Source organism: Novosphingopyxis iocasae (assembly GCF_014334095.1).
Classification (GTDB): Bacteria; Pseudomonadota; Alphaproteobacteria; order Sphingomonadales; family Sphingomonadaceae; genus Novosphingopyxis; species Novosphingopyxis iocasae.
In genome coordinates this window covers 2,768,527-2,995,256 of record NZ_CP060495.1, presented here as the reverse complement: position 1 = coordinate 2,995,256, position 226,730 = coordinate 2,768,527, and the positions used below count along the sequence as shown (strand labels likewise).

217 protein-coding genes, 2 tRNA genes, 2 pseudogenes, 1 riboswitch and 1 other annotated feature (2 of these 223 only partly in view) are annotated in these 226,730 nt (G+C 62.2%); of the genes and pseudogenes, 119 read left to right on the top strand and 102 right to left on the bottom strand.

Going from position 1 to position 226,730, the window contains the following annotated elements:
• A protein-coding gene (locus tag H7X45_RS14330) for a gamma carbonic anhydrase family protein (RefSeq protein ID WP_187335446.1) crosses the window boundary here: on the top strand, nt 1-123 show its final stretch. 435 nt of this gene lie to the left of the window's left edge; 123 of the gene's 558 nt are visible here — the last part of the coding sequence; its start codon lies beyond the left edge, outside the window; its stop codon occupies nt 121-123.
• Nucleotides 124-223: 100 nt separating this feature from the next.
• On the top strand, nt 224-574 hold the full coding sequence (arsC, locus tag H7X45_RS14325) for an arsenate reductase (glutaredoxin) (protein WP_187335445.1): 351 nt from the start codon (nt 224-226) through the stop codon (nt 572-574).
• A gap of 21 nt (nt 575-595) precedes the next feature.
• Here arsC and H7X45_RS14320 read toward each other — a convergent pair whose 3' ends face one another.
• A complete protein-coding gene (locus tag H7X45_RS14320; protein WP_246449483.1) occupies nt 596-2,941 on the bottom strand; it encodes a putative bifunctional diguanylate cyclase/phosphodiesterase in 2,346 nt (781 codons plus the stop codon).
• A gap of 84 nt (nt 2,942-3,025) precedes the next feature.
• Complete coding sequence (locus H7X45_RS14315) at nt 3,026-4,753, bottom strand: fatty acyl-AMP ligase (protein ID WP_187335444.1); 1,728 nt, start codon at nt 4,751-4,753, stop codon at nt 3,026-3,028.
• 157 nt (nt 4,754-4,910) lie between these two features.
• Here H7X45_RS14315 and H7X45_RS14310 point away from each other — a divergent pair, with 157 nt between their 5' ends.
• The 5 genes and pseudogenes from H7X45_RS14310 to H7X45_RS15325 all read left to right on the top strand — a co-directional run.
• Nucleotides 4,911-5,459, top strand: coding sequence for a regulatory protein RecX (locus H7X45_RS14310; protein ID WP_246449482.1), 549 nt, complete (start codon nt 4,911-4,913; stop codon nt 5,457-5,459).
• 185 nt (nt 5,460-5,644) lie between these two features.
• A complete protein-coding gene (locus H7X45_RS14305) occupies nt 5,645-6,223 on the top strand; it encodes a cold-shock protein (RefSeq protein WP_187335443.1) in 579 nt (192 codons plus the stop codon).
• A gap of 8 nt (nt 6,224-6,231) precedes the next feature.
• Nucleotides 6,232-6,759 (top strand): DUF192 domain-containing protein, encoded by a 528-nt coding sequence (locus H7X45_RS14300; protein WP_187335442.1) that lies wholly within the window; start codon nt 6,232-6,234, stop codon nt 6,757-6,759.
• 89 nt (nt 6,760-6,848) lie between these two features.
• The gene (locus H7X45_RS14295) at nt 6,849-7,247 is read left to right on the top strand and encodes an NADH:ubiquinone oxidoreductase subunit NDUFA12 (protein WP_187335441.1); all 399 of its coding nucleotides are present in this window, start codon (nt 6,849-6,851) and stop codon (nt 7,245-7,247) included.
• Nucleotides 7,226-7,672: pseudogene (locus tag H7X45_RS15325) on the top strand (DUF2155 domain-containing protein); the annotation flags it as partial. The gene H7X45_RS14295 and the pseudogene H7X45_RS15325, both read left to right, overlap by 22 nt.
• Nucleotides 7,673-7,707: 35 nt before the next feature.
• Here the strand turns inward: H7X45_RS15325 and aat are convergent.
• Complete coding sequence (aat, locus tag H7X45_RS14285; RefSeq protein WP_187335440.1) at nt 7,708-8,505, bottom strand: leucyl/phenylalanyl-tRNA--protein transferase; 798 nt, start codon at nt 8,503-8,505, stop codon at nt 7,708-7,710.
• Between the two features lie 122 nt (nt 8,506-8,627).
• Here aat and H7X45_RS14280 point away from each other — a divergent pair.
• The 5 genes from H7X45_RS14280 to rplA all read left to right on the top strand — a co-directional run bounded on the left by H7X45_RS14280 (nt 8,628) and on the right by rplA (nt 10,934).
• Nucleotides 8,628-8,703, top strand: a tRNA-Trp gene (locus tag H7X45_RS14280).
• 170 nt (nt 8,704-8,873) lie between these two features.
• Nucleotides 8,874-9,071 (top strand): preprotein translocase subunit SecE, encoded by a 198-nt coding sequence (gene secE / locus H7X45_RS14275; protein WP_187335439.1) that lies wholly within the window; start codon nt 8,874-8,876, stop codon nt 9,069-9,071.
• A 21-nt stretch (nt 9,072-9,092) separates the two neighbouring features.
• Complete coding sequence (nusG, locus tag H7X45_RS14270; protein ID WP_187335438.1) at nt 9,093-9,626, top strand: transcription termination/antitermination protein NusG; 534 nt, start codon at nt 9,093-9,095, stop codon at nt 9,624-9,626.
• 173 nt (nt 9,627-9,799) lie between these two features.
• A complete protein-coding gene (gene rplK, locus H7X45_RS14265; RefSeq protein ID WP_187335437.1) occupies nt 9,800-10,231 on the top strand; it encodes a 50S ribosomal protein L11 in 432 nt (143 codons plus the stop codon).
• A gap of 4 nt (nt 10,232-10,235) precedes the next feature.
• On the top strand, nt 10,236-10,934 hold the full coding sequence (gene rplA / locus H7X45_RS14260; RefSeq protein ID WP_187335436.1) for a 50S ribosomal protein L1: 699 nt from the start codon (nt 10,236-10,238) through the stop codon (nt 10,932-10,934).
• A gap of 59 nt (nt 10,935-10,993) precedes the next feature.
• On the opposite strand, the gene H7X45_RS14255 is transcribed toward rplA, so the two are convergent.
• The gene (locus H7X45_RS14255) at nt 10,994-11,596 is read right to left on the bottom strand and encodes an SDR family oxidoreductase (RefSeq protein ID WP_187335435.1); all 603 of its coding nucleotides are present in this window, start codon (nt 11,594-11,596) and stop codon (nt 10,994-10,996) included.
• Nucleotides 11,597-11,729: 133 nt separating this feature from the next.
• On the opposite strand from H7X45_RS14255, the gene H7X45_RS14250 reads away from it, so the two are divergent.
• The 3 genes from H7X45_RS14250 to H7X45_RS14240 are packed head-to-tail and all read left to right on the top strand — an operon-like array spanning nt 11,730 to nt 14,718.
• Nucleotides 11,730-12,851 carry an 8-amino-7-oxononanoate synthase gene (locus H7X45_RS14250; RefSeq protein ID WP_246449481.1) on the top strand — a complete coding sequence of 374 codons (1,122 nt, stop codon included), beginning with the start codon at nt 11,730-11,732 and terminating at the stop codon, nt 12,849-12,851.
• Nucleotides 12,848-13,471 carry a dethiobiotin synthase gene (gene bioD / locus H7X45_RS14245; protein ID WP_187335433.1) on the top strand — a complete coding sequence of 208 codons (624 nt, stop codon included), beginning with the start codon at nt 12,848-12,850 and terminating at the stop codon, nt 13,469-13,471. The genes H7X45_RS14250 and bioD overlap by 4 nt, the downstream gene beginning before the upstream one ends.
• Nucleotides 13,468-14,718 carry an adenosylmethionine--8-amino-7-oxononanoate transaminase gene (locus tag H7X45_RS14240; protein ID WP_187335432.1) on the top strand — a complete coding sequence of 417 codons (1,251 nt, stop codon included), beginning with the start codon at nt 13,468-13,470 and terminating at the stop codon, nt 14,716-14,718. The genes bioD and H7X45_RS14240 overlap by 4 nt, the downstream gene beginning before the upstream one ends.
• A gap of 31 nt (nt 14,719-14,749) precedes the next feature.
• Here H7X45_RS14240 and H7X45_RS14235 read toward each other — a convergent pair whose 3' ends face one another.
• A complete protein-coding gene (locus H7X45_RS14235) occupies nt 14,750-15,619 on the bottom strand; it encodes an SDR family oxidoreductase (RefSeq protein ID WP_187335431.1) in 870 nt (289 codons plus the stop codon).
• Between the two features lie 426 nt (nt 15,620-16,045).
• On the opposite strand from H7X45_RS14235, the gene rplJ reads away from it, so the two are divergent.
• Together rplJ and rplL are read left to right on the top strand one after the other, a co-directional pair.
• Complete coding sequence (gene rplJ, locus H7X45_RS14230) at nt 16,046-16,561, top strand: 50S ribosomal protein L10 (RefSeq protein ID WP_187335430.1); 516 nt, start codon at nt 16,046-16,048, stop codon at nt 16,559-16,561.
• Nucleotides 16,562-16,636: 75 nt separating this feature from the next.
• On the top strand, nt 16,637-17,011 hold the full coding sequence (gene rplL / locus H7X45_RS14225; protein WP_187335429.1) for a 50S ribosomal protein L7/L12: 375 nt from the start codon (nt 16,637-16,639) through the stop codon (nt 17,009-17,011).
• 166 nt (nt 17,012-17,177) lie between these two features.
• On the opposite strand, the gene H7X45_RS15290 is transcribed toward rplL, so the two are convergent.
• From H7X45_RS15290 to H7X45_RS14215, 3 genes are read right to left on the bottom strand one after another with little or no spacing between them, the layout of a single operon-like run.
• The gene (locus H7X45_RS15290; protein ID WP_281385177.1) at nt 17,178-17,300 is read right to left on the bottom strand and encodes a hypothetical protein; all 123 of its coding nucleotides are present in this window, start codon (nt 17,298-17,300) and stop codon (nt 17,178-17,180) included.
• Between the two features lie 11 nt (nt 17,301-17,311).
• Nucleotides 17,312-17,515, bottom strand: coding sequence for a helix-turn-helix domain-containing protein (locus tag H7X45_RS14220; protein WP_187335428.1), 204 nt, complete (start codon nt 17,513-17,515; stop codon nt 17,312-17,314).
• Nucleotides 17,515-18,045, bottom strand: coding sequence for a DUF2975 domain-containing protein (locus H7X45_RS14215; RefSeq protein ID WP_187335427.1), 531 nt, complete (start codon nt 18,043-18,045; stop codon nt 17,515-17,517). The genes H7X45_RS14220 and H7X45_RS14215 overlap by 1 nt, the downstream gene beginning before the upstream one ends.
• Nucleotides 18,046-18,217: 172 nt before the next feature.
• Between H7X45_RS14215 and H7X45_RS14210 the strand changes: the two genes are divergently transcribed.
• From H7X45_RS14210 to H7X45_RS14195, 4 genes are all read left to right on the top strand, one after another.
• Nucleotides 18,218-18,772 (top strand): adenine phosphoribosyltransferase, encoded by a 555-nt coding sequence (locus H7X45_RS14210; protein ID WP_187335426.1) that lies wholly within the window; start codon nt 18,218-18,220, stop codon nt 18,770-18,772.
• A 99-nt stretch (nt 18,773-18,871) separates the two neighbouring features.
• Entirely contained in the window at nt 18,872-19,702 is an 831-nt protein-coding gene (locus tag H7X45_RS14205; protein WP_187335425.1) for an N-formylglutamate amidohydrolase, read from the top strand.
• Entirely contained in the window at nt 19,699-20,889 is a 1,191-nt protein-coding gene (locus tag H7X45_RS14200; protein WP_187335424.1) for a tyrosine/phenylalanine carboxypeptidase domain-containing protein, read from the top strand. Before H7X45_RS14205 ends, H7X45_RS14200 begins: the two co-directional genes overlap by 4 nt.
• Nucleotides 20,886-21,932 carry an ATP-grasp domain-containing protein gene (locus tag H7X45_RS14195; protein WP_187335423.1) on the top strand — a complete coding sequence of 349 codons (1,047 nt, stop codon included), beginning with the start codon at nt 20,886-20,888 and terminating at the stop codon, nt 21,930-21,932. Before H7X45_RS14200 ends, H7X45_RS14195 begins: the two co-directional genes overlap by 4 nt.
• Before the next feature lie 83 nt (nt 21,933-22,015).
• Here H7X45_RS14195 and H7X45_RS14190 read toward each other — a convergent pair whose 3' ends face one another.
• Nucleotides 22,016-22,240 carry a DUF3072 domain-containing protein gene (locus H7X45_RS14190; protein ID WP_187335422.1) on the bottom strand — a complete coding sequence of 75 codons (225 nt, stop codon included), beginning with the start codon at nt 22,238-22,240 and terminating at the stop codon, nt 22,016-22,018.
• Nucleotides 22,241-22,525: 285 nt separating this feature from the next.
• On the opposite strand from H7X45_RS14190, the gene rpoB reads away from it, so the two are divergent.
• Nucleotides 22,526-26,701 carry a DNA-directed RNA polymerase subunit beta gene (rpoB, locus tag H7X45_RS14185; RefSeq protein ID WP_246449480.1) on the top strand — a complete coding sequence of 1,392 codons (4,176 nt, stop codon included), beginning with the start codon at nt 22,526-22,528 and terminating at the stop codon, nt 26,699-26,701.
• A gap of 83 nt (nt 26,702-26,784) precedes the next feature.
• Nucleotides 26,785-31,035: a DNA-directed RNA polymerase subunit beta' gene (gene rpoC / locus H7X45_RS14180; protein ID WP_187335421.1), complete on the top strand. Its 4,251-nt coding sequence runs from the start codon at nt 26,785-26,787 to the stop codon at nt 31,033-31,035.
• Nucleotides 31,036-31,121: 86 nt separating this feature from the next.
• Here the strand turns inward: rpoC and H7X45_RS14175 are convergent, their stop codons facing one another.
• Together H7X45_RS14175 and H7X45_RS14170 are read right to left on the bottom strand one after the other, a co-directional pair.
• Nucleotides 31,122-32,012: a polysaccharide deacetylase family protein gene (locus tag H7X45_RS14175; protein WP_187335420.1), complete on the bottom strand. Its 891-nt coding sequence runs from the start codon at nt 32,010-32,012 to the stop codon at nt 31,122-31,124.
• 50 nt (nt 32,013-32,062) lie between these two features.
• On the bottom strand, nt 32,063-32,554 hold the full coding sequence (locus tag H7X45_RS14170) for a hypothetical protein (RefSeq protein WP_187335419.1): 492 nt from the start codon (nt 32,552-32,554) through the stop codon (nt 32,063-32,065).
• 233 nt (nt 32,555-32,787) lie between these two features.
• Between H7X45_RS14170 and H7X45_RS14165 the strand changes: the two genes are divergently transcribed.
• From H7X45_RS14165 to H7X45_RS14150, 4 genes are all read left to right on the top strand, one after another.
• Nucleotides 32,788-33,807 carry a M48 family metallopeptidase gene (locus tag H7X45_RS14165; RefSeq protein WP_187335418.1) on the top strand — a complete coding sequence of 340 codons (1,020 nt, stop codon included), beginning with the start codon at nt 32,788-32,790 and terminating at the stop codon, nt 33,805-33,807.
• 103 nt (nt 33,808-33,910) lie between these two features.
• Nucleotides 33,911-34,447: a peptide-methionine (S)-S-oxide reductase MsrA gene (gene msrA / locus H7X45_RS14160; protein WP_187335417.1), complete on the top strand. Its 537-nt coding sequence runs from the start codon at nt 33,911-33,913 to the stop codon at nt 34,445-34,447.
• A gap of 93 nt (nt 34,448-34,540) precedes the next feature.
• Nucleotides 34,541-35,404, top strand: coding sequence for a UTP--glucose-1-phosphate uridylyltransferase GalU (gene galU, locus H7X45_RS14155; RefSeq protein WP_187335416.1), 864 nt, complete (start codon nt 34,541-34,543; stop codon nt 35,402-35,404).
• A 43-nt stretch (nt 35,405-35,447) separates the two neighbouring features.
• A complete protein-coding gene (locus H7X45_RS14150; RefSeq protein ID WP_187335415.1) occupies nt 35,448-35,783 on the top strand; it encodes a hypothetical protein in 336 nt (111 codons plus the stop codon).
• Between the two features lie 22 nt (nt 35,784-35,805).
• Here H7X45_RS14150 and H7X45_RS14145 read toward each other — a convergent pair whose 3' ends face one another.
• The gene (locus H7X45_RS14145; protein WP_187337173.1) at nt 35,806-36,732 is read right to left on the bottom strand and encodes an L-threonylcarbamoyladenylate synthase; all 927 of its coding nucleotides are present in this window, start codon (nt 36,730-36,732) and stop codon (nt 35,806-35,808) included.
• 176 nt (nt 36,733-36,908) lie between these two features.
• On the opposite strand from H7X45_RS14145, the gene H7X45_RS14140 reads away from it, so the two are divergent.
• From H7X45_RS14140 to H7X45_RS14130, 3 genes are read left to right on the top strand one after another with little or no spacing between them, the layout of a single operon-like run.
• The gene (locus tag H7X45_RS14140) at nt 36,909-38,636 is read left to right on the top strand and encodes an acyl-CoA dehydrogenase (protein WP_187335414.1); all 1,728 of its coding nucleotides are present in this window, start codon (nt 36,909-36,911) and stop codon (nt 38,634-38,636) included.
• 2 nt (nt 38,637-38,638) lie between these two features.
• Nucleotides 38,639-39,871 (top strand): phospholipase D-like domain-containing protein, encoded by a 1,233-nt coding sequence (locus H7X45_RS14135; protein WP_187335413.1) that lies wholly within the window; start codon nt 38,639-38,641, stop codon nt 39,869-39,871.
• Nucleotides 39,871-41,211, top strand: coding sequence for an MFS transporter (locus tag H7X45_RS14130; protein WP_187335412.1), 1,341 nt, complete (start codon nt 39,871-39,873; stop codon nt 41,209-41,211). Before H7X45_RS14135 ends, H7X45_RS14130 begins: the two co-directional genes overlap by 1 nt.
• Before the next feature lie 148 nt (nt 41,212-41,359).
• Here H7X45_RS14130 and H7X45_RS14125 read toward each other — a convergent pair whose 3' ends face one another.
• Entirely contained in the window at nt 41,360-43,672 is a 2,313-nt protein-coding gene (locus H7X45_RS14125) for a CDC48 family AAA ATPase (protein ID WP_187335411.1), read from the bottom strand.
• A 357-nt stretch (nt 43,673-44,029) separates the two neighbouring features.
• Between H7X45_RS14125 and H7X45_RS14120 the strand changes: the two genes are divergently transcribed.
• Nucleotides 44,030-44,905, top strand: coding sequence for a LysR substrate-binding domain-containing protein (locus H7X45_RS14120; RefSeq protein WP_187335410.1), 876 nt, complete (start codon nt 44,030-44,032; stop codon nt 44,903-44,905).
• A gap of 51 nt (nt 44,906-44,956) precedes the next feature.
• Here H7X45_RS14120 and H7X45_RS14115 read toward each other — a convergent pair whose 3' ends face one another.
• Entirely contained in the window at nt 44,957-45,406 is a 450-nt protein-coding gene (locus H7X45_RS14115) for a peptidylprolyl isomerase (protein ID WP_187335409.1), read from the bottom strand.
• 176 nt (nt 45,407-45,582) lie between these two features.
• On the opposite strand from H7X45_RS14115, the gene mgtE reads away from it, so the two are divergent.
• Together mgtE and H7X45_RS14105 are read left to right on the top strand one after the other, a co-directional pair.
• On the top strand, nt 45,583-47,001 hold the full coding sequence (mgtE, locus tag H7X45_RS14110) for a magnesium transporter (RefSeq protein ID WP_187335408.1): 1,419 nt from the start codon (nt 45,583-45,585) through the stop codon (nt 46,999-47,001).
• Nucleotides 47,002-47,076: 75 nt separating this feature from the next.
• Nucleotides 47,077-47,481, top strand: coding sequence for a DUF1489 family protein (locus H7X45_RS14105; protein ID WP_187335407.1), 405 nt, complete (start codon nt 47,077-47,079; stop codon nt 47,479-47,481).
• 18 nt (nt 47,482-47,499) lie between these two features.
• On the opposite strand, the gene H7X45_RS14100 is transcribed toward H7X45_RS14105, so the two are convergent.
• The 4 genes from H7X45_RS14100 to H7X45_RS14085 form a co-directional block, all read right to left on the bottom strand.
• The gene (locus tag H7X45_RS14100) at nt 47,500-47,880 is read right to left on the bottom strand and encodes a response regulator (RefSeq protein WP_187335406.1); all 381 of its coding nucleotides are present in this window, start codon (nt 47,878-47,880) and stop codon (nt 47,500-47,502) included.
• An 80-nt stretch (nt 47,881-47,960) separates the two neighbouring features.
• Nucleotides 47,961-48,836 (bottom strand): NAD(+) diphosphatase, encoded by an 876-nt coding sequence (nudC, locus tag H7X45_RS14095; RefSeq protein WP_187335405.1) that lies wholly within the window; start codon nt 48,834-48,836, stop codon nt 47,961-47,963.
• Entirely contained in the window at nt 48,836-50,146 is a 1,311-nt protein-coding gene (locus H7X45_RS14090) for a serine hydrolase domain-containing protein (protein WP_246449479.1), read from the bottom strand. Before H7X45_RS14090 ends, nudC begins: the two co-directional genes overlap by 1 nt.
• Complete coding sequence (locus tag H7X45_RS14085; protein ID WP_187335404.1) at nt 50,136-51,194, bottom strand: A/G-specific adenine glycosylase; 1,059 nt, start codon at nt 51,192-51,194, stop codon at nt 50,136-50,138. The genes H7X45_RS14090 and H7X45_RS14085 overlap by 11 nt, the downstream gene beginning before the upstream one ends.
• 26 nt (nt 51,195-51,220) lie before the next feature.
• On the opposite strand from H7X45_RS14085, the gene H7X45_RS14080 reads away from it, so the two are divergent.
• The 6 genes from H7X45_RS14080 to H7X45_RS14055 are packed head-to-tail and all read left to right on the top strand — an operon-like array spanning nt 51,221 to nt 57,793.
• Nucleotides 51,221-51,775: a DUF721 domain-containing protein gene (locus H7X45_RS14080; protein WP_187335403.1), complete on the top strand. Its 555-nt coding sequence runs from the start codon at nt 51,221-51,223 to the stop codon at nt 51,773-51,775.
• Nucleotides 51,776-51,777: 2 nt separating this feature from the next.
• Nucleotides 51,778-52,476, top strand: coding sequence for a DsbA family protein (locus H7X45_RS14075; protein ID WP_187335402.1), 699 nt, complete (start codon nt 51,778-51,780; stop codon nt 52,474-52,476).
• A gap of 19 nt (nt 52,477-52,495) precedes the next feature.
• Nucleotides 52,496-53,287, top strand: coding sequence for a thioredoxin domain-containing protein (locus H7X45_RS14070; RefSeq protein WP_187335401.1), 792 nt, complete (start codon nt 52,496-52,498; stop codon nt 53,285-53,287).
• A gap of 45 nt (nt 53,288-53,332) precedes the next feature.
• Entirely contained in the window at nt 53,333-54,070 is a 738-nt protein-coding gene (locus tag H7X45_RS14065; RefSeq protein WP_187335400.1) for a thioredoxin domain-containing protein, read from the top strand.
• 58 nt (nt 54,071-54,128) lie between these two features.
• Nucleotides 54,129-57,563, top strand: coding sequence for a chromosome segregation protein SMC (smc, locus tag H7X45_RS14060; RefSeq protein WP_187335399.1), 3,435 nt, complete (start codon nt 54,129-54,131; stop codon nt 57,561-57,563).
• 5 nt (nt 57,564-57,568) lie between these two features.
• A complete protein-coding gene (locus tag H7X45_RS14055; RefSeq protein WP_187335398.1) occupies nt 57,569-57,793 on the top strand; it encodes a hypothetical protein in 225 nt (74 codons plus the stop codon).
• Between the two features lie 21 nt (nt 57,794-57,814).
• On the opposite strand, the gene ubiA is transcribed toward H7X45_RS14055, so the two are convergent.
• Entirely contained in the window at nt 57,815-58,756 is a 942-nt protein-coding gene (gene ubiA / locus H7X45_RS14050) for a 4-hydroxybenzoate octaprenyltransferase (protein ID WP_187335397.1), read from the bottom strand.
• Nucleotides 58,757-58,894: 138 nt separating this feature from the next.
• Here ubiA and H7X45_RS14045 point away from each other — a divergent pair, with 138 nt between their 5' ends.
• Both H7X45_RS14045 and H7X45_RS14040 read left to right on the top strand, forming a co-directional pair.
• On the top strand, nt 58,895-59,641 hold the full coding sequence (locus tag H7X45_RS14045; protein ID WP_187335396.1) for a 16S rRNA (uracil(1498)-N(3))-methyltransferase: 747 nt from the start codon (nt 58,895-58,897) through the stop codon (nt 59,639-59,641).
• 74 nt (nt 59,642-59,715) lie between these two features.
• Nucleotides 59,716-61,104, top strand: a complete 1,389-nt coding sequence (locus H7X45_RS14040) for a glutamate--cysteine ligase (protein ID WP_187335395.1) — start codon at nt 59,716-59,718, stop codon at nt 61,102-61,104.
• Nucleotides 61,105-61,114: 10 nt separating this feature from the next.
• Here the strand turns inward: H7X45_RS14040 and H7X45_RS14035 are convergent, their stop codons facing one another.
• From H7X45_RS14035 to H7X45_RS14010, 6 genes are read right to left on the bottom strand one after another with little or no spacing between them, the layout of a single operon-like run.
• The gene (locus H7X45_RS14035; protein WP_187335394.1) at nt 61,115-62,473 is read right to left on the bottom strand and encodes a methyltransferase family protein; all 1,359 of its coding nucleotides are present in this window, start codon (nt 62,471-62,473) and stop codon (nt 61,115-61,117) included.
• A gap of 45 nt (nt 62,474-62,518) precedes the next feature.
• Nucleotides 62,519-63,235, bottom strand: a complete 717-nt coding sequence (locus H7X45_RS14030; protein ID WP_187335393.1) for an aquaporin — start codon at nt 63,233-63,235, stop codon at nt 62,519-62,521.
• Between the two features lie 10 nt (nt 63,236-63,245).
• Complete coding sequence (locus H7X45_RS14025) at nt 63,246-63,695, bottom strand: DUF3429 domain-containing protein (RefSeq protein ID WP_187335392.1); 450 nt, start codon at nt 63,693-63,695, stop codon at nt 63,246-63,248.
• A gap of 47 nt (nt 63,696-63,742) precedes the next feature.
• Entirely contained in the window at nt 63,743-64,705 is a 963-nt protein-coding gene (locus H7X45_RS14020) for a calcium/sodium antiporter (RefSeq protein WP_187335391.1), read from the bottom strand.
• A 2-nt stretch (nt 64,706-64,707) separates the two neighbouring features.
• A complete protein-coding gene (locus H7X45_RS14015; protein ID WP_187335390.1) occupies nt 64,708-65,931 on the bottom strand; it encodes an argininosuccinate synthase in 1,224 nt (407 codons plus the stop codon).
• Nucleotides 65,932-65,965: 34 nt separating this feature from the next.
• Nucleotides 65,966-67,336, bottom strand: a complete 1,371-nt coding sequence (locus H7X45_RS14010) for an MATE family efflux transporter (RefSeq protein ID WP_246449478.1) — start codon at nt 67,334-67,336, stop codon at nt 65,966-65,968.
• Nucleotides 67,337-67,556: 220 nt separating this feature from the next.
• On the opposite strand from H7X45_RS14010, the gene H7X45_RS14005 reads away from it, so the two are divergent.
• The 4 genes from H7X45_RS14005 to H7X45_RS13990 all read left to right on the top strand — a co-directional run bounded on the left by H7X45_RS14005 (nt 67,557) and on the right by H7X45_RS13990 (nt 70,677).
• The gene (locus tag H7X45_RS14005) at nt 67,557-67,886 is read left to right on the top strand and encodes a hypothetical protein (RefSeq protein ID WP_187335389.1); all 330 of its coding nucleotides are present in this window, start codon (nt 67,557-67,559) and stop codon (nt 67,884-67,886) included.
• 194 nt (nt 67,887-68,080) lie between these two features.
• Entirely contained in the window at nt 68,081-69,028 is a 948-nt protein-coding gene (locus tag H7X45_RS14000; RefSeq protein ID WP_246449477.1) for a sodium:calcium antiporter, read from the top strand.
• Between the two features lie 42 nt (nt 69,029-69,070).
• Nucleotides 69,071-69,910 (top strand): cytochrome b/b6 domain-containing protein, encoded by an 840-nt coding sequence (locus tag H7X45_RS13995; protein WP_187335388.1) that lies wholly within the window; start codon nt 69,071-69,073, stop codon nt 69,908-69,910.
• Nucleotides 69,907-70,677 (top strand): molybdopterin-dependent oxidoreductase, encoded by a 771-nt coding sequence (locus H7X45_RS13990; protein WP_187335387.1) that lies wholly within the window; start codon nt 69,907-69,909, stop codon nt 70,675-70,677. The genes H7X45_RS13995 and H7X45_RS13990 overlap by 4 nt, the downstream gene beginning before the upstream one ends.
• 170 nt (nt 70,678-70,847) lie before the next feature.
• On the opposite strand, the gene H7X45_RS13985 is transcribed toward H7X45_RS13990, so the two are convergent.
• Nucleotides 70,848-71,084 (bottom strand): hypothetical protein, encoded by a 237-nt coding sequence (locus tag H7X45_RS13985; protein ID WP_187335386.1) that lies wholly within the window; start codon nt 71,082-71,084, stop codon nt 70,848-70,850.
• Nucleotides 71,085-71,222: 138 nt separating this feature from the next.
• Nucleotides 71,223-72,218 carry a thioredoxin-disulfide reductase gene (trxB, locus tag H7X45_RS13980; protein WP_187335385.1) on the bottom strand — a complete coding sequence of 332 codons (996 nt, stop codon included), beginning with the start codon at nt 72,216-72,218 and terminating at the stop codon, nt 71,223-71,225.
• Nucleotides 72,219-72,320: 102 nt separating this feature from the next.
• Between trxB and H7X45_RS13975 the strand changes: the two genes are divergently transcribed.
• Nucleotides 72,321-72,824: a hypothetical protein gene (locus H7X45_RS13975; RefSeq protein WP_187335384.1), complete on the top strand. Its 504-nt coding sequence runs from the start codon at nt 72,321-72,323 to the stop codon at nt 72,822-72,824.
• Nucleotides 72,825-72,834: 10 nt separating this feature from the next.
• Here the strand turns inward: H7X45_RS13975 and H7X45_RS13970 are convergent, their stop codons facing one another.
• From H7X45_RS13970 to H7X45_RS13955, 4 genes are read right to left on the bottom strand one after another with little or no spacing between them, the layout of a single operon-like run.
• A complete protein-coding gene (locus H7X45_RS13970) occupies nt 72,835-73,599 on the bottom strand; it encodes an ABC transporter ATP-binding protein (RefSeq protein WP_187335383.1) in 765 nt (254 codons plus the stop codon).
• Nucleotides 73,590-74,564, bottom strand: coding sequence for a FecCD family ABC transporter permease (locus H7X45_RS13965; RefSeq protein ID WP_187337169.1), 975 nt, complete (start codon nt 74,562-74,564; stop codon nt 73,590-73,592). The genes H7X45_RS13970 and H7X45_RS13965 overlap by 10 nt, the downstream gene beginning before the upstream one ends.
• Nucleotides 74,565-74,569: 5 nt before the next feature.
• Nucleotides 74,570-75,424 carry an ABC transporter substrate-binding protein gene (locus H7X45_RS13960; protein ID WP_246449476.1) on the bottom strand — a complete coding sequence of 285 codons (855 nt, stop codon included), beginning with the start codon at nt 75,422-75,424 and terminating at the stop codon, nt 74,570-74,572.
• On the bottom strand, nt 75,424-77,316 hold the full coding sequence (locus H7X45_RS13955) for a TonB-dependent receptor plug domain-containing protein (protein ID WP_246449475.1): 1,893 nt from the start codon (nt 77,314-77,316) through the stop codon (nt 75,424-75,426). The genes H7X45_RS13960 and H7X45_RS13955 overlap by 1 nt, the downstream gene beginning before the upstream one ends.
• Before the next feature lie 86 nt (nt 77,317-77,402).
• Nucleotides 77,403-77,605, bottom strand: a riboswitch (cobalamin riboswitch).
• Nucleotides 77,606-77,698: 93 nt separating this feature from the next.
• Between H7X45_RS13955 and H7X45_RS13950 the strand changes: the two genes are divergently transcribed.
• Nucleotides 77,699-78,016, top strand: a complete 318-nt coding sequence (locus tag H7X45_RS13950; protein ID WP_187335382.1) for a 2Fe-2S iron-sulfur cluster-binding protein — start codon at nt 77,699-77,701, stop codon at nt 78,014-78,016.
• 15 nt (nt 78,017-78,031) lie between these two features.
• On the opposite strand, the gene H7X45_RS13945 is transcribed toward H7X45_RS13950, so the two are convergent.
• The 5 genes from H7X45_RS13945 to H7X45_RS13925 all read right to left on the bottom strand — a co-directional run bounded on the left by H7X45_RS13945 (nt 78,032) and on the right by H7X45_RS13925 (nt 82,550).
• Complete coding sequence (locus H7X45_RS13945; RefSeq protein WP_187335381.1) at nt 78,032-78,829, bottom strand: NUDIX hydrolase; 798 nt, start codon at nt 78,827-78,829, stop codon at nt 78,032-78,034.
• Nucleotides 78,830-78,937: 108 nt separating this feature from the next.
• Nucleotides 78,938-80,332, bottom strand: a complete 1,395-nt coding sequence (locus H7X45_RS13940) for a sensor histidine kinase (protein WP_187335380.1) — start codon at nt 80,330-80,332, stop codon at nt 78,938-78,940.
• On the bottom strand, nt 80,329-81,045 hold the full coding sequence (locus H7X45_RS13935; RefSeq protein ID WP_187335379.1) for a response regulator: 717 nt from the start codon (nt 81,043-81,045) through the stop codon (nt 80,329-80,331). Before H7X45_RS13935 ends, H7X45_RS13940 begins: the two co-directional genes overlap by 4 nt.
• 124 nt (nt 81,046-81,169) lie before the next feature.
• A complete protein-coding gene (locus H7X45_RS13930; RefSeq protein WP_246449474.1) occupies nt 81,170-81,886 on the bottom strand; it encodes a CREC-EF hand family protein in 717 nt (238 codons plus the stop codon).
• A gap of 139 nt (nt 81,887-82,025) precedes the next feature.
• A complete protein-coding gene (locus tag H7X45_RS13925) occupies nt 82,026-82,550 on the bottom strand; it encodes a DUF421 domain-containing protein (RefSeq protein WP_187335378.1) in 525 nt (174 codons plus the stop codon).
• A 320-nt stretch (nt 82,551-82,870) separates the two neighbouring features.
• On the opposite strand from H7X45_RS13925, the gene H7X45_RS13920 reads away from it, so the two are divergent.
• From H7X45_RS13920 to H7X45_RS13890, 7 genes are all read left to right on the top strand, one after another.
• A complete protein-coding gene (locus tag H7X45_RS13920) occupies nt 82,871-83,647 on the top strand; it encodes an aspartate dehydrogenase (RefSeq protein ID WP_187335377.1) in 777 nt (258 codons plus the stop codon).
• Nucleotides 83,647-85,119 (top strand): aldehyde dehydrogenase, encoded by a 1,473-nt coding sequence (locus tag H7X45_RS13915; RefSeq protein ID WP_187335376.1) that lies wholly within the window; start codon nt 83,647-83,649, stop codon nt 85,117-85,119. Before H7X45_RS13920 ends, H7X45_RS13915 begins: the two co-directional genes overlap by 1 nt.
• 56 nt (nt 85,120-85,175) lie before the next feature.
• A complete protein-coding gene (locus tag H7X45_RS13910; protein WP_187335375.1) occupies nt 85,176-86,003 on the top strand; it encodes an IclR family transcriptional regulator in 828 nt (275 codons plus the stop codon).
• Between the two features lie 221 nt (nt 86,004-86,224).
• Complete coding sequence (locus H7X45_RS13905) at nt 86,225-87,361, top strand: MFS transporter (RefSeq protein WP_246449473.1); 1,137 nt, start codon at nt 86,225-86,227, stop codon at nt 87,359-87,361.
• Nucleotides 87,358-87,876, top strand: coding sequence for a cupin domain-containing protein (locus H7X45_RS13900; RefSeq protein WP_187335373.1), 519 nt, complete (start codon nt 87,358-87,360; stop codon nt 87,874-87,876). The genes H7X45_RS13905 and H7X45_RS13900 overlap by 4 nt, the downstream gene beginning before the upstream one ends.
• The gene (locus tag H7X45_RS13895) at nt 87,873-88,670 is read left to right on the top strand and encodes an alpha/beta fold hydrolase (protein ID WP_187335372.1); all 798 of its coding nucleotides are present in this window, start codon (nt 87,873-87,875) and stop codon (nt 88,668-88,670) included. Before H7X45_RS13900 ends, H7X45_RS13895 begins: the two co-directional genes overlap by 4 nt.
• Before the next feature lie 10 nt (nt 88,671-88,680).
• Complete coding sequence (locus tag H7X45_RS13890; protein ID WP_214645506.1) at nt 88,681-89,469, top strand: SDR family oxidoreductase; 789 nt, start codon at nt 88,681-88,683, stop codon at nt 89,467-89,469.
• Here H7X45_RS13890 and H7X45_RS13885 read toward each other — a convergent pair.
• Nucleotides 89,466-90,557, bottom strand: a complete 1,092-nt coding sequence (locus H7X45_RS13885; protein ID WP_187335370.1) for an RES family NAD+ phosphorylase — start codon at nt 90,555-90,557, stop codon at nt 89,466-89,468. The two genes, H7X45_RS13890 and H7X45_RS13885, sit on opposite strands and share 4 nt — an antisense overlap.
• A gap of 99 nt (nt 90,558-90,656) precedes the next feature.
• Between H7X45_RS13885 and H7X45_RS13880 the strand changes: the two genes are divergently transcribed.
• From H7X45_RS13880 to H7X45_RS13850, 7 genes are read left to right on the top strand one after another with little or no spacing between them, the layout of a single operon-like run.
• On the top strand, nt 90,657-91,607 hold the full coding sequence (locus H7X45_RS13880) for a VOC family protein (RefSeq protein WP_187335369.1): 951 nt from the start codon (nt 90,657-90,659) through the stop codon (nt 91,605-91,607).
• Between the two features lie 4 nt (nt 91,608-91,611).
• The gene (locus H7X45_RS13875) at nt 91,612-91,938 is read left to right on the top strand and encodes a hypothetical protein (RefSeq protein WP_187335368.1); all 327 of its coding nucleotides are present in this window, start codon (nt 91,612-91,614) and stop codon (nt 91,936-91,938) included.
• Nucleotides 91,935-92,165 carry a recombinase-like helix-turn-helix domain-containing protein gene (locus tag H7X45_RS13870; protein WP_187335367.1) on the top strand — a complete coding sequence of 77 codons (231 nt, stop codon included), beginning with the start codon at nt 91,935-91,937 and terminating at the stop codon, nt 92,163-92,165. Before H7X45_RS13875 ends, H7X45_RS13870 begins: the two co-directional genes overlap by 4 nt.
• Nucleotides 92,166-92,186: 21 nt before the next feature.
• Entirely contained in the window at nt 92,187-93,221 is a 1,035-nt protein-coding gene (locus tag H7X45_RS13865; RefSeq protein ID WP_246449472.1) for a Rieske 2Fe-2S domain-containing protein, read from the top strand.
• Nucleotides 93,218-93,610 carry a RidA family protein gene (locus H7X45_RS13860; protein ID WP_187335365.1) on the top strand — a complete coding sequence of 131 codons (393 nt, stop codon included), beginning with the start codon at nt 93,218-93,220 and terminating at the stop codon, nt 93,608-93,610. Before H7X45_RS13865 ends, H7X45_RS13860 begins: the two co-directional genes overlap by 4 nt.
• Nucleotides 93,603-94,550 carry a PDR/VanB family oxidoreductase gene (locus tag H7X45_RS13855; protein ID WP_187335364.1) on the top strand — a complete coding sequence of 316 codons (948 nt, stop codon included), beginning with the start codon at nt 93,603-93,605 and terminating at the stop codon, nt 94,548-94,550. Before H7X45_RS13860 ends, H7X45_RS13855 begins: the two co-directional genes overlap by 8 nt.
• A complete protein-coding gene (locus H7X45_RS13850) occupies nt 94,550-95,305 on the top strand; it encodes an SDR family oxidoreductase (RefSeq protein ID WP_187337165.1) in 756 nt (251 codons plus the stop codon). Before H7X45_RS13855 ends, H7X45_RS13850 begins: the two co-directional genes overlap by 1 nt.
• Nucleotides 95,306-95,380: 75 nt before the next feature.
• Here H7X45_RS13850 and H7X45_RS13845 read toward each other — a convergent pair whose 3' ends face one another.
• Nucleotides 95,381-97,075 (bottom strand): thiamine pyrophosphate-binding protein, encoded by a 1,695-nt coding sequence (locus tag H7X45_RS13845; RefSeq protein ID WP_187335363.1) that lies wholly within the window; start codon nt 97,073-97,075, stop codon nt 95,381-95,383.
• A 48-nt stretch (nt 97,076-97,123) separates the two neighbouring features.
• Nucleotides 97,124-99,718 carry a TonB-dependent receptor plug domain-containing protein gene (locus H7X45_RS13840; protein WP_187335362.1) on the bottom strand — a complete coding sequence of 865 codons (2,595 nt, stop codon included), beginning with the start codon at nt 99,716-99,718 and terminating at the stop codon, nt 97,124-97,126.
• A 230-nt stretch (nt 99,719-99,948) separates the two neighbouring features.
• Between H7X45_RS13840 and H7X45_RS13835 the strand changes: the two are divergent.
• Nucleotides 99,949-100,851, top strand: a pseudogene (locus tag H7X45_RS13835) (IS3 family transposase); the annotation flags it as partial.
• Nucleotides 100,230-100,356 (top strand) — a sequence feature (AL1L pseudoknot). Its footprint overlaps the pseudogene before it by 127 nt.
• A 37-nt stretch (nt 100,852-100,888) precedes the next feature.
• Here H7X45_RS13835 and H7X45_RS13830 read toward each other — a convergent pair.
• The 3 genes from H7X45_RS13830 to H7X45_RS13820 are packed head-to-tail and all read right to left on the bottom strand — an operon-like array spanning nt 100,889 to nt 106,290.
• Complete coding sequence (locus H7X45_RS13830) at nt 100,889-101,833, bottom strand: PEP-CTERM sorting domain-containing protein (RefSeq protein ID WP_246449471.1); 945 nt, start codon at nt 101,831-101,833, stop codon at nt 100,889-100,891.
• Nucleotides 101,830-104,901, bottom strand: a complete 3,072-nt coding sequence (locus H7X45_RS13825) for a TonB-dependent receptor plug domain-containing protein (protein WP_187335361.1) — start codon at nt 104,899-104,901, stop codon at nt 101,830-101,832. Before H7X45_RS13825 ends, H7X45_RS13830 begins: the two co-directional genes overlap by 4 nt.
• 54 nt (nt 104,902-104,955) lie before the next feature.
• On the bottom strand, nt 104,956-106,290 hold the full coding sequence (locus tag H7X45_RS13820) for a dicarboxylate/amino acid:cation symporter (RefSeq protein ID WP_187335360.1): 1,335 nt from the start codon (nt 106,288-106,290) through the stop codon (nt 104,956-104,958).
• Between the two features lie 249 nt (nt 106,291-106,539).
• Between H7X45_RS13820 and H7X45_RS13815 the strand changes: the two genes are divergently transcribed.
• Nucleotides 106,540-108,306, top strand: a complete 1,767-nt coding sequence (locus H7X45_RS13815; protein WP_187335359.1) for a sensor histidine kinase — start codon at nt 106,540-106,542, stop codon at nt 108,304-108,306.
• Nucleotides 108,303-109,643, top strand: coding sequence for a sigma-54-dependent transcriptional regulator (locus H7X45_RS13810; protein WP_187335358.1), 1,341 nt, complete (start codon nt 108,303-108,305; stop codon nt 109,641-109,643). The genes H7X45_RS13815 and H7X45_RS13810 overlap by 4 nt, the downstream gene beginning before the upstream one ends.
• 705 nt (nt 109,644-110,348) lie before the next feature.
• Here the strand turns inward: H7X45_RS13810 and H7X45_RS13805 are convergent.
• Nucleotides 110,349-111,074 (bottom strand): SDR family oxidoreductase, encoded by a 726-nt coding sequence (locus tag H7X45_RS13805; RefSeq protein WP_187335357.1) that lies wholly within the window; start codon nt 111,072-111,074, stop codon nt 110,349-110,351.
• A 149-nt stretch (nt 111,075-111,223) separates the two neighbouring features.
• Between H7X45_RS13805 and H7X45_RS13800 the strand changes: the two genes are divergently transcribed.
• Nucleotides 111,224-112,120, top strand: coding sequence for an AraC family transcriptional regulator (locus H7X45_RS13800; RefSeq protein WP_187335356.1), 897 nt, complete (start codon nt 111,224-111,226; stop codon nt 112,118-112,120).
• A 39-nt stretch (nt 112,121-112,159) separates the two neighbouring features.
• Here H7X45_RS13800 and H7X45_RS13795 read toward each other — a convergent pair whose 3' ends face one another.
• The 4 genes from H7X45_RS13795 to H7X45_RS13780 all read right to left on the bottom strand — a co-directional run bounded on the left by H7X45_RS13795 (nt 112,160) and on the right by H7X45_RS13780 (nt 115,226).
• Entirely contained in the window at nt 112,160-112,849 is a 690-nt protein-coding gene (locus tag H7X45_RS13795; protein ID WP_187335355.1) for a glutathione S-transferase family protein, read from the bottom strand.
• Nucleotides 112,846-113,766 (bottom strand): NAD(P)/FAD-dependent oxidoreductase, encoded by a 921-nt coding sequence (locus tag H7X45_RS13790; protein ID WP_187335354.1) that lies wholly within the window; start codon nt 113,764-113,766, stop codon nt 112,846-112,848. Before H7X45_RS13790 ends, H7X45_RS13795 begins: the two co-directional genes overlap by 4 nt.
• Nucleotides 113,756-114,220, bottom strand: coding sequence for an Rrf2 family transcriptional regulator (locus H7X45_RS13785; protein ID WP_187335353.1), 465 nt, complete (start codon nt 114,218-114,220; stop codon nt 113,756-113,758). The genes H7X45_RS13790 and H7X45_RS13785 overlap by 11 nt, the downstream gene beginning before the upstream one ends.
• A gap of 64 nt (nt 114,221-114,284) precedes the next feature.
• Nucleotides 114,285-115,226, bottom strand: a complete 942-nt coding sequence (locus tag H7X45_RS13780; RefSeq protein ID WP_187335352.1) for an alpha/beta fold hydrolase — start codon at nt 115,224-115,226, stop codon at nt 114,285-114,287.
• Between the two features lie 137 nt (nt 115,227-115,363).
• Between H7X45_RS13780 and H7X45_RS13775 the strand changes: the two genes are divergently transcribed.
• Nucleotides 115,364-115,912, top strand: a complete 549-nt coding sequence (locus tag H7X45_RS13775; RefSeq protein WP_214645504.1) for a TetR/AcrR family transcriptional regulator — start codon at nt 115,364-115,366, stop codon at nt 115,910-115,912.
• 380 nt (nt 115,913-116,292) lie between these two features.
• Here H7X45_RS13775 and H7X45_RS13770 read toward each other — a convergent pair whose 3' ends face one another.
• Nucleotides 116,293-117,192: an SDR family oxidoreductase gene (locus tag H7X45_RS13770; RefSeq protein ID WP_187335351.1), complete on the bottom strand. Its 900-nt coding sequence runs from the start codon at nt 117,190-117,192 to the stop codon at nt 116,293-116,295.
• Nucleotides 117,193-117,289: 97 nt separating this feature from the next.
• Between H7X45_RS13770 and H7X45_RS13765 the strand changes: the two genes are divergently transcribed.
• Nucleotides 117,290-117,850 (top strand): TetR/AcrR family transcriptional regulator, encoded by a 561-nt coding sequence (locus tag H7X45_RS13765; RefSeq protein WP_187335350.1) that lies wholly within the window; start codon nt 117,290-117,292, stop codon nt 117,848-117,850.
• A gap of 69 nt (nt 117,851-117,919) precedes the next feature.
• On the opposite strand, the gene H7X45_RS13760 is transcribed toward H7X45_RS13765, so the two are convergent.
• Nucleotides 117,920-118,621, bottom strand: a complete 702-nt coding sequence (locus tag H7X45_RS13760; protein ID WP_187335349.1) for a TetR/AcrR family transcriptional regulator — start codon at nt 118,619-118,621, stop codon at nt 117,920-117,922.
• A 101-nt stretch (nt 118,622-118,722) separates the two neighbouring features.
• On the opposite strand from H7X45_RS13760, the gene H7X45_RS13755 reads away from it, so the two are divergent.
• On the top strand, nt 118,723-119,598 hold the full coding sequence (locus tag H7X45_RS13755) for an NAD(P)H-binding protein (RefSeq protein ID WP_187335348.1): 876 nt from the start codon (nt 118,723-118,725) through the stop codon (nt 119,596-119,598).
• A gap of 11 nt (nt 119,599-119,609) precedes the next feature.
• Nucleotides 119,610-120,494 carry an oxidoreductase gene (locus H7X45_RS13750; protein WP_187335347.1) on the top strand — a complete coding sequence of 295 codons (885 nt, stop codon included), beginning with the start codon at nt 119,610-119,612 and terminating at the stop codon, nt 120,492-120,494.
• Nucleotides 120,495-120,702: 208 nt separating this feature from the next.
• On the opposite strand, the gene ligD is transcribed toward H7X45_RS13750, so the two are convergent.
• From ligD to H7X45_RS13725, 5 genes are all read right to left on the bottom strand, one after another.
• Entirely contained in the window at nt 120,703-123,231 is a 2,529-nt protein-coding gene (ligD, locus tag H7X45_RS13745) for a DNA ligase D (protein ID WP_187335346.1), read from the bottom strand.
• Nucleotide 123,232: 1 nt separating this feature from the next.
• Nucleotides 123,233-124,081 carry a non-homologous end joining protein Ku gene (ku, locus tag H7X45_RS13740; RefSeq protein ID WP_187335345.1) on the bottom strand — a complete coding sequence of 283 codons (849 nt, stop codon included), beginning with the start codon at nt 124,079-124,081 and terminating at the stop codon, nt 123,233-123,235.
• A gap of 471 nt (nt 124,082-124,552) precedes the next feature.
• Entirely contained in the window at nt 124,553-126,907 is a 2,355-nt protein-coding gene (locus H7X45_RS13735; protein ID WP_187335344.1) for a plasmid recombination protein, read from the bottom strand.
• Nucleotides 126,908-127,103: 196 nt separating this feature from the next.
• Nucleotides 127,104-127,904: a hypothetical protein gene (locus tag H7X45_RS13730; RefSeq protein WP_187335343.1), complete on the bottom strand. Its 801-nt coding sequence runs from the start codon at nt 127,902-127,904 to the stop codon at nt 127,104-127,106.
• On the bottom strand, nt 127,901-128,812 hold the full coding sequence (locus tag H7X45_RS13725; protein ID WP_187335342.1) for a DNA-binding protein: 912 nt from the start codon (nt 128,810-128,812) through the stop codon (nt 127,901-127,903). The genes H7X45_RS13730 and H7X45_RS13725 overlap by 4 nt, the downstream gene beginning before the upstream one ends.
• Before the next feature lie 859 nt (nt 128,813-129,671).
• On the opposite strand from H7X45_RS13725, the gene H7X45_RS13720 reads away from it, so the two are divergent.
• From H7X45_RS13720 to H7X45_RS13705, 4 genes are all read left to right on the top strand, one after another.
• Nucleotides 129,672-130,562: a 3'-5' exonuclease gene (locus tag H7X45_RS13720; protein ID WP_187335341.1), complete on the top strand. Its 891-nt coding sequence runs from the start codon at nt 129,672-129,674 to the stop codon at nt 130,560-130,562.
• Between the two features lie 75 nt (nt 130,563-130,637).
• The gene (locus H7X45_RS13715) at nt 130,638-131,492 is read left to right on the top strand and encodes a hypothetical protein (protein WP_187335340.1); all 855 of its coding nucleotides are present in this window, start codon (nt 130,638-130,640) and stop codon (nt 131,490-131,492) included.
• A 181-nt stretch (nt 131,493-131,673) separates the two neighbouring features.
• Nucleotides 131,674-132,333: a hypothetical protein gene (locus H7X45_RS13710; protein WP_187335339.1), complete on the top strand. Its 660-nt coding sequence runs from the start codon at nt 131,674-131,676 to the stop codon at nt 132,331-132,333.
• Nucleotides 132,333-133,151, top strand: coding sequence for a hypothetical protein (locus H7X45_RS13705; RefSeq protein ID WP_187335338.1), 819 nt, complete (start codon nt 132,333-132,335; stop codon nt 133,149-133,151). The genes H7X45_RS13710 and H7X45_RS13705 overlap by 1 nt, the downstream gene beginning before the upstream one ends.
• Nucleotides 133,152-133,208: 57 nt before the next feature.
• Here the strand turns inward: H7X45_RS13705 and H7X45_RS13700 are convergent, their stop codons facing one another.
• Nucleotides 133,209-133,781 (bottom strand): SOS response-associated peptidase, encoded by a 573-nt coding sequence (locus H7X45_RS13700; protein ID WP_246449470.1) that lies wholly within the window; start codon nt 133,779-133,781, stop codon nt 133,209-133,211.
• A 114-nt stretch (nt 133,782-133,895) separates the two neighbouring features.
• Between H7X45_RS13700 and H7X45_RS13695 the strand changes: the two genes are divergently transcribed.
• Entirely contained in the window at nt 133,896-134,177 is a 282-nt protein-coding gene (locus H7X45_RS13695; RefSeq protein ID WP_187335336.1) for a hypothetical protein, read from the top strand.
• A 55-nt stretch (nt 134,178-134,232) separates the two neighbouring features.
• On the opposite strand, the gene H7X45_RS13690 is transcribed toward H7X45_RS13695, so the two are convergent.
• Together H7X45_RS13690 and H7X45_RS13685 are read right to left on the bottom strand one after the other, a co-directional pair.
• Entirely contained in the window at nt 134,233-134,592 is a 360-nt protein-coding gene (locus H7X45_RS13690; protein WP_187335335.1) for a winged helix DNA-binding protein, read from the bottom strand.
• Between the two features lie 121 nt (nt 134,593-134,713).
• Nucleotides 134,714-134,950: a hypothetical protein gene (locus tag H7X45_RS13685; protein ID WP_187335334.1), complete on the bottom strand. Its 237-nt coding sequence runs from the start codon at nt 134,948-134,950 to the stop codon at nt 134,714-134,716.
• Nucleotides 134,951-135,172: 222 nt separating this feature from the next.
• On the opposite strand from H7X45_RS13685, the gene H7X45_RS13680 reads away from it, so the two are divergent.
• The 6 genes from H7X45_RS13680 to H7X45_RS13655 all read left to right on the top strand — a co-directional run bounded on the left by H7X45_RS13680 (nt 135,173) and on the right by H7X45_RS13655 (nt 141,820).
• A complete protein-coding gene (locus H7X45_RS13680; RefSeq protein ID WP_187335333.1) occupies nt 135,173-135,979 on the top strand; it encodes a S1/P1 nuclease in 807 nt (268 codons plus the stop codon).
• Nucleotides 135,980-136,235: 256 nt separating this feature from the next.
• On the top strand, nt 136,236-138,092 hold the full coding sequence (locus H7X45_RS13675) for an ATP-binding protein (protein ID WP_187335332.1): 1,857 nt from the start codon (nt 136,236-136,238) through the stop codon (nt 138,090-138,092).
• 138 nt (nt 138,093-138,230) lie between these two features.
• Nucleotides 138,231-138,764 (top strand): recombinase family protein, encoded by a 534-nt coding sequence (locus H7X45_RS13670; protein WP_425498172.1) that lies wholly within the window; start codon nt 138,231-138,233, stop codon nt 138,762-138,764.
• Entirely contained in the window at nt 138,761-140,551 is a 1,791-nt protein-coding gene (locus H7X45_RS13665) for an HsdM family class I SAM-dependent methyltransferase (protein WP_187335331.1), read from the top strand. The genes H7X45_RS13670 and H7X45_RS13665 overlap by 4 nt, the downstream gene beginning before the upstream one ends.
• Complete coding sequence (locus tag H7X45_RS13660) at nt 140,548-141,669, top strand: BsuBI/PstI family type II restriction endonuclease (protein ID WP_187335330.1); 1,122 nt, start codon at nt 140,548-140,550, stop codon at nt 141,667-141,669. Before H7X45_RS13665 ends, H7X45_RS13660 begins: the two co-directional genes overlap by 4 nt.
• Nucleotides 141,656-141,820, top strand: a complete 165-nt coding sequence (locus tag H7X45_RS13655; protein WP_187335329.1) for a DUF3489 domain-containing protein — start codon at nt 141,656-141,658, stop codon at nt 141,818-141,820. The genes H7X45_RS13660 and H7X45_RS13655 overlap by 14 nt, the downstream gene beginning before the upstream one ends.
• A gap of 195 nt (nt 141,821-142,015) precedes the next feature.
• Here H7X45_RS13655 and H7X45_RS13650 read toward each other — a convergent pair whose 3' ends face one another.
• Nucleotides 142,016-143,056: a LysR family transcriptional regulator gene (locus tag H7X45_RS13650; RefSeq protein WP_214645503.1), complete on the bottom strand. Its 1,041-nt coding sequence runs from the start codon at nt 143,054-143,056 to the stop codon at nt 142,016-142,018.
• On the opposite strand from H7X45_RS13650, the gene H7X45_RS13645 reads away from it, so the two are divergent.
• Both H7X45_RS13645 and H7X45_RS13640 read left to right on the top strand, forming a co-directional pair.
• Entirely contained in the window at nt 143,028-144,218 is a 1,191-nt protein-coding gene (locus H7X45_RS13645) for an MFS transporter (RefSeq protein WP_187335327.1), read from the top strand. The genes H7X45_RS13650 and H7X45_RS13645 overlap by 29 nt on opposite strands.
• Nucleotides 144,205-144,444, top strand: coding sequence for a hypothetical protein (locus H7X45_RS13640; protein WP_187335326.1), 240 nt, complete (start codon nt 144,205-144,207; stop codon nt 144,442-144,444). Before H7X45_RS13645 ends, H7X45_RS13640 begins: the two co-directional genes overlap by 14 nt.
• Before the next feature lie 411 nt (nt 144,445-144,855).
• Here H7X45_RS13640 and H7X45_RS13635 read toward each other — a convergent pair whose 3' ends face one another.
• From H7X45_RS13635 to glpD, 3 genes are all read right to left on the bottom strand, one after another.
• Nucleotides 144,856-146,916, bottom strand: a complete 2,061-nt coding sequence (locus H7X45_RS13635; RefSeq protein WP_187335325.1) for a site-specific integrase — start codon at nt 146,914-146,916, stop codon at nt 144,856-144,858.
• 147 nt (nt 146,917-147,063) lie between these two features.
• A tRNA-Gly gene (locus H7X45_RS13630) sits at nt 147,064-147,137 on the bottom strand.
• 37 nt (nt 147,138-147,174) lie between these two features.
• Entirely contained in the window at nt 147,175-148,650 is a 1,476-nt protein-coding gene (gene glpD / locus H7X45_RS13625; RefSeq protein WP_187335324.1) for a glycerol-3-phosphate dehydrogenase, read from the bottom strand.
• Nucleotides 148,651-148,741: 91 nt separating this feature from the next.
• On the opposite strand from glpD, the gene H7X45_RS13620 reads away from it, so the two are divergent.
• The gene (locus tag H7X45_RS13620; protein WP_187335323.1) at nt 148,742-150,211 is read left to right on the top strand and encodes an FGGY family carbohydrate kinase; all 1,470 of its coding nucleotides are present in this window, start codon (nt 148,742-148,744) and stop codon (nt 150,209-150,211) included.
• A 104-nt stretch (nt 150,212-150,315) separates the two neighbouring features.
• Here H7X45_RS13620 and H7X45_RS13615 read toward each other — a convergent pair whose 3' ends face one another.
• Genes H7X45_RS13615 through petA form a run of 3 tightly spaced genes read right to left on the bottom strand, consistent with a single transcriptional unit; the run spans nt 150,316 to nt 153,079 of the window.
• A complete protein-coding gene (locus H7X45_RS13615) occupies nt 150,316-151,146 on the bottom strand; it encodes a cytochrome c1 (RefSeq protein WP_187335322.1) in 831 nt (276 codons plus the stop codon).
• An 18-nt stretch (nt 151,147-151,164) separates the two neighbouring features.
• Complete coding sequence (locus H7X45_RS13610; RefSeq protein WP_187335321.1) at nt 151,165-152,502, bottom strand: cytochrome b; 1,338 nt, start codon at nt 152,500-152,502, stop codon at nt 151,165-151,167.
• 10 nt (nt 152,503-152,512) lie between these two features.
• Nucleotides 152,513-153,079 (bottom strand): ubiquinol-cytochrome c reductase iron-sulfur subunit, encoded by a 567-nt coding sequence (gene petA, locus H7X45_RS13605; RefSeq protein WP_187335320.1) that lies wholly within the window; start codon nt 153,077-153,079, stop codon nt 152,513-152,515.
• A gap of 271 nt (nt 153,080-153,350) precedes the next feature.
• On the opposite strand from petA, the gene H7X45_RS13600 reads away from it, so the two are divergent.
• Together H7X45_RS13600 and hemF are read left to right on the top strand one after the other, a co-directional pair.
• Complete coding sequence (locus H7X45_RS13600) at nt 153,351-153,812, top strand: tRNA (cytidine(34)-2'-O)-methyltransferase (RefSeq protein ID WP_187335319.1); 462 nt, start codon at nt 153,351-153,353, stop codon at nt 153,810-153,812.
• Nucleotides 153,809-154,690 (top strand): oxygen-dependent coproporphyrinogen oxidase, encoded by an 882-nt coding sequence (gene hemF / locus H7X45_RS13595; protein ID WP_187335318.1) that lies wholly within the window; start codon nt 153,809-153,811, stop codon nt 154,688-154,690. The genes H7X45_RS13600 and hemF overlap by 4 nt, the downstream gene beginning before the upstream one ends.
• Nucleotides 154,691-154,726: 36 nt before the next feature.
• Here the strand turns inward: hemF and H7X45_RS13590 are convergent, their stop codons facing one another.
• Nucleotides 154,727-155,485: a DUF7847 domain-containing protein gene (locus H7X45_RS13590; protein ID WP_187335317.1), complete on the bottom strand. Its 759-nt coding sequence runs from the start codon at nt 155,483-155,485 to the stop codon at nt 154,727-154,729.
• A 110-nt stretch (nt 155,486-155,595) separates the two neighbouring features.
• On the opposite strand from H7X45_RS13590, the gene lipB reads away from it, so the two are divergent.
• Genes lipB through H7X45_RS13575 form a run of 3 tightly spaced genes read left to right on the top strand, consistent with a single transcriptional unit; the run spans nt 155,596 to nt 157,997 of the window.
• Nucleotides 155,596-156,282, top strand: a complete 687-nt coding sequence (gene lipB / locus H7X45_RS13585; RefSeq protein ID WP_187335316.1) for a lipoyl(octanoyl) transferase LipB — start codon at nt 155,596-155,598, stop codon at nt 156,280-156,282.
• Nucleotides 156,279-156,575 (top strand): hypothetical protein, encoded by a 297-nt coding sequence (locus H7X45_RS13580; RefSeq protein ID WP_187335315.1) that lies wholly within the window; start codon nt 156,279-156,281, stop codon nt 156,573-156,575. Before lipB ends, H7X45_RS13580 begins: the two co-directional genes overlap by 4 nt.
• A gap of 57 nt (nt 156,576-156,632) precedes the next feature.
• Entirely contained in the window at nt 156,633-157,997 is a 1,365-nt protein-coding gene (locus tag H7X45_RS13575) for an NAD-dependent succinate-semialdehyde dehydrogenase (protein WP_187335314.1), read from the top strand.
• Nucleotides 157,998-158,062: 65 nt separating this feature from the next.
• Here the strand turns inward: H7X45_RS13575 and H7X45_RS13570 are convergent, their stop codons facing one another.
• The 6 genes from H7X45_RS13570 to H7X45_RS13545 form a co-directional block, all read right to left on the bottom strand.
• Nucleotides 158,063-158,629 carry a DUF421 domain-containing protein gene (locus H7X45_RS13570; RefSeq protein ID WP_187335313.1) on the bottom strand — a complete coding sequence of 189 codons (567 nt, stop codon included), beginning with the start codon at nt 158,627-158,629 and terminating at the stop codon, nt 158,063-158,065.
• A gap of 111 nt (nt 158,630-158,740) precedes the next feature.
• On the bottom strand, nt 158,741-160,402 hold the full coding sequence (locus H7X45_RS13565) for a long-chain-fatty-acid--CoA ligase (RefSeq protein ID WP_187335312.1): 1,662 nt from the start codon (nt 160,400-160,402) through the stop codon (nt 158,741-158,743).
• 193 nt (nt 160,403-160,595) lie between these two features.
• Nucleotides 160,596-161,321: a DUF1013 domain-containing protein gene (locus tag H7X45_RS13560; protein WP_187335311.1), complete on the bottom strand. Its 726-nt coding sequence runs from the start codon at nt 161,319-161,321 to the stop codon at nt 160,596-160,598.
• 108 nt (nt 161,322-161,429) lie between these two features.
• On the bottom strand, nt 161,430-162,461 hold the full coding sequence (locus H7X45_RS13555; RefSeq protein WP_187335310.1) for a glycosyltransferase family 4 protein: 1,032 nt from the start codon (nt 162,459-162,461) through the stop codon (nt 161,430-161,432).
• A 54-nt stretch (nt 162,462-162,515) separates the two neighbouring features.
• Nucleotides 162,516-163,400, bottom strand: coding sequence for a UDP-2,3-diacylglucosamine diphosphatase (locus tag H7X45_RS13550; RefSeq protein ID WP_187335309.1), 885 nt, complete (start codon nt 163,398-163,400; stop codon nt 162,516-162,518).
• Between the two features lie 148 nt (nt 163,401-163,548).
• Nucleotides 163,549-164,556, bottom strand: a complete 1,008-nt coding sequence (locus H7X45_RS13545; protein ID WP_187335308.1) for an NAD(P)H-quinone oxidoreductase — start codon at nt 164,554-164,556, stop codon at nt 163,549-163,551.
• 92 nt (nt 164,557-164,648) lie between these two features.
• Here H7X45_RS13545 and H7X45_RS13540 point away from each other — a divergent pair, with 92 nt between their 5' ends.
• The 5 genes from H7X45_RS13540 to H7X45_RS13520 all read left to right on the top strand — a co-directional run bounded on the left by H7X45_RS13540 (nt 164,649) and on the right by H7X45_RS13520 (nt 172,071).
• Nucleotides 164,649-164,840 (top strand): DUF1192 domain-containing protein, encoded by a 192-nt coding sequence (locus H7X45_RS13540; RefSeq protein WP_187335307.1) that lies wholly within the window; start codon nt 164,649-164,651, stop codon nt 164,838-164,840.
• A 179-nt stretch (nt 164,841-165,019) separates the two neighbouring features.
• Nucleotides 165,020-167,350: an ATP-dependent Clp protease ATP-binding subunit ClpA gene (gene clpA, locus H7X45_RS13535; protein ID WP_187335306.1), complete on the top strand. Its 2,331-nt coding sequence runs from the start codon at nt 165,020-165,022 to the stop codon at nt 167,348-167,350.
• 53 nt (nt 167,351-167,403) lie between these two features.
• On the top strand, nt 167,404-168,057 hold the full coding sequence (locus tag H7X45_RS13530) for an alpha/beta hydrolase (RefSeq protein WP_187335305.1): 654 nt from the start codon (nt 167,404-167,406) through the stop codon (nt 168,055-168,057).
• Nucleotides 168,058-168,086: 29 nt separating this feature from the next.
• Nucleotides 168,087-169,802 carry a M1 family metallopeptidase gene (locus H7X45_RS13525; protein WP_187335304.1) on the top strand — a complete coding sequence of 572 codons (1,716 nt, stop codon included), beginning with the start codon at nt 168,087-168,089 and terminating at the stop codon, nt 169,800-169,802.
• 121 nt (nt 169,803-169,923) lie between these two features.
• Nucleotides 169,924-172,071, top strand: a complete 2,148-nt coding sequence (locus H7X45_RS13520; RefSeq protein ID WP_187335303.1) for a transglycosylase domain-containing protein — start codon at nt 169,924-169,926, stop codon at nt 172,069-172,071.
• 84 nt (nt 172,072-172,155) lie between these two features.
• Here the strand turns inward: H7X45_RS13520 and H7X45_RS13515 are convergent, their stop codons facing one another.
• On the bottom strand, nt 172,156-172,938 hold the full coding sequence (locus tag H7X45_RS13515) for a hypothetical protein (RefSeq protein WP_214645502.1): 783 nt from the start codon (nt 172,936-172,938) through the stop codon (nt 172,156-172,158).
• A gap of 43 nt (nt 172,939-172,981) precedes the next feature.
• Nucleotides 172,982-173,716: a Bax inhibitor-1/YccA family protein gene (locus H7X45_RS13510; RefSeq protein ID WP_187335301.1), complete on the bottom strand. Its 735-nt coding sequence runs from the start codon at nt 173,714-173,716 to the stop codon at nt 172,982-172,984.
• A gap of 124 nt (nt 173,717-173,840) precedes the next feature.
• Here H7X45_RS13510 and thpR point away from each other — a divergent pair, with 124 nt between their 5' ends.
• On the top strand, nt 173,841-174,377 hold the full coding sequence (gene thpR / locus H7X45_RS13505) for an RNA 2',3'-cyclic phosphodiesterase (RefSeq protein ID WP_187335300.1): 537 nt from the start codon (nt 173,841-173,843) through the stop codon (nt 174,375-174,377).
• Here thpR and H7X45_RS13500 read toward each other — a convergent pair.
• Nucleotides 174,362-174,835: a low molecular weight protein-tyrosine-phosphatase gene (locus tag H7X45_RS13500; RefSeq protein ID WP_187335299.1), complete on the bottom strand. Its 474-nt coding sequence runs from the start codon at nt 174,833-174,835 to the stop codon at nt 174,362-174,364. The genes thpR and H7X45_RS13500 overlap by 16 nt on opposite strands.
• Nucleotides 174,836-174,907: 72 nt before the next feature.
• Between H7X45_RS13500 and H7X45_RS13495 the strand changes: the two genes are divergently transcribed.
• Entirely contained in the window at nt 174,908-176,479 is a 1,572-nt protein-coding gene (locus H7X45_RS13495) for an MFS transporter (RefSeq protein WP_187335298.1), read from the top strand.
• A 12-nt stretch (nt 176,480-176,491) separates the two neighbouring features.
• Here H7X45_RS13495 and H7X45_RS13490 read toward each other — a convergent pair whose 3' ends face one another.
• The 11 genes from H7X45_RS13490 to H7X45_RS13440 form a co-directional block, all read right to left on the bottom strand.
• On the bottom strand, nt 176,492-177,076 hold the full coding sequence (locus H7X45_RS13490) for a superoxide dismutase family protein (protein ID WP_187335297.1): 585 nt from the start codon (nt 177,074-177,076) through the stop codon (nt 176,492-176,494).
• Nucleotides 177,077-177,618: 542 nt separating this feature from the next.
• On the bottom strand, nt 177,619-178,719 hold the full coding sequence (locus H7X45_RS13485; RefSeq protein WP_187335296.1) for an OmpA family protein: 1,101 nt from the start codon (nt 178,717-178,719) through the stop codon (nt 177,619-177,621).
• A gap of 157 nt (nt 178,720-178,876) precedes the next feature.
• Nucleotides 178,877-179,332: a DUF2793 domain-containing protein gene (locus H7X45_RS13480; protein WP_187335295.1), complete on the bottom strand. Its 456-nt coding sequence runs from the start codon at nt 179,330-179,332 to the stop codon at nt 178,877-178,879.
• 12 nt (nt 179,333-179,344) lie between these two features.
• Nucleotides 179,345-181,513 carry a phage tail protein gene (locus tag H7X45_RS13475; protein WP_187335294.1) on the bottom strand — a complete coding sequence of 723 codons (2,169 nt, stop codon included), beginning with the start codon at nt 181,511-181,513 and terminating at the stop codon, nt 179,345-179,347.
• A gap of 3 nt (nt 181,514-181,516) precedes the next feature.
• Nucleotides 181,517-181,918: a peptidoglycan endopeptidase gene (locus H7X45_RS13470; protein WP_187335293.1), complete on the bottom strand. Its 402-nt coding sequence runs from the start codon at nt 181,916-181,918 to the stop codon at nt 181,517-181,519.
• Nucleotides 181,918-182,730, bottom strand: coding sequence for a DUF2163 domain-containing protein (locus H7X45_RS13465; RefSeq protein ID WP_187335292.1), 813 nt, complete (start codon nt 182,728-182,730; stop codon nt 181,918-181,920). The genes H7X45_RS13470 and H7X45_RS13465 overlap by 1 nt, the downstream gene beginning before the upstream one ends.
• A gap of 4 nt (nt 182,731-182,734) precedes the next feature.
• Nucleotides 182,735-185,059, bottom strand: a complete 2,325-nt coding sequence (locus H7X45_RS13460; protein ID WP_187335291.1) for a DUF2460 domain-containing protein — start codon at nt 185,057-185,059, stop codon at nt 182,735-182,737.
• A gap of 26 nt (nt 185,060-185,085) precedes the next feature.
• Entirely contained in the window at nt 185,086-185,652 is a 567-nt protein-coding gene (locus tag H7X45_RS13455; RefSeq protein WP_187335290.1) for a tail tape measure protein, read from the bottom strand.
• Complete coding sequence (locus tag H7X45_RS13450) at nt 185,645-185,824, bottom strand: phage tail assembly chaperone (protein ID WP_187335289.1); 180 nt, start codon at nt 185,822-185,824, stop codon at nt 185,645-185,647. Before H7X45_RS13450 ends, H7X45_RS13455 begins: the two co-directional genes overlap by 8 nt.
• A gap of 4 nt (nt 185,825-185,828) precedes the next feature.
• The gene (locus H7X45_RS13445) at nt 185,829-186,143 is read right to left on the bottom strand and encodes a gene transfer agent family protein (RefSeq protein ID WP_187335288.1); all 315 of its coding nucleotides are present in this window, start codon (nt 186,141-186,143) and stop codon (nt 185,829-185,831) included.
• Entirely contained in the window at nt 186,140-186,547 is a 408-nt protein-coding gene (locus tag H7X45_RS13440) for a phage major tail protein, TP901-1 family (protein ID WP_187335287.1), read from the bottom strand. Before H7X45_RS13440 ends, H7X45_RS13445 begins: the two co-directional genes overlap by 4 nt.
• Before the next feature lie 51 nt (nt 186,548-186,598).
• Between H7X45_RS13440 and H7X45_RS13435 the strand changes: the two genes are divergently transcribed.
• Nucleotides 186,599-186,868 (top strand): hypothetical protein, encoded by a 270-nt coding sequence (locus H7X45_RS13435; protein ID WP_187335286.1) that lies wholly within the window; start codon nt 186,599-186,601, stop codon nt 186,866-186,868.
• A 33-nt stretch (nt 186,869-186,901) separates the two neighbouring features.
• Here the strand turns inward: H7X45_RS13435 and gp17 are convergent, their stop codons facing one another.
• The 9 genes from gp17 to H7X45_RS13390 all read right to left on the bottom strand — a co-directional run bounded on the left by gp17 (nt 186,902) and on the right by H7X45_RS13390 (nt 193,461).
• Nucleotides 186,902-187,288, bottom strand: coding sequence for a tail completion protein gp17 (gene gp17 / locus H7X45_RS13430; RefSeq protein ID WP_187335285.1), 387 nt, complete (start codon nt 187,286-187,288; stop codon nt 186,902-186,904).
• On the bottom strand, nt 187,285-187,521 hold the full coding sequence (locus H7X45_RS13425; RefSeq protein ID WP_187335284.1) for a hypothetical protein: 237 nt from the start codon (nt 187,519-187,521) through the stop codon (nt 187,285-187,287). The genes gp17 and H7X45_RS13425 overlap by 4 nt, the downstream gene beginning before the upstream one ends.
• Before the next feature lie 11 nt (nt 187,522-187,532).
• On the bottom strand, nt 187,533-188,072 hold the full coding sequence (locus H7X45_RS13420) for a head-tail connector protein (RefSeq protein WP_187335283.1): 540 nt from the start codon (nt 188,070-188,072) through the stop codon (nt 187,533-187,535).
• Between the two features lie 215 nt (nt 188,073-188,287).
• On the bottom strand, nt 188,288-189,511 hold the full coding sequence (locus H7X45_RS13415; RefSeq protein WP_187335282.1) for a phage major capsid protein: 1,224 nt from the start codon (nt 189,509-189,511) through the stop codon (nt 188,288-188,290).
• A gap of 82 nt (nt 189,512-189,593) precedes the next feature.
• Nucleotides 189,594-190,103 carry an HK97 family phage prohead protease gene (locus tag H7X45_RS13410; RefSeq protein ID WP_187335281.1) on the bottom strand — a complete coding sequence of 170 codons (510 nt, stop codon included), beginning with the start codon at nt 190,101-190,103 and terminating at the stop codon, nt 189,594-189,596.
• Complete coding sequence (locus H7X45_RS13405; RefSeq protein WP_187335280.1) at nt 190,100-190,408, bottom strand: DUF6127 family protein; 309 nt, start codon at nt 190,406-190,408, stop codon at nt 190,100-190,102. The genes H7X45_RS13410 and H7X45_RS13405 overlap by 4 nt, the downstream gene beginning before the upstream one ends.
• A complete protein-coding gene (locus H7X45_RS13400) occupies nt 190,405-191,553 on the bottom strand; it encodes a phage portal protein (RefSeq protein ID WP_187335279.1) in 1,149 nt (382 codons plus the stop codon). The genes H7X45_RS13405 and H7X45_RS13400 overlap by 4 nt, the downstream gene beginning before the upstream one ends.
• Before the next feature lie 43 nt (nt 191,554-191,596).
• The gene (locus tag H7X45_RS13395; protein ID WP_187335278.1) at nt 191,597-192,964 is read right to left on the bottom strand and encodes a DNA-packaging protein; all 1,368 of its coding nucleotides are present in this window, start codon (nt 192,962-192,964) and stop codon (nt 191,597-191,599) included.
• On the bottom strand, nt 192,961-193,461 hold the full coding sequence (locus H7X45_RS13390) for a hypothetical protein (RefSeq protein WP_187335277.1): 501 nt from the start codon (nt 193,459-193,461) through the stop codon (nt 192,961-192,963). The genes H7X45_RS13395 and H7X45_RS13390 overlap by 4 nt, the downstream gene beginning before the upstream one ends.
• Nucleotides 193,462-193,709: 248 nt before the next feature.
• Here H7X45_RS13390 and H7X45_RS13385 point away from each other — a divergent pair, with 248 nt between their 5' ends.
• A complete protein-coding gene (locus H7X45_RS13385) occupies nt 193,710-194,123 on the top strand; it encodes a PRC-barrel domain-containing protein (protein WP_187335276.1) in 414 nt (137 codons plus the stop codon).
• Between the two features lie 77 nt (nt 194,124-194,200).
• On the opposite strand, the gene H7X45_RS13380 is transcribed toward H7X45_RS13385, so the two are convergent.
• From H7X45_RS13380 to H7X45_RS13360, 5 genes are all read right to left on the bottom strand, one after another.
• Nucleotides 194,201-195,298 carry a sensor histidine kinase gene (locus tag H7X45_RS13380; protein ID WP_187335275.1) on the bottom strand — a complete coding sequence of 366 codons (1,098 nt, stop codon included), beginning with the start codon at nt 195,296-195,298 and terminating at the stop codon, nt 194,201-194,203.
• A 158-nt stretch (nt 195,299-195,456) separates the two neighbouring features.
• Nucleotides 195,457-196,101 carry a glutathione S-transferase family protein gene (locus H7X45_RS13375; protein ID WP_187335274.1) on the bottom strand — a complete coding sequence of 215 codons (645 nt, stop codon included), beginning with the start codon at nt 196,099-196,101 and terminating at the stop codon, nt 195,457-195,459.
• Between the two features lie 81 nt (nt 196,102-196,182).
• A complete protein-coding gene (locus H7X45_RS13370) occupies nt 196,183-196,950 on the bottom strand; it encodes a sulfite exporter TauE/SafE family protein (RefSeq protein ID WP_187335273.1) in 768 nt (255 codons plus the stop codon).
• Between the two features lie 306 nt (nt 196,951-197,256).
• Nucleotides 197,257-198,438, bottom strand: a complete 1,182-nt coding sequence (locus H7X45_RS13365; RefSeq protein WP_246449469.1) for a type II toxin-antitoxin system HipA family toxin — start codon at nt 198,436-198,438, stop codon at nt 197,257-197,259.
• Nucleotides 198,439-198,513: 75 nt separating this feature from the next.
• Nucleotides 198,514-198,738 carry an XRE family transcriptional regulator gene (locus tag H7X45_RS13360; RefSeq protein WP_008601437.1) on the bottom strand — a complete coding sequence of 75 codons (225 nt, stop codon included), beginning with the start codon at nt 198,736-198,738 and terminating at the stop codon, nt 198,514-198,516.
• A gap of 504 nt (nt 198,739-199,242) precedes the next feature.
• On the opposite strand from H7X45_RS13360, the gene H7X45_RS13355 reads away from it, so the two are divergent.
• The 6 genes from H7X45_RS13355 to H7X45_RS13330 all read left to right on the top strand — a co-directional run bounded on the left by H7X45_RS13355 (nt 199,243) and on the right by H7X45_RS13330 (nt 207,976).
• Nucleotides 199,243-199,485: a hypothetical protein gene (locus tag H7X45_RS13355; protein ID WP_160661446.1), complete on the top strand. Its 243-nt coding sequence runs from the start codon at nt 199,243-199,245 to the stop codon at nt 199,483-199,485.
• Nucleotides 199,486-199,700: 215 nt separating this feature from the next.
• Entirely contained in the window at nt 199,701-200,606 is a 906-nt protein-coding gene (locus tag H7X45_RS13350; protein WP_160661445.1) for a DUF7146 domain-containing protein, read from the top strand.
• A 75-nt stretch (nt 200,607-200,681) separates the two neighbouring features.
• A complete protein-coding gene (locus H7X45_RS13345; protein WP_187335271.1) occupies nt 200,682-204,935 on the top strand; it encodes a strawberry notch family protein in 4,254 nt (1,417 codons plus the stop codon).
• Between the two features lie 59 nt (nt 204,936-204,994).
• Nucleotides 204,995-205,264: a type II toxin-antitoxin system Phd/YefM family antitoxin gene (locus H7X45_RS13340; RefSeq protein ID WP_047822024.1), complete on the top strand. Its 270-nt coding sequence runs from the start codon at nt 204,995-204,997 to the stop codon at nt 205,262-205,264.
• Nucleotides 205,265-205,624, top strand: coding sequence for a type II toxin-antitoxin system RelE/ParE family toxin (locus H7X45_RS13335; protein WP_160661444.1), 360 nt, complete (start codon nt 205,265-205,267; stop codon nt 205,622-205,624). It abuts the gene before it with no gap.
• Nucleotides 205,625-206,002: 378 nt separating this feature from the next.
• Nucleotides 206,003-207,976, top strand: coding sequence for a ParB/RepB/Spo0J family partition protein (locus tag H7X45_RS13330; protein WP_187335270.1), 1,974 nt, complete (start codon nt 206,003-206,005; stop codon nt 207,974-207,976).
• Nucleotides 207,977-208,343: 367 nt separating this feature from the next.
• Here the strand turns inward: H7X45_RS13330 and H7X45_RS13325 are convergent, their stop codons facing one another.
• Nucleotides 208,344-209,636 (bottom strand): hypothetical protein, encoded by a 1,293-nt coding sequence (locus H7X45_RS13325; protein ID WP_187335269.1) that lies wholly within the window; start codon nt 209,634-209,636, stop codon nt 208,344-208,346.
• A 14-nt stretch (nt 209,637-209,650) separates the two neighbouring features.
• Between H7X45_RS13325 and H7X45_RS15190 the strand changes: the two genes are divergently transcribed.
• Nucleotides 209,651-209,986 (top strand): hypothetical protein, encoded by a 336-nt coding sequence (locus H7X45_RS15190; RefSeq protein WP_198046052.1) that lies wholly within the window; start codon nt 209,651-209,653, stop codon nt 209,984-209,986.
• Between the two features lie 112 nt (nt 209,987-210,098).
• Here the strand turns inward: H7X45_RS15190 and H7X45_RS13315 are convergent, their stop codons facing one another.
• Complete coding sequence (locus H7X45_RS13315; RefSeq protein WP_156843005.1) at nt 210,099-210,572, bottom strand: DUF7665 family protein; 474 nt, start codon at nt 210,570-210,572, stop codon at nt 210,099-210,101.
• 2 nt (nt 210,573-210,574) lie between these two features.
• The gene (locus H7X45_RS13310) at nt 210,575-210,913 is read right to left on the bottom strand and encodes a hypothetical protein (protein WP_187335268.1); all 339 of its coding nucleotides are present in this window, start codon (nt 210,911-210,913) and stop codon (nt 210,575-210,577) included.
• 165 nt (nt 210,914-211,078) lie between these two features.
• Between H7X45_RS13310 and H7X45_RS13305 the strand changes: the two genes are divergently transcribed.
• From H7X45_RS13305 to H7X45_RS13235, 15 genes are all read left to right on the top strand, one after another.
• Nucleotides 211,079-211,471, top strand: coding sequence for an antitoxin Xre/MbcA/ParS toxin-binding domain-containing protein (locus H7X45_RS13305; RefSeq protein WP_156843007.1), 393 nt, complete (start codon nt 211,079-211,081; stop codon nt 211,469-211,471).
• 159 nt (nt 211,472-211,630) lie between these two features.
• Nucleotides 211,631-212,164 carry an RES family NAD+ phosphorylase gene (locus tag H7X45_RS13300; protein WP_232333036.1) on the top strand — a complete coding sequence of 178 codons (534 nt, stop codon included), beginning with the start codon at nt 211,631-211,633 and terminating at the stop codon, nt 212,162-212,164.
• A 193-nt stretch (nt 212,165-212,357) separates the two neighbouring features.
• Nucleotides 212,358-213,287, top strand: a complete 930-nt coding sequence (locus tag H7X45_RS13295) for an ArdC family protein (protein WP_156843009.1) — start codon at nt 212,358-212,360, stop codon at nt 213,285-213,287.
• A 14-nt stretch (nt 213,288-213,301) separates the two neighbouring features.
• The gene (locus H7X45_RS13290; RefSeq protein ID WP_156843010.1) at nt 213,302-213,742 is read left to right on the top strand and encodes a hypothetical protein; all 441 of its coding nucleotides are present in this window, start codon (nt 213,302-213,304) and stop codon (nt 213,740-213,742) included.
• Nucleotides 213,743-213,962: 220 nt separating this feature from the next.
• Nucleotides 213,963-214,901 (top strand): DUF2493 domain-containing protein, encoded by a 939-nt coding sequence (locus tag H7X45_RS13285; protein ID WP_156843011.1) that lies wholly within the window; start codon nt 213,963-213,965, stop codon nt 214,899-214,901.
• A 130-nt stretch (nt 214,902-215,031) separates the two neighbouring features.
• On the top strand, nt 215,032-215,985 hold the full coding sequence (gene dmeF, locus H7X45_RS13280; protein ID WP_160661443.1) for a CDF family Co(II)/Ni(II) efflux transporter DmeF: 954 nt from the start codon (nt 215,032-215,034) through the stop codon (nt 215,983-215,985).
• 124 nt (nt 215,986-216,109) lie between these two features.
• Nucleotides 216,110-216,484: a hypothetical protein gene (locus H7X45_RS13275; RefSeq protein ID WP_187335267.1), complete on the top strand. Its 375-nt coding sequence runs from the start codon at nt 216,110-216,112 to the stop codon at nt 216,482-216,484.
• A gap of 63 nt (nt 216,485-216,547) precedes the next feature.
• A complete protein-coding gene (locus H7X45_RS13270; protein ID WP_156843014.1) occupies nt 216,548-217,801 on the top strand; it encodes a TolC family protein in 1,254 nt (417 codons plus the stop codon).
• A gap of 11 nt (nt 217,802-217,812) precedes the next feature.
• Nucleotides 217,813-218,961, top strand: coding sequence for an efflux RND transporter periplasmic adaptor subunit (locus H7X45_RS13265; RefSeq protein WP_156843015.1), 1,149 nt, complete (start codon nt 217,813-217,815; stop codon nt 218,959-218,961).
• A 43-nt stretch (nt 218,962-219,004) separates the two neighbouring features.
• The gene (locus H7X45_RS13260) at nt 219,005-222,268 is read left to right on the top strand and encodes an efflux RND transporter permease subunit (RefSeq protein ID WP_187337160.1); all 3,264 of its coding nucleotides are present in this window, start codon (nt 219,005-219,007) and stop codon (nt 222,266-222,268) included.
• A gap of 22 nt (nt 222,269-222,290) precedes the next feature.
• A complete protein-coding gene (locus tag H7X45_RS13255; protein WP_156843016.1) occupies nt 222,291-222,662 on the top strand; it encodes a SpoIIAA family protein in 372 nt (123 codons plus the stop codon).
• A complete protein-coding gene (locus H7X45_RS13250; RefSeq protein WP_156843017.1) occupies nt 222,659-223,288 on the top strand; it encodes a cation efflux transmembrane domain-containing protein in 630 nt (209 codons plus the stop codon). Before H7X45_RS13255 ends, H7X45_RS13250 begins: the two co-directional genes overlap by 4 nt.
• Nucleotides 223,285-224,154 carry a hypothetical protein gene (locus tag H7X45_RS13245; RefSeq protein WP_156843018.1) on the top strand — a complete coding sequence of 290 codons (870 nt, stop codon included), beginning with the start codon at nt 223,285-223,287 and terminating at the stop codon, nt 224,152-224,154. Before H7X45_RS13250 ends, H7X45_RS13245 begins: the two co-directional genes overlap by 4 nt.
• Nucleotides 224,154-225,107, top strand: a complete 954-nt coding sequence (locus H7X45_RS13240; protein WP_156843019.1) for a cation diffusion facilitator family transporter — start codon at nt 224,154-224,156, stop codon at nt 225,105-225,107. Before H7X45_RS13245 ends, H7X45_RS13240 begins: the two co-directional genes overlap by 1 nt.
• Before the next feature lie 92 nt (nt 225,108-225,199).
• On the top strand, nt 225,200-226,730 hold the 5' portion of the coding sequence (locus H7X45_RS13235) for an acetolactate synthase large subunit (protein WP_156843020.1). Its footprint extends 110 nt past the window's final position; the window shows 1,531 of its 1,641 coding nt (coding positions 1-1,531); its start codon is at nt 225,200-225,202; its stop codon lies off the right edge, out of view.

The following is a 226,730-nucleotide window of genomic DNA, read 5'->3' as shown; positions in this document are numbered from 1 at the left end:
TGGGTCGGTCGGCCCGCGAAGAAGGTGCGTGACCTGACCGACGAAGCAAAAGCGGGCATGCGCGCAGGCGTGGCGCATTATGTCGAGAACGGGAAAATGCACAAAAACGCGCTGGGCGGCTGAACCGCGCATATATTTTCCGTCGCTTCCATTCGGGCTGATCTTGTCGAAGCCCGGCGCAAGCGATTATCGAATAGCGTCGCGCACTTTTCAGGAGCATCCCATGAAGGCCACCATCTGGCACAACCCCAAATGCGGCACATCGCGCAAGACGCTTGCGATCCTTGAGGAAACGCCGGACGTGGAGCTGACCGTCGTGCGCTATCTCGACGAGGGCTGGGAGCGGGCTACGCTGGAGCGTCTGTTCGAGAAAGCCGGGCTGACGCCGCGAGAGGCACTGCGCGTGCGCGGCTCGCCCGCCGAGGAACTTGGTCTGACCGACGAAAGCGCGAGCGATGACGCCATTCTGAAAGCGATGACCGAGCATCCGATCCTGGTCGAGCGCCCCTTCGTGGAAACGGACAAGGGCGCTGCGCTCTGCCGGCCGCAGGAAAAGGTCCGCGATCTGCTCTGACGGCAGAGGCGTAAGACGCGATCAGGCGACGTCCGAATCGCGCTGGTGGAACAGCGCGAGTGCATCCTCGAAGCCCATCGGGCGGCCGAAATAATAGCCCTGGATTTTCGAGCAGCCGAGCTGCTGGATCATGCGCAGCTCTTCCTCATTTTCCACGCCTTCCGCGGTGGTCGCCATGCCGAGGCTGTCCGCCAGCGCTACCACGGCGCGGATGATGGCGATGCTTTCAGGCACGTTCTTGGCCGCGCCCTGCACGAAGCTGCGATCCACCTTGATGGTGTCGAAGCGCGTCTTGCGCAGATAGCCGAGCGACGAATAGCCCGTCCCGAAATCGTCGAGCGATAGCTTGATGCCGAGATCGTTGACCTCGCTCAGCATCTTTTCGGCCATGCCGCCGCGCACGAAGATGCTCTCCGTCACCTCGATCTCCAAGCGCCGCTTGGGCAGCCCGCTTTGTTCCAGAGCGGAGCTGATCGTTTCGATGAAACCCGGGGTCGTCAGCTGATCCGCCGATACATTGACCGCCACCTTCACCATGTCCGGCCACTGCGCCGCATCGCGGCAGGCCTGTTCCAGAACCCATGCGCCTATCGGTGCGATCAACCGCGCCTCTTCGGCCAGCGGCACGAATTTGGCGGGGGAAACGGGTCCGAATTTCTGACTGTTCCAGCGCAAGAGCGCTTCGAAGCCGGTGACGGTATAATCCTCGGCATCCACCACCGGCTGATATTGCAGATGCAATTCGCCCCGTTCGAGCGCCTGGCGCAGTTCGATCTCCATCACGCGGCGCTCTTCGGCGTCGGCGTGGAGGCTCGGCTGGTACAGCGTATGACTTCCGCCGCCCGCGTCCTTGGAGCGATAGAGCGCCAGATCAGCGCTGCGCATCAGCATCTCGACCGTCTTGCCGTCGCGCGGGCCGATCGCGGTGCCAATGCTGGCGCCGATGAACAACGTGTGCTGGTCCACCTCATAAGGTTTGGACAAGGTCGCGATAATGCGATCCGCCAGGCGCGTGATGTAGGCGCTATCGCTGCCATCCTTGACGACAACCGCGAACTCGTCCCCGCCCAGGCGGCCGCAAAGCTCGTTATCGCTCATGATCGACTGCAGGCGTTTGGAAACACGGCCGAGCAGCCTGTCACCCACCGGATGGCCGAGCGTATCGTTGACCGCCTTGAACCGGTCCAGATCGATCATCAGGAAGCAGCAGCGCGAACGCCATTTGTCCGCATCGCGCATTGCTTCGCCCAGCGCCTCGGTCAGCTGCAGGCGGTTGGGCAGGCCCGTCAGAGTGTCGAACCGGGCTAGATGCGAGATTTTCTTCTGGCTTTCCTGCTGCGCGGTAACGTCCGAACCCACGCCGCGAAACCCAAGGAAACTGCCATCCTCTCCCAGCCGCGGCGATGCCGAAAGCTCCCACCACAATTGCCGATCGTCGATCATGACCGGCACCAGCAGGTCGCTGAACGCCTCGCGCTTGTTCAATTTTTCGGCAAGTAGATGCAGCGCGGGCGGAAAATCGCCGCTCTCCCACGCTTCGCCGGCCACAAGCTGAAGGAAGGGGAGGCCGTCAATATCCGAGGCGTCCCGCCCCAGCGCATAGGCAAAGCGCGGGCTCACACGCGATACGCGGCGCGCGGTATCGGTCTGCCACAGCCAGTCGGCCCCGCTGTCTTCGAATTCGCGCAGCAGCAGGCTTACCGTCTCGCTCTTTTCCAAAAGTATCAGCCGCGCGAGATGCTCGCCGACATGATTGCGCGCCGAATTAAGGGCTGCGAAAATCAGCAGCACCGTGACGCCCAGACTGGAAGCTGCGATTACGACCTGCTCGGCCAGAAAAAAGGCCGCGCAGGCGCTCATTCCGGTGACCGAGACGAAGATGATGGTGGACAGCGGTACCGTCGCCATCATCGTGGCAGAGCCCACCATCAGCGTGAGCAAGACTGCATAAGCGAGAATCAGGTCCCGCGATGACCCTTCTAGGCCGCAATAGATCAGTAGTGCCCCCCAGAGCACGGCAGGCCCGATGGCGCGAAGCTGGACAGACTGCAATTCGCGCAGGCTCACCGTCTTCCGACCGATAAAGTCTCCGCGCATATTGGCGCGGTAGACGTGCAACTGCAAAAAGATCACTGCCAGCGACCACCCCCCCAGGATCAGGAGATCATGGTCGGCAAAGAACAGCAGGTCGATGACGAGCATCGTACCGAGGCTGGCGATCAGACGCATCAGCGACTTATCGCGCAGATTTTCCAGCTGGATCGCGCGCACATGGCCCCAGTCCATCGTACCGGACCGGTTCAGGCCCAGCAGCGCCATGAACGGCACGCGATCGGGGTGCGGCGATGGAGAGATCAGTTCAGTCACGGGGAGCTGTGTACCCCGCGATGGTTACTCAAAGGTAAGCCAACACCCGATCAGCCGTGAAATGCGAAAAATGACCCGCGCGCTTCAGGCCGCAATCGAATAAGGCTGTATTTCGCCCGAAAGATAAAGGTTGCGTGCCTTGGCCCGGCTCAGCTTGCCCGAACTTGTGCGCGGCAACGTGCGCGGAGGCACAAGCTCCACCACGCAGTTCATACCGATGACCGAACGGACCTTTTCGCGGATCGCATCGCGCAGGCGCGCACGCTCGGCATCGTCGGAGGTGCGGCACTGCACCAGAACCGCAGGCGTTTCCTCGCCACCGGGCGTGGTGATCGCGAAGGCCGCGATGTCTCCGGCCTTGAACCCGGCAAGCTGTTCCACCGCCCATTCGATGTCCTGCGGCCAGTGGTTCTTGCCGTTGATGATGATCATGTCCTTGGCGCGGCCGACGATATAAACGTAACCTGCGGACACATAGCCCATGTCGCCCGTATCGAGCCAGCCGCCGACCATGCAGGCGTCGGTCGCCTCCTCATCGCGGAAATAGCCTTCCATGACGGAAGACCCACGGCACCAGACCTTACCGACCGAGCGCTCAGGCAGCACTTCGCCGCTGTCGGAGCGGATTTCGACTTCCATGCCCAGCACGGGTTTGCCGCAATTGACGATGGAACGGAACCGCTTGGGCCGACCGTCCTCACCGCTTTCGCCGCTGAGCTCGGTCTCCTCGACCAGCTCCACCACAATGCCCTCGCCCGGCGGCATGATGGATACCGCCAAGGTCGCTTCGGCAAGGCCGTAGCTCGGCAGGAAAGATTTGGAGTTGAAGCCGGCGGGCGCGAACGCATCCGTGAAAGCCTGCATCACATCCGGGCGGATCATGTCCGCGCCGTTGCCCGCCACGCGCCAGCGCGCGAGATTGAAGCGTTCGGATACCTTGGACTGGCTGCCGATGCGACGCGCGCAGATGTCATAGCCGAAGGTGGGCGAATAACTCAGCACCGTGCCGTCCGCCGCGGAAATCATGTCCAGCCAGGCGAGCGGGCGACGGGCGAAATCTTCCGTCTTCAGATAATCGGTGGAAACCTGATTGGCGACCGGCGAGAGGAAGCAGCCGACCAGACCCATGTCATGATACCAGGGAAGCCAGGAAACGCAGCGGTCCGCAGGCTCCAGCTTCATGCCATGGCCGTGCGCCGCCAGATTGCTAAGCACGGCCTTGTGCGAAACGGCAACGCCGTGCGGAAAGCGCGTCGAGCCGCTGGAATATTGCAGATAGGCAATGTCGTCCGGACCGGCCTCGGGCAGCGGATCGCTGCTTTCCGCGGCACCGGCGAAATCTTCCCAGCTCATGCTCTTGAAGCCGCACAGATCGGCCGCAGCGCCCGCCATCTCGCCAAGCTCTGCAGGGTAAAGCAGGATCGCCGGATCGCAGCTCTTCAGCTGAACCGAAAGCTGGTCCACATAATGATCGCGCCCGCCGAAGCTGGTGGGCAAGGGCAGCGGCACCGGCCAGGCACCGGCATAGATGGCGCCAAAAAACAGTGCGGCAAAATCGGCCCCGGTCTCGGCGATCAGGGCCACCCGGTCCTTAGGCTTCACTCCGGCAGCGATCAGGCGCCGCGCAGCCGCCAACGCATCCTCCCGCAGATCGCGATAGGGATAAGGCCGCGCGAGCTTTCCGCGCATGTCGTGAAAATTCAGCCCGCGCACACCGCTCGCCGCGTAATCCAGAGCCCCTCCCAGCGTATCGAAATCGGAGAAGCGTCGCTCCAGATCGTCCCGCGTGGGGGTGGAAACCAGTTCATTCATATGTATCTCAACCTTCGATCGACCTCCCCCGAACACGGGTTCAGCCTCCCCTCCACGCGCGTACGGCGGGACGTCGCGAGCATAAAAGCGTTCCATGCACCGCTACATGGCGGGGTTACAAGTTCAAAATCCGGCCCGCTTATGGCAGGAAGGTGGCGTGCGTAACAATCTGCAATCGTCCGAGCGCCGCCGCAAGCCACTCCGGCCGCTGGACGAAGAGCGCCTGCGGGAGCTCGCGATACGCTATGTCGGGCGCTACGCAACCTCCCGTCACAAGCTCGGCTCCTATCTTGCGCGCAAATTGCGCGAACGCGGGTGGGAGGATGAAGGCACACCCGATATCGATGCGCTCGTTTCAAAAATGGACGAACTCGGCTTCGTCGACGACGAGATCTATGCCGGCATGAAGGCGCGCTCCCTCACCGCGCGCGGCTATGGCGTACGGCGGGTGGGCGAAGCGCTATATGCCGCGGGAATAGAAGAGCAGGACCGGGCCGCGGCGGAGGAAGAAGCGCGCGCCGCCGCCTTCGACAGCGCCCGCCGCTTCGCGCGCAAGCGCCGCATAGGTCCGTTCGCCGCCGAAGCGGCCGATCCGGACCGGCGACAGAAGCAGATCGCCGCCTTTCTGCGCGCCGGACATGAGCTGCGACTGGCACGATTGTTCGTCGAGTCGCCACCGGGATCCGAACCGGATCCGTATGAATAAGCACCGGGATTGCGTTACGGAAACCGTTGCTTTCGGACGCTAATCCTTAAATTTCTCGCTGATCTGAGGATTTCATGGTAGGCGCATAAAACTAAACAAATGTCAGTCGCCGGCTGACTTTGTGGTCCTTACCGCGCAGGCGGTCAGGCACCGGGTAATGGGGAATGACCAGAGGAGCGTGCGTGATGCCGCTGGAAAGCAGACCGGCCGATATGGATCATCCTGCGGATGCCAATGACAACCAGCCGGGTGGAACCACCCAGATGCTTCGCGCAAGCGGGCAGATCAAATGGTTCGACCGCCGGCGCGGCTTCGGCTTTATCATTCCCGACGACGGCAGCGACGACATCCTGATCCATTGCTCGACGATCGAGCCGCATGGGCGCCGCGATCTTCCCGAAGGCTGCGACGTTGAATGCACATTTCGCGACGGCCCCAAGGGCCGCCATGTTGTCGAACTCATTTCCTTCGATCCGGAATGCGCCGAAGAGAGCGACCGCGCCCACCGTCATCACGAACACCGCCTGCACGCCATCGACAGCGACGACAGCTTTATCTCGGCTACGGTAAAATGGTTCAGCCGGGTGCGCGGCTATGGCTTCCTCGAATCGCCCGACGTGGCGGATGACATTTTCCTTCACATGGAGACCCTGCGCGAGGCGGGCATGGGCCCGGCCAGCCCGGACGACCGGCTGATGGTGCAGATTGGCGAGGGCAAGAAAGGTCCACTCGCCGTGACCGTGCGGCAGGATCACCGGGTCTGATCGCTCCGATGCGCGGGCCGATCGCTCTCGCCGGCGCGCTGGCGCTCCTGGCCGCCTGCACGCAGGGCGCACCGGGCGATCAGCAAGACGCTGCACAAAACGGTGGCGATGCAACCTGCGCGCCTGGTACGTCTGCAGACGCTTCCGAGGCGGGTCTCCGGCAGGTCCAGCTGTGTATCCAGAGCGGCGGCAAGGCACTTCCCTTCACCGTGGAAGTGGCCGAAACGCCCGAACAACAGGCCCGCGGGCTGATGTTCCGCACCGATCTGGCGAGCGACCGGGGCATGCTCTTCCCCTTCCCGCGCGAACGTGTGGCCAGCTTCTGGATGAAGAACACGGTCATCCCGCTCGACCTCCTTTTCATCCGGCGCGACGGGACGATCGAGAGCATTGCCGCCAATGCCGTGCCTTATGATGAAAGCCCGCACGCATCGGGCGAGCCGGTGATCGCAGTGCTCGAACTGGCGGGCGGACGGGCGGCCGCTCTCGGCATCGCGCCGGGCGATACGGTGCGCTGGGCCGCGAACGAGGACTGATCGGCACCGCCGCCCGCGAAACCTTGTACACCCCTGCACGGACCATTCCCCATTGCGCCAGCGGCCCGCTCCGCTTAATCGGCTAACCCATGTCCTTTCTCGGCAAAATCTTCACCTGGTGGAACGGTGCCACCATCGGCACGGCGATCTACAATGCCCGCCACGGTTCTCGCGTCGGTGAGGACCATCTGGGCAATGTCTATTTTCGCAAGGAAGCAAAAGAGGGCCAGCCCGAACGGCGCTGGGTCATCTACAATGGCGCGAACGACGCCAGCCGCGTGCCGCCCGAATGGCATGGCTGGCTGCACGGCACCTATGATGAAGAGCCGGAAAGCTTTCTGCCGCCTGCGCGCATCTGGGAAAAGGAGCCGACCGGCAACCTGACCGGCACGGACCGCGCCTATCGTCCGGCCGGCGCGCTGGAACGTGGCGGCAAGCGTGCGCGTGCCACCGGCGATTATGAGGCATGGACGCCCGGCGACGCATGAGGCGCGCAGCCGCCTTCGGCGCCCCGGCCTTGGTCCTCGGCGCGGCCGCCCTGCTTTCCGGCTGCGGCAATAATGAGGACCAGCTTCCGCAGCCGCGCGCTTCCGCCACGGTCGAGGCTGCCAAAGGCAATCTCGGCGTGGAACCGGTGACCGAGGGGATCGGCACCCCGATGGCCGAGCGCGTCGCGGTGATCGGCTTCCTGAACAAGCGTAACGGCAAATCCCAGGATTACGAACTGAAGCCGGGCGAATCGGTGCGCATCGGCAATCAGGTGATCATTCGCCTGCGCGCCTGCGAGAAGACCGCGCCGTGGGAAACCTATGCGGATGCCGGGGGCTTCGTGCAGCTTTTCGTGAATGCCAAACGCAGCGGCCAGAACGGACCGGATCAGTTCAAGCGCGTTTTTTCCGGCTGGCTTTTCAAGAACCATCCGGCGGCCAATTTGGTCGAAAGCGGCCTCTACGACGTTTGGGTCAAGGATTGCAGAATGAGTTTTCCGGGCGAGGATGCCGAACTGGACGGCGTCACCACCGAAAGCCCATCCGGTGCCAATAGCCGGTCAAGCGAAGACCAGTCGCCCACGGTCGAGGAAGCGCCGGATGATGCCGAGATGCCGGGCACGGGCGGCGCCGACACCGCCGCCTGAGCGGCTCCGCCAGCCGCGCCGATGGCCGCCCGCGGATCGCGCGGCACCGCTTTGGCCAGAAGCGATAGATAGGCCTGCTGGCTGATCTCCACCGCGCCGAGGCTTTTCAGGTGATCGGTCATGAACTGGCAGTCGAGCAGCCGGAAGCCGCCGACGCGAAGCCGCGCAACCAGCCAGGCGAGCGCCACCTTGGACGCATCCGTTGCCCTACTGAACATGCTCTCACCGAAAAAGGCCCGGCCGAGTGCGAGGCCGTAAAGCCCACCAACTAGCTCGCCGTTCCGCCAGCATTCGACGCTATGGGCCAGCCCCTGAGCGTGCATGGCGGTGAAGGCGCTCTCGATCTCCGCATTGATCCATGTCTCGCGGCGGTCGGCGGCGCTTTCAGCGCACATCGCAATCACCTGCGGGAAGGCCCTGTCCGTAGTTACCGTGAACCGGTCCTGCCGGATCACTTTCCTGAGCGACCCCGACAGTTTCAGACCATCGAGCGGAATGATGGCGCGCCGTTCCGGCTCGATCCAGAAGGTTTCCGGATCGTCGCGCGCATCGGACATCGGGAAGACGCCGTTCGCATAGGCCATGACGAGAAGTTCGAGGTCGAGCGCCATCGCGCCGTCTTATAGCGCCCGCCGCGCGCAGCACCAGTGGAGCAGCCAGCGGATAGGCAATCGGCAACCTTCACCCTTGCCCTTCCCCCCGCCCCCGGCTAAGCGGTGCGCCTTCCGGCGATAGGAGTGTAGCTCAGCTGGTAGAGCGTCGGTCTCCAAAACCGAATGCCGGGGGTTCGAATCCCTCCACTCCTGCCACCGCCCGGACTTTCCCGATCCTGTACGCCGCCGCGAAGCCTTGCCATCGGCCCCCGCGCGCGCTAAAGGGCTGGCTCTTCCGACATGCGGGCCTATATCGCTCCGGACAAAGCGTCCCGGAGCGATCCCGCTTACCGGCAAGACACGAAATGACTGAGGCGAACGAGGCTATGGCCAAGACCAATCCCGGAGAGTTCTTCCGCCAGGTGCGCACCGAGGTGTCGAAGGTCGTCTGGCCGACGCGCCAGGAGACGACGCAGACGGCGATCATGGTGCTGATCATGACGGCGATTCTCGCGGTGTTCTTCACCAGCGTCGATGCGATCTTCAACGCGATCGTGAACTTCCTGCTGTCGCTCGCCGGCTGAACGAGAAAGATTTTAGACCCGATGCAACGCTGGTACATCATCCACGCCTATTCCGGTTTCGAGAACAAGGTGCGCGACGCGATCATCGCGGAAGCCGAGCGCCTCGGCCTGTCGCAGCTGGTCGAGTCGGTCGAAGTGCCGACCGAAACCGTGACCGAGGTTCGCCGCGGCAAGAAGGTTCAGTCCGAACGCAAGTTCTTCCCCGGATATGTGTTGGCGAAGCTGGAGATGACGGATGATGTCTATCACGTCGTCAAGAACACGCCGAAGGTAACCGGCTTTTTGGGCGCGACCAAGCCGCAGCCAATCAGCGAAAGCGAAGCCGCGCGCATCCTCAACACCAAGGAGGAAGCCGCCAACGCACCGAAGAAGAAGGTCTCGGTCGATTACGAGATCGGCGATCAGGTCAAGGTTCTCGACGGTCCGTTCGCCAGCTTCAACGGCGTGGTGGAAGAGCTGGATTTCGAAAAGAACCGCGTGAAAGTGTCGGTTTCGATCTTCGGCCGTGCCACGCCGGTGGAACTCGATTTCGAACAGGTCGAACTCGCGAAATAAGCTTTCCGGCTATTGCCGGACGGGCGCATGCGCTAAGGGCGCGCGCTTCCAAGAATTCCCTCTCCTTCACGGGGCGGGTGTACCGCGCGGGAGGCAGGTGATGATCTGCCGCTAGTACCGCTTAGTTGATCGGGCTCGTCACTGCGCGCCCGGTAGAATGAAAGGAGGCCATCATGGCCAAGAAAGTAACGGGTTTCATCAACCTGCAGGTGCCCGCGGGCGCCGCCAATCCCTCCCCGCCGATCGGCCCTGCGCTCGGTCAGCGCGGCGTCAACATCATGGAATTCTGCAAGGCGTTCAACGCCGCCACGCAGGAACTTGAAAAGGGCATGCCGATCCCGACCAAGATCACGGTCTACGCGGATCGCAGCTTCACCTTCATCACGAAGACGCCCCCGGCGAGCTTCCTGATCAAGAAGGCCGCCAATCTGAAGAAGGGCTCCGGCACCACCGGCAAGGGCTTCATCGGCAAGATCAAGCGCAGCCAGCTGCAGGAAATCGCCGAAACGAAGTTCAAGGATCTGAACGCGAACGACATCGAAGCGGCAACCAAGATCATCGAGGGCTCCGCTACGTCGATGGGCCTCGAAGTGGTGGAGGGCTGAGATAATGGCAAAGCAGACGAAGAAGCAGAAGGCCCTTGAGGGCAAGGTCGATGCCGAGAAGCTCTACGGCGTCGATGAAGCGATCGCGCTGGTGAAGGAACTCGCCACCGCCAAGTTCGACGAGTCGGTCGAGGTCGCCATGAACCTGGGCGTCGATCCGCGTCACGCAGACCAGATGGTTCGCGGCATGGTCTCGCTCCCCGCCGGCACCGGCAAGGAGATGAAGGTTGCCGTGTTCGCGCGCGGCGACAAGGCCGAAGCGGCCACCGCAGCGGGTGCCGACAAGGTTGGCGCCGAAGACCTGATGGAAGACATGCAGGCCGGTAATCTCGACTATGACCGCGTCATCGCGACGCCGGACATGATGGGCGTCGTCGGCCGCCTCGGTAAGGTGCTGGGTCCCAAGGGCCTGATGCCGAACCCGAAGCTTGGCACCGTCACCCCCGATGTCGAGGGCGCCGTGAAGGCCGCCAAGGCCGGTCAGGTGCAGTTCCGCGTGGAAAAGGCCGGCATCATCCACGGTTCGCTGGGCAAGACCAGCTTCCCCGATGCCGAGCTGCGCAAGAACTTCGACGCGTTCACCGACGCGATCGCCAAGGCCAAGCCGAGCGGCTCCAAGGGCAAATATGTCCGCAAGGTCTCGCTCAGCAGCAGCATGGGCCCGGGCGTGAAGGTCGATCTGGCCGACGTCCCCGGCGCATAAGCGCCAAACCGATCTGAGATCGAAAAGAGGCCGGGCGGCGACGCCCGGCCTTCTTCATATCAGGTGTCTGCGGAATCCATCAGATAGGCCTTGTTCTTCAGTGCCTCGTCGTCGAGCGCGCGCACCAGAACCGCCGCCACGTCGCCCCGCGCCGCTTTGCCCTCGATATCGACGTCTTCGCCCATGCGGATGTCCCGGCTGCCGTCTTCCTTCGTCAGCGTCACCGGGCGGACGATGGAATATGTCAGGCTCGATGCTTTCAGATGCTCGTCCGCCGCGTGCTTGGCCTGCAGATAATGGTACAGCTTGGAGTCCGGATCGGGTTTCTCCGCACCGCGCGAGCTCAGCATCACGAAGCGTTTCACGTCCGCCGCCTTCGCGGAGTCGATCAAGGCGATCGCACCGTCGCGGTCCACCTTGTCGGTCATTTCGGCGCTGGTGCTGCCGCCCGATCCGGCGGCGAAAATTACCGCGTCCATGCCCTTGCAGACATCGTCCGCCAGATCGGTGAGATCGCCGTCGCGCGTTTCACAGCCATCGGCGAGCACCGAGGTATCGGAGCTATCGCGGACGAGCGCGACGGGCTGGTGACCGGCATCGAGCAACTGGCGGACGACGCGCTGGCCGGTAAGGCCGGTGGCACCGGCGATGAGAACTTTCATGGGATTTTCCTGTGCTGGGAGAGACAAATGGAGGACGCATGGGTGGGCCCGCCGTTCCACCGGCTGGCTTAGCAGTCGTCCGGCGCGGCAAGCCTTTGCAGCCCGGCTCGCCTCGCCTAGGGACGGTGCCGCCGTGACATTTCTCGATTTCTACCAGCAGGATATCCAGCGCCTGGAGCAGGCAGGCCGCCGCCGCACGCTGGCCCTGCCCGCGGGCCGGGACTTTTCGTCCAACGACTATCTCGGCCTTGCTGGGTCGGACGTTCTGCGCGGCGCGGCGATCGCTGCGCTCGAACGCGGGGTGCCGCTGGGCTCAGGCGGGTCGCGGCTGCTGCGCGGTCACGGATCGGAACATCAGGCGCTGGAAGAAGAGGCTGCGCGCTTCTTCGGCGCGCCATCGGCGCTCTATGTTGGGTCAGGATTTGCCGCCAACAGCCTGCTGTTCGCCACGCTGCCGCAACCGGATGACCTGATTCTCTACGACGCGCTGATCCACGCCAGCGCACATGAGGGGATGCGGCTGTCCCGCGCCCCGGCCCGCTCGTTCGAGCATAATGACGTGGCCGCCGCCGAGGCTGCGATCGCGGAGTGGCGGCGCGAGGGCGGGCGCGGCACCGTCTGGATCGCGTTCGAGACGCTCTACAGCATGGACGGAGATACAGCGCCGGTCGCCGAGTTCGCCGCATTGGCAGAACGCGAGAGCACCATGCTGCTGGTCGACGAGGCGCATGCCGTCGGCGCATGCGGCCCGCAGGGGCGCGGGCTGGCTGCCGAGATACAGGGTCACGAAAACGCGGTGCTGCTGGCCACCTGCGGCAAGGCTTTGGGGTGCGAAGGTGCGCTGATCCTGGCGCCCGCGCCGTTGCGCGATTTCCTGATCAACCGGGGCCGCAGCTTCATTTTCTCCACCGCCCCCTCCCCGCTCATGGCGGCGGTCGTGCGCGCGGCACTGGCAGCGACGGCGATGGCGGATGAGCGCCGGACACGCCTGCGGACATTGATCGCCACCGCAAAGACCGCCTTCGCACCGCTCGGCATCACGCCAGGCGGAACGCATATCCAGCCCATCATCCTGGGCGACGACACCCATTGCATGACCGTCGCCGCTGCATTGCAGGCCCGCGGCTTCGACGTGCGCGGCATCCGCCCGCCCTCGGTCCCACCGGGTACCGCGCGGTTGCGGGTGTCGATCACGCTCAACACCGACGAGGCCGCGATCCACGCGCTGGCCGATACCTTGAAGGAGCTTCTATGAACCGCCCTCTCATCGTCACCGGTACCGATACCGACATCGGCAAGACCGTCTTCGCCGCGGGCCTCGCCGCTGCGCTGGGGGCGCATTACTGGAAGCCGGTACAGGCGGGCCTCGACGACGGCAGCGACAGCGGCCGCGTTGCCGCCTTGGGTGTGCCAAAAGACAAGATTCTGCCCGAGGCTTACCGTCTCACCACGCCCTGCTCGCCGCATCGCGCGGCCGAGATCGACGGCGTGACGATCGATCCGGCACAGCTCGATTTGCCGGATATTGCGGGGCCGCTGGTGGTCGAGGGCGCGGGCGGCGCGCTGGTACCGGTGACGCGCGATCTGCTCTACGCCGATCTCTTCGCGCGTTGGGGAGCCCCCACCATCATCGTCGCGCGCACCGCGCTCGGCACGATCAATCACAGCCTGCTGACCATTGAGGCCCTGCTTTCGCGCAAAGTATCCATCCTCGGCATCGCCTTCATCGGCGAACCGGAACCGGACAGCGAGGATACCATCTGCGCGATCAGCGGCGTGGCGCGGCTGGGTCGACTGCCCATGCTCGATCCGCTGACGCCTGACACTCTGGCCGCCGCCTTTGCGGATGCGTTCGATCTGGCGCAGTTCGCGTGACCTCCTCCATCTGGCACCCGTTCACGCAGCATGGTCTCGGCGAGCCGATCCCGCAGGTCGCCTCCGCCAAAGGTGCGGTGTTGCATCTGGAGGGCGGCGCAGAGATGATCGACGCGATCTCATCCTGGTGGGTGACGACGCACGGCCATGCCAACCCGCGCATCGCCGCCGCCATCGCCGATCAGGCCGCGCGGCTGGATCAGATTATTTTTGCGGGCTGGACGCACGAGCCTGCCGAGACCCTCGCGGCGGGTTTGCGCGCCATCATGCCGGACAGCCTGACGCGCGTGTTCTTCTCCGACTCGGGCTCTACCAGCGTCGAAGTCGCGCTGAAGATGGCGCTCGGCTACTGGCTGCATCGAGGCGAGGACCGGCACCGCATCGTCGTGATGGACCATGGCTATCATGGCGATACGATCGGCACGATGTCGGTCGGCGCGCGCGGCGCGTTCAACCGCGCCTATCAGCCGCTGCTGTTCGACGTCACCTCCATCCCTTTTCCCGCCACGGGCGCGGAGCAGGCGGCGCTGGACGCGCTTGATGCCGCCTGCCGCGAAGGTGCCGCCGCTTTCATCGTCGAGCCGCTGCTGCTCGGCGCGGGCGGCATGCTGACATATGGTGCGGATACCCTGGCGGAAATGGCCCGCATCTGCGCACGGCACGGCACGCTATTCATCGCCGATGAGGTAATGACCGGCTGGGGCCGCACCGGCACGCTGCTGGCTTGCGAACAAGCCGGGGTTGTGCCCGACATCCTCTGCCTCTCCAAGGGCCTCACCGGCGGCGCGATCCCGCTTGCGGTGACGATGGCGAGCGAGCCGATCTACGAGGCGCATTACAGCCAGGATCGCGGGCGCATGTTCTTTCACTCATCGAGCTACACCGCCAATCCGATCGCCTGCGCCGCGGCCAATGCCAACCTCGCGATCTGGCGCGAGGAGCCGGTGCGAGAGCGCATCGCCACGCTGTCCCGGCGGCAGGTCACGCGGCTGGCCACGCTCGCGCGGCACCCGGCGGCACGCAATCCCCGGCAGATCGGCACCATCGCAGCCTTCGAAGTCGGCGCGGCGGAAGGCTATCTATCCAACCTTGCGCCCACCATGCTGGCAATGTTCCGCGAACGCGGCGTGCTGCTGCGTCCGCTGGGCAACACGGTCTATGTGATGCCGCCTTATTGCATAAGCGAGGAGCAGCTCGATGCGGTTTACACAGCGATCGACGAAGTGATCGACCGCGTCGCCGGGTGACGACGCGGTCGCGGGCTTATCGGGAACCGCGTCAGCTCTGAACGATCATGCCGCCGTTCGGGTGGAGCACCTGGCCGCTCATATAGCTGGCATCCTCGCAAGCCAGGAACAGGAAGCTCGGCGCCACCTCATTGGGTTGGCCGAAACGCCCCATGGGGGTGTCTTCACCGAAATCGTCCATTTCTTCCGGCGGCTGACCGCCATAGGGGTTGAGCGGCGTCCAGATCGGGCCGGGCGCCACGGCGTTCACGCGAATGCCGCGGTCCATCACATTCTGGCTCAGCGAGCGCGTGAAAGCGGTGATCGCCCCCTTGGTCGAACTGTAATCGAGCAGGATCGGCTGCCCCTGATACATGGTGACGCTGGTGCAGTTCACGATCGCCGCGCCCTTTTTCATGTGCGGCAGTGCGGCCTGGGTGAGGAAGAACATGGAAAAGATGTTGGACTGGAAGGTCCGGCGCAGCTGCTCTTCCGTAATATCCTCTAGCTTGTAATCCGGATGCTGTTCGCCCGCGATGTTGATCAGCAGGTCCAGCTGGCCGAACTCATCCATCACTTGCTGAATCACGTCGCGCGCGAAATCGCTGTCGCCGAGATCACCGCGCAGGAGGATCGCCTTGCGTCCTTCTTCTTCGACGATTTTCTTGCTTCGGCGCGCGTCCTCGCTTTCCTCTTCGGCATAATAGACGATCGCGATATCGGCGCCTTCGCGCGCGAAGAGTGCGGCAACCGCGCGGCCGATGCCGCTGTCCGCGCCGGTAACGATCGCGGTCTTGCCCTTCAGCCGGTCGGAACCGGCATAACGTGGACGCCATTCCGGCTTGTCATCCATGTCCGCTTCGGAGCCCGGCATCCGGGGCTCTTCGTCGATGGGCTCGATGAACTGATGCTTGTCGCTCATGAGTGCGTGCCTTTCCTTCAGGGGTTCGGAAAGGGCAACGTCCGCCGCCTTGCGCAGTTCGCGCCGCCCGCGCATTTTTCCATTCAACATAGGTTCGGTGGGCGGGCAGTCCTACGGAGCTGCGCTTGACTTTACCGCGCCGAACGCTAATTACCCGCCCCGACTGATCGGCTCTGCCGGTCGCTCACCGTCCGAGACAGCCGGTGCCCCTGATTTGGGGGGCTTAATTTCCAGCCTAGACGGGGACAGTTGAAATTTGGGCGCGGCACCGCCGCCCCTGCCATCGCATCCCGTTCTTCGCGGCGGCGCGTGGCTCACCTTTTCCCCACGGACATATCGTAACGAGCCGGGCGGCCCGCTGCCCTGTTCGATTTTCGCGTGTGGAGAACCGGTTCCGATCGGCTCTTCATGGACAAGGAGAAAAGCATGAACCGTGCTGAAAAGACCGAGTCGGTTGAATCGCTGAACGCCACGTTCAACGATGCTGCCGTGGTCGTCGTCACGCGCAATCTGGGGCTTACGGTGGCAGCGTCCACCGAACTGCGCTCTCAGATGCGTGAAGCCGGCGCCAGCTACAAGGTCGCCAAGAACCGCCTTGCCCGTATCGCTCTCGACGGAACGCCCTACGGCCAGATCAGCGACATGCTGACCGGTCCGACGGCGCTCGCCACATCGTCGGACCCTGTCGCTGCCGCCAAGGTTGCGATCGAGTTCGCCAAAACCAACGACAAGCTTGAAATTGTCGGCGGTGCGATGGGTGAGACCTTGCTCGATGCGGACGGTGTCAAAGCCCTGGCGTCCATGCCCTCGCTCGATGAACTGCGTGGAACGATCGTCGGCCTCATCCAGGCTCCGGCAACCAAGATCGCCCGCGTCGTCGCCGAGCCGGCCGGCCAGCTGGCCCGCGTCTTCGGTGCCTATGGCGCCAAGGAAGCCGCATAAAACTACCATTGAACCAAAGCCGGCTGCCCTTCTGGCAGCGGCGTAGATAGATTAGAAAAACGGAGCGTATTGAACATGGCAGACATCGAAAAGCTCGTAGAACAGCTGAGCGAACTCACCGTCCTGGAAGCCGCCGAGCTTTCCAAGGCCCTCGAAGAGAAGTGGGGCGTGTCCGCGTCCGCAGCCGTGGCCGTTGCGGCCCCGGCAGCCGGTGGCGGTGAAGCCGCTGCTGAAGAAAAGGACGAGTTCGACGTGGTTCTCACCGGCGACGGTGGCAAGAAGATCCAGGTCATCAAGGAAGTCCGCGCCATCACCGGCCTGGGCCTCACCGATGCCAAGGCTCTCGTCGAAGGCGCGCCCAAGCCGATCAAGGAAGGCGTGAACAAGGCCGAAGCCGAAGAGATCAAGAGCAAGATCGAAGCAGCTGGCGGCACCGTCGAGCTGAAGTAATTAGCTCCGGCCTCCCGGGCCGGAACATGATTACGAAAAAGGGCGGTCTCCCCGGTGGAGACCGCCTTTTTTATTGGGCCCGCGACCCGCAAGGCGCGCCCGGCTTCGGGCACAAAAAAGGCGGCTCCCGCGGGGCCGCCTTAATAGCTTGCGAAAGCGAAGTCGCTCAGGCCAGTGGCACGGGGATGGAGTAGGTCGGCTTCTCCTTCTGTCCGCTCTCGCTCTGTTCCGCACAACCAGCAAGGCCGAGCAGAGCCCCCGCGAGCAACAAAACACCAAGTTTCGGCATGCTATTCTCCCTTAGCGCGAATATATCAAAAGATCACCCGGCTGACAATCCAACGCATCGCAAATTGCCTCCAGCGTTGAAAAACGCACAGCTTTGGCCTTGCCCGTCTTCAGGATCGACAGATTAGCAAGCGTGATTCCAACGCGGTCAGCCAATTCGGTCAGCGTCATCCGCCGCTCGTGCAGAAGATCATCGAGGCGCACTTGAATTGCCATTAGACCGTGGCCTCGATTTCCTCGCGCATGTCCGCGCCGCGCTCGAACACCCGGGCCAGCACGAACAAAAGTAAGATGAGTAGGATGCCTGTAACCGAAATGTCGAAATCGATATCGATCTTGTCTGAATAAGCGGCCGCCCACAGGCCCATCAGCCCCAGCACGACGGCACCCACTTCCATCGCCAGTGCGAGCCAAGCCATGCGCCGTAACCGCCGCGCATTTTCCCGTGCGAACGGATCGCCCTGCCCCACCGATGCAACGATGCCCTGCAGTTCGGTGAGGAAACGAATGAAAAGGAAGATCACCGCAGCCGCCCCTGCCATCACGACGCTTATCATCATCTTTATCATCGGATCGGACGAGTCTGCACCGGCCTTCAGGATCTCGCTGTCGAAATTGCCGCCATAGATCCACAGGACCGGAAGAAGGATCAGGAGCGCACCGAACGCAATCCACATCAGCGTGCGAAAGATCAGGATGATGATGGCGGCAGCCTTTAGAACACCGTCGTTCATGGGTTCGTTCATATTGTCCTCCGATAAATCACTTATTGATTTTCGATATATCTTATCTCACAGGCTGGCAAGCGGATTTATCGAATTACGATATCGTGCAGGACGTGGCTCCATCGCTTCGCTTGACAGGCGCGGGGCGTGCGGCTTCACGAAAGCTCCTCTCCCGACGCCGGAATAGATGCCGATGACCGATGCCTCCGCGACCGATAACGCCGATCTCGCCGCGCTAGTGCGGACCATTCCCGATCATCCCAAGCCCGGCATCCTGTTTCGCGATATCTCCACACTGCTTCTTGATGGCGATGGGTTCCGGCAGACGATCGATCGGCTCGCCGCGCTGGTCGAAGGGGAAGACTATGATCTGATCGCAGGGCTCGAGGCGCGCGGCTTCATCATTGCCTCGGCCCTGTCCTACGTACTGGGCCTTGGCAAAATCATGCTGCGCAAACCGGGCAAGTTGCCGGGCCAGCGCGTGGGCATCGACTATATGCTGGAATATGGCACCGATCGGATTGAAATGCATGCCGATGCCGTGCGGCCCGGCCAGCGCGTGCTGCTGGTGGATGACCTGATCGCGACTGGCGGCACGGCGCTTGCAGCGGTAGAGCTGCTGCGCGGCGCAGGCGCGGTGGTGGAGACGGCGCTGTTCGTGATCGATTTGCCCGATCTGGGCGGCGCAGCCCGGTTGCGCGAAGCGGGCATCGACGAACGGCACCTGATCGCGTTTGCGGGGGAATAAGCCAAGCACTTAGCGAATAAGTGCCGCCCTTGCCGGATTAAGGAACGCCCGGCGGCGCGGCCCGGTGAACCAATCGCGCGCCCGCCCATTGGTGGGCATATGAACCGTTACTCTCCCGATACAACCACGCCCGACGGGGCCGACTGGCAGGTCCAGACCGGCGAAGGCCCTATCATCGCCACCGCCATCCATTCCGGACATCGCATCCGTGAAGAGCTGAAGCCTTACCTTGTGATCGAGGACAAGGGCCGCCTGCGCGAGGAAGACCCTCTCACCGATTACTTCCTGACCGTGGCCGATACCAGCGTGCGCGCCAATGTCTCGCGCTTCGAATGCGATCTCAATCGCCCGCGCGATATCTGCATCACACGCGATCCGGCCAAGACCTGGGACTTGCGCATCTGGGACGACGCGCTGCCCGATGAGCTTATGGAGAAGAGCCGCGAAATTCACGATCGCTTTTACCGCGCGATGCGGCGGTTGTGCGATGATCGGATCAAGGAGCATGGCCGCATCCTGCTCCTCGACATTCACAGCTATAATTTCAAACGCGAAGGGCCGGATGGCGCGCCTGCCCCGGCCGAAAAGAACCCGGATATCGATATCGGCGCGACCACACTGAACAAGGATGTCTACGGCGATCTGCTGGATCAATTTGCCGAGACGCTGGGCAGCGTGCCGGTGAATGGCAGCGCGCCATCGGTTGGCATCAACGTCCGCTGGGAAGATGGCGGCAATTTTCCCGAATGGCTGCACAGCATCTACGGGCCGGATGCCTGTGTCATGACGCTGGAATATAAAAAGATTTTTATGGACGAATGGAGCGAAGAGGCGGACATCTTCGCGCTCCAGCATCTTCGCCAGGGATTGCTGCTCGCGGTGGAGGGTGCTCGTGCCACACTCAGGAACATGGCGGAGGCGGGCCGATGAGCGAGGCACAGGACGCGATCGAACTGCACCCGCAGACGCTGCGGATCGATGAGCATCTCGAGAAACTGGAAGACGAGATCGACTGGCTCGGCCGTCTGACGCCGACCAATATCGATGCGATTTGGACGGGCTTCAAGGACAGCGGCTTCAAGAAGGCACCGGCCTTCGAGTATGAGGCGCTGCCGGATGATCTCACCGATATGCGGCGCGAGCTTCTGTCGCTGCACTTCCATGATTTCGATAGCCCGATGTTCGAGGCGTTGTTGATCGAGAAACAGCGCGAACTGGATCGGCAGATCGAGCTCGTGCGTTTTCGCGACAGGCCCGGCTTCGTCCTGACCAGTCTGGACCTGTTCGGCAATGTGTCCGAAAGCCTGCTCGCCGCAGCGCGCACCATTCGCGATGAGGTGCCGGTGATCGATGCCGGTCCGCGCGATGCGGACGCCGACGCGGTGATCGCATGCGGCGAGGAAGAAATGGCCGCCTATCGTGAGCGGAGCTCCGACTTTCGGCAGAAGGTGGTGAAAAACCCCAATCGCGGCACGCAGCTCGTCACCATACAGGGCAATCTGCATGTCGCCTGCGATTACGAGATCGAGCGCGCGCGCATCATCCCACTCCTGGCGCATGAGATCGGCACGCACAGCGTCACCCGTCACAATGGCCGCCTGCAACCGCTCCGCGTGCTGGAATGCGGCCTCGCCGATTATGACCGGATGCAGGAAGGACTTGCCGTCCTCGCCGAATATCTGTGCGGCTACCTGCCCGCCTCCCGCCTGCGCGTGCTCGCGGCGCGCGTGGAAGCAGCGCATATGGCGGTGCTCGATTGCGAGATGCCGGAAATCTTCGCGACGCTGTACGAGGACTATAAACTCGATGAGCATAGCGCCTTTCACACCGCTTTGCGCGCCAAGCGCGGCGGCGGGCTGACCAAGGACGCGGTCTACCTGCGCGGGATCATGGAGATCATGGATTATCTCGCCAATGGCGGTGATTTCGAGATCCTGTTTGTCGGCAAGTTCGCGCTGAAGCAGCTTCACACGCTGGAGCGGCTGATCGACGAAGGACTGTTGCTGAAGCCGGATCTGCTCCCGCGCTACCTCGATGATCTCGACGCCATGAAACGCCTCGACCGTGTCCGCACGCTCGATATCACGCAGCTATATCAAGAGAGTTCCGAGTCATGAAAATAGCATTTGCCGTCAACGACGTGGCGACCGAGCAGGACAATTACACGACGATCCGCCTGGCGCGAAAGGCCAGTGCGCAAGGCCATGAGGTCGCACTGATCGGCTTGGGCGACTTTATCTACGATGCCGAGGGTTCGATCTGTGCGATGGCGACCGTTGGCCAGCAGAAGAAGTTCAAGAACGACACCAATTATCTGAAGCATCTTCACGATCCGGAAAACGCAAAGCAGCGCATTTGCGTGGAAGATTATGATGTCCTCATGCTGCGCTCCGACCCTGCCGAGGAGCTTGGCGAGCGCGACTGGGCGCCGCCCGCGGGCCTGCTATTCGCGCAGGTTGCGGCCAGCCACGGGGTGATCGTGCTGAACGATCCGGAAAATCTCACCGATGCGGTGAACAAGACCTATTTCCAGAATTTCCCCGAAGAGGTGCGCGCCGCCACCTGCATCACGCGCGAGGCGAACGAGATCAAATCCTTCCTGGAAAAGCATGACGGAAAAGGCGTCATCAAACCTTTGCAGGGATCGGGCGGCCAGGGCGTCTTCATCATCGATGAGGGCAATAAGAAGAACCTCAACCAGATCATCGAGGCTGTGACACGCGACGGCCTTGCCATCATTCAGGAATATCTCCCCGCAGCGGCCGAAGGCGATGTTCGCATGATCACCTTGAACGGACGTCCTCTGAAGGTGGACAATTGCTACGCGATCATGCGCCGCTTTTCGCAGAGTGAGGACATGCGCTCCAACATTTCGGCCGGCGGCGGCGTGGAGATGATCGAGCCGACCGACGACATGCTGAAAGTTGCCGAGATCGTCGGCCCCAAGCTGATCGACGACGGCATGTACCTCGCCGGGCTCGATATCGCGGGCGACAAGATGATGGAAGTAAACGTCGATACGCCGGGCGGCCTCAGCTATATCGAAGACCTGACCGACGTGGACTTTTCAAAGGTCATCATCGAAGATCTGGCCCGTAAGGTGCGCCTGCAGAAACAATATGGCGGCAAGCTGACCAACCGGCAGCTTGCGGTGATCTGACGCGGCAACGCGCTTCCTGCCCACAGAAAAACCGCCGCCCCAGCTCGTGCCGAGGCGGCGGTTTTTTTCGGCATTGCGAAGCGTTATTTTCCGAGTTTGGTTTTCAGCTCGTCGATCCGCTCGGAAGCTTCGGCCTTGGTCATGCCCTTTTCGGGCAGCTCAACGCCAGCCTCCTCGCACAGCGTGGTCAGGTAGCTTTTCTGCGCGCCCGTCATAGGCTCATCACCGGTCACCCAGTTTTCCGGATCTTTCTCGGCATTGTCTGCTGGATGATCCTCCAATTTCGGATTTTCGATATGATCGGTCATTTCTTGGCCTTTCGTTTTCCGTTTGTTCTTCCCAACCCTATGAGCGCCATTCGGTTCCCGGCCAGCTTGACCAAATGGCTCCACTGCCCTATATCCAAGCTCAACCGCCCCGATCGGGACAGGTCGCCGTCGCGCAGCGCACCTCAAGAATTGATCGGTCGGTTCTACCGATGCGTTAGAAACAGCTGCAGGCCTCCTTCCGGGGAGTAAGCCGTGCGGCCTTTTCGCGTATTCGGCCCCAGCGCTTCGAGACATTTATTGCGGCTCAACGAGGCACAAACCGACATGGCAACCAAGCTTTCCGACACGATGGTCGATGTTCCCACGCGCAAGAAGCGCATCCGGAAGATCTTCGGCGATATTCACGAAGTCATCCAGATGCCGAACCTGATCGAGGTTCAGCGCGAGAGCTATGAGCAGTTCCTGCGCTCCGATCCGTCCATCGATTATGTGTCGGGCCTGGAAAAGACGCTGCGCAGCGTCTTCCCGATCCGCGATTTCGCCGGAACGTCCGAGCTCGATTTCGTGCATTACGAGCTGGAAGACCCCAAGTTCGACGTCGAGGAATGCCGCCAGCGTGGCATCACCTATGCCGCGCCGATGAAGGTGACGCTGCGCCTCATCGTGTTCGAGGTCGATCCCGACACCGAAGCCCGCTCCGTGCTCGATATCAAGGAGCAGGACGTTTACATGGGCGACATGCCGCTCATGACGTCGAACGGCACCTTCTTCATCAACGGTACCGAGCGCGTCATCGTTTCGCAGATGCACCGTTCGCCGGGCGTCCTGTTCGATCATGACCGCGGCAAGACCCACTCGTCCGGCAAGTTCCTGTTTGCCGCACGCGTGATCCCCTATCGCGGTTCGTGGCTCGATTTCGAATTCGACGCCAAGGACATCGTCAACGTCCGTATCGACCGTAAGCGCAAGCTGCCGGTGACGACGCTGCTCTATGCCCTCGGCATGGACGACGAGCAGATTCTGGGTCATTTCTACGACCGCGTGACGTTCGAGCGTGCCAAGGACGGCTGGAAGATCCCGTTCGTTGCCGAAGCATGGCGCGGCCAGAAGCCGGCGTTCGACATCGTCGACGCGAAATCCGGCGAAGTCGTGTTCGCCGCCGGTCAGAAGATCACGCCGCGCGCCGCCAAGAAGGCGCAGAATGACGGCATGGAAGAGCTGCTGATCCCGACCGAGGAAATCTTCGGCCGCTACAGCGCGTTCGATCTGATCAACGAGAAGACGGGTGAAATCTACATCGAAGCGGGCGACGAAGTCACCGCGGAGAATCTGGAAAAGCTCGACGACGCCAAGATCAAGACGCTCGAACTGCTCGACATCGATCATTTCAGCACCGGCGCCTGGATCCGCAACACGCTGAAGGCCGACAAGGCCGAGAACCGCGACATGGGTCTCGACGCGATCTACCGCGTCATGCGCCCCGGCGAGCCGCCGACCCGCGAGACCGCCGATGCGCTGTTCGAAGGCCTGTTCTTCGATCCCGAGCGTTACGACCTGTCGGCCGTGGGCCGCGTGAAGCTGAACATGCGCCTCGACCTCGATGCCGAGGATACGGTCACGACGCTGCGTACCGAGGACATCCTCGCCGTGGTGAAGGAACTGGTCGACCTGAAGGACGGCAAGGGCGAGATTGACGATATCGACAATCTCGGCAATCGCCGCGTGCGTTCGGTGGGCGAGCTGCTGGAAAACCAATACCGCGTTGGCCTGCTGCGCATGGAGCGCGCCGTGAAGGAGCGCATGAGCTCGGTCGACGTGTCGACCGTGATGCCGAACGACCTCATCAACGCCAAGCCCGCTGTGGCTGCCGTGCGTGAGTTCTTCGGTTCCTCGCAGCTCTCGCAGTTCATGGACCAGACCAACCCGCTGTCGGAAGTCACCCATAAGCGCCGCGTTTCGGCCCTTGGGCCGGGCGGTCTGACGCGTGAGCGCGCGGGCTTCGAAGTCCGCGACGTTCACCCGACGCATTATGGCCGCATCTGCCCGATCGAGACGCCGGAAGGCCCGAACATCGGCCTGATCAACTCGCTCGCCTCGTTCAGCCGCGTCAACAAATACGGCTTCATCGAGACGCCTTACCGCCTCGTGAAGGACGGCAAGGTCACCAGCGAAGTGGTCTATCTCTCCGCGATGGAAGAGCAGAAGCACACGGTGGCGCAGGCCAATGCCGAGCTGACCGAAGACGGTGCGTTCGTCGAGGATATCGTCTCCAGCCGTCAGGCGGGCGAATTCCTGATGGCGCCGCGCGACATCATCACGTTGATGGACGTCAGCCCCAAGCAGCTGGTGTCGGTCGGTGCGTCGCTGATTCCGTTCCTGGAAAACGATGACGCCAACCGCGCGCTGATGGGCGCCAACATGCAGCGTCAGGCCGTGCCGCTGGTGCGCGCCGAGGCGCCGCTGGTCGGCACCGGCATGGAAGCCACCGTGGCCCGGGATTCGGGCGCGGCGATCGGCGCGAAGCGCGCCGGTATCGTCGATCAGGTGGATGCCACCCGTATCGTGATCCGCGTGACGGGCGAGGTCGAAGCCGGCAAGTCCGGCGTGGACATCTACCGTCTGCAGAAGTTCCAGCGTTCGAACCAGAACACCTGCATCAACCAGCGCCCGCTGGTGAAGGTGGGCGAGCATGTGGCCGCCGGTGACATCATCGCCGACGGTCCCTCGACCGAGCTGGGTGAGCTGGCGCTCGGCAAGAACAGCCTCGTCGCGTTCATGCCCTGGAACGGCTACAACTACGAGGACTCGATCCTGATCTCCGAGCGTATCGTGAAGGACGATGTGTTCACCTCGATCCATATCGAGGAATTCGAGATCATGGCCCGCGATACGAAGCTTGGGCCGGAAGACATCACCCGCGACATCCCCAATGTGGGCGAGGAAGCGCTGCGCAACCTCGACGAAGCGGGCATCGTCTATATCGGCGCCGAAGTGCATCCGGGCGATATCCTGTGTGGCAAGATCACGCCGAAGGGCGAAAGCCCGATGACGCCGGAAGAAAAGCTTCTGCGCGCCATCTTCGGTGAGAAGGCGTCCGACGTGCGTGACACCTCGCTGCGTCTGCCGCCCGGCGTTGCCGGCACGGTGGTCGAGGTTCGCGTGTTCAACCGTCACGGCATCGACAAGGACGAACGCGCCCTGGCGATCGAGCGTGAGGAAATCGAACGCCTTGCGAAGGACCGCGAGGACGAACGCGCCATTCTGAACCGCGCCACCTACAACCGGCTTCGCGAGATGCTGGTCGGCCAGACCGCCACCGCAGCGCCCAAGGGCGTGAAGAAGGGCAGCGAGCTGACCGAAGAGCTTCTGGAAGAGACCGAGAAGCACGAATGGTGGAAGTTCGCCGTTGCCGACGACAAGGTCCAGTCGGACCTCGAAGCGGTGAAGGCGCAGTATGACGAAGCGGTGAAGCTGATCGTCGAGAAGTTCGAGGACCGGCGCGAGAAGCTGGAGCGCGGCGACGAGCTGGCTCCCGGCGTGCTCAAGATGGTCAAGGTCTTCGTGGCGGTGAAGCGCAAGCTGCAGCCGGGCGACAAGATGGCCGGCCGTCACGGCAACAAGGGCGTCATCAGCCGCATCCTGCCGATCGAGGACATGCCGTTCCTCGAAGACGGGACGCATGCCGATATCGTGCTGAATCCGCTGGGCGTGCCTTCGCGCATGAACGTCGGACAGATCTTCGAGACGCATCTGGGCTGGGCCGCACGCGGTCTGGGGCAGCAGATCCAGCAGGATCTGGACGCCTGGCGCCATGCCAACCCCAATCCGGAAGCGGGCTCCCCGCCCGAGGCGATCCGTGAGCGTCTGCTCACCGCTTATGGCGAGGATTACCACGAGGAGATCAAGGCGCGTTCGGATGCCGAGATCATCGATCTGGCCGAGCACACCACCTTCGGCGTTCCCATGGGCACCCCGGTGTTCGACGGTGCGCGCGAGGCGGACGTGTCCGAAATGCTGGAGCGCGCCGGGCTCGATACCTCGGGCCAGGTCACGCTCTACGACGGACGCACAGGCGATCGTTTCCACCGCAAGGTGACCGTCGGCTACATCTACATGCTGAAGCTGCACCACCTGGTGGACGACAAGATCCACGCCCGTTCCATCGGGCCGTACAGCCTCGTTACCCAGCAGCCGCTGGGCGGTAAGGCGCAGTTCGGCGGCCAGCGCTTCGGTGAGATGGAGGTCTGGGCGCTCCAGGCCTACGGCGCCGCCTACACGCTGCAGGAAATGCTGACGGTGAAGTCGGACGACGTGATCGGCCGCACCAAGGTCTACGAGGCGATCGTCAAGGGCGACGACACCTTCGAGGCGGGCATTCCGGAAAGCTTCAACGTGCTCGTGAAGGAAATGCGCTCGCTCGGCCTCAACGTCGATCTGCGCAGCTACGACAGCGAAGACGGCGAGGACGGTCCGGACGCGCTTCCGCAGGCGGCCGAATAAGGGTCGGGGCGGCCACGCGGCCGCCCTCCCCAACCGACCCTGACAGTATCTGAATGGGCCTATCGGTCCAAAGAGGAACAAAAATGAACGAACTGAGCAAATTCAACAATCCGGTCGCCAAACCCGAAACGTTCGACGAGATCCAGATCGGTCTCGCGAGCCCCGAGCGCATCCGCAGCTGGTCCTTCGGCGAGATCAAGAAGCCGGAGACGATCAACTATCGTACGTTCAAGCCCGAGCGTGACGGCCTGTTCTGCGCCCGGATCTTCGGTCCGGTGAAGGATTATGAGTGCCTGTGCGGCAAGTACAAGCGCATGAAGTACAAGGGCATCGTCTGCGAAAAGTGCGGCGTCGAGGTGACCGTCACCAAGGTCCGCCGCGAGCGTATGGGCCATATCGAGCTGGCCGCGCCGGTTGCGCATATCTGGTTCCTGAAGAGCCTGCCGAGCCGCATCGGCCTGCTGCTCGACATGCAGCTGAAGCAGCTCGAGCGCATCCTATACTTCGAAAACTATGTCGTGATCGAGCCGGGCCTCACCGCACTGGAGAAGTTCCAGCTGCTCACCGAAGACGAGCTGCTCGAAGCGCAGGACGAATATGGCGAAGACGCCTTTTCCGCCGGCATCGGCGCGGAAGCGGTCAAGATCATGCTCATGGATCTCGATCTGGAACGTGAGCGCGACGATCTGATGGAAGAGCTGGAGACGACCAAGTCCACGCTCAAGCCCAAGAAGATCATCAAGCGCCTGAAGGTCGTCGAGAGCTTCATCGATTCCGGCAACCGCCCGGAATGGATGATCCTGGAAGTCGTGCCGGTCATTCCGCCGGAACTTCGCCCGCTGGTGCCGCTGGACGGTGGCCGCTTCGCGACGTCGGATCTGAACGATCTCTATCGCCGCGTGATCAACCGCAACAACCGCCTAAAGCGCCTCATCGAGCTGCGCGCACCGGACATCATCGTGCGCAACGAAAAGCGCATGCTGCAGGAATCGGTCGACGCATTGTTCGATAATGGCCGTCGCGGGCGCACGATCACGGGTGCCAACAAGCGTCCCCTGAAGTCGCTCAGCGACATGCTGAAGGGCAAGCAGGGCCGCTTCCGTCAGAACCTTCTCGGTAAGCGCGTCGACTATTCGGGCCGTTCGGTCATCGTGACCGGGCCGGAACTCAAGCTGCACCAGTGCGGCCTGCCCAAGAAGATGGCGCTCGAGCTGTTCAAGCCGTTCATCTACGCCCGTCTCGATGCCAAGGGTCTCTCCATGACGCTGAAGCAGGCGAAGAAGTGGGTCGAGAAGGAGCGCAAGGAAGTCTGGGACATCCTGGACGAGGTGATCCGCGAGCATCCCGTGATGCTGAACCGCGCGCCGACGCTCCACCGTCTTGGCATCCAGGCGTTCGAGCCCGTGCTGATCGAGGGCAAGGCGATCCAGCTGCACCCGCTCGTCTGCTCGGCCTTCAACGCCGACTTCGACGGTGACCAGATGGCCGTGCACGTTCCGCTGAGCCTCGAGGCGCAGCTGGAAGCGCGCGTGCTGATGATGAGCACCAACAACATCCTGTCGCCCGCCAACGGCAAGCCGATCATCGTTCCTTCACAGGACATGATCCTGGGTCTCTACTACCTCTCGATGGACCGTGAGGGTGAGCCCGGCGAAGGTATGATGCTGTCCGACATGGCGGAGGTGCATCAGGCACTGGAAGTGGGCGCCGTGTCGCTGCACTCCAAGATCGTCAGCCGCGTTCCGCAGGCCGATGAGAACGGCAAGCAGTATATGAAGCGCGTCGAAACGACGCCGGGCCGTATGCTGCTGGCCGAATGTCTGCCGCAGAGCCACAAGGTGCCCTTCGAGCTGGTCAACCGCCTGCTCACCAAGAAGGAAATCGGCGATGTGATCGATCAGGTCTATCGTCACACCGGCCAGAAGGACACGGTGCTGTTCGCCGACGCCATCATGACGCTGGGCTTCCGCAACGCGTTCAAGGCCGGCATCTCCTTCGGCAAGGACGACATGATCATTCCGGAAGAGAAGATTCAGCTGGTCGAGGACGCGCGGGCCACCGTGGCGGACTATGAGCAGCAGTATCAGGACGGTCTGATCACGCAGCAGGAAAAGTACAACAAGGTTATCGACTGCTGGAGCCGTTGCGGCGACCAGGTGGCGAACGCCATGATGGAGAAGCTGAAGGCCACGCCGAAGGACGAGAATGGCCGCGAAGCCGAAGTGAACGCCATCTACATGATGAGCCACTCCGGTGCCCGTGGTAGCCCGGCCCAGATGAAGCAGCTTGCCGGTATGCGCGGCCTGATGGCCAAGCCGAGCGGCGAGATCATCGAGACGCCGATCATCTCGAACTTCAAGGAAGGCCTGACCGTCCTTGAGTACTTCAACTCCACCCACGGCGCCCGTAAGGGTCTGGCCGACACGGCTCTGAAGACGGCGAACTCCGGTTACCTGACCCGCCGTCTGGTCGACGTCAGCCAGGATTGCACCATCGTCGAGGAAGATTGCGGCACCGAGCGTCTGCTCGAAATGCGCGCGATCATCCAGGGCGGCTCCACCATCGCCTCGCTCGGCGAGCGCGTGCTGGGTCGTACCATCGGCGAAGACATCGTCGAGGACGGTGAGGTCATCTACAAGACCGGCACCATGCTGGACGAGTATGCCGTCGCCAAGCTGGAGGAGATGGGCCTGCAGTCGCTGAAGATCCGCAGCCCGCTGGTCTGCGAATCCAAGGTCGGCGTGTGCGGCAAGTGCTACGGGCGCGATCTCGCCCGCGGTACGCCGGTGAACATCGGCGAGGCGGTCGGCGTGATTGCCGCCCAGTCAATCGGTGAGCCCGGCACCCAGCTGACGATGCGGACGTTCCACATCGGCGGCGCAGCGCAGCTCAACGAGCAGTCCAACCTCGAAGCCAGCCATGAAGGCGTGATCGAACTGCGCGACCTGCCGACGATCGTCGACAAGCGTGGCCGCCGTCTGGCGATGAGCCGCTCCGGCGAGCTGGTCATCACGGACAAGGAAGGCCGCGAGCTGGCCGTCCACCGCATCGCTTATGGTACGGTGCTGGATGTCGACAATGGCGACAGCGTGAAGCCTGGCGACAAGCTCGCCCAGTGGGATCCGTTCACCCAGCCGGTGATCACGGAAAAGCCGGGCATGGTGAAGTTCCAGGATCTGGTCGACAACAAGACGCTGACCGAGCAGACCGACGAAGCGACGGGTATCGCCCAGCGCGTCGTCACCGAATATCGCGAAACCGGCCGTGGCAAGAAGGAGGACCTGCGTCCTCGCCTGACGCTGCTGGACGAGGATTCGGGCGAAGCTGCGAAGTACCTCCTCGGCCCCGGCACCATGCTGTCGGTCGAAGACGGTCAGCAGGTGGAAGCGGGCGACGTGCTGGCGCGTGTCAGCCGCGAAGCTGCCAAGACGCGCGACATCACCGGCGGTCTGCCGCGTGTTGCCGAGCTGTTCGAGGCGCGCATCCCGAAGGATGTGTCGATCATCGCCAAGATCTCCGGCAAGGTCGAGTTCGTTCGCGACTACAAGGCCAAGCGCAAGATCGCGATCGTTCCGGAAGAGGGCGATCCGGTCGAGTATCTGATCCCCAAGACCAAGGTGCTGGACGTTCAGGAAGGCGATTTCGTCCGCAAGGGCGATAACCTGATCGGCGGTTCTCCGAACCCGCACGACATCCTGGAAGTCATGGGCGTCGAGGCGCTGGCCGAGTTCCTGGTTAGCGAGATCCAGGAAGTCTATCGACTGCAGGGCGTGAAGATCAACGACAAGCACATCGAGACGATCGTTCGTCAGATGCTGCAGAAGGTTGAGATCACCGTCGGCGGCGACACCACTCTCCTTCCCGGAGAGCAGGTCGACCGTGAGGAGATGGACGCGATCAACGCCAAGCTGGGCAAGAACAAGACGCCTGCGGAAGGCAAGCCGGTGCTGCTCGGCATCACCAAGGCCTCGCTGCAGACGCGCTCGTTCATCTCGGCCGCTTCGTTCCAGGAAACCACGCGCGTGCTCACGCAGGCCGCGGTCGAAGGAAAGAAGGACGTGCTGACGGGCCTCAAGGAGAATGTGATCGTGGGCCGCCTCATCCCCGCCGGTACCGGCGCGGCGATGAACCGCGTGCGCATTGCGGCCAACAGCCGCGATACGGCGCTACGTGCCCAGCAGCGCAAGATCCAGGAAGAGCTCATCGCCGCGCAGACTGCCGCCGAAGAGCATGAGGCCGAACTGAAGCAGGACGCGGACGCCGCTGTGGCGACTAGCGATCCGCTCGGTGAAGTCGTCACCGACAGCGCTGGCGAAGGCCCGGCTCCGGAATAAGCTTCCCAAGCTTTTCGGTTCGAAAAAGAAAAAGCCCGCCGGAGACGCTCCGGCGGGCTTTTTCATTGGTTGGCTGAGCCTTGAAGCTATCGGCTTGTGTCGTTCGCGCTCTCGATCCGCCGATAATGGTCGGCAATTTCCCCCGCGGTGGTCCACCAGATGCCGTCGTCCGTACGTTCGCGCAGCCTTGTCAACACATCGCGAAGGGCCGGAAGGCGGTGTGCCTGGCCCATCACATAGGGATGCAGCGCTATGCCCAGCGCCACCGGATGTTTCCGGCCGTCGACCAATAGCTGCTCGACCGCGCGCTCGATCATTGTGGCAAAGCCTTCCGCCTCCTGCTGGCGCGCGACGATCGCCGGAATGTCGTTGATCTCCTGCGAATAGGGCACCGACAGGATGGGCCGGGACCGCGTCTCGAACCAGACCGGCTGATCGTCATGCGCCCAGTCCAGCAGATAGTCGTAGCCCGCCTCCGCGAGCAGATCGGGCGTATGCTCGCTTTGCGATATCCATGGGCCGAGCCAACCGCGCGGTCTTGCGCCCATCGAGGCGAGCGCTTGCGTCGTCCGCTCGATCATCGCGCGTTCTGCCGCTTCGTTCATCGCCCCCTGCGCTTCGGCATTGGTCATGCCGTGCGCGGCGATCTCGTCCCCCCGGTCGCGACACGCTTCCACCAGCCGCGGGCAACGCTCGACCAGTTCGGCGTTCACGAGCGCGGTGGCCTTCAGGTCCAGCTCGTCGAAGAGATCGAACATGCGCCACGCGCCCACCCGATTTCCGTAATCGCGCCAGGCGTAGTTCATCACATCAGGCTCGGTCTGAGAGGGCGCCAGCGTCGCACCCAGCCCGTCGCCGAAGTGGAAGACTTCGTGGTTTACGCCGATGTAGAGCGCGACACGGCGTCCATCGGGCCAATCGAACGAAGGGCGATCGACGATTGCACTATAGGGATACCGGTGATGTTGAGGTTTCATGGCGCTGCGAACGCGCAGCCGCCGGAAACGTGCCCGGGGCGATCAGGCGACTAGGCTTCGTCGCCCGGCGTCACGTTTTGAATCAACAAAAGCACGGTGCCGAACACCAGCGTCACGGTACCCACCAGCAGACCCGCGAGGAAGATCACCAGCGTGTAGATCACGGTGTAAAGGATCGGATACCATTGCGCAGGCACCTTCTCGAACTGGCCGATCGGCAGCGTCAGCACCAGGAGCAGGATCACCGATCCCGCCAGCGACAGCGTGCTGAACAGCGCAATATTCTTGATCCGCTTGTACACCGAACGGTCGAACTCGGTATCGAGACGCATCATGAAACCGACGAGCGTGAGCATCAAAGCCAGGGTGGTGCCCGAGCTGGTGGCCATGGCACTGCCCAGATAGAGGGCTGAACCGCGCAGCGTTTCGATCATATCGAGCGCTTTGGCGCTGGAATAGATGAGGCCATTGGCCCAATAGCCGAGCCCGCCGAACAGAAAAATACTGACGCTAGCGATTAGCGCCTTGCGTTCCGGTGTCATTGCTGAAGCCTTTCTACTGGACGGTGGCGCGGTCTGGCCTGACAGCAGCGCGCAGTAGTAACGACAGGTTCCGTTTAAAGAAAGGTCCGCTGCTATAGCGCCCGGCTGATCCCTATTATCTTCTTATGGCTCGCCTTCTGCTGCACGCGGCGACGGCGCGCATCGATGGGCGCCCAAGGACTGCTTTGCGGAGGTTGCTGCACATTCAGCGATGCCGCGCTAGAAGGCGGCTCATGCGTGCCCTCGTCCCTCTGCTTATCGCGATTTCGACGCTCGGACCGACGCCTGCTGCCGCGTCGCAATATGCCTCGCCCTATCACGAATTGCAGGCGATGGACGGACAGCTCGCCACCATCGGATACCGCCTCGCCACCGCAAACGCGCCGCTGTGCGAGCGGCTGGACGGCGCAACCGGCCTGCAATTGCACGACATCGCGCAATATGGGGATCGCGAGGCGATTGCTGGCGTGTTCGCGTTTGAAAGTCCGGTCGAAGTCGAAGCGGTGGTGCCAGGCAGCCCTGGAGCGGCCGCTGCTATTGTGCCCGGCGACGCGTTGGTTGCCCTCCACCACGATACGCAGACGCAGCGCATCGACGCGATGACCGAGGGGCTGACGGACGATCCCTATACGCGCATCCAGCGCATCGCGGACGCTTTTGCCGCCGCCACTTCGGCAGGCCACCCCGTTACGCTCGATCTTCTGCGTCACGGCCGTCCCCTTTCGATCACGCTGACCCCAGCCCCCGCCTGTGCCACGCGCTTTCAGCTGTTGATCGAGAAAGGTTATGATGCGGGCGCGGATGGGCGGATGGTCAGCGTGAACCTGCCGCTTATGCAATATGCGCTGGGTGCTCCCGATGGCGAAGGGCAGCTCGCGGCCGTCGTCGCGCACGAATTTGCCCACAATGTCCTGCGCCATCGCGAGCGGCTGAACGCCGTTGACATCAAGCGTGGCATCGGGCGAATGTTCGGCAAGAACCCACGCCGCATCCGGCAGACCGAGGAGGAGGCGGACCGGCTGTCGGTCTGGCTGCTCGCCAATGCCGGTTACGATCCCGCCAGCGCGATCCGCTTCTGGGAGCGTTTTGGCCGCGAACATGGCGAGGGGCTGATCAGCGATGGCACGCATGCACGCTGGAAGGAACGCGCCAAAGCGATTGACGAGGAGATCGCGCGCCTGCCCACCGCCGCCACGCGCGATGGAGCGAAGGTTCCACCGATCCTGACGCAGCCGCTCCCCTCCCTGAAATAGTCTCTCCAGACATTAGGCATGACGCGTCAAAACCCGCGGCCTTGCCCACGGCCCTTGCCGCCACCATCTTCTGGACAAGTGATTTTCAGGAAGGAACTCTCCCATGAGCGAACAGGCCATATTTGCCGGCGGCTGCTTCTGGTGCACCGAAGCGGTGTTCAAGCAGCTTGGCGGCGTTAGCGCAGTCGAAAGCGGCTATATCGGCGGCCATGTCGACAATCCGACGTATCGCGAAGTCTGCTCCGGCACGACCGGCCATGCCGAGGCAATCCGCGTCACCTATGATCCCGCTGTCATCTCCTATGGCGATCTGGCAGATATCTTCTTCGCGACGCACGACCCAACGCAGCTCAACCGCCAGGGCAATGATGTCGGCACCCAATATCGCAGCGCCATGTTCCCGCTGGACGATGACCAGCAAGCGGAAGCCGAAGCCGCGATCGACCGGGCAGCCAAGGACCATTCGGGCGAAATCGTCACCACTATCGAGGAAGCGACCACCTGGTATCCTGCCGAGGATTATCATCAGGATTATTGGGACGGCGAAGGGCAAGGCAATCCCTACTGCATGGCGGTGATCCCGCCCAAGCTTCAGAAGCTGAAGAAGGGCTTCGCCGACAGGCTGCGTGAAACGGCCTGACCAATCCAGATCAGTTGACAACCCAGATCAGTTGAAAACAAAGCGGGCTCCTGCAAAGGCAGGGGCTCGTTGTGCATTGACAGGGGCAGATTCATGAAACCGATCCGCAAGGCCGTTTTTCCCGTTGCGGGCCTTGGCACCCGCTTCCTGCCCGCCACCAAGGCGGTGCCGAAGGAAATGCTCCCGGTGGTCGACAAGCCGCTGATCCAATATGCGGTGGACGAGGCGCGCGAGGCGGGGATCGAGCAGATGATTTTCGTCACCGGGCGCGGCAAAAGCGCGATCGAGGATCATTTCGACATCGCCTATGAGCTGCAAACGACCATGGGTGAACGCGGCAAGGACATGGATTTGCTGGACGGCACGCGCCTTGGCCCCGGCGCGTGCGTATATGTTCGTCAGCAAGAGCCGCTGGGTCTGGGCCACGCCATCTGGTGTGCGCGCGACATCGTGGGCGATGAGCCCTTCGCCATCTTCCTTCCCGACGAGATGATGCACGGTTCGCCCGGCTGCATGAAGCAGATGGTGGACGCCTATGAAAAGGTCGGCGGCAACATGATCAGCGTGCTAGAAATCCCGCGCGAGGCGGTGTCGAGCTACGGCGTGGTCGATCCGGGGACAAGTGACGGCAACCTGACCGAAGTGAAGGGTCTTGTCGAAAAGCCAGCGGTGGAGGATGCGCCCTCCAACCTCATCGTATCCGGCCGTTACATCCTACAGCCCGAAGTGATGCGCGTGCTGGAAACGCAGGAAGCGGGCGCCGGGGGCGAGATCCAGCTTACCGACGCGATGGCCAAGATGATCGGCCAGCAACCCTTCCATGCCCATATCTTCGATGGCGAACGGTTCGATTGCGGCTCAAAGGTCGGCTATCTCAAGGCCAATCTCGCTCTGGCGCTCGAACGGCCCGAACTGGCGAAGGAGGTCCGCGCCTTCGCGGTGGATCTTTTGAACTGATCGTTCACCATATCGTTACTCGGCGCAGCTTAGGGTGAGCCTCATGTCCTTGCTCCGTGCCCTGCCCCTGCTGCTTGCCGTCCCGATGCTCGGTGGATGTCTCAGCACTGTGGCCGATGTGGTGACACTGCCCGTCAAGATTGCCAAAACCGGCGTGAATGCGGTGGGTTCGGGTATCGACGCAGTCACCGTCAGCCAGTCTGAGCGGGACGAGAAGCGTGGCCGCGATCTGCGCCGACGAGAGGAACGGCTGGGAAAGCTTTCGCGCGAACGGGACAAGCTGCAACGCAAATGCGATCGCGATCCGGGCAATGATGCCTGCGCGGACCTGTACAAGGTCGAGCGCGAGATGGAGTATCTAATGAACGAGCCGGTCTGAAACCGCCTCGCATTGTGCCAACCTACCGCACGGCGGCGCGCTTCAACCGATCGTTGATCGCTACGCCGATCCCCCCATCAGGCACCGGTGCCACCGCGATCGCCGCGCGGTCGCTGGCATCCGCGCGGTGCAGTGCGGCGTACAGGTGGGCCGCGGCTTCGGCGAGGTCTCCGTCGACCGATAGAGTATCGTCACCCGTCACTTCACCGAAACCGATCAGCCACTCGCCTTTTTCACCGCTCTTGGCGTCGAGCCGCAGCGGCTTCGACGGGGCGTAATGGCTCGCCATCTGTCCCGGTGCTTCGATCCCCTGCCCCGCTTCCGCTGTGGGCGGGCTGCCGAGAGCTTCGATCAGCTCCTCCAGCGGCAGCGGACCGGGACGTAGCAGACGCCAGCCCTCCGGCTCCAGCTTCACGATGGTCGATTCGAGGCCCTGCCGCGTCGGCCCGCCGTCCAGGATCAGCGGCACCCGCTCTCCCAACGACGCGGCGACATGGGCGGTTTCGGACGGACTGATCGCGCCGCTGCGATTCGCGGACGGCGCGGCCAATGCGAGGCCACTGGTCGCCAGCACCGCTTGAAACACCGCATGGGCCGGGCAGCGCAGCGCCACGGTGGGAAGCCCAGCGGTCGCTGCTTCGGCCAATGGAGCGCCGTCGCGACGCGGCAGAACCAAGGTAAGCGGCCCCGGCCAGAACCGTTCGGCCAGGTCGAGCGCGCGCTCATCGAACAGCGCCAGGGTTTCCGCATGCGCCCGATCGCGTACATGCACGATCAGCGGATTGAAGCTCGGCCGCCCTTTGATGCGATAGATTTCCGCTACGGCGTCGTCGCGCGCGGCATCGGCGGCAAGCCCGTAAACCGTTTCGGTCGGGAGCGCGACAGCCTGCCCGGACCCGAGCAAAGCAGCGGCGCGTTCGATACCGGCATCATCGGCTTGGTCGATCATCTCATCGCTCCCGCAAGGCTGGAGCCCAACGCTTTCCTTCGGGGCATGACCTGAGTGATAGGGCCCCGCCTTCATCACCGCGATGTTTTTCTTTTTTGCGAAAATGAAGCCCTGCTCTTCCAGCGGCGCGGGCCACATGCCTATAAGCATAGAAACCCTTTTTTCGGAGAGCCTTCATGTTCACCGCCCCCACCCGCGAGCAGCTGTTCGTGCTGCGCCATATCACCGGCATCGACGAACTTGCCGGGCATAATCGCTTCGCCGACGCCACACCGGACATGGTGCAGGCGATCGTCGAAGGCGTAGGCGACTTCGCCGAGAACGAGTTCGCGCCGCTCAACCGCATCGGCGACACCGTGGGCGCACAAATGAAGGACGGGCATGTGGTGATGCCGGACGGCTACAAGGCCGCTTGGGACGCCTATGTGCAGAACGGCTGGGCAGGCATCGCAGCGCCTGCCGATTATGGCGGCCAGGGCCTGCCCTTCTCGCTCGCCACCGTGGCGCTGGAAAGCCTTGGCGCGGCCAATATGGCGCTAACGCTCTGCCCGATCCTCTCGGTCGGCGCGGTCGAGGCAATCGCGCATCATGGCAGCGAAGAGCAGAAAGAACTATATCTGCCCAAGCTTGCCGCCGGCGAGTGGACCGGCACGATGAACCTCACCGAGCCGCAGGCCGGCTCCGATGTCGGCGCGCTCACCGCCACCGCCACCCCGCGCGAAGACGGCGGCTGGAACATCAAGGGCCAGAAAATCTACATCACCTTCGGCGATCACGACATGGCCGAAAATATCGTTCACCTGGTTCTGGCCCGAACGCCCGACGCACCGGCAGGAACGCGCGGCATTTCGCTGTTCCTGGTGCCGAAAACCCGCGTCAATGCGGATGGATCGCTGGGCGAGGACAACCACGTCCGCACCGTCTCGATCGAACATAAGCTCGGCATCAACGCTTCGCCCACCTGCGTTCTCGCTTATGGCGAGGATGGCGACAGCATCGGCCATCTGATCGGGCCGGAGCATGGCGGCATGCGCGCGATGTTCACGATGATGAACAACGCACGGCTCAATGTCGGCCTGCAGGGCGTGCAAATCGGTGAACGCGCGACGCAGCAGGCCCTCGCTTTCGCCGCCGAGCGCGTGCAGTCCGCGCGGGCGGGCGGGGAAAGCCGCGATCCGATCGCCATTCTGGACCATCCCGACGTGCGCCGCATGCTGCTGCGCATGAAGGCCGGCACGCAGGCGATCCGTGCGCTGCTCTATTATGCCAGCGGTCAGGTGGACCGCGCGACCCTGGGCGATGCGGACGCGCGTGGCCTTGCCGATCTGCTCACCCCGCTGTCCAAGGCCTATGCCACCGATCTGGGCATCGAGATCGCAAGCCTCGGCATTCAGGTGCATGGCGGCATGGGGTTCGTCGAGGAAACCGGCGCGGCGCAGCATTATCGCGACGCGCGCATCGCGCCGATCTACGAAGGCACCAACGGCATCCAGGCGGCGGACCTTGTCGGGCGCAAGCTGTCGATGGACGGCGGCGCGGTCGCGCGCGGGCTGGTGGAGCGCATCGCGGCCGAGGCGGAAGGTCCGCTTGCCGATCTTGCCGCCGCCACGGGCCGCGTGCTCCACTGGATGCAGGACGAAGCGAGCATCGACGACAAGCTGGGCGGCAGCGTGCCCTTCCTCACCATGTACGCCACGCTGGTGAGCGGCTGGCTGATGGCCAAGCAGCGCGCCGCCGCACAGGATGAACTGGCCGGCGGCGACGATCCGTTCCTGAAGGGGAAGATTGCCGCGGCGGACTATTATCTCACCGCGATGGTGCCAGAGGCCACCGGACTTGAAGCCGCCGCCACCGCCGGAGCGGAGCCACTTTACGCTTTGACCGCCGCCGAACTCGCAGCCTGATTGTGGCGGATAGGGAGTACCGCGACGATTGCGAAATTCACTGCGTCGGCGATTACGAAATCGCCGAGCATTATGGCGATCCGCGCGAACTCGACGTCCCCACATTTGCGGTGGAGGACAATGAAGTGCGCTTCTTTCACGCCGCGGAGGATCGGCTTGCCGCGGTCATCGGCCTCATCGACATGGCCGAGGAGCGCATCCGTGCCTTCTACTATATGGTGGGCGAGGACGAGATCGGCGAGGCTTTCATGAAGGCACTCTGCCGCGCCTGCCGCAGGGGCGTGGAAGTGCAGTTGGTGATCGATGCGATCGGCAGCGATGAGACGCCCGACAAATTCTTCAACGAATTTCTCGAAGAAGGCGGCACCTGGCACAAATTCTCCGCCGCTTGGTCCACCAAATCGCTCATCCGCAACCACCAGAAAATTCTGGTCATCGATAGCAATCAGGCAATCGTCAGCGGCTTCAACATGGCCGCCGATTATTTTGGCAAGGCCGATCCGCCGGAGAACAGCTGGGAGGATATGGGCGTGCTCGTGTCCGGCCCGGACGCCGGGCAACTCGCCGATTATTACGACAAGCTGATCGAAATCGCGAAGCAAAAGAAGGTGCGGCTTCGCGACATCCGCCGCCTGGTGAGCAACTGGCATGGCGACAGGGGCCCGCTTGCCTGGACGATCGGCGGACCGGGGCGGCTCAGCCCGTGGGTCCGCTCGCTCAAGAACGACCTGGAGAGCGGCGAGCGGCTGGACATGGTGGAAGCCTATTTTTCACCTGGGCGCAGCATCTTGAGGCGTATCGGCCATCTTGCGCGGCGCGGGCAGGCCCGCCTGATCCTGGCTGGCCGCACCGATCACAAGATCACCCTTGCCGCGCACCGGCTGACGCACAGCTATCTGCTGAAACGCCGCGCCCATGTGTACGAATATGAACGCTGCCGCCTGCACATGAAGTGCATCGTGATCGACGATGTCGTTTATGCCGGCAGCTCCAACATGGATGCGCGCAGCCTCTACGTGAATCTGGAAATCATGGTCCGCATCGAAAGCGCGGAGGCCGCGCAGCATATCCGTGAGCGGATGGACCGGATGCAGGCCCGGTCGCTGGAAATCACGCCTGATGTGAACGATAAGCGCACCGGTCTTTTCACCCGGTTATATTGGGTGTTCGCCTATTTCGTCGTCAGCACCGTGGATAAGACGGTAAGCGGCACGATCGGCCGGACCGAGGACTGATGGCGATAGAAAACGGCCCCGCGCAGCCCGCGCCCAGCCCGTCCGGAAATCCGGCGGCGATACCGGCGGCCATACCGACTGGACGCATGGCGATCCTGTTCATGGTGATGCTGATCAGCGCCGCCGGCAATACCGCCATGCAAAGCGTCCTGCCGGCCATCGGCACGCAGCTTGGCGTTGCAGATTACTGGATTTCCGCAGCGTTCACCTGGTCTGCGCTGCTTTGGGTCATCACCGCGCCCCGCTGGGCCCGCCAGTCGGATCGGCGCGGTCGCAAAAGGTTGATGATGCTGGGCGTTGCCGCCTTTTCGATATCCATGACGCTGTGCGGGATCGTTCTCTTCGTGGGCCTGCATGGATTGGTCAGTGGAGGGCTGACACTGATCATCTTCGCGCTGTTCCGCAGTATCTATGGCGGCTTCGGTTCGGCCGCGCCGCCAGCCGTGCAGGCCTATGTCGCCGCGCGCACGGAAAAGGAACAGCGCGTGAAGGCGCTCTCGCTCGTCGCCAGCAGCTTCGGCCTCGGCACCATCGTCGGCCCGTTCCTGGCGCCCTTCTTCATTCTGCCGTTCGTCGATGATGCCGGGCCGATGCTGATCTTCGCGCTGATCGGCGTTCTGGTACTGCTGGCCCTTCGCTTTCGCTTTCCGGCAGACGACCCCCGCTTTGCCGCGCGCAGCTTCGCCAGCAGCGAGCCCTATGCCAGCGCGCAGCCCAGCGCCGCCATCGCCGATCCGGACGGGACGGTGGAACGCGAAACCCTGCGCTGGCTCGATCCGCGGATTCGCGGCTGGCTCGGTATCGGCCTGGCAGGCGGCCATGCGCAGGCGGTGCTGAGCTTCGTCGCAGGTTTTCTGGTACTGGACCGGCTGGGTCTGCGTACAACGCCCGAACTTGCCTATGAGCCAACCGCGTTGGTGCTGACGGTGGGTGCGGCTGCTACCTTGATCGCGCAATGGGGCCTTATCCCCATCCTCCACATCGGCGCACGCAATTGCATCCTGTTCGGTATGGCGTTCATCGCAGCGGGTTCGCTGATGTTGGGGGCGAGCGAAAGCCTCTGCACGATAGCCGCAGGGTTCGGCGTTGCCTCACTCGGCTTTGCGCTGTTTCGGCCCGGCTTTACCGCGGGTGCCTCGCTCGCCGTGGAGCCGGAGGACCAGGGCGCGGTGGCGGGAATGGTCGCCTCCATCAACGGCGCCGCGTTCGTCCTGGGCCCCAGCGTCGGCGTTTACATCTACAACCAGAACGCCTGGGCGCTGTTCGGCCTGGCTGCGGCGCTGGCGGCGGCGGTGTTCGTCTGGACGATCTTCAAGCTGAAGCGAGAGACGGCGGGATGATGCGCCACATCGCATAGCGGTCGATTGCCGTTCGGGCTGAACTTGTCGAAGCACCGTCCTTCTTCTCGGCAGCGCCGGGGAGAAAAACGGTCCTTCGACAGGCTCGGTGCGAACGAGGTGAGCGCGTCCGTCGCAACGGACACGCTCTCTATTTGTCGCCGTGGCTTTCCAGCATTCCGGGCGTGATGAACCCGATCGACTGCGCTCGCATGGCGTTCTGTTTCAGCTTCGCTTCGATGGAGCGATATTCCTCCTCCATCTCCTGTGTCACCGAAGCACGGCTGGCGTTCATGGCCTGGCTGAAATGGCTCATGTCCACTTCGCTCACATCGTTCCCGCCCTCGCGCAGCGCGAACAGGCCCGCACGCCTGACCAGATCTTCCAGATCCGCCCCGGTGAACCGCTCGGTACGCGATGCAACCTCATCCAGATCGACATCGGACGCCAGCGGCATCTTCGCGGTGTGGATCGCAAGAATGCGCCGCCGACCGTCCTTGTTCGGAACGGACACATAGACGAGTTCGTCGAACCGGCCCGGGCGCAGCAAGGCAGGATCGACCAGTGTCGGGCGATTGGTCGCGCCGATGACGACCACGGACTGCAATTCCTCCAGCCCGTCCATCTCGGACAAGATGGTGTTCACCACGCGCTCGGTCACCTGCGGTTCGCCGCCCGATCCGCTGCCGCGCGCAGGAACCAGGGAATCGATTTCGTCGATGAAGATCACCGTCGGTGCCACCTGCCTTGCACGGGCGAAGAGCTTCGCGATCTGCTGCTCGCTCTCGCCATACCATTTCGACAGAAGGTCCGAACTTTTGGTGGCGATGAAATTGGCCTGGCTCTCGCGCGCCGCGGCCTTGGCCAGCAAGGTTTTGCCCGTACCGGGCGGTCCATAGAGCAGGAAGCCCTTGGCCGGCCGGATGCCGAGCCGCAGAAACGCGTCCGGATTGCGCAATGGCAGTTCGATGCCTTCGCGTAGCTGCCGCTGCGCTTCATCAAGACCACCGACATCTTCCCAGCGCACTTGCGGGACCTGCACCATCACCTCGCGCATCGCGGATGGTTGGATGCGCTTGAGCGCCTCCACGAAATCCTCGCGGGTGACTTCCAGCGAGGAAAGCACGTCCGGCGGGATCGTGCCTTCTTCCAGATCGATCTTCGGCATGATGCGGCGCACCGCCTCGATCGCCGCCTCGCGCGCCAGCGAGGACAGGTCCGCGCCGACGAAACCGTAGGTGGTACGGGCAAGCTCATCCAGATCGACCCGGCTGCCGAGCGGCATGCCGCGGGTGTGGATCGCCATGATCTCGCGGCGTCCGGCCTCGTCCGGCACGCCGACCACGATCTCGCGGTCAAACCGTCCGGGCCGACGCAAGGCTTCATCGACCGCTTCCGGACGGTTAGTCGCCGCAATGATCACCAGATTGGTTCGCGGCTCCAACCCGTCCATCAGGGTCAGCAGCTGCGCGACCAGCCGCTTCTCCGCCTCGCCCTGCACGCGATCGCGTTTGGGAGCAATCGAGTCGATCTCATCGATGAACAGGATCGAGGGGGCCGATTGCGTGGCCTGCTCGAACACTTCGCGAAGCCGCTTTTCCGATTCGCCATAGGCCGAACCCATGATTTCGGGCCCGTTGATCAGAAAGAAATTCGCGTCCGATTCGTTGGCAACGGCGCGCGCCAGGCGCGTCTTGCCGGTCCCCGGCGGGCCGTGCAGCAACACGCCGCGCGGCGGATCGACGCCGAGCCGGGTGAACAGCTCGGGATAGCGCAGCGGCAGCTCCACCATCTCACGCAGCTGATCGATCGTATCGGTCATGCCGCCCAGATCGTCATAGGTTACGTCGGCGCGGCGCCCTTCCTTGGGCTCGGTATATTCGCTGCGCAGTTCGATCTCGGTATTCTCGTCAATATGGACGAGACCTTTTGGCGTGGTGGAGACGACCTTGAGGCGGATCTCGGTGAGCGAGAAAGCCGGCGCATTCATCATCTGGCGCAGCTGCGGCGGCATCTCGCTTGGCTCCACGCGGCGCTGGCCAGCGGTGGCGACGACATCGCCCGCAATCATCGGTCGGCCTATGAAAGTGCGCTTGAGCGCCTGAGAACTGCCCTGCAGCCGCAGATCGCGCTGCGCAGGAGCCAAAACGACGCGGGCGGCAGCTTGCGATTCGGCCTTCTTCACCGTGACATGCTCGCCGGCACCGACGCCTGCGTTGACACGCAGAAGACCATCGATCCGGATGATCTCCAGCCCTTCATCCTCGGGATAGGGTTCGATCGCGCGCGCGGGCGTGGAGCGTTTGCCTTCGATCTCCACCACATCGCCCTGGACCAGGCCGAGCGAGGCCATCACCTGACGGGACATCCGCGCAAGGCCGCGTCCGCTGTCTTCCTTCTTGGCATTGGCGACCTGCAATTTGCGGCCCGCAACGCGCGGATCCTGCGGCTCTTCGTCAGCCATGCGGCTCCCTCTCATACAAAGTTGTCGGAGAGTATAATGGGGCGCGCGGTCGGAAGTTTCGAGGGGACGGCAGCGAAATGATTTCCACGTCCTGGCGAACCGCATGCAGTCCTTTGCCCGTCCTGGAAAACAGGCGAAAAAAAAGGCCGGTGCGAACACCGGCCCTGGAAAAGTCTTAGGAGAGGATGCCTGAAAGGCCCGTCCTAAGTGCACCCATCCGGTTTATTGTGCAAGTGCGAAAGGAATTATCTAGCTTGCAAAATGCGCAACTGAGGTTTAGCGAAGCGCAGAGTTCTGCGGGTTTGCGCATGATATCTTATTGCTGCGCCGCAACAGAAACTTGCGTCTTGGAGTAACATGCGACGTCTCCCACCCCTTCGCGCCCTTGAGGCCTTCGTCCGGACGGTAAAGCTTGGCAGTGCCAAGGCTGCGGCGAGCGAACTGGCCATCTCTGCGCCGGCCCTGAGCCGCCGGATCAAGGCACTGGAAGATTTCATCGGCAAGCCGCTGTTCGATCGCAAAGCGCAGGCGATGACACCTAATGATGACGCGCACCGCCTGATCGAAGCGGTTTCGCCCGCGCTCGACATGATCGCCGACGCCGTGGAGGCCGTCAGCGACCGCGACGCCGATTTCCGTCTGCGGCTGGGCGTGCTGCCGCTGTTCGGATCGCAGCGCCTTATTCCCAATCTGGGTGAATTGCGCCGGCTTTATCCGAAACTGCATCTCGACGTCATCACCTCCACCCATGCGGAGAACCTTCTGGGCGATTCGGTGGACGCGGCAATCATCATCGCCTCGCAGGTGGACGAGAAGCTCTACAGCCGCCGGCTGGACACCAACAGCGTGTACGCCATCACCAGCCGCGAATTCGCCGAGCGCGAAAACCTTCAGGAGCCTAACGACCTCACCGGACAAACGGTGTTCGTTCATAGCGAGATGCCCGGCACATTCGACGCCTGGCGCCGCGAGGTCGGCTTGCCGAACCTGAAGCCCGCATCGGTCGATCATATGGATTCCGGCCCGCTGATGCTGGAAGCGGCCGCGCAGGGCCTGGGCGTTGCCATCATGCACGGCAGCCATTTTTCCGACGCGCGCGACGAACGCCTCACCCGCCTGTTCGATATCGAGGTGAAGAGCCCCTACAGCTACTGGTTCGTCTGCCGCCCCCGTGCCCTGGAACGCCGCGCCGTGCGCGTCTTCCACGATTGGCTGGTGAGAGCGGAGATATAAAAAAGGCCGGAAGCTTTCGCCCCGGCCCTTTTCTATTTCTGAGAAGTTTTCTCAGCCCACCTTTGCGCTCTTGATCGCACCCGGATTGGCCGGCGGCTCACCCTTAGGGAGCGCGTCAACATGTTCCATGCCGCTCTCCACTTCGCCCCAAACGGTGTACTGACCGTCCAGGAAGCGGGCATCGTCGAAGCAGATGAAGAACTGGCTGTTCGCGCTGTTCGGATCCATCGTGCGGGCCATCGAGCAGGTGCCGCGCACATGCGGTTCCTTGCTGAACTCGGCGGGCAGGTTCGGCTTGTCCGAACCGCTGGTGCCGGTGCCGGTAGGATCGCCGCCCTGCGCCATGAAACCCGGGATCACGCGGTGGAAAACCACGCCGTCGTAAAAGCCTTCCTTGGCCAGATCGGTGATACGCTCGACATGCTTGGGCGCGAGATCGGGGCGCAGCTTGATGACCACCGGGCCACCGTCGAGTTCAAGCGTGAGGGTTTCGTCTGCCATTTCGCAATGTTCCTTCGGTTTGTTTCGCGTGCGATCTAGGCACTAGCGCGCCAGAGCGCCACCCGTTCCCGCAAGCGCGCCCATGCCGCGCGGCTATTCGCCGCCATTGCAATGCAGCATCGGTGCGTGTTTAGGCTGCACGCCCATACCGGATACCGCGAACAGAGGGGAGCGCCATGGCTGATACCGCTGATATGCTTCCCGATGAACGCGAAGCCGAAGAAAATGTTGAGACGCATGACGAGGACAATCGGCTGACCCCCAGCTTCGTCTCCAGTGTGCTCGAATCGCTGGATGATGGTGAGCGCGAGACGACCTATGCGCTCGTCGAGCAGCTCCATAATGCCGACATCGCCGATCTGTTCGAGATCGTGCCGAATGACGAACGCGCCGCGCTGGCGCTCGCCATCGGCGATCTTGTCAGCGCCGAGGTGCTGGCCGAGGTCAACGACTATGTCCGCGACGACATTATCGAGGCGCTGCCGCCCTCGCGCGTTGCGGGTCTTGCCGGCCAGCTGGAAACCGATGACGCCGTCGCGATCATCGAGGAGCTGGACGCGGACGACCAGCAGGCCGTGCTCGATGAGCTCGACCCCGAAGACCGCGCCGCCATCGAAAGCGCGCTGTCCTTTCCGGAAGAATCCGCAGGCCGCATCATGCAGCGCGATCTGGTCGCGGTGCCCGAACATATGAATGTCGGCCAGCTGATCGATTATCTGCGCGACGGCGGGGCCGATCTGACGACCGAATTCTGGGAAATCTTCGTCGTCGATCCGCAGCATCGGCCGATCGGCACCTGCCATCTCAGCTGGATCCTGCGCGCACCCCGCGACATCCCGCTGGGCGATGTGATGAAACGGGATCAGACGCTGATTCCTGCGCAGATGGACCAGGAAGAGGTCGCCCAGCGCTTTCAGAAATATGCACTAATCTCCGCCGCGGTGGTGGACGAAGGCGGGCGACTGATCGGCGTGATCACGGCCGACGATATCGTCCACATCGTCAGCCAGGAGGCCGGTGAGGATATCTTCCTGCTGTCCGGTGCGGGCGAAGGCGACATCAACGAACCGATCCGGCTCACCGTCCGCTCGCGCTTGGTCTGGCTTGTGGTGAACCTCGGCACGGCGATTATCGCATCCTCGGTTGTCGGTGCGTTTCAGGGCGTGATCGCAGCGTTCGCGCTGCTAGCCGTTTTAATGCCGATCGTCTCGGGCATGGGCGGCAATGCCGGCACACAGACGTTGGCCGTGGTGGTGCGTGCGCTCGCCACCAATCAGCTGACCCAATCCAACACGCTGCGCATGGTGGGCCGGGAGTTCCGCATTGCGCTTGCCAACGGAACGGCGCTGGGCATCCTCATCGGCATCGGCACCCTCATCATCTTCCGCAATCCGGACTTATCGATCGTCATCGCGCTTGCGATGGTGATCAACAATATGGTGGCCGGGCTGTCGGGTGTGGTGGTTCCGGTTGTGCTGCACCGGCTGGACATCGACCCTGCGGTATCGAGCTCCGTGTTTGTAACGACCATGACGGACACGATGGGGTTCTTCAGTTTCCTCGGGCTGGCAGCGCTTTGGGGCCTGGGAAGTTAGATAGCTCCGCCGTCCGGCACGAAACCGTCCCCTCTCATATTGCGCGCCGCTTAAGCAGTCGCCACATCGCCTGCCATGCCGCTCAACATGACCAAGATCGCCTTTCGCATCGACAGCTTTGCCGAGCTGCGCGAACGGCTGGAAGCACGCGCCGCGGCGGAGGGCGGGTTGTTTCACAGCACCCGCTATCGCCCCAAGCGGCACGAGGAGATGGTCGGCGGTTCGCTCTACTGGATTATCGCGCACCGCATCATGGCGCGCAGCGAAATTTTGGGCTTCAAGGAAGCGCCGGACGGGCGCACGCACATTCTACTGTCCCCGAAGCTGATCCCCGTGCGCAGCCGCGCGAAAAGGGCGCATCAGGGCTGGCGTTATCTGGAGGAGAATGACGCGCCGCCGGACCTCGACGGAGACCAAGACGCGATGGCCGAAATGCCCGCGCACATGATCGGCGAGCTGACCAAATTGGGGCTCGTCTGAAAACGAGAGGGTGTGGGCTCAGGCAGCCTGACGGTATTTCGAGATCAGATCCTCAGCCTCGAACACCAGAAAATCGGGGTCGAACGGCTTGGTGATATAGGCATCGGCCCCGGTATAGCGGGCGATGTCCTGATCCTTGCTGCTGGTGTTGCCGGTCAGCATCATGATCGGCACGCGGTAGAATTTGGGGTGCGTGCGAATCGCGTGCAAAGTATTGAGGCCGCCCATTTTGGGCATATTGCAGTCGAGGATGACGAGATCGGGCGATTTGGCGCTGATCGCGATGAGCGCCTCTTCACCGTTGCCGACCACACCGATCGAATGCCCGTAGGAACGGAATGCCTCGCTCACGATCTCGGTGACGATTTCGTCGTCGTCGGCGATGATAATGTGGGCCATGAAGCGTCCTCTGGTACTTGCACTTTGTTCTCTATGCGCAAGCACGGGTTACGATTTCGTTGACCCTGATTTGTTTCGTATCAGCCCCGCTCCTCCAGCCAGCGTGCGAGCAGATGATGCGCGACGGCAAGCCGCGGCGGCGCGATGAAGGGCGCATCCGGCGCCTCGTTCAGCGCCGCGCGCACGCCGTCTTCATCGATCCAGACGGCCTCCTCCAGTTCGGTCTCGTCGATGGTGAGAACATCGTCCTCGGCCACCGCGAAGCAGCCGATCATCAGCGAACTGGGAAAGGGCCAGGGCTGGCTCTTCACATAGCGGATATCGCGCACATGGATGCCCGCCTCCTCGTGCAGTTCGCGCGCCACGGCACCTTCGATGGTTTCGCCCGGCTCGACGAAACCGGCCAGCGCGGACAGGCGGCGCGCGGGGAATTGCGGCTGGCGGCCCAGCAGCACGCGCCCGTCATGTTCGGCGAGCATGATGACGACGGGGTCGGTGCGCGGGAAATGCTCCGCGCCGCAGGCGGTGCAGCGCCGTGCCCAGCCGCCCTTCTCGGCGCGCGTTTCTCCGCCGCAGCGCGCGCAGAAGCGATGGCGCGCATGCCAATCGACCAGGCTACGGGCGGCAGCATAGATCGCCGCGTCACGCTCCGGAAAGCTGGCAAGGCCTTGCCAAAGCTGCCGCACCGGTTGGCCGGGGCCAATGTGCTGCGGCACTGCGGCAAAGCACGACGTCTCCCCGTCCAGGCCGAGCAGGATGAGATCGCATTCCGGGTCCGCCTCGGCGATGCTGCCCCAATCGAGCGCGCCATGATCGCTGATCACCGGATCGAGGCCGTTCATTCGCAGGAGCCGCGCGGACGGACGCATCATAGCGGCCCGCAATCCATCGGGATCGCTACGCAGCCGGTCCGCCCGGTCCAGCCCCGGCGCACAGAAACCCGGATCGGCAGCCATCAGGCGGCGGCCTTCGCCTGAGCCATCGCCGCGGCATCGGCATAGACCCATTCGTAGAAGGCGCCCTGAAAGGGATAGACCTCGCTCGGCATATACTGGGTGTAACCAGAGGCACGCAGTCCGCGCTGGCGATCGATCCCGCCGACGGTGCCCGCCGCCCCCGCCCAGCCATAGGTGCCCGCACGCGGCCCCAGGCCGACGCGGCCGCCCGCGCCGAAGCCCTGACCCGCCACCCAGGTGCCGGTCAGATCGACACCGTCCGGCAGTAGGTTCGATGTGCCGAGATCCACCATTGCGCGGCTCATCACCTCGGCGCCGTCCAGCGTGCCGTCGCCCATCAGCATGGCGAGGAAGCGATCATAATCGCGCGCCGAACCGACAAGGCCTGCGCCGCCGAAGGGGAAAGCGGGCTTATCGAGGAAGATGCTGTTCTGGCCCGGATCGATCGGGATCAGCAGCCCGCCGATCACGGCATAATTGGTGGCAAGGCGATGCGCCTCGCTCTCCGGCACCTGGAAGAAGGTGCTGGTCATATCCAGAGGATCGAAGATGCGGGTCTGCAGAAACGCATCGAAGCTCATCCCGCTGGCGACTTCGATCACGCGGCCCATGATGTCGAGGCCGATCGAGTAGCTCCATTTGGTGCCCGGCTCCGCGATCAGCGGCAGGCCGCCCACGCGGCGTGCGAACTCGTCCAGCGACGGCACCTCGGCCCCGCCCTCGAACCCGGGGATCGATTGGCGACTGACCACACCCGGCAAGATGCCGTTATCGAGATAAGCCTGCAGGAGCGGCCCCTTGGTCACGATCGAATAACCGAGCCCCGCCGTGTGCGTGAGAAGATTGCGGATCGTGATCGGATTTTTCGCGGGCACCGAATCGAGGCTGTTCGCTGGATCGGTCAGCACGCGCATGTCTGCAAACTCTGGAATGAAATCGGCCACCGGCTGGTCGAGCCGCATTTTCCCGTCGCCGATCAGCATCATCGCGGCCATGCCGGTAATGGGCTTCGTCATCGAATAGAGCCGCCAAAGTGTGTCCTGATCGACCTGCGGTGAGGGATCGAGCGACTGATGCCCCGCGGTTAGATTCATTGGCTCGTCCGTGCCCCAGCCGATCGTTGCCATCATCCCAGCCACTTTGCGGGTGTCGACATAAGAATGAATGTTCTTCGTGACGGTGGGCCAGGCCGCAACCTGGTGCAGCATCGCCATCAGAGGCGACGGCGCGGCCAGCGCACCGAGGCCCAGAAGCGTACCGAGCCCCAGAAATCCGCGCCGATCCACCGCGCTCAACCGATCATGCCGCATCGTCTCTCATCTCCCCGAATGCGCGGGCGGCCTTGGCAAACAACGTCGGCAGTCCCGCATCGGCCAGCTCCGTCACCGGCCACCAATCGGCCTCCAGCATATCGGCTGGCGCGTCGCAGCAAAGCGCCAAATCGAGAATGATCGTGAAATGCGTGAAGCCATGCCGAACGACGCCGCGGGCGATGCGCCATTCGGCTTCGACCGGAGGCACGCCGTTACCGTCCGCCCCGGCACGCCAGCCATCATCCGGCAGCGCGCGCATGCCACCGAGCATGCCCTTGGGCGGGCGCGTTACCAGCGCGACCTTGCCGTCTCGCTCGATCCAATAGACCGTACCGCGCCGTTCGGGCTTCGCTTTCTTCGCCGCCTTTACCGGATAGCGTTCCGGATTGCCGCCGGCATGGGCCGCGCAATCCTGACGCAGCGGACAGATCAGGCATTGCGGCGCGCGGACGGTGCAGATCGAGGAGCCGAGGTCCATCAAGCCTTGCGCGAAATCCCCCGCCCGCGCGTCCGGCGTGATCAAATCGGTGGCTGCGCGAATCGCCTTCTTCGCCCCCGGAAGCGGCTCATCGATCGCGAACAGACGGGACACCACCCGCTCGACATTGGCATCCACCACCACCGCGCGCCGGCCGAAAGCGATCGCCGCGATGGCGGCGGCGGTATAATCGCCGATCCCCGGCAGCTTGCGCAGCGCGGCTTCCTCGCACGGCAGAACGCCGCCATGCCGCTCGGTCACCTCACGCGCGCAGGCAATCAGATTTCGCGCCCGCGAATAATAGCCGAAGCCCGCCCATTCGGCCATCACATCGGCTTCGTCCGCAGCGGCTAGCGCCTCCAGCGTGGGCCAACGTTCCAGAAAGCGGGCGAAACGCGGCGCGACGGCGGCCACCGTGGTCTGCTGCAGCATTACTTCCGACAGCCAGACGGCATAGGGGTTCGCCGCCTCCCCCGGCAGCGCGCGCCAGGGCAGCGTGCGGCGGTGGCGATCATAATGGGCCAGCAGGCGCTCGGAGAGCGCGGCATCTTTCCGGGTGACGGGCATCGCGCCGATATGGCATGGGGACGGCCATGGTTGAACAGGGCGCGAACACCGACAAGCCGAAAAAGGCTGCCGCGAAGAAAAAGGGCGGTCCGCGCAGCTATACGCGTCCGCGCGGCGGCGAGGCGAAGGCGATCAGCGATCTGATGCCTGAAATCGGCCGCGCCGCCTTCCGCCGCTACGGTTTCGTGCAAAGCTCGGTCGTCACCCGCTGGCCGGAGATTGTGGGCGAGCGCTATGCCGAAGTCAGCGCCCCGCAGGCGATCCGCTTCCCCTCCGGCAAGCGGTCTGGCGGCACGCTGGAACTTACGGTGTCGGGCGCCCATGCCACGCTGATGCAGCATGTCGCGCCGGAGATTATCGAGCGGGTGAACCGGTTTTTCGGTTATGGCGCAGTCGACAAGCTGAAGTTCATCCACGGCGTCATAGAGCCGCCCAAGGACAAGCCGGCGAAACGGGACGCCGGCCCGCCCACGCTGAAGCCCGTGCCGATGGAACTCGGCGAGGGGCTGCGCGATATTGCCGATCCCGAACTGGCCGCCGTGCTCGAATCGCTGGCACGGCAGATGGCCGACAAGGAATAGACATGAGACTGCGTAGCCTGTTTGCCCTCACCTCCCTCGCCCTTGCCGCGCCCTTGCTGGCCGCTGCCGCCCCGCAGCCCCAAAAGGCTGCATCCCAGAAAACCGTCACTCCGGTCACGATCACGCCGATCGGCGGGCATCTGCTAGGCAGCCCCAAGGCGCGCACCAAGATCATCGAATATGCGAGCTACACCTGCCCGCATTGCGCGATGTTCGAGGCGGAGGGCGCGCCTGTCATCAAGGCGAACTATGTCCGCCGCGGCCTGGCGAGCTTCGAGCTACGCAACCTGATCCGCGATCCGGTGGACCTGACCGCCGCGCTGCTGGCGCGCTGCGGCCCGACATCGCGCTTCTTCGCCAATCATGAGCTGATCATGCGCAACCAGCCGGTCTGGCTGTCCGCCGCGCAGACATCCACCCCCGGAACCCGCAAAAGCTGGTTTGAAGGCAGCTATGGCGAACGCATGGGCGAGATCGCCAAAGACACCGGGCTCTACAAGCTGATGCTCTCGAACGGTTATACAGCGGCGCAGCTCAACAGTTGCCTGTCCGACGAAGCAGCGCAAAAAACCGTCGCGGCGATGACGGAGGACGCCCAGAAACAGGGCGTGAAGGGTACGCCGAGCTTCATGCTGAACGGCAAGCTGCTCGACGGGGTCTATAGCTGGCAGGCGCTGAAGCCGCTATTGCCCGCATCCTGAGAACAAGGACGAACGCTGCATGACGATCAAGAACGCTCTGGCCACCGCCCCCTTCGCGCTGGCGATCATCCTCGCCGGTTGCGGCAATCAGGACGCGCCCGAGAGCGAAGCGAAGGCGGCTACGCCTGCCGCCGCGGCGACCGGCGATAGCGCCGTGCCCTCCGCCAAGCCCACCCGCGCCGCCGGGCAGGAGTGGAGCGATGTGGTCGTGAAAACGCCCGAGGGCGGCTATGCGATGGGCGATCCCGACGCGCCGGTGACTCTTGTCGAATATGGCGCGGTCACCTGCAGTCACTGCGCCGCGTTCGAACAGTCCGCCTTCGCGCCGATGAAAAAGGACTATGTCGACAGCGGGAAGGTGCGGTTCGAGCTGCGCAACTTCATCCTGAGCCCGTTCGACATTCCGATCACGCTGCTCACGCAGTGCGAGGGGCCGGATCGCTATTATCCGCTGACCGAGGCCGTCTTCGGGGAGCAGGAAGCGCTGATGCAGCCTGCCATCCAGCTCTCGCAGAGCAACCCTCAGGCGCTGCAGGATGCGATGAACGCGCCGCTCAATGAGCGCTTCTACAATCTCGGCAAGGCCATGGGCGTGGTCGATTTCTTCGCATCGCGCGGAGTGAGCGAGCAGAAGGCCAAGGCCTGCCTGTCCGATCAGAGCGCGATCGAGCAGCTCGTCGCCACCACGGAGAAGGGCGTGAGCGACGGGGTGACCGGGACGCCGACCTTCTTCCTGAACGGCGAGAAGATCCAGACCGACAAATGGGCTGAGATGAAGCCGCGCCTCGACGCCGCGCTCGGCGCGCAGTAATGCGGCGAGAATAACGACAGACCATAAGCCGATACAGGAACCGACATGATCAAGCCGACCATCGCCCTCGCCACGCTCACCCTCGCGCTCGCGGCTTGTTCCGGCGGAAGCGGGGATAGCGGCTCGACCAGCGGTGAACCGGTGGCCGCGGTAGCGGCGCCGAGCGGCAGCAGTTGGACCGAGACGGTCGCCAAGACGAACGATGGCGGCTTCCTGATGGGCAACCCCAATGCGCCGATCAAGCTGGTCGAATATGGTTCGCGCACCTGCCCCACTTGCGCAAAATTCGACAGCGAGGGCATGGAGCCGCTGAAGAAAAACTTCATCTCCACCGGCAAGGTCAGCTACGAATTCCGCGATTATCCGGTGCACGGCGCGCTGGATCTGGCGCCCAGCCTGCTTGGCACCTGCGTGGAGCCGTCGGCCTTTTTCCCGATGCTGGACCAGATGATGGCGAACCAGCAGACCTTCCTCGACAAGACGGGCGATCTGCCGCAGCAGCAGCTGCAGGCGGTCGAGAACGATCCGGGCAAGGTCGCCACCATCATCGCCAAGGGCCTGGGTTATCTCGATTTCGTGAAAGCGCGCGGCCTGTCCGAACCGCAGGCGATCGCCTGCCTGCAGGATCCGGCGCGAATCAAGGCACTGTCCGACAGCGCGGAGAAGGGCAGCAGCGAATTCCAGGTTGGCGGCACGCCGACTTTCATCCTGAATGGCAAGAAGATCGACGCCAACAGCTATCAGGGCGTTAGCGAAGCGCTGATGGCCGCCGGCGCCCGCTGAGGCGGTAACGCCGCTTGGCGCGGAGGAGCTTCGATACGGTCTGCGGGGGCATAGCTCCATGCGCCTGAAGAAGCTTCGCCTCGCCGGTTTCAAAAGCTTCGTCGAACCCGCCGAACTGCGCATTGAGCCGGGGCTGACCGGCGTCGTCGGCCCCAATGGCTGCGGCAAATCGAACCTGCTCGAAGCGATCCGCTGGGTGATGGGCGAAAACAGCCCGAAATCCATGCGCGGCGGGGGCATGGAAGACGTGATCTTCGCGGGCACCGCCACCCGCCCGCAGCGCCAGTTCGCCGAGGTTTCGCTGCTCGCGGAAATTGGCGAAGACACCGCTGGGCCGATCTCCGCAGACGGAGGCGAGATTGAGGTCGTGCGCCGCATCGAGCGAGGCGCAGGCTCCGCCTATCGCGCCAATGGCCGCGATGTACGCGCAAAGGACGTGGCGCTGCTGTTTGCCGATGCCTCCACCGGAGCGCACAGCCCCGCGCTCGTCAGCCAAGGACGCATCGCCGCGGTGATCGCCGCAAAGCCTGCCGAGCGGCGCATGATGCTGGAAGAAGCAGCCGGAATCGCCGGCCTTCACGCGCGCCGCAAGGATGCCGAGCAAAAATTGCGCGGGGCCGAAACCAATCTGCAGCGCGTCGATACCATGCTGGGCGATATGGACACGCGCGCCGGAACGCTGCGGCGGCAGGCCAAGGCGGCGATGCGCTACAAGGCCCTTTCGGCGGAAATTTTGCAAGCCGAGGCCATGCTGATCCATGTCCGCTGGCGCGATGCCCGCCGCGCGGCGGAAGCAGCGCGTGCCGAAGCGGACGCTGCTGAAGCGAAAGCGAAGCAGGCGGCGCAGCGGCGCGAGCGGCTGCAGATCGATCGCCACGGCGCGGCCAAGGCGCTGGAGAGCGCCCGCGAACGGCAGGGCCGTGCGCGCGAAGAAGCGGCTCGGATCGATTCGCGCCTCGCCTCCCTGCGTGCCGAGCGCGCCCAGTTGGGGGCGCGGATCGAAGACCTGCGCCGCCAGAGCGAACAGATCGAGGAGGATCTGACAGAAGAGGACCGGCGCGGGCGCGATGCGGTGGAGCGGCTGGAGGCGCTGCGCGTCAGCGTGGCGGAGGTGGGCACCGAGCTTACCCGGCTCGAGGAAGAGCGCCCCGCACTGGAACGCGAACTCGACGCCGCCGACCGCGCCGCGCGCGAGAACGAGCTGGCGCTCGCCAAGGCACGTGCCGAGCTGGCCCGGATCGATGCAGATCGGCAGGTCGCGAACGCCGCGCGCGCGGCGGCGGAACGGCGGCTGGCGGAAGTGGATGCGGATCGCCAGCGCACGCAGACCGCTTTGGCCGAACTGCCGGACATCGCGGCGCTGAAGCAGGCGCTGACCGAAGCGGAAGCGCAGATCGCGTCGCATAAAAAAGCCGCGGCGGATGCGGATGCACAGTGGGACGCCGCACGCGAAGAGCGTGAGACTGCACGCCTCGCCGCGGATGAAATGGCGCAGACCCTATCCGCCGCGCGCTCCCGCCTGGCAGGCCTTCGCGGCGAAGCCAAGGCGATCGAACAGGCGCTCGCGTCCCAAAAAGGCGGCGGCAAACGCGCGGTCGATGCGGTGCGCGCCGAACCGGGCTTTGAAACCGCGCTGGCAGCGGCGCTGGGGGATGATCTCCATGCCGCGCTGGAGGCAGGCGCGGCGCGGTACTGGGGCGGCGCGCCGTCGCACGAGGATGCCGGGCCGGAGGGTGCCGAGCGACTGTCCGATCATGTCGAGGCCCCCGCCGCGCTGGGCGCACGCCTGTCGCAAATCTGGGTTGTGGAACAAGACCATGGCCAGCCGCTTGCCCTAGGCCAGCGGCTGGTGACGCGCACTGGGCTCATGCGGCGTTGGGACGGCTTTATCGCCACCGTTCCCGCAGCGGGCGACCTTGCCGAGCAATTGGTGCGGCGCAACCGGCTGCGCGAACTGGGTACCCTGACCGAAAGCCAGCAGACCGAGATCACCGAGCTGGAAAGGCGCGAGACGCAGATCGCCGAGCAGCGCGGGCAGATCGACGAAGTGATTGCCGGTGCCCGCCAGCGCGTGCGCGCTGCCGAGGAAGCGGAACGGGAAGCAAAACGGGAGCGCGACCGGGCGGAAGGCCGTATCGAACGCAGCGAGGGCCTCAGCGCCGATCTGGAGGCGCGCATTTCCGCCAATGCGGAGCGGCGCGGCGAGGCCGAGCAGCAATTGGCCGATGCGCAAGGCGCGCTCGCGCAACTGCCCGATGACGCAGCGCTGCGCGAGCGGACAGGAGAACTCGAACGGTCGGGCGACACGCTGCGCGATCTTTTGCGCACGCGGCAGGCAGGCCTCTCCGCGCTGGACCAGTCGATCGCCGCCACCCGTGAGCGCCGCGCCGGGACACAGGCCGACATCCGATCGCATGAGAGCCGCAAGAGCGATGCCGTGGAGCGCCAGTCCGCGCTCGCAAAGCGCCGGAAAGACACCGCCCGGCAGCTCGATACGATCGCCGACAGACCCGATCAGTTGGACGAGGAGATTGCAGGTCTCGAACGCGAGGCGTCTGGGGCAACGCAGGCGCTGGCGAGCCATGAGAGCGAGTTCACCCAGTCCGATGAAAAGCTGCGCGCGCTCGAGGCTGAGCTGGCCGAGGCGGAGGAGGCGCTGTCCGGTGCCCGCGAAGAGCGTGCGGGTGCGGCTGCGCGGGCGGACAATCAGGAACTGCGCCGCGCCGAAATGGTTCGCATTGCCTCCGAACGCTTCCAATGTGCGCCGCAAGCACTGCCGCAGGTGCATGATTTCGATGCGTCCGAAGACCGCGACGCCTTGGAAATTTCGGCCCAGCTGGAAAAGCTGCAGGCTTCGCGCGAGCGGATCGGGCCGGTCAATCTGGTCGCCGACAGCGAACTGGAGGAGCTGACTGCCGAGATCGGCACCAGCCGCGCCGAGGCGGACGAGCTGGCCCAGGCGATCGCGCGACTGCGAGGATCGATCGGCAGCCTCAACCGCGAAGGCCGCCAGCGCCTGCTCGCCGCCTTCGAGGCGGTGAACGGCCATTTCCAGCGGCTGTTCACCACGCTGTTTGAAGGCGGCGCGGCGCATCTGGAGCTGATCGAGAGCGACGATCCGCTGGAAGCGGGGCTGGAAATCATGGCCCAGCCGCCGGGCAAGAAGCTGGCGGCGTTGACGCTGCTTTCAGGGGGCGAACAGGCCCTGACTGCGGTCGCCCTGATCTTCGGCCTGTTCCTCACAAACCCCGCACCGATTTGCGTGCTGGACGAAGTCGATGCACCGCTGGACGATGCCAATATCGAACGCTTTTGCGGGCTTTTGGAAAGAATGACCCAAGAAACCGAAACGCGCTATTTGATCGTGACGCATAATGCGGTGACGATGAGCCGGATGGACCGTTTATTCGGTGTCACCATGATGGAACATGGTGTGAGCAGGCTCGTCTCGGTGGACCTCAACGCTGCTGAGGAATTGCTCGCAGCGGAGTAAGATTATTGCAGCGATTTGCAATTTTGGGGGAGGCATGCTATATCATTGGCATGCAACAACTAGATCAGACCGACTTTTACATTTTCACCGACGCCGAAGCAGATGCCCTGAAGGGTGGCTTGGTTGACGACATGAAATCCCCCAGCCCGATCGTACCGAGCGGATGCGGCGCCATGATGCGCGTGGCAGAACAGGACGATGTGGTGTTCCTGGAAAAAGCGCTTCCCTGATTGCGCCGCCGTCTGACGGGTTCAGGCGGTTCCCACCACGAAGCAGGCAAGGGCCATCAATAGCCCCGCGAACCTGTTCGACCGAAATTTGGCCAATGCGTCCGCTCCATCTTCGGGGCGGAGCGTTGCCACTTGCCACGCAAGGTGCGCGGCGACGGGCAACAGCGCCAGATAGGCGAACGGGTCAGGGAAACGCTGCCCGAAAGCCATGAGCCACAGCGCAAGCGTTGCCAGATAGCAGCTGGCGACGCCAACGCGTACGTTCTTGCCCAGTCGCAACGCGCTGGAGCGAATGCCGACGAGCGCGTCGTCCTCACGGTCCTGTAACGCATAGATAGTGTCATAACCGATCACCCAGAAGACGCATCCAGCATAAAGCAGGATCGCGCCCAGCGGCACTGTGCCGGTAAAGGCGCTCCAGCCGACCAGCGCGCCCCATGAAAACACGAGGCCCAGCCATGCCTGCGGCCACCAGGTAATGCGCTTCATGAAGGGATAGGCCGCGACCAGCGCGAGGCTGCCGAGCGCCACGAGGCGCGCGGTCCAATTCAGCTGCAGCCAGGTGATCAGTCCGATCAGGCATAGCATGCCCAGCCAGATCCATGCCGCCTTGCGCGAAACCGCTCCGCTCGCGAGCGGGCGCGATGCGGTGCGCGCAACCTGCCGGTCCAGATCTCGGTCGATGATGTCATTATAGACGCATCCCGCGCCGCGCATCGCGATGGCACCGAGCAGCAGCCACAGCAGCAGATCCCAGCGCGCTGCCGCGCCGCCTGCCAGGGCAAGCCCGAAAGCACAGGGCCAGAACAGCAGCCACCAGCCGATCGGCCGGTCAAACCGCGCCAGAAGTGCAAACGGACGCGCGGCGGGTGGGAGGAGGCCGATGAGCCCGCGATGTTCGCTGTCCGGTACGCCGCTACGTCCGCGCCCGGCCTCCGCGCCGGATCGATCATTCTGAGTCATTCCTGCCCCCTACACCGTTCGGGTTGAGCTTGTCGAAGCCCTGTTCGGTTGTCATGATTCGCTGAGGGAAAACAGACATCGCTGTGCCGCGCCATCGTCGGCAAGCTCGGCGGCAAACGGATTGAAAGAGGGAAATTCATGCCCGCAACGCCCGCCTGGCCACCGCGCTCCGCGCCGAGACTTTTCGTCGAGCAGGAATTGAATGAAGGCACCGAGGTGGCGCTGGACGGCCCCGCGGCGCATTATCTGCTCAAGGTCATGCGGCTGGGCGAAGGCGCCCCGCTCACCCTGTTCGACGACAAGACCGGCGACTATGCCGCAACGGTGGTGCAGACGGGCAAGCGCGATCTCACCGTGCGGGCGGGCAAGCGCCTGCGCCCGCGCGAAGACGTACCGGATCTCTGGCTCTGCGCCGCACCGATCAAGCGCCAGCGTTTCGACTGGGTGGCCGAAAAGGCGAGCGAGCTCGGCGTGCGCCGGTTTCAGCCGGTGGCGACGGCGCGCGCCGTCGTGGACAAGGTGAAAGATGATCGCCTGCGCGCGCACATGATCGAGGCCGCCGAACAGTGCGAACGCAACGCGCTGCCCGAACTTGGAGAACTCACCCAGCTGTCCGCGATGCTCGCCGCTTGGCCGGAAGGCCGACACCTATTTTTTTGCGACGAGCGCGGCGGCGGCTCCTTCCGTTCGGCGCTAAGGGCGCATGAAGGCCCCGCGGCGATCCTGATCGGCCCTGAAGGCGGCTTCAGCGACGAGGAGAATGCGGCGATCCGGGCATGCCCGCAGGCAGTGCCGGTTTCCTTGGGTCCCCGCATCCTGCGCGCCGACACCGCCGCCGTTGCCGCGGTAAGCCTGTGGATGGCCGGACGCGGAGACTGGGGCTGAGATCTTCACGACTAAGTCCCGCTTTGCCACCCAACCCCTTTCCATAGCGGCCACGGCTTCCTACAGCAGCGCGCATGAGCACGCGGTCCAATTCGACGAGCAACGATCCGGTTATCGAGAGCCGGGACGACCTTCTGGCCCCCATGATCGGAGGCGAAAAGCCGAAGGATCGCTGGCGGATCGGCACGGAGCACGAGAAGTTCGTCTTCTCGCGCGATACGCATGCCGCGCCCAGCTATGCCGAAGAGGGCGGAATTCGCGATCTTCTGCTGTCGCTCGAGCAGTTCGGCTGGTCCCCGGTCGAGGAGCTGGGCCCGGACGGCAAGATGAACGTTATCGCCATGAGCGGTGAGGACGGCACCGTCAGCCTGGAGCCTGCCGGGCAGCTGGAACTGTCCGGAGCGCCGCTCGACAATCTGCACCAGACCTGCGCGGAGGCAGGGCGCCATCTCAACCAGGTGAAGAGGATCGGCGCGGAAACCGGCAAGGGTTTCCTGGGCCTCGGCATGTGGCCGGACAAGGCGCGCAGCGATTTGCCCGTCATGCCCAAGGGCCGCTACAAGATCATGATGGACCATATGCCGCGCGTCGGCACCCTGGGCCTCGATATGATGCTGCGCACCTGCACCATCCAGGTGAACCTTGATTACGCTTCGGAAGCGGACATGGTGCAGAAATTCCGCACCGGCCTCGCCCTCCAGCCGCTCGCCACCGCCTTGTTCGCCAACTCGCCGTTTACCGAGGGTAAGCCGAACGGTTATCTCAGCTATCGCAGCCACATCTGGTCGGACACCGATCCGCACCGCACCGGCATGCTGCCTTTCGTGTTCGAGGACGGCTTCGGCTATGATCGCTATGTCGAATATATGCTCGATGTGCCGATGTATTTCGTGTTCCGCGAGGGCCGTTATGTCGATGCGGCGGGCCTCAGTTTCCGGGATTTCCTCGACGGAAAGCTATCCGTGCTGCCGGGGGAGCGGCCGACCGAGAGCGACTGGGTGGACCATCTGTCCACCGCCTTCCCCGAAGTGCGCCTGAAAAGCTTCCTCGAAATGCGCGGCGCCGACGGCGGCCCGTGGAACCGCATTTGCGCCCTGCCCGCGCTGTGGGTCGGCCTGCTCTACGATCAGAACGCGCTCGATGCGGCTTGGAATCTGGTCAAGGACTGGACGATCGATGAGCGGCAGGAATTGCGCGATGCCGTGCCGAAGCACGCCCTGAAAGCGCCGATCCCCGGCGGCGGCACGCTGCGCGATCTGGCGCGTGAGGTGCTTGCCATCGCCGCGCAGGGCCTCACCGCCCGCGCCCGCCTGAACAGCAGCGGCGACAATGAAACCGGCTTCCTCGATCCCCTCCACGAAGTGGTCGCCAGCGGTAAGACCCATGCCGAGCGCATGCTGGATCATTATCATGGCCGCTGGAACGGCGATGTCAGCCATGTCTATGACGAGGAAAGTTTTTAAGATCGCGCCGCTATTCCGCTGGCACGATCTCCGCCGTGGGCCGCGTGCGCTGTCCCAGTCGGCCGCCGCTGAATTTGCGCAGGAAGCGCCGCCAGACGGCGTTTTCTTCCGACCAGTCATAATAAGCCTGATAGACAGGATCGGCGAGGAGATGCTTCTCCTCGGTCCGGGCGCGCCAGTAATAGACCGCGCTCACCAGCGCCATCAGCGCGCTATTGCGTAAGGCATCGGTCAGGCTGCCGCTGGTCACGATGAACGGTAAGGTCGCCGCCCACCAATAAGCGTTTTTGGCGAGATAGGCCGGATGCCGCGTCCACTTGTAAGGGCCATGCGTCAAAATCCCGCGATGGGTGAGGTTGGAAAAGCGCAAGCCGATGGCGACGGTGGCGTAGGCGTAGACGCCGGTCAGAACCACCAGCAGCGCGCCCCAGATGGCTAGCAGCGCCGGGTAGCCCGCGAACCAGCTCGACCAGCTGGCCGTGCCCACCTGATAATCCAGCGGCCCGCCGCCGTTCATCAGCGTGAAGGGCGGATAGCAGATCAGCGCGGCCACCCAGCCGGCGAGATAGGGGTTGGCGGTACGGATATGGCTGTCGAGCGGACGCATCGTCAGCAGATAGCCGACGGTGGCGAGCTGAACGTCGACCAGAAACATGGTGGTGATCAGCGCACTGGCGATCCAGACGGGATTTCGCGCGATTTCGGAAAGATCGAAATTCACAACGGTGCTGAAGCCCGACGGCACGATGGCCAGCATGAACGCCAGGAAAAATCCCTTCACTGCCCAGGCGCGCAGGTGGTGGTGGATCATTTCGCGGTCCCAGCCGTCACGCCCCGCGATCCAGGCACCGAAATGCCAGGCGCCGTCCTTCGGCTCGATCAGGTGCCGGTCCAACCAGACGATATAGGGAACGGACAGGACGATCAGCGGCACCAGGGCAATCTCGAACAGCTGCATCGAGAACGGATAGTCGGCAAAGCGCGTACTCCACCAAAAGCGCCCCACCGCATAGACCGCGGCTATCAGCCCCCAGGTCGCCCAGAAACCGGTGATCTTCACGATGGAAATATCGACCACGTCCGCCAGCGGGCGCTTCAGCGACCAGTCGATCCCCGTGCTCGGCCGCCGATGCACCTTCTCGATCAGAAGCGACCAGAGGATCATGGGGGCGCCGCAAGCGATGATGCCGAGCAGCGCCGCATTCGGCCCGCTCGCCCGCTCCGGGAGGCCTGGAAAGCCAAGGATATCGGCCAGCGCACCGAAATTGCGTGCGATCATCACCCAGATAGCGAGGCCCGTCAGTCCGGACAGGCCGACGCCGATACCCACGGCAGATGCCGGGCGGACCGATGATGCGCGATCGCTCATGCCCGCTCGCTTAACCGAAGAAGGTAAGCGGACGGTGAAGACGGCTTAACCTTCGTCAGGCTCCGCAACGAACAGCCACTGGCAGAGCACAACCGCCACCAAGGTGCCGACAATCTGTCCGGCAAGGAACAGCGGCACATCGGGCAGGGCAATGCCGGCAAAAGTGTCGCTGAGCGCGCGCGCCACGGTAATCGCGGGATTGGCGAAGCTGGTGGAGCTCGTAAACCAGTAGCCCGCGCTGATATAGGCCCCGACGGCGGGCGCAATCCAGGCAGGCCGATAGCGCACCGTACCGAGGATGGTGACGATCAGCCCGAAGGTGGCAATCCCCTCGCTGAACGCCTGCGCCGCGCCTGAGCGCACATGGGTGGAGAACTGGATCACTGGAAGTTCGAACATCAGATGTGCCGCCCAGACGCCCAGGATGCCGCCCGCCAGCTGGACCAGCGTATAGAGGCCCGCCTCGCCTGCCCCGATCTCTCGCCGGATCAGCGCGGTAAGCGTCACCGCAGGGTTGAAATGCGCGCCGGAGATGGGGGCCAGCATGGTGATAAGGACGAACAGGATCGCGCCCGTCGCCAGCGTATTGCCCAGAAGCGCGATGGCGACATTCCCGCCCGCCAGCGTTTCGCCCATGATGCCCGATCCGATGACCGTGCCGAACAGGAAGAAGCTGCCCAGCGCTTCGGCGGCTAGCCGCCGCGCGGTGCCGGGATACGGCGCCCGGCGCGGCACCGCATCTCTCAGCAGATGCTCGCTCATCGATTGTCCCTCAGTTGGCGGCCACCAGCACGCCGAGGCAGATTACCACCGCGCTTGTAATCGCCATACGCAGCCGCAGGTAGGAAAGCGGCACGGTGCCCTGCGAATAAGCGCGCCAGTCTAAAAGCAGAAGCAGCGCGAACAGCACCGAGATGGCCAGCGGAATCACGTTCGCAGGAAGAAACAGAAGCGCGAGCCACGCCGCAATCGCCGCGATATTGCTTCCGATGAGAAGCAGCGGATCGGCCCGGCGCGCGATCGCAAGGCCCCAAAAGGTGCCCGCCATGAAGCTGAGGATAATCACCGCCCACCAGGCAAAGGCCGTGCGGACGAGCGGGTAATAACCCTCCGGGCCGATCGGCACGATCAGGTACAGCGCGCCCGCCGCGAATGGAATGACCCCCGCGGCGGTCAGTGCGATGACGAGCGGTGGCAGGGTCTTCGGCTTGGGTTCATCCATGGTCCAAGCCTATCGCCGTTTTGGACCGAAGTCGAAGCCTTGATCGCTCAGGCGGAATGGACGCTGAAGACGAGCTGCACCACAAACAGCGCCAGCAGCACCCCGCCCTCACGCCGTCCGACGCGGTAATGCGTCACGGCGAAGAACAGCATAATGACCGTGATCGCCAGCAGATAGGGCAGACCGAAGGAAATCAGCTCCGCGGGCATGGAATTGGGGGCCGCCAAGGCGGTGACGCCGCCGATCAGGAGCAGGTTGAACAGGTTCGATCCCAGGATATTGCCTAGCGCCACCGCGCTTGCCTTTTTCATAGCGGCGATGATCGTGGTCACCGCCTCGGGCAGCGAGGTGCCGATCGCCACGATGGTAAGGCCGATGGTGGTCTGCGACAGGCCGAAATAGGTGGCGATGTCCACCGCGCCGGAAATCAGCCACTCGCCGCCAAAGCCGATGCCCGCCAGCCCGCCGATCAGATACAGCACCGATCGCCACAGCGGCGTGGTCTTGGCGTTTTCCTCTCCGTCCGACGCGGCGGCGCGCGCTTCCTTTTGGGCGGCACCGCTGGCGCGCTCGCTGAAATAGGCGAACACGATATAGGCGGCGAGGAGCATAAGCGCGGCGATGCCGGCCACCGTCCCGATCAAGTTCGCCAGTGCCCCGAGATACAGCATGGCGGTGACCGCCAGCGCCAGCCCGGCATCGCGCCACAGCGGCTTTCTCTCCACCGCCAGCGGAAAGATCACCGCGGCCAACCCAAGAATGAGCAGGCTGTTGGCGAGGTTCGATCCGATGATATTGCCCCAGGCGATCGCCGGCGCGTTGGAGCGCACCGCCTCGATACTGGCGACCAGTTCGGGCGCCGAGGTGCCGAAGGCTACGATCGTCAGGCCGATGAGCAGCTGGCTCAGCCCCGCTTTCTCGGCCAGCGCCACCGCGCCGCGTACGAGAAACTCGCCGCCGCCGACCAGCAGGACGAGCCCTGCCACCAGTGCGAGCGAGGCGGCCAGCATGCTTATTTCGGGCGGCGGCCGAGCAGGCGCAAGCGCAGGGCGTTCAGCTTGATGAAGCCTTCCGCATCGCGCTGGTCATATTTGCCGGCATCATCCTCGAACGTGACCACGTCCTTGGAATAGAGATCGAAATTCACATCCGCGCGGCGACCGGTGATGTGGACCCCGCCCTTGTAAAGCTTCAGGCGAACCTCGCCGGTTACCTTCTGCTGGCTGTGGTCGATCGCGGCCTGCAGCATCTCGCGCTCTGGGCTGAACCAGAAGCCGTTGTAGATGAGCTCGGCGTAGCGCGGCATCATCTCGTCCTTCAAATGCGCAGCGCCCCGGTCCAGCGTCAGCTGCTCGATCGCGCGGTGCGCGGCGGCGTAGATCGTGCCGCCCGGCGTTTCGTACATGCCGCGCGATTTCATGCCGACGAAGCGGTTCTCGACCAGATCGAGCCGGCCGATGCCATGCTCGCGGCCCAGCTCGTTGAGCGCGGTCAGCAGCGTGGCGGGCGACATCGCCTCGCCGTCCAACGACACGCCGTCGCCCTTTTCGAAGCCGATCACGATATCGCGCGGGGTATCGGGCGCATCCCACGGATTGACGGTGCGCGAATAGACGTAATCGGGCGTCTCTTCCCATGGATCTTCCAGCACCAGCCCTTCGGACGAGGTGTGGAGCAGGTTCGCGTCCGTGCTGAACGGCGCTTCACCGCGCTTGTCCTTGGGCACGTCGATGTGATGCTCTTCGGCCCATTCAATGAGGCGCGTGCGGCTCGTCAGATCCCATTCGCGCCAGGGGGCGATGATCTTGATGTCCGGGTTCAGCGCATAAGCGCTAAGTTCGAAGCGGACCTGATCGTTGCCCTTGCCCGTCGCGCCGTGCGCGATGGCGTCCGCGCCGGTTTCGCGCGCGATCTCGATCAGGCGCTTGGAAATCAGCGGCCGCGCGATCGAGGTGCCGAGCAGATAGTCGCCCTCGTACCGCGCATTGGCGCGCATCATCGGGAAGACATAGTCCTTCACGAACTCTTCGCGCAGGTCCTCGATGAAGATGTGATCGTCCGGCACGCCCATCTTCACGGCCTTGTCGCGGGCCGGCCCAAGCTCTTCGCCCTGCCCCAGATCGGCGGTGAAGGTCACCACCTCGCAGCCTCGCTCCACCTGCAGCCATTTCAGGATGACACTGGTGTCGAGTCCCCCGGAATATGCGAGGACGACTTTCTGGGGCTTGCTGGCCATGGCGGGAGAACTCCTTGTCTAGACGCGGTTCGCGCTAGTCCGCCGCGCCGCGCCTATCAAGCGCGCTTTCACCTTTCAGGGAACGCAGCAGTCCGGGAAAATACAGCGCGAGCGCCCCCGCGCGGAACACATAGCTCATCAGAAACGCCGTCCATACGCCGCCATTGCCGCCCAGCGAATGGTCCCCGCGCAGGACCAGATCGAGCGCGAGATAGAGCCCGGTCGATAGCAGCGCCGCGTTGCGCAACGCCCGGCCCCGCGTTGCACCGATGAAGATGCCATCGAGCAACCAGCTGGGCATACCGATGAGTGGAATGGCGACGACGAACGGTAGGAAGGCTTCTGCGATGTTCCGCACCGCCGGGTCCGTCGTGATGAGAGCGATCGCGCCCGGCCCCGCCGTCCAGAAAGCCAGCGCCAGCAATGCGCCGCCGAGTGCAGAAAACTCGCCCGTCAGCCGGATTGCGCGCATAAATTGCGCGCGCGAGCCCAGGCCCACCGCATTGCCGATGCGGCTTTCCGCGGTGAACGCAAAGGCATCGAGGATGAAAGCGGCCACGCTCACGAACTGGAGCAGCACATGGTTCGCGGCGAGCGGCGCGGTGCCGAGCCGCGCCCCGGCATTGGCGAACCAGGCGAACAGAAACAGCAGCGCGATGGTGCGGATCATGATGTCCCCGTTCACCGCCATCAGCCGCCTCATCGCGTCCCAAGCGAACACGGCCTTGCGGGATGCAGGGGCGAGCATGGCGCGCAGGTCCAGCCCGGAAAAGCGCAGGCAGAGGATCAGGCCTGCGAGTGCGGCGGTCCCTTCGGCCCCAGCCGTTCCGGCACCGACGCCCGCCGCGCCCAGACCAAGTCCCCAGACGAGGGCGACATCCAGTCCGATATTGACGGCGTTCAGCAAAATTTGCAGCGCCAAAGCCGTGCGCGTCCGGCCCAGCCCCAGCAGCCAGCCGTTGATGGCGAAAACAGATAGCGCGGCGGGTGCGCCCCAGAAGCGCGCGGCAACATAAGCCCCCGCCTCGCCCGTCACAGCCTCTCCGCCCGAAAGCAGAGCGAAGGCGAGCTTCGACAGCGGCCATTGCAGCGCCAGCAGCAAAAAGCCGAAGCCCGCCCCCAATGCGAGCGAGCGCAGGAGCAACGCGCGCACCTCCCAATCGTCCGCCCGCCCGTCGGCCTGCGCCACCAGCCCGGTAGTGCCCATGCGCAGGAAGCCGAAGCTCCAGAACAGCAGGTTTACGATCGTTGCGCCCAGCGCCACACCGGCCAGCGCCGCGGCGTCTCCGGTCCGCCCGATCACCGTGGCATCCACGATGCCAACCAGCGGCACCGACGCCTGGCCAACCATGATCGGCCAGGCTTGCGCGAAGATGGAGCGGCGGGTGAGAGGAAGCGCGGCCATGGCCCGCCCATGCGGCGTCCGTAGCGGGCTGACAAGCCGATACGGCCAGAGCGCGGGCAGCGTAACATCGTGCGGCGGTAGGTCCGGCCTCCGCTTGACCGAAAGTTAAACATCCACAGTATAGATCGCCCGGCAGAAGCGGAGGAGATTCGGCAGCGAAACGAAGTAGTGGAGAGAATTGGTGTATACGGTTGAGGTTGATCGGCGCCACCGGATCGTCATGTTGATCATCGGCGCGAATCTCGATGCCGACGAGGGTTGGGAATTGCAGACTTCGAAAAACGACGCGGTCCGGTCTTTGGGTCCGCCGGCAAGCGATCACTCTACCTTGATGGATATCCGGCAACTGCGCATTCAACCCCAGGAGCTCATCCACGCGTTCGTGGACTACAGCCAGAACACGAAATTGCCGTCGAAAAAGGTCGCGATCCTGTTCGGGGAAGGCACCAGCCGGATGCAGTTCCGCCGAATCATTCAGTCAGAGAATGTCATCGCAAAGATGGAGCTCTTCACCGACCGCGATGAGGCCCTCGCCTGGTTGAAGGCGTGATCGCGGCAAAACGCTAAAATAATCACGCCAAAAATTGCGGACGTTCGGTCTGTTGCCAGACCCTCGCCACCCACCTAACAGAAGGGTCTTCACCGGAGACCTGCCCCCTGCCGGATATCGCCAGCCTTTCGACTGCGGCCATTGCCGGCATATTCCTGGGAACGGCCCTGGTCATTGCGCTTCTGGGCACGCGGATGGCTGGACTGGCCGATGTGATCGCGGATCGCACCGGCTTGGGCGAGGCGCTGATCGGATCGGTCCTGCTCGGCGCGGGCACCAGCATCGCCGGCATCGTTACGTCGGCCAGCACCGCGGCGAGCGGCGCAGCGGACCTCAGCGTTTCCAACGCGCTCGGCGGCATTGCGGCGCAGACCATGTTTCTGGCGCTGGCCGACATCTTCTACCGCAAGGTCAATCTGGAACATGCCGCGGCCAGCCCGGTCAATCTGGGACAAGCAACGCTGCTGATCATCCTGATCGTGCTGCCGATCATGGCCGCGATGGCCCCGCCGGTCGCTTTCTTAGGTGTTCACCCGATGACGCCGGTGCTGGTGGTGGTTTACCTCGTCGGCCTGCACAACGCCCACCGCATCCACGAACAACCGATGTGGACGCCGCGCCAGACCGATGAGACGCGCAGCGAAGCGGATGACGAGTGCGAGGATATGCGACCGCTTTCCCTGCTGGTTTCGATGTTTCTGGGGCTGGTCCTGATCGTCGGCATTGCCGGCTGGCTGGTCGGGGAGACGGGGATCGCGCTTTCGGGACGGCTCGGCATCAGCGGCGGCGTGGTCGGCGCGCTCGGCACGGCGATCGTCACCTCGCTGCCCGAACTCGTGACCACGGTAGCGGCAGTGCGCCGCGGCGCGCTCCAACTGGCCGTTGGCGGCATTATCGGCGGCAACATGTTCGATGCACTGTTCATCGCCGCGAGCGACGTGGCCTATCGAGACGGCAGCATCTACAACGCGATCAGCGATCGCACGGTGTTCTGGATGGCGCTGGTGGCGGTCATGACCGCTATTCTTCTGATGGGTCTGCTGCGCCGCGAACGGCGCGGTCCAGCCAGTATCGGCTGGGAATCAGTGCTGCTAATCGCTTTATGGGGCGGCGGCGCGGTGTTGCAGATTGCGCTGGGCTGAAACTTTCCGGCGCGCCGGATCGAAGGGAATTAGGTGAAGCACATGGACAAAGAAGCCGAAAGCCTGCCGCCCGGAACGGTGATCAAGCGTCACCGGCTGTCGACACGCGTCTGGCACTGGGTGAACTTCGTCACACTGATCGTGATGTTCATGAGCGGCCTGATGATCTTCAACGCGCATCCGCGGCTCTATTGGGGCCAATATGGTGCCAATCCCGATCCCGCCTGGCTGGAGATCGGCCAGCGGAATGGCGAAGGCTATCTGCGGATCGGCGAGGCGAGTGTGGACACGACCGGCGTGCTGGGCGTCTGGACGAACGATCAGGGCCAGCGGCAGGCCTGGGCGTTTCCGGGATGGATCACCATTCCTTCGGGCTACAGCCTGGCGGAAGGGCGGCGCTGGCACCTCGCATTTGCCTGGATTTTGGGCTTCGGCCTATTGTTCTACATGCTCTGGTCGCTTGCCAACCGCCATATCGCGCGCGATCTGCACATCCGAAAACGCGAGTGGCGACCCTCCCATATCTGGCGCGACATCCGTGCGCATGCGAAGCTGCGGTTCGATACGGGTGAGCCCGGCACCTACAATATCCTGCAAAAATTCAGCTATATCGGCGTGATTTTCATCGCGTTGCCGCTGATGGTCCTGACCGGCCTCACCATGTCGCCCCAGATGGACGCGGGCTGGGGCTTCCTGCTGGATCTGTTCGGTGGGCGGCAGAGCGCGCGTTCCATCCATTTCATCACCTGCTGGGCGCTCGTCGCCTTCTTCTTCGTACATATCGCGATGGTGATCCTGGCCGGCCCGCTGAACGAACTCCGCTCGATCATCACCGGACGTTATCGGCTGCCGGATCGCGGCGAGACGGAGGAACGGGCATGACCGACAAGTTCATCCTGCCACGCCGCCGCTTCCTGACCGGCGCCGCCGCAGGCACCGGGGGTCTCCTGCTGTCAGGCTGCGATGCGATCGTTCAGAGCCCCGTCGCTGCCGACATGCTGGATCAGGTCGGCGGGCTCAATCGCCGCTTCCAGCGCGCCGTATCCCCGCGCGAAGCTTTGGCGAAGGAATATCGTCCGGGCGAGCGCAGCCCCCTTTTCCGAACGAACGGGAACACCTTTCCCGATTCGGCGGCGTATCTGCGGCATATGGCCACGAACTTCGCGGACTGGAGCATTCCCGTTACCGGGTTGGTTGCGCGGCCGCTGGAACTCAGCATTGAGCGCATCCGGTCGCTCCCGCAGCGCTCGCAAATTACCCGGCACGACTGTGTGGAGGGATGGAGCGCGATTGGCCAATGGCAAGGCCCGCAGCTGGGTCCGATCCTGAAGATGGCGGGCTTGAGCGACAAGGCGCGCTACATCGTCTTCCGCTGCGCCGACAATTTCGGTGACCGGCCCTATTATGAATCGATCGATCTGGTCGACGCCTTCCATCCGCAGACGATTCTGGCGTGGCAGATGAACGGCGAACGGCTGCCCATTGGCCATGGCGCGCCGGTCCGCATGCGAATCGAGCGGCAGCTAGGCTATAAACAGGCGAAGTTCGTGCAAGGTATCGAAGCGGTGGAGAGCCTCGATGGCATCTACGGCGGCAAGGGCGGCTATTGGGAAGATGTCGCCCGCTACGAATGGTATGCCGGTATCTGATTCCGCTGCCTGCGTTGGTCTTCGAAACGCCGCATCATCTAATCCGGCTTAACCACGAGCCTACCCCGGCCAATTCCCACGTCGCTGAAACCCAAAAGAAAACCGCGCCGGAGCGATATGCTCCGACGCGGCTGAAAACTGTCGCAAAGCGCTGCGCTTTGCGAAAAGTCTTACATGGCTTCGGTGGTTGCCTCGGCAGCCGGGGTCGCCATGGTGTCACCGGTCATCATGTCGCCAGTGGCCATTTCGCCGGTCATCATGTCACCGGTCATCATGTCCGTGGTGGCCATGTCGGTGGTTTCCATGGTGTCGGTGGTCATGGTGTCGGTTGCGGTTTCGTCGGCGCTCGGCGAGCAAGCGGCGAGGGCGGCGGCACCGATGACGGGCAGAATAACGAACTTCTTCATAACTTTCACTCCTTAGCGTGTAGACGGGCCGTTGTTACGGCTCCGCGCTCAGCGCATCAATGGGTCGATAGGGCTGCGGTTCCCGATCGATTTTCGCCATAGACGCGGATAAAGCGTTCCGCAAGCGCGACTAAGCCATCAGACTGCAACATTTATGCGGTCGGAAACGCCCTCGATTTCAAGGAATTTCTCGGCATCGAGCGCGGCCATGCACCCGGTGCCGGCGGACGTAACTGCTTGGCGATAGACGTGATCCATCACATCGCCGCACGCAAAGACGCCTGGAACGCTGGTTTGCGTGGCATTGCCGTTAAGGCCGCTTTCGACGCGAATATAGCCACCGTTCATTTCCAGATGACCCTCGAACAGTCCCGTATTGGGCTTGTGCCCGATGGCGATGAATACGCCGTGCAGTTCGATATCGCGGGTCGAATCGTCCTTCACGGACTTCACCCGCATGCCGTTGACGCCCATCGGGTCGCCCAGCACCTCGTCCAGCACATGATCCCACAGGATGGTCACCTTGCCCTCGGCCTCCCGCTCGAACAGCCGGTCCTGGAGGATTTTCTCGCTGCGCAGCTTGTCGCGGCGGTGGACCAGGGTGACGTGGCTGGCGATGTTGGAGAGATAGAGCGCCTCCTCCACCGCGGTGTTGCCGCCGCCGATGACCGCCACGGGCTTGTTCTTGTAAAAGAAGCCGTCGCAGGTGGCGCAGGCGGACACACCCTTGCCCATGAACGCTTCTTCCGACGGCAGACCGAGATATTGTGCGCTCGCGCCCGTCGCGATGATCACTGCGTCGGCAAGGTAATGCCCCGCCCCGCCCTTCAGCTTGAACGGACGCTGCGAAAAGTCCACCTCGTCGATATGATCGGTGACGAGCGCAGTGCCGAAGCGCTCCGCATGCTTCTTCATCCGCTCCATCAGGTCGGGGCCAAGCACGCCGGCATCGTCGCCTGGCCAGTTGTCGACATCGGTCGTGGTCATCAGCTGGCCGCCAAGATCGACGCCCGAGATAATCATCGGCGAGAGATTGGCGCGCGCGGCGTAAACGGCGGCGGTATAGCCGGCCGGGCCCGATCCGATGATGATCACCGGCGCATAGCGCGCGTCGCTGAGATGATGCGTGGACATGAAAACACTCCGAATATCTGTTGGCACGGGACATAGGCAGGAACCCGGTGCGGGCCAAGGCCGATGATTTTGGCTATGGGCAAGCCGTGCTATGGCAGTCCGATGATCCGTTTACGAACCATCCGAAAGGCGGCGGCGCTTCTGCCTGCTGTCCTCACCGCATCCTGCGCGATGACACAAGGCAACAGCGTTGCCGAAACCGAAACGGTGGCCGCTTATCTTGCCCGAACAGCGCCGAAGGCGGGGGCCGACGATTTCCGCAGCACCTTCAGCGATCTGAACGGCGACGGCACGTTCGAGGCCGTCATCTATCTCTCGGCACCGGGAAACTGCGGCTCCGGCGGCTGCTCATTGCTGATCCTGACCCCGGAGGATGGCCGCTACCGTGAGGTGACGCGGATGTCCGTTTCCCGTCTGCCGGTGCGGCAACTCGGCAGCATGACGAATGGCTGGCACGATCTCGGCGTGACCATCGGCGGGGGCGGCGCCGCGCCCGCCGAGGCGTGGATGCGGTTCGACGGGAATGCCTATCCGCGCAATCCCACGACGCAGCCGGTGGTACCGGACAGCACGGAGGCTGTGGTCCTGCTGGCCCCGCAGCGTTGATCGGCAGCGTTTAGACGGTGAAGAACAGCCGCCGACCATCCGGGCCGGTCGTCTCCTCGATCCGCGTTTCATACACATCGCTGAGGAGCGCGGCATCGAGCGTGGTGGCAGAAGGGCCGTTTGCCACCACCCGCCCCGTCTTCAGCACCAGCACGTCGTCCGCAATCCGGGCGGCCTGATTCAGATCGTGCAGCACCAGCACAACCCCGGCCCCCGCATTGGCGGCGCGGCGAAACAATTTCAGCATGTCGAGCTGATGCGCAGGATCAAGGATGGCGAGCGGCTCATCGGCGAGCAGCCATTGCGGCTCCCCCGCCAGCAGCCGCGCCAACAGAACGCGCGCACGCTCCCCGCCGGATAGGCTGTGCACGGGCCGGTCCGCGAAAACGGTCGTCTCGGTATCGGCCATGGCCTTGTCCACCGCAGCCAGATCAACCGGTGACGGGCCGCCGAACGGGCCGCGATGCGGCAGGCGGCCAAGCGCCACTAGCTCGCGCACGGCAAGGTTCCAGTGCACCACCGGATCCTGCGCAACATAGGCCAGATGCCTTGCCCGTTCCCGCCCCGGCGTGGAGGCGAGCGGCGCGCCATTCAGGATTGCCCTGCCGCTTTCCGGCGCGACCAGACCGGTCAGGCATTTAAGCAGGCTGGATTTGCCAGCGCCATTGGGGCCGAGCAGCACGGTGATGCGGCCGCACGCAAAGCTCGCTGATACGCCGTCCAGCACGCTCGCTCCGCCCAGGCGAAGCACAATATCCTCCGCCTTCAATTCCACAGAATGCGCCCCTTGTGCCGCAAGAGGAGCCAGAAGAAGAAGGGCGCGCCGATCATCGCCATGGCAACGCCCAGCTTCACTTCGTTCGCGCCGGGGGCCAGCCGCACCAGACTGTCCGCCGCCAGCAGCAGCGCCGCGCCGCCCAGGGTGCTGGGTAGCAGCAGGGCGGACGGGCGCTCACCGAACCAAGGGCGCAGCAGATGCGGCACGATTAGCCCCACAAAACCGACCACACCCGTCACCGCAACGCCGGCCCCCACGCCGAGGCCGACAGCACAAACGATCAGCACTTGCAGCCGGCCCATATGGACGCCCAGCGATTTCGCGCTTTCCTCCCCCAGCGCCAGCGCATCCAGCGCGCGGCCGGTGGTGAGAAGCAGCGCCGCGGAGAGCGCGATGCAGGGCAGCGCCCAGGCGGCCTCCGCATAACCGCGGTCCGTGAGCGCGCCCATGATCCAGGTCACGATCTCGCTGGTCGCGAAGGGATTGGGCGAGATGGAGATGAGGAAAGCGGTGAGCGCGCCGCCCAGGCTGGCGAGGATGGTGCCCGCCAGGATCAGCGAGACCGCGCTGGCCGATCGGCCGACGAACAGGCCGAGCAGTAGGATCGCCGCGCCCGCCCCCGCCATCGCGCTGCCAAACAGGGCCGGAAGGCTGCCTCCCACGCCGAAAAAGATCGCCGCCACCGCGCCGAAGGCAGCGCCCGAGCTGATGCCGAGCACGCCGGGGTCGGCCAACGGATTGCGCATATAACCCTGCAAGACCGCTCCCGAGAGCCCCAGCATCCCGCCGATGGCGAGACCCAGGATCGCGCGCGGCAGGCGCAGTTCCATGATGATCCACCAGCGCGGATCGGCGCTGAACCATGCGGACAGCGGCACCCAGACCTTTCCCGCCATCAGCGAGCCCGCGAATAGAAGGAGCGTGAGCGCGGTGAGCAGCGCGAGCTTTGCGGGGCGGTTCATAACCATCAGCGCAGGCCCTGCCGCGCCTGCGCAAGGCGCTTCGCCAACGGGATCAGCGTCGGGCCGCCGCAATAGAGCAGGTTCTGCGGGAAATCCTCGATCTGCACCCGCTGCCCGCTCGCTTGCAGTGCATCGATGCGGCGGCGGCGTGCGCCGTCCTCGCGCGATCCGGATGCGGCAGAGCTACCGCGCCGGTCCATGAACACCACGCGCGGCGGATGCGCGACCACATATTCGCTGGGCAGCACGTCCCAGCTGGCAAGGCCATAATCCGCGCTCGCGTTGCGAAAGCCGCTATGGTTCATCACGTCGCCCACCAGCGTGCCCTGCCCCGGCACCAGCCCGTCGCCGAGCCAAACCAGTGCCGGTGTTTTCGCGTCCGACTGCGCAGCCGCCAGCGCCGCATCGATCCGGGCAAGCAGCGCGCGCCCGCGTTCCGGGGCATCCAGCGCCTGCGCCATGTCCGCAATCTGCTGGCGGCTCTCCGCGATTGTGGCAGGCACGCCGAAGACCTGCACCGCGATCCCCTGCCGATCGAGCGCGTTGCGCGTGGCCGGAGATAGATGTGCGCCCGTCACCACCAGATCGGGTTTCAGGGCAATCACCTCTTCCGCCGTGCCGCCGACGCTGTCGAACCGGCGGGCTTCGTCGACATCCATGGAGCTTGCCTGCGGGTCCTGCGAATAGGCGCTGATCGCCGCGATCCGCCCCGGCTCCACCAGCTTTGTCAGGATCGCGTCGGTGCAAGGATTGAGCGAGACGATCCGCTGCGGATCGTGCGGAGGGCTGGCGGGCGGCGCCGCTGCCGGTGCGCAGGCGCCAAGCCCGCAAACCAGCAGAAGCGCCGCCCTCATTTGCATCAGAACCGCGCCCTGACGCCCGCATAGGCCGCGCGGCCCGGCGTGCCGTAATTGGCAACCGTTTCATATTGCGCATCGAACAGGTTCTCGATGCGCCCGTAGAGCTCGATCCCCTCGGTGATGCCATAGGATGCGCGCACATCGGCGATGGCGTAGCCGTCCAGCCGAACGGTGTTGGCCGCATTGTCGAAGCTGTCGCCGACCACCAGCACGCCCGCGCCCAGGCCGATGCCCCAGGGGCTCTGCCAATCGGCGGAAACGCTCACCGTCTGTTCGGGCCGCCGGGCAAGATCATTGCCGAAATTTGCGCCGGGCGAACGGTTGGTGGTATCGACCCAGCTATACTGGCCGGTCACATCCAGCCGGTCGGTCGGCCGCAGCCGCAGCGCCGCTTCCACGCCCTCCGCATGAGTGGCGGCGATGTTGAGATAGGTGAAGGTGGCGTTATCGAACGCGATCTGGTTTTCGGTATCGCGGTTGAAATAGGTGACGCGCGCCTGCGCCGCATTGCGCAGGAAGTTCTGCTCGATCCCGAAATCATAGCTGTGCGCCCGCTCGGCGGCGAGCGACGCTGTGCCATAGGCGCTGAACTTTTCGAACAGCGACGGCGCCCGGAAGCCCTCTGCATAAGTGGCGCGCAGCACAGTGGCACCGCCATTGGGGCTGTAGGCGGCGTTCGCGCCGAAGGTGGTCTCGCTCTCGCCCTTTTCCTGATCGTCGTAGCGAAGCCCGCCGGTGACGGTAAGGCCGGTGAACGGCCGGACAATCGCCTCGCCATAAATCGCATTCTGACGCTGGGAATAGCGGTTGGGCTGCGTCTCGAAGGCGGGCGAGATGGTGTCCAACCGCGACAGCTCCGTCTCCGCACCGAACAGCAGCGTCACGGCGCTGACCGGCGACAGCTCTCCGCGATATTCGAACCGGTCGAGCTTGCCCTGGCTAAGGAAGCTGGGCACGTCCGCCCCGCCGGACCGCTCAAAATTATCGCGGCTCACATCGGTATAGGTATAGGCGAAACGGTTTTTGAACCGTCCGTTCAGAAGGGCGAGGTTCGCGCCGGTATAACCGACGAACAGCTTGTTTTTCGAAAAATCACCGGTGTCGGCCAGCGTGAAATTGGGCGGCGGAAAGCCGTCAAATTCGGTCTTCGCGTCGATATAATAGCCGCGCGCATCGAGGCTGAGCGCCTCGGACAGGTTCACGCGCAGCTTCCCGTTCGCGGTGAAGTTGCGATAGCCGTCGCGCTCCGTCCCGCCGAGATTCTCGTCGAAGGCGGAAATACCGTCGGTGCGCAGATAGCCCGCACCCGCGCTACCTTCCAGGATGCCGCTGGTGCCGGCGATATTGGCAAAGCCTTGCGCGCTATCGCGATAACCATATTCAGCGCGGCCACGCGCCTCAAAGCCGTCCGTCGGCTGGTCGGAGACGATGTTGACGACGCCGCCGATCGCCTGACTGCCCCAGACGATGCCGCTTGGCCCGCGCAGCACTTCGATCCGCGCGATGTTGCCGGCCAGCAGCTGGCCGAAATCCACCCCGCCCTGCGGCGCGGAGGGATCGTTGATCTTCACCCCATCGAGCAGCACCAGCGTCTGATAGCTCTCGGCGCCGCGGATGAAGACGCCTGCGGTCTGGCCGATGCCGCCGTTGCGCGCCACGGTGATTCCCGGCGTGCGGGCCAGCGCCTCGTCGAGCGAGCGGAAGTCCTGAATTTCGTCGCGGGTGATAACCGTGACGGCCTGGCCGGTATCATCCGCCGGCTGTTCCAGGCCCGACGCGGTGACCACGATGGTAGGGTCCTGCGTATCCTGCGGCAGATTGCCCAGATCCTGCGCATGGAGAGAGGCCGGCAGGCAAATGCCTGCCAGCAGGAGAGAGATCGATAGTCGCACTATATTGTCCTTTCACGTCGACGACCAAAACCATGCCGTCGCGCGAAGGAGAGCCCTCGTTTCTTCCGGTGCACCCCGCCCGGCCGAAAAGACAGCGGCTATGGGCAGGTCTCCTGGCTCCCGGGTCACCGCATCGCGCTCCACCTTCCCGGATGTCTCCAGTGGCAAATCGAAGCGCGCGCTCGCCGGTCACAGTTGCGGGGGCAGCGCCGGATTCGGGATCACACCCCCACCGACTTCCCTCTTCGTCCCGCGGTCGCCCGCGGAAACCCATGGCCTGCCCGCGCCCATAGATGGCGCGTGGGGCTAAGGCAATCGCCCTTTCCAACCCCGTTCGATCTCCCTATGTCCGGCCGCAAATAGAGACGAAACAGGAGCCAACATGCCGACGATCAGGGTGACAGGACGCGACGGGGAAGAAAAAGCGGTCGAGGCGGAAGACGGCTTCACGCTGATGGAAACGATCCGCGACAATGGCTTCGACGAACTGCTGGCGCTGTGCGGCGGCTGCTGCTCATGCGCCACCTGCCATGTGCATGTCGATCCGTCCTATATGGACAAGCTGCCCGAAATGGACATGGACGAAGACGACCTTCTGGAAAGTTCGGATCATCGCAACGAATATTCGCGGCTGTCCTGCCAGATCCCCATCACCGACGCGCTCGACGGCCTGAAGGTCACGATCGCAGCGGAAGATTGAGCTCTCCGATCTTTCTTATCCCCTGAGCGCGCGGGACATCGGTTCTTCCAGCACCGGATAGCCATGGCCGTCCGGCAGACAGATATATTCCCCGTCCGCGCGCTCCTCGACATAGGTCAGCACCATGCGCACGGGCACGCTATCGGCATGCACGCGCGCAGCTTCGAAATCGGAAAAGAGCGCGAGCCGTTCAAGATTGCGGCGCGTAGGAAAGATCACGCTGATCTCTCCCGCATCGGCGCGGCGCAGCACTTCCTGGGCGCTTGCCCAGAATAGCGATGTATTCTCCGTGCGGTCGGCCTCTCCGCGCAGCACGGCGTCACCCGCATCGGCGATATAGAAGCGCGTATCGAACACGCGTTTTTCGATGGTCCCCGGCGGCCGCCAGCGCGCCCAATAGGTGAAGCGCGCCAGATCGAGCGACCAGCCGCGCTCCTCCAGCAGTTCAGAAAACAGCACGCCATCGTTCAGCGCGGCGCGCACCTCGGCGCGTTCCCGGCTGCCCGGATGCGCACCGCCAGCGATGATTCCGATCGAAAGCCCGGTCTCTTCAAGCGTTTCGCGAATGGCGGCGATGCGCGCAGCCCCTTCCTCACGTTCCAGCTCCGGTGCCAACCGTTCGGCCAGGTCATAGTCGTCGGGATCGACGCGGCCGCCGGGAAACACCGCGGCCCCCGGTGCGAACGCCATTTTGGCCGACCGCTCGACCATGCACAGCAGCGGCGGCCCGCCGTCCGGATCGGTGCGAAAAATGACGACGGTCGCTGCGGGAGTGGCGGGGGGAAGGCTGTCGGTGTCGCTTGGGCTCGGCATGATGCCAATATGCGGTTTCGCGGCCGAAATGCGATGAAATTTCTAAGCAAGGGGGCCGTAGCTGAGCTCGGTCGAGTCCCGTCCGCCCGCATGCTGGGACCTTTTCGATCAGCCCGGCAGTCTCAACTCCGCCGTCAGTCCGCCGCCCACCCGGTTCGTCAGCGTCACCGTGCCGCCATGTGCGCGGGCGATCGCGCGAGCGATGGTAAGGCCCAGACCGCTGCCGCCCGTCGCGCGGTTGCGCGAGGCCTCGGCACGGGCGAACGGTTCGAACATCGCCTCGATGCGCGCCGGATCGATCCCCGGCCCGTCATCCTCGATCCGCACCAGCGTATCCACGCCCTCTCGCAGCACCGTGACCCGCGCAGCGCCACCATATTTCAGCGCATTGCCGATCAGGTTGCGCAGCGCGCGTCGCACGAGCACCGGACGCAGCGCGGTCGTAACCGGCGCCGCAGGCTCTGCCAGCGTCACTGCGCCGCCGCGATCGACGAACTCTTCCACAACGGTCTCGGCCAGCGCCGCAAGATCGGTACGCCGCATCTCCTCTCCCGACCGGCCAAGCCGCGCGAGCATCAGGATATCGTCGAGGATACCGACCATCTCGTCGATCGATTCGGCCATGCGCCCACGTTCGGCATCGTCCTCAACCGATTCGATGCGCACCCGCAGTGCGGCGAGCGGTGTTTTCAAATCATGCCCGATCGCTCCCAGCATGACGTCCTTTTCGCCGAGGAGCGCGCTCACCCGCGCCTCCATGGCATTCATCGCCACGATCAAGCTTCGCAAATCCTCAGGCCCCTCCTCGGGAAACGGTTCGTCCGCGCCGCTGGCGGTGAAGGCGTTGGCGCGGCGGGTGAGCGCGCGCAGCGGCCGGGTGACGCGCAGCGCAATAAAAGCGAGCGGCACGAGCACCGCCAGATACAGGATCAGCGTTTGCAGGATTAGCCAGCCGATCGCCGGAGCACCGCGCACCGGCAGCGGCGCGGAGGTGCTGATCCACAGGCCGGAGGGAAGCTGCGCGGATACGATCAGCGCCTCAGTGGCGCGCGGTGCTTCGTCGCGCATCCGCTCACGTAGCGAACCCCGCCGCCCCGGACGGCGGCGCAGTTCCCGCGGCACATGGTCCCGATCGACCCGCTCCACCCGAACCGCACGAAAAGAGGTGCCGTTCGCTTGCGCGGCCTCCATCACGCGCAGCGCCAGATCGGGCTGAGGGACTCCGTCCGGTTGCGGCGGAACTTCGCTGAGCATGGGCATAACCCTTCTGCCGCGGCGGCGGGCGGACGGGCGATCGCCGCGCGCGGCCAGCCGCTCCGCGCGATCCGCGGCAAAAATCAGGCGGCCGCCCGCAAAGGCACTCGCCTGCGTCATCGCCTGCTGATCGCTCGCCCGCAGCAACAGCGTGAAGTTGACGAGCTGCGCGAAACCCAATGCCAGCGCCGCCGCCATCAGGATCTGCCCGACCAGCGTGCGGGGCCACAGTCGCCGCAAAAGCCTCACGATGTGCGTACGTCCGCGGCCAACCGATATCCCCCGCCCCATACCGTCTTGATGAGCGCGGGATTGCGCGGATCGGCCTCAATCTTCTTGCGCAGCCGGCTGATCTGATTGTCGATTGCGCGGTCGAAAGGTCCTGCCTCGCGCCCTTGGGTGAGATCGAGTAGCTGATCGCGGCTTAGTACCTGCCGGGGCCGTTGCACCAGCGCCTCCAGCAGACGATATTCGCCGCTGGAAATCGGCACCAATGTGCCATCCTCGGAATAAAGCTCCTGCTCGGCCGGTTTCAGCGTCCAACCGGCGAAGCGATAATCGGTGGAGCTGCCTTGTTCCGCCCGCGGCCCCTGCGCCGCGCGTCGCAGGATCGTCTTGATTCGCGCCACCAGTTCGCGCGGGCTGAACGGTTTCACCACATAATCGTCCGCGCCCATTTCCAGCCCCACGATCCGATCGGTCTCCTCGGACCGGGCGGTGAGCAGGATCACCGGAATTTCGCCCTGCTCCCGGATATGGCGCGTCAGGCTTAGGCCGTCTTCACCGGGCATCATGATGTCGAGGAGGACAAGATCGATGCCATAGGCTCCAAGCGCCTGCCGCGCCGCGGCGGCATTGGCGGCTTCGGTCACGCGGAAACCCTGACGCTCCAGATAGCGTGCCAGGGGATCGCGAATCGATGCTTCGTCGTCGACGAGCAGAAGGTGGCGCCTGCCGTTCATATCAATTGCCGCATAATGCCTGCGACGCCGGTCGGTTCGGAAGGCGCAGTCTTTCTCCGAAGAGTTGGACTACGCCTTCCACGATGCCACGCTCGGGGGGAGGATGAGCGGACACCGTTCCGGTTCAGCCGGCCTGACGCTGGGCCCGGCGCGCCTTGCGCGCATCGCGAGCCGCCTCGCGCTCGGCGGCGGAGATGGTTCCGTCGCCGTCCGTATCGACCTTGTCGAAACGTGCAAGAGCCGCGTTACGCATTTCTTGCAAAGAAAGCGCACCGTCCCGATTTGCGTCAGCCCTTTTCATCATGCGCATCGCGCCGCGATGATGCCCGCCGCCGCGCTTGCCCGCTGCTTCCGCGCGATCGCCGCGCGCCGGACGATCCGTGAACTCGGCGAGACTGAGCGCGCCATTGCCGTCCTTGTCCAGCGCCGCGAACCGCTTCGCGCCTCGCTCGCCCTTGCGCTCACCGCGCGCTGCACGGCGCTCGGCCCATTTCTGCTTCTGCTCGGCGGTCGGCTCCGGGCGATTCGCGCGCCGCTCGGCACGGCGCTCCTGCCGTTTCGCGCGCATTGCATCGCGCCCGGCCTTCAGCTCAGCCTGGGTGAGTTCGCCATTATTGTCCGTATCGAGCGCGGCAAACCGCTGCTGCATCCGGGCCGCGCGATCGGCCTGATCGACAACACCGTCGCTATTGGCGTCCATCTTGGCGAAGCGCGCATCCACCTTGGCGGCAACCTCGGCACGGTTGGCAGGCGCCTGATCGCGCGGGCTGCCCTGAGCGAAAGCGGCGGTCGCCGTCGCCAGAAGCGCCGCGCCGCCCAAAAGGATCGATTTCTTCATCATACTCTACTCCAATTCCATCCGTTGAACGGACAGACCCTTGCAGGGGTCTCGTCACAGTGGCCGGAATAGAGAAGATATGTCGCGCAAGTTTGCCGACGACGGGCGAAATTGTCGCAAATTGTAACGCCGACGGACTTCGTCAGTCGTCAAAGCCGCGTACATTCTCCAGCAGGCGATCGTCGAAATGATCGCCGTGCAGGACCGAGATGTCGCCGGTCGATTCGAGGATCACCGCGCGTACCTTATCGAAATCGAGCGCATTGCTCTCGCGCAGCTTGGCGATCACATCGCTTTTTGTTACGCGCGCCGCCTTCAGCGCCTCTTCGTTCATCACCCCGTCGCGCATCAACAGGCGCGGCTTGTTGCTGAGCACATTCTCGATATCGTCCGTGCCCTTGCGCATTTTCGCGAGCACAAACTGCCCTGCGAACAAGAACACGATGGCTACAAGGCACTGCACGAAAGCAGGCCATTCACTCACCGTCGCCGCGCTCGCCAGCAGCGAGCCGGTCGCGACTGTCGATACGAAGTCGAAATTGGTCATCTTGGAAAGGCTGCGCAGACCCACGATGCGAATCGTGAATACAACGAACAACAGCGCAATGATCGTCAGTATCGTTCCGCGGAGTAGAACGTCGAGCCAGATATCATCGGGAAAGAACATGTCGGCACGCCTAGCACGGCAGGGGCAAGGCAGCGACATGATAAAAATGGAGCGGGTAGCGGGAATCCGCTCCACATCGCACAAAGGCTGAAAGCCGCAGAAAACCTCAACGCTCTCCAATCAGGAAACGTCTTGTATCCTGCCGAGTGGGAAGGTCAATGTCCCGATGAGAACAGCGGCCCGATGATCACCGGCAGTGCTTACCAACCGTTTCATGGGTCACTCAGACGTATTCAGCAGAAAATCAAGGCAGCCGACGAAGGATAATACGTTTTGCATCTGAACCGACGGTTGCTATAACAACCGCGATTGGAGGTAAGATGCTAAAGGTCGGCTTTATCGGTAATGGCGGAATCGCGAAGGCTGCCCAGAAGGCTCTTGATGAAGCAAGCCATCTAAACGTCCGGACCGTTGGAACTCTGGTTCGCAGCGGGAGTGATTGCAAAAGCGGTACTTTCGAGGACATAGACGCGCTTCTTGAACAGTCTCCGCATCTGATCGTGGAATGTGCAAGCCATTCGGCAATCGCTGCTTACGGGGAGAGAATTCTTTCCGCAGGCGTCTCCCTGATGGTCGTATCAATCGGCGCGCTTTGTGACGACAGCCTGCATGAACGGTTGAACGGCGCGGCGCAGCAAAGCGGCGCTCAATTGGTTCTGGTGTCCGGCGCTGTCGGCGGCTTGGACGCTTTGCGCGCCGCGCGGCGCGGTGGGCTCACCAAAGTTACCTACCGTGCCCGCAAACCTTCTTCGAGTTGGGAGGCGAGCACGGGGGAACTTGAGGTGGACCTTGCAATCCTTGACAAACCGACGGTCATCTTTGCCGGCTCGGCGCGCGAGGCGGCGCGTATGTTCCCGAAAAACGCCAATGTCGCAGCATCCGTGGCGCTTGCAGGTCTGGGGCTTGATGAGACCGATGTCGAACTGATTGCAGATCCGCAGGCGTCCCAGAACACGCATGAGATTAGCTTTTCAGGCGCCGATGGAGATTTCAATTTCCGCATGTGCGGCAATCCTTCTCCGGACAATCCGAAGACGTCGATGCTGACCGCTCACAGCGTAGCGCAGGCGATCGTCGAGTTTGGAGATTTTACCTGATGGATCGCATCGAAACGCGCGCCCTGGTCGCAGGCAAATGGCGGCAAGGCAGCGGGGATCTCGTCCAATCCCGCAATCCATTTGACGGCTCTCAAATTACAGAGCTTCGCTTCACTGATGCGTCCGATGTCGAGGAGGCCGTCGCTGGTGCCAAAACAGCGCAGACAGACGCAGCCTGGCGCGAAATGCTCCCGCATAACCGCGCACGATTATTGTACCGAATCGGCGACAAGATCGAAGAGAACGCGGAAGCGATTGCGTCACTGCAGACCTTAGATACCGGCAAAACGCTGACGGAAACCGGCGCTCTGGCAGCTAGCGCGGCGGGCACCTTCAGATATTATGCCGCTGCGCTCGAAACATTGGAAGACGCGATAACGCCCAGTCGCGGCGAATATCTGACCATGTCGGTGCACGAACCTATCGGCGTGGTCGGCGCGATCACACCATGGAACTCACCGATCGCCAGCGATGCCCAGAAAATTGCCCCAGCGCTGGCCGCCGGCAATGCGGTAATCCTAAAGCCGGCGGAATGGACGCCACTGGTTTCCCTAGCGCTCGGGAGGCTTTGCGAGGAGGCAGGGTTGCCTCCGGGTCTTTTGTCGATCCTTCCTGGTCATGGCAGAGAAACGGGTGCGGCGATCGTCAGTCATCCCGCAATCGGCAAGGTCAGTTTCACCGGCGGTACGCAGACCGGTTTGACCATCGCCCGGTCGGCCGCCGCGAAGCTTATGCCTGTGTCGCTGGAACTGGGCGGTAAATCGCCAACGATCGTTTGCGACGACGCCGACATTGAGCGTGCTATCGCAGGTATCCTGTTCGGCATCTTCAGTTCCACCGGACAGTCCTGCATCGCCGGATCACGTCTTTTCGTTGCCCAGTCGCTTTACGCGGAGTTTGTCGATCGGTTGGTTTCGGCGACGCGTTCGTTGAAGGTCGGCAATCCGCGCGACAGCCAAACCCAAGTAGCCTCGATGGCGGATCATTCGCATCGCGATAAGGTCGCTGCCTATGTCGAGCGCGCGCGAGATGAGGGCGGCAAGGTCCTTTGCGGCGGCACCATACCGGGCGGCAAGCTTCGCAAAGGCGCATTCTATATGCCCACGATCATCGCCGATCTCGCTCCAGATGCCGAAGCACTTCGCGAGGAGATCTTCGGGCCAGTCCTCGCAGTACTTCCGTTTCAGGACGATGAAGATCTTATCGCTCAGGCCAATGATAGCGTCTATGGACTGGCGTGCGGCATCTGGTCGCGCGATGCCGCGCGCTCCTGGCGGATTGCCCGGCGAATTGAGGCGGGTACCGTTTGGATAAATACCTACAAGCAATTCAGTATTTCCACCCCCTTTGGAGGATGGAAGCTGAGCGGTATGGGGCGCGAAAAAGGACGCGAAGGCATACGCGGATATCAGCATCAGAAATCCATCTACTGGAATATGGCTGACGCCCCACACCCCTGGGCTGGAGTTTGATTGCAAACCAGGGAGTTTTGATGGCAAAGCGCCGGCGCGCTAACGAAGGAAAGCAAATGCCGGCTGAGACTGATCTTGACCAATTGGGCAAGAATGTACGCGAAATAGACGAACGTTATCTGGTCCCCGGGCTAATGCGCGGGCTGAAAATCCTCGAGGGATTCAGCCGCGAGCGTCAGGAACAGTCAATCGCACAGATGGCTGCCCGCGCCGAACTTTCTCGATCGACCACCTTTCGGTTGGTCTACACTCTGGAAGCAATCGGCTATCTGGAACGGATAGGCGAATCCAAGACCTACCGGCTCGGCACCAAGGTTCTTTATCTGGGATACAGTTTCTTGGCAGGTCGTGAACTTGTCGACGTCGCTACGCCGATATTGGAGCGTTTGCGCGACGACACCCACTGCTCGACACATCTTGTCGTGCGTGAGGGAACCGAGATCGTCTACGTGGCGCGGTGTAGCGGCAACACGCGGCTGGTAAGCGGCATCACCGTGGGCACGCGGCTTCCGGCGCATGCCACTGTCACTGGCCGTCTAATCCTGGCTCATATGCCGATCAGCGAAGTTGTCGGGCTCTACGAGACATATCAGTTCAAGCAGTACACCCAATCGACGATCTCCAGTCTGGGTCAGCTCATTTCTCAGCTGGAAGAGGATCGCCGCAAACCAAGCTTGGTGAGTTGGGGTTATTTCGATCCCGGCATCTCCAGCTTGGCATCACCTGTCATGAATCGCGCTTCGGTCGTTGAAGCTGCGGTAATCGCGACCTGTCCGATCGATACCTACCCGCAGGAGCGCTTCGAGAACGCAATACGCGAGCGGGTTGAGCAAGCGGCATCGGATATATCGCGTGCCTTGGGCTACAACGCACCCGATCAGTAGTTGACATCGCAAAAGTTCTGATATCAACTAGCGGTTGATATATGAACAACGATGCCGCACCCGCACGCAACCCTGAAGCGACCCCTGGCTATTTCGGCTGGCGCGTACTCCTGGGAGCTGCGGTAGGCCTTGCCTTCAGTCCCGGGCCGGTTTCGCTCTTGCTCATCGGAGCTTACGCCCCGGTATACGCTCAGCGATACGGATGGTCGTTTGGGGCGATCATGTTCAGCCTCACCATTCTCAATCTGGCCACCATCGTCGCCGCGCCGTTTGCAGGACGGCTTATCGACCGGTTCGGAGCGCGGACATTGTTGTTTCCCTCGCTGATAGCGATGGCGCTTTGTCTGCTGGCAATTGGATACGGCGTTACGAGCCTTCCGGCGTTGTACGCGGTGTGTGCCCTTTTTGGCTTCTCCACCGTCGGTGCGCAAAGCCTCACCTACAACAAATTGCTGACCGGCTGGTTTGACGCCAATCGGGGGCTCGTACTGGGAATTGCCTCCTCAGGCCTTGGCCTTGGTTATTCCATTCTCCCGCTGATCATCGGATTCGGCATGGCGGCCTATGGGCCTGGCGGAACCACACTGCTGCTAGCGGCGATCATTCTTCTACTGCCCCTCGTGGTGAACCTCTTCGTTGCGCACCCGCGTCCAGACCGCGAAGCCAAGGGGAATGAAGCCCGGAGCGATCCGGTGGGCCGCACATTGCGGCAGGCGGTTACGACGCGCTATTTCTGGCTTTTGGCCATTGCCATCTTTCTTGTTTCGATCATCGCGACCGGCATCGTTCCCCAGTTCGCCAACGTTTCGAAAGATCTTTCTTTCACCACGGCCCAGGCAGCAACGATCGCGTCCGTGTTCGGGATCGCAACGCTCATCGGCCGCCTGGTCGTGGGCTGGCTTTTCGACCGCTTCTTTGCGCCGCGAGTAACGAGCATCATCTTCTTCGCAGCCGCTCTAGGTTATGCTCTTGCCGCATGGACGGTGTTCGGAGGGCTTGGATGGACCGGCCTGCTTATCGCTGGCATCTTGATGGGCCTTGGCTTCGGTGCTGAAAGCGATTTGATCGGTTATCTAGCCAGCCGCTACTGGGGCTACCGCCATTTCGGTGCGATCTATGGCAGTCTGCTATCCATCTTCATCCTGGGCGCTGCGACCGGGCCGCTATTGTACGGCACGATGCGCGATATCGCGCAAAGCTATGGACCGGTGTTCATCCTGTGCGCGCTACTCGGGACAACGGCCAGCGGATTAATGCTGTTGCTGCCGCGTTTTCCAACTGCCGAAGAATTGCATGACCCCGTGCCGGTCCGCACGCCCGGCCTTGTTCCCGCCGCCAACGAAAGCAATATCCGATGACCGATCAAACCACGGCTCCGCATGATCACAACAAGCCGCTCGAACAGATATTGAAGGAGCGCGTCGCCCGTTTCGAGACGCGCCGCTATGATTGGAACGCCCTGAAATTTCAGGCCGATTACGATCCAAAATACCGCCGGGCCCAAATTCGTTATATGGGCACCGGTGCCACCGGCGTGGCCCATGACGAAAATGTCGTTCCCGCCGAACATTTCACTTTTTCGACCATGTGCCTTCCCGCCGGCTGCGAGGGGCCGCCGCATGTGCATACGGATGCCGAAGAGGTATTCTTTATGTTGAAGGGCTCGATCCGCCTGACCCTGCAGGACGGCGACGACACCGCTGAAACGGTACTGAAGGAACGAGACCTCATCTCAATTCCCCCTGGTGTTTATCGCGGCTTGATAAATGAAGGTCAGGAAGAGGCGCTGATGTGCGTGATGATCGGCAATCCGAAGCCGGTCAAACCGACCTATCCGGACGATCATCCGCTGTCGAAGATTAAACGGCCGTGAGCACGTCCGCGATCCGGACCCTTGCCGGGACCGTAGTGGAAGAGACGGTCGGCGGACGCGGCCCGGTGCTGCTCCTTCACGGCATTGGATCGCGGGCGCGAGGCTGGCAGGCGATGGTGCAGCGGCTGAACGACGTCCATTGCCTCGCTTGGGATGCACCCGGCTATGGCGAATCGATACCATTGGCCGCTGGGGAGCCGGAGGCTGCAGATTACGCCGCGCGCGCACTGGCAGTGCTCGATGAAGCGGAGATCGAGCGAGCACATGTGGTCGGCCATTCGCTGGGCGCGCTGGTTGCCGCCGCGCTGGCGCGAGAAGCCCCCCACCGTGTCAGCAGCCTATTTCTCGCCGATCCCGCGATGGGATATCGTAACCAGCCAGCATCAGAACGTGCTGCCATGATCAGCGAACGCGTAGAACGCCTGAAGCAACTGGGGGCAGCCGATCATGCGGCCAAACGCTCGCCGCGGCTGCTGTCCGATTATGCAGGGCCGGCCGCCCGGGAAACCGTCCGCAACGCAATGGCTTCGCTTACCGAAACCGGATACGCCGCCGCCGTTGCGATGTTGGCTAGCGGACAGCTGGAAGACGATCTTCACGATTGGAACGGCCCGCTTGCTTTCGTTTCGGGCGAACTGGATTCCATAACACCGCCGGAACCAGCGGCTGCGCTGGCAAGGCGCTTGGACGCTCCGTTCACGCTAATCGAACGTGCGGGCCATGCCTGCTACGTCGAACAGCCCGAACGCTTTGCGCAACTCTTGGGTAATCACCTCATTCAGCTGGAGGGCTAACGGTATGGACATGGGTTTTCGTGACCGCACGGTCGTCGTTACCGGCGCAACATCCGGTATCGGTTTCGCTGTCGCGCGCCTGATGGCGGGCGAAGGCGCACGCGTTGCAATCTGTTCGCGCTCAGGCGACAAGGTAGAGGCCGCCAGCAAAGCGCTGCGGGATGAGTTTCCAGCCGCCGCGATCCATGCGCAGCCTTGCGATGTATTAGACCCGCAGGCGGTCACCGACTTCGCGGACGCCAGTGCAGCCGCGCTGGGTCCGGCAGCAGTGCTGGTCAACAATGCTGGTCAAGGACGACTATCGACATTCGACAGCACTACGGATGAAGCATGGCACGACGAACTGCGGCTGAAGATTTTTGGCGTCACCTATCCGGTTCGCGCCTTCCTCCCGCAGTTGGAAAGCCAGCAGGATGCTGCGATCGTAAACGTCAATTCGGCTCTCGCCCTGCAGCCGGAACCCCATATGGTTGCAACATCGGCGGCCCGTGCCGCACTACTAAATCTCAGCAAATCCCTGGCGAACGAGTTCGCGGACCGCGATATCCGCGTGAATTCGATCCTGATTGGAACGGTGGAGTCGGGCCAGTGGCAGCGCCGTTTCGAAGCACGTGAGGACCGATCGCAGGATTATGCGGCATGGGTGGCGGAGGAGGCACGTAAGCGTCACATTCCGCGTGGCCGGTTTGGAAAGGCAGTCGAAGCGGCGCACGCCATCACATTCTTGGCTTCACCCAATGCAGGCTTCATCACGGGCGCCGCCTTGGACGTTGGCGGCGGCGTGCGGCGCGGGCTCTAGTCCTCGTGGTCCAGTGGGCGATCGTCTGCGTCGGGCATGACCACAGTCGGCAATTTCTCAAAATCATAGCGTAGTGACTGAACCCTCAAGACCTGTGCAGCAGCATCGCGCTCCGCGAACAAACTAGGGCGGAAGATGCAAAGGTTCGTCCCCGTCCCGACAGCACTTCTAAAACGGATGCCATCGAAGCCGCGCTGCCGCAGCAATTCGGCCAGGAGCTGGGTCACAGTATAGCGGTGGCGGTGTTCGGGCACGACCGCTTCCGACAGAGCTGCGTCCAGCGACATCGCGAAATGATACAACGAGATGCTGTTGTCGTCGCGCCACCAGTCCTCGAAATCCAGCGTGCCAAAATCAGCGATACGTAAGGTACGGGTGGCAACGAATTCTGCAACCGAGATGAGGTGAGAAGGGTGCGGACGTATCTCCGCCACCGCGGTGGGAACATCGGAGGCCATATAGAGTACCGCTATGCCTTGCCTGTTCGCGCGACCCGCGGGCGCGAAAGGAGGCGGCGGCGCGGTCATTTTACGCCCGCCGAATGGCTGATACCGAACCTTCCTCTCCCAGGTTTCACCAGGCCGGGCGTAGCGCTGAACGATACCAAGCCGCGCGCGATAGAATAAGCTTTCGGCCGCGATCCTACGCTCAATATGGCCGCTCAACTCATCGAGTCTATGATCAAATGTTTCGGCAAGTTCGAACGCGTTTTCGCGTTCCAGACGGCCGACATATTCGTCGAGCTCGGGCGAACGTGATGTGTCGATGGCATGGAACGGCTCGCTTTTTCCCGGACATTCCGATCGATAGATTGATACCGGATCACCACCCTCATCGAATACACGGTCCAGCGCTTCGCGAATTTTCGCCGCTGCGCCGGCATCTTCTGGAAGCACCGCCGCTCCGCCATCTATCAGAAGCTGCACACGGTCCAGATCCCCGCCAAGGTCCGGATTGTACCGCCACTCGTCGCAATGGTGACGTAGCCATGCCCGCAGACGGGTCCGCATAGTGGGGTCGATCGGCGTTTCGCGCCCGACAACGCTTAACTCATCTGTCGCGGAACGGGGCGCGGCGATACGGTTCATATCATACAATCTTCTTTTGCCACATTTACATTACCGTCCCGCTACTGTACACACAGTTGCGATCTGAACAAAAGTTTTATATGCAAAACGAGGATGGTCATGGCAATCACCGGTATCGATCAAGTCTGCTTCGGCGTCGACGATCTCCCGCGCTGTCGCGACTTTTTCCGCGATTGGGGTCTTGAGAGCGTTTCGGATGGGGAAACGGGAGATGACTGGGCGACGCTTAACGGGAGCATCGTTTCTTTACGTCCGATCGATGACCCGGCGCTGCCCGCCGCGTTCGAGGACGGTAATACAATCCGCGAGATCATTTGGGGCGTCGACAGCGTGGCTGATCTCGACCATCTGCGTCCTGTGCTTTCCGAGACACCGGGTTTTGACGAGCAGGATGGTACGTTGCGTGGGACCGATCCAAACGGTCTGAGCGTCGCCTTTCGCGTCACCCGCACGCGGGACGTTGATATCGAGCCTTCGGAAACGAACAGCTGGGGCCGGGTACGCCGCGTCGATACCCCCTCGACTGTCTATGAGCGCGCGCAGCCGATCGAAATCGGTCACGCAGTTCTTTTCACAAATAATCTGGAGGCGGCCGGGGCGTTTTATCGCAGCATCGGTTTCCACCTGTCCGACGAATATCCCGGGCGTGGCCAATTTCTGCGGTGCGCCGAGCGCGGCGGTCATCATGATTTATTTTTGCTGGAAACGCCGCAGGGTCGCCACGGGTTGAACCACTTGGCATTCACCGTTCGCGACATTCACGAGATTTTCGGCGGCGGCCTGCACATGTCGCGTTGCGGTTGGGACACCCAGCTTGGCCCTGGACGCCACCCAATCTCGTCTGCCTATTTCTGGTATTTTCATAATCCAGCTGGTGGGCTGATCGAATATTATTCGGACGAGGACTATCTAACTGAAAATTGGACGCCGCGCGCTATTGAGCCGGGGCCTACCAAGTTCGCCGAATGGGCGATCAGCGGCGGCCTAGACGGCAACAGCCGTCGGCAGCGCCAGGCTGGCGACGTCAATCGCGCGTTTCTAACCGAGTGACGTGATGGGCAAGGATGCAAACCAGATGCTGCTTACGATCCTGCTGAAGCATGATCAGTCGAACAATCTGGACGCTGTCCAAGCCAAGCTGAAGGCGGCAGATTGGTGGGAACGATTTCCGCCCGAAGGCTGCGAAATCGTATCTTGGGTCGTGGCTATGGGGTTGGGCCAGATAGTAACGCTCAGCCTGCCTGCGAGCCGCTTAGCCGCGGTGAATGTCGAATTGGAACGCTCTGCCTGGGGCGTCTTCACCACCGAAATTTTCCCCGCCTATGATTTTGTCCCGGTGCGCGAGCGGATCCGTGAACGCGTCAAGAATGGAGGCCAATGATGGTCAAGAACTTCGCCCCCTATAACGAACCCCATCAGAGCCGCGAGCGAGCGCCCGATGCGTATGAGAATTTGCTTGGAGACGCGCTGGAAGACGCCTTCGGACAGCATATCCACGATATCGAGGGCGTGGTCGACATCCTGCGTGCGCGCGCCGTCCCCGTACCTGCCGGCGACAGCTGGTCACCCGAATTGCTGAAATCCGAACTTGCGCGCCTTGGCGCCTGAACCGTCGAAGGGAGATTGAAAGTGAGTGTATCAAACGAAGCAATCGAACAGCGGCTGTCCGAAGGTTTGCGCAACACCTGGCACCCCGTGCTGCCGTCCAAATTTGTGACGACCAAGCCGATTTCCATCTATCGCTGCGGTTTCCGGATCGTGCTGTGGCGCGACCAGGGTGGAAAGCTTTATGCGTTGGAGGATTTCTGCCCCCATCGCGGTGCCCCGCTCTCGCACGGTATCCCTATGGGAGACCGGATCGCGTGCGGCTATCACGGCGTGCAAGTCAGCGGAGCCGGCGTTGCGGTCTCTGTGCCAGGCAGCCCAGGGTGCAGGCTGGAGGGAATGGCTGCGACCCGATCTTTCCCGATTGAAGAGCGCTGCGAAGCTATTTTTCTGTTCTTCGGGGAAAACAAAGATACTCCCGCCACACAGCTTGAGCTGCCGGCCGAACTAGAGTCGGACGAATGGAGTAGCTTCCTGTGCTATACCGAATGGGGCGGTGACTATCGCTACGTCTATGACAATGTGATGGACCCGATGCACGGTGCCTTCCTCCACCGGCAGTCGCATTCGATGTCGTTCGGTGAGACTACCGCCAATTTTCGGGTCCGCGAAACCGATCATGGTTTTTGCTTCGAGAAGGAAGGGCAGCGCGATATCAACTTCGACTGGACGGAGTTTGAAGATCGCGGCGCACACTGGCTGAGCTTGGAAATTCCCTATCCGCCAACGGGGGGGCCGGGAGGTAATTTCAGAATCGTCGGCATTTACTCCCCCATGCAGCCAGGTTGGAGTGCGGTGTTTCACTGGCGGCTCCGCAAAGTTTCGGGCTGGCACCGCGACGCATGGCGCTTCCTTTACAAGAACCGACTGGAAAAGCGCCACTGGCATGTGCTGGAACAGGACCGTGTTCTGCTGGAAGACATGGATCCAGAAGCCAATAAGCGCGAAATTCTCTATCAGCACGACATGGGGCTTGTTCGTTTGCGGCGCTACTTCCGGCAAAAGGCGAAAGCGCAATTGGAAGCGAACGCTGAACCGGCCGCGATCGCTGCGGAATGACCCTTCGGGCCGAACCGGTCGGCAACGCTCCCCCCGGTGCAAGCTGGTCCGAAGCGCTGAAGCTCGGCGATGAGTTGATCGTCTCCGGCCTACATGCGCGCCATTCCGACGGCAGTGTTCCGGAGGGCGTTGAGGCTCAGATGCGCGCGCTGCTCAATAAGCTGGATGCGCTACTGGATGCGTGCGGCGGCAGTGCGGACAATATTGTTAAATTGACGATCTACCTGACGGATATCGCTGACAAGGATGCCGTAAACAGGGTGCGCACCGAAAGGTTCGGACCGGTCTATCCCTGTTCCACACTGATGGCGGTTTCTGCATTCGCCTTTCCGCAAATCGAAGTTGAGATAGATGCCGTCGCCCGGTTGGATGTGAGGTTAAATGACTGAGACGAAAGAACTGCGTGTCGAAGCGATGCGCCGCGAGGCAGAGGGCGTGCTTTCGGTGGAACTGCGAGACCCGCACGGAGCCGAACTGCAACCTTTCAGCGCGGGCAGTCATATTGATCTGATCCTGCCCAACGGGATGACGCGCAGCTATTCGCTGCTCAACGATCCAGCGGAACGCCATCGCTATGTTGTAGCGGTTGGGCTCGATGCGAACAGCCAGGGTGGTTCGCGGTTCGTCCACGATCGCTTGCGGGTTGGTGCCGCAGTGAAGGTTGCCGGCCCACGCAACAATTTCCCGCTGAACGAAAATGCCCAAAGCCATGTTCTGATCGCTGGCGGAATTGGAATCACGCCGATGCTCGCAATGATGCGTCGTCTTGCCGCAGCAGACCAAAGCTTTCACCTATATTATGGGGTGCGGGAGGCCGCGCGCGCTGCGTTCGTGGAGGACATCGTCGCGCTGAAAGGCGGCTTCACGCAGCATATTGATGCAGAAAGAGGCTGTCCGATGGATTTGGGTGAGATTATCGCAAGCCATCCAGACTCAGACTTTTATTGTTGCGGCCCTGGGCCGATGCTCGCCGCGTTCGAAGAGGCAACCGAGGCTCTTCCGGAAGACCGCGTGCATCTGGAATATTTTGCGCCAAAGGCTCAGGACGATAGCGCGTCGAACAACGCGTTCGATGTCGAATGCCGAACCTCCGGAATAGAAGTGCATGTGACCGAAGACCGCACAATAGCGGAGGCACTTGCCGAGGCCGGCGTCGCCGTCGAACTGTCCTGCCAAGAAGGTATATGCGGGACCTGCGAAACGCCCGTACTTGGAGGCGAGCCCGACCACCGCGACAGCGTGCTGAGCAAGGCCGAGCGGGCAGCGAACAAGACGATGATGGTCTGCGTTTCGCGGTGTCGCGGCGATCGCCTGGTGCTGGACCTGTGATGCTGCAGGATCGTTGCATCGTGGTCACCGGCGCGGCAGCTGGTCTTGGTGCAGCTTTTGCCGAGGGTGTAGCCGCAGCAGGCGCCCAGCATGTTCTGCTGGCCGATCGCGATCGCGAAGCGGGGCAGCTGCGGGTCATAGAATTGCTGGAAGCAGGCTATTCCGCCTCGTTCGCCGAAGTTGACCTTGCCCAGCCGGAAGCGATTGACGCATTCGCCGCTCAGCTTCCCGAGCACATGCCTAGTGTCGATGGTCTGATCAATAATGCGGCGGTCGCCACCGCGATCGGTGGCAAGACCTATGACGAGATCGATCTTGGGACATGGGACCGAGTGATGACGGTCAACGTGCGGGGGACGTGGCTGATGACGCGCGCAATGGCCCCTATGCTCAAGGCATCGAAGATAGGCGGCCGGATCGTGAACCTTGCTTCCGACACCGCTATCTGGGGGGCGCCGCGGCTGTTACATTATGTAGCCAGCAAGGGAGCGGTCATGTCGATGACCTATGCGCTGTCTCGAGAGCTTGGAGAAGACGGGGTCACCGTAAACGCGATCGCGCCGGGTCTCATCCGTACGCCGTCTACCGAATATGTGCCGGATGAGCGCAAGGACCTTTATGTTGACGGCAGCGCATTAAAACGGCCAGGGCTGCCGGAAGACGTGGTGGGCGCAGCGTTGTTCCTACTGTCCGATGCGGCAGGTTTCTTGACCGGTCAGGTTCTGCCCGTGAACGGCGGCTTTACGCACGCCTGACAGCCTGAGGCATTCAAATTTCAGAATAAGTTGACGCCCCGGGGCACGCCCGGAGCGTCTTTCCATACATTTGCTTCAGCTGGTACGAACGGGTGGCCCGGCAAAGCGAGCCGAGTAATGACCGATGCTGGTCATATCCACTTCAATCATTACCGGTCCGGGGGTGGCGAGAGCCTGCCGAAGGACGCCATCAAAATCATCTATCTTGGCGACGCGCATATGCGGCAGATCGATCGACTGGGCGACCAACGCAAAATCGGGAACCTTGATATTCGAATAATATTTGCGACCGCCATATTGCGCGTCCTGAATGTTTCGAATGACGCCGTAGCCGCTATCGTTCATCAAGATCAGCTTGAGGTCCGCCTTCTCGTCCACCGCGGTGACAAGTTCGCCAAGACACAGGTTGAGACCTCCGTCACCTGACAGCGCAATCGCTCCGCCGCTACGTCCAGCCGCTTCATTACCGAAGGCCGCACCAATCGCCATCGGCAATCCCTGCCCTATCCCGCCGCCCACGGCATGAACGCCGGCGCGATCATGCTGCAACATAAGATAGCGGTTGCCCCACATGCTGTTCGAAATAGTCACGTCGCGCACCCAGGCCGCGCTGTCCGGCATGGCCTTCTGCAGCGCTTCTACCATCGGGGTGTAAGGTTGCATGTCCTTGGCAAGACCATTTCGCATCGTTTCTTTCAGCGCAGCTACCGCATCGCGATAGTCCGAAGCCGGTTCGTAGTCGGATAGCGCTTCTGCGAGACCTTCGAGAAGTGGGCGACAATCTACCGCGTAAAAGCCGTCATTGTCATAGGTGCGCCCATCGGCACCGGTATCCAGATCGATCACGATCCGGGGACTTGGCAAATCGAGGCGATAAGTCCACGTCTCATTGCCGCGAAGCCGGGAGCCGCAAATCACCATCAAATCGCAGTCTTCGTAAAAGGCTTGCAGTTCCCGAGTGCAGTTGAACGCGCCGAGCGACATCGGATGCTGCTCGTCGACAATTCCCCTACCATTTGTGCTGGTCACGATAGCAATACCACGATCGGCAAGTCGCTGCGCTGCATCGTCTGCATCGCGAGCTCCGCCGCCGAGCAGAATCACCGGACGCCTTGCACCGCGGAGGCGCTGTGCAATTTCTTCGACGACCGCCGCGTCAATTTCTGGCTCCGGCAGGTCGAGAGCCGGTAACTCATCGGGAAGATCGATTTCGCCGGCCTGCGCATCGATGGTGATCTCGACACTCACGGGTCCGGTTGGGGCGGACAACGCAACCTTAGCAGCCTTCGCGATGGTCGGGAGAACGTCTTCCGGCCTTGAAACCGTGAATGCCTCCTTGCTTATTGCGGCAAGCATGGAGGCTTGATCAGGTGCCTCATGAATATAGGCCCTGTCTTGACCGAGATGGTCTGACGGTACCTGCCCCGTAATATGTAGGACTGGCGATCCCGCCGTCAGAGCTTCCACCATCGCGCCAGCAGCATTGCCTGCCGCAGTTCCGGTGCTTGTAAAGACAACGCCCAACTGACCGGACACACGGGCGTAGGCATCCGCCATATTTGCCGCGCCCGCTTCCCCTCGCGCGGCAATATAGCGAACCTCTCCGCGCCGCCCCAGCGGGTCCAGAATCGGCATATTGTGGATGCTGATGACACCAAAAACCGTATGGATGCCCCAATGGTGTATCAACATAGCAATGCCCTCCCCGGCCGTAACTTTGGACCCGGAGGCGGCGATCTTCGGTCGGTGGAGGATTTGACTGGCGGTCATGTAACAATGCTTCTTTCTTGAGATTGAGCGCTGCCGGTGATCTTGAGGTCAGAAATTGGCCTCTAGCGCGGTATAGAAAATGCGGCCGAGCGGATTGGAAACGAGCGGATCGAAGCCGGACCGATCGAGCGCGTCGGGCGCGTCGACGTCGAACAGATTTTTAGCGCCGAAGGAAAGCCTGCTGGTAGGCCCGCCTGTCATGAAGGGCGGAATTTCGACGCCGAACTGCAGATCTACAGTGGTGAAGTTGTCAATCCGCTGGCCGTTGTTATTGTCGTCGTCATAGCCATCGATGTAACGAACATATACATTGGCGGAAAACGGATCGAGGGACCATAGTAAGCCGATGTTCCCGCGCCATTTGGGGGCAGGCGATCCGAAATTGGTATAGTTGCGATTGCCGAGACCGTCGATTCTCCCGAGAACCGGATCTTCCAGTTCATAGGTTAACACTCGTGTCGCATTGCCATCCAGTGTGAAATCACCGGCAGACGTCGACAAATTGTAAGTGCCCTGGAAATCAAGGCCGTCGGTGGTCAGTTCACCCGCATTGCGGAAGAAGGTCGTGACATTGGTAAGGGTGTTTCCAGCACGAACTATCTGTGGCCCATTAGGATTTGAGGCGACGAGTGCAGATGCGTTTTCTGGCGTGATGAAATTTCGATATTCGAAGCGCCAGTAATCCACATTGAGGTTCAAACCGGGAATACGCAGCGTTACGCCCGCATTGTATGTATCCGCAGATTGCGGAGCAAGCGGCAGGTTGGGGTCGGCTAGCGTACGCTGCGAAATCGAAGCCTGCGTGTTTGTAAGCGGATCGAATACCCGCGCTGGTACTACCAGGCTGCCAAAACGCTGGAAGACCGAAGGCGCACGGAATGACGTCCCGTACGTACCGCGGAAGCTAAGGAAATCGGTCGGGCGGAAAAGCACGCCGATTTTCGGGTCGAGCGTGTCGACCCCGTCACCAAAGTCCTCGTAACGAAGAGCACCGGTCAAAGTAAGGGTGTCAAGAATCGGTGCCGAGACTTCGGTGAAGGCAGCATAAACGTCTTGAGCGCCTGAGAAATCCGTATTCCCGATGAAGAAATAGTAATTGTTCCTGTTCGCGTTGGCGTCGTAATTTATCGCAAGCGAGTCGTTGCGATACTGTCCGCCCACTGCGATGCCAAGTGACCCTCCGGGAAGCTCCGCCAATTCTGTTGAAACGACCGCGTCGATTACATTAAGTTTCGATCGCGCGACGAACGAATAGGCCCCTATGAAGTCATCGATGACCGCAAGATCGTTGCTGGCACCATATAGCGGGTTGAAAAACTGATTGTTATTAGGCCCGCCGCGCCCGTTGAGCGCAGCTTGAAAACGGTCGCGCAGCGTATCCGGATAAGCCAGCGTGTAGCGGTTTTCAGCGTGGGTATAGCTGACATCATAGCTTAGATTGCCGACATCGCCGCGAAGACCGCCGGTGGCGCGCCATGTCTTCGACGTGTTGATCACTTCCGAAGGGCTGAAGTTGTCACCCAGCGGCCTTCCGAAATAGACAATCGGCCTGCCGTAGAGATTTCCAGGATTGTTGGCCGGGACGAGCGGGGGGGTTAGCACTGGTTGGGAAGCAGCCGCTTGGCTGCGAATATCGTTGTCCGCGAAGCCGATCGTTGCATAGGCTTTTGTCGAAGAACCGAGATTATAGGTCAGGTCGACATTACCGAGATAACGCCGCTCCTTGGCGACAAGGCTGAAGAAATCACCAAAGTCGAACTGGCAGAAGCCAACGGGACCGGGCGGTGCCACGACATTGGGGTTGGTCGCGGCAACGCTGGCACAACTAGGGTCGGGACGCGGAACGCCGCCTACAAGGAAAGTCGGGGGATTACCGAAATTGCTCAGCGATGAGCGAAGCGGAAAGTCACGCTTGGCAGCCGACAGCGGTGTGCGATCGAAAAAGCTGGCTGATACCACGATGTCGAGATTGCCCAGCGCTGTCCCGGCCAGCGCGCCGATAGTCGTATCCGTTTGACCATCGCGCCCCGTAAGAGAAACGTTCCCGGCAACCCGCAATCCGTCGAAGCGCTTATAAGTGATGAAGTTCACCACGCCAGCAACCGCATCGGACCCATAGGTCGAAGATGCACCGTCCTTCAGCACCTCGACCCTTTGGATCGCCACGGTCGGCACCAGAGAGTTGAGGTCGACAAACTGGTTGCCGAAGGGATCGGCCGCCCCGCTCAGCACCTGACGCCTGCCATTTAGCAAAGTAAGTGTCGAGCTCACTCCCAAGCCGCGCAGATTGACATTGCTCGTACCAATCGAGAACGGCAGCCCGCCACCGTCGGTATTGTTCTGGGCGCCGGAATTTACCGGTAGGTTGCTGACAAGATTTGCAGGGCTGAACGCCGCCTGCGCATTCAATGCCTCCGAATCGACCAAGGTTACAGGTGAAACGCGGCTTGACTGCGAACGAATATAAGATCCGGTGACAACGATATCCGCGCCAGGATTGGTAACGACGGGACCTTGCTCACTGTCGAGTTCTGAATCGGTGGTCGCCGAAGCCTGTTCATCAATTGGTGCAGCGTCTTGTGCATGCGCGGGCAGCGCCCAACCGATCATAAGCGCAGTGGTAAGTAGCAACTGAGTTTTCACCGTGATACCCCTCTTATGGTTTGTATATCAAACGTGCGTTGAAATACGATACACGTCAAGTGGGTTTGTGCTACCTGTTTTGAGAACTTGCAGCGCGATTTGTTCGACCGGCTAAGCAAAGCCAGATGTCGTCGAGGCTCAGATTCTATTGCGGCAGCGAGTTTGCGGAGGCGGCTTGAACCGGCCCGGGCTTTGCCGGGGGCCCCGGCTTCTGAGAGGAAGGGGGCACGATGAGCAAGAAAACGAACAAATATGCACCGGAAGTCCGCGAGCGCGTGGTTCGGATGGTGCTGGAGAACCAGGGCGGGCATGGTTCGCGATGGGCAGCGGTGGTGTCGATCGCTCCGAAGATCGGCTGCTCGGCGCAGACGCTGAACGAGTGGCTGAAGAAGGCCGACGTCGATAGCGGCAGTCGCGCCTTTGTGCCCAGTGAGGTGGCCGAGAAGCTCAAGGTGCTGAAGCGCGAGAACCGCGAGTTGCGTCAGGCGAATGAGATCCTGCGAAAGGCATCCGCAAATTTTGCGCCGGTGCAGCGAGCCGAAAATTTCTGGCGCCCGTTCAGGAGATGACGCGGTTCATCGATGAGCATCGCGAGGAGTATGGTGTAGAGCCGATCTGCAGGGTTCTGCCGATCGCCTTATCCACCTATTACAAGCGTGTCGCCCAGCGCCACGATCCGTTGCGGAAATCACTGCGCGCCCAGCGCGATGTGGCGCTGAAGCCCGAAGTGCTGCGCGTCTACGGCGTGCGAAAGGTCTGGCGGCAGATGAACCGCGAGGGGTTCGGTGTTACCCGCTGTACGGTGGATCGGCAGATGTGCGATCTCGGCCTGCAAGGCCGATACGCGGCAAGCCAGTGAAGACGAGGATCGCCGACAAAGCGGCACCCTGTCCGCTCGATCAGGTCAACCGGCAGTTGCGCCGACGCCGAACATGCTGTGGGTGTTGGACTTTACCTACGTCGCGACCTGGGCGGGCTTTGTCTATGTCGCGTTCGTGATCGACATCTATGCCCGCACCATCGTGGGGTGGCGGGTCAGCTGAACGACGCATGCCGGGTTCGTTCTCGATGCGCTCGAACAGGCGATCCACGATCGCCGACCAGCCCATCGAGGCGCGCTTGTCCACCCCAGTTCCTCTGCTCATATTCGAATCTAGGCAGTAATGAAATTCATGGCAACTTGGGCGACTGAAGACGCGAACAATCAATATCGTTTAGTTCCGCCCATGCCACCTGTTGTAAGCGCAAGGTTTCCAACGGAGACAACCCTAGTTCGTCCGCTCCTTTCTCATTAACGCCGAATTGCCTTGGGTCCTCACCCGTTAAACCGCCGAAAATGATAAGCGCCTCAAGATAATAGCCTGCCGCGCTGGCGTGATAATGGTCGTAGGTCCACAGATCGAGCTGATCATACGAGATACCGTCGTAGGGGTTCGGATCGGCATATCCAGCCACGACGGCACAACTAAAAGCCTCTCCGACCGGGTTTACGCGTGTGATACGCGCGTTCGCTGCTTTTGCGTGGTCGTAACCTGCACGAAGGTCCAAAGCCATTTGCTCGATCGATGTGCCTTTCCAGCGTCCTTCTGAGCTATAGACCTGATCGGGACGCCCCCAGGTTGAGGTAAGGCTGATGTCCACCTTCGAATTGCGTGCGGCAAACATGTCTGCGAACCGTCCGGAATAATCAGTCAGCTTGGACGGATTCCCCGGATCGGCGCGGTCCAGGGTGCTGTACTCTTGCATGACGACATGATCCCAGCTGCGATCGACCACGCCACGGCGATTGTTCCAATGCCATTCCAAACTCTTACCGGGCGAGGTTTCCAAGCTCGTGCGGTAGTTCAACCCCGCCTCTTCGGTGAGAAGCTGGAACAGCGCCGGGACGCCTCCGATACCGTCTCCGTTGAGGTCCTCTACCGTACCGGCACGGTAGACCTGAGCCGGCGAGTGGGCTCCAAAGGTGAAGCTATTGCCGATAAAGAGGACGGTTTGCGGTTTGGGATCGGCGGCCTCGACAGCCAATACAGGTCCTGCAGGCGGGGCGGCAGCTGAGACGCTCGTGCATCCAGCCAAAGTCGCCAGCGCGGCGGTGAGTACGAACGGACGGATCACAGCCCCAACCCCACAGAAGCATAGAGGTATCGGCCGTAAGGTTGGTAGAGCGAACCGAAATAACCGCCTTGCGAAATTAGGGGATATTCGTTGGTAATGTTCCGCGCGCCAATCCGGAAACGCATTTCATTGAACGGGCTACGGGTGCTGTCCACGGTGAATTGCAGGTAGAGATTGGCGGTGAACTGCGATCCGACTCGGTATGGCTCGCCTTCATCGGAAAGAAAACTGTTGTCGTAGATGACGCCCGTATACTGGCCAAGTGCACCCAACTCGAACTGGTCGAGCGTCCAGGTAAGCGTTGCCGTCGCCTTCCATTTGGGTCGTCCGCCACGAGCCAGCAGGTCTTCCGCATCAGATAACGGCGTCGCTGCGTTGATCTGTCCTGCATCACGCGCATCAAATAGCTGCTGAACTGCATCACCTGTGTCCCGCGAGAATTCGATCAGATGAGCCGCGTTCAGCGCGAAATCGAAATCGCCGATACCGGTGTCGCGAACATTGTAAAGCAGTGCGAGATCAATCCCGCGCACCGTCTGAGGCAGTAGATTCACGAATCTATCGTTCACGGTCAAGATTTGGCCCACGGGATCGATCCCGGTACCTTGGAAAAAGGCAATGTCGTCCGCGGTGGGAGCGGCGCGCACGACGTTAGGGTTGCTAGTCCCGTTCAGGCGGTTCAAATAATCGAGCACCAGCGAATTACTGCCGCCGAACTGGCCGACGATACCCGTTTGGCGAATTTCCCAATAGTCGGCTGTCAGCGTCAGTCGGCCGAACCGCGGTGGAATGAAGCGCGGCTGCAGCACGATGCCGACAGAGCGATCATTGCTGAGTTCAGGCTCCAGATCCGGGTTGCCGGCAACACGGATCGAATAGCCGACCGGCTGGGAGCATTCGTTGAAGTTTGCTATACGCCCGGCACGAAGGTCGGCCTCGCAGCGGATATAGTCGTTATTCGTGCTGAGCCGGCCATATTCGGCGGCATTGATCTGTTCGAGATTGGGCGCACGGAAGCCTTCGGAATAACTCGCCCGAATGCGCACGCCATCGATGATGTCCCAGGCACCTGCAATCTTCGGGCGGAAGATCGAACCGAAGTCGCTGTAATTTTCGTAGCGACCGGCGAGCTGCAATTCGATCTTGCGAACCAGCGGAATGTTCATCTCGGGCGAGATCACTGGAACCGCGAGTTCGCCGTAAGCCGAGAAAACATTGCGCGAACCGAAGGTGTCCGGTGTCGGACTCACTGCGATGACGTTGCTCTCATTGGTCGCGCCCGTGACGGAATCAGTAAAGGTGATCGTTCCGTCCAGGTTTTCGTCGCGGTTGTCTTCTTGGCTTTCGTGGCGGAAAGCAACGCCGACAGCAATGCCGACATCTCCCCCCGGAAGATTGAGAAGGTCAGGCCTGGACAGCTTCGCTTCTGCCAACGTCAATGTGGTTCGATTTTCTCGGCGCAGGCGGAACAGGATGGGGTCAATCGCTGCCGCGGAACTTGGCGTGCAATCGCCATTGCTCGGTACGCCATTGCACCCGCCGCCGTTGAATGGGTTGTATGCGTCCGGCGTGGCGAGTGCGAGCTGCCGTTGGAGCGCGGTGCTGTTTACCGCGTCAGACAGATCGGTTGCCCGTGCTTCTGAGTAGGTAAGCGTTGTCTCCCAATCAAACCCGCCGAGATAGCCGCGCAGACCTCCGACTATTCGCGATTGTGAATTTGTGACGTCCACATCTTGCTGTCCGGTATCGACAAACCGATAGCGAGTGAGTGTGACGGGCAGGCCTGCGGCTGGAACGTTCGTGAGGCCGGGGAGCCGGTTGGGATTGGGCGTGCCGTCTGGCAAGGTTATCGCGCCGAATGGATTATAGTAATTCGATGCGGGTACTACGATATCGTTGAGCGCGATTACCGGCGGCTGCACCATGTGGGAATTCGCATGATAATATCCGCCTTCTGCAAAGGCGGTGATGTCATCGCTTACATCATAATGCGCACTAGCGTAGACGTTAATGCGATCAACTGATGGACGGACAGTTGTATTCAGAGCGTCATCAAACCGGAGGTCACGATTTCTGCCGTAGGAAAGTGCTCCGCTGGCGATGCACACGCCGCTTGGAAGGCTAGCCGTACACCCGGCAACATTGGTTGGTTGGATATGGAACGAACCGGCACCGGAAGTGATAGCACGCCCATTTTGCCGGACTCCTACATTTCCTACGACTGTGAAATTTGCAAACGGTGTGTAGCTGGATCGATTGTCCGGGGCGTTGCTGTCTGCAAATCCGGGAAGGTCTGCAAAATAGGACCGCAAATCGCCGGTCCGGGTAAATGGGAAGTCAGCCGAATTCTGCGCGGTTCGATGAGTATATTCGCCCATCACCGTCAGGTTACCCCGCCCGTCTGCGAAATTGAACCCGGCCACGGCGTTGGTATTGAACTCGTGCGCGCTGCTGTTCTCAACAAGCCCATAGCGGGCGTTGACGCGCGCGCCTTGATAATCGTCTTTCAAAACCACATTGACCACGCCGGCCACCGCGTCCGCGCCGTAGATGGCGGCGGCTCCATCGCGCAGAACCTCTAAGCGTTCGATCGCGCCAACCGGCAAAGCGTTGGCGTTGTAGGTAAGCACCGGCACGTTGGCGATGCCGGCCTGGCTGACGGGATGTTGCACCATGCGACGGCCGTTGATGAGGACGAGGGTATTACCAGGGCCCAAGTTGCGCAGGTCGATCGAGTTGACGTCGCCGCGTGCCGAATTGCTTGTTTGCGGACCGTTGGAAGAGTTGAAGTCCACGTCGCCCATTTGGGGGATAGAACGTATTAGTTCGTCACCCGAAACTGCCCCCGTCGCATCGATCGCCTTGGCGTCAACGACGGTCACCGGTAGCGCGTTAGTTACTTGGGTTCCGCGAATTTGCGTGCCAACCACAACGATCGCAGGTGCTTCTTCGGCTGGAGTGGTCGCTGTATCCGAGGTCTGCGCGGTGGCGTCCTGCTGCGCCAGAGCGGGACTCCCTATGGAGCAGAGGGCGGTGGAGGCCATAACGGCCCGTTTGATCGACTTCATTCTTCCTCTCCCGTTCGCCGCGATTAACCCGCGGTATTTCTTGGTTTGCGTTGTTTAGCGAGCGTCGACTTTCGCAGCCGGTGGTAGTTCGGAGTCGATATCGTCGAGGCGCCCGTTCATGGCGGCATCGAGCTTGGTGCGGTCGAGCTGGCCTTCCCAGCGCGCGACCACCACGGTGGCGACCGCATTGCCGATAAAGTTTGTTAGGCTACGGCATTCACTCATGAACCGGTCGATGCCTAGGATGAGCGCCATGCCCGCGACCGGTACCGCGGGCACGATCGACAGCGTTGCAGCGAGCGTTATAAACCCCGCCCCGGTCACCCCTGCAGCGCCCTTGGACGAAAGCATTGCCACCGCGAGCAGCGCGATCTGCTCGCCTATTGAAAGGTCGATGCCCGTCGCCTGCGCGATGAATAGCGCCGCCAGCGTCATGTAGATGTTGGTGCCGTCGAGGTTGAATGAGTAACCGGTCGGCACGACGAGGCCGACCACCGCCTTGTCGCAGCCCGCCCGCTCCATCTTGCCTATCAGCGCAGGTAGTGCAGCCTCCGAGGACGACGTGCCCAGCACCAGCAGCAGCTCGGCTTTCAGATAGCGGATCAGCTTGAAGATCGAGAAGCCAGTGAGCCGCGCGACCGTGCCGAGTACCACGATGACAAACAGCGCGGCAGTGAGGTAGAACAGCCCAACCAGCTCGGCGAGGTTGGCGAGGCTCTCCACGCCGTAATTGCCGACGGTAAACGCGATCGCCCCGAACGCGCCGATGGGGGCCAGGCGCATCAGCAGGCCGACGATCCGGAACACGATGGCGCTCAGCCGATCGAGCATGGTCAGTACGGGCTTGGCCGGCTCGCCCACCAGCACGATCGCGACCCCGGTCAGGATCGAGACCAGCAGCACCTGCAGGATGTTCTCGCCGACCAGCGGGGAGACGAGCGAGTCCGGGATGATGTCGAGAAGGAAGCCCTGCAACGAAACGTCATGCGCCTTTGCGGCATAATCGCTCACCGCGCCGCCATCGAGCGTGGCGGGATCGATGGCGAGCCCCGCGCCCGGCTGCACGACGTTGGCGACGATCATGCCGATGATCAGCGCCAGCGTGGAGAAGAACAAGAAGTAGACGAACGCCTTCAGCGCGACGCGGCCGACCTCGGCAAGGTCCTTGATCCCAGCGATGCCGGTGACGAGCGTCAAAAAGATCACCGGCGCGATGATCATCTTTACGAGCTTGATGAACCCGTCGCCCAGCGGTTTGAGCGAAGTGCCGACGTCGGGCCAGACATGGCCGATCACCGCGCCGAGTGCGATTGCCACCAGTACCTGCACGTAAAGATGCGCCCACCACGGGCGTTTCCGCTCTGCCGGCGGCTCGGCTGTAGCCAACATTATCACTCTCCCTGGCGCCGCCACCTGCGATCAGTCGCGTTTCGCCCACAAAACATAGGGCGGCTGCAAACTTCGGACCACCGATTTGAAAATTTCTGTAACTATTTGATAATAGAATAAAACTGGGACGGGCCTTAATGCGATTGTGCGGTAATCCGCATCATACCGGTGGACATCGTGCCGATTTCCGCACACAGGCCGATTTCCATGTCGTTAGAAAAAATTCCCACGCGCTTTGGGGCTTCTTCCATGGCGTTCGTGCTAGCCTTGGTCATTCTAAGCGGTGTCCTCGTCTGGGGTGCGGGCCGGATCGCGGGAACGCACGCTGTCGATCGCTTGCACCGCAGCGCCGAAGCGTCCGCAGCGCTGCACAGTGCCGTTCTTCGCAGCGAGTTGGAGAAGTACCGCCTGCTGCCCTTCGCTCTGGCCAGCGATCCTGACGCCGTCGAAGCGGTCAGGATCGCCGACCCCTCCCGCCTGACCGACTTCGATCGGAAGCTCGAGCAACTGAGCGGTGCGATTGACGCAGCCGCCATCTATTTGATCGACAGCAGCGGTACGACGATCGCCGCAAGCAACTGGAACCGCGCGGACAGCTTCATCGGTTCTAACTATGCGTTTCGAGACTATTTTCGGCGCGCGTACCGTGACGGAGCAGCGGAGCAGTTCGCGCTCGGCACCGTTAGCCGCCATCCCGGGCTATACATCGCGCGGCGGATAGACAGCGCGGCGGGCGGCGGCGTCATCGTCGTCAAGGTCGAGTTCGATCGTCTGGAACAAGAATGGGCGCGTTCGGACGAACCCGCATTCGTGACCGATGCCCTCGGTGTGGTGCTGGTGAGCAGCCGGCCGGAATGGCGCTTCCACAGCCTGCGCCCGCTTCCCGAGTTGGTGAAGGACCATATGCGCGCCAGCCTCGATTACGGACAAGCGCCGCTTTCGCCGCTGGACCTCGCAGAGCGATCGTACAATGGCCGGCCGCTCCTGGAGGTGGAAGGAAGGAGCCCGTTCGTACCCGTGACCGCGCCGACGGGAACGCGCGGCTGGACACTCCATCTCCTTTATCCGACGCAAGGCGCGATCGCGGTCGCGGAGAACGGCGCCCGAGTCGCCATGGCGATGGCCTTGGTTCTCATCTTGGCCATCGTCCTCTTCGTGGCACGTCGCCGGCAGCGGCAGCGCCTCAGGATCGAACGCGAAGCCGAGGCGCGGATCGCGTTGGAACGGGAGGTCGAGGCAAGAACCGCCGACGTGCGCTCCGCCAATCGCGATCTGAAACGGGAAATGTCGGACCGCCGCGCGAGCGAGGCGCGGTTGCAGGAAACGCGCGAACAGCTGGTGCAAGCGAACAAGCTGGCCTCGCTTGGCCAGATCACCGCGGGCGTCGCCCACGAGATCGCGCAGCCCGTCGCCGCCATCCGCAGCTATGCCGACAACGGACGCACGCTCCTCGGCCGTGGCCGCACCGAAGACGCGGAGGCGAATTTTTCGGTGATTGCCGAAATGACCGATCGGATCGGCACGATCACCGGCGAACTGCGCAGCTTCTCCCGAAAGACGAGCGGCGCGCCGAAGCCAATGCTGCTCTCCGACGCGATCGACGGCGCGTTGATGCTGCTGCATGATCGGATCGAGCGGCAGGGCGTCGCGGTGACGGTCGATCCGACCGCCGGGTTGATCGTGCTGGCCGAGCGCGTGCGGTTGGAACAGGTGCTCGTCAACCTGCTCGGCAATGCGCTCGACGCCTTGCGAAGTGAAAGCACCTCGTTGATCGCGATCGCCATCTCCGCAGCCGGCGAGGCGATCGACCTCACAATCTCCAACAATGGACCGCCGATAGCGGCCGACGTCGCTCGGAACCTGTTCAGACCGTTCAACTCCGGCAAGAAGGACGGCCTCGGCCTCGGGCTGGTGATATCGCAGGAGATCATGCGCGAATTTGGCGGCGATCTGCGGTTCGTGCCGGAGGGCGATCGCGTTGTGTTCCGCCTTACCCTGCGGACCGTGCGCCAGTGAGCCGCGTCGCCTGTTCCCGCGTCGCGTTCGTCGACGACGATGCCGATCTGCGCCGCGCCAATATACAGAGCCTGGAACTGGAAGGGCTGGTACCGCAGCCTTTTGCGAGCGGCGACGACGCGCTCGCCCGGATCGATCGCGATTTCGAGGGTGTGGTCGTAACCGATCTACGGATGCCGGGCATGGACGGCATGCAGCTGCTTGCCGCCTTGCGCGAGCGCGACCCGGACCTGCCGGTCGTCCTCATCACCGGGCACGGCGATGTCCCTCTGGCGGTGAAGGCGATCCGCGACGGCGCCTATGATTTCCTGACCAAGCCCTACCATCCCGAAACATTACTCCGCTCGCTGCGACGCGCGCTCGAACAGCGCTCGCTGGTGCTCGACAACCGCCGTCTGCGCGCGGAGGCGGAACGCGCGGCAACCTCCTCCGCCTTGATTGGCCCATCACCGCAAACCGAACTCCTGCGGCGGACGATCGACCAGCTCGGTCCGGCAGAGATCGACATCCTGATCGAGGGGGAGACGGGAACCGGAAAGTCGCTCGTCGCTGGACTGCTCCACCGTGCCAGCGGACGCGGCGGCAAGCCAATGGTGACCCTCGACGCCGCAGCCTTGCCCGAGGCGAGCGTGGAGAGCGAACTGTTCGGTCACTATGCCGGCGCCTTTCCTGGCGCACAGCATTCGCGCAGCGGGCGTGTGATGAGCGCAAATTACGGCACGCTGTTCATCGATAACCTCGATGCGTTACCGCTTGCGATTCAACCCAAGCTGCTGCGCCTGATCGAAGACCGCGTCATCCTTCCTCTCGGCAGTGACAGGGTCGAGCCGATCGACGTGCGCTTGATTGCTGCAAGCGAGCGCGACCTCGGACGGGAGGTTGCCGAGGGACGTTTTCTCGGCGCGCTCTACTACCGCCTGAACGCTGTGACGCTGCAAGTTCCGCCGCTGCGCGAGAGACGGAGCGATATCCCGGTGCTATTCGCGCATTTCCTGGACGAAGCGGCTGCGCGGCAGAAGCGAACAGTCCCGGACATTGGACCGGGGTTATGGCGCCGGTTCGACACAGACACCTGGCCCGGAAATGTGCGAGAGCTCATGCATTTGGCGGAACGCCATGTGCTGGGCCTGAAAGATTTCGAAGACACGGACGCCCCGGTCGGGATTTTATCGCTCCGCGAGCGCGTGGCGTCATTCGAAAAGCAGCAAATCGTCCACGCGCTGTGCCGCACGGGCGGCGATATCAGGCAAACCATGGTTCTGCTCGAACTACCGCGAAAGACGCTTTATGACAAAATGAATCGCTTCGGGATATCGCCGAGTGATTGGCGGGGCTGATCCATGGGATCAATCCGAAATTCCTGTTTAGTTGCAAGGGCTGGTACTCACAGCATGAAATTAACTTGCTGGTAGGGCTAGCCTGACCATTTGACGTGCCCCCCAGGTTTCCCCAGCTGGAATCAGAGCGGGGCCGTTGTTTTACGCATCAACGCGGCTCAAGCTCGGCGGCGATCGCAGCCGGGGTGCGTAGCCAAATGCCGAGTGCGGCTTCGCACGATTCCAGTTCTGCATCCCAGCCGCGATCTCGACGCGGGCACGAGCAAGGCGGTATACGGCTCGGGGACTATCTCAACTGGGTTTTTGGCCCAACAGACCTGAAGCAATGAATGGTTCGCGCGATTTCGCGCCGTTCGTAGTCACCATATGCCTCTGGGCTGGAGCAGCGTGGGGCTCTCGACGAAACCGACTACTAACACGCATGTGCCGTGGTCCGCCAGCCGAAGCAGCCGTTTCGCCTTCCACCCACTCTTGCCGAGCCAATCGGCTTGAACGGATGTCAGGTTACGGGACCAGATCGGTGACTTTGGATGTATGAGATTGGGGCTCGAAACCGATAGACAAGAATTGGGCCGTTAGCGGAATCACAGCTTCTGAGTGGGATGCCTACCAAAGCTGACATCCCCGGCTATCTGGAATAGGTTCAGAGGTCTAGGAGCGCCAACATCGGCGCTTAACCAAACTCGGCGCTCCTGAGGTATCAAGCTACATTCCAGCTGCAGTCGGGCGCACGATTACCTCGTTGATGTCGACACCCTCCGGTTGTTCCAGAGCATAACGGATCGCCCTTGCAATGGCATCCGGCGTCAGCGATTTTTCCCTCCAAGCGGTCAGCGCGGATGCAATCTGCGGATCGGTTATGTCGTTGCCCAGCTCTGTCTCTACGACACCTGGCGAGATAATCGTGGTGCGAATATCGTCGTGCTCCTGCCGAAGTCCTTCCGTGAGTGCCCACACCGCGTATTTGGTTGCACAATAGACCGCCGCGCTTGGCATCACGAGATGCGCCGCTATCGAGGCCACATTGACCACATGCCCGGAGCGTTGAGCGATGAAGCCAGGCAGGACCGCCGCGATCCCGTTCAGCACGCCGCGAATGTTGACGTCGATCATTCGAGACCACTCATCCTGTTTCAGCGCAGCAAGGGGTGAGAGTGGCATGACGCCGGCATTGTTGATGAGCACGTCGACGCTTCCGAAGCGTTTCTGCGCCGCCGCAACGAAAGCCTGAAAGTTCTCGGCATCCGTCACGTCCAGCGATTGCCACGCCACAACCTCGCCCAATTCTTCCGTGAGCCTTTCCAGGCGATCGGTGCGCCGCGCGCCGATAAACAGCTTCGCGCCCGTCTCGGCCAGTTCTCTCACGGTTGCCTCGCCGATCCCGCTTGATGCGCCGGTAATCAGCACGGTCTTATCGATGGTCTTACTCATGCCAGTTCCTTTCATTCTGCCTGGTTGCACGACAGATAGGACGATGGTCAGGAGGGCGTGATCTCGATCCGCCGAAACCCTTGCACGATCCTCCAGAATTTAACCTCGACGGATTGCGAATTGGCTCTGGGCAATGGCAAGGCGGGGTAATGTACAAGCATTCCGAACTGGCTGCACAGATCGCGCGGCATGTTGCCCGCACGGGGATGGCCGATACGGCAATCTCGCGGTTGTCCCTGTTTCGCGCTGACGAGCCGACAATGCCGCTGCCCACGGTTTACGAAGCCTCGCTTTGCCTGATCGCCCAAGGTTCGAAGCGTGTATCGCTTGCCGATCAGTGCCTGACCTATGACGCTGAGCATTATCTCTTGGTGTCGCTGGACTTGCCATTGGTAGGGCACGTGACGCAGGCCAGTTCCGAAGCGCCCTACCTTTGTGCGAAAATCGACATCGATCAATCCACATTGGCTGACCTCATTATGGAGGAGGGCGAACGGGCGCCAAAAGCCAACCAGCCGGCACTGGCCGTCTATCGCAGTGACGACGATTTGGTGGATGCCGCGTGTCGACTGGTGCGGCTGCTCGATCGTCCGGAAGGAATCCCTGCCTTGGCTCCATTGATCGAGCGTGAAATTCTTTACCGCCTACTGACAGGACCGCATGGGCCGACATTGCGTTATATGGCGGTGGCCGACAGTCACCTCAGTCAAGTGAGCCGGGCCATCAGCACAATCCGCTCCGCTTTCGATCAATGCTTGCGTATCGACGAGATCGCTGCGGCGGCGGGCATGAGCCCCTCCTCGCTCCATGCGCATTTCAAGGCGGTCACGCAGATGACGCCCCTCGAATACCAGAAGCAGTTGCGGCTTCAGGAAGCGCGGCGGCTCATGCTTTCGGAAGGGGTGAGCGCAGGGTCAGCTGGGTTCGCAGTTGGCTACGACAGCCCCTCACAGTTCAGCCGCGAATACTCCAGACTGTTCGGCGCCCCACCAAGACAAGACATCCTGCGCTTGCAAAACAGCGAGAGTATATTGATGCCACTTTGATACCTGATCGGGTGACAAGAAATGACGCCGTGAGCGACGCTACAGCAAAGTCGGTGGACAGGCGTTCGGCAAACCCTGGGCGACCGCGAGGAGCGGCTTTGGGTAGGACGGCGCTGCGGCGCTCGCGCGATTGCTGAACATATCGTACCAGTCGCGTAGAACAGCGCAGCCTTCAGGCAGGGGAACGCCATAGAGTTTTTCGGCAAACTGAAGCGTGGCCATGGCGATGCAATCGGCGATGGTTACCCCGTCACCAGCGAGGAACGTGCCGGCGGTTTCGCTTGCCAGCGTGTCAAGCAGACGCAGGCGACCGTAATAGGCATCCGCCGCAATGGTTGCAGCTTCCCGGCTTTGTTCCTCGCGTCCTGCGAATGCCGGACTGCCCTTGTGGCACCAGATCCCGAATTGCAGCGCGGCCTCGTCGATGACCGCGACCAGTTCGCGCGTCCGCGCGCGCAGTTCCGGCGTCGCGCCCAGCATGTCAGGCGAAGGGTAGCGCTCTTCCAGATATTCGAGGATAGCGATCGAGGAGCGGACCAGCGTGCCGTCTTCGGTCCGCAAGATCGGAACGGTCGCGAGCGGGCTCAGTCGCTCCAGTTCGGGGGGCGGCCATCCAGCCGAGATATCGAACGCGATCCGGTCGATATCCGCGACCCCCTTTTCGGCGAGATAGATGCCGACGCGGCGAGGATAGAGGCCCCATTCCAGTTCGTAGAGGGTCATGCTCATGCGGCGGCTCCGGCCATGGATGGCTCGAATACCAGCGACTGGTGGAGCGAGATGCCCGCGGTCACGCCGTCGGCCGAAGCCCAGCTCGCATTATGGGGCGCGCGGGCGATGTCGCCGGCTGCGTATACGCCGGGTTCGCTGGTGAGCTGGGCGGCATCGGTCCGGACCATCGGGCCGAAGGGTCCGTCGTCGAGCGCGCAGCCGAGCCGTTCGGCGATCGGACTGTTGAGCTTCGAGCGCGGCGCGAGAAACAGCGCATCGATCGCTGCCTCGCGGCCGTCGTCGAGCAGCAACGATGTCAGCGTGCGGTCCTTGCCCCGCAGCTCCTGTATCGAGGCGGCTTCGATCGATACCCCGCGCCGGTCGAGAAGCGTCCGCGCATCCCCCTCGGGATGAGGGTTGCCGTTCAGATAGAGCGTCGTCGCTCCCCAATCGGCAATCAGCGCCGCCTGATGCGCCGACAGGGGTGCAGTCCACAGCACACCGAGCCTACCGTCCCGATATTCGTATCCATGGCAATAGGGGCAGTGCAGCACGCTATCGCCCCACCGTTCGGACAGGCCCGAAATTGCGGGAAGCACGTCGGAAATCCCGAACGCCAGCACCAGTTTTCTTCCTGTGAGCGCTCCACCACTTGCAAGCGTCACCTCGAAACCGCCATCGACCCGTGTCGCATCGCACGCCATGTGGGCGATCATGCGAACGGTTGGATAGGCTGCGAGCTGGTCGCGGGCGTTGACGATCATGGCCTCGGGCGCTGCACCGTCCTGGCCGAAGAAACCGTGCGAGGCGTCCGCGAACCGGTTGCGCGGCTCGCCCGTGTCGAGGACGCATACCGATCGGCGCCCACGGGCGATCTGCATCGCCGCCGACAGACCTGCATAGCTCCCCCCGATGACGACGGCATCATAGTTCATTTGTAATCTCCTGATCGGAACCATGGGCACGTGCGCTCATGCGGCGATGGAAGTCGTAGCTCAGCTGAGCTAACGTTACGCTGTCGAAACGGTCGAGCAGCACGCTTCGCGCCTCGTCGTAAGCGCTGCCCAGCGCCTCGTTGACGGCCTCTTCGACCAGGCATCCCGGCGCATCGGTTCGGTTGCCCATCGCGAAGAGTTCGGGGCTATCCAACCATGTGTAGATGTCACGCAGCGTGACGTCCGAAAGTGGCCGCTCGATCGACCAGCCACCTCCGTGGCCCTTTTCGGATCTGACAAACCCCGCCTTGCGTAGGCCCGCCATCGTGCGCCGCATCGTAGCCGGGTTGCTCCCCATGATCGCCGCCATGGTCTCGGAAGTTACCGGACGATCCATTTCGGCCATATGCAGCAGTACATGGAGTACGCCGGATAATCTGCTATCGCATTTCATGTATCTTGATATGATACGTGATCCTGTTCGGGTCAAGAGGTGTCTGCATCCGCTTTCCGGGACCTCAGCGCGATCGATATGGCTCCAGGAAGGGCGTCAGCAGCTCGAGAAGCGCTTGCGGCATCTCTTCCGGTACGAAATGCCCGCAATCGGGAATGATGGCGCAAGCCACGTGATCAGCCACCTGCCTCAGCTGCTCTTCCACCGCAGCCGCGCAGGCCAACTCTCCTGCAAAGCCTAGAACCGGCATCTGCAGCTTGCTCTCCATTCGTTTGTGGTTCGCCGGGATGTCCTCGTCGATCGCGCGATAATAATCGAAGCTGGCGGTCAGGGTGCGGCGATCCTGCTTGATGAGGTCGATGTAGAAGGCTCGCACCTCGGCTGGGATGGGATTGGGAACGGGGATCTTGGTGAACTGATAGTCGAAAAAGATCTCCTCCCGGCCGACCACCAACTCTTCGGTCACGCCGCGCACCCGGCAGAAATTGTTGTGCCACAGGAAGTCGTTGAGCGGACGCTCGTCCGGGATCAGCGGAGGTGATTCGGCGACACCCGGGATGATGGCTTCGCCGAGCGCGATCCGCTCGATCCGCTCCGGCTGGTCCGCCGCCATTGCGTAGCCGACCCACATGCCGCAATCGTGGCCGACCATCGCAAACCGTTCATGGCCGAGCGCCGTCATCAGGCCGAACAGGTCCTGACCGATTGTGCCCTTGTCGTAACCACCCTCCGGTTTGTCCGAGATCCCGAGTCCACGGGGATCGGGCACAACAAGAGTGAAGTCTTCCGCAAGCGGAAGCATCACATCGCGCCAGATGTACCAGTTCTGCGGCCATCCGCCGAGCAGAAGGAGCGGCGGACCTTCGCCCCCGATCACCGCATGCAGCGCGATCTCGCCAGTGGGCACCGAATAGCTTTCGAAAACATCGGTAAAGCCGTCCGGCAACGCCGGTACGTCGCGAACTGAGCCAAACCCCTCGAGGGTCGGGAAGGGCAATGAAGTCATATGCGAACTCCTATCTTTAGTGATCGCTACAAACTAAGCCGTTGCCCTCTGGCGTCAAGCTGTGTTTAGTGATCGCTATGGATAAACCGCCCACCCGCCGACGGTCCGGCCCGCGCACTTTTGATAGGGATCAAGCCGTGGACACCGCGATGCGGCTGTTCCGGCGTCACGGATATGAAGGCGTTTCGATAGCGGACCTGACTGGTGCCATCGGCATCGCGCCACCCAGCCTGTACGCAGCTTTCGGGAGCAAGGCGGGGCTCTATCGCGAAGCGCTCGATCGCTACACGGCGCTTCCGGGCGCGGTCGATGGGATGGCCGGCGCCGACACTCTGGAACAGGCTGTTTCGGGCTTGCTGACCGCAGCGATCAGGGCTGTGCTTACCGACGAGCGTGGCTGCATGATCTCCACCGGCCTGGTCGAGGGAGGAGCAGTGCAGCAGGAGCTTGCCCGCGAATTGCGCGATCGCCGCTTGGATCTGCGAAGCCGGATTGCGGACGGCCTGAGCCGTTGGCTGGAGCCTCGCGAAGCAGGCCGCCTTGCTGCCTACCTGCTGGCAGTCCAGCAAGGCATGGCCATCCAGGCGCGCGACGGCGCGGACGAGCGCGAATTACTTAGCATCAGGGACGAGGTAATGGCCGGGATCAGGGCGCGCCCGGCTTCGCCTTCGGCTCAAGTGCGATGATAGGGTTAGTGTGCGGCCGGTGACAGTTGTCGCCATCTCCGTTCTTAAAGGTGCCAAACGGGGGGCACCCGATAATCGGTCGCTCAGTTCATGCCGGTGCTCGCTTGAAAGCGGCCGATCAAGCTACCAAGTCGACCGCTTTCTTTTCAGATTTCAGTCTGCTCCGCCACGAGCAGTGCATCTTTGACGGTGACGCCAGGGAGCGGGCGCAGTTTTCGCTTCTCGGATGTCCAAGGAGTATCTGAATCGCGCGCATGTTGTCTTTGGCATAGTAAATCACCGCGGCTTCGTCCGATGCGGCGAATGGGTACCACACTCAAATTTGCGCAAACCGGTGGCGGTCACCGACGCTTCGATTAGGCGGGGATACTGGCGAGTGGTCATATAGATCTGGCGGGTGAATAGTCCGGCCGTTCGATATCTGCGACGATCCCGAGATGCGTAGGCGTCCAGCCAAGCGTATCGCGGGTCCATGCGTTCGAAACCGGGCCGTTATTGCCGACCCACATGGCGAGCGGACCGAAGTGATCCTCGGCTTCTTCCGGCGTTAACGAGCGCGCGGGCAATCCGGTTTGGCGACCGATCGCTTCTGCGATAGCGCGGTAGGGGACGCCTTGTTCGGCAACGTTGTGATACGCCTCGCCGCGCGCGCCGCGTTCCAGGGCGAGGCGATAGAGCCGTGCGGCGTCGCGGCGGTGTACGGCGGGCCATAGATTGTCTCCCTCGCCGATATAGCCCGCGAAGCCTTTCTGCCGCGCCACCGCAGCGAGCATAGGCACGAAGCCATGCGTTTCGCCATGGCCGTGGACGGATCGGGGATTGCGCACGACGCTGGCATGAAGGCCGCGTTCGGCCAGTGCGAACGCCGTCTGCTGCGATGCGCGGGGGAAATCAGGTTTGATGGCCGGGCGATCGCTTTCGAAAGCCATGCTACCGTCGGTCTGGATGAACCCGTCGGTGACAACGATGGGGCGGGTGGAACCCCCGAACGCTGCGCCAAACGCTTCTATGGCTCCAGCGTCTTCAGCGGCGAGTTCGTCGATCCGCGAAATCTCGAGGCCGAATGCCGTGTGGATCACGCCATCGGCCTCGGAAGCGCATTCACGCAGCATGTCCAAGTCCCCTAGCGTCCCGATCACCGGCTCGATCCCTGCCGCCTTCGCCGTTTCCGCCTTGGCCGGCGAGCGGACCAGACCGACGACCGAATGGCCCCCTTCCAGCAATTCTTGGGCGACCAGGCTGCCGATCCAGCCGCTGGCTCCTGTAAGAAAAACGCGCATGACCATTCTCCTTTAGCGGCGAAGCGAAAACCGCTACACCATATGTCAGTTACTGACATAGTCGTCATGTCAGTGACTGACAAGAGGATGAAGTAGGATGGCTGGTGATTCACGTCTGCGCTTGCAACAGGCCGCGATCGACCTGTTTGCCAGCGACGGGTTCGAAACGGTGACGGCTGCGCAAATCGCCGCGCGTGCCGGAGTGACCGAGCGGACCTTCTTCCGCCACTTTCCCGACAAGCGCGAGGTGTTGTTCGACGGGCAGAACGTGTTGCTGGCGGCGCTGGAGGCGGGACTTGCGGAGGCGCCGAGCAGCGCCGGCGAACTTGCTGCCCTGTTCCATGCGTTTCGCAGCGTCGTGCCGCTGCTTGAGGCCAACCGTCCCTTCTCGCAACCGCGCCAACGGATAATCGCGGCCAACCCGGCCCTGAAAGAGCGGGAGGCCGCCAAGCTGACGGTTCTGGTCGACGCGATGACCGAGGCGTTGAAGGCGCGCGCGAAAACCGATCTGCGCGCCCGGCTCGCGGCGACAACGGGCATCGCCGCCTTCGCAATGGTCACGACCGCCTGGCTGGAAGATGGCGAACCGGACCTTCTTTCTCGCCTTGCCGAAAGCGAGGAAGAACTCCGGTCTCTCTGGGCAGATCCTCGAGGGTGAACGATCACCCTGCAGTCACCACTTTTCGCTATCGATCGGCGGTCGTCGTTCGCCGCGTAGAACGCTACGTCAGCTGTCCGCCAAACGGTCCAGCCATTCACGCATCAGCGATTTCTCCGCCGCCGAAAGCGAGCCGATACCGTCGAGATGTGCACGCAGTGCAATAGCATGGGTCGCTGCACCGTTTCGGTCCGACTCGGCTTCCTTATTGACGATCGTCGCCAAGGCCCCATCGCGAGCAAGGACGATCAACCGCTTGTCCCGCTCCTCTAGCGGCAAGGCGAGGAGGGTGGTGACGATGCCTACCGCGGATGCGTGAACCAGCGCGATGGCCCGCTCTTCCGCGACCCGAAGGCGTCCGGCCTGCGCTATCTTCGCCACTCGGCGCCGCAGGGCAGCCATACCGGCAAGCGCCGCTGGAGACTGGGCCAGCGGCGAGCCGATCTCGTTCATGATCGCGAAGATGTCCGGATTTTCTAGACCGAAGGCGACATAGCGGTCCCATCCGTTCCGCAGATCCTCCACCGGATCGGGATGCGGCGCATCCGCCTCCTTTTCGCTCACGAAACGCGCCAGTCTGTCCTGCGCCAAGGCAGCGAGCAGTCCGCGTTTGTCGCCAAAGATGCGATAGAGCGTAGGCGGCTGGATCGAGGCTTTCATCGCCACGGCGCGTGTCGTCAGTGCGCTCGTTCCCCCAAGCGCGACAAGTTCGGCCGCGGCATCGAGTACCGCCGTTCGGGTGTCGATATCGGTGGCGTCGTCCGTTGGCATGGCCGGATAATATCAACGCTACAGGAACTTTGATAGCGCCGATCGCTTATCTCTGTTATCAATGGTAACAAGACGTGTGTATCACTGGAAGGATTGCTGTTATGCTCATGGTAACAGGTGCCAACGGCCATCTCGGTCGGGCGGTCATAGAAGCTCTCATAAACCGCAATCCGCCGGAGGAGATCGTGGCGGGGTCACGCGAACCGGGATCCCTCGCCGTTCCGGATAGGGTTGCAATGCGGCGGGCGGACTTCTCCGATCCTGCCGGTTTGGCCGAGGCTTTCGCGGACGTAGATCGCATCGAGATAATCTCCGTCGACAAGCTTGGAGAGGAAGCCCGGAACCTGCACCGCAATGCGATCCATACGGCGTGCTCAGCCGGTGTCGCGCAAATTTTCTACACCTCTCATGCAGGCGCTCGCGAGGGATCGCCCTTCGCCCCCGCCGACCAACATGCGGCGACCGAGGCGGACCTCGCCGCCGCCGACACGCCGTTCACGGCACTGCGCCACGGGTTCTACGCCGAAAGCTGCCTCCATATGATTGGTAGCGATCTAAGGACCGGCGAACTGCGCGTGCCGGAAGATGGCCCGATCAATTGGACGGCACGCGCCGATTTGGCAGAAGCTGACGCCGCGCTACTGGTGGGCGAGGCGACGTTCGACGGTGCGACGCCGCCACTCACCGCAGCCAAGGCGCAGACCATGGCCGAGATCGCCGAACTCGCCTCGCAGGTAACGGGGCGCGAGATCCTGCACACCGTCGTTTCGGACGCTGAGTGGAAGGAGGCGAAGATCGCGGCGGGCGTGCCCGAACTCTACGCAGAAATGTTGCTCGGCACCTTTCGCGCCGCGCGCCGCGGTGATTTCGACTTGGTCGACCCGGCGCTCGAAAAGTTGCTTGGCCGCCCACCCCGTTCGATGGGCGACATTCTCGCCGCCGAACTCGCTCCCGCAACAGCATCCCACCACATTTGAAAGACCTCGCCATGCTCGACACACACAACGCCGTCGCCAATTCCGGCACCTTCGCGCTCGGTCATCGCACCGTTCACCGCATGGGATACGGCGCGATGCAACTGGCCGGACCGCACGTATTCGGACCGCCCGAAGACCGTGACGGCGCGATGGCCGTGCTTCGCGAAGCAGTAGCCCTCGGCATCGACCATATCGACACAAGCGACTTTTATGGCCCGCACCATACCAATCGCGTCATCCGCGATGCACTTGCCCCTTATTCCACCGATCTCACTCTGGTGACCAAGCTGGGCGCGCGGCGTGACGATGAGGGCGCCTGGCTGCCGGCGATGCAACCCAAAGAATTGATCGATGCGGTCCAGAGCAATTGCGATAATCTCGGCATTGAGCGGATCGAGATCGCCAACCTGCGGCTGATGTTTGGGGAAGGCGATGCTGGGCCTACGCCCGGCGATGTGCGCCCTCTGCTCGAACCCCTCATCGCGCTGAAAGAGCGGGACCGGATCGGCGCGCTCGGTATCAGCAACGCCTTGCCCGAACAGGTGGAAGCCGCGCGTTCGATGACCAAGATCGTCTGCGTACAGAACATGTACAATCTCGCCAATCGGCGCGACGATGACCTGATCGATTATCTTGCTAGGGAGGGGATTGCCTATGTGCCGTTCTTCCCGCTTGGGGGCTTTAATTCCCTGCAATCGGACACACTGAAAAGCGCTGCGAAAGGCCTCCAAGCTACTCCAATGCAAGTTGCACTCGCGTGGTTGCTCCAGCGGTCTCCCAATATTTTGCTGATTCCGGGTACAAGTTCGGTGGAGCACCTGCGGCAAAACGTCGCGGCGGCCAATCTTCATCTCCCCGATGGAGCCTTGGCAGCGCTGGACGCGATAGCCGGTTAGTCTCGCGCTAAGTTTCAATAGCTGGCTTTAAGGTCGTCGAGACCGTTTTCCGACTGACCGGGATTAGAGCAAAGCTGCCGCTAAGCTGGCGCCCGATCAACGGCAGCTTGCGGGAAGAACACGAGCGGGCTCGAACGACCGAAATTAGGGCGCTAAGCAGACGGACGACGATCCTGAGATTTATCTGATTAAGGCCTGAGCAATCCGGTCAGAGGTCCGGCAGGTTCTGCTCGGCCACTCCCCAGCCCCTCAGCGCCTTGCCTCCGGCGCGTTCGACGAGCTGGCCGGCATCGTTGATCGAAAAGGGATGAGCGTCCTTCATATCTCCAAGTTCGCCCCAGGCTATTGGCACGGCGACGGGGGCACCCCTGCGGGCGCGGGCGGAATAGGGCAGGACAGCAGTGGCACCGCGCTGGTTGCGCAGCCAATCGATGAAGATTTTGCCCTTGCGCTTGGCCTTGCTCATCGTCGCGGTGAACCGGTCGGGTTCGCGCATCGCCAGCGCTTCGGCGAAGCGGCGTGCGAAATCCTTATGCTGGTCCCACTCATGGCCCAGCGTCAGCGGCACCACCACATGCACGCCCTTGCCGCCGGACAGCATCGCGAAGCTGACGAGACCCAAATCGGCCAGCGTCTTGCGAATGTCGGCCGCAGCCGCCTTTACGTCGCCGAAGTCCAGCCCTTCGTCAGGATCGAGATCGAAGATCATCCGGTCGGGTGCCTCCACGTCCTTGGCTCGCGCGCCCCAGCCGTGAAACTCGATCGATCCCATCTGCACGCATTGCAGGATGCCGCGCTCGTCCTCGACATAAAGATAGTCTTCGGCGGCGCCGTCCTTGTCGCGGATCGGCACATGGTGGACGGCATCGCCGAACGAGCCGCTGTCATGTTTCTGGAAGAAGCATTTCTTTGCGCGCCCCTGCGGACAGCGCACCAGACTGACCGGGCGGTCCGCGGCGAAGGGCAGCATCAAGGGCGCAACAGTCTCGTAATAATCGGCGAGCTGCCCCTTGGTCTGGCCGCTGTCGGGAAAGACGACGCGGTCCCGGCTGGAAATAGCGACGCTCATGGCCTCGGCGGGCACTTTTGCGGGTTTCTCCGGCTTCACCTCGTCCGCCGTCTTGTCGCCGCGCAGGCCTAGGAAACTGGCGTGGCGGACGTTGCCGTCAGCGGTGAATTCGGCGAAGGCGATCTCGGCGACGAGTTTCGGCGTGATCCAGTGGACGCCGCGTGCCTGCGCCCGGTCGGCCTCCACCGGCGCGGTCTTACGCGCGAGCGGGCGCATTTTCGCGGCGAGATCGTCCAGCGTGTCGGCATCGAAGCCGGTACCCACCTTGCCCTTATAGACAAGATCGCCGCCTTCATGTTGGGCGAGAGCGAGCGAAGCGAAGGGCCGCCCGCGCGCGCTGCTCTCGCTCCAGCCGGCAATCACGAATTCCTGCCGCCGAGTGCACTTCACCTTGACCCAAGCCTTGCTGCGCGTGGCCCGATAGCGACCGTCGATCGTCTTGGAGATGATCCCCTCCTGCCCCGCATCGCACATAGCGCGGTAGAGCTTTTCGCCCGCGCCGATAACATGATCGGCCACGAGGATCGGCTCGTTCGCATCGGCAAGCAGCACTTCGAGCCGCTCCTTTCGCTCTATATTGGTAAGGCCGGCCAAGTCCTCGCCATCCAGCTCGAGCAGGTCGAACGCGTGATAGGTGAGCGCGTCTCCCGGCCTCTGCGATCCGTGGCCGCGCTTCAGCACCGCCTGCAGGCTGGAGAAATCGGGATTGCCATCCCTGCCGGGCGCAGTGATCTCCCCGTCGATCAGGCAGGGCGGCAGGTCGAGCGCGGCCACCGCCTCGACCAGCGGTCCGAACTTGTCGGTCCAGTCCTTGCCGCTGCGGGTGTAGATGTGCACGGTGTCGCCGGCGGCAGCAATCAGCGCGCGATAGCCATCGAACTTGATCTCGTGCATCCAGCCATTGCCCGCGGGAACCGCATCGACCAGCGTGGCGAGCTGAGGCTTGCGGAATTTGGGCGGTTTGCCGGCGGTCTTGCGTTTGCGTTTCGCCGGTTTCTTGGCTGCCGCATCGCGGTGCGTCTTCGCCTCAGCCATCTGCTCGGCAAAAGCCTTGCCCGTCTTGCCTTCCAGCGCGAACTCGCCGTCCGTGTCGGCGGCGATCTCGGCCATCGAGCGTCCGGTGGCGATGCTCGTGAGCGCGTGCGCGACCAGCCCGTCGCCCGCCTCGGCATGGTCGTCCTGCAGCTTGCGCAGCAGCCAATTCTCGCGCTTTTCTTTCGCCTTCGGTTTCAGCCGGATCAGGACCCACTCGCCCTTCATTCGCTCGCCGTACAGTGTGAAATGGAGATGCCCCTTATCGATATCCTTCCAGCTCTTTCCCTCCACCGGCTCCCACGTTCCGCGGTCCCACAGCATCACCGTGCCCCCGCCATATTCCTTTTGCGGGATCGTACCCTCGAAGTTGGCATAGGATAGCGGGTGATCCTCGGTGCGCACCGCGAGCCGCTTGATGTCTGGATCGGGCGAGGGTCCCTTGGTTACGGCCCAGCTTTTCAGCACGCCGTCTGCTTCCAGTCGAAGGTCCCAGTGGAGCCGCGTGGCATCGTGCTTCTGCACCATGAAGATGTTGCCGTTTGCGCTGCTCGCACGCTGACCCGAAGGCTCGGCGGTGCGTGCGAAATCGCGCTTGGCGTTGTAGGTCGCGAGCGGATCGGACTTGCGCGCCATCTCAGGCGGTCTTTTGCTTGGCCGCAGCCTTCTTCTTCTTCGGTGCCGATGCCTTGCCCTCGCTGCCGACAGACTTCTTGAGCGCGGCCATCAGGTCTACGACATTGCCCTTACCGCCGGACGAAGGCTCGTCATCCTCCTCGATGATCGCTTGGTTGCTCTTCGACTTCGCCTTCTTGTCGATGAGCTTCTGCAGCGCATCGGCGTAGCGATCGCGGAACTCGCCGGCATCGAACGGCGCGCTTTTCTTTTCGATCAGCGTGGTGGCCAGGTCGAGCAGCTCGGCCTCCGGTTTGTCATCCGGGATGTCGTCGAAGAAGCTCTGCCCCTTCTTCACCTCGTCGGCATAGCGCAGGATCTCCAGCAGCATGCCCTTGCCGCACGGCTTGATCGCGACCAGTTTCTCCTGCCCGCGCACCGAGAGCTGGCCGAGCGCCACCTTCTGCGCCTGGCGGAGTGCCTCGCGCAGCACGATAAAGGCTTCCTCGGCCAGATCGTCGGCGGGCACGACATAATAGGGCTTCTCGAAATAGAGCGGATCGATCTCGCAAGCATCGACGAACTGGACCAACTCCAGCGTCTTCTTGCTCTCGATCTTGACCGCCTCGATCTCCTCGTCTTCCAGCAGGACGTAATTGCCCTTGGAAAGCTGATAGCCCTTGATGATTTCGTCGCGGTCGACCGGGCCTAGGCCCTCCACTGTCTTTTCGTACCGGACGCGCTTGCCGCTCGGCTCGTGAATCTGGTTGAATGCGATCTTCGCGCCAGATTTGGTGGCGGTGTAGATTTCAACCGGTATCGAGACGAGCGCCAGCCTGATCTGTCCGGTCCAATATGCGCGTGCTGCCATGACGGACTCCCTGTTGCCGTCAGACCAGCGCTTTGCAGTGAGTTTGGTTGCGAACGGTGTGTTCTTCCGAAATTCCCGTCTGAAGTTGGGAGCGGTAACTCCATGGCGCACAGCTATCGCGGTCACCGGCATTTTTCGCCGTAACGATCCTTGGCTAGCTTCAATCGGCAGGTAGGGTGTCGACCTAACTCAAGTTACAAACCGATGGATTTTTCTGACGACAGCTATTGGGCGGAGGCCACGTGTCCAGCTATCGGGTAAGTCATCCGCAATCCTGCCTTTCAATGGCGGATTTCTACGGAATTTCAGGAATCGTGGAGCGGGTAGCGGGATTCCGCTCCACATCGCACAAAAGCTGAAAGCCGCAGAAAACCTCGACGTTTTCCAATCGGGAAACGTCTTGTAGCCTGCCATGTGAGAAGGTCAATATCACGATGTGATATGCCGCCCGATGATCACCGGCAGTGCTTCTTACCAGCCCTGTCCCTTTTGCGATTCGATATGGCGCCTCGCTGCCAACGCGGCTTTTTTCGCCTCGATCGCTACTGGATCATCTTTCGGCAGAAAGGGCTCAACCTTCTCGTGAACAGCTGCGAACTTGGCGACAGCCTCGCCCGCCTCCTTTGTGACCTTTTGCATAGCGACGACCTGCTCAGCCGCTTTCGATAACCATGCAGGATAGTCTTCCTTGAAGATCGCCACAGATTTTTCTTCTTTTGCGTAATTCAAAAGTATCGCTCTTGCAGTGACAGTGACAGTTGTTCCGGGCTCGGTCATTTCGGCCATGAGGCGCAAAGCTTCGGCATGCTTCGTCCTATCGGCGTCTAGTTTCGTTCGGTCGCCTTCCAAGACTTTCTTGGCAGCATCCACATCGACCCTCTCCGCAGCAATCTGCGATGCCACACGACCATGCTGAATTATCTCGGCTTCCAATTGCTGCTTCTGCGTGCGCAAGTGTAGCAGCCCTGCGTCCAGACTGGCCCGCTCAGCCTTCTTTTCGACGATCGATGCTTCCAGATCAGCGGCTTCGCGTCGAGAGCGCATTTGATTATCTTGATGGGCTCGATCCTGAGCCGCCAACCGAGCCCGTGTTTGCTCTTCTGCCAGTGCCGTTCGCCGCGCGACCTCGGCATCGATGTCGCCTTGCCGATCATTCGCAGCCTTTCTGATGGCCTCGTCGCGCTCGGCTATGGCTGCATCTCTCCTGCAAATGGCGGCTCGTGCCGCAGCCTCCGCTGCAGCCTGCGCCTCAGCTTGCCGGTACATTGACGCACCGTGATTGGCGATCTGCCTTTCCTGATCTACAATCTTGGCGCGTTGCTCCGCGAGGGTAGCTTTTGCCTTCACAATGTCTTCGGCCGTTTGCGACAGCGACGCCTGAACGGCCTGCTTCTCGTGGAGGGTTTGATTGATGCCCGCGAGTTGCTTCTCCTTGGCCGATACCTCCTGTTTGATCGCTACAAGTTCTGACCGAGCATCCGGCAGGGCTTGCTCGAGAGATCGAACCTCGGTCAACCTGGTGGCAATGGCGTCTTCCCGTATTTTCAGCGCCTTCGCCAGGTCCGTGATACGGGCATCCCTCTGATCAAGGGTCCGTTCTCGCTCTTCTGCAGCTTTTTCGCGATCTTCTATAACGCGCAGGCGTTCCAGCAGCTTCTTCACAAGTTCAGCTGCTTTTATGGCCCACTTTGGCCACCGGCCCATCGCTTCGTTTTGCTGTTTGTCATCGATGGCGGGGCCCGTAACATCGACAATGTCATGTCCTGCTACGACGGTTGCTTCGGCGGTCCCATCAAGTACATGCTTCAGCACTTCGCCGATTAATTCGTTTCGACGCTCTCGATCGGCTGCGGCGCTTTCCCGGACTCGGCTTTGCTCCTCCAGTCGATCGCGATCGAACCCAAGCTGACGGCGCTGCGCATCGATTTCCTCTTTATCGGATCGAGATCGTAGTTCCTGGCGCTCTACTTTCTCCTCTCGCATGTCCATTTGCTGCTCACGCGCCATCAAAACATCCGAGCGACGTTGCTGATCGCGTGCATCATGATCGATCAGCGCCTGTATCTCGTTTTGAGCGCGATGACGGTCGCTTAGCATTTTGTCGCGTTCATCGAGTTCGAGCTGCCGTTCGTGAAGCTCTCTACGATAAGATTTCAGTGAATTATGGTGCTTGTACTGCCCAACCGTGTCTTCGCCGCGTGCTAAACCGAGATGATAGACATATTGGTGGAACTGGGTCTGATGATCCGCGAAAGCCCTGCTGCTCCCGCTGATCACTTTGTCATAGGACAGCATCCAGACGATCGGCTGAGCCTTCAGAGCTGCGACGCGTTTGGCTACACCCTCTTTTGTGGTGGGCTTCGCCCCCCTGATTCCCTTCTTCTTTTGGTAGATTGGTAGGCCGATTGCATGGATATGCGGCGTCCCTTCGTCTAGATGAACCATGCACGAGATGAGGCCGTCCCCCAGCTTGTCTTTCGCGAACCGATAGGACTGGATTATGAACTCCCGCTTTTGATCTTCCTGCGCCTGCTGCCACCAGCCCGGCGATGCCGTGCAAAGAAGCTCGACGGCAAGATTCTTCCCCTCGACGCTTTTGATTTTCTTTGCTTCTAGCACCGCCTTTGCTCGTGCTTCGATCGTACCTTTCGCACCCGGCAGTAGTTCGACCGGGCCGGGTCGATTTGCATCTGTGAAGCTTACCTGTTGGTTGCGAGTGTTATGCCGCATGGCCTCGCACAGTTCGGGAAAGTCCTTCAGCTTTCCGATCCGCATGATTGCATATTGCTTACGGCTGAGGCTGCGTTCCGGAACCTTCGGGGTCATGACCTAGCTTCCCAAACGAAGTGTACAGCCTGGAGATAGTAATTATCTAGAACACTCACTCCGGGCTTATCCTTCGGAAAAGCCCCGTGAGACGCTGCCGGTTCGCAGCGTAAGTCGGTGCCCCCTGCGCGATACTGCGGGGTCAGCAAGCCCGTCACGGGCATTGCGTTCGACAGGATTTCGGCTGACTGTGTCATCACTCGCTCCTGTCTGTGGAGCTGGTTCCGGGCGCCGATGGCGCGGTCAGGCCGATCGATGACACAGCGCCTTCGGCGCCGGTCCGATCGGCCTGATGAACCAGCAACTCTTCAAGTAGGTCTTCATCGCTGAACGAGCCGCCTGGAGGCGGCGACGCTGTCGCGTCGTTCTTTTGCCCTGCTCGCCAGGCAGCGTTTTGACGCTGCTGCCACTCGTTGGTCTCGCGCTGTTTGCGCTCGTCGTCGACAAGCGGCGGGATGAACGGAGCCAAATCCTCGTTGCCCTCATCATCATAGTCGATGATGCCGACCGCGTTCGCAGCGACATAGTCGAGCTTAGCGGCATCGAGTTCCTCGCCGCTTATGCTGGCTTTGCCCCCAACATCGGCGTCTTGGTTGTTGGAGGTGTTTGCCTGCCCCTCCTCCAACTCGCGCATCTCGGCGAAAAGCTCTTCGAAGCTCCTGTCCCCAGCAAGCGTAGCTTTCTTCGGGCGGCCGAGACGTTTTCCATTTGGGGAGATCGCTGTCGAACCCTCTACCGCAGAAGGACCGGTCTCGGTGGTTTCGGCCCGCATAACACTACCGCGGGATCCGTCTGTTGCAGGACTATCGCTATCAGGCCTTGAACGTCGATGTTTTTTCCAATGGGCGAGCTCTGAGGAATAGGTCGCCAGCGATCCGCATTTGTCATTGAGCGCGCGTAAGTAACGAGTGGAAGGAGCTTTTCCTTCGCTCTGATTGTACTCATCGATTTGGCGCCAGATCTCCTCGCGCGATGGTGCTCGGCGAGTGGAGTTCACGCTCCGCCCTCCCTCGCATCCGGATCGTCAGACCCGCTCGCTTCATCTTGCGGTTTCTCGTTCGGGCGCGGTGAAGCTGGTCGTTGCACTGTAGCCGTTGCGCTGCTCGGATAGGCAGGCCGTTGGGGCGGAACCACGGCCGGATCGATGAGCGGTAGAGCATTCTGACGGCGCTCGACACTCTGGTTGCCGTGTGGCGCCTTCGGCTCGCGCTGAGCCGGGGCACTGGAAACCTTATCATTCGTCTCGTCGACCGTCGTTATCTTCGGTTCGCTATCAGCTTCTGTCGCTGGCGCGGCGCGACCGGCAGATGTCTCATCACTCAGCCGCTTCACCGCTGGCGATGTCCCCTTATCCTCAGAATGCGGCGCCTCACAGTGCGCCGCGAACAGCTCGCGAAGGGTGGCGTTACTAGCGTGGAGGTCAGATGCTTCCTTCTCGGCTGCCTTGAATTTGGCCTCCCACTCATCTCTTTCTACGCAAGCCCGCTCCAAATCCGCTTCGGTTTGTTCCAGCGTGTTCATGAGATCCTGCCGCACCAAGTCGGCGTCGGAAGCTACCTGCGTGATGGCAGCGTTTTTGAGCTCAGCTGCCGCCTGCATAGCGGTGTATCCGTCACTCAGCACTTTGACAGCCGCTTCGAGAAAGGCTTCGGCGTGGTCGTCGACAACCTTTTTTAGAGCATCTTTTGCTGCGCTGGGAACCTGAACAACGGGCCTAGCTAGCTCAGCTTCCTTTGCACGCCGCCATGTTTGGACTTTACTCTGTACCGAATGGTTTCCACCTGCTTTGCCAAGAGCCTTTCCCACCGCGTAGCCTGTGACCTCCCCAGGCCGAAGGTTCTTTTTTGCCATCAGCATCTCGGCGGTTTTGTTTACAACCTCTTGTGTAAGATCATCTTTTCTCATCTGTAGTGAACTCGCTCTTCGGGCGAGGAACCGGTGTGCGCGAAGTGCGCGAAGTGCGCGAAGTGCGCGAAGTGCGTTAGCTCAGTTCGCTCATCTCACCCACTTCGCAATGTGCAAAGTCTACCGGCCATCTCGCATGATCATTCTAAAGTTTGCACGCCTACCTCGCTGCAAACCGATTCTGTCGATCATGCCGATGCCTTAAAGCGTGGAGTGCCTGACAGGCGGATTTCGCATCTGCCTAATAAGAAGTCGGAAAACTTTTACCCAGCGAGGGGGAGTGCGCATCAGCCAGAACTTTGGAAGAAAAACCAATGCGTTGCTCGGAAGCTCAGTGACATAGAAAATTCGGCTCACCATTCCTACTGCAACTAGAAAAGGCGAAGTTATTCTACTCCGATGGAAACACTCTCGCGTCCTCGGCCTCATCGCCAGCTTGCAGCGGCGTGCTGAGTGTTTTTTACTTGGCACTGGTCATATATACGCTACCAGGATCGATTCTTCAAAATATTTCTGAAAGCCTTTCTTGCGGCCTATCGCCCGGCTGCTTTAAGGCGTCACCCGTAGCAACGGAGCAATCCTATTTTCGTCTAAGCTAATCCAATTCGGTCTTTCCGAAACTCTTGCAGCGGGTCCTACTGCAGGAAGAATCAAATCTGTGGGGGAGGACGTCAGCGTCGTTCGCAAAGGGATCAACATTTTGGTCTTAAGAATAAAAAGCGAGCCGCGCAGCGGCCGCTCCATCAGCAGATTTAGGAGTGAAGAAATTGCCGGAAGTGAACCGGCAAGGTGAAGGGAAAAGAGCTTAGATGCTCGGCTCCTGCCTCGCCGGTTCGAACACGAACCGAAAGGCAATTTTATGAACGAAGATCATTCAAACGAGGCCAGCGAGCAGCTGGCCAGGCAGCTGGAGCGCAATGAGCGCTACCGCGTGCTGCGCGCGGTCCCCGATCGCTTTACCAAAATGCCGGAGGACGGCACGCCTCCGGACGGCCGCTGTGTCGCGATCGTCGATACCGAGACGACGGGTCTCGATCCCGAGAAGGACAGCATCGTCGAGCTTGCAATCATGCTGCTGTTCGTCGGCGACAATGGTAGGGTGCTGGGGCATCTCGGACCGATCAGTTGGCTGCAGGATCCCAAAGTCGTTCTCGATCACCGGATCAGCATGATCACAGGGCTGGAGGATGAGGATCTTCGGGGCCAGATGATCGACGATGAGTTCGCATGGAAAATGCTCGCCCGGGCTGACCTCATCGTGGCTCACAACGCACCCTGCGACTTGAGCCTTATCGAACGTCGTTATCCGCAGATCGCGGGCAAGCCTTGGGCCTGTTCCTGCAGCGAGATCGATTGGCTGGCATTGGGCTTCGATGGGCGCGCTCAGCAGCACCTGCTGATGCAGGCAGGTTGGTTCAGCAAGGCGCACCGGGCGGGCGATGATGTGTGGTCACTGTTCTGGCTCCTGCAGCAGCGCCAGACCGATCCGAACGGCGATCGTGTGCGAACGCATTTGTCACGGTTGATCGAGGCGTCGGACAGGCCGAGCGTCCTGGTCGAAGCGCGTGGTGCACCGTACGACAAGAAGGGTCTGCTGAAGGCGCGGGGCTATAGCTGGAACGCCACCGGGAAGTTCTGGCAAAAAGAACTGCCTGAAGACAGCGTGCCGTTCGAGGAAGCCTGGGCTTACCGCAACGGCCTGCCATCGCTCGCAAAACGCAACGTGACCGCCAGCGAACGCCATCGCTGAACCAACCTAACTGATTACCGACAACGCAGCACAAGCCCGCCTCTGGCGGGCTTTGTGCTTTTTAGGAGATACGACATGCAAAATACCCTCAACATGCTCGAGCAGATGCTGGAGAAGGAAGCCCGCCAGTTCGAAGGCCAGAATGGCGAAAAGGCAGAACCCAAAACCAGTTCGATCACCGTACTCGACCTGGAGTTCCTCTGGGACCGCAATGCCCATGCCGGCTACAAGATTTGCGAAGGCACCACGGCCTGCGATGACATCCGCTGGCCGTTCCACCAGGTGGCCGCGGCTTGCTGGATGACGGCACATTTTTCTTCGACGAGCGATGTGCCAGAGATCACCGGGCCGACCGTTCTATTGCTGGAGACCATGAGCGAACGGGACCTGCTCGAAAACCTGTTCGCGGCGCTGCATCGAAGCCCGTCATCGATCCTCGTCACCTGGGGCGGGGAAGCACGTGACCTGGCGGTCCTGCGGCACCGCGCTGCGGTCCATGACCTGATCCTTCCCATGCAGCTCAGGCCCAGCTCTCCGCACGCCCCGCAGCGGCTCGATCTGTGCCGGGATGTCTGCGTCCAGGCGACGCCGGTGCATCTATCGGAATATGCCGCGGCAAGCTCGATCCCGTCGAAGCCGATCCCGTCGAAGCAGATCGGCCTGCTGGCCGAGCAAGGCGAATGGGGCAAGGTGCGAGAACAGGTGGCAGCTGACGTGCTCACCACCACGATCATCGCGCTGCGGCACCTTGCTGCTCGCGAACTGATCAGCTGCGACCGCGCCAAAAGCGTTACGGCCGTTGCAGAGGCTGCATCCGAGACGATCCCGTACAGCAGGTTCGTGAACCGCGATCTTGTGCCCTGGGCTTCCGGACAGGCGACGAAGGTGCGAGGCCAAAAGGTATCGTTGGCTGAAGCCGCGCTCAACTGATCGCTGCGCTGAAGATCAACTACAAAAAGGAGGAGGAAACGCAGATGTAGCCATCACAGCGCACCGGAGCGCGTCCGGTAAACCATCACGCGCACGCCCAAAGGCTCGCCAGACCGAGCACCCACAGGCCGCCCGTCACGAAGACGGATGCGGCTATTTTTATGCCTAAAGGATATACCCAATGCCGAAGAACAAAACACCAACCCATGCGCTCGCCACGAGCGTCGGCCTTGACAGCTACGCCATCGCGAACACCGCCATTGCGGCAACACAATTGTTCAAGATCCCCGCCCGGCATCCGCATGGTGAGGGACCATGGGACGACGAGGCCGACAAGATCGCCTGGATCGATGAGCGCACCGGAACACCCTGCATCATTCTGCGCCAGGCGAACGGGACGCTGAGCGGCTATGCTGCCGTAGAGCCCGGTCATCCGCTTTATGGCTATAATCATGATGCCATTCCATCCGAGCTGCGCGTGGTATCGCATGGCGGGCTGAACTACGCAGAAGCCTGCAACCAGACGATGCCCGAAGCGATCTCGGTATGCCATGTAGAGCCGCCGAAGCGGCCCCATACCGACATGCCGGACCGGTTCGCACATGACGGCGACCTATGGTGGTTCGGGTTCGATACGAACCATGTCTACGACTTCGTGCCGAACGAGCGCGTCCCCGAGGGTCAGCGGATCCACGACGGCAAGGTCTATCGAGACCAGGCATACGTCTACCGCGAATGCATCAAGCTGGCCGCGCAGCTGCATCGCATCGAGACCGGGATCGACATCCCGATCCCGGCTCACCTGCAGCAGACCATTCCTCCGATCGGGGGGACCGACTGATGAGCATGTTCGACGAAGCACCGGATTACGAAGATGTCCGCAACCCCAATTTGCCCTGGGGCTACTGGCTGATGCACGACAACCAGGGCGATGAGCGCATCGTGGATGAGGCAGGCGAGCGCTGGCGCTCGGTGCGCGACCACTTCTGGCTGTCCCGGCTCGGTATGGCGCTGCTGAGCGCACCGGAGCAGGAAGAGGCGCTGGAGTTCCTGCTTACCATGCTGGCGGTCATCGACCGCCGGACCATGGGGATCGAGGAGTATGTCCACGACCTGTTCGACAACGACTGGAACGTCGGCCAGCATTACGGCCAATGGCTGATCACACAGCGGCTGATCGTCTATGAGAGGCGCGGCCGCCCCCACGGTCCGCTGACCGCCGAAGGCAAGGCGGTGCTGCTTATGCTGGCCTCCACCCGGTCACCGGAGCATGCTCCGATCCCGATCGGTCTAGGCTGGGTGAAAGCTCGGCGTGGTCTCGACCGCGGCAACACCCGTACCCGCCTGAAAGAACTGCTTGCCGAGCAGGAGGCGTTTGCAGACCAGCTCGCCTGCCGGTTTGCACGCAAGACCATCGCCGATCTTCCAGCCATCGTGTTGATTGGCGAGGGCTTCGGTCCAGCGATCCCGCTGCGCCGAACCATCTGGTCGATGACATTCCCAGACGATCACGCGCGCGATCGGTTCTATCTGTGGCTGCACGAGCGGGTCGACCGCTGGGACGCATGGAGCGAGATAGCCGCGACCGACGGCGGGCGGGCACTCAGCGAACATCTGATGCAGCTGGCGTTTGCGGACCGGCCGATCGAGACCGGGTAGCTGGCTATCATGTGAATGGAACGAGCGTCACCCGCCCAAATGAAGCTAAGGCAATGATCAACTGTCGCTCTCCCGTTCAACCACCTCCACCAAAGCGTCGTCAAACGGCCGAGCCAGCGAAGTGGCATCGTCATAGTCGGCGGTCAGCCAGGTCTCGTGATCCTCCTGCTTCAGCAGCACGGGCATCGCTTTCGGATGCACCGCTCCGACAGTGTCGTTCGCCTCGGTCGTAAGGAACGCCATCCGCGGTCCTTCTTCGGTAGGGCGCCATATCCCCGCGAACGAGAACAGCGGCGTGTCGGTCCTACCGAACCACACCTTCCGCTTGGAACCTGCCTCGCCTTCCCATTCGCAGAATGACGTTACCGGGACCAGGCATCGCCTCTCAGGGGTGTTCAGCATCGAGCGCCAGAACGGGCTTTTGAGATTGCGCACGTTCGTCACCGGTCGGCTGGCCTTCGCCGGGGGCGGGACACCCCATGTCATCGTTTCGAGCGTCAGCTTTCCGTCGACGTTGCGCAAGATTGGCGCGTCACGATTGGGATAGATCGCCTCGAAGCTCGGCAGGTTCGAACGATCGCCATCGAAGGAGCCGAACAGCTTCGCAATCTCGGCGACCGTCGCGGTCATTCGGTACAGGTTGCACATGCCGCACAGCATGATCGCAATCGATCAGCTTGCCAAGATTCTCGATCATGTTCCTGCTTCGTTCTATATGCCGCTACGAATCAAGGAGACGCGAACGTGGCCCGACGCACGATACCAACAGCGAAGCGAGACGACGCCCTTTTTCCGGTGCGGGTGAAGATCAGGACGCCGACGCGAGGCTTTGGACAGGCGTTCGATCAGATACTTATCTGGCTCCGAGAAGAGGTCGGAGAGAACGACTGCGCGGTCCACAGCACCACCGCGATCGGATCGGATGCCACGGCGTTCTATTTTCGCGATCCGGTTACGGCGCAGCGTTTCGTCGACAGCTTCCCCGAGCTGGAACTTGCCGATGGCGGCCAAAAGATTCTCAGCTGATACGAAAGGAAGGTAGTCGAGAATGACGGTGGAGAGCATCCGCCGAACATCCACACTAGTCGTCGAACTCCGCATGCGCCCAGCGGTCCATTGCCGCGCTGCCTTTGTCGGTGAGACGGATGTACCTAAACCGCGCATCGGTCTTATCGCGTCGCTTGGCGACCATGCCCTTAGCTTCCAATGCTGAAATGTGCCGAAGAAGGGTGGTTTCCGGGGCGGAGCTCTCCCGTGAGAGATCGGCGATGATCATTGCGCGCTCATCGAGTTCGGCGATGAAGAGAATAAGCAGGATATCCCACGAGTGATCGCCAAACGTAAGGTCCGGGAAGGCGTCGTTGCGCAAACGCCGATCGGCAAGATGGCCGGCGGCACGATCGCGTATTTGCCGCTTCGATAAAAAGACCGGCTTACCCATTTGAATTGCTCCCCCTCGCTTCTAGGCCGCGTGGACAAGTTCTGTTCGCCATCCCCCCGTCCGCTATCGCCGCTTTCCATATCGAAACCGGCTTCTCGGGAAACGACCCCGATGCGGTCGTTCAATTGGAATGATTCAGCACCAGACTGATGACGGCAAAGGCGAGGAAGACGCTCCCGAGCAGTCGAGTTTGCCATTTACCTGCCGGGGAATAAGCTTCAAGCGAGCGATGCTCCTCAAAATAGGCCTCACTTGCGCCCCCTCGTAATTCATCAAGCCGCTTCTTTGTGCGTTTTTCCTTCCACTGCGGAAAAATGATGAACAGCGTACCAATCGCGATCAAGAGAACTTCGAACATAGCTTTCAGAGTAGCATTCGTTGCAAGGTTAGCAACGACCGCTTTCCAACCCAGTTTCGGTCATCCGCCGTCATTTGTAGGTCGCTCGATAGCGGACAATCGATGTGGGCAATTTTGTCCAAGCCGCCAAGGTGACTGAAAGCACCATTGCGGTTGTACCTGCAGAAACTGCGTAAGCTTCTGCCGCATGACAGAAGCTGAGGGCGGCGATATTGAGGGCGAATGAAATTGCCCCTCATTCTCGCAGCCCTCGTAATGTCTACGCCGTCTGCCGCCATTGCATGGGGTCAGAACGGTCACCGGATCATCGGTCAAATCGCGCAGGATAATATCGACGGCCGATCTCGCGCCGCGATCGAACAGATTATCGGAGACGAGGATCTGGCCACGCTTTCCACCTTCGCGGACGAAGAGCGCTCCAACCCGGCGCCCTTCTGGCAGAAGGAAGCGACGCCATGGCACTATGTCACCATTCCCGATGGTGAGACCTATGCCGATGTCGGCGCACCGCCCGAGGGCGACGCCTATAGTGCGTTGGAGCGTTTTACCGCGGTCCTGCGCAATTCTGCAGCCTCACAAGCCGACAAGCGCGTTGCGCTGGCATTCGTGGTGCACCTGGTCGGCGATCTCCACCAGCCGATGCATGTTGGCGATGGGACCGACCGGGGCGGAAACGATGTGCGCGTCACCTTCTTCGGTGACCGGACGAACCTGCACAGCGTCTGGGATACCGCGCTGATCGAAGGGCAGAACCTCAGCTACACCGAATATACTGCGCGCCTAAAACGGGAGATGACGCCGCAGAACGTCATCGACTGGTGGAGGGCCGATCCGCTCGTCTGGATCGCGGAAAGCATCGAGGTGCGGAAGCAGGCCTATCCGGCCGCGCCTGCCGATGGCGGCACGCCTTCGCTCAGCTACGATTATCAATATCGGCAGCTGCCCTTCGTCGAGCAGCGCTTGATGCAGGGCGGGATTCGGCTTGCCGCTTATCTCGACGATGCTTTTGCAGCGGAAGCCCGGCAGTAAATCGAGTTGTATGCGAGACCACTTCGTCACGGCTGAATTTGAGCCGGTAGCAGACTGGCAGGTTCGGAGAGAAAACTATGACGAGCTGCCCTTCCCGCTGGCGGCTTCGGTCACGTGCGCCGCCCCTCCACTGCATACGGCAAGCAATTTTGGGTTCTGCCGGCGACTGTTTGGCTAACGCATGCCCCTAACGTGCTGGCAGGCGGTCCGCTCATACCCTAGACTGCGGCTAAACAATTTAGCTCGGGGGGACACCATGAGGCTGCTGTCAGTAAGTATCGAAAATTTCCGTTCCTATAAGGATCGCGTCACCGTCAACATCGGCGACTTCACCGCCTTGATGGGCCGCAACGATGTCGGCAAGAGCACCATCCTTGAGGCGCTGGAAGTCTTCTTCAACAACGCGCTCGTGAAGATCGACCAGTCCGACCCCTGCGTTCATAACGAAAGCAAGATCGTTGAAATCGGGTGCGTGTTTGATCTTTACCCTGAAGCACTCACCCTTGATGCGCGCTCAATAACGACGTTAGAAGCCGAACATCTTCTAAATGCCCACGGTCATCTTGAAATCGTGAAACGCTTCAAGTGCACCACGAAAACGCCCAAGGAGGAGGTCTTCGCGCGGGCAAAACACCCCACGGCCGAGCCGCTTGCCGACCTTCTCAAGCTCAAGAACGACGCATTGAAAGCGCGTGCGCGCGAATTTAATGTCGACCTCGCTGCCGGCGTCGACCAGCGTTCAAACGCCTCGTTGCGCGGCGCTATCCGCGCAACCGTCGGCGATGCCGATCGCGCGGAGACACTTGTGCCGCTGACGGACGAAGATGGAAAAAAGGTCTGGGATCAGCTTCAAAGGAACCTGCCTGCCTTCGCGTTGTTTCAGGCTGACCGGCCGAGCAAGGACGATGATCCCGAAATCGCCGACCCCATGAAGATCGCTGTCGCCGCCGCCGTGCGCGAGGTCGAGGCTGATCTGGAAGCGATTAAGGAACGCGTACAGCGCAGCGCGATGGAGGTGGCGCAGCGTACCCTCGCCAAGCTTCAGGAAATGGACCCCAATCTCGCGCGCCAACTGACGCCATCGTTCAAGGCCGAGCCGAAATGGGATGGTTTCAAGCTCAGCCTGACGGGCGACGATCAAATTCCTATCAACAAGCGCGGCAGCGGTGTACGCCGCCTCATCCTACTCAATTTCTTCCGGGCCGAAGCCGAGCGGAAGCGCGAAGGCAGCAACACGCAGCGCGTTATCTATGCGGTGGAAGAGCCGGAAAGCTCACAGCATCCTGATAATCAGATCATGCTTGTCAAAGCCCTGATTGCCTTGGCCGATGATCCGGATACCCAGGTCATGATGACGACGCATGTGCCCGCAATTGCCGGCATGGTCCCCACAGACTCGGTACGCTTCGTCACGCGCGACAACGATGGCTATCCGCAAGTCGAGGAAGGCGCGGATGGCGTTTTGGAGAAGGTCGCGGCGAGCCTTGGCGTCTATCCCGACAAGCGAGCGAAGGTGGCCGTTTATGTCGAAGGCCCGCATGATGTCAGCTTCCTTGGCCATGTATCGAAGCTCTATTCCGCCCATGACCCCGCGCTTGTTGATCTGACAAGCGATCATCGGATCGCTTTCATCCCGACCGGCGGCGGCAATCTTAAGCATTGGGTAGAGCGCCAATATCTAGCCAACGCAGGCATGATCGAGGTTCACATTTACGACCGCGATACGCAGGACAATCCGAAGTACGGTGCGCACGTCGACGCGGTGAACAGCCGCGGTTCGCGTGATATCGCGTTCCTGACGCAACGCAGGGAAATGGAGAATTATCTGCATCCCGCCGGCATCGCTGCCGAATTCCAATACCCCGCCGAGCCGGCTTTTACCGATTGGTGCGACGTGCCCGCCCTGGTCGCGGAGCACGTCCATTTCACCAGTGGCGCGGCAAACCCTTGGGATCAGCTCGATCATGAAAAGCAAAGCAAAAAACAGTCACGCGCAAAAACCCGTCTAAACAATGCCGTAGCGTCCAGCATGACACTCGCACAGCTCCGCGAGGTCGATGCCGGTGGCGAAATCCTTGGATGGTTTCAGGCGATTACCGAACGTGCGGCATAATGAGTGGGCTTTAAATTTTTCTCACAAAGGACAGTGTGAGGGCCAATTTTGCGAACATAACAAAAACATATGCTTGCGCGTCCCAAGACTCTGTCCCAAAATAACCGCATGAAATGGGGCTATGCACGGGTATCTACAGTGGATCAGAACCTCGATAAGCAGCGCCTCGCATTGAGCGCCGCGGGATGCGATAAGGTATTTAAAGATCACATATCCGGCACCGTGACCAAGCGCTCTGGCCTCGACGAAGCCCTTGCCCAATGTGGCGATGGCGACGTCCTGATGGTCTGGAAGCTCGATCGCCTCGGCCTATCGCTTCCGCACCTGATCGAAGTAATCCGCGAGCTGAGCAAGCGTCGTTGCGGATTCCGGTCTCTTTTTGCAAATATCGACACGATGAGGGCGGGCGGCCACCTCGTCTTTCACCTCATAGGCGCGCTTGTCGACTTTGAGCGCGCGCTGATCGCTAAACGCTCCAAGGCTGGCCTGGCTGCTGAGCGATCGCGCGGCGTGCGTATTGGACGCAAGCGCGCCATGTCGGCCGGGCAGGTGCGCCATGCGCGCGCCTCGTTAGAACCCGGCGAAAGACCCTCTGATATAGCGCAGACGACGCAGGTCGGCCGCTCAACATCGTATCGCGCGCTCGACGCCGAGAAAGGCAAGGCGGCATGAAATTGTCGGCAAGGCTCAAGAAAACCGCATCACCCGAAACGGTCGTTGCACTCGATGCCAAGCGTATAGAACTTTCCCGCGCGCGGGTCATAGCCCGTGCTTGGTCGAAAACGATCGCCGAAGGTCGCCGCACGGCGCAAGCGGCTCTGTTCTCGCGCGCCGCGATCCAGGCTTTTGCCGCCGAGGTCGCGCCCGCCCTTACTCTAAGCCCGCCCTTCGTGTCGGTGCGGGGCAAGCTCGACGCCACTGCACGCCAGCTCGCCGCGTCAATCGGCCGCGAAGCTACAGCCCTTCCCCTTATGGAAGGCTGCTATTTCCTGACAAGCCTCTACACGACGTTATTGCCGGGCAAGGATCGCAGCGCGCTTGGCGCATTCTATACGCCCCCTGCACTCGCACAGCGCCTTCTCGATCTAGCTGTCGAGGGCGGCGTTGACTGGTCCACCGCGCGCGTGCTCGATCCGGCGAGTGGCGGTGGGGCCTTCCTTCTGGAAGCGGCGATGCGCATACGTGGCGCGCTCGAAGGTAGCGAGGCGGCTTTCATCCTCGCGCAGCTCGGCACGCGCCTGTCGGGGCTGGAACTTGATCCTCATGCGGCCGCGCTATCGCAAGCCGCTCTTGAAATTCTCCTTTCCGACTTGAGTGCAGCAAGCGGCCGCCCTGCGCCCATTTGCGTGAAGGTCTGCGACACATTGGAGGAAACGCCTGTCGCGCAGTTCGATCTCGTAGTCGGCAACCCCCCATATGGCCGCGTGACGCTGACGGCCGCGCAACGTGCACGCTATGCGCGCGGCCTCTACGGTCATGCCAACCTTTATGGCGTTTTCACCGACATCGCCCTGCGCTGGGCGCGCCCTGGCGGCGTCATCGCCTATCTAACGCCGACCAGCGTGCTCGGCGGACAGTATTATACCGCTCTGCGCCGGCTTCTTGCCGCCGAAGCCCCGCCCGTGGCGATCGATTTCGTGCATGCACGACGCGGCGTCTTTGAAGACGTACTGCAGGAAACCCTGCTGGCGCTCTATCGAAAAGGCGGAAAACCCGAGCGTTTTCAGGTTCACTATCTTAACGTCGAGAACGAGCGCGAGGCGCGCTTGACCAAGAACGGCAAAGTCGGTCTGCCTGACGATGCTGGCGCGCCCTGGCTCGCGCCGCGCGAACCTGCCCATGTCGCTCTCATAAAGGCGACCGAAGGTATGTCGGCCCGCTTCTCCGATTGGGGCTATGGCGTTTCGACGGGTCCGCTAGTGTGGAACAGGTTTAAGCCGCAGATGCGTGGCCGTGCCGCACGAGGGTTGCATCCGCTGATATGGGCGGAAGCAGTGACGGCGGACGGGCGTTTCATTTTCCGCGCCGACAAGAAGAACCACGCGCCCTATTTCAAGACGGAAGCCGGGGATGACTGGCTGGTTGTCGATAGGGGCTGTGTGCTCGTGCAGCGCACGACTGCTAAGGAACAGTTGCGCCGCCTGATCGCGGCCGAGCTGCCGCAATCTTTTATCGATATTCATGGCGGAGTTGTGGTCGAAAACCATCTCAACATGGTGCGCGCCGTAGGGAAGCCGAATGTTTCGCCTGCAGTGGTCGCCGCCATTCTAAACAGCAATGTCGTCGATCAGGTATTCCGCTGCATCAGCGGAAGCGTTGCGGTGTCGGCGTTCGAGCTGGAATCCATTCCCTTGCCCCCGGCAGCGGCGATGGCGCCGATCGAGCGCCTGATCGCCAAAGGCGCGACGCGGGCGGCAGTCGAAGAGGCGCTGCGCAGTCTCTATGACGTAAAATCATGACACTGCCCGCACTGTCTTCATGGACCGAAATCCACAGCCGCCTTCCCGTGATCTTCCCGGAAGGGCAGGCCAATCGCGAGCATTCCATTTGGGAAATCGCAGCCAAGACTATCTTCGTGATGCTCTATGTCGGCGCGATTGAAAATGCGGATCGCTGGATACGCCCCGATCAGGTCACGCGCATGACCGACGATCAGGCCGCGCAAACCGATGACGGCGCGCGCGATGGCTGGGCGGTTGCGTCCATTAAGCCGAGCAAGGCGGACGTGGCGGGCCGCTGGTATGCGGTGAACACGCGGGAATCTATCCGCGACGACACGATCCGCTACGCCTTGATCCAGAATGGCGCAGTGATCGAGCGCCCAGGTCTCCCGACCACCTCACCTGCGGGCCGCTACGCCCTACAAGCCGGTTTTGCCGAACTTCTTGCGCCCGGTCTTGACGAGGCCGCTTTCCACGCCAAGGCGACTGCTTGGCGGGAAAAGCATCTGTCCGTCGGCGCACTCGCCCGCATCGCGATCGTCCGCAAGGGCGCGACTCGTGGCGGCGAATATGAGCTGGTGACATTCCCCAACGGGGAAACCCGCCGCATGTCGCCGGGAGCCAGTACCGACATTTCCAAAGCGGTCATCGAGGTCTTCGCGACCAAGTTCCTCGAAAAGCCGGGTGTGATCGCGCTTAGCGAAAGCGGCAACAAGGTCGTCGCCCGCGATGACGAGCTTGCCAAGGCGATTGGCCTGACGATCCCTGCGGACAAGAGCTTGCCAGACATCGTGCTGGTCGATCTTGGCCCTGCCCATCCGTTGATGGTTTTCATCGAAGTCGTCCATACCGATGGCCCCGTGAATGACGCGCGAAAGACCGCGCTCTTGCAGATCGCCGAAGGAGCAGGCTTCGCGCCGGATCATGTTGCGTTTGTGACCGCTTATCTTGATCGCGCCTCCGCGACGTTTCGCAAGACGGTGAGCAGCCTAGCATGGGGCAGCTATGCGTGGTTTGCATCAGAGCCGGACAATCTAATCGTATTCAGTGGACAACCGCTACCGATCGAGGGGGGCACTGACTTTGACGCGCGTCGCAACGAAGCAGGCACTGCTGGTCGGAATGCTCGCACGTGAAGGTGGCGCAAGCATCAAGGAAATCGTTGATCTGACCGGCTGGAAAGCGAACTCGGTCCATTCGGCACTTTCGACCTTACGGGCAAGTGGCCGGATCATCGTCGTCGAGCAGGTCGAGCAAGAGCGACGTTATCGCTTAGCAGCAGCCTAGCCTTCATGGGTGTGGTCTTCCGCCGTCTGCGCTTACCTCGTCTTTGCTTTCGAGCAGAATTGTGACACGGCCATCCGATTTCTCGCCGCTTGAACGAACGGCAGGTTTTATGGCTGACGACGGAGACGCGAAATAGCGGAATGTTGGGCGCAAAGCTGCCGCAAGATTCTCCGTTCGAAAGATCGCCGGGCGTCCCTAACCGGCAAAGAGCTCGACCGTTACATGACTTAGCCAGTCCAGAAACACCTTCATCCGGCCGAGCCTTCCTGCTGGCTCGGAGTAAAGCGCATTTACCGGAATGGCTGGGGTTCGCAGCTTTTCCTGCAAAAGCGAGACTGCCTTCCCCGATCTGATGTCGGCATCAATCATGTAGTCGGAAAATTGCGCAATCCCGTTGCCTGCCAGGACCAAGGCGCGAACAGCTTCTCCGTTGTCGGCATGAATGGCAGGTTGAAGGCGGAGCGGTTTCGAGCGGCCTTCGAACCACAGGTCATTGAGGCGAGCAGGATTCATGAAAGCCACTTGCTCGAAATTCTCGAGATCGGAAATCTCCTTGGGCATGCCGCGGGTTTCGATCAGCGAGGGAGCACTCACCAGTCTCCACGCCGACCGTCCGAGGTGCCGATAAAGAAGCGATGAATCCTCCAGCTCGCCAAAACGTATGGCGACATCGGCATGGGCGGAGATGAGATCGACCAGCGTGTCGGTCATCGACAGTCTGACCGTCACGCCCGGATAAGCCGAGCAGAATTCATGTATCCTTGGCGCGATAGCGTGGAGGATAAAGGGCACCGGCGCGTTGAGGTTGATCACGCCTGCGGGTTTTCCTCGCACCGAACCGAGGTCAGCAAACTTCTCGGCAGTTGCGATGAGATCCCGCGCCCGTGCCAAGGTGGCAGCACCCTCTTCGGTCAAGCTGACCTGTCGTGTCGTGCGGCGGAAAACGTTGAAGCCCAGCCGCGCTTCGAGCCGCGCGACGGAACGGCTTAACGAAGAAGGCGCAACGCCCAGCCTTCGGGCAGCCTCGGCGAAACCGCCATCTTCAGCCACCGCTATGAAAGCAGTGATCTCCTTCAGGTCAGGCAATTCGTGCTTTTGCGGCAATGGTGCATTGTCTTTCGTGCGGTTTTTCGAACGATACCTCCGGCTTACGTCGTCGTCGAACCAATTCTCGAACTTGGAGTGTATCATGGTCGGAAAGAAGACTATGCCGCTCGCTCTGTGGGCGCTCACCATCAGCGCCTTCGCAGTCGGCACGACCGAATTCGTAATCGTCGGTCTCATACCCACAATCGCCAGCGATCTTGGCGTATCCCTTCCCTCGGCAGGCCTTCTCGTCAGCCTCTACGCGCTTGGTGTCACGATTGGGGCGCCAATTCTGACGGCATTGACCGGCAAGCTTCCGCGCAGGACGCTGCTTCTCTCCTTGCTGGTGCTGTTTACCGTGGGTAATCTGCTTGCGGCTTTCGCGCCGAGTTATCTAGCCCTCGTCACGGCCCGCTTTATCACGGGACTGGCACACGGTGTGTTCTTCGCAATTGCTTCGACGATCGCGACCAAGCTCGTGCCGAAGGACAAGGAATCCAGCGCCATTGCCTTGGTGTTTCTCGGCCTGACGGTGGCACTGGTTACCGGCGTTCCGCTCGGAACGTGGATCGGCCAGAACTTCGGTTGGCATGCGACCTTTTTCGGAGTGGTCGTGCTCGCCCTGATCGGGCTCGGTGCCAGTGCCTGGCTTATTCCGTCCAACCTGGAGAGCGATGAACCACCGAGTCTGCGCCAGCAAGCGCAGGTCCTCACGTCTCCTCGCCTGCTTCTGGTCTACCTGATCACGGCGGTGGGATACGGAGGCAACTTTATCGCCTTCACCTATCTCGCGCCGATGTTGACCGACGTCACAGGGCTGTCCGAAGGCTCCGTGAGCCTCGTGATCCTGCTTTACGGCGTGTCGGTCGCCGTTGGAAACATCCTTGGTGGCAAGCTCGCCGACCGGATCGGCCCGGTTCCCGCGCTGACAATCGTCTTTGGAGGCCTGGCGCTCTCGCTCATTCTTCTTGGGTTAGGGCTGACCTCGTCTTGGGCTGCGATTGCCGTCACGCTCTTCTGGGGTGGCTTCGCGTTCGGCAATGTTCCGCCGCTGCAATCCTATGTCGTCCAGATTGCGCGCGAGGTTTCGCCGGAAGCGACCGACGTCGCGTCGGGCATGAACATCGGCGCCTTTAATCTGGGCATCGCCTTCGGTGCGTGGGTCGGTGGCCACGTTGTTGAGCAGATGGGCTTGCAAGCCGCGCCTTATGTTGGAGCCGCAATCGTTGTCATCGGTATCATTCTCGTCCGCTGGAGTGGGTCGCTCGAGCGCAAGGCGAACGGAAGGGAGGTGGCCCATGGACGCGCTTGATAGGCTCGCTTCACGGATGACATTCGGCGTCGAGTTACCTCTCGACAACGATTGGTCAGCCGGTGGACGGCAGAAGGCTGCATCCGACGGGCGTCCGTTCGGCGTGCCTGACGTCAGCCGCATGACCGAGCGGGTCCTTCATGCAGAAAGCCTTGGCTTCGATGCTGCTTGGGTCCGCGACGTGTCAGGCGCGTTCGTGGCACACGTGGTGTCTGCTGGCGAATGACCAACGATCCATGGGTAGCGCATGTGAAGCGCTTAACGATCGCGGATACTCAGCTGACGAGTTTGGAGCCTGACGGGCAATCTTCATGAGGCATGATCTGGCCCTGACAATGCAGGAAGGAAGCTTCGAACATCTAACCGAGGACAGCCGACCCCCTCCTATCTTGGCTGCGTCTGCAACATCGTAATTTCAGGAGCGACGCGGGCTATCTGTTGGAGCGGGATAGACATGTAGAATAATGTGGCCTGTGGTTACAGCAATGCTAGCCAGCGCAGCAGCGCCGATGGTTTAACTATGTGCGGCAGCATATTTTTCTGATGATGAACGGCTATGGGGTAATCGACCATTGAAAAAGTCACACAAAGCTGTTCCGCCAGTTCTTTTGTTTACCTAGCAGAAACGTAGGATTGGTCATTTGCAGAAATTCTGCTTTGCCCTACGGCCTGGTGCCGATCCGACACGCGAGCGCTTGTTCAGAGCAAGAAGGTTCGGTTTCTCCTGTCGGGGCACGTGCGACGTGACGTCCGGCATTTCGCGCATCATGATCGTGAGACGCTCCTTCAAATTTAGAGCTTCACCGAGTGCAAGCGCCCTGCGATTATAAATTCTGGGCCCTGTCCCTTCAGAAGCATGCCCCATGTGCCGGTCGATAATAGACTGCGCCACGTCAGGCGATGCAAGAACACTCTGGTTGTAGGTCCGTTGCGAATGGAAATCGGCTTTCTTTCCATCTCGTGTTTCCGGAAGCGCCATGACAGCGTGCGTTGCATCGACAATGAAAGACCAGGCGATCGAGTAAAACTGACGGCCGCCAATCTTTGGTGCTTCTTTACCTTCCGCACTTCTCTTCGCACTGTCGTCATAAAGTTCTGGGAAGGCCGGCATACCGCCTTTGACCTCAATGTTTTCCGTCGAAACGGCATTGATGTAACCTTGCAAGTTTAGCCTCAGAAGCTCTGGGTGAAGAGGCATGACGCGATTGCGATTAAGGGTCTTCAGCCCGCGCAGCACATTCTTCTTTATAACCAGATACGGGACCTCACATTCGAAATTGAAGTCGTCGACCTCGAGCCCGCAGATCTCCTCGCGGCTAGCTCCGGTGTAGGTGCCGATGATCGCCACCCAGTAAGCCGCGTCCATCCAGACCTTCAACGAGCCGGGTGTCTTTAGGCGTGCGAGCGAACCGCCGCCGCCTTGCCACAGAGGCAGCCCATAAAGGGTGCGCAAATGAGCGGGGGTCCAAGGCATGCGGTCGGGATTATCCGGATCGTCCTCGACCTTGATCATATATTCGCCAAAGTCGACCTCGATGCCCCCTCCATATTTCAACTTCCAGTGGGTTTTGGACAGGCGCGCTGAAATTGTCTGCAAGATGCTGAGATCGCGGTTGATTGTGCGGGGCTTGCGTTCCTTGCCGGGCTTGACCGGCGGAATTCGGCTCTTGTCGAACGGCGTCGCCATGTTGCCGCTCTCGTTGAGCCTCCCCCATTTATAATTCGTGGGGAACTGAGCCAGCATCTCGGCAAAGTACTCGGCATCGTGGGCGCTCCAGTCGCAAAGCGGCTTGTCACCGCAAATCCACGCCGCCCTCTCGCACGCGGAACGACGCTGACCATAGTCGTTCTTCCAGCCTCTTTCCTTCTCCATCTTTTCCAGCAACGGTCCGATGACCTCGCTGAATTTGACGTTGCTGGGCTTCGCATAGATGCTTTCCGGGTGCGAAGATGCTGCGGCGCTAGATGAAGGGTTCGAGACCGTGGAAGTCTCGGGTTCTCCACGCTCTTCGAGAAACGCTCTACCGACGATGGTATCGTCTACGAGAGCCATGACTCCGCGGCCGGATCTTTGGACCTCCCGCGTATCGAGCAAGCCAGCTCGGCGATGGGCTTCGGCGTGACCGCGAAGAAGCTGCGATCTGGCTTCGCCTATCGTGCCATCGTTTACGGGACATTCGAATTGATCGAGGGCCGATCGTGCCTTGATGCGGCTCACATACATCGGTGTAACGTAGAGTTTCAGGGCGGTTCGTAAGAGACGAGCTTCCTGCTCGGTCCAGCTGTCGTCGAGTTCGGTAGCTATGATCGTTTCGTCGATGACCTCGGTGTCATCCGGTACGCGGGCCACAATCCGGAACGCGGCCTCCAAAATTTTATGATAGCCATTCGGAACAGGCAGCCCGGCACCTATGGGTGCCGTCAGGTGCCGGGTTGCATGCGCCAGCTCCTCTTCCATGCCCTGACGCATGAGCGCGTCGATTTGGTTCAATGTGAGCGTGCCACGCTCGATCTGCCTCACCATTCCCATCTCGATCTCGTCCCATCTTACCGCGAGCCGGCGAGCCAGAAGACGGGCCTCGTCCGGATCGGAAGTGTTAAGAGCTATGGTTATAGGATGGTTTATGCCCAACTGCCCAATCCGTCGGCGGAAATGATAGCGGGCCCCTTTTCGGACGAGATACGTCTGGCGGCGCATCAGCTTTTGCTCCCGCCGACGGCAAGGCGCGCGAGGCGCTTTTCTGCTGCGTGTCCCGGGATGTGGGAGGCTATGTGTCCAGCTATGGGGTAAGTCATCCGCAATCCTGCCTTTCAATGGCGGATTTCTGCGGAACTTCAGGAATTGTGGAGCGGGTAGCGGGAATCGAACCCGCATAACTAGCTTGGAAGGCTAGGGCTTTACCACTAAGCTATACCCGCCCGGTGGCGGCGCTTTTGCCAGCCGCGGGGCGGTTCGTCAATTGGGCGCGAACCGGCTTGTTTCCATCCACTGCGCAAATTCCGTCCGCTCCGCCTCGGTCATGTGCAGGCCCAGTTTGGAGCGGCGCCAGAGAATGTCCTCGGCGGTGCGGGCAAACTCCTCCTGCACCAGATAGCGCGCCTCCCGCTCGGTAAGCCCTGCGCCGAAGCTGCGTCCCATATCGTCTTCGCCATAAGCGCCCTCCATCAGACGCTCGGTGCGCGTTCCATATGCGCGTGCGTAACGCGCGGCCGTGACATCGCCCAGCCACGGCCAGTGGCGCGCATAACGCTTGGCCAGTCGGGCAAAACCGTCCACCGGAAAATCACCGCCGGGAAGCGTGGCATCATGCGTCCATCGTTGCGCATGGTTGCCCAGGAGCGGGGCGAGCTGCTCCAGCGCGTCCTCGGCGAGCACGCGATAGGTGGTCAGCTTGCCGCCCAGCACGGACAGCATCGGCGCGCCGCCTTCGGCCTGCAGCCGCAGCACATAATCGCGTGTCACGTCCGAGGCATCGGCCTCATGATCATCCACCAACGGACGCACGCCGCTATAGGTCCAGACCACATCCTCGCGAATCAGATCGCGTTCGAAATATTCGTTCACGGCATTGAGGAGATAGACGATTTCCTCCTCGCTCGCTTCCGGTGCGACAGACGGATCGTCATGCGGCCGGTCTGTTGTGCCGATCAGCGTGAAATCATGCTCATAAGGAATGGCAAAGATAACGCGCCCATCGCCGTTCTGGAAAATATAGGCCTGATCGCCCTCATAAGCGCGGCGCACGACAATATGGCTACCCTTGACGAGGCGCAGGTCATGCCCGGCCTCCGGGCGCGAAAGCCCTGCCACCGCGTCCGCCCAAGGGCCGGCGGCGTTGACGAGCGCGCGCGCTTCGAAACGCTCCTCCCCGGCGGTGATCATCCAGCGATCATTGCGGCGCTCCAGCCCGGTGCAGGCGGTGCGGGTGCGAACCTGCGCGCCGCGCTCACGCGCATCCAGCGCGTTCAGCGTGACCAGCCTGGCGTCCTCTACCCAGCAATCCGAATAGCTGAAACCACGCGTCAGCCGCTTCTCCAGGGGCGCGCCCATGCGAGATGTCGTCAGATCATGCCGCTCAGTTCCCGGCAGAAGCTCCCGCCCGCCCAGATGATCATAGAGGAACAGCCCGGCACGCAGCATCCATGCAGGCCTCATCCCCTCATCCACGGGCAGCACGAAGCGCAGCGGCCAGATGATGTGCGGCGCTGCAGCCAATAGCACCTCGCGCTCCTTCAGCGCCTTGCGCACCAAGCGAAATTCATATTGCTCCAGATAGCGCAAGCCGCCGTGGATCAGCTTGGTCGCGGCCGAGCTGGTATGGCTGGCGAGATCATCCTTCTCCAGCAGCAGCACGGATAGTCCCCGCCCCGCCGCATCGCGGGCAATCCCGCAACCGTTCACACCGCCGCCAATGATCGCAATATCGAACATTGAATCCCCCTATCATGGCACGCTTTCCTTTGCAGCCGCTCGTGATACGGTGAACCAATAAACGCATGGCAGGCGGGCGAGGGGCAAGGCGATGGCCGAACATATCCTGGTGATCGATGAGGGGACGACCTCGACACGAGCGATGCTTTTCACGCGGTCCGGTGAGTGCCGCGACATCGCGCAGATGGAGATCACCCAGCACTTCCCGGCGCCCGGCCATGTCGAGCAGGATGCTGGTGAAATCTGGGACAAGACGCTCGCCTGCTGCCGCACGGTGATCGAACGTGCGGGCGGTGCACGGCGCATACTCGCGATCGGTATTACCAACCAGCGCGAAACCGTGGTCGCATGGAACCGCAAGACCGGTGAACCACTGGGGCGCGCCATCGTCTGGCAGGACCGGCGGACCGCAGATCAATGCTCGCAGCTTCGCGAAAGGGGTTTGGAAGCGCTGGTTCAGGAGCGTACCGGCCTGCTGCTCGATCCCTATTTTTCCGCCACCAAGATGCGCTGGTTGCTGGAGAATGAATCTTCGGTCGCGGAGGCGGGCGACGATCTGTGCTTCGGGACGATTGAGTCTTGGATCGCGTTCAAGCTGACCGGGGGCCTGCACATATCGGACGCGTCGAACGCCAGCCGTACTTCGCTGATGGCGCTGGGGGGCGACGACTGGGATGCGGAAATGCTGGAGCTTTTCGGCGTACCCAGAGCATCCCTGCCTGCCATCGTCGATAGCCATGGCTGTTATGCGAGCACCGATCCCAAAGTTCTTGGTGCGCCTATTCCGATCTGCGGCATGGCTGGCGATCAGCAGGCGGCGAGCATTGGGCAGGCACGACTCGCACCGGGGGATACCAAGGCCACTTTCGGGACAGGGGCGTTCATCCTTACCCACAGCGGAAGCGAGCCCGTGCGCTCTGCCAACCGCCTACTCTCGACCGTCCTTTTCCAGCAGGACGGGGAGCGCGAATACGCGCTGGAAGGATCGATCTTCGTGGCCGGCAGCCTCATCAAATGGCTGCGCGACGGCCTCGGAATCTTACGTAGTGCAGCGGAAACAGCGCAGCTCGCAGCCTCCGTACCCGACAATGGCGGCGTAATGATGGTGCCCGCCTTATCAGGATTGGGGGCACCACACTGGCGTCCCGATGTGCGCGGGATGCTGGACGGGCTCGATTTTTCGACCGGCGCCGCGCATCTTGCGCGCGCGGCTCTCGAGGCCATTGCACACCAGGCGAGCGACCTGCAGGCCGCCTTCGCTGCAGACGGCGTCGCGTGGAACGGGCTGTCGATCGATGGCGGCATGGCCGCAAACGACTGGATGGCGCAGGACCTTGCCGACATATTGGATCTGCCGGTGGAGCGACCGAATTTTATTGAAACGACGGCGCTAGGCGCGGCAATGCTGGCAGCGTGCGGCGCAGAAATGTGCGAGCATATCAGCGAGGCAGCTGATGAAATGCGCGGTCAACTTACGGTTTTCGAGCCGCGCATGACCGCCAGCACGCGCGAGCGGCGTCTGAACCAATGGCACGATACGTTGGCCAAAGCGCTCGGATAGACGAGAAAACTGTCCAGCCCGGGCGCGCATCATCGGACATGAAAAAGGGGGCTCGGCGGCCCCCTTCTTTTTAGGTTTTTCGAAGCGGCTGTGGCCGCATCGGATCAATGCTTCTGGTCGATCCAGATGTTGCGATAGGCCATGTATCCTAGTGCCGTCGCGAAGATCAGGAACAGGATCACTGCCCAGCCGGTTTGCTTGCGCGCAGGCAGCTTGGGCTCCGCCGTCCAGATCAGGAATGCGCTGACGTCCTTCGACATCTGTTCCACGGTCGACGCGGTACCATCGTCATAGGTTACCTGTCCGTCGCTGGTCAGCGGCGGTGGCATGGCGATGTTCAGGTTTGCAAACCACGGGTTATAATGCAGCCCGGCGGTCGGGCGGTTCACTTCAGGCAGATCGGCTGGCACCGGACGATAGCCGCGCAGGAGCGAATCCACATATTCGGCCCCGCCCTCACGCGCCTTGGTGATAAGCGAGAGATCCGGCGGAACGGCATTGTTGTTGGCTGCGCGCGCAGCGACGTCGTTCGGATAAGGCGCCGGGAAATGGTCGATCGGCAGCGGCGGGCGCGTGGCAGCCTCGCCGGTGTCGGGATTGATCGACGGCGTCTCGATCGGCCATTCGGCGGCAATCGTCTTCACCTGATCCTCGGAATAGCCGAGATCGGTCAGGCTGCGGAAGGTCACCTGGTTGAGGCTATGGCAGGCGGCGCAAACTTCGCGGAAGACCTTGAGGCCGCGCTGCAGCTGCGCCTTGTCGAACGTGCCCAGCGGGCCGTCGCTCGGATAATGAATGTCCAACGGCTCCTCATGGAACTCATGGACCACGTCTTCCTTGGGCGGCTCCGTGATGAAGCTGTATAGCCCCGCGCCGAACGACCAGACCAGCATGGCGACAAAAAAGGCGCCGATAAGATTGAGAAGGAGTTTCATCGGAAGTCTTCTATCCTCTTATTCGGCCGGCTGCGGCTGGGTGTCGCTGCCCATGCCCGGAAGCGCTTCGCGCTCGCCCTTGATGTTGTGCTTCTGCAGCACCGCTTCGGTGATCGAACCCGGCAGCGGCAGCGGCTTCTCGAAGTGAGAGATCAGCGGCAGCACGAGCAGGAAGTGCGCGAAATAATAAGCGGCGGCGAGCTGGCTCAGCATCACCCACGGCTCTTCCGCCGGCATCTGACCGCAGAAGCCGAGCACCAGCACGTCGGCAACGAGCACCCAGAAGGCGATCTTGAACTTCGGGCGATAATTGCCCGAACGCACGGGGCTGTTGTCCAGCCACGGCAAGAAGAACAGGATCAGGATCGAGGCGAACATCGCGATGACGCCCAGCAGCTTGGCTTCGACGATCGTAAACAGGCCGAAGAAGCTCAGGTCCACGGTGAAGGCGCGCAGGATCGCGTAGAACGGCCAGAAATACCATTCCGGGACGATGTGCGCCGGCGTGGAGAGCGGGTTCGCCATGATGTAGTTGTCAGGGTGGCCCAGCGCATTGGGCAGGAAGAACACCATGATGGAGAACAGGATCAGGAACACGCCCAGCCCGAAACCATCCTTTGCCGTGTAGTACGGATGGAACGGTACGGTATCCTGAGGGCCCTTCACGCTGACGCCGGTCGGGTTGTTCGAGCCGGGAATGTGCAGCGCCCAGATGTGCAGGATGATGGTCCCTGCAATCACGAAGGGCAGCAGATAGTGCAGCGAGAAGAAGCGGTTCAGCGCGGCCTGGTCCGGCACGAAGCCGCCCAGCAGCCACTGGCGGATCGGCTCACCGACCACGGGAATGGCCGAGAAGAAACCGGTGATCACCTGCGCCCCCCAGAAGCTCATCTGGCCCCAGGGAAGAACATAACCCATGAAGGCGGTGGCCATCATGAGCAGGAAGATCACGAGGCCGAGCAACCAGATCATCTCGCGCGGGGCCTTATAGCTTCCGTAGAAGAGGCCGCGGAAGATGTGGATATAGACCACGATGAAGAAGAAGCTTGCGCCATTGGCATGCGCATAGCGCATCAGCCAGCCCGAGTTCACGTCGCGCATGATCGCCTCGACGCTGTTGAACGCCGTGTCGATATTGGCGGTATAGTGCATCGCCAGAATGACGCCGGTAAGGATCTGGATCATCAGTGCGACGCCCGCGAGGACGCCGAAGTTCCAGAAATAGTTCAAGTTGCGCGGCACGGGATAGCCTGCGCCGACCGCGTTATAGACCAGACGCGGCAGCGGCAGACGCTCATCGATCCAGCGCATGGCCGGATTTTTCGGCTCGTAATGAGTGGCCCAGGGAAAGCTCATAGGTCGGTCCTCAGCCTATCTGAACGACGGTGTCGGAAGTGAAGGTGTACGGCGGGACTTCGAGGTTCCGCGGTGCCGGCCCTTGCCGGATGCGCGCAGCCGTATCGTATGCCGAACCGTGGCACGGGCAGAAATAGCCGCCGAACGGCCCTTTGTTCTCGCCCTCGCCCGCGCCGAGCGGAATGCAGCCCAGATGGGTGCAGACGGCCAGCGTGATCAGCCAGTTCTCATGGCCTTCCTCGGTACGCTCGGCCAATGTCTGCGGATCGCGCAGCGAATCCACTGGCACTTCATTGGCTTCGCGAATTTCCTGCGGCGTCAGATTGCGCACGAAGATCGGCTGCTTGCGCCAGGTGCTCTTGATTGCCTGCCCCGGCTCGATCGCGCTGATGTCGATCTCGGTCGAGGACAGAGCGAGCACGTCCGCGCTCGGGTTCATCTGGTTGACCAGCGGAATCACCGCGATGGTCGCGCCGACGCCGGCAACGCCGACCGCGGCGATATTGATGAACTCACGCCGCCGCAGCCCCTCGCCGCTTTCCTTCAGGAATGGATCAGCCTCTTTGACCGTAACCATGTAAATTCCTTGCAGTTGCCCTGCGCCATATCTGACCTGCCTAGGAGACCTGGGCCGGGGAGACACGGGCTTCCTGGGGGCCGAGGCGGATCGGTTCGTCGATCCAGCGCTTCGATTCAGCGGGCCTGATAGCTGCCGAGCCAGCGCCTGCCAACCGCTTTTTGAGACCGCTTCGGTGCCGTAACAAACCGCAATATCTGCCGTTTCGCGGCAGTAAGGCCTATCGATCGGGACTACACCTCTACCGCTTGTGGCATTAAGGACACGCTCCATGCGTATCGCACTTTATCAGCCGGACATCGCCGGTAATGTCGGCACGATCCTGCGGCTGGCCGCCTGCTTTGGCGTGCCGTGCGACGTGATCGAGCCATGTGGTTTTCCTTTTTCTGACCGTGCGCTGCGCCGGGCAGGCATGGACTATGCAGCCGCTGCAGACTGGACGCGCCATGCCGACTGGTCAGCCTATCATGCCGGTCAGGCAGGCAGCAGGCTCGTACTGCTCAGCAGCAAGGCAAGCGCCTCGCTTTACGATTTCCCGTTCGAGCCCGATGACCGGCTGATTCTGGGCTCGGAAAGCGCGGGCGTGCCGGACGATGTACGCGATGCCTGCACCGCCGCCGTGCGCATCCCGATGGAAGCGGGCTTTCGTTCGCTCAACGTCGCCGTCGCCGCTGGCATCGCGCTCGGCGAGGCGCTACGCCGGACGGGCCGATTTGAAAGAGGAGCCCCATGACCGACCTGACACCCGACACCACCGGCCTGGAACTCGATGCGCAGCAGACCGAGGCCCGCAGCTGGTTCGAGGATCTTCGCAGCCGCATCTGCGCCGAATTCGAGGCGATCGAGCGCGAAGCGGGCTCCAATGCGAGCTTCGATTATCTGGCCTGGAACCGGGAAGATGAAGGCGGCGCGCCTGGCGGCGGCGGCGTGCGCGGTGTGATGAAGGGCAAGGTTTTCGAAAAGGTGGGCGTCAATGTTTCCACCGTCGGCGGCAGCTTCAATCCGGAATTCGCAAAATCGATCAACGGCGCTGATGAAGACCCCAGTTTTCTGGCCACCGGGATCAGTCTGGTCGCGCACATGGCCAACCCGCATGTGCCCGCGGTGCACATGAACACGCGCTTCCTTACCACCACCAAGCGCTGGTTCGGCGGCGGCGCCGATCTCAATCCGCCGATCCCCTATCAGGAAGATACCGACAGCTTTCATGCCCGCCTGCGCGCGGCCTGCAGCCCTTACGGCCCGGATGTTTACGAACGCTATGCCAAATGGGCGGACGACTATTTCTACATCCCCCATCGCGGCGTGCATCGCGGCGTGGGCGGCATTTTCTACGATCATCTGGAATGCGACAGCGACGCGCAGTTTGAGCGCAACTTCCACTTCACCCGCGACGTAGGCGAGGCCTTTCTGGATGCCTATCCTGCGATCGTGCGGCGGCGGATGAACGCGGACTTCACCGAGGCTGATACCGCCACGCAGCTCGCCTGGCGCGGGCGCTACGCCGAATTCAACCTGATCTACGATCGCGGTACGTTGTTCGGCCTGAAGACCGGCGGCAATATCGATGCAATTTTGATGAGCCTGCCGCCGCTCGCCCGCTGGGACTGAGCGGCGCCAGGCCGACAGGATTATCGGCGCGGTCTGTTAGAACGTTTCTTCCAGCTCGCGCTGGTCGAACCGGCCGGCGAGCTGGCGATAGATTGCGGCATACACCGCAGCCAGCACCACGCTGAAGATCGAGCTCGTCACCGAACTTACCAGATTGTTGGCGAAAAGCGCGGCTTCTGCGGGCAAAAGCAGGCTGATCGGAATGCCGATCACCGCGCCGATGGCCGCCAGCGCGATGATGCCGACAATGAAGATGATGAGCAGGAAGAAGAAAATCCGCAGGCTGTTGCCTTTTGTCAGCTGCCAGCTGCGCTTCATTGCCTCGATCGGGTTCTTCACGTCTTCCGCCGCGATCACCGTACCGCCGAGCGTGAATTTTATCGCCAGGTAAATACCCGGAATGATCAGCAGAATGAAGCCGATGCCCACCGCGATTGCGGTAAGGATGCCTAGCAACAGGAAAGGAATAAACAGCTTCACCGCGGTGGCGAGTGCCTCCCCGATCGTCTGTTGGCCACGCAGAAAGATGACATAGAGCGCGATCGATCCGATCAGCGACACGAGCGTGCCGATGAACAGCAGGAGGCCATTTGCGGCGAACCAGTTTTCGTACATCGTCATCATCTGATCCGACGTCTCGATACCCGCAGTATCCATCTGCCCTGCGAAATAGCCCAAGGCCACCTGCGGTAGGAAGAGGAACACCCCTGCGATGGCGAGTGCGGCCTCCTTATGCGCGGAAATCAGCGCGAGCGCTTCGCTCCACGCCTCCGAAAAATCCAGCTTCTGCGCCATGTATAACCCCCTGGTCCTGTAAAGGCCGATTGGTAAAGCGCAGGCCACGGAGAGACAAGGCTTGTCGCTCGTCGTTCGTCGGTCCATCTGGGCCATCGATGGAAAATGCGATGGCAAATGACGCGGCCGGGCTCGTGGCCGGTTCTTCGGTGGATTGGGAAATCGCCGATGGACGGGTGCTCTATCCGGATGCCGTGGCCCGCATGGACGCGCGGCAGGCTGCGATCCGGGAAGGCGAGGAGCGCGAGCTCGTCTGGCTACTCGAACATCCCCCGCTCTATACCGCCGGTACCAGCGCCGATCCGGCCGAGCTGCTGTCCGCCCGCTTCCCGGTTTACGAAAGCGGGCGCGGCGGGCGCTATACCTATCATGGGCCCGGACAGCGGGTTGGCTATGTGATGATCAATCTTGGCGAGCGAGGCCGCGATGTGCGCTGTTATGTGCACGCCCTGGAAGGCTGGGTGATCGCCGCGCTGTCCGATTTCGGCATCGCCGCGCGCCGCGCAGAAGGGCGGATCGGCATCTGGTGCGATGATCAGCAGGGCCGCGAAGCCAAGATCGGCGCGATCGGGGTGCGTGTGCGCCGCTGGGTCACCGCGCATGGCTTTGCCGTCAATATCGATCCGGATCTGACGAATTTTGGCGGCATCGTGCCCTGCGGCATCAGCGAATTTCCGGTGACGAGCATGGCCGCCCTCGGTATCGACGCGACGATGGCCGATTTCGACGCGGCGCTGAAACGCCATTTCGATGCGTTTCTGGCGACGGTCGGCGGCGCTTGTGGAGACAAGACATGAAGACGCTCTGGCCGCTCGCCGCGCTGCTGATCCTCGCCGGCTGCGGAGAGAAAGCCGCCGATGAGAGCCCGCAGGACAGGCAGGTTACCGAGACGGTGATGGACAATGTCGATGATCTGCAGGGCACTATCAGCGACGATATGATCTCGATCGACGACATCCGGACGGAAGGGGCGAAGGTTGAAGACGGCCTTTCCCTGCCCCCCGGTGACGCGGCAGCGCCCGAAGAGACTTCTGCCGACGGCAGTGCGCCTGCCGATAGCGGCGGCGATCCGGAGACTGCCGCCGAATAACGGGAACGATCGCTCGGCTCCGGCGCTTTGAATAGCAAAGCACGCAGGAGCCCTCCCATGACCATTGATACCCGCAATCCCGCCACCGGCGAACAGCTGGAAAGCTATGCCGAGCTGACCGAGGGTGAGATCGAGACCAAGCTTGCCAAGGCGGCAGACCGCTATGCCGATTGGCGCCAGAGCGATTACAAGACTCGCACCGATCTCCTCGCCTCCATCGCCGATGCATTCGAAAGCCGCAGCGAAGAGCTGGGCCGTCAGATTACGCTGGAAATGGGCAAGACCTTCGCCTCGGCCAAAGCGGAAGCGGAGAAATGCGCTACAGCCTTCCGCTTCTACGCCGAAAACGGCCCCGCGCTACTGGAGGATCAGCCGTGGGAGCGTGCCGACGGCAAGGTCTATACCCGCTACCTGCCGATGGGCCCGGTACTGGCCGTCATGCCCTGGAACTTCCCGCTCTGGCAGGCTGTCCGCTTTCTCGCGCCGACCATCATGGCCGGCAATGTCGGCCTGCTGAAACATGCCAGCGTAACCATGGGCTGCGCCGAACTGATGGACCAGGTGCTGCGCGATGCGGGTGCGCCGGAGGGCCTCTTCCAGAACCTCGTGATCAAATCCGATGCGGTGGCGGCCATTGTGGAGGATGACCGGATCGTCGCCGCCACCTTGACCGGCAGCGAAGGTGCCGGCTCCGCGGTTGCGGAGACGGCGGGCAAGTGTCTGAAAAAAATGGTGCTGGAACTGGGCGGCTCCGATCCGTTCATCGTCATGCCGTCCGCCGACATTTCCGATGCAGCGGAAAAGGCGGTGAAGGCGCGCATCCAGAACACCGGCCAGAGCTGCATCTGCGGCAAGCGCATGATCGTCCACGCAGATGTCTATGACGCGTTCATGGACAAGTTCCGCGCGGGTATGAAGGCCGTGACCTGGGGCGATCCGTTCGATGAAAACACCGACATGGGGCCACTCTCCAGCTTCGATCAGCGCGATACCGTACTCGATCAGATCGAAAAGGTTCGCCAGACGGACGCCACCGTCGAATTTGGCGGCGAAGCGATGGGCGATGACGGCGCGTTCATGGACGCTGGTATTATTTCCGGCATGACCACCGACAATCCACTGATGGAAGAAGAACTGTTCGGCCCCGTCGCGATGGTCTTCAAGGCGAAGGACGCGGACGACGCGATCCGCATCGCCAACGCCTCCCCTTATGGGCTGGGATCGGCCGTCTTCACGCAGGACGAGGATGAACAGCAGCGCTTCGCCAACGAAATCGAATCGGGCATGACCGCGTTCAATCAGGTGCTCGCATCCATGCCCGAAGCCCCCTTCGGCGGCATCAAGCGCTCCGGCTATGGCCGCGAACTCAGCGCTTTCGGCCTGCACGAATTCATGAATGCGAAGACCGTGTTTGCCAGCTGAACCGGCACGAACTGTTCGAGATACATCCGGCGCTCCTGAATGGCGGGAGCGCCGGACGATTTTGCTCAGTTCTGCGACCGCTCGGCAGGTTCGGGCAGATCTTCGGGCGTGTCGACATTCCCCATCGATCCTGCATCGTGAAGATCGGTTTCGTTGCGGGGGAGCACGGTCATCGAGCCGTCCGACTCCAGGATCACCCAGTTCGCGTCTTTCACATCAGTAATCCCGTGCGCCCTCAGAACGCTGTATAGCTCGGCCTGCGATATGCGCGCGCCAAGCATCGAATTTTCAAGGACATTTCCCTTGTGCGTCAGCAGGGTTGGCGATGCCTTGATCAACTTGGTCACGAAGTCGGATCGAACCGCGAGCCAGGTCAGCGCGAACTGCAGCAAGGCGATGACAATGATCGCATCGGCGGCATGCGTGGCGGGGACGCTGTCGAGAAGTATGCCCGAAGCGGCAAGACTTCCCACGGTGATGTTGATGATCCAGTCGAAATTGTTGAGCTGCGCGGTCGTGCGTTTGCCCATTACGCGCACCAGAATCACGATCAGCAGATAGAATAATAATGCTGAGATCAGGACATCGCCAAGCGCATCCCAACCGATAAACCAATCACTACTGTCATTCATGATGGCGACCTAATAAAGCCTGCTGGTCACCACAACCGCCAGGGCGTTCATCTGGCAGATTTACAACAAAGATCATGCGGCTTTTGCACGGATGCATCCGTATTGATGCCCTCAGACGCCCTCTTCCGTACGCAGCGCCTTGCGGTCCAGTTTGCCGATCATGGTCTTGGGCAGTTCGTCACGAACCACCACGGCCTGCACCCGCTCATGCTTGCCGACCTTGGGGTTCAGCCAGGCGGTAAGCGTTTCGCCGTCAACGTCCGCGCCTTCGTTCAGCGTCACGAACGCCTTGGGCAGCTCGCCATGATAATCGTCGGGAACACCGATCACGAGAGCGTCGCGCACAGCCTCATGCGTGTAAAGCACGTCTTCGATATGGCTCGGGAAAACCTTGAAGCCGCCCACGGCGATCATATCCTTCAACCTGTCGACAATGGCGACAAAACCGTCTGCATCAATCGTCGCCACGTCGCCGGTGCGCAGATATTCGCCGCTAAACACTTTGGCGTCCGCATCCGGGCGGTTCCAGTAACCCTTCATCACCTGCGGCCCAGCAAAAACCAGTTCGCCGGGCTCGCCATCGGGAGCGGGCTTCGAGGGGTCCTCCTTGTCGAGCAGCTTGATGCGGGTGCCGGGAAGCGGCTGGCCGATGGTGCCGATCTTCCCCTCACGCGCATAGGGATTGCTGGAGACGACGCCTGAGCTTTCGGTCAGCCCATAACCCTCGATCAGCGTAGAGCCAGTCAACTCCTCCCACCGCTTCTTCACGGTCTCGGTCAGCGGCGCGCCGCCGGAAATGCAGTATTTCAGCGACGTGAAGTCGGTCTTTTCGATCGCCGGATGGTCCAGCAGCGCCTGATACATGGTCGGCACGCCCGGCATCGACACAGGCCGCGTGCGCTGGATAGCCTTCAGCGCATCGCCCGCATCAAAGCGCGGCAGCATGACGATCTCCCCGCCGCGCAGTACGGTGCGGTTGAGTACGCAGGTGTTGGCGAACACATGGAACAGCGGCAGCACGCCCATGATCCGATCGACCGGATCGAGGCCGGGATCGATCAACTGCACCTGCCGTGCATTGGCGGTCAGGCTCTGATGCGTCAGCATCGCGCCCTTTGGCGTCCCGGTCGTGCCGCCTGTATATTGTAGCAGCGCCACCTCATCCGGATGCGCTTCGGGCAGGTCCAACTGGCCATCATTGTCCACCAGAGCAGACCAACGCGTTACCGCCTTGTCCTTGGGAATCTGCGCGATGTCGGCGCGTTTCAGCAGGCGATAGGCAATGCCCTTGGCCGTCGGCAGCGCTTCGGCAACGGAGCCGACCACCAGCCGCTCGAGCGAGCTGTCCTTGAGCACCTTCAATGCCGTCGGCAGAAGCGCCTTGGCGTCCACCGTGATCAGCAGCTTGGTACCCGAATCCTCAACCTGATGGGCCAGTTCGGCGGGGCTGTAGAGCGGCGAGAAATTGACCACCGTCATTCCCGCAATCATCGCACCATAATAGCCCGCGATATAATGCGGCACGTTGGGCAGAAACAGACCGACCCTATCGCCCGGCTTCAGGCCAAGCCCAATCAGACCGGCGGCAACCTGCATCGCCCGGCTACCGAGATAATCATAGCTGAACTTGCGGCCCATGAAATCGACCAGCGGTGCATCGCCATTCTCGCGTACCGAACGCGCGAACATCTGCGGCATGGTAAGCGGCGGGAAATCCTGCTTCCAGTCATGAGGGTGCCGATAGGTCGCCCCGTTCCAGATGCTGTCGCTCATGTCCTGTCTCCTAGTTGACAGTCATGTAAGCGAGCAAAAGTCTGGGAGCAACGGTCCGTTTCGGCGGTTCGACCTACCGGAGTGCCGGAATATCCAAAAGAAAAGGCCCGCCGCTCCGGCACAAACCGGAACGACGGGCCTTGGTTGTTTTTCCGACGCCGCGGCCAGCTCTCGCTAGCGCGAAGCGCGCCGATCAGCGCTTGAAAAGATTTTCCGCGGTCAGCTCTTCGGTACGGGGGGCTTCGCTGCCCTCGGCCGCTTCGCCTTCTTCGCCTTCGCGCAGCGCTTCTTCGGCGAGGCGCTTTTCCTCGGCGCGTTCGGCGCGCAGTTCCTCGATCAGGGCCGCACGGTCCACACCGCGCTTCTCTTCGTCGATGCCCTGCTCCTCGATACCGGCCTTCTTTGCCGCCTTGGCGACCACCGCATCAAGCTCACGCTGCGAGCAGAGACCAAGCGTCACCGGATCCTTCGGCTGAATTTCCGTGATGTTCCAGTGGCTGCGCTCACGGATCGCGTTGATCGTGTTGCGGGTGGTGCCGATCAGCTTGCAGACCTGCGCATCCGAAATTTCGGGGTGATTGCGCAGCAGCCAGGCAATGCCGTCCGGCTTGTCCTGACGCTTGGAAACCGGCGTATAGCGTGGGCCCTTTGTGCGGCGCACCTGCTCGGGCCCCTTCTGGATCTTCAGTTTGTAATCGGCATCGGCCTGGCCGCGCTCGATCTCTTCCAGCGTCAGTTCGCCCGCGCGCACCGGATCGCGACCGGTATATTTGCTGCTGGTCATGTCGTCGGCCATCGCCTGGACTTCCAGGATATGGAGGCCGCAGAAATCGGCGATCTGGTCGAAGCCGAGCGAGCTGTTGTCGACAAGCCAGGCGGCGGTCGCGTGGGGCATCAAGGGGGTGGCTTTTTCGGCCATCGCATCGTCTCCAAACAATAAGGGCCACCCCTCGCGGGATGGCCATGCATGGTGACAATGTAGGGCAAAGCCGGGCTTGCGGCAAGCGCCCAGTGACAGCGCCCGCGTTCAGGCCGCTCGATCGGCAGCCAGCGCGTCCACCGAAGGCTCCAGCGCGGAGAGAAACTGGCGTGCGCTCGCCTCCCAGGTGAAACGCGATCCATAAGCGGCGCAGTCGGCGCGATCGAGTGGATGGGCGGCGGCAATGGCCTCCTCCAGCCGCTCGGACATTGCCCCGACCTGCGCTTCCAGAACGTCGAGCGGGCCTGGCACCGGATAGGCGGCAACGGGCGTGCCGCAGGCCAGAGCCTCGATCATGACAAGCCCGAAGGTGTCGGTGCGCGAGGGGAAGACGAAGCAATCCGCCCCGGCGTAGCAACCGGCCAGGCCCGCGCCCGACTTGGGGCCAAGGAAATGTGCCTCGCCGAACTTCGCCTCCAGCTCCTCGCGTGCGGGTCCATCGCCCACCACCACCTTGCTGCCCGGCACATCAGCCGCGAGGAAAGCCTCGACATTCTTCTCCACCGCCACGCGGCCGACATAGAGCAGGATGGGGCGCGGCAGATCGTCAAACAGCGCAGGGCGCGGCGCGGTGGGTGAAAAGTCATCCAGATCGACGCCCCTGCCCCAGTGCGCCAGATGCGTGATGCCATGTGCGCGAAGCTGCTCTGCGATGCTGTCGGTAGCCACCATCACGCGGGCGGAACGCGCATGAAAACGGCGTATGAGTGGCCAGATCCAGTCCGGCGACATGCCCGTTCGCCGCGCGACATAATCGGGAAACATGGTGTGGAAGGCGGTGGTGAAGGCATGGCCTTCGCGAATGCACCAGCGTCTGGCGGCAAAGCAGAGCGGCCCTTCGGTGGAAAGGTGGATCGCATCAGGCGCAAACGCCTCCAGCATTTGTCCAACCGTACGGCTGCTGGCGAGCGCGAGGCGAATTTCCGGATAGGTCGGACAGGGAAAATTGGCGAACTGATCGGGCGAGATCACAAGGATATCATGACCCATATCGCGCAATTGCCGGCTCACGCTGGTCAACGTGCGGACCACGCCGTTGACCTGCGGGTGCCAGGCATCGGTGACGATGGCGATCTTCATCGCCTTAAAACCTAGCCGGGCCGCGAAAGCTCCGGCGATGGTCGCGATCCGGGATCACTCGGCGGCTTCCAGCATGGGCTCAGCCTCCAGCGCATCCTCATGCGCACGCTGGGCGACTTCATCGGCCCAGTGCAGGATTTCCATGCGGCCATCGAAATGTTCGACCAGCGCGGTGCACCCTTCCACCCAATCGCCATCATTATAGTAATCGATGCCGTCGATCCGGCGGTATTCGGCGGTGTGGATGTGGCCGGCGACCACGCCGTCAACGCCGCGGTTCTGCGCCGCTCGCGCGACCAGCTCCTCGAAGCGGGAGATGAACTCCACCGCATTCTTAACCTTGTGCTTGGCCGCCTTGGACAGCGACCAATAAGGCATCCCCAGCCGCTTGCGCACCAGATTGGTGACGTGGTTGAGCCGCATCATCAGCTCATAAGCTGTGTCCCCCACGAAGGCGAGCCAGCGGTGAGCCAGCATGATCGTGTCGAACTCATCGCCGTGCAGGATCAGCAGGCGCCGCCCGTCCGCGGTATCGTGGAAGGCGGCGCGCTTGATCTCCACCCCGCCGAAATTGAGGCCGGTGAACTGGCGGAACATCTCGTCATGATTGCCAGGCACGTAGACGATCCGCGTGCCGCGCTTGGCGCGTTTCAGGATCCGCCAGACGATGTCGTTATGCGCCGCGGGCCAGTAGAACTTCTTCTTGAGGCGCCAGCCGTCGATGATGTCGCCGACCAGATACATCGTTTCACTGTCGACATGGTCGAGGAAATCGATGAGGAGTTCCGCGTTGCAGCCGCGCGTTCCGAGATGAACGTCCGAAATCCAGACGGTGCGATATTTCTTCCGATGAATGTCGCGCGCCTTCGGCTGCAGACGCAGGCGTTCGTCATATAGCTTTTCATCGAGCGCGGCGGAAAAGTCGGCCAGAGCATTCATCGACGCTCCCCTTCCCAGATCATTCGGTTCCCGGAACCGTCCGATGCACGGGGTTTATGACAGAGGAAGCGAGATGCGGTGAAAGTTTTTTGACATTTCACCTGTCGCCGACATTCTGTTTACTGCCGCGGGCGCCAGACAAGACTTGTCAGGTCTTGAGGATAATCTTTCCGATATGGTCGCCCGCTTCCATGTGCGCGTGGGCCGCCGCCGCTTCTTTTAGCGGAAAGACCTTGTCGATTTCCGCGCGCAGCTTGCCCTCTTCCACGAACGGCCAGACATTGTTCGCGATCTCGTCCGCCAGAAGCGTCTTGAAGCCGGTATCCCGCGCGCGCAAGGTCGAACCCGTCAAGACCAGACGTCGCTGCATGATCTGGACGATGGAAATCTCCGCACTCATACCGCGCTGAAACGCAATCGATACGTGCCGCCCGTCTTCGGCGAGGCACTGGATATTGCGCGGCACATAATCCCCGCCCACCATGTCCAGAACGACATTCACGCCGTTCCCGTCGGTCAACCGTTTGATCTCTTCGACGAAATCGCTCGACTTGTAATTGATCGCAGCGTCCGCGCCTACTTTCTCGGCGGCTTCGCATTTCTCGTCCGATCCGCAGGTGACGTACACGGTGATGCCAAATAGCTTGGCGAGCTTAATCGCCATGGTTCCGATGCCGCTGGTGCCGCCATGGACGAGCAGCCGTTCGCCCTGCGCCGCATAACCGCGTTCGAACACATTGTGCCACACGGTGAACAGCGTCTCGGGAAGCGCGGCAGCTTCCTCCATGCTCACACCTTCGGGCACGGACAGGCACTGGCCGACAGGGGCCGTGCAATATTCGGCATAGCCGCCGCCGGACACCAGGGCACAAACCGGCTGGCCGAGCATTTCCTCGCCCACGCCTTCACCCAATGCGACGATTTCTCCGGCAATTTCCAGGCCAGGCAGATCGGAAGCACCGGGCGGCGGGGGGTAATTCCCCTTGCGCTGGAGCACGTCGGGCCGGTTCACACCGGCGGCGGCAACGCGGATCAGCACTTCACCCTCCTGCGGGCGCGGAAGCGCTCGCTCGGCCGGTTTCAGCGCATCCGGCCCGCCCGGCTCGCCGATCTCGACGCAGGTCATGGTCCCGGGAAGATCGGCACTTCGGCTCATCGCACTTGCCCTTTTGTCACATCAGCGGCCCCCCGCCGCGATATCCGGCCGGGTTATTGACATATGCCGCCCCCGCGTCAACATTTCCCCTGATGACCGAGCCCGACGAACCGCGCCCCTCCGAGCCGCTAACGCAGCTGCTGCGTGAGGACCTGGACCCGTTGTCGGTGACCGAGCTCGATGCCCGCATCGCTGCGCTCCACGGCGAAATCGCGCGCTGCGAGGCGAAGAAGAAGGCCGCGGTCCATCACCGCGCGAGTGCCGACGCGCTGTTCAAACGTTGAACGCTTCGGGCGAGCGCGCCGGCCGTCCTTCCGCGTCCTTCCGCCGTCCGCGACGGGCCACCCGTTGAAAGTCGGCCCCGCATTTCCGACATTATCCTTGAACCATTGCGAAAGCCGGTCATCATGTGAACCGACCGCTCGCACCCATCGCGGCCCGCCGGCCGCTCCCGGAGACCAGCATGCCTAGCTTCACTGAATCGCTCGAAAAGACACTGCACCAGGCGCTCATGAACGCCTCGGACCGGCGGCACGAATATGCCACGCTCGAGCACCTCCTCCTCGCGCTGATCGAGGACAATGATGCCGCCAAGGTCATGCAGAGCTGCGGCGTCGATCTGGGTGAACTGGGCGAGGCCGTCACCACCTATCTCGATACCGAGCTCGACAGCTTGCGCGTCACGGGCAAGAAGGTGGACCCCTCTCCCACCAGCGGATTTCAGCGCGTGGTCCAGCGCGCGATTCTGCATGTGCAAAGCTCTGGCAAGGACCTCGTCACCGGTGCCAATGTCTTGGTGGCGCTCTTTTCCGAACGCGAAAGCTATGCCGTCTATTTCCTGCAGCAGCAGGATATGAGCCGCCTCGATGCGGTCAGCTTCATCAGCCACGGCGTCGGCAAGAACGGCGCGGTCGAGGCCAGCGAAGAGCCCGCCGAACAGGGCGAAAAAGCCGAAGACAAGGACGGCAAGTCCAAGAAAGACGGCGCGCTCGAACAATTCACCGTCGATCTCAACGCCAAGGCCGCCGCCGGCAAGATCGATCCGCTGATCGGCCGGTCGCTGGAGGTGGACCGCACCATCCAGATCCTGTGCCGCCGCTCCAAGAACAATCCGCTCTATGTGGGCGAACCGGGCGTGGGCAAGACCGCCATCGCCGAAGGGCTCGCGCGTCGCATTCACGAAGGCAATGTGCCCGACGTGCTGAAGGAAGCGACGATCTACTCGCTCGACATGGGCGCGCTGCTCGCCGGCACCCGCTATCGCGGCGATTTTGAGGAGCGGCTGAAATCGGTCGTCTCGGAGCTGGAAAAGCTGCCACATGCGGTGCTGTTCATCGACGAAATTCACACCGTGATCGGTGCGGGCGCAACCAGCGGCGGGGCCATGGATGCCTCGAACCTGCTGAAGCCTGCGCTCTCCAACGGCTCGATCCGCTGCGTCGGCTCCACCACCTACAAGGAGTTCCGCAACCATTTCGAAAAGGATCGCGCGCTGCTGCGCCGCTTCCAGAAGATCGACGTGAACGAGCCGACGATCGAGGACACCGTGAAGATCCTCGCAGGACTTCGCAGCGCATTCGAAGAACATCATAATGTGAAGTACACGCCCGATGCGATCCGCAGCGCGGTGGAGCTTTCGGCGCGCTATATCAATGACCGCAAGTTACCGGACAAGGCGATCGACGTGATCGATGAAGTCGGCGCAATGCAAATGCTGCTGCCGCAGAGCCGCCGCCGCAAGATGATCACGCCCGCCGAGATCGAGAAGGTGATCGCGACGATGGCGCGCATCCCGCCCAAACAGGTGTCGAGCGATGACAAGTCCTCGCTCGCCAATCTGGAGAGCGATCTGAAGCGCGTCGTGTTCGGCCAGGACAAGGCGATCGAAGTTCTGTCCAGCGCGATCAAACTGAGCCGGGCAGGCCTGCGCGATCCGGACAAGCCGATCGGCAACTACCTCTTCTCCGGCCCAACCGGCGTCGGCAAGACGGAAGTGGCGCGTCAGCTCAGTTCGATCCTCGGCATTCCGCTAAAGCGCTTCGACATGAGCGAATATATGGAGCGCCACAGCGTCTCCCGCCTGATCGGCGCGCCTCCGGGCTATGTCGGCTATGATCAGGGCGGCCTCCTGACCGACGCGGTGGACCAGAATCCGCATTCGGTGCTGCTGCTCGACGAGATCGAGAAAGCCCATCCGGACCTGTTCAACATCCTGTTGCAGGTGATGGATAATGGCCGCCTGACCGATCACCACGGCAAGACGGTCGATTTCCGCAACGTTATCCTGATCATGACGACCAATGCGGGCGCCAGCGACATGGCCAAGGAAGGCATCGGCTTCGGCACCAACATTTCGAAGGAAGATGCCAGCGAAGAGGCGGTAAAAAACCTGTTCTCCCCGGAGTTCCGCAACCGCCTCGATGCAATCGTCCCGTTCGCCTATCTGCCGACGGAGGTCGTCGGCCGCGTCGTGGAAAAATTCATCCTGCAGCTTGAAATGCAGCTGGAAGACCAGGGCGTTCACATCAGCTTGGACGAGGATGCCAAGGCTTGGCTCACCGAACGCGGTTATGACCGCCTCTATGGCGCGCGCCCGATGGGCCGCCTCATTCAGGAGAAGATCAAGCAGCCGCTCGCAGAGGAACTGTTGTTCGGCAAGCTGGAACATGGCGGTGAGGTGAGCGTGCGTGTGAAGGACGACCAACCGACCTTCGAAATCACGCCGGCACCGCCCAAGGGCAAAGGCAAGAAGAAGAAAAAGACCAAGCCCAAGAAGCCGAGCGAAGCGGAATAAGAAAGCCAGGGCGGCGGACCGATCGGTTCGCCGCCCTTTCTGCATTCATCATCATGACCGATCCCGGCACCGTCATCCTGCTGCATGGCTTCTTCATGCGGCCGATCACCATGCTGCCGGTGGAGCGCGCGCTGCGAAAGGCAGGGTTCGATACAGCCTCACCGCCCTATCGATCGCGTGCGCACGCCTTCGAGCAGATCGTCGAAGACCTGCTGCCGGCGCTACGCGGCGCTGGCAAAGGCCCGGTCCATTTCGTAACGCACAGCATGGGCGGGCTGGTGGCACGCGCGCTGATCGCGCGAGCAAGACCTGCGGAAATGGGCAAGGTCGTGATGCTGGGCCCCCCGCACCATGGCAGCGAGTGGGTGGACCTGCTCGCCGCCGCGCGCATCGGCGGTGCCTTTTTCGGTCCTGCCGAGGAAGTTTTGTCGCTGCGAAGGCCTGAGCGGGTCGAGAACCTGATGGGCCAGCCCGATTATCCGCTCGGCATCATCGCGGGCGACCGGCCTTATGGCCTGCCCTTCATCTCGCAGCGCATCATGTCCGGCCCGCATGACGGAGCGGTGTCCGTCGCCTCTACCCATTTGGAGGGCGAGGACGACCATGTCGTGCTGCCAGTGTCGCACAGCGGAATGATGTGGAACCGCACGGTACAGGGTCAGATCGTGCATTTCTTGCGGCACGGAAAATTCGCGCGCACAAGCTGACGGCCCCCTTCCCGCTTCACAGGATCGCCATGCTCCGTTTCCCGCTTCCGCCACTGGCGCTGATTGCGGCGCTTGCCTCCCCCGCCCTCGCGGCCGAGCCCGGCCAGCCGCCGCTGACGGAGCGCACCGCCGAAACCGGCCTGCCTTTGACGCCCGAGCAGCAATCCGTCGATTTCACCCATGCGGACCTGAGCTGGCGCATCGATCCGGAGACGCAGAGCATTACCGGCGACGCGACACTGACGTTGAAGGTGGAAAAACCGATCCGCACGATCCAGTTCGACCTCGACCGCAATCTGCCGGTCTCTGCGATCGATGTGGACGGCAAGCCCCGCCCCGCGTCCGCATGGAACAATCCGGAAGGCCAGCTCACCATCCGCCTACCCCGAAACTATCGGGCAGGCGAAGAACTGAAGCTGCGCATCCGCTATGCCGGCACGCCGCATGTTGCGGTCCGCGCGCCGTGGGATGGCGGCTTCGTCTGGTCCGAGACGCCCGGCGGCGCGCCGTGGATCGCAACCGCCGTGCAGGGCGAAGGCTGCGATCTGTTCTGGCCCTGCTTCGACAGCAGCGAGATCGAGATCGATACGGTCGATCTCCACATCACCGTGCCGCAAGGTCTCGCCGCGCCTTCGAACGGCCGCTTCATCGGCAAGCAGGACAATGCCGACGGCACCGTCACTTGGAACTGGCGCGCGCAGCATCCGAACAACTATGCCATCGCGCTCAACATCGCGCCCTATGAAAGCATCGGCGCGGACTATCGCAGCCGCTTCGGCAACGTCATTCCGATGACCTACTGGTTCCTGCCCGGCGAAGAGGCGCAGGCGAAGGAGTTGTTCAGCGAGTTCGCGCCGACGCTCGATTTCTTCGAAAGCACCATCGGCCCCTACCCCTTCGGCGATGAAAAGATGGGGGTGGTGGAGACGCCGCATCTCGGCATGGAGCACCAGACGATCAACGCTTACGGCAATGGCTATAAGAAGTCCGCCGAGGGCTATGACTGGCTGTTCCACCACGAATTCAGCCACGAATGGTTCGGCAACCAGCTCACCAATGAGAATTGGGACGATATGTGGCTGCACGAAGGGCTCGGCAGCTACATGCAGCCGCTTTACCTGCGTTGGCGCGGCGGCGAGATGCCTTATATGGCCGCGCTCGCCAAGCAACGCGCGCAGATCAAGAATCGCTTCCCGCTCGTCTCAGGCCAACCGCGAACCGAAGATCAGGTCTATAATGATGCGGATGGCCCGGGGCTCGATATCTACGTGAAGGGCAGCTGGGTCGCGCACAGCTTGCGCGAACTGATCGGCGACGAAGCTTTTTTCCGGACGCTGCGGCGCGAAGTTTACGGTCGGCCCGATCCGGCGCCCGGCAATTTCGAACCGCGCTTCGGCTCCAGCACCGAATTTCAGCGGATCGCCAGCGAAGAGGCGGGCCGCGATCTCGGTTGGTTCTTCGATATCTATCTGCGCCGGGCGGAATTGCCCAAGCTGGTCACGAGCCGCAACGGCACGACGCTGGAGCTTGTTTGGCAGACGCCGGACGATCTCCCTTTCCCCATGCCGGTCGAAATCTGGGCGGACGGCACGCCGTTAACGGTCGATATGGAGGACAACCGCGGCAGCGTTGAGCTGCCCTCGCCCGACGCGCATGTCGTGCTCGATCCACACGCCAAGATCCTGCGCCAGTCGGACGATATCGATGCGTTTCATGCATGGCAGGCGGCGCAAGTGGCCGAGTGACCGCCTGGTTCAGCGCTGGGCAAGGCGTCCTCGTCCAACGGCGCGGCGCAATGCGAAATAATCCTCGCCCGATCTGTCCTATTACTCTAACACAGTAAAGATGAGCGAAGGCTACAGAGACTTGCCCCGCGGCGGCGGGTACGCACAGCCCGGTCCCGCAGGCACGACGGACTGGGACGATTACGGTGCCGGGGCCGCGCCTCTGCCTCCGCTCGAGGAAAAGCAGCCGAAGCGCGGCTGGCTGCGCCGCCATTGGCGTTGGCGCTACCTTAAATGGACAGGCTATGCCGCGTTCGCGGCGTTTGTACTGCTGCTTTGCTGGCTGCTGCTGTTCGTGCCGGTCTCGCGTACGGCCAAGCCGCTGGTGCCGCCGCAGATTGTCCTTGAAACCTCCGACGGGCAGGCGATTGCGCGCAAAGGGCCGATCATGGCCGCGCCGGTCGATATCGCGAAACTCCCGCCCCATGTGGTCGATGCCTTCCTCGCCACTGAAGACCGCCGTTTCTACGACCATTGGGGCATCGATCCGCGTGGCATTGCGCGCGCGCTCTGGACCAATATCAGCTCGGACGAGCAACAGGGCGGCAGCACGATTACGCAGCAGCTCGCCAAGCTCAGCTATCTGAAGCTCGATCGCACGGTCGCGCGCAAGCTGAAGGAGGTGCCGATCGCGCTGTGGCTGGAGGCGTGGCTGACCAAGGACGAGATTCTGGAGCGCTATCTCTCCAACGCTTATTTCGGCGACAATGTTTACGGCCTGCGCGCCGCCTCGCTCCATTATTTCTACCGCCAGCCGGAGCGGCTGACGCTAACGCAGGCGGCAATGCTGGCGGGGCTGGTGAAGGCTCCGTCCACGCTGGCGCCCACGCGCAATTACAAGGGGGCGGTGGCGCGCGAGAAGGTGGTTCTCTCCGCCATGGCTGATGCGGGCTATCTGACGCCCGATGCGGCGCGTGCAGTCAGACCGGCGGTGATCGACCACCGTGCAGATCAGACGACCCCCGCAGGCTCCTATTTCGCGGACTGGGCGCTCGGCCAGGCGCGCGCGGTGACCGAGGATGCGGGCTATGAAACGGTGCATGTCCGCACGACGCTCGACCGGCGCCTGCAGGCCCTCGCGCAGCGGATTGCGCGCCGTTCCACACCGGCAGGCGCGCAGGTGGCAATCGTCGCGATGCGGACGAATGGGGACGTGGTCGCCATGGTCGGCGGCAAGGATTATGAGACTTCCAAGTTCAACCGCGCCGTACAGGCACGCCGCCAGCCTGGGTCCACTTTCAAGCTTATCGTGTATCTCGCGGCGCTACAGAGCGGAATGACGCCCGACACCATTGTCGACGACAGCCCGATCACGAGCGGAGACTACCGGCCTGAAAATGCGGGCGGTCGCTACCGCGGGCAAATCACGCTGCGCGACGCATTCGCGGCGTCCAGCAATGTCGTCGCGGTCAAGCTGTACAAGCAGCTGGGTTCGGACGCGATCGCCCGCGCCGCGCGGTCTCTCGGCATAGACGAAGATTTGCCCGCCAATGCCAGCGTGGCCCTAGGCACCGCGGGCGTCAGTCTGGTGGATCTCACCGCCGCCTTCGCCGGCATCGCAGCGGACTATGCCCCGGTGGAACCGCACGCTCTCCCGCGCAGCGAAAAGGGATTTTTCGACAAGCTGCTCGACGGCAAGCAGGACATCGGCTCGCGCACCCGCGAGGAAATGCGCGATCTGCTGGCCGCCAATATCACCAGCGGGACCGGACGTGCCGCCGCGCTCGGGATCCCGGCATTCGGCAAGACCGGTACAAGCCAGGACAGCCGCGATGCACTGTTCGTGGGTTTTGCGGGCGATCTGGTCGTGGGCGTCTGGATCGGCAAGGACGACAACAGCTCCCTGGGCCGCGCCAGCGGCGGCGGCGTGCCTGCGCGGATGTGGAAGGATTTCATGATTGGGGCGATCCCCGGCGCAGCGCCGCGCGTCGCGCCAGAGCCTGCACCGATCGAAGAGGAAGGGGATATCATCCCCGATTTCGAGCTGCCCGGTAACCTGGACATCGGGCCGGATGGCGATCTGTCGGTCGAAGGCAACATCAACGGCAATGCCGTCAGGATTGGACGGGAAGGCGTGCGCATCCAGCCGAATGAGGAGACGCAGCGTCGCCTGGATCAGCTCGATCGACGGCGCGACCAGATCGAGCGCGCGGTGGAGGATGCGGCGCGGCAGGCGGAAGCGCAGGGCCGTGCTCAGGAGGCCGCGCAGCAGCCGCCTCGAGGGCAGTAATCAAAGGGAACAATCAGGCGGGCGCGCAGCAGCGGCCTCAAACGAAAAAGGCCGACGCAGCCCGCCGGCCTTTTTCGTTCCCCATTATTGGGCGTCAGGGATGACCGTTACCCGGCCGAGCTTACCGTAGAGCTCTTCCCAGGCAGCAAGGCGGCGTTGATACTCCGCATAATCGTCGTAGAATTCCACGAAGAGGTTATCGATCTGCGAGAGCGCCTGCGCGGAGAATGCCGGCAGCTGATCAGACGAAACCTGCGACGATTGCGGAGCGAGCTCCAGCATCAGATCGCAGAACTTGCCGGTAACCGGCGGCAGCGAGAAATAATTGTAGAGATCCGTCATCGACGTATCGCGAATGCGCTTGGAATCGCCCGCAGGATAGCGGGCGCGAAAGGCCGTATCCAACCGCCGGTTGACCTGGCTGAGCAAAGCCTCATGGGCGTTCAGATAGTTCTTATAATCATCCGCGAAGCGCAGATATTTCGGCTGCAAACAGTTCAGCGCCGCGACGTTGAAGGCGGATCGGAAGTTCCAGACAACCTCATCCGTTTCCAGGCCGCGATTGGGCGTCATCCGCACATCGTCGACACCCTTGGGCGGAATATACATGCCGGTGGCCGCGCCGAGCGGCGGGATCGGCCGTGGCGGAGCCGCGGAGGGAACGATGATCGGCGGCGGAGGCGGCGCTGGCGGCGGAGGCGCCGCGCAAGCCGCCAAGGTGGTCAGTCCGGCCAGTAACGCAGCCCGGGCGACGGTCTTCGACATGAAATTTAACCCTCTCGAAACACTGGCCATCCGTGTGACATTGCGGGGAGTCTTTGGAAACCCCCTTGTGACGAACGGAGACAACAAAACGCCCGGCAGCATGGCTGGCCGGGCGTCTGTTTATCGAGGCTGAATGGGCTGGCGCTCAATCGCGCGCCGCACCCATGAAGCGCAGGAGGAAAAGGAACATGTTGATGAAATCGAGATAGAGGTTCAGCGCCCCCATGATCACGACCTTCTGCATGAATTCCGTACCGCGCACCGCCTGGTAAAGGCTCTTCAGCTTCTGGGTATCGTAGGCAGTGAGGCCTGCGAAAATCAGCACGCCGATCGCGCTGATCGCGAGATCGAGAACCGTCGAACCCAGGAAAATATTCACGATGCTGGCGACGATCAGGCCGACCACACCCATGATAAGGAATGTGCCCCAGCCGCTCAGATCCTTCTTCGTGGTATAGCCGTAAAGGCTGAGACCCGCGAAGGCGCCTGCCGTAGCGAAGAAGGTCGTGGCGATGGACGCGCCGGTATACATCAGGAAGATGCTGCTGAGCGACAGGCCCATCAGCACCGCAAAGCCCCAATACATCGCCTGCAGCGTTCCGGCAGAGAACTTGCCCTGACCGAAGCTCATCGCGAACACGATAGCGAGCGGGGACAGCATGATGATCCATGCCAGCGCGCCGCCGCCAAGCAGAACCTGCTCGGCCATACCGGAACGCGCAAACAGCATCGCGACCACGCCGGTCAGCAGAACGCCGCTCGCCATGTAATTGTAAATCTTCAACATATAGGCGCGCAGACCTTCGTCGAAGGCTTCGCCGGTACCGGCCTGTCCGGGATAGGTACGTGCGCCGGTCGCTCTTGGATCGGGCCATGCCATAATAAGGAAACTCCTAAGGTTTTCGTATGTGACAGCATTGCCACACGCCCGGTGAATATCACCTTTATGCGAGTGATTTTCAAGTCATTGCGCCGCGGCTTTCTCCCGCTATCCTGCGCCGTCCATGTCCCACCGCCTGTTCATCGGTTTGCGCCCTCCCGAAAATGTCCGCGATGCGCTTCTCGACGCGATGGAGCATATCGAGGACGCGCGCTGGCAGGACGATGGCCAGCTTCACATCACCTTGCGCTTTCTGGGCGACGTAACGCGGCCGGAGGCCAATGAGCTGGCCGAAGCACTGGGCGGGATCCGTATGGAGCCGTTCGACGTCGCGATCGAGGGCGTCGGACATTTCGAGCGCAAGGGAAAGCCCAAGGCGGTATGGGCGCGCGTGCTACCGAGCGAGCCTTTGATGACGCTCAAGCGCAAGATAGACCGTGTCTGCAATGCCTGCGGACATGAAGATGAGCACCGCAAGTTTCTGCCGCACATCACGCTGGCAAGGCTCAACACGAGCAGCGGTCCGATCGGAGATTTTCTGGCGGCACAGGCCGCCCTGAGGGTGCCAGCCTTCACGGTGCGGGAGTTTACCCTGTTCGAAAGTCGACTCAGCCGCCACGGATCGCATTACGAGCCGGTGGCCGGCTACTTGCTCGACTGAGCCTCCACCCGGTCGGCGATGGCGTTTGCGATCAGCACAGCGTCGCGCCATGCCGCATCGAACTCGGCTTCCCCAAATTGATAGGGGTCCTGCACGCTCTCCCCCTCGCGGCCATCAACCAGATCAAGCGCAAGTAGAAGCGTGGCCTGTCCATCATTCGGCGCCAGCGTTTGAAGATCAGCCAGATTCTGGCGGTCCATCGCGACGATCCAGTCGAAATCGCGAAAATCGCTTCCCTGGACCTGCCGCGCCCGCAAAGACGATGCATCAGTGCCATGGCGCTGCGCGGCCTTGATCGTGCGAGGGTCCGGCGGATCACCGATATGCCAGTCTCCGGTGCCCGCGCTGTCGACGTCGATCGAAAGGCCGCGCCGCTCGGCTTCATCTCGCAGGGCAACCTCCGCCAAAGGCGAGCGGCAGATATTGCCGAGACAGACGAAAAGAATGCGAAAGGTCATCGGTGACCCTCATGATTGCCAAAGGTCCACGCTCTGTTACAGCGGTGGCAGGAAGAGGCAAGGAGAGGCCCGATGCAAACATCCGCACCGGCAGAGGGGACGATCGATCCCGATGCCAAGACGCCTGCTTATGCCTGGTATCTGCTCTCGGTCCTGATCCTCGTTTATATTCTCAACTTTATCGATCGGCAGGTGCTGAGCATTCTAGCCGAAGATGTGAAGCGTGACTTGAACCTGACCGATGGAGACATCGGCTTTCTCTACGGCACTGCTTTTGGAGTGTTTTACGCGCTGTTCGGGATTCCCCTCGGCCGATTGGCGGACAGCTGGCACCGCGTGCGCTTGATGACGCTGGGCCTCAGCCTGTGGTCGGTCATGACCGCATTATCCGGTTTGGCGCGCAATGGCGCCATGCTGACGGGGGCGCGTGTGGGAGTCGGAATCGGTGAGGCGACCGCCTCGCCCAGCGCCTATTCGCTGATTTCGGACTGGTTTCCGAAGAAGCGCCGCGGGCTTGCGCTTTCGCTTTACAGCTCGGGCCTTTATCTTGGCGGCGGCCTGTCGCTCGGTCTGGGTGGACTGGTGGTTCAGAACTGGAATGAGGCCTATCCTGTCAAGGCAATGGCACCGCTGGGACTGGCGGGCTGGCAAGCGGCGTTTCTGGCGGTGGGCTTGCCGGGGCTTCTTCTCGCATTGTGGGTCTTCACCTTGCGTGAGCCCGTTCGCGGACAGTCGGAGGGCATCGAAAGCAAGGTCCGTCCCCATCCCTTTCGGGACTTTTTCGCCGAACTCGTCACCATACTCCCGCCGCTAACGCTGATCGGCGCCGCGCGCTCGGGCAACCTCCTGCGCAACCTCGCGGTTGCCCTGTTGGTCACAGGCATCGTTTGCGGCCTGATCGCTCTGGGCGAACCGGTGCTGCAATGGAGTGCCGTTGGGATCGGTGCTTATGCGGTTTATAGCTGGGCGAGTGCCCTTCGGCGGAGCGATCCGCCGACATTCGCGCTGATCCTTGGCACGCCGGCCTTCCTGCTCACCGTCCTGGCCTATGGCTTGAATGCCTTCCTCAGCTATTCGGTCAGCTTCTGGGCATCCCCTTATGCGCTGCGCACCTTTGCAGTCTCTGAGAGCGAGGTGGGCTGGATCGTCGGCAGCCTTGGCGCATCGGCTGGTTTTCTAGGCGTTATCGCTGGCGGATGGGTGGGCGATCGGCTGCGCGTAAAACATGCGGCGGGACGGCTATGGGTGGTAATCTTCGGCGCGATCGCTCCGATCCCGGCAATCGCCATCGCGTTCACGACCGATAATGCAACGCTCTTCTTCGCGATGCTGTTTCCTGCTCAGGCGCTTGCAAGTGCGGCGCTGGGGGCAGCGGCGGCCACGACGCAGGATCTGGTTCTGCCGCGCATGCGCGGCACCGCAACGGCAAGCTTCTTTATTGGCACGACCCTGATCGGCCTTGCTTTAGGTCCTTATCTTGCGGGACGTGTTTCCGCGTTGACGAGCAGTCTTTCGACCGGGGTGCTGTCGCTACTGCTGACAGCGCCCATCGCGTTGATCGCCGCAATCATGGCGGCACGTCTACTGCCGGCCGCAGAAGCGAGCGCACAAGAGCGCGCCCGGGCGGCCGGCGAGGACATTTGATACCGCAGCGGATTAGCCGGTCTTGGTGAACACACCGCAGGCGAGGCGGGCACCGCTATCGCCTGAAGGATCGGTCATCTGATCGTCCTGACCTTCGTGGACGATGAACGCTGCGCCATCGGCGTCCAACAAAGCATTAGGGCCGTTTTCCAGCGACGCGTTCTCGATCGGACGCTCTAGGTGACCCGTCCCGTCTGCGGCTACCTCAAGGTTGACGAAATCGCCCATGTGCGAGCCATTATCACTTTTCAGGCCGTGACTCTTGTTGGTCGGGTTCCAGTGGCCTCCAGCGCTTTTGAAATCCGGCGCATCGCATTGTCCGGTGGTGTGGATATGGACACCGTGATTGCCGGGCGGCATTCCGTTGACGTCCAGCACAAGGTCCAGTCCCGAAGCGGTCTGCATGACTTTCGCTTCGCCCACCGACTTGCCGTCGGCTGTCTTCAACATAGCGGTGGCAGTCTCGCCGCTGGTTGGGGAAGTCGCCGCGCCGGCGGGAACAGTGGCGACTTCGCTCGTCTCCTCCTGCGAGGCAGGCTCGCCGCACGCGGCCAATGCCAGGACCGAGAGCGATGCGGCAAAAGCGATGATTTTCATAAGCTGTCTCCCTGTGATGGTTGTCGGTTCAACCAGCGAGGGACACTGAAGTTTCCGGCGTGAAAATCCGGCTGGGGGAGCTGGCTAGCGCCTCCCTGCTATAAGGCCGCTATGTGCGGACGCGCGAACAAGCGGGTTCGCGCTGATTAAGCTATTGCCTCGGACTGAAGCGAAAGCGCTGAAACAGGACTGACTCACGGCGTTTGGCTGAAAGCCTCGTTCGATGTTCAGCTTTCAGGAAAGCCAGCCGGCTCTGACTGAACTGCGGAGGACCGTGCACGAGCAATGTACGATTTGGGCAGCGCTGCAGAAGAGACACCGCTGGAAGAACCGCTGAAATCCATAGTCAGCACTGTGTAAGGCGCTGAGCATGACCGGAGCATCGCTCAGCATGGAACACCGCCATTATGGTGGGCTGGCGCGCCAATGCAGCGGATCAAGATGTGTGGCGAAGGAGCCAATAATCCGGAACTACGGATACAAAAAGAAAAGGGCCGGTCTTCCGACCAGCCCTTTCCCATTTTCGCTTGGATCGCGAGAGATCAGTAACCGGCGCCGGGGCCGTAGGTGATCCGAACGCGACGGTTCTGCGGCTCGCGCACGCCGTCGGCGGTCGGGACGCGCAGGTCCGTTTCGCCGAATGCTTCGCTCGAGATACGCGCAGCGGGGATGCCGCGCGACTGCAGATAGGACTGCACCGAAGCGTTACGACGCTCGGACAGGCCGATGTTGTACTGTGCGGTACCCGAAGTATCGGTGTAACCAGCGAGCATGACGCGCGCCGAACCACAGTTGGCATACTGAGCAACCGCGTTGTCGAGCACGGTAGCCGCGTCCGGACGGATGTTCGACTTATCCCAGTCGAAGAACACCAGATACGGACCCTCGTTGCAGGCCACTGCAGCCGGCGGCGGGGGCGGCGGGGGCGGCGGCGGAGCTGCTGCCGGCGGCGGGGGCGGCGGCGGCGCAACCACGGGCTCAGGAGCGCCGAAGTTGAAGATCAGGCTGCCGAGAATGCTGTGCGAACGATAGCGACCTTCATAAGTGTCGCCAAAGTTGCTCACCAGATCCACATTGGGAACATTGAAGAACTTATACTTCAGGCCCACGTCGATGTTGGTGGTCAGCGGAGCGCGAACGCCCGCGATGGCCTGCCAAGCAAAACCGGTGTCGGAATCATCAACGAACGTGTTCGCGATGGTTGCAACCTGCTTGACGCGAGCAACACCAGCACCGCCGCCGACGAAGCCCTGAATGCCGTCGTCTTCGCCGAAGTCCAGCATGCCGTTCAGCATGAAGCTAAGCGCATCGGTGTACCCGTTAGCATCGCTGATCGAACCTGCCGGGAGGTTGCCACCAAGCACTGCCTGGGAACCCGTAAGGACTTGATCAGCATCAGCGCGCTGATAACCAACTTCAGCTTCGATACGGAACGCGCCAAAGTCGTAACCGACGATGCCGTCGAAGTTGTAACCGTAATCATGATCGATCGTCAGATCGTCGTTGACACCGTTCACGTCGAAGTCGGTGTCTTCGACGAGCATGGGCCCGCCTTCAACGCCGGCATACCACGCGCCGTCACGCGCCATGGCAGGCGTGAGCGCGGTGGTGGCAAGCGCCACACCTATTGCAAGCTTACGCATTAAATTCCCCTCTATCTATTTAGGAACTAAATTCGGTAGTTATCTACTATCCGGACGCTGCAACGGGCGCAAGCGGGCATTGGTTCCCACTGTTGCGAAAATGTCTACTTTTTCCGCTCCTCCTGGGCAAAAATCATGTCAGGTCATGCCGCGATCATTACGAAATCGTAGCAATAACAATCCCGGCTCGTTCCAAGACCGTAACAAGAGCCGCCAGCGAATCGCGCGCTTCGACATCAATAACCGATCCGCCCGACGGCAGGGCGATATGATCCGCTGCCAACCATGCCCCGCCCCGGTAAACGAGCGATCCGCCTGACGAGCGATCGAAAAGGCGCATGGACTCGACCGGCGCTGCAAACCGCCACCCGCCCGCAGTCCAGCCGGCCAAATGGTTCGCATGCCCGCTCCAGACTCCGGAAGCTTGCGCACCGACACACCAGCATTGGCCCGGTTGCGGCATGAGCATTGAAGGGTCATCGGCGATTCCCTCGCAAACCGGGTGGAGCAGCATATCGATCAGCGCGAGCGCCTCGTTATGCGTCGTCTCCTTCTGCGCTTGGGCCAAGGCCAGGAAAGGAAGGGCGAAACGGCTACTGGCCAGTTCGGTCATGATAATCTCCGTTTAGAGAGGGTAGGTGAATTCAGCAGCGGTAGAAGGCCCGTGGCGCCCGATCTGGCGCACCGCGATCCTAATCGGCGAACGCCCATGCTCGCGCCACGCCACGACGGTAGCTGACGCGATCGCATAAGCCGGCCCGGCGCACTCATCATCGACAAGAGAGACGCCACCGGCCCCGCTGATCGCAATCCGATAGCGCTCCACATCCTCGCCAAGCGGTGGTTCCACCTGGAGCGACCAGTCGGCACCGATGCGCGAGCGACGGACCCAACCGATGTTCAAAGCCCCGTCGGCCTGCGATATTGCGGTCAAATGTACGGGCGCGAGTGGTAAGGTCGCGCGGCCATCCAACGTCAGCCGTTCGACGGCCGGGGTTGTATCGCCCACGCCAACCGCGGTGGCGACGAGCGGCAATCCGGCAGCAATCTCCGGTTCGTCCAGCAACCGCATTCTGCCAATCTCCAGAAGCAGGAAAACCGCACCCACTGTCGCTCCATTCGCCGCACTCCCGAAAAGGCCGCGATGGAGACGCTCGATCCGGTAACGCCCGCCGCCCAGCGCGACGGCACGCTCGAACTGGACGACTTCACCTCCAATGGATGCGAGATTAGCGCCTGTAAAAAGCGCCTGGGGGTCAGCGTCACGGAGGGCAAGGTCGTCCCGGATCAAATGGATGATCACGGTTTGCCTGACATCAACTAGGCCGAAACTGCCGCGCGCAAGCGGGGTTTCGAGTACGCCCATCACGGCGGCGGGCGAAGTCGGGCCGATTGGTCGCAGCGCATCGATCGACGGGCCGATCGACAGCGCAGCGCGCCGCCAACCCGCCTGCGCGCCATTGGCGGCGACGGCGACAAACGGTCGGTCCACGCCACGTCGGGTGATATCGGGCAACTCCACCAATCGCAGCGTTGTCGGCCCGTGCACCTCGTCCACCTCTCGGATCGCACGACCGGGAACCGCCGTTGCAGTGATTGGAGTGCGTGCTCCCAACGCGCGTGCGGTGAGCATCATCGCACCGCGGCGGTGCTCGACTTCGGTGATAGCCCAGATTGCTCCGCCAAACGCCAGCGTGCGCCCGGCGCGTGGCTCCTGCTCGCCATAAGGTACGGCGATACGCAGTTGCTCACGCTCCGCGCCAGAGCGCCGGGCAAGTGTTTCCGCCAGCTTCGCGGCCCCGTCCGCGTCCATGGCCGCCGGAAAATCGAGCCGCCGCACGTCTTGCCCGCCTCCGGATCGCCGCGCACGTTGCAATCCCGCCTGATAGTCCCGCGCGGGGTCATAATAGCGAAGCTCCACCGCCGCCGGAAAATTAGCGAGCGGCGCGCGGCTGCGCTGCGGCCTGTCTACGGCTTCACGCCCGATCGCGATGACCGGGTCTCCCGCACTGCCGATGGAAACAGGTTCGTCATCGAACCGGTATCCGGCCATATCGCGGGAGAGACGAAGGGCCGCGCTCTCGGCAATCAAAGAGACGGCATCCCGCGCACTGCCAGCCAGCGCGAAGCCGCCCACCTGATCGCCGGCATCTCCGTCCACGTAGCTCGCACTCGCCTCTCGCGCGATCTCCACCAGACGCACCGATCCGTCGCGCTCGATCAGCTCGAAGCTCAGCGACGGGATGCGGTTGCCGTAATCGGCGAGCTGCAGATCCTCGAACACGGCAAAGGCAATTCCGCGAAAGGCCGGCGCCTCGGCTCCTTCCGCCTGCGCAATCAATGGGTCTGCTGTTTGATCGCCATGGCCGGTGTGGAAACGAAAGCCGGTTTCCACCTTGAAATCCCCGCCCGCGCCGCGCAGCAGATTGCCGTCCGCCCATATCCTCCCGACCTGCGCCGCCGGGCGAGAAGACAGCGCGACCGCAAGGCTCGCGCTATAGCTGTAATTGGTCTGGCTCGGCCGACTTTTGCCGCCGCCATCGCTGCTGACATGTTCGTTGAGCGGCGTTGCCCAGATTACCGTGCCCGCCACGCGCATGGTGCCGAACATGGCCGGAATTTCGCTGCCATAGCTCGACGTTTGCACGTCCAGCTCCTTCAGACGCGGCCCTTCCCTGCCCTTCGGCCCGCCGAATATGGTCTGATCCAGCGCGCGTCCGGCAAGGCTGCCGAGGGCAGCACCGATCGGGCCGCCCAGCGCAAAGCCGACGGCGTTGAAGACGATGGTCGCCATGCGTCAATCTCCGGAAATGAACGGCGCGCGCCAGACCGAAACAATTGGCCAAAGGGGGTCGCCGGGTAAAAACACTACATGGCGCAGGCCCGCATGGGCGTGAACGAAGCCGTCCGGCACCGCGATCAGCAGATGAAACTGGACCGGCCCTGCGCGCACCAGCACCAGATCGCCGGGCTCCGACGCCCGCTTCACTTTGATAAACTGGTGCCGGTCAAACCAGCGGTGCCAGCGATCCGCAGAAGCGCCCTGCAAGCGATAGCCCGATGGCAGCGGCAGCTCCCGGCCTAGCGCCATCGCAGCAAGGCCGATGCAATCCAGCCCGCTCGCGCGGTCGCGCCCGCCAATCCGGAAGCGTGTGCCGACCAATGCCAGGGCACGGTTGCAGATGTCCTGCCGGTTCATCAGCGCCCACCCGGATAACGGGTAAGCAGATCATTGCCCGGCAGAGGCGGCTCGCCGCGGAAGTTGACGGCATTGCCGAAACGGCCCGCGCAGGTGCCGATCGACCGGTCGCAGCCTTCGATCAGTGCCACGCGCACCCCCGGGGCGAGCGGCAGCCGAGGCGGCTCCGCCAGCCAGATCACAGCGCCCGACCCGTCGGCGATATCGTGGTTCAGTCCGCATGCAGCGCCGGAAAGGAAGCGCAGCCGCCCGAAGCGATAGCGCGCGCCGTCGGGCAGTCCTGCAATCTCCAGCCGTTCGTCCTGCGCTACCGTAACCTGAAATTCGCGCGTGTACTGCGCCGGATCGAGCCCGCATTCGGGACCAGCAAAGACGGCGCGGCAGCCGGGCGATGTGCGCGGTGCCACCGGCCGGTCCAGCGCGGCGGCCGGGCCGCGCAGCTCCGCCCTAAACGCCCCGCCGCTGCGGCTGAGTTCTCCCAGCTCACCCTTGGCAAGCGAGCGGCGGTTCGCGGTGTCGGTCCAGTCGACCAGCTGTATTTCGAGCGTGGCCCCGTCCCAGCGCCCCGCGTCCAGATCGGCCTCGCTGATCGCAGTGCTGCTGAGCCCGCCGTCGATATCGAGCCCATCGCCTTCCAGTTTCGCGGTCTCAACGATCGCGCTCGGCACCATGCCGGGTCCCGCCCGGTGCAGCAGCCCGTCGATCACCAGATCGCGATCATGCGATGTAAAACCCAGCGCCACCCCGTCCCGCCGGATCATCGTCCAGGCATAAGCCGTGGTGGCGCATGGTTCGTCGAGCCAGTGGAGCATGGCCTTACTCCTTCACCTCAATCAGCGGCACGCTGGCGATATCGGCGGCACCGTGGGTGGCGTTGGCGATATCGAGGCGGTCTTCGGCGAAGCGCACGGGAACGTCGAAGCGGAAGCCCGCGGTGATTGCGGCCCCATCCGACGGCGGCGTGTCGAAGCGTAAGAACCCGAGCGGCTGCACCGTGAAGCCCTGCGTTTCCACGCCGCCGATGCCGGCGCGCAGCGTGCCCGCGACGGGGCGCGTGATCCGCCGCTGCTGCTCCGCCTCCCCCGCGCCATAAATCTTCACCAACGGAAAGTCGGTCGCCAGCCCATCGCCGGTGCCGATGCGCTGATCGAACGGACCCGGCTCATCATTCATCCCGGCGGAGCTGCTGTCGCTGGGATCGGTGAAGCGAAAGCCGATCGCCGCGCCGCGCCGCGCGCGGAAAAAGGCGATTAGCTCCGCAGCATCGGCATCGCTGCGCACCCCCGGCCCGGCATCGAAGGCGAGCCGCGCATCGGCCCAGTCGCTCGTCCGGCGTTCGCGCCCGGAGAGCGTGGTGACGATACCGGTCGAAAATTCCGACGTGACTGTGGCGTGCCGCCCGATTGCGATCGGAAAGCGCACATCATCGAAGCCGCGCATGGCGTCCTCCTCCAGCTGAAAATAGGTGAAGCCGTCGCGCGCCACCTGCGGCAGCGCCCAGACATAGTTGCGGCCCGGCGTGCGCGCCTCGGCCAGATCGATCGCGCGGGCGATGGCCTGCCATTGCGGCGCGTCTTCCGGTTTCAGCACAAAGCCCGCGAAAAACTCCTGCGCGGCCAGCGGATAGCCGAGCCGCGCAGTCATCGCGGCGACGCCGCTTTCAGTGCCGGCATGGTTGGCGGCGACGGTCCAGTCATAATCCTCCAACTGGAGGACATCGAAGGCCGGGGCGGACCAGCCGATCGGCACATTGGCGCGCCGGGCATCGGGGGCGGCAGCGTCCAGCACGGTGGGCAGATAGACCAGCAGATAGAGCGTGGCCCCTGCGCTGCCCGCCTCATCCCGTACCGCATCGGCCAGTGCGGCGGTGGCATCGGCCAGCATTTCTCCCGCGCGGTCAAGCATCGCCTGCTGCGCCGCCGTCTTCGCGCCGTCGATCGACGGGATCGAGACGATATCGCTGCCGAAGGCATTCCACGCCGCCGCATCGTACAGGCAGATGCGCCTGTCCGGCATGATCCACCACCATGGCTCGCCGATCTGGAAGCGCACCGCCTGCCCTGCATCGCGCTGGATCGCGGCAAAGGCGCGGCCCACGGCGCGCAGATAGCCCATCGCGCCGCCATGCGCGGGCGAGAGCAAAGTGGACGGCGGCTCCCAGCCGGTGAGCGCCGGATCGCCATTTTCTGCGCGCTGCTTCCAGTCGTTCCAGCAATGCGCGTCGAACAGTTCGAAGCTGAGCGAGAATATCGTCTCGAACCCCATCGCCAGGGCGCGGCCTACGAAGTCGCGGTGCCAGGCGCTGCACGGGGCATTGAGCGTGCCGCCGGCCAGCGAAACATAGAGTCCCGGCCCGCTGCTCTCGAGCCGGAAATAATGGCTCATTCCGACATAATGGTTGATGATCCCGCGATAGCCGAGCGCCCGGATTTGGCGCAGCAGCCGCTCGGGGCTCTGATTGTACGCATCGTCATAACCCGTCGCCATGCGCAGCGCATGTTCGGGCAGCATGGCATCGGCGATGCCGATCACCGCGCGCTCACCGTCGCAGGCGATATCGCTGATCTCCACCCGCGCCTCGGCAGGCTGGACAAGCCGCCCCGCCTCGCCGGTATAGCCCGGCGGCACCAGCGAGATGAACATCCGGTCGATGTCCTTGGGATACACCGGATCGGCCTCTCCCGGCAGCAGGAAACCGCCCGCCAGCGTCTGGAACGGCAGCGTGATGGCCGCGTCCTGCGCCGTGCCGACGGCATAGTTCCACAGGCGCACATACCAGCTGCGCGGGCTTCCCGCCGCATCGCGCCCCTCGATCGTCAACGTCGGCCCGTTGATCGCATCGAGCGGCATCAGGCCGGTGGAGCGCCAATGGAAGCGCAGCGTCAGCCGCGAATAATCGCGCACCGTTTCATAGGCGAGCAGCGGATGGTCCCAGCGATCCTCGCTCTCCCAAATCAACCCGGCGAGGTCGTCGCTATTATAGAACACCGCATCGACGCGCAGCGCACCGGGGCCGGTGGTGACGGTGGACGCCATCATCGGGCGCGGAAAATTGACCGTCCAGAACCGCGCATCGAAGCGGGCCATATGGCCCTGCTCTACCGCGGCAGCATGGTCCGGGCGGGCCAGCCAGTGGGGCATGAGGATTTCTCCCGAAAATGGCGTTTCTAAGCCTCGAGCGCGCGCTTCACTGCCTGCGCCACCTGGCGGCTGGAACGTTGCAGCGCTTGCGGGGCGCTGCCCGCACGATCGGCGATGTGGACGGTGAGGTTCACCACGGGCGCGGGCGCGGCGGCACCTGTCGCCTCGACCCGCCCGCTGGTTGTCGGCACGAACCATTCCGGCCCGCGCTCGCCCACGCGGTAAGCCCGGCCGGGCGACACCGGTCCGCCGGTCGCACGGCCCGGCGCGCCGAGCAGTTGACCGACAATACCGCCGAGCGCCGCGCCAGCGCCTCCCCCGCCCGAACCCCCCAGCAGCGATCCGATGCCTGCGCGGATGGCGGCGCTGGCGATCTCGTCCAGCACGGAAAGCGCCACGGCCTTCAGCTCCTCAAAACCGAACTGACCACGCCGGATGGCGGCGCTCAGTCCGCGTTCCAAGGCGCGTCCCGCCCGCTCCATGCCGTCCGCCATCGGCCCGTCGAGCTGCGCGCGCATCGACTGCACATCACGCGCAAAACCTTGCGTGTCGGCGCGCACGCCGATCACCAGCGTTTCCAGTTCTTCATCCATCGGGAAATCTTTCCATCAGATCGTCGAGATCGGGCGGCGCATGCGTTTCGCCGGGCGGCAAAAGGATGGCTGCCAGTTCGGCAGGCGTTGCCGTCCAGAAATCATCCGGCCGCCAGTGAAGCCAGTGCGCGGCGAGCGCGGACAAGCGCAGGGCACTGTCGGCGAAGGTCACCCCCTCACCGCCCCTGCAAGATCTGCTTCAGCAGCACGCGGAGCGCCGGGGTCAGCGCGGCAAGGCCCGCCTCCGCCAACGCCTCGCCGAAGCGTTCGCGGGTGAGGCTCTCCGGCCCATCGGCCAGGCAATGCCAGAACAGCGCGGCCAGTTCACCGAGCCGAAGCTCCCCCGCCGCGGCGCGCTCGACCAGCGCGAACAGCGGGCCGAGTTCTTCCTCCGCCGCCACCAGCGCGGCAAAGCTCGGGCGCAGTCGCAACGCTTCGCCCCCGATACGCACCGAAGCTTCGCCCCGCGCGGGGTTTGCCGCCACGCTCACAAGCTCGCTACCGCGCCGGAGCTTTCCAGGCTCAGCGTGTAATTGCGCTCGCCATTATAATCGCCGGCATAATCGAGGCGGCTGACCAGGAACCGCCCGCGCATCCGTTCGCCGCTCTCGAACCTCAGTTCATAGTCGTCGATCACGCCGCCCAGCGCGTGGGCGCGCAGCCGCGTTTCGGCGTCCGAGCCGGTGAAAATACCCGCGCCCGAAACGCTGACGGAGCGTACGCCCGCGCCCGACAGCAGCTCACGCCAGCCACCGCTATCCTTGCTGGTGACGTTCACCGCCTCGCCATTGATCGACAGCTGCGTGGTGCGCAGACCCGCGATGGTGGCGTAAGCGGGGCTCGCCGCCCCATCGCCGATCTTGAGTAGAAAGGCACTGCCCTTTTCGGCCGGCATATTGGTTCTCCTTCGATTTTCGGCTAAGTCCGTCACCAAGAGGATGACGAAATGATGATTTTTCTGATGGCGAGCGCGCTCGCCGCCGCTGGTGCTCAAGAAGCGCCCGAGCCCGCCCCGCAGCCGGAACCGACGACGATCCGATCCTGCGTACCCGCAGAGCGCATCGTGCCCGTTCTCGGGCAGAGCGAAGCAGCCAAGGCACAAGGCGTTTTCGCCGCGCAGGCGGTGCTCGACGAGAAGGCGGACGCCGGCGAAAAGGTGCCGGAGCTTTGCGAAGCGCCTCCCAAGCTCGAAGCGCCCGCCGAACCGGCGGAATAAGGTCCGCTGCGGCTGGCTTGGCGTTCGGCCGCGTCAACCTTCCAGCATCCGCACCCGAAATTCGATCAGGCGGCGGCGCTGCTTGCCCTCATCGCTCGCAAGGCTGCGCAGATACACGCAGCTGGCGATGCGCCAGCCGGGCAGGTCCGGCGGCAGCGCGAGGATCGCGGCTTCGGCGGCGTCCGCCAGGTCCGGCAGCGCTTTCGCCTCGGGAGCTTCAACCATGACGCCGAGCCGCAGCTCGCGGCCCCGCGCGGTCTTGGTGCCCCAATCGACCGACAGGATATCGGGCAGATAGGTGAAGGGCGGCTGCGCGCCGGGAGGCACGCTGTCGTAGACGCCGTTCAGCCGCGCGCTCAGCAGCGGATCGGCACGCAGCGCGGCCAAGGCAGCCTCACGCAGCAAGGTCGCGGCGCTCATCGCAGCCACCCGCCGGGCCAGCGCAGCCGTGCATCGCGCATGAACCTTGCGAGCAACCCGCGCGCCTTCACGGTCACGCCGCGCGCATCGCGCGACACCTGCGCATCGGGCAGCGCATCGCCATAGATCTGCGCCAGCAGCGCTGCGCGCCGCTCGGCTCGCCGCGCCGCCATCGCCGCACCGCGCCGCAGCAGCGCCTGTGCCGCGCGCCCGCTTCCAGCAAGCCCGCTCATGCGCCCCGCCTTCATGCGATCGCCACCCGGCGCCAGGGCCGCCACAAGGCCGTGACGGCAGCGGGGACGGCTGCTTGCGCCGAGCGCTCCGAATAGCCGAACGCCGCCAACCGCACGATGCCCTGCCGCAGCGTTTCGGGCACGCCCTCCCAATGGCCGGCAATTCCCGCGCTGTAATGGACGCGCACCCTCCCGGCAGCACCCGGCCGCTCGATCCGGATACGCCCGCCGCCGTCCGCGGCAATGTCGATCGCATAGGCATCGACCGGCAGCGCGATATCCGATCCTTCCGCGAGCAGCCCGTCGACCGTCTCGATCGACAGCACGGGCCGATGCGTCAGCGTCTGCCAGCCGGAACCAGCGGTGAGCAACTCGGCATAATCGCGCAGGATCAGCGTGGTGCCGAGAAAGCATTCGCACTGCTCATAGGCGCTGCGCAGTTGCTCGGTCAGCGCGGCATCCTCGCCATCGATGGTGATGCGCAGATATTGCTTCAGCGCGGCCAGCGCGGCGGGGCCGAGATCGGGCGGTGTGCTGGTGACGAGGCCCATCAGCTTGGCTCCTTTCGGGTAGGTGGAACATAAAAAATCCTCCCCGAGCATGGCTCGGGGAGGGGGACCGCTCGACGCAGTCGAGGGATGGAGGGGCCGGCAGGACCGCCCGGCACCGCTAAGTGCGATCGGATCGGAGCGCTATGGCCCCTCCACCATTTGCCTTCGGCAAACGGTCCCCCTCCCCTCGCCGGAGCGAGGGGAGGATATGGCGTTTACGAAGCGCTGAACTTCAGCACTTTGATCGCCTCGGCATTCATCGCCTGACCGCCCACGCGCTTCGTCGCGTAGAAGTGCACGAACGGTTTGTTGGTGAAGGGATCGCGCAGGATGCTCGTCGCGCTGCGCTCCGCGATCAGATAGCCTTCGCGGAAATTGCCGAAGGCGATGGCGGGCGCGTCGGCGGCGATGTCCGGCATGTCCTCCGCCTCCACCAGCGGATAGCCGAGCAGCGTGTCCGGCCGCCCCGCGGCGAGCGAGGGCTGCCACAGGAACGCGCCGTCCGCCGTCTTGAACTTGCGGATGCGCGCCAGCGTGGCCGAGTTCATCACGAACGCCGCGCCTTGCCGGTAGGCAGGCCGCAGGGCATGGACCAGATCGACCAGCGCATCTTCCGGATTGGTACCGCCGAAGCTGCCGGACGAACCGCTGGGGACATATTGCAGCTCCCCGAAGGCGCGCACGTCATCCGGCTCGTCGGTCATGCTGACCGACAGGAAGCCGCGCGGTTGGTTCACCCCGCTGCCGTTCACGAACGCCGCGCCCTCGGCCCGGGCGAACTCGCGGGCGATCTCGTCCGCCAGCCAAGCCTGCACGTCGAACGCCGCATCGTCGAGCATCGCCTGGGTTGCGGCGGGATTGGCGTAAAGCTCGCCGGTCGGCGGGGCGATTTCGGCAAAATCCGGCGTGGCCGTGGCGGGCCGCCCCGCCGTCTCGCTCACCCAGCCCGACGGCGTGCCGCCGGTGGTCACCAGCTTGCGATAGCCTGCGGTGCCGGTCTGCACCACGGTGGCGATGGCGCGGATCGGCGAGATATCGAGCAAGCTCCGCCCGATCAGCGCATCGATCTGGCGGGGCACCGCATAGCCGCCCTCCGGACCCGAAGCGGAGGAAAGCGACTTCACCTCCGTCTCCCGCCCGCGCCGCAAATAGCCCTCGATAAAACTCTTCACCTCGGGCGCGGCGGAAACCGGCGCTTCGCCGCCCTCGCCCGCGACGGTGGAGGCGAGCACCGGACGCGCGGCAGCGGCGGCCACCTTGTCCATGCGCGATCGCAGCCCGCCGACATCGCTTTTCAACTGATCGACATCGGTGCGCAGGCCCGCAATCTTTGCTTCATGCTCATCGGCGCGCAGCACCGCGTCGAACGAAGCCTCCAGCGGATCGGCGGCAGGCGTCACCGTAGACTGCGGCGCGGCATTGGTGGTCATGATATCCATGGGATTTCCTTTTCTCGGGGTGGATTTTGGACACAAAAAAGCCGCCCTGAGGCGGCGTGGGGAGCGACGGATAAGAACACCCTCAGCCGCTCAAACGATGCACCCGCGCCAGCGCCTGCATCGGCAGGCGGACCAGGCTGACTTCGACGAGATCCAGCGCGAGCAGGCGGCGGGGACGGGTGCCAACGCTCGCCCGCGCGCGGTAACCGAAGCTGAGGCCGCCGCCCCAGTCGCAGCGGGCGAGCGCGGTGCCTTCGGGCGTAAGCTGCGCGATAACGCGCAGCCCCTTGCGATCCTCGGCGGCATAGGTGACGGTGCCGATGCGACGCAGCGGATCGTGCTGCCACAGAAGCGGGAGCCCGTCCGATGGCTGCGCGGCGAGGGTGGCGGCAAAGGCACCGGGTTCGATGATGTCGCCGCCGCGATCCTCGATGCCGAAGATGGCAGCATATCCGGCGATGCGGAGGGCCCCGGGAACGACCTCTTCCGTTCGGGCTGAGCCTGTCGGAGCCCCGTCCTTCTGTCGGGCAAAACAGTACGGCCCTTCGACAAGCTCAGGGCGAACGGATGTGGTTTGGTTGCAAAAGCTCATCGCACCAGCTCCCCCACGCCGATGCGCACGGCGATGCCGATCAGCATCAGCGCGATCAATGCCTTCACCAGCCAGTCGAGCCCGGCCTTCAGCGCGCCGCGCTTCGCCTCGCGCCAGGCGTCGAGCAACTGGCGCAGCTCGCGCACGTCGCCATGCGCCTGCGGGTCCGCGAGGCCGAGCCGTTCCAGCGCGCGGGCCGCCCCGGCATCGCTCGCTTCCTCCACGATCGCGCGCAGTGTCACCGCGTCGATCCCCTCGCGCCGCGCCTCGAGCGCCAGGCCGGCGAGCATGTCGTTCGTGATCATGCCGCCTCCTTCGCCGTCAGCCCCAGCAACTCCCGCTTTTCCTCGCGGCTGAGGAAATCGGCCGCCGTCACGCTGGTCCACAGCCGCTCGCGGTCCTCAGACAGCGCGGGCACGCGGTCGACCGCGACGGTCAGCGCCGCCGCCGGAAACCAGTCGGCCAGCCCTTCGCTCAGCGCCTCGCAGATGGTGCTCACCAGTGGCAGCAAGGTGAGCCGCCACAGCGCCTTGTTCGCCTCGCGGTAGTTCGCATAGCTGTTGTCGCCCGGCAGCCCGAGCAGCATCGGCGGCACCCCGAAGGCTAGCGCGATGTCGCGCGCGGCGGCTTCCTTCAGCCCGGCGAAGTCCATGTCCGCCGGGCTCATCGCCATCGATTGCCAGCTGAGGCCGCCTTCCAGCAACATGGGCCGCCCGCTATTGCCGGGGCCCTGATAGGCGCCCTCCAGTTCGGCCTTCAGCCGCGCGAACTGTTCGGGCGAGAGGGTGGAGCCGTCGCCCGGATCGTAAACCAGCGCGCCGCTGGGCCGCGCGCCATTGTCGAGCAGTGCGCGGTTCCAGCGGGTGGCGGCGTTGTGCAGGCCGATCGCCTCCGCCGCCGCGCCGAGACAGCCCAGGCCGTAATGATCGTCGAGCGGATGATAACCCTTGATGTGGACGATTTGCGGCCGCCCGTCGGTGGCGATCGCGTCGATCGCCTCCACCGCATCGCCCGCGCAATAGTGGAAGGCGGCGGGCCAGCCGCGCGCATCGGGAACAATGGTGACGCGGTCCGGCCGCAGCGCGAACAGCTCCGCCGCCTCGCCGCCGGGCCCGCGCAGGATCTGCACGAAAGCGTTGCCATGCAGGAGCAGCTGCGCGGCCACCGTCTCGAACAGGCGCTGGCCCGCGCTCGATGCATTCGCGAGCGCGGCGAGGCCGGGCGTATCGCTCTCGACCGGCGCGGCGCCTACGCCCTCGGCCACCAGTCGCACCGCGCGCTGGGCGACGGGGTTGCGCTCGTAACCGGCGCGCACGGCAGCATCATAGGAAAAGGGCGCGTCATCGGTGAAGGCCGCGCCCCAGGGAGAGTTGAACCAGCGCGCCAGACGCGGCCGCTCGGCCACGCTCTCGCCCTTGAAGGCGAGGCGCAGGGTATCGAGGATGGTCATGAGTATGTCCTTTCTGATCCTCCCCGGCGCGGGGAGGATTTGATTACAGCCCGCGCACCTGCACTTCGCCGCGCCGGTTCAGCAGCAACGCGGTGATCGCCCAGACGAGCGCGTCGGCACGGTCCGGGGAGCGGCCGGGGCCTTCATAGCCGCCGCCCGCGATGAGGCCGCAAAGCTGGTCCTCCAGCGCGGGAAAGTGCCCGGCATGGTGCACCTTGTCCGCCTCGTAGAGCGCGGCGACCGGCTCCGCGCGCGCCGCCTTGCCGCGGCTGGCGTGGACCAGACGCACCGGCAGCGCGGCGTCGGCGGCGCGCAGCACGCTCTCCACCATCGCGCCGCCCTGGTTTGCCTCCGCGATCACCCGGTCCGCGCCCCATTCGCGCGCAGCCGAAGCGACGGCGCGGGCCCAGCCCGCCGGCCCCTCGCCCTCCACGCTGGCATCGGCCAGCACCACGGCCCGCCCGCCCGGCAACAGCGCGGCGACGATGATCCCGCAGGCATCGCCCTCGCCCGCGCCCGCCGGCGGATCGACACCGACCACGACGCGCATCGTCTCCTCCGGCGGCGCACATCGCCGCGCCTCCAGCAGCGCCCGGCTCCACAGCGCGCCCTCGACATCGTCGATCAGATCACCAGACAGCTCCTGCCGCCCGAGATTGCTGGTACCATATTGCGCCTCCAGATCGGCCACCACGCGGGCAGAGAGATGCGGATTGTCGCGCGTGGCCCCGCGGGTCTCGACGAACCCGTCCATCGCCATGATCGTGCGCAGGATCGGCACGCTGCGCGGTGTGGTCGTGACCACCGCTTGCGGGCGCTCGCCGAGCCGGAGCCCCAGGATCAGATTGTCCCACACGGGCTTGGCATGCCGCCATTTGGCCAGCTCGTCGCACCAGGCGGCGTGGTGTTCGGGTCCGCGCAGCGCCTCGGGCGTCTCGGCGGAGAAGATGGTGGCCACCGCGCCGCTATCGAAATGCACCGTGCCCGCCCCCTTCTTCCAGCGCGGCTTTTCGTGGGAGCGCGCCACGGCGAGCACGCCGCTGCGCCCCTCCACCATCACGCGGCGCGCATCTTCGATATTGGCGCCGACCAGCGCGATCTGCGCGTCCGGATGGGTCCGCGCATATTCGCTCACCCATTCCGCGCCCGCTCGCGTTTTCCCGAACCCGCGGCCCGCGCGGATCAGCCAGACCCGCCAGTCGCCGCAGGGCGCGCGTTGGCCGTCATGTTCGAAGCCCTTCCACCGCCCCACAAGCTCGCGGCGATGGTTGAGCGGTAGACGACGCAGCACAGCCGCCAACTGCTTCAGCGAGAGCCGGGCAAGTGCACGGATCACCACATCCGGACTATGGCTGCGCCTGCTCTTCCGGGCGTTGGCCGGTGCTCGTCCGCTGCGGCGGCCCACGCTCATTTGCGCGTCCTCATCTGGCGGCGCACGATCGCGATCTTGTCTATGATAAGCCGGTCGACCTCCTCGCTACTCGGCATCTGCGTAGCCTGAGCCTGCGCGCGAAAGGCGCCGCCGGTAACGGTTCCGCGGTGCTTGTTGAGCAGGTCCATCGCCTGGGCGAGGGTCATCTCCGCAAAGGGCGCGCCGTCTTCGGGAAAATCCTGAGCGGCTTCACCGGTAAGGTGGAGAGCGCGCCTCAGCAGGGCCCCCTCCAGCCGATCATATCCAACGCGAAGGGCCGACAGCCACTGTTCTGCGAACTCCGGATCGCGAACGCGCAACCGGTAAGCGCCGGACGAACCCATTCCGACGGCCTTCAGCGCGTCCACGACGTTGCAGCTGTTTGCCAGATGATCGCAGAACCGTTGGCGCTTCTCTTGGGTCCAGATGCCTTCTCGCGATCTGCGCGCCTGCAACCGATGCCCCGCAATGGGCGCAATCCTCAATTCTTCGCTCATCCAGTGCCTCCCAACCCCGACGGAGCGCATGAAAAAAGCCCCCGCCCGGTGGACGGAGGCCGCTGCCCCGAATCGCTTCATCTCGATGTTCTTCTTATGTACCGAAAGAGCGTGACGATGTCAACCCATTTGTACCATTCGGGTTAGTTTCCCCTTTCCCGTAGGAGGAAAAGGCTGCAACCGCGTGCTCCTCTGCGCGTTTTCCTATCGACCGGACCATCCCGGCCCTCTTGCCGAAGGAGAGCGCCATGACCGACGCCGAAACCGCCCCGCAGACCCCTCGCACCCCGGACGATATCCAGCCGCCGCCGCAGCGGCACCACGCTATCACCAGCGACCGTGTGGAGGGCACTGCCGTCTACAGCGAGGACGGCGATCATATGGGCCATGTCCATTCGTTGGTAATCGAAAAGGCGGACGGAAAGGTGACCGATATCGTCGTCTCGATCGGCGGATTTCTGGGCCTGGGCGGTGAGCTGCACTCGATCCCTTGGGAAAAGTTCGCCTATGATGTGAACCTAGCCGGTTATCGCCTGGGCCTAAGCAAACAGGAACTGCGCGACGCCCCCACCTTTACCGACGAGAGCCGTGAGCTGGCGCTCGACATGGCCTATCAGCAGCGCGTCTACGATTATTATTCCGTGGCACCTTACTGGTATTAAGCGCCAATCCCGTTGAGTTTGGCAATCGCTTCGGCGGGCAGGTCCAGATTTGCCGCGGCCACATTCTGGCGCAATCGCTATCGGGCGGCGATCCGAACGACCATGCAGCAACCCTGCTCGACGCGGTCGTAGATTTCCATGGTGCCGTCATGCAGGTTGGCGATGCGCTGGCAGATGGTCAGGCCCAAGCCCAACCCATCCGCACTCCCGTCCTTGAAGAACTGGCTAAAAACCATGTCCTTCTTGTCGTCCGGAATGCCGACGCCATTGTCCCCGACATAGAAGATATGCTCGTCACCTTCTTCCTTGTGGTGGATCGTCACGATAATCCGGTCGACCCCGGCATATTTGATCGAATTTTCGATCAGGTTCTGGAACAGCTGCCGCAGCAGGTTCGGTTCCACCCGGGCGACGGGCAGACGCGTGACGTTAAGTTTGACATCCGCCGCTTCGATCGCCGCGGACATGTTGAAGCGGACTTCTTCCAGCAGGATATTCAGGTCATATTCCTCGAAATCCAGCTTGCTGACCTCCCCCGTCGCAGCTTTCAGCATCGCCGAAATATATCCCGACAGACCCTTCGCGCTGTCCTTCAGCGAATTCACCACCACGGCGCCGCGCTCGCTCAATTTGCTGCTCCCGTCCCGCTGCAGGATGTTCAGCCCGCTGATGATGCTGGAAATGGGGTTTTTCAGATCGTGCGCGATGCTGTGCGAATAGACCTTCAGCTGCGCGTTCAGCCTGACCAGACGGCGCTCGCGTGCGGCAAGGGCAGTGATATCCGTTGAAATACAGACGAGCCGTTTCTGCCCGTCGGCCATTTCGTACACCATCTTGCGCGATAGCAGTGTGCGGCGCTGCGCCTTCCAGTCCGTGATCTCTTCGACGATCTCGGTCTGGCCTTCCCTGAAGGCACGGCGATCCTCGCTGAGGAACAACTCGGCCTCCTCCTCAGGAAAGCTTTCGACCGTCGTAGTGCCGATCAGCGCCTCTCGCTGGTCCGGTGCGTAGACCGATAGAAACGCCTTGTTGGCGTAAAGAATGCGGCTTTCCTCATCTTTGATGAAGATGAGCGATGGGCCATTGCCCAGAATGAAGCTGACGAGTGCTTCATCATTGGGCAGTTCCTCCAATTCCGGCAATATAGCGCCGTCGAAATGTGAAAACGGCAACATTCCTCTCCCGGGATATGAACATCCCCCGCGCAATGATCTGTCGCCGATTGGCCCGAATCTGGCAACAGTTTATCGCAAGGGAGTGGGGGGCCAAGCTGTTGTTCCGGCGATTCAGACGCCGGGACGGCCCGGCGGGCTCCTTCCGTGAGAGCGAGGCTTCAGCCGCCCCGGATCTTTTCCAGCGCGCCCTTTTCCCAGGCGATGTTGCTCGCAAATCCTTTCCGTGCGTGCATGCGCGCGGCGAACGCCTGTACGCGCGGATAGGCATCGAGCGAGCCGCCGCAGTGGGCGTAATTCACCAGCGGGCTTGCCACCGCGAGATCGGCCAGGGTCAGCCGCTCGCCCACCAGCCAGTCACCGTCTTCGGGCATCTGCGTTTCCAGCCAAGCGAGCATGGCCGGCACCGCCTCCTCTTCCGCGCGGGCAGCGGCGGCCTCATCCGCCTCCTGCCGCAGGAATAGCGGGGCGACGATGCGGTTGAAGAACAGCGGTTGCAGGTTGGCGAAGATTTCCGTGTCCGCCACCTCGTCCCACCACACGGTACGGCCGAGCAGCGCGGGATCGTGCGGGATCAGGCCGACATCGTGCTTGGCTTCCAGATAATGGCAGATCGCGCTGGAATCGGCGAGCGTGAAGCCGTCATCCTCCATCGCCGGGATCTTGCGCAGCGGCGAGGCGGCGAGAAATTCGGGATCGTCCGAGCCCAGCCCCACGGCCTGCAACTCGTAATCGATCCCCGCTTCCCCGCAAAATGCCAGGATTTTGCGCGCATAGGGGGAGAAAGAGGAGCCGTAGATTTTCATGAGCGATAGCCTTTCGATATCCGCCGCTCACGATAGCGCCGGACACCTGCCCGCAACAGTCCTTTGGCTAGGCGGGCGGGCTCAGGATAGTGCGCGCAGCAGCGAATAGGCGCTGGTCGCGGTCAGCACGATGCCCACCAGCACCAGCATGACCTTGGGGCTGAAGCGCTTTGCCATGATCGCACCGAAAGGCGCGGCGATGACGCCGCCGATCAGCAGGCCCAGGGTGGCGCCCGCGAAACTCTGAAACCCCAGATGATAGATGAAGGTGGCCGAAACGGTCAGCGTCAGGAAGAATTCCACGCTGTTCACCGTGCCCACCACCTTGCGCGGCTCGGCCCCCTGGACGAGCAGGTTGGAGGTGACGACCGGCCCCCAACCGCCCCCGCCCGCGGCGTCCAGGAAGCCGCCGACGAGGCCAAGCGGCGCGATCACCGTCGCGCTCTTCAGCTTGGGTGGATAAAGCAGCCCGCGCACGAGCAGCCAGATGCCCATCAGCGCGAGATAGCCCAGCACGAACGGTTTCACCACGGACGCATCGATGCTGGTGAGCAGATAGGCGCCGGTCACGCCGCCGATCAGACCGGGAACGAGCAGGCGGAAGAAGAGCGGCCATTCCACATTGCCGCTGAGGAAATGGCTGATGCCGGAGACGGCGGTGGTGAACACCTCCACCACATGCACTTTCGCCGAGGCCTGCGCGGGCGGCAGGCCCAGAACGGCGACGAGCATCGTGTTGGTGATGACGCCAAAGGCCATGCCCAGCGCGCCGTCGATCGACTGGGCTACGAAGCCCACCGCGATGAAGGGAAGCAGGGCGACGAGATCGAAGCTGCTGAAATCGGGCATCGCGGCGCTTTCACCGGGAGGGATGATGCCGTTGAAATTATCCGCAATCGATCGGGCCGCCTAGCGACAAAATATGTTGCGCGCGAGAAGCTGCGCTTCTCTGTCCGCGCGCCGCCTCAGGCGTGGTCCTCGCGCCGACGATAGCGGAAATACCAGACCTTAGTGGTCATACTATCGTATGACCCTGATATATAATCATTAATCAGCATTTTTTGATGCCCATTTTCTCGGCTAGCAATCACCGGGTAATCACCATGCCAAATTTGATAAGCACGCACCCCCATGGACGGACTTCTGCGTTTGCGATCATGACGCGGGTGCTGCCAATCGGAAGCAGGTTGCGAAACGCTTGCGATCAGCCGCGCTTATCCCTGCTTCTGTGAATAGGTGTTCCCACCGTGTCGCTACGATTCTCCTCATGTCTTCGGCGATTGCGTTCGCGTCATCATGGCTGAGGTCGAAGACCGCGGCACCGGCGAGAGCATTCTCGATCGTTGCAGCGCGGCCTTCCGGCCCGACGCCGAGGACGAGCCGGCGCTCCAGTCCCAGCTGCGGCTTCGGCACTACATCGTAAAGCGGCGAAAGCCGCCATCCCTCACCATCGAACAAGAAGCCATGATTACGCAGGTGATCATCATCATTGGTGACGAGGATATTGAGCAACATACGACGAAATAGCTCGTGTAGATCCTGAAGTACTTTGGTTCCGAATTGCCGGATCGCTCCTGCGAGATCGGCATAGCTGAAGCTGCTGACCTCGCTCTCATGCGCCCCGAGCATTGTGAGCCCCGAAGCAAAGGGCCTGCGTTCCAGCCAGTTGCCGTGAGGAATCCGATCGAACCGCTCGATCAGATAGATGTCGCGATCAAGGACACAGTGGAAGTCGAGTGGCGGCACATCGAGACCACATTCGCTGGCAAGCCGCATTGTCGCCAGTTCGACCCGGCATTCGGGGAAGCTGTCTCCCCGCTTCTGAAATTTCGCGATCCAGGGTTTGTCGCCGATTTTTGTAGCAGCCTTCGGCCGGGCGCCGCCCAGAGATGACCCGGCGGCTAGCAACGCCCTCAAGTTCTCGTCGAGTTCGTCGACATGCTGCGCTCGTTCGGCGGCTTCTGCTAGCTCTGCGAGCGTGAACTCTTCGCCCGGAGCAGGGCCGTCCCCCCATGGTGTAATTCTCTCAGGCTGGGCGGACGTCGGCCCAAAGGCGAGCGCACCCACGCGATGTTCGCCCGAGGCCAGAATGAGATCGATTTCGCTCGGCAAGCGATCGCCCATCGCCTTGTACATTAGGTATTGGCCCCAGCCGTCAGGAGCAGCATCCCGAATGCCACCGAACACGGCAAAGCCTTCTTCCGTCCTGAATGTTCGAGAAGTTCCAGCTTCGTGCAACGGCAGAGCTACAGGATCGACCGCAATACGGTCAGGGCGTTCCAGATAACGCCGCCCGTAAGCGAAGGTAGCAAACTGGTTGCGCGGTTCGTCGGTCATCGTGAGAAGGCCTGCCGGAACAGGCCCCTCCTCAAGATGCACGAAGACATAGGTGCGGATGGTCGTCACGGCTTGCTAGAAATCCAGATCATCGTCGCTGACAGCGTGGGTCTTCTGGGGCAGGCGGGACAAATCCTCGCTGATGCCAGCCCGGTCACTGTCTGGGGTTACCAGCTCGGCAAGGCGCTGTGTCATCCCCAGGACATGCAGGGCGCTCGCCAGAACCGCGAGGCCCACGGTAGGATCTCCCGCTTCGAGGCGTTGCAGCGTTTGAACCGAGACGATCATGCGCTCGGCCATTAAACGCTGAGGAAGTTTTCTCCGGCGGCGAGCAAGGGCGATATCCTTACCTAGCCGTGTAATCGCACGTTGGCTCTGGGGCGGTAGTCCGCTAGCAGCTCGAGACGAACGGGGCATGGTCCGATATATGACATATCATGCGAAATTCCGCAAATAGAAATGATATGTCATGTTTTTGTGCTCTTTCGCTTGAAGCAGATTTACCGAAGGAAGATGCTTCACCGCCTCCTGCACGAGGCTTACAATGACCATGACTGAGTGGAGAGGCGCTGGTGAGCGGTCGCTAGGCCGCGGCTTGACCATCGTACTTCAAAAGTCGCTGTGCAGTTGCGCGAATTGTCTCAGCGACTATATCGCAAACGTCACGCATGTCGGCACAAGCCGACAGCTTCGGAAGAATTCCGAGGTCCCGTCCTCCAGTTGGAGGTTAACCGGCGGACCCTGCAGAGGGTTCGCCGAATTTCGTTCGAACGCTCTCGCAGGTCCAACCCGATGGAGCATCGAATGCATTATTCAGACGAGGAAATCGAACGCGCGAAGACATTATTCGCTCGTGAAAATGATCAACCCGGCCATAGCAGAATGGCGGTTGCCGCGATGGCGGGAATGAGCAAGCCCGGCAAAATCAGCCATATCACTCATCGACGGACTTGGCGGGACTACCTTTCGAAGGCACGACGCGATTTGCAAAAGGAAAGATCGGACTGGAATTTTCGATTAGGTAACGTGTCGCATGATCTAAACTGACCAGGTCGTGGGGCAGCAATAAGGATCAATGGCGCTAGTGAGAAGTCACTACGAATAATCGGTAGACCTCGCGGGTGAGCGGCGATGTCGATGTGACGCTCAAATCGACGGGCTCGCAGTGCAGACGTGAATCCCCTCCGACCTGTTCTTACAACACAGAAGGGCTGGAGGGGAGGAGGGCCTTTGTGAGCGAGCCGAAAGGATCGCGATGTGCCATGTCCCACCGATATTCCACCAAGATAAGCTCTTTGGAAGAAGCCGCCCGCCGCATCTGTGAAAACCGGGGCGGCAAATGGTCCGGCACAAAAGGCATGGCCTGCTGCCCTGCGCATGACGACCGTACGCCGTCACTCGGTGTGTCGCTCGGCCAAAAAGCGATCCTTTTCCATTGTTTTGCGGGATGTGATCAGCAGAGCGTGCTGGCTGCTCTGGTGAGTGAAGGTGTACCGGCGTCAGCCTGGTTCTCGGGAGGTGCAATCGAGCCCACGATGGACACTGGTCCTGCAGCGAAGCCTTCGGCCGCTGCCTTGCGCATCTGGCGCGACGCACAGCCGTTACGCGCGAGTCCAGCAAAGTCCTACCTCGAGAGCCGCGGCATCCTCGCAGCATCTCCGGCGCTCCGCTTCCATCCACGAACGCCTCTTGGTCCGAAGGGACGCACCCGTTTTTTGCCGGCCATGATTGCGGCGGTCAGCCTCGACGTGGGGCCGATCGCCATCCATCGCACGTTCCTTTCGGGCAATGCCAAGGCCGATTTCGACAAACCGAAGCGCGCGCTCGGCGCGCTCGGCGAAGCAGCTGTCCGCCTCTTCGCTCCGGCCTCCGGCAAGCTTGGCCTTGCCGAGGGGGTCGAGAGCGCGATGTCGGCCTATGCTCTCACCGGCATTCCCGTCTGGGCGACCTTGGGCAATGAGCGCTTCGGCCTCGTCAGCGTACCCGAGAGCGTGACCGAGCTTCACCTTTTCGTCGATCACGATGCTGGCGGCGAGCTGGCTGCGTCGCGTGCCCTGGCCGCTTATGCCCGCGATGCGCGGACGATCCACGTTCGCAAGCCGTCGTCACGCGACACAGACTGGAACGATGAACTGACAGCATGGCTGCGCCGCAAGGCGGCGCGGTAGAGGAGAGTGGGCTTCTCGAATTCCTGATCCGGCAGAGGGCGTGTCCCGATGCCCTCATCAGGAGGACGAATTGCCATGTTTCAATCAGATCTGTTTCCCGCCGGCGAGCAGATGCCGGCAGTGCCCCTGGCCCACGCCATTGGGGCCAGGATTGCCGCGCTTCTTGCGTCGGGGCGTCATCTCACCCGTACCGACATTTCCAGCCTGTTTGCCGAAGAGACCGGTGCACAAGATTGGGGAAGCGCCTGGACGATCGACGATTACAACAACGCGGTCGAGATCGGCGCACTGCTCTGGCTTCGCGAGTCCTCACACATCGATCTGGCGACAAGCGCGCACGCAGCAGAAGCGCCTTTCGACTGGCTCGAAGCAGCCTTGCCGCCGCGGCACGTTCGCAGCGAAGCACAGGTCGAACTCCAGCAGTTCTCGACCCCGCCGGTGCTGGCCTGGCTGATGGCGAAGGCCGCAGCAGTCTCTGCGCATGACACGCTGCTCGAGCCATCCGCCGGCAATGGCGCCCTTGCGCTGTGGGGCAGCGTTCAGAACGCTTCGCTGATCCTCAACGAGATCGATCCTGCAAGACGAGACAGCCTGGTCCACATCTTTCCCGCGGCCACGATCACTGCGCACGACGGGGAACTGATCGCCGATCTGCTTCGCGGCGCTGTTCCGTCGGCCGTGCTGATGAACCCGCCATTCGCCCGCAGCCAGGAACGCGGAAAGGACGGTGAGACGGCGCAGCGCCACCTTCGCAGTGCAATCCGGTCTGCTGCTGCTGGGGCGAGGATTGTCGCCATCTTGCCCAATGGCTTCGATGCTTGCACCTTCGCCGAGGCACAGGACGAAGCGTCGCTGCTCCTCAATGTCCGGCTGCAGCAGGCTTTTCGCCGGACAGGGACGGGGATCGCCGTGCGACTGGTCGTGTTCGACAAAACGCCGATTGTGTCCTCGTCAGCGATCATCGGAGATACTGCCGACCTAATTGAGCTCCACGAAATTGTCACGGAGCTACCGCGACGAGCGCGGACCTCCGCCAGCCTCCATCGCCTGCCAGTCGGCAAGCCAGTGCGCCTCCTTGGCAAGACTTCGACCCAAAGCGCGCCGGTTCGGCCGGTGGCGCCGTTCGCGGCGACTCCTGCAGCCACAGCAACTGCGATCGACCTCACCTATTCGGTCCTCGCCGAACCCTCACCGGTGCCTGAACAGGCAGGCATTTACCTGCCTTACCGGCCTAGCCGCATCGCCGTCGAAGATGCGCCAGTTCATCCTACCCCGCTCGTGGAATCGGTCGCCATGGGTTCGGTCGCGGCACCGCAGCCCGATGTTTGCCCGCGCCTTCCCGCAGGTTGGCAGGCGGATGGCCTGCTGTCCGAAGCGCAATGCGAGACACTGGTCTACGCTGCCCAGGCATTTGCGCGCGATCTTCCGGGTCAGTTCAAGGTTAGCCAGGAAGGCACCTCGCTGGAACTGGCCGAAGACGGACACTCCTACCGCCAAGGCTTCTTCCTCGGCGACGGAACCGGAGCGGGCAAAGGACGGCAGATCGCCGCGGTCATCATGGATCGCTGGCTCGCCGGCGAGCGTCGCCATATCTGGATCACGAAGAACGAGGCGCTGCTCGAAGATGCGCGCCGCGATTGGGAAGCGCTTGGCGGGCTACCGCTCGATCTCCAGCCGCTCTCGCGCTGGAAACTCGGCCATCCCGTGACGATGTCCGAAGGCATCCTCTTCGTCACCTACCCGACGCTGCGCTCGGGGCGCGCCGAGGATACGCGCCTCGACCAGATCCTTGCCTGGGCGGGTGAGGACTACGATGGCGTGATCGCCTTCGACGAAGCCCACGCCATGGCCAATGCACTCGGGAGCGCTTCAATCCGCGGCAAGGTCAAGGGCTCCGAACAAGGGATGGCGGGCCTCAGGCTGCAGAACCATCTCCCGCGCGCCCGGGTGATCTACGCGTCTGCCACTGGAGCTTCGGATATCGCCAACCTCGGTTACACCTCACGGCTTGGCCTCTGGGGACCCGAGACCGCCTTTCCGACCCACGAGGCGTTCACGACCGAGATCCGCGCCGGCGGCGTCGCGGCGATGGAGCTCGTCGCCCGTGATCTCAAGGCCCAGGGTCTCTATCTTGCCCGTGCGCTGTCCTTCGCTGGGGTCGAGTACGACATCCTCGAACATAGCCTGACCGAAGCACAGGTACGGATCTACGATGCCTATGCCGATGCCTGGGCGATCATTCACCGCAACCTCGAAGCCGCGCTCGAAGCAACCCGAGTGGTCGACGAGGACAGCGGCGATACGCTCAATCGCAACGCCAAGGCTGCGGCGCTATCGATCTTCGAAGGCACCAAGCAGCGCTTCTTTGCCCAGCTCCTGCTTTCGATGAAACTGCCGAGCCTGATTCCGGCGATGGAAGCAGCGCTTGGCGAAGACCATTCGGTTGTCGTGCAGCTGGTCTCGACCGCTGAGGCCATGCTCGACCGGCGCCTCGCCGACCTTTCCGAAGAGGAACGCGAAGCTCTCGATATCGATCTGTCCCCGCGTGAATACGTCATCGACTACCTTACGAAGAGCTTCCCGGTACGATTGATGCAGGTCTTCGCCGACGAGGACGGCAATCTTCGCTCCGAGGCGATGAGCGACGAGGAAGGCAATCCCGTTTTCTGCCCGCGCGCCATTGCTGCGCGCGATGCGCTGATCGAACAGCTTTGCGCACTGCCGCCCATCGCCACTGCGCTCGATGCGATTATCGAACATTTCGGAACCGACGCCGTGGCCGAAGTCACGGGCCGGACCCGCAGGCTTGTCCTGGGCCGCGATGGTGAGCAGCGCCTCGAACGGCGTAGCCCCAGCGCCAATGTCGCCGAAGCCCAAAGCTTCATGGAAGGGACCAAGCGCATCCTGGTCTTCTCCGATGCAGGCGGCACGGGGCGTTCCTACCATGCCGACTTGGGCGCCAGGAACCAGCAGCGCCGGATTCACTTCCTGCTTGAACCGGGATGGCGCGCCGACAACGCCATCCAGGGTCTTGGGCGCACGAACCGCACCAATCAGGCCTCGGCCCCTCTGTTCCGCCCGGTCACCACAGATGTGAAGGGCGAGCGCCGGTTCATCTCGACTATTGCGCGAAGGCTCGATGCATTGGGCGCGCTGACGCGCGGCCAGCGCCAGACCGGCGGACAGAACCTGTTCGACCCGCAAGACAATCTTGAAAGCGACTATGCGCGCGACGCGCTCAGTCGCTGGTTCCAGCTGCTCTATGACGGCAAGCTCGAAGCCACCACCTTTGCCAACTTCGTCGAGCGCACCGGCCTCCGGCTCGAAAACCCCGATGGTGGACTGACCGATAATCTCCCGACGATCCAGCGCTGGCTCAACCGCATTCTTGCGCTGCCGATCGCGCTCCAGAACGCAATCTTCGATGAATATCTCGGCCTCGTCGAAGCGCGGATCGAGGCTGCGCGTGAAGCCGGAACGCTCGACCAGGGACTGGAGACCGTCAGGGTCGATCACTTTACGGTCCTGACAGATGAACTTCTTCGCACCGACCCCGTGACCGGAGCCGAGACCCGTCTCGTCTCGCTCGAAGTGACCAAGCACCTTAGGCCTATGCGATTGCAACGCCTGGTGCGGACGCACGAGATCGGTAGCCCGCACGCGATCCCGATGCGCAATGCGCGGTCGGGCAAGGTTGCGCTGTCGGTTCCAGCCCGGCGTCTCATCGCCGACGACGGGGCCGTGATTGAACGTCGGCGCCTCTTGCGACCGCTCAAGTCCGCGAACTGGACACTTCAGGCACTCTCTGAGAGCCAATGGGAAGAAATTGGCGTCACTGCGTTCACGAGCGCCTGGCGTGCCGAGGAAGTGGAAGCGGCCAAGTCACCGGTGACCGAGCGCGTCCATCTTGCCACCGGACTGCTGCTCCCGGTCTGGAAGCGCCTCCCCGGCGATCATGTTCGGGTCACCCGGCTCGTTGCCGAAGACGGCCAGTCGATCATCGGCCGCGAAGTGCTCGATCTCGATCTCGCTGCGATCGCCGAGACCTTTGGCCTCTCCGGAGTTGCCGGACCATCGGCTGAGCAGATCGGCGACCTTGTCCTTGCCAGCGGCAAACCGCTGGGCCTCGCAAGCCACAATCCACTCACCGTTAAGCGCTCGCTGGTAGGCGGCGAACAGCGCCTTGAACTGACCGGGTTCTCGCCCGATCGCCTCGACTGGTACAAGAACAAGGGCTGCTTCACCGAGATCATCCGCTACCGCACGCGGCTGTTCGTCCCGGTGTCGAGGGCAGGCCAGATACTCCCAGGCATCGCAATCGGGCATTGAGCTTTGCAATTGCCAAGTCGTGGACTATATAAAGACCAAATTCAGTCCCAAGGTGTTCTATGAAGCTGGACCAGCGCATCAAACCGATCAGCTATCTGAAGGCCCACAGCGCCGAAATTATCCGGGAGATTGGAGATGGCGGCGGGCCACTGGTCATCACGCAGAATGGCGAAGCCAAGGCAGTTCTGCAGGATGTCGCCAGCTACGAGCGCGCACAGGAAACGCTCGCTCTGCTAAAACTTCTGGCGCTCGGACAGGCCGATGTTGCCGCTGGTCGGACCCGCCCGGTGGCAGGCCTTGCGGAGCGCGTACGGGGTAAGTCAAACTGAATGATGACGGCCGCGTTAGCGATCAAGATCACCTCCGGTGCGGAGCGTGATCTTGCGGGTATCTGGCAGCGTCGCGTGGCGCAGCGCGGGCCGGATGGCGACGATGGTGCGGACGCACTGCTGGATGACCTCGTCGCGTCTATCGAGTCCCTTTCCGACAATCCTCAGAAAGGACCGGTTCCACCGGAACTTGAGGCTCTCGGGATCACCGAATTCCGGCAATTGTCGCGCTCTCCCTTCCGCATCATCTACGGATATCAGCCCGAGCCAGCACCCGGTCAGGTGACTGTGTTCGTAATTGCTGATGCGCGTCGGGATTTTCGGACGCTTCTCGAAGAGCGCTTGCTCGGCAGCGGATAGATAGAGTCTCCGCTCAACAGGTCAGGGTCCGAATGAAACTGAGCGCTGCCTCCGATTGCGCTTAAGTTTCCCCTTCTCTCCTCCCCTTCGTGTGTCTGAATGAACCGATAAGCTCCCGTGTCGCGTACGCCGGAGCCCGATCACGTCCTTCCTCAAGTCCGGGCGACTGATCTGCCTGTGCCCGCTGATGACGGGCCTGCGAATGGGTTCGCGCATTGAGAACAACTGCCCTCATGATCGGAACTTAGCCGATCCCTGATCGCCCCATCTCGGTCGTATAGATGTTCGCCACAGCCATTGAAGAGAGTGGAGGGAGCCCTTTGGGCTTGTGGGCCTCGTGATCCTCACCTGCGCCTTCATTCCATCAGGAGAAAACCCATGATCCAGTCGATCCCCTTGAAGAAGCTCGTTCCGAGCCCCCGCAACGTTCGCAAGTCGAGCGACGTGCTCGCCGACCTCCAGCTGCGGGCAGACATTGCTGCGCGCGGTCTGCTGCAGAACCTCGTCGTTCGCAAAGGAAAGCGCGGCAAGTTCGAGGTCGAGGCCGGCGGTCGTCGGCTCGCCGCGCTGCAGGCACTGGCCGAAGAGGGCACCTTGTCCCAAAACCACGAGGTCACCTGCCTCGTGATCGAAGGCGAGGAAAGCGAGGTGCGTGAAGCCAGCCTTGCCGAAAACGTCCAACGTCTCGCGATGAATCCGGCCGACGAGGCCCAGGCCTTCGCCTCCATCATCGAGGCGGGGGCTACCACAGAAGACGTGGCGCGCCGCTTCGGCCTCACTGTCCGTTTTGTCGAAGGACGGCTGCGTTTGGCAAGTCTCGCACCCTGCGTCTTCGAAGCGCTCGCCGAAGGCACCATCACGCTCGACATGGCCAAGGCCTACGGCGCAATCTCTGACATCGAGCGACAGGCGCATGTCTATGCCGAGTTGCAGGACGCCTGGTACCAGATCACGCCTGACACGATCCGCCGCATGGTGCTTGATGCCACGGTGCGCGGTTCCGATCCGCGAGCCGTTCTGGTCGGACGCGATGCGTACCTCGCCGCAGGTGGCCGGATCGAGCGCGAATTGTTCGACGATGATGCCAGCGAGAGCTGGACCGATGTCGCGCTGCTCGAGGACCTCGCGCACAAGGCCATGGAAGGGGCGGCAGAAAAGGCCGCGCTCGAATATGGCCTTGCCTGGGTCCGGCCGACGCTTGGCACCTATGTCAGCCATGACCTTGTCGAAGGTCTGAGCCGTCTGCCTTGCGAACCTGCACCGATGACCGAGCAGGAAGCGCAGGAGCTCGGCGAGCTCGAGGCCGACTACGACCGCGTCGCCGCCGTGCTCGAAGACGAGGACAGCGACGAGGACGAGGTCGCCAAGGCCGAACAGGAACTCGTGGTGATCGACCGCGCCATGCGCGCGCTCAATGATCGTCCCCCCGTACTCGCCGACGAACTGAAATCCGAGGCTGGTGCCTTCCTAGTCCTCTCGCGCAACGGCGAGCCGACATTCGTTCCACAGTACTACACCGAGACCGAAGTGATCGCTGACGAAGGCGTGGTCGAGGCCATTGAAGAGAGCGGTGCGGCGAAGCCCAAGGGGAGCTCGTTGTCGCAGCGCCTACTCGATGAGCTCGCGATGCAACGCCGCGATATCCTGGCGATCCATCTCGCCAACGATCCGGCACTGGCGCTCGACTTTATGGTCTTCACGCTTGCCGATGCCGATGGGCACGATTGGCGCGCCAAGAAGGCATCGACACTGCTGGGTCCGGTGGCATCAGGCCCGGTTACCGGGTTCGAAGCCAAGGACGCACCGGCAAGCGCTGCTCTGGCCGAGTTTGTCGGGTCGCTCGATGAAAGCTGGCGTTCTGGGACAAGCGATGTCGAGCGGTTTGCAAGGTTTCGGGCACTTTCCGACGAGACGCGTTCGGCCTGGCTCGGCCATCTCGTCTCGCGCACCCTTGTCGCGAGCCTTGCCTGTGAAGGCGAGCGCTCGGTGCCTATGCATGAGGCTCTGGGCTCGCTCCTCGAAATCGAGACCGCGCATTGGTGGCGTCCCACGGCGACCAACTACTTCGACCGCGTAGCCAAGGCCCGCACGCTCGAAGCGCTCGACGCCGCCGGCGGTCCCGAACTGGTCAGTCGCTATGCTGCTTCGAAGAAGGCCGAACTCGCGAGCGCTGCCGAACGCATTTTCTCGGGCAACTTCATCGGCGAGGCGGATATCAAGGAACGGGCGCAGGCCTGGGTGCCTTCGATAATGCGTTTTGCTGGTCCCGAAGAAAGCGAACCGGTTGACGCCGAAGCCGAAGAGCCGGTCAGTGACATTACGGCTGACGAGATTGCCGAGCAGGCTGCCTGACCCCTCCTGACAGGTCCAGGTCACTCGGCAGGCGGTCCGCCCCTCTTGGGGCGGGCCGCCTTTTCAATGCCAATACCTGGGCCGTATTTGCGCCATGTTCCGCCAATGTGGTGTCAGAAAGAGCAATTCGGAAAGTCGACGGTCCAAATGCCAAAAAATCGTGACAGTAGGCACCGCCATTGCCGACGTTCAACGCCGAAAGCTGTCGTTGTCGCAGGGGATATAAGCAGAGGGAAGTAGACCGAAGAGGGATCGGGATACTAATCCGCCGTCGTTAGCAGTTGCGGACATTGACCGCTCCATCGTGGGCAAGCAATCTCCACCTTCACCTGGTAGAACCGCGCCACATTAATGGCCTCATCACGCCCTAGGAAAAACCTATGCGCATGATCCCTCGGGCATTCACTGTCGCTGGCGCAGCGAACTTTGATCCTTCGTCGAACAGCCGCCGTTTCTCATTTCGGGGAACAGCTGCGCCGCTGCAAATCGCAATAGCGCGCGCCACTGTTGTCGCCGCAGCAATCGCACTTACGAAGGGGGCTGCGATCCCAATGCCTTCAAACTTGGCGGCTCCACATCCGTCTAACCCGAGCAGTTGCTCATAATCCTGTGGCGCAGGAGCCGATCGTGGAACGTCTCCTGGAAAGTGTGCAGCAACCGAATACTCAGAATCGAACACCGTCACACGGAAAACATCGAAGTCGGTATGGGCGCGACCGAGACCAGCGTCGATTACCAATTCGAAGCCGCAGCCGTCGATGAGTTTTCGAGCGGTAATCGAATCGAAGCCGCAAAGCGCCACCGTAGGCTCATTTTCCTGCACCCGTTGATGTGGGGCTAATAGGCGATCAACGCGGCGCACATCGAACCCCTTCCGCTTTGCCCATTGCTCCGCGAGTGCGGTTTTGTAGGCGCCGTATTCTCCCGACTGTACGAGCACGGAAGTTCCCCAATTTTCAGCGCTTATCTGGTCAGCATCCTGCAAAACCAGCTTTACGGCTCGCGGATTGGGATAGGGAAGCGCCGAAAGCGACCACATGAATGCTTGACCAAGATTGCCGAGGCCGAGCAGCCATAGCGCGCTGGGAAGAAAAACCTTGGCGAAGGGCGGCGGCTTGCTCACCGCTCTCTGCGGCCAAAGATCAAACTCTACAGACCCAGGCGAATGTGCATTTCGCAGCCGTGCGAAAGCATACGCCACGGTCGCCGCGCCAGCTACAATGCCGGCGAGAGGATTGTCCGCGTCTCCTGAGATTTTGGGTCCCGACGCTGCTCCGCCTTTCCAGCCATCCCACCAAGCATGAACGTCTGATGCTCCGCCGATTACATTTCCGATAATGATACGGATTGCTGCGACGCCAACGTTTTTGGTAGCGCCCAGCCGATCGACTGCCTCACGCAGCGATGTGCAACCGACTGGCATCGCGGAAACTAGCGGTACGTCGTCGTCGATCCGGACACTGACGCCGCCGACAAAGGTCTTCTTCCCGACCGCTACGGCGGTGAGGATCGCATTATGCCCAGCGATACTGTGAGCATTTTCACCGACTATGACTTCCAGAGTCATAGCGCGAAGACGCGCTTCGGCATCCGCGCCACTAATGCCTTCAGCATCAATCAGCATTTTTGCAATTCGGGATAGCTCGGGGGTCAGGTCCACAGATATTTTCCGACGTGAAAGGGAGGAAAAAGGCGGTCGCTTTCGTCTCGCCATCGACGGTTGCCCAGGTAGCGATGTACTCCGATGTGGCCTGGAAGATTCGAACCTTCAGCGAAATTCGGCAGGATCAGTGCCAAATGGTCGACCTCCGCGATGATTGGGTTCGCCTTGTCGGAGGGACTTTGCCGAAAGCTACCCGGATGGACATGAACGTCGGCAACGACGCTCATCCCTTCGTTTCGGCATATTTCCCAAAGCTCGCCAAGCCGCCGACCATCGATCAGGACAATACCGCTGTTGAGGGCACCGGGATCGATATCGTCGTAGAAAATGAATTGCCGAATGGTTGAGGGCGAGCCTGCGATGCCAAGAAGAAATGCACCGCTCTCGCGTCGACCGCCGTTTGTGCGACGGCAAAGCTCCGCAGCTCCAGCATCCCATACTTTGCGATCACAGATCAACTCAGGCCGCTGTCCGAGTAGCGACCTTGCGACCGTTGCTAACCAATATGCCATAGAGATCCTCGAAGATGAAAGCCAAGTCACGGTCCTTGCTCCACGCTAGGTGGGGTTTGGCGACAGCATTGTTGTTATGCGGCCCGGTATGACGATCCCACGGCCGATAAACGGTACCCGATCCCCAGTCCTTGAAAGTCTCGGCGACCCGCTTCCCACCCGACGGTCGCTCGCCAGCGATAGGCTTGCGATCCTCTTCGAGATTCCAGAGTTTCACCTCTGGAGCGAGGCCTGGGTAGTTGGTGAGATCGGCACGAAACCCATATTCAGTCGCGGTACCGTCGGGTTCGATTGCTGAAACCTTGAAGTCGAGGCGTGGATAAGCGAAACCTATCACCCGCCAGCGTCCGTCGTCGCAGCCCGTCCGAAACTCCTCGGAAGCAAGGTCAGCTTCAATAAGTGCGATGGCGGGATCCTCCACTCTCAGAGCCTCCCATTGGCAATGTCGCCACGCACGAGGTCGAGGGTGAGTGTCGATCCGCCGGGGGCGAGGGAAGCCAAGGGTTTCGAACCCTGCAGCTCTTCGGTCGTGCCCGTGACGACGAGTTCGATCTCGGTCGCGATGGCGTCGTCGATTGAGAATGCCGTGATTGCCCATGCGAGCACCTCGGAGACCTTAGCGCCGCGCGGGAAGCTTTCTACCTTGCTCGCCGCTTGATAGTTGACTGTCACCGAAATCGCGGAACCGCCGTTGCCGTTGCCGTTGCCGTTGCCGTTGCCGTTGCCGTTGCCGTTGCCGTTGCCGTTGCCGTTGCCTTCCACCTGTTTAATCCCTTCATCTAAATTCGTCGTCCAAGTCCTAATGATTGCGCGGAAAGCCTTGACCCGTGCGAATCGTGGACTAGAATCGAGAAAACGTCCCGATACGGACAATATGATATTGGACTATTGGCAACGTCAAGTGCAAATATGGACTGAGGAGCAAGTATGTCGGCTGACACGCTGCCCGGTGCTCACCCGAGCTCACGGGCTTCATCGATTCCAGCTGAATTAGAAGCATTTTTCGAAATGGCGCAGCGATGGGATCTATCGACCGAACAACAGATCATCCTGCTTGGATCTCCAGGGCGATCGACATTCTTTAAGTGGAAAAAGGAGGGCGGGAGTTTGCCCAGGGACACCGGAGAACGTCTCTCGCACTTGCTCGCAATATGGAAAGCGCTCCGAATACTGTTTACGGATGATCGACGCGGCGAAGAGTGGATGCTTCGACCGAACGACTTTTTCGACGGCGAATCGGCTCTTGAAGTAATGCTGCGCGGGGGCATGGCGGACATCCTCGCGGTGCGACAATATCTTGACGCGCAGCGGGGTGGCTAAGTGAGGGAATATTTGTTCAAAGGATTTGGATATCGGCTAATCCCATCGCGCTTTCCTTCGGTGGAAGTGTATCGAGGTCTCGTCGCGAATGACCGCTTTGATGCCCTGTATGAGGCCGAGGCCCGGACGAATCCTCGTCTACTCTCAAAGGAGCAGCTGTTGGTCAGCTTTGGCGGCGAAGGATCGCCGCGGCTGCAGAACTGGAACCATGCGCCCTTCCGCTACATCAATCCCGAGGGCTCGCGGTTCTTTCCGAGCACATTGCCTGCGCTAGAGTTGGCCAGCGATCCGCAAACCGCGCTGGCGCGTGCCGTACGGCGGCGTGAGATTTTTCTAGGGCGGACGGGCGAGCCGCCAATCGGCATCGACATGCGCATGCTGAAAACCCCGGTCGAAGGTGCATTTGCAGACCTTACAAGTCTTCCCATCGGCATGAGCGACGCCGATTGCCGTGCTGCGGGAGAAGAGGTGCCTACAGAATTGGCTGGCGCCGCCTTCTACACCCCCGAACGACCTAAGGCACTTTGCCTTGCCGTGACTGACAACAGCTGCCTCGGGGCTACTATACAGACAGCGCATTATCGTTTCGAGTGGGACGGGAAGCGGATTGCGAAACTCTACGCCTTTACAGAGGCAGGCGAGGAGTGGGATCCCACCATTCTGTGCGGCGGTGAACAAGTCATCGCCGCGTAGATGCGGACATACCGGAATGATCCATTTGCGGGGAGATAGAGCCTGCTGACCCGGTGACCTCATTCAGGTCACCGTCGGCAATGCTTCAACGACCGGCGTGTGGGCGTTTAGCGTCGTCAAATAATGGAGAGAGGAGGGAGCTTTGATCTTCCTGAGCCGGGGCATCTCCGTCCCGGCAATCAGGAGACCTCCCATGACCAAATCCCGCCGCACTGCATCGACTTCGCCAGCCCAACGCATCACCGCAGCCATCATCGAGAAGCTCGAGCAAGGCACAAAACCCTGGGTCAAGCCATGGCGCGGCGTGCCAGTCTCGCGGCCCTTGCGCTCCTGCGGGACACCCTACCGCGGCATGAACACTTTCTGGTTGTGGATGGTGGCCGATGGCTGCGGCTATACCTCGCCTTACTGGATGACCTATCGCCAGTGTCAGGCGCTCGGCGGACAAGTCCGCAAAGGTGAAAAATCGACCATCGCGATCTTCTACAAGAGCTACACCAAAGAGGTCGAGAACGCCGAAGGCGAAGCAGACACCGAGAACCGGCGCGTGCTCAAGGCCTATGCCGTGTTCAACGCTGACCAGTGCGATGGCCTCCCTGCATTTTACCATCCCAAGCCGCTGGTTGCCGCACTTGAGCCCGAAGGACGCGAAGACCGGCTCGATGCCTTCTTTGCCCATATTGGCGCAGACCTGCGCCACCATGGCGCGCAGGCTTATTACGAGCCGCTGCGCGACCGGGTCACCATGCCGCCAGCCGAACTCTTCGAAGCCTATGACCACTATTACGCGACGCTTGCACACGAGCTGTCGCACTGGACGGGGCATTCATCGCGGCTCGACCGCGATCTCAAGAACCGCTTCGGTAGCGACGCCTATGCTGCCGAAGAACTGATCGCCGAACTGTCCTCAGCCATTCTCGGGGCAGAACTGGGCCTTCCGGTCACCCACCTCGACCATCACGCCAGCTACATCGCCTCCTGGCTCAAGATCCTCAAATCGGACGAGCGCGCGATCCTGACTGCTGCGGCTAAGGCTGAGGAAGCGGCCAGCTTGTTGCTTGACCTTGGGGGTCACCAATCCTCCGAAAGCGAGGCCGATCTCGATCTCGCCGATGCGGCTTGAACAGGAGACGGTAGATGGGACGTTCCGTCAGCTATCCGACCGGCTCCGTGGTGGCCTTTCGCCTGCTTGATGACGGCGAAGACGAAGATATCGACTGGGTCTACGAGTGCCTCGTCGACGAGGTCATAGATGCCGCGAAAGCCGCCTTTCCTTCTTTTCAACGCTTCGATGGATGGCGCGGCCGCGAGGACCGCATTCTCCTGCGCAACGCCTTCGCCGATTGCGGCATATCGACCTGGTGCGGCCTTGCCGCGATCTGGCTCGCCGAGCGCGATGACGCTCGCTACTGGGAGGCTGATTTCTACAACCCGCGAACGGCGAGAGCACGGCACTGGCTTGGCCAGGTCTCGGGTAGGTTCATCGACCTGTTTGGTGAGTTGCGCCTGGTAGGTCGGTTCTCGAATGGCGAAGCGATCTTCGAGCGCTCCCGATCCGCTTGCGACACCGGGTCCTGATCCTGCCTGGTCCCTGTCCGCCGGGAGAGGCCCTTGGGCCGGTCGGGGCGCGCCGCAACCTGCGGCCCGTCGGCCCGTGTTGCCCGCGCCAGCCTAGGGCCGCAGGTTTCCCGCTACGCGGTGCGCCTCACCCCTTGTCCCGGCCCCTGATCGGGCTCCGGCGGACAGGACCGAGGCAATGGTGCCTCCTCTCCTTGTCCCCGCGATCAGGAGACACTCCATGTACGACAGCTTCATCGACCAATTGAACGGCCTCGACCTTTCAGGCCTCAGCATCAGGCCGGCACCATTCAGCCAAACCGACTTTCCCTGCGAGGACGCGATCGACCAGACGCTTGGCGCCGTATGGTCCGACCTTTTCGCGATGTTTTCCGACACGGCCCTGGAAGCCGATGCCGAAGATATTGCCTGGGGTATGGTCAACCTCTTCCACCGCGCCGCCAGCCGCAAATCGGCTCAGCTTGACCGGGCCAGCGACGAGATCCGGGTCCTGCTCGCATCGGCCGATGGATCCGAAGTGCATTCGAGCAATCTGGAAGAGCAGGTAGAGCGCGCGCAGGCCGCCGAAGCCAGCATGCTGGCCTTCGAGCAGATGCGCGAGGCTGCCGCAGCACTTTACCGCGACGAGACCGGTTCCTCGTGGAAGCCCGTCTCCGGCTCGCGCACGAGCCATTCACGCCACCTCACATCGGCCGTGATCGATGCCCGCGATTTCCTCCGCGCACGCGCCGAGAACCGGCGTCACGCTTTGATTCCGGAAGGAACTCCAATCGTCTTTGCCGGTGGTCGCCAGACCTTTGGGAGCACCGAGGATGCGAAGCGTTATGCCGACACTATCTGGGCTACGCTCGACAAGGTTCGCGATGCGGTTCCCGATCTCTTCCTGGTCCATGGCGGCGACGGCAAGGGTGCCGATCGCCTGGCAGCGAGCTGGGCTGAACGCCGCGAAGTCCAGCAGCTGACCTTTTCGCTCGATCGTCGTCTTGGTGCCCGCGCCGGGTTCAAGCGCAACGAGCAGATGCTCTCGCTCAATCCGCGCTACGTTGTCGCCTTTCCGGGCAATGGCGTGACTGAACGGCTAGTGATCGACGCCAAGACGCGCCGGATCACTGTGGTCGATCGCAGGACCGTGACGTCCGGATCCAAGACTAAGGGATAATAGTCTGTTGGTCGCTGCAACATGTCTACCATCGGTTGGCTGCGGCGACCATCTCAGACAATTGTCATCGATTGCCTTTTCGGTTGGAGAGGGGATTTCTTGGGAAGGCATCTCGGGTTATCAGCCCCGCATGCACCACGCCGACTCCAATCCGCTCGCCCATGATCACAACTTCCTGAGCGCCTCGCACGACGCCCATGACCGGAGCACGCGTTATGTCGTTGCCTTGACCGCCGCGATGATGGTGGTCGAGATCGTCGCTGGCCTGTGGACCGGATCGATGGCGCTTCTAGCCGATGGTATCCACATGGCGACCCATGCAGGTGCCTTGGGCGTCGCGGCCTTCGCCTACTGGTTTGCCAGGCGCCATGCGAACAACCCGCGTTTCACATTCGGTACCGGCAAGGTGGGCGACCTCGCCGGCTTCGCGAGCGCGCTTGTCCTCGCCATCTTCGCAATCGGGATCGCGGTTGAATCGGCTCAAAGGTTCGTCAGCCCGCTCACGATTGCCTATACCGAGGCGATCTGGATCGCCGTGCTCGGCCTTGTGGTGAACCTCGCGAGTGCCTGGCTGCTTGGTGCCGATCATCACCATGGGCATGATCACGACCATCATCATCACCACCACCATGCGCATGCCGATAACAATCTGCGCTCCGCCTATTTCCACGTGCTTGCCGATGCCCTGACCTCGGTCCTGGCTATCGTGGCCCTTCTCGCCGGCATGTACCTCGGCTGGGCATGGATGGACGCGGCAATGGGGCTGGTGGGTGCATTCGTGATCGGGCGCTGGTCATGGTCACTGCTGCGCGATACCGCTGCCGTGCTTGTGGACGCCGAAGCGGCCTCTCAACGGTACACAGAGGTGCGCGAGGCGCTCGAGGACCGGGACGCCGCGATCGGCGATCTGCACATCTGGCGGATCGGCCCTGGCAAGTATGCGGTCATCGCCTCGCTCATCGCCGGTGATCCGCTCGCGCCCGACCATTATGCGAGCCGACTTTCAGAGCATGCGGAATATGTGCACGTCACGATCGAAGTGCATCGCTGTGAGCATCCCCATCCCGAGCTTCGCGCAGCCTGATCGTCCCGTTCTTGCAAGGCCGAAACAGTATTCGAGGACTGTTATACTGTAACAAACGACTTATACTTCATTGTATTACGGAGCTTGCAATCTTGATCCGGTTTGCTAGGAGCCGTCGGAATCCATGACCACAAGCTATCGTCGCCTTGTCCTGCATCCTTTTGTCGTCCTGCTCATGCTGGTCGCGATGGTGTTCGTGACCGCGGCGGATGCTGCTGCTTGCGGCGCCGAAGTGGCGCCCGGAAGCACGCCCGTTCTGGCTTCGCTCGACAGCGCGTCCGCGTCATCCGCAGCTACCGACGAAGTTCCGGGTGATTCGGATGCGCCGACCGAGCAACACGGCATGTGTGGGCACGGCCATTGTCATCATGGGGCAATCTTTGCCAGCACCGTGCAGAAGGATTCGGTCCCTCATTTGGTTGTGGTTCCCGATGCGCCTCCCTCCGAGGCGCTCGCTTCCGACATTACCGACCGACTGAAGCGCCCTCCTCGCGCCTGACGACCGTCACCGCGCTGCATGCCGCAGCGCAGTTCGGATTGTCAGCAGAGGAATTTTCGGAAAATGTTAGCCATTCATTGGCGAGGAGTCCTCCTTGGAGGGCTGTTCCTCGCCGCTCATGCCACGACCGTGGCGGCGCAGGAGCGTGAGCTTCTGACGCTCGAAGACGCGCTGAGCCGCTCAGGTGTCACGGGCGAAGTCGATGAAATCTCCGCGAACCCGCGTATGGTGGGACCGCGCGCCGAAGCGGATGCCGCTCGCTCGCTCGTCGGACAGGCGCGTCTCCGACCGAACCCCGAAGTTTCGTTCGAGGTCGAGAATATCGCCGGAAGCGGCGCTTTTTCCGGACTGCGGGCTACCGAATACACGCTTGCGGTGGGGCAGCGCCTTGAACTTGGCAACAAGCGGGGGACCCGGGTCGAAGCTGCCCGGGCGCAAGCACAGCTTGCAAACCTTCGCGCCGACCTGTCCGATGTCGAACTCGGCTACCTCGTCCGCGAGCGATATGTCGCAGCGGCGGCCGCTGCATCGCGCGTGGAACTGGCCCGCGATGTGGTCGAACGGAACGAAGAGCTCGCTCGCATTGCAGGACTGCTGGTCGAAGTAGGCCGTGAGCCACCTTTGCGCGCCTTGCGTGCAGAGGCGGCTCTGGCAGAGGCGCGCGCCGAATTGCAAGCGTCTCAAGCGGCCAGTCTCGCGGCGCGCACTGCTCTCGCGTCTCTCTGGGGCGTTCAGGACGTGCCCCCTGTAGTCCCGGCGGACTTTCCGGACATCCGGCCACCTGGAGTTGCACTGGCTGCGGCGAGAGGGCTCCAGTTGCGGGTGGCGCGCGCCGAAAGCAGGGCTGCTGCGGCAGATATTGATCGTGAGCGCAGCTTGCGCGTTCCCGATCCGGTCGTCTCGGCCGGTGTGCGCCGTTTCGAAGAAAGCAACGACAACGCATTCCTTGTAGGCGTCTCGATCCCGCTTCCGTTCAGCAATCGCAATCAGGGCAATATCGCGGCTGCAGAAGCGAGGCTTCGCGCCGCAAATGCACGCGAGGCCGTGGCACTGGCGGATTTTGAACAATCGGTAACCCGGGCGCGGGCGCAGTATCTCGCTGCTGAGGCGCGCGTCGAAACGCTTTCCCGGACATCGCTGCCCCAGGCCGAAGAGGCGCTGCGGCTTGTCCGCATCGGCTACCGCAACGGCCGCTTTCCGTTGATCGAGGTGTTGAGCGCTGCCGAAGCGCGCGATGCAATTCGTGAAGCCCTGATCGCTGCCCAGCAGGACCGGGGGCAGGCTGCTGCTGAATTGATCCGGCTGGCCGCACAATGAGGAATATTCAAATGAACCGCAAGAAACTGGCGATCATCGCCGGAATCGTCATTTTCGCTACAGCTTTGCTTCTGATGCTTTGGCCTGACAGTGAAGTCGATACCGGTGGCGTCGAAGAAGCAGCCGAAACAGAATTGCCGGAGGGCCTCGTTCTGATCGGCGAAGAACAGATTCGGGCTGCCGAAATTGTAATCGGTACAGTACGTTATGGTGCATCCGTCGACCTGGTATTTCCGGCCACGGTAGCCGCTAGTCCGACCGCAAGTGCGCGTATCGATGCGCGCGCATCGGGTGTGGTACGCACTGTGGGCAAGACGCTTGGTGATTATGTCCGCCAGGGCGAGACTGTTGCACGGATTGAAAGCGCCGATGCTGCTGCGCTCGCCTCGCAGCTCAGTGCAGCTCGTGCTCGCGTGACCGAACTGTCGTCGGCATTTGATCGTGAACATCGCCTTTTCGAGGCGAATGTTACCGCACGGCAGGATCTGGAAGCCGCGCGCGCCAATCTCGATGTCGCCCGTTCCGAATTGAACCGGGCCCAGGCCGCGGTCAGCGCTGCCGGGGTAAGCGGTGACGGTCGCTCGCTCGCCGTCACCAGTCCCCTATCCGGACGCGTGACGGCTGCGCCAATCGTACTTGGCTCCTTCGTCGATGCCGGCGAGGAACTGTATCAGGTCGTCAATCCGAACGGTCTCCAGGTCGAAGTCGCGCTACCGTCGGAAGATGCCTCGCGCATCCAGCCCGGCGATGAGGCAGCACTGATTGTTGGCGATGGTCGCGAGATCGGCGCGCGCGTACGCTCTGTCACGCCTTCGCTCGATCCTGAAAGCCGAAGCGCGACAGCTGTCCTCAGCATCTCGCGCGCTGTTCCAGGTCTTCAGCCTGGCTCGTTCCTTCAGGCTCGCATCCGCCCTTCGGGAGAAGTGGATCAGACCCTTATCGCGGTTCCTGAAGATGCCGTGCAGGTGCTTGAGGGCCGCGATGTGGTGTTCGTCCGGACTCGCCGCGGGTTTCAGGCGCGCGAGGTGGAAACGGGCAGCCGATCCGCCGGGATGGTGACGATCCTGTCCGGCCTCGAAACGGGTCAGCGTATCGCGACCGCCAATGCCTTCCTGCTGAAAGCCGAGCTCGAAAAGGAGGGCGCAGAACATGGCCATTGATCAAACGTCGTCCCATTCGGACGAGAATAGCCATCACCATGGCCTGATCGGGATGATCCTCGATGTTGCCGTGCGATTCCGCTGGGCGATTATCGTCCTCACCATTTTCGCGGCAATCTATGGCGCATTCAATCTGTTGCGCCTGCCGATCGACGCGGTGCCGGATATCACCAACACACAGGTGCAGATCAATACCAGCGCGGCTGCGCTTTCGCCTTCTCAGGTGGAGACGCAGGTGACCTTTCCAATCGAAACCGGGCTTGCCGGGATCGAGGGATTGGAGATGACCCGATCGATTTCGCGCAACGGCTTCAGCCAGGTCACCGCCATCTTCGAGGAAGGCACCGACATCTACTTTGCTCGCCAACAGGTGAACGAACGTCTCGCGCCGATCGGCGCCTCGCTGCCTGAAGGGGCGGAGCCGACCATGGGGCCAATTTCCACCGGGCTTGGCGAAGTGCTCATGTATACAATCGAATACGAGCATCCCGGCGGCAAGGGAGCGACCACAGGCGGCCGGACTGGGTGGCAGAGAGATGGCAGCTTCATAACCGAGCGCGGCGACCGGCTGGAAAGCGAGGTCGCCAAGGCTGCCTATCTGCGTACTGTGCAGGACTGGGTCGTGGCACCCCTCATGCGTTCGATCGACGGCGTGGCCGGGGTCGATTCAATCGGCGGTTTCGAGAAGCAATTCCTCGTTCAGCCCGATCCGGCACGGCTTACAGGCTACGGCCTGTCTTTCGACTCCCTGATCAATGCGCTCGAGGCCGCCAATCTCGCGGCGGGCGCCAATTTCGTGGACCGGGCCGATGAAGCCCTGCTCGTTCGCGTCGATGCGCGACTGGGCGGAATCGCCGATATCGAGGAGGCTGTCGTCGCGACGCGCGAGGGTGTGCCCATCCGCATCGGCGATGTAGCGAATGTCGAAATCGGGGGCGATCTGCGCACGGGGGCTGCTTCGCTGAATGGCGACGAAGCGGTCGTCGGCACTGTGTTGATGCGCAGCGGTGAGAACAGCCGCACCGTATCGGCTCAGGCGGCAGACCGACTGGAAGAGGTGCGCGCATCGCTACCCGACGGCGTGGTGGCAGAAATTGTCTATAACCGCTCTTCGCTTGTCGATGCGACGATCGCCACGGTCGAAAAAAACCTGGTCGAGGGCGCCTTGCTGGTTATCGCGGTGCTGTTCCTCCTGCTCGGCAATATCCGGGCCGCCATTATCGCGGCCCTGGTCATCCCGATCTCGATGCTGATGGCGGCCATCGGCATGAACAGGCTGGGCGTCTCGGGCAATTTGATGAGCCTCGGCGCGCTCGACTTCGGCCTGATCGTCGATGGCGCGGTGATCATCGTCGAGAACAGTGTCGCGCGGCTTGCCACGCGCCAGCATCGCGAAGGCCGGCTGCTCAGCCTGGGCGAACGCCTTACCGAGACGCGGCTTGCCGCGCAGGAGATGATCAAGCCGACGGTCTACGGACAGGCAATCATTTTGCTGGTCTATGCGCCGCTGCTCACCTTCACCGGGGTCGAGGGCAAGACGTTTTCGCCAATGGCGATTACGGTCATGCTCGCGCTGGCTTCGGCCTTTGTGCTGTCACTCACCTTCGTGCCCGCGATGATTGCGGTCCTGCTTAACAAGAAGCTGACCGAGAAGGAGGTGAAACCGATCCGTATGGCAAAGGATCGCTACGGTCCCGCTATTCGCAAGACCATTGCGCGTCCTTGGCCGGTTATCGGTGCTGGTGCTGGCCTGTTTGCTGTCGCGGCAATAATGTTCGGCTTTCTTGGCAGTGAGTTCACTCCCCAGCTCGACGAGCGCGACATAGCGGTGCAATCGCTTCGGATTCCTTCGACCTCACTCGAACGATCCTTGGCGATGCAGCGGCGGGTCGAAGACAGGCTCGAGGAGTTTCCGCAGGTCGAGCTGGTCTTCTCGCGAACCGGTACGGCAGAAGTCGCCAGCGATCCCATGCCGCCCAACGCATCGGATGCCTATGTCATTCTGAAACCGCGTGAGGAGTGGCCAGACCCGGATTTGCCAAAGGATGAACTCGTTGGCGAGATAGAGAGTGCACTTGGCGGTCTTGTCGGGAACCTGTACGAGTTCAGTCAGCCTATCGAACTACGTTTCAACGAACTGATCGCAGGCGTACGCGGCGATGTGGCGGTCAAGCTGTACGGCGACGATCTCACCGCACTGACCGAAGCGGCGGGCGACGTTGCAGGCGTACTTCGCGGTGTCGAGGGTGCGGCCGATGTAAAGGTGCAGCAGGTGACGGGCTTTCCGACGCTCGACATCGCTTTCGATCGTCCCACCATCGCGCGGTACGGTCTCACGGTCGAGGACGTGGCGCAATCCGTTGCCATCGCCCTTGGCGGCCGACCGGCGGGCCTGGTGTTCGAAGGCGACCGCCGCTTCGATGTCGTCGTACGCTTGGCAGACGCAACGCGCGACGATTTCGACCAGCTAGGAGCCCTGCCGATCGTCCTCGAAAACGGCGTCACGGTTCCGCTGCGAACGCTGGCCGATTTTGAGGTCGTCGATGGTCTCGCCGAAGTCCGGCGCGAACAGGGTCGCCGGCTCGTCATCGTTTCCGCCAACGTCCGCGAACGCGATCTCGGTTCCTTTGTCGAAGAAGCGCAGGAAGGTGTTTCGGCCCAGGTCGATCTGCCCCCTGCCTCCTTCATCGAGTGGGGCGGGCAGTATCAGAACCTGCAGGAAGCGCAGGCTCGGCTCGCGATCGTGGTGCCCATCTGCTTCGCCGTTGTCCTGCTCCTGCTGTACATGGCGCTTGGTGGATGGGTTCCGGCCCTGGCGGTGTTCAGCGCCATCCCGATGGCCTTGGCGGGCGGTGTGTTTGCCCTCGTGTTGAGAGGCATGCCCTTCTCGGTATCGGCGGCGGTCGGCTTTATTGCCCTGTCGGGTGTGGCTGTGCTCAACGGTCTCGTCATGATGACCGCGATCCGGCAGCGTCTTGAAAGTGGTATGCCACTTGATGACGCGATCGCAGATGGCGCGCTCGCGCGCCTGCGACCGGTGTTGATGACCGCGCTGGTGGCCTCACTCGGCTTTGTACCCATGGCTCTTGCAACCGGAACAGGGGCCGAAGTGCAGCGTCCTTTGGCTACGGTCGTCATTGGCGGCCTGATCACTGCGACCGCACTCACGCTGTTCGTCCTTCCCGTGATCGCGCGGCTCGTACTGCACAGTTCCGACGACGAGCGAAGCTGGCGCGAGAAGTGGTGGGACCGTCTGCGTCGCAATGTGACGAGCGATGAAGAGCGCGAACTGAAGGACATCGCATGACCGATCGGGAAAGGAGAATACGGTGCTGGCACTGAAGGAAGAGAACGGACTGCTCTGGATACGCGCCGGAGGCAGGCTGGAGGATGAAGACTATAACCGCTTTGTTCCCCAATTCGAACGTATCGCGGAGCGCGAGGCCGGCACCGTCCCGATGGTAATCGAGCTCGCGCCTGATTTTTCGGGCTGGGACCTCGGAGGTCTCTGGCGCGATCTCAAGTTCGACGTCCGGCATAAGGATTGTTTCGGCCGGATCGCCATAATCGGTGACAGCAAATGGGAAGAGTGGGGCACGGAGATGTCATCGTCGCTCTTCCGCGCCGAAATGAAGTTCTTCCAACCATCACAGCGTAGTCATGCCGAAAGCTGGGTACGAACCGGGGAGGACGCAGCATGAGTGGCGGTCATGAGGTCGATGTCGGGTCGCCTGAAAAGCGCAAGACCCTGTGGGTTGTCCTGTGGCTTAACGTGGCCATCGCGATCGGCTTTTTCGCGGTCGGGTATTTTGCCGATTCCAACGCGCTGTTGGCAAACGGCCTCGATAATTCATCGGATGCAATCGTCTATGCGCTCAGCCTGCTTGCGCTAACCCGCTCGCGGACCTGGAAGCGCGGAGCCGCGCGCTTCTCCGGCATCATGCTGCTGATCTTCTCTGCTGGGGTCATTTTCGATGCTTACCGTCGGTTCGTGGAAGGTTCCGATCCGGGCGGCATGCTGATGATGGCGATGGCGTTCGTCGCGGGATTGGTGAATCTCTACTGCCTGCGCCTGTTGCAGAAGATGGAGAACAAGGACGTCAATATGCGGGCGGCGACAACGTTCAGCTTCAACGACTTCATCTCCAATGGCGGGATCATCATCGCCGGCATCGTTGTGCTGATTACCGGTGCCAACTGGCCCGATCTGGTGGTCGGAATAGCGGTCGCCTGCATAGCGCTCTACGGCGGAGTGCAGATCCTGCGCGATACGCATATGGATGTGCATGAGGAGGCGGGGACCGTCCACGGCGAGAAAAGGAATTGACGCTATTCGATACTTTGTTTGCCGCGCAGGACCTTTCGCGGGTCCTTGTCCTGGCGATGCTAGCAGGCATCGGGGTCATGATTGGCGGCAAATTGGCGAAAGGCAATTGGAACTTCCTGCATCCGCTCCTGCCAGGCGGCGTTTCGGGTGCCTTTACAGCCCTTGCCGTCTTGCTAACTCTTCCGCTGGGACAATCCCCTCTCACCCGCTGGGCACTCACTGGTTTGATGCTGGCGGGCGGGCTGCTACTTCTGCTTTTCAGCGAGCTTGGCCGATACGCAAGACTCAGACGGGGTGATGACGGACCCGAGCGATGTTTCGATAGGCCAACCCTGGTTCGTCGCATCTCGGTGTCGATTGCGTTCGAAATCCTGCCTTACAGCGTTCTCTTGGGTGCTGCCGCTGCGGCATCCGCGACGACAGCAGTGGCGGTGTCTGCAGCGCTTGTTTTTGCGAACCTGGAAATAGGACGCCAGGCGATCGATGAATACCGATCCGCCCAAGTGAGCAGGATGGACCAGCTTGCGCTACTTGTCCTCTTTTCCCTGCTTTTCATCGGCATCGCTCTCTTGACCTTTTGGGCGCTGCACGGATTCACCGACAGCGGGCGAGGTTGGCTAGCGGCTATTATCCCGGGCTTTCTTATAGTTGCATCGGCGCGCGCGCTGCTTCGCATGGGAACCGGATCGGTCGCCGCCAATCACATGACGCTCCCGGCATTTGTCGGAGGATTCGCCCTGCTCGGCCTCGCGATCTCGGCGCTTGGAGAACTGTCGCGCGAACTCGATGTTTCGAACAGCACGTTCCAGCATTCCCCCGCGCAGTCCGTTACGACGACCAAGAGAAGAGAAAAAGGAGGCAGGTAATGGCACAATCCGGCGGTCATGCCGGGCACAGTCACGGCGAAGAGAACATGAGCGACGGCCGCCTTGTATTGGCCGTCGCCCTCAACGTCCTGCTGACTGTTGCCCAGATCATCGGGGGGATATTGTCGGGTTCGCTCGCACTGATCGCCGATGCGCTGCACAACTTCAGCGACGCGGCATCGCTTGGACTGGCTCTGTTTGCGAGGCGGATCGGGCGCCGGCCAGCCGACAAGCTTATGACCTTCGGCTATGCTCGTGCGGAAGTCGTGGCAGCTCTCATCAATCTGACGACTTTGCTTATCATCGGCTTCTATCTGCTCGTCGAGGCGATCAACCGTTTCGCAGACCCTCAACCCGTTGAGGGGTGGACCGTAATCTGGGTCGCCGGGATAGCGTTGGTGATCGACGTGGTTACGGCGGTGATGGTCTACGCCAGCTCGAAAAACTCCCTCAACATGAAAGCCGCCTTTCTGCACAATGTGTCCGATGCGCTGGCTTCGGTCGGTGTGATCGTGGCTGGCGTACTCATTCTGCGATACGAACTTTATATCGCCGATCTGATCATCACCGTGGTCATTGCTGCCTATGTGATCTGGCAAGGCGTCACTTTGTTGCCTCGCACGGTGCGGCTCTTGATGGGTGCGGTGCCGGACGAAAGCGAGTTCGATCGCATTGTGTGCGACCTGCGTGACACAGAAGGCGTGGCCGACGTCCATCACGTCCATATCTGGAGCATCAGCGAGCATTATCGCGCGCTTGAGGCGCATATCGTTCCTGCCGAATCTTCGTTGCAGGCTTTCGAGGATGTGAAGGCGCGGGCTCGCGGTATGCTCGAGACGCAGCACGCCATCGCCCATGCAACGTTCGAAGCCTGTCTCGCTGCGGACTGTGATCCGGACATGATCCCGGACCATCAGGTCGAGAAGAACCATCACCATGACCACGACCATTGACAAGCGCGGCGATCGGGTCGGTCGCTGTGGGCAAGCAGCTTGGCAGCGCACGGCATGAACCGCCCTGCAACTCGTAAAATGAGGACCAACGAATGAAAGCATCCGATCTCATGGTCGCCGCACTCGAAGCCGAGGGAGTCGAATATGTTTTCGCCGTTCCAGGCGAAGAGAACCTGGATCTCCTGGAATCGCTGCGAACTTCCGCCATCACGCTGGTTCTGGCCCGTCACGAACAGGGCGCTGGCTTCATGGCGGCGACCTATGGCCGCCTGACCGGCAAGGCAGGTGTGTGCCTGGCAACGCTCGGGCCTGGTGCCACGAACCTGACCACACCGGCGGCCTATGCCGCGCTCGGGGCCTTTCCGCTCGTCATTATTACCGGGCAGAAACCGATCAAGACCTCGAAACAGGCCCAGTTCCAGATTGTCGACGTCGTTTCCCTGTTTACGCCGCTCTGCAAGGCTTCGACCCAGATCGTGAACGGCAATCGCATTCCCTCGCTCGTTCGCGAAGGGTTCCGTCTGGCGCAGGAAGAAAGACCCGGAGCCGTCCTCCTGGAACTGCCCGAAGATATCGCTGAAGAGGAAACGATCGAACCGGTCATACCGCCGCATGACAGGCGTTATGCGGTCGCCGGAGATGCTGCGCTCGACGAAGCGGCCCGGCGTATTCTTGCTGCGGAACGGCCCTTGCTATTGATCGGAGCTGGAGCGAACCGCCGCCGCGCTTCGAAAGCGTTGCGCAAATTCGTGTCTGATACCGGCTTTCCCTTCTTCGACACCCAGATGGGCAAGGGCGTGGTCGATGAAGATAGCGAACTCTATCTGGGCACTGCGGCGCTATCGTCGGGCGATTATGTTCACTGCGCGATCGAGAAGGCCGATCTGATCGTCAATATCGGTCACGACGTGGTGGAGAAGCCGCCCTTCTTCATGGAGCCGGACGGTCAGACCGTCATCCATATCAATTACAAGGCGGCTGAAGTCGATCAGGTCTACTTCCCGCAGCTCGAAGTCATCGGCGACATCGCCGGATCGGTCGAGCGGCTGGGAAGCCGCCTCGATGGCAAGCTGCAGTGCGACCGCAGCTATTATACCGCCCTGCATCACGAGATTGCTTCGCACATCTCCGAGACCAGCGACGACGAACGTTTTCCGATGGTCCCCCAGCGCGTGGTTGCCGACGTACGCAGCGTAATGGCGCGCGATGATATCGTTGCGCTCGACAACGGCATCTACAAGATCTGGTTCGCCAGAAACTACATCGCCCACGAGCCTGGCACCATCCTGCTCGACAATGCATTGGCGACGATGGGCGCGGGCCTTCCATCGGCCATGATGGCTGCGATGCTGGCGCCGGGGCGCAGAGTGCTCGCGGTATGCGGCGATGGCGGGTTCATGATGAACTCGCAGGAACTGGAAACGGCCGTCAGGCTTGGACTGAACCTTGTCGTTCTCGTTCTGAATGATGCAGCATACGGGATGATCCGCTGGAAGCAGGACCAGCTTGGCTTTCCGGACTACGGCCTGACCTTTTCCAATCCCGACTTTGTCACCTACGCACAAAGCTATGGAGCGACCGGCCACCGTGTCGAGCGAAGCGCGGATCTGGTTTCGGTCCTGA

Bases quoted from the DNA above. Each gene is read 5' to 3' on its own strand.
- lipB (WP_187335316.1), top strand. From the start codon at position 155,596: ATGGCAAATGACGCGGCCGGGCTCGTGGCCGGTTCTTCGGTGGATTGG.
- H7X45_RS13295 (WP_156843009.1), top strand. From the start codon at position 212,358: ATGACCAAATCCCGCCGCACTGCATCGACTTCGCCAGCCCAACGCATC.
- rplJ (WP_187335430.1), top strand. From the start codon at position 16,046: ATGAACCGTGCTGAAAAGACCGAGTCGGTTGAATCGCTGAACGCCACG.
- H7X45_RS14255 (WP_187335435.1), bottom strand. From the start codon at position 11,596: ATGAAAGTTCTCATCGCCGGTGCCACCGGCCTTACCGGCCAGCGCGTC.
- H7X45_RS13350 (WP_160661445.1), top strand. From the start codon at position 199,701: ATGTCCCACCGATATTCCACCAAGATAAGCTCTTTGGAAGAAGCCGCC.
- H7X45_RS13995 (WP_187335388.1), top strand. From the start codon at position 69,071: ATGGACAAAGAAGCCGAAAGCCTGCCGCCCGGAACGGTGATCAAGCGT.
- gp17 (WP_187335285.1), bottom strand. From the start codon at position 187,288: ATGAGCGCCGCGACCTTGCTGCGTGAGGCTGCCTTGGCCGCGCTGCGT.
- H7X45_RS14070 (WP_187335401.1), top strand. From the start codon at position 52,496: ATGACGATCAAGAACGCTCTGGCCACCGCCCCCTTCGCGCTGGCGATC.
- H7X45_RS14000 (WP_246449477.1), top strand. From the start codon at position 68,081: ATGGCTGGACTGGCCGATGTGATCGCGGATCGCACCGGCTTGGGCGAG.
- H7X45_RS14220 (WP_187335428.1), bottom strand. From the start codon at position 17,515: ATGGCAATTCAAGTGCGCCTCGATGATCTTCTGCACGAGCGGCGGATG.
- H7X45_RS13925 (WP_187335378.1), bottom strand. From the start codon at position 82,550: ATGTTCTTTCCCGATGATATCTGGCTCGACGTTCTACTCCGCGGAACG.
- H7X45_RS13700 (WP_246449470.1), bottom strand. From the start codon at position 133,781: ATGACCGCGACGGTCGCCGAGATTGCGAAGCTGTTCGGCTCCTTCGAT.
- H7X45_RS13655 (WP_187335329.1), top strand. From the start codon at position 141,656: ATGCTCGCACGTGAAGGTGGCGCAAGCATCAAGGAAATCGTTGATCTG.
- H7X45_RS13405 (WP_187335280.1), bottom strand. From the start codon at position 190,408: ATGATCACGAACGACATGCTCGCCGGCCTGGCGCTCGAGGCGCGGCGC.
- H7X45_RS14195 (WP_187335423.1), top strand. From the start codon at position 20,886: ATGAAAATAGCATTTGCCGTCAACGACGTGGCGACCGAGCAGGACAAT.
- H7X45_RS14075 (WP_187335402.1), top strand. From the start codon at position 51,778: ATGAGACTGCGTAGCCTGTTTGCCCTCACCTCCCTCGCCCTTGCCGCG.
- H7X45_RS13800 (WP_187335356.1), top strand. From the start codon at position 111,224: ATGTACAAGCATTCCGAACTGGCTGCACAGATCGCGCGGCATGTTGCC.
- H7X45_RS13440 (WP_187335287.1), bottom strand. From the start codon at position 186,547: ATGCCGGCCGAAAAGGGCAGTGCCTTTCTACTCAAGATCGGCGATGGG.
- H7X45_RS13475 (WP_187335294.1), bottom strand. From the start codon at position 181,513: ATGGCGACCATCGTCTTCAACGCCGTCGGCTTTGCGCTGGGCGGCCCG.
- H7X45_RS13305 (WP_156843007.1), top strand. From the start codon at position 211,079: ATGTCGGCTGACACGCTGCCCGGTGCTCACCCGAGCTCACGGGCTTCA.
- H7X45_RS13485 (WP_187335296.1), bottom strand. From the start codon at position 178,719: ATGCGTAAGCTTGCAATAGGTGTGGCGCTTGCCACCACCGCGCTCACG.
- H7X45_RS13460 (WP_187335291.1), bottom strand. From the start codon at position 185,059: ATGCCCCACTGGCTGGCCCGCCCGGACCATGCTGCCGCGGTAGAGCAG.
- H7X45_RS13960 (WP_246449476.1), bottom strand. From the start codon at position 75,424: ATGCAAATGAGGGCGGCGCTTCTGCTGGTTTGCGGGCTTGGCGCCTGC.
- H7X45_RS13610 (WP_187335321.1), bottom strand. From the start codon at position 152,502: ATGAGCTTTCCCTGGGCCACTCATTACGAGCCGAAAAATCCGGCCATG.
- H7X45_RS14030 (WP_187335393.1), bottom strand. From the start codon at position 63,235: ATGAGCGAGCATCTGCTGAGAGATGCGGTGCCGCGCCGGGCGCCGTAT.
- arsC (WP_187335445.1), top strand. From the start codon at position 224: ATGAAGGCCACCATCTGGCACAACCCCAAATGCGGCACATCGCGCAAG.
- H7X45_RS13760 (WP_187335349.1), bottom strand. From the start codon at position 118,621: ATGCCAACGGACGACGCCACCGATATCGACACCCGAACGGCGGTACTC.
- H7X45_RS14025 (WP_187335392.1), bottom strand. From the start codon at position 63,695: ATGGATGAACCCAAGCCGAAGACCCTGCCACCGCTCGTCATCGCACTG.
- H7X45_RS13375 (WP_187335274.1), bottom strand. From the start codon at position 196,101: ATGAAAATCTACGGCTCCTCTTTCTCCCCCTATGCGCGCAAAATCCTG.
- H7X45_RS13345 (WP_187335271.1), top strand. From the start codon at position 200,682: ATGTTTCAATCAGATCTGTTTCCCGCCGGCGAGCAGATGCCGGCAGTG.
- H7X45_RS13240 (WP_156843019.1), top strand. From the start codon at position 224,154: ATGGCACAATCCGGCGGTCATGCCGGGCACAGTCACGGCGAAGAGAAC.
- H7X45_RS13575 (WP_187335314.1), top strand. From the start codon at position 156,633: ATGACCATTGATACCCGCAATCCCGCCACCGGCGAACAGCTGGAAAGC.
- H7X45_RS14165 (WP_187335418.1), top strand. From the start codon at position 32,788: ATGCGTGCCCTCGTCCCTCTGCTTATCGCGATTTCGACGCTCGGACCG.
- H7X45_RS13480 (WP_187335295.1), bottom strand. From the start codon at position 179,332: ATGACCGAACTGGCCAGTAGCCGTTTCGCCCTTCCTTTCCTGGCCTTG.
- H7X45_RS14015 (WP_187335390.1), bottom strand. From the start codon at position 65,931: ATGGCCAGCAAGCCCCAGAAAGTCGTCCTCGCATATTCCGGGGGACTC.
- nudC (WP_187335405.1), bottom strand. From the start codon at position 48,836: ATGGCTGCCGATCCGGGTTTCTGTGCGCCGGGGCTGGACCGGGCGGAC.
- H7X45_RS13860 (WP_187335365.1), top strand. From the start codon at position 93,218: ATGACCCTTCGGGCCGAACCGGTCGGCAACGCTCCCCCCGGTGCAAGC.
- H7X45_RS13525 (WP_187335304.1), top strand. From the start codon at position 168,087: ATGCTCCGTTTCCCGCTTCCGCCACTGGCGCTGATTGCGGCGCTTGCC.
- H7X45_RS14205 (WP_187335425.1), top strand. From the start codon at position 18,872: ATGAACCGTTACTCTCCCGATACAACCACGCCCGACGGGGCCGACTGG.
- H7X45_RS13285 (WP_156843011.1), top strand. From the start codon at position 213,963: ATGTACGACAGCTTCATCGACCAATTGAACGGCCTCGACCTTTCAGGC.
- H7X45_RS13920 (WP_187335377.1), top strand. From the start codon at position 82,871: ATGCTAAAGGTCGGCTTTATCGGTAATGGCGGAATCGCGAAGGCTGCC.
- H7X45_RS13750 (WP_187335347.1), top strand. From the start codon at position 119,610: ATGCTCGACACACACAACGCCGTCGCCAATTCCGGCACCTTCGCGCTC.
- nusG (WP_187335438.1), top strand. From the start codon at position 9,093: ATGCAACGCTGGTACATCATCCACGCCTATTCCGGTTTCGAGAACAAG.
- H7X45_RS13680 (WP_187335333.1), top strand. From the start codon at position 135,173: ATGAAATTGCCCCTCATTCTCGCAGCCCTCGTAATGTCTACGCCGTCT.
- H7X45_RS13790 (WP_187335354.1), bottom strand. From the start codon at position 113,766: ATGAACTATGATGCCGTCGTCATCGGGGGGAGCTATGCAGGTCTGTCG.
- H7X45_RS14090 (WP_246449479.1), bottom strand. From the start codon at position 50,146: ATGCGGCATGATCGGTTGAGCGCGGTGGATCGGCGCGGATTTCTGGGG.
- H7X45_RS14125 (WP_187335411.1), bottom strand. From the start codon at position 43,672: ATGGCTGACGAAGAGCCGCAGGATCCGCGCGTTGCGGGCCGCAAATTG.
- H7X45_RS13710 (WP_187335339.1), top strand. From the start codon at position 131,674: ATGCCGAAGAACAAAACACCAACCCATGCGCTCGCCACGAGCGTCGGC.
- H7X45_RS13910 (WP_187335375.1), top strand. From the start codon at position 85,176: ATGCCGGCTGAGACTGATCTTGACCAATTGGGCAAGAATGTACGCGAA.
- dmeF (WP_160661443.1), top strand. From the start codon at position 215,032: ATGCACCACGCCGACTCCAATCCGCTCGCCCATGATCACAACTTCCTG.
- H7X45_RS13635 (WP_187335325.1), bottom strand. From the start codon at position 146,916: ATGCGCCGCCAGACGTATCTCGTCCGAAAAGGGGCCCGCTATCATTTC.
- H7X45_RS14045 (WP_187335396.1), top strand. From the start codon at position 58,895: ATGCCCGCAACGCCCGCCTGGCCACCGCGCTCCGCGCCGAGACTTTTC.
- H7X45_RS13845 (WP_187335363.1), bottom strand. From the start codon at position 97,075: ATGACCGCCAGTCAAATCCTCCACCGACCGAAGATCGCCGCCTCCGGG.
- H7X45_RS14305 (WP_187335443.1), top strand. From the start codon at position 5,645: ATGCCGCTGGAAAGCAGACCGGCCGATATGGATCATCCTGCGGATGCC.
- H7X45_RS13340 (WP_047822024.1), top strand. From the start codon at position 204,995: ATGAAGCTGGACCAGCGCATCAAACCGATCAGCTATCTGAAGGCCCAC.
- H7X45_RS14065 (WP_187335400.1), top strand. From the start codon at position 53,333: ATGATCAAGCCGACCATCGCCCTCGCCACGCTCACCCTCGCGCTCGCG.
- H7X45_RS13820 (WP_187335360.1), bottom strand. From the start codon at position 106,290: ATGTTGGCTACAGCCGAGCCGCCGGCAGAGCGGAAACGCCCGTGGTGG.
- H7X45_RS13395 (WP_187335278.1), bottom strand. From the start codon at position 192,964: ATGAGCGTGGGCCGCCGCAGCGGACGAGCACCGGCCAACGCCCGGAAG.
- H7X45_RS14130 (WP_187335412.1), top strand. From the start codon at position 39,871: ATGGCGATAGAAAACGGCCCCGCGCAGCCCGCGCCCAGCCCGTCCGGA.
- H7X45_RS14140 (WP_187335414.1), top strand. From the start codon at position 36,909: ATGTTCACCGCCCCCACCCGCGAGCAGCTGTTCGTGCTGCGCCATATC.
- rplA (WP_187335436.1), top strand. From the start codon at position 10,236: ATGGCAAAGCAGACGAAGAAGCAGAAGGCCCTTGAGGGCAAGGTCGAT.
- H7X45_RS14145 (WP_187337173.1), bottom strand. From the start codon at position 36,732: ATGATCGACCAAGCCGATGATGCCGGTATCGAACGCGCCGCTGCTTTG.
- galU (WP_187335416.1), top strand. From the start codon at position 34,541: ATGAAACCGATCCGCAAGGCCGTTTTTCCCGTTGCGGGCCTTGGCACC.
- H7X45_RS13905 (WP_246449473.1), top strand. From the start codon at position 86,225: ATGTTCAGCCTCACCATTCTCAATCTGGCCACCATCGTCGCCGCGCCG.
- H7X45_RS13360 (WP_008601437.1), bottom strand. From the start codon at position 198,738: ATGGCCGAGCGCATGATCGTCTCGGTTCAAACGCTGCAACGCCTCGAA.
- H7X45_RS13935 (WP_187335379.1), bottom strand. From the start codon at position 81,045: ATGAACGGCAGGCGCCACCTTCTGCTCGTCGACGACGAAGCATCGATT.
- H7X45_RS13435 (WP_187335286.1), top strand. From the start codon at position 186,599: ATGATGATTTTTCTGATGGCGAGCGCGCTCGCCGCCGCTGGTGCTCAA.
- H7X45_RS13400 (WP_187335279.1), bottom strand. From the start codon at position 191,553: ATGACCATCCTCGATACCCTGCGCCTCGCCTTCAAGGGCGAGAGCGTG.
- H7X45_RS13720 (WP_187335341.1), top strand. From the start codon at position 129,672: ATGAACGAAGATCATTCAAACGAGGCCAGCGAGCAGCTGGCCAGGCAG.
- H7X45_RS13985 (WP_187335386.1), bottom strand. From the start codon at position 71,084: ATGAAGAAGTTCGTTATTCTGCCCGTCATCGGTGCCGCCGCCCTCGCC.
- H7X45_RS13990 (WP_187335387.1), top strand. From the start codon at position 69,907: ATGACCGACAAGTTCATCCTGCCACGCCGCCGCTTCCTGACCGGCGCC.
- H7X45_RS13410 (WP_187335281.1), bottom strand. From the start codon at position 190,103: ATGAGCTTTTGCAACCAAACCACATCCGTTCGCCCTGAGCTTGTCGAA.
- H7X45_RS14005 (WP_187335389.1), top strand. From the start codon at position 67,557: ATGTTGATCATCGGCGCGAATCTCGATGCCGACGAGGGTTGGGAATTG.
- H7X45_RS14295 (WP_187335441.1), top strand. From the start codon at position 6,849: ATGTCCTTTCTCGGCAAAATCTTCACCTGGTGGAACGGTGCCACCATC.
- H7X45_RS13735 (WP_187335344.1), bottom strand. From the start codon at position 126,907: ATGACCCCGAAGGTTCCGGAACGCAGCCTCAGCCGTAAGCAATATGCA.
- H7X45_RS13540 (WP_187335307.1), top strand. From the start codon at position 164,649: ATGACCGAGCCCGACGAACCGCGCCCCTCCGAGCCGCTAACGCAGCTG.
- H7X45_RS13500 (WP_187335299.1), bottom strand. From the start codon at position 174,835: ATGACCTTTCGCATTCTTTTCGTCTGTCTCGGCAATATCTGCCGCTCG.
- H7X45_RS13555 (WP_187335310.1), bottom strand. From the start codon at position 162,461: ATGAAGATCGCCATCGTCACCGATGCCTGGCACCCGCAGGTCAACGGC.
- glpD (WP_187335324.1), bottom strand. From the start codon at position 148,650: ATGTTCGATATTGCGATCATTGGCGGCGGTGTGAACGGTTGCGGGATT.
- H7X45_RS13560 (WP_187335311.1), bottom strand. From the start codon at position 161,321: ATGGCCGAAAAAGCCACCCCCTTGATGCCCCACGCGACCGCCGCCTGG.
- H7X45_RS13250 (WP_156843017.1), top strand. From the start codon at position 222,659: ATGAGTGGCGGTCATGAGGTCGATGTCGGGTCGCCTGAAAAGCGCAAG.
- H7X45_RS14210 (WP_187335426.1), top strand. From the start codon at position 18,218: ATGACCGATGCCTCCGCGACCGATAACGCCGATCTCGCCGCGCTAGTG.
- H7X45_RS13380 (WP_187335275.1), bottom strand. From the start codon at position 195,298: ATGTTGCCGTTTTCACATTTCGACGGCGCTATATTGCCGGAATTGGAG.
- H7X45_RS15290 (WP_281385177.1), bottom strand. From the start codon at position 17,300: ATGCCGAAACTTGGTGTTTTGTTGCTCGCGGGGGCTCTGCTCGGCCTT.
- ligD (WP_187335346.1), bottom strand. From the start codon at position 123,231: ATGGCGCGCAAGTCCGATCCGCTCGCGACCTACAACGCCAAGCGCGAT.
- H7X45_RS14190 (WP_187335422.1), bottom strand. From the start codon at position 22,240: ATGACCGATCATATCGAAAATCCGAAATTGGAGGATCATCCAGCAGAC.
- H7X45_RS13545 (WP_187335308.1), bottom strand. From the start codon at position 164,556: ATGAGCCGAAGTGCCGATCTTCCCGGGACCATGACCTGCGTCGAGATC.
- H7X45_RS13755 (WP_187335348.1), top strand. From the start codon at position 118,723: ATGCTCATGGTAACAGGTGCCAACGGCCATCTCGGTCGGGCGGTCATA.
- H7X45_RS13290 (WP_156843010.1), top strand. From the start codon at position 213,302: ATGGGACGTTCCGTCAGCTATCCGACCGGCTCCGTGGTGGCCTTTCGC.
- H7X45_RS13510 (WP_187335301.1), bottom strand. From the start codon at position 173,716: ATGGCATGGCCCGATCCAAGAGCGACCGGCGCACGTACCTATCCCGGA.
- hemF (WP_187335318.1), top strand. From the start codon at position 153,809: ATGACCGACCTGACACCCGACACCACCGGCCTGGAACTCGATGCGCAG.
- thpR (WP_187335300.1), top strand. From the start codon at position 173,841: ATGTCCCACCGCCTGTTCATCGGTTTGCGCCCTCCCGAAAATGTCCGC.
- H7X45_RS13515 (WP_214645502.1), bottom strand. From the start codon at position 172,938: ATGCTGCCGGGCGTTTTGTTGTCTCCGTTCGTCACAAGGGGGTTTCCA.
- H7X45_RS14315 (WP_187335444.1), bottom strand. From the start codon at position 4,753: ATGAATGAACTGGTTTCCACCCCCACGCGGGACGATCTGGAGCGACGC.
- H7X45_RS14150 (WP_187335415.1), top strand. From the start codon at position 35,448: ATGTCCTTGCTCCGTGCCCTGCCCCTGCTGCTTGCCGTCCCGATGCTC.
- H7X45_RS13365 (WP_246449469.1), bottom strand. From the start codon at position 198,438: ATGACCGACGAACCGCGCAACCAGTTTGCTACCTTCGCTTACGGGCGG.
- H7X45_RS14200 (WP_187335424.1), top strand. From the start codon at position 19,699: ATGAGCGAGGCACAGGACGCGATCGAACTGCACCCGCAGACGCTGCGG.
- H7X45_RS13945 (WP_187335381.1), bottom strand. From the start codon at position 78,829: ATGCCGAGCCCAAGCGACACCGACAGCCTTCCCCCCGCCACTCCCGCA.
- H7X45_RS13930 (WP_246449474.1), bottom strand. From the start codon at position 81,886: ATGATGAAGAAATCGATCCTTTTGGGCGGCGCGGCGCTTCTGGCGACG.
- H7X45_RS13640 (WP_187335326.1), top strand. From the start codon at position 144,205: ATGGACGCGCTTGATAGGCTCGCTTCACGGATGACATTCGGCGTCGAG.
- H7X45_RS13885 (WP_187335370.1), bottom strand. From the start codon at position 90,557: ATGAACCGTATCGCCGCGCCCCGTTCCGCGACAGATGAGTTAAGCGTT.
- H7X45_RS14115 (WP_187335409.1), bottom strand. From the start codon at position 45,406: ATGGCAGACGAAACCCTCACGCTTGAACTCGACGGTGGCCCGGTGGTC.
- H7X45_RS13455 (WP_187335290.1), bottom strand. From the start codon at position 185,652: ATGGATGAAGAACTGGAAACGCTGGTGATCGGCGTGCGCGCCGACACG.
- H7X45_RS13685 (WP_187335334.1), bottom strand. From the start codon at position 134,950: ATGTTCGAAGTTCTCTTGATCGCGATTGGTACGCTGTTCATCATTTTT.
- H7X45_RS13780 (WP_187335352.1), bottom strand. From the start codon at position 115,226: ATGACTTCATTGCCCTTCCCGACCCTCGAGGGGTTTGGCTCAGTTCGC.
- H7X45_RS13650 (WP_214645503.1), bottom strand. From the start codon at position 143,056: ATGGTGAGCGCCCACAGAGCGAGCGGCATAGTCTTCTTTCCGACCATG.
- H7X45_RS13355 (WP_160661446.1), top strand. From the start codon at position 199,243: ATGCATTATTCAGACGAGGAAATCGAACGCGCGAAGACATTATTCGCT.
- secE (WP_187335439.1), top strand. From the start codon at position 8,874: ATGGCCAAGACCAATCCCGGAGAGTTCTTCCGCCAGGTGCGCACCGAG.
- ku (WP_187335345.1), bottom strand. From the start codon at position 124,081: ATGGCAGCACGCGCATATTGGACCGGACAGATCAGGCTGGCGCTCGTC.
- H7X45_RS13565 (WP_187335312.1), bottom strand. From the start codon at position 160,402: ATGAGCGACAGCATCTGGAACGGGGCGACCTATCGGCACCCTCATGAC.
- rplL (WP_187335429.1), top strand. From the start codon at position 16,637: ATGGCAGACATCGAAAAGCTCGTAGAACAGCTGAGCGAACTCACCGTC.
- H7X45_RS14100 (WP_187335406.1), bottom strand. From the start codon at position 47,880: ATGGCCCACATTATCATCGCCGACGACGACGAAATCGTCACCGAGATC.
- H7X45_RS13600 (WP_187335319.1), top strand. From the start codon at position 153,351: ATGCGTATCGCACTTTATCAGCCGGACATCGCCGGTAATGTCGGCACG.
- bioD (WP_187335433.1), top strand. From the start codon at position 12,848: ATGAACCGCCCTCTCATCGTCACCGGTACCGATACCGACATCGGCAAG.
- H7X45_RS14040 (WP_187335395.1), top strand. From the start codon at position 59,716: ATGAGCACGCGGTCCAATTCGACGAGCAACGATCCGGTTATCGAGAGC.
- aat (WP_187335440.1), bottom strand. From the start codon at position 8,505: ATGGCGCTCGACCTCGAACTTCTCGTCATGGCCTATGCGAACGGCGTC.
- clpA (WP_187335306.1), top strand. From the start codon at position 165,020: ATGCCTAGCTTCACTGAATCGCTCGAAAAGACACTGCACCAGGCGCTC.
- H7X45_RS13875 (WP_187335368.1), top strand. From the start codon at position 91,612: ATGGGCAAGGATGCAAACCAGATGCTGCTTACGATCCTGCTGAAGCAT.
- petA (WP_187335320.1), bottom strand. From the start codon at position 153,079: ATGGTTACGGTCAAAGAGGCTGATCCATTCCTGAAGGAAAGCGGCGAG.
- H7X45_RS13415 (WP_187335282.1), bottom strand. From the start codon at position 189,511: ATGGATATCATGACCACCAATGCCGCGCCGCAGTCTACGGTGACGCCT.
- H7X45_RS13645 (WP_187335327.1), top strand. From the start codon at position 143,028: ATGCCGCTCGCTCTGTGGGCGCTCACCATCAGCGCCTTCGCAGTCGGC.
- H7X45_RS14105 (WP_187335407.1), top strand. From the start codon at position 47,077: ATGCCGCTCAACATGACCAAGATCGCCTTTCGCATCGACAGCTTTGCC.
- H7X45_RS14215 (WP_187335427.1), bottom strand. From the start codon at position 18,045: ATGAACGAACCCATGAACGACGGTGTTCTAAAGGCTGCCGCCATCATC.
- H7X45_RS13590 (WP_187335317.1), bottom strand. From the start codon at position 155,485: ATGGCGCAGAAGCTGGATTTTTCGGAGGCGTGGAGCGAAGCGCTCGCG.
- msrA (WP_187335417.1), top strand. From the start codon at position 33,911: ATGAGCGAACAGGCCATATTTGCCGGCGGCTGCTTCTGGTGCACCGAA.
- smc (WP_187335399.1), top strand. From the start codon at position 54,129: ATGCGCCTGAAGAAGCTTCGCCTCGCCGGTTTCAAAAGCTTCGTCGAA.
- H7X45_RS13675 (WP_187335332.1), top strand. From the start codon at position 136,236: ATGAGGCTGCTGTCAGTAAGTATCGAAAATTTCCGTTCCTATAAGGAT.
- H7X45_RS13425 (WP_187335284.1), bottom strand. From the start codon at position 187,521: ATGAGCGGGCTTGCTGGAAGCGGGCGCGCGGCACAGGCGCTGCTGCGG.
- H7X45_RS13765 (WP_187335350.1), top strand. From the start codon at position 117,290: ATGGCTGGTGATTCACGTCTGCGCTTGCAACAGGCCGCGATCGACCTG.
- H7X45_RS13550 (WP_187335309.1), bottom strand. From the start codon at position 163,400: ATGAATGCTCTGGCCGACTTTTCCGCCGCGCTCGATGAAAAGCTATAT.
- H7X45_RS13370 (WP_187335273.1), bottom strand. From the start codon at position 196,950: ATGCCCGATTTCAGCAGCTTCGATCTCGTCGCCCTGCTTCCCTTCATC.
- H7X45_RS13665 (WP_187335331.1), top strand. From the start codon at position 138,761: ATGAAATTGTCGGCAAGGCTCAAGAAAACCGCATCACCCGAAACGGTC.
- H7X45_RS13890 (WP_214645506.1), top strand. From the start codon at position 88,681: ATGGGTTTTCGTGACCGCACGGTCGTCGTTACCGGCGCAACATCCGGT.
- H7X45_RS14020 (WP_187335391.1), bottom strand. From the start codon at position 64,705: ATGCTGGCCGCCTCGCTCGCACTGGTGGCAGGGCTCGTCCTGCTGGTC.
- H7X45_RS14085 (WP_187335404.1), bottom strand. From the start codon at position 51,194: ATGCCCGTCACCCGGAAAGATGCCGCGCTCTCCGAGCGCCTGCTGGCC.
- rplK (WP_187335437.1), top strand. From the start codon at position 9,800: ATGGCCAAGAAAGTAACGGGTTTCATCAACCTGCAGGTGCCCGCGGGC.
- H7X45_RS13620 (WP_187335323.1), top strand. From the start codon at position 148,742: ATGGCCGAACATATCCTGGTGATCGATGAGGGGACGACCTCGACACGA.
- H7X45_RS13705 (WP_187335338.1), top strand. From the start codon at position 132,333: ATGAGCATGTTCGACGAAGCACCGGATTACGAAGATGTCCGCAACCCC.
- trxB (WP_187335385.1), bottom strand. From the start codon at position 72,218: ATGTCCACGCATCATCTCAGCGACGCGCGCTATGCGCCGGTGATCATC.
- H7X45_RS13470 (WP_187335293.1), bottom strand. From the start codon at position 181,918: ATGAACCGGCAGGACATCTGCAACCGTGCCCTGGCATTGGTCGGCACA.
- H7X45_RS13785 (WP_187335353.1), bottom strand. From the start codon at position 114,220: ATGAAATGCGATAGCAGATTATCCGGCGTACTCCATGTACTGCTGCAT.
- H7X45_RS13615 (WP_187335322.1), bottom strand. From the start codon at position 151,146: ATGAAACTCCTTCTCAATCTTATCGGCGCCTTTTTTGTCGCCATGCTG.
- H7X45_RS13265 (WP_156843015.1), top strand. From the start codon at position 217,813: ATGAACCGCAAGAAACTGGCGATCATCGCCGGAATCGTCATTTTCGCT.
- H7X45_RS13660 (WP_187335330.1), top strand. From the start codon at position 140,548: ATGACACTGCCCGCACTGTCTTCATGGACCGAAATCCACAGCCGCCTT.
- H7X45_RS13825 (WP_187335361.1), bottom strand. From the start codon at position 104,901: ATGAAGTCGATCAAACGGGCCGTTATGGCCTCCACCGCCCTCTGCTCC.
- H7X45_RS13690 (WP_187335335.1), bottom strand. From the start codon at position 134,592: ATGGGTAAGCCGGTCTTTTTATCGAAGCGGCAAATACGCGATCGTGCC.
- H7X45_RS13950 (WP_187335382.1), top strand. From the start codon at position 77,699: ATGCCGACGATCAGGGTGACAGGACGCGACGGGGAAGAAAAAGCGGTC.
- H7X45_RS14120 (WP_187335410.1), top strand. From the start codon at position 44,030: ATGCGACGTCTCCCACCCCTTCGCGCCCTTGAGGCCTTCGTCCGGACG.
- H7X45_RS13420 (WP_187335283.1), bottom strand. From the start codon at position 188,072: ATGGGCCTCGTCACCAGCACACCGCCCGATCTCGGCCCCGCCGCGCTG.
- H7X45_RS13850 (WP_187337165.1), top strand. From the start codon at position 94,550: ATGCTGCAGGATCGTTGCATCGTGGTCACCGGCGCGGCAGCTGGTCTT.
- H7X45_RS14175 (WP_187335420.1), bottom strand. From the start codon at position 32,012: ATGAAACCTCAACATCACCGGTATCCCTATAGTGCAATCGTCGATCGC.
- H7X45_RS13335 (WP_160661444.1), top strand. From the start codon at position 205,265: ATGATGACGGCCGCGTTAGCGATCAAGATCACCTCCGGTGCGGAGCGT.
- H7X45_RS13275 (WP_187335267.1), top strand. From the start codon at position 216,110: ATGACCACAAGCTATCGTCGCCTTGTCCTGCATCCTTTTGTCGTCCTG.
- H7X45_RS13495 (WP_187335298.1), top strand. From the start codon at position 174,908: ATGCAAACATCCGCACCGGCAGAGGGGACGATCGATCCCGATGCCAAG.
- H7X45_RS13270 (WP_156843014.1), top strand. From the start codon at position 216,548: ATGTTAGCCATTCATTGGCGAGGAGTCCTCCTTGGAGGGCTGTTCCTC.
- rpoB (WP_246449480.1), top strand. From the start codon at position 22,526: ATGGCAACCAAGCTTTCCGACACGATGGTCGATGTTCCCACGCGCAAG.
- H7X45_RS13725 (WP_187335342.1), bottom strand. From the start codon at position 128,812: ATGAGAAAAGATGATCTTACACAAGAGGTTGTAAACAAAACCGCCGAG.
- H7X45_RS14235 (WP_187335431.1), bottom strand. From the start codon at position 15,619: ATGAGCGACAAGCATCAGTTCATCGAGCCCATCGACGAAGAGCCCCGG.
- H7X45_RS13465 (WP_187335292.1), bottom strand. From the start codon at position 182,730: ATGCTCCACTGGCTCGACGAACCATGCGCCACCACGGCTTATGCCTGG.
- H7X45_RS13330 (WP_187335270.1), top strand. From the start codon at position 206,003: ATGATCCAGTCGATCCCCTTGAAGAAGCTCGTTCCGAGCCCCCGCAAC.
- H7X45_RS13855 (WP_187335364.1), top strand. From the start codon at position 93,603: ATGACTGAGACGAAAGAACTGCGTGTCGAAGCGATGCGCCGCGAGGCA.
- H7X45_RS14170 (WP_187335419.1), bottom strand. From the start codon at position 32,554: ATGACACCGGAACGCAAGGCGCTAATCGCTAGCGTCAGTATTTTTCTG.
- H7X45_RS13815 (WP_187335359.1), top strand. From the start codon at position 106,540: ATGGCGTTCGTGCTAGCCTTGGTCATTCTAAGCGGTGTCCTCGTCTGG.
- H7X45_RS13795 (WP_187335355.1), bottom strand. From the start codon at position 112,849: ATGAGCATGACCCTCTACGAACTGGAATGGGGCCTCTATCCTCGCCGC.
- H7X45_RS13880 (WP_187335369.1), top strand. From the start codon at position 90,657: ATGGCAATCACCGGTATCGATCAAGTCTGCTTCGGCGTCGACGATCTC.
- ubiA (WP_187335397.1), bottom strand. From the start codon at position 58,756: ATGACTCAGAATGATCGATCCGGCGCGGAGGCCGGGCGCGGACGTAGC.
- H7X45_RS14080 (WP_187335403.1), top strand. From the start codon at position 51,221: ATGGTTGAACAGGGCGCGAACACCGACAAGCCGAAAAAGGCTGCCGCG.
- H7X45_RS13805 (WP_187335357.1), bottom strand. From the start codon at position 111,074: ATGAGTAAGACCATCGATAAGACCGTGCTGATTACCGGCGCATCAAGC.
- H7X45_RS13530 (WP_187335305.1), top strand. From the start codon at position 167,404: ATGACCGATCCCGGCACCGTCATCCTGCTGCATGGCTTCTTCATGCGG.
- mgtE (WP_187335408.1), top strand. From the start codon at position 45,583: ATGGCTGATACCGCTGATATGCTTCCCGATGAACGCGAAGCCGAAGAA.
- H7X45_RS13870 (WP_187335367.1), top strand. From the start codon at position 91,935: ATGATGGTCAAGAACTTCGCCCCCTATAACGAACCCCATCAGAGCCGC.
- H7X45_RS13770 (WP_187335351.1), bottom strand. From the start codon at position 117,192: ATGCGCGTTTTTCTTACAGGAGCCAGCGGCTGGATCGGCAGCCTGGTC.
- H7X45_RS13580 (WP_187335315.1), top strand. From the start codon at position 156,279: ATGAAGACGCTCTGGCCGCTCGCCGCGCTGCTGATCCTCGCCGGCTGC.
- H7X45_RS13915 (WP_187335376.1), top strand. From the start codon at position 83,647: ATGGATCGCATCGAAACGCGCGCCCTGGTCGCAGGCAAATGGCGGCAA.
- H7X45_RS13975 (WP_187335384.1), top strand. From the start codon at position 72,321: ATGATCCGTTTACGAACCATCCGAAAGGCGGCGGCGCTTCTGCCTGCT.
- rpoC (WP_187335421.1), top strand. From the start codon at position 26,785: ATGAACGAACTGAGCAAATTCAACAATCCGGTCGCCAAACCCGAAACG.
- H7X45_RS13490 (WP_187335297.1), bottom strand. From the start codon at position 177,076: ATGAAAATCATCGCTTTTGCCGCATCGCTCTCGGTCCTGGCATTGGCC.
- H7X45_RS13570 (WP_187335313.1), bottom strand. From the start codon at position 158,629: ATGAATGACAGTAGTGATTGGTTTATCGGTTGGGATGCGCTTGGCGAT.
- H7X45_RS14010 (WP_246449478.1), bottom strand. From the start codon at position 67,336: ATGGCCGCGCTTCCTCTCACCCGCCGCTCCATCTTCGCGCAAGCCTGG.
- H7X45_RS13900 (WP_187335373.1), top strand. From the start codon at position 87,358: ATGACCGATCAAACCACGGCTCCGCATGATCACAACAAGCCGCTCGAA.
- H7X45_RS13390 (WP_187335277.1), bottom strand. From the start codon at position 193,461: ATGAGCGAAGAATTGAGGATTGCGCCCATTGCGGGGCATCGGTTGCAG.
- H7X45_RS14300 (WP_187335442.1), top strand. From the start codon at position 6,232: ATGCGCGGGCCGATCGCTCTCGCCGGCGCGCTGGCGCTCCTGGCCGCC.
- H7X45_RS13385 (WP_187335276.1), top strand. From the start codon at position 193,710: ATGACCGACGCCGAAACCGCCCCGCAGACCCCTCGCACCCCGGACGAT.
- H7X45_RS13965 (WP_187337169.1), bottom strand. From the start codon at position 74,564: ATGAACCGCCCCGCAAAGCTCGCGCTGCTCACCGCGCTCACGCTCCTT.
- H7X45_RS13715 (WP_187335340.1), top strand. From the start codon at position 130,638: ATGCAAAATACCCTCAACATGCTCGAGCAGATGCTGGAGAAGGAAGCC.
- H7X45_RS14035 (WP_187335394.1), bottom strand. From the start codon at position 62,473: ATGAGCGATCGCGCATCATCGGTCCGCCCGGCATCTGCCGTGGGTATC.